Here is a 230686-nt window from a genome sequence, read left to right as displayed (position 1 = left end):
GTGTTGCCGGTAGCGGCAGATGTGTATGGATCGGTAACGATAATTTCGCCTTTTTTCTCAACCGCTTCTTTAAACCAGGGCCTTTCCGCCGGATTATAGCCGTCAGGCATTTTCGTATAAGGGTGCTGCACGTATACACCGTCTTCAGAGCCTGTGAAAACGGCTTCTACATCTTTGTTTTGCCTGGCGTATTGTTCAAACTTTTGTCTTAACGAAGTCTGGCCTTTTTCCTTGTATGTTTTTTCTTTGATCTCTTCACTGAAATATGTAACAGCATCCGCTTTTTTCTCAATGTTTTGATCGATCATTTCGTTTAATTGATCCACGCTGTTTCTTGCGCTTCTCATGATTTCATCTTCAATCGACCCGCCTGCCGTATAATAGGAAACACCTGAAAGGATTAAAACAGGGAGCGTTAAAATCAATAAAAATGAGACCGCTAATCTTTTTGAAAGAGATGGATGCTTGAACCATTCCAATATTTTTTTCATTAGCCAAAACTCCTTTTTCTAGGTTACGAGAATAATATCGGACAATTTTCACACTTTTGCATTAAATTTAAAAATTTTGGCTTCAAAACAAAATCCTCAACAAAGGCGAAAGTATCTGTATTGACGGAAAATGGGCTGGAGAACTGTTGACAAAGTTTCCCTCCGTTTATATACTTATCGGTAAATACAGTGAAAGGAATAGGTATAGGGGACATGAAGCAGTAATCTTATTTTCCATCGTTTTTTTAATATGAAAAAACGGAAACTTGGAGAATAGGATGAGTATGCCCTTTTATACCTTGCATCATTTTCTGACTTTGCATGTTTTTTGTCGTGCAATGGAATGGGATCGGTTTATACCGCTTTCACGATGCATATTTTGGCATGATATCCTCTCCGGGTTTCCGCGAGAGGTTTTTTGTTGTCAGCCAAAAATAAACAGAGGTGAACGGTATGACGATTTTAATGAAAATAAGAGGCTTGGAAAAAAGCTTTGGAGAGCAAACGATTTTAAAAAACATTGATTTTGACATTTCCAATCATGAGCGGATTGGTTTGGTCGGATGCAATGGAGCGGGGAAAACAACGCTTGCAAATATATTGAGCGGTCATGCAGAAGCCGACAAAGGCACTGTTCAAACAGACCGGACGCTCAAAATCGGCTATCTGCTCCAGTCGATTGAGTACTCTGTTCATGATTTCAACAGCATATTAACAGGCGACGAGGGCGGGAAATTATATCAGTTGACGAGCAGTCTTGGCTTATCAAAGGTTCAAAGCTGGAATTCCGAACGGCTCAGCCATTTGAGCGGGGGAGAAAAACTGAAGCTTGCACTGGCACACGTCTGGAAGACGATGCCTGATCTCCTCATCTTAGATGAGCCGACCAACCACTTGGATTTAAAAGGGATCAGTTGGCTCCTTGAAGAACTGCAGCAATATCAAGGGGCAGTATTGATTATTTCTCACGATCGTTATTTTCTGGATCAATCCGTCTCCAAAATACTTGAGCTGGAAGATGGGAATTTGCACACCTATCAAGGAAACTATAGTGCATACCGGCGGGAGAAAAAACGGTTATATGAAGCACGCCTGCACCAATACGAAGTCCAGCAGAAGCAAAAAGAAAGAATCGAGTCACAGATTGCCACTCTTCAAAATTGGTCGCAGAAAGCCCACCGCGACTCAACAAAACAGGGATCACAGTCAGAACGAAGGCAGCTTGGTTTTAAAGAATACCATCGGGTAAAAGCCAAAAAGCTCGACAACCAAGTCAAATCAAAACTGAAACGCCTTGAACAGGAACTTGAAAAAAACAAAGCTGAAAAGCCAAAGGAAGCGGCATCTGTCAATTTTCAGTTTTCATCAGGAGAAAAAAGGGGCAAGCGGATTATCGAAGCTAAAGGCCTGGCAAAAGCGTTTGACGGACGTACTTTATTCAAAGACAGCCATTTTTACGTCAAGCATGGCGAGAGAATAGCGCTTATCGGAGACAATGGGTGCGGCAAAACGACCCTTGTTAAGATGATGTTGGATGCTGAACCTGCAACAGCCGGAACGCTATGGAAAAGCCAGTCTGTAAAGGCCGCATATTTAAGCCAGGATGTCAGTGATCTAAGGGTTGACCAAACAGTTGCTGAAGTGCTGAATTTGTCTGACAGAGCCGAAATCGCAAATGCGCGGACGATTTTGGCCAATATGGGGATCAAAGAAAACCGCTTTCATGATGGAATCGGGACGTTCAGTCTCGGGGAGCGGACCCGAATCAAACTGGCAGGCATGATTTTAAAGGATTATGATCTGCTGATTCTGGATGAACCGACCAACCACCTCGATTTGCCAAGCAGGGAGCAGCTTGAGCAGACATTGCTTGAGTTTCAGGGAACGATCATCATTGTGTCGCATGACCTGTACTTCACAGACAAATTGTGTGAGAAGCTCCTTGTATTTGAAAACGGTCGTATCACCCGCGTCGAAACCGGATTAAAAGATTATCGGAACAGACAGAAACAGCCCCATGCAAAAAGCGATGAAGAGGAGCGGCTGCGCATCGAAAATCGGATGACCGCCGTTCTTGGAGAGTTGGCCGGACTCACGCCTCAAGATCCGAAATATCATGAATTGGATCAGGAGTTTTCAGAGCTGGCCAAACGCAAACGGGCGTTTTTAGAAAAAGAATAAATGAACAGAACCATTTGTGTTTTTAACGCAGATGGTTCTTTTTTGTTTGACGTGGTTTAAATTACCACCAATTATAGCTGGCACCCAAGGTAATAATAGGATAAAAATGATGGACTTACTACAGCAATGAAAAAGGGTGATCAACATGTGGAAAACCATTGTTTCCTATTTTCCGGACTGGCTGGTCCTGATGCAGGCTTTTTTTGTCTTTTTTGTCCCGTTTGCCATATCAAAAGTATTTTTGTGGCTTCGCACGGCAGGGGATGAGTGAGTGGCATGAGATGGTGGAAAGCAAAAACGCGAAGAATGATACAGTCGTCCAACAAGCCGGAAAAACCTAAAAATGAAGTGCCGTCTGTGGAGTCAACTGGGTATTTTACCGGCGATTTTGATCACGACTTGAAACTGGCCAAAACGGCTATGGAGAATAACTCAGACGTTCATTTCCGCGAATTCAACTTAGGCCGCACCGGCATCCGCGCGGCGATTGTATTTGTCGAAATGCTTGCGGATCAAGACCTGATTGACAAGCATATTATGAAATCCCTTATGGATGATTTTTCCAAAGGATATAAAGTTGAACTTTCTTCATTAAGCAGCAATGTGACCGACTTAATTAAAAAGCAAATTTTATCAATTAGCGGCGTATCAGAGGTAAACCATGTCAACGAAGTGGTGCCCGAAGTGTTATCCGGTACGGCCATGCTGCTGATCGACGGTTCAGCGGAAGTTTTACTGCTGGGAACTGTTAAAAGAAATACAAGGAACATTGAAGAGCCCGTATCAGAATCTTTGGTAAGAGGCGCGCGCGTCGGCTTTACAGAAACGATCGGCACCAATACAGCCCTTTTGAGGCAGCACGGCAAAAATCAAAACTTGTCTATGGTTCAATTTCAAGTTGGGAAGCGAGCCGTCAAAAATCTTGTCGTCGCTTATATCAAAGACATTGCGGAACCAGGGCTGGTGGAAGAAGTCAAAAAAAGAATCGAAAAGATTGATATAGATGATGTCCTTGAATCAGGTTTTGTCGAACAGCTGATCGAAGACAATTATCTCAGTCCATTTCCGCAGGTGCAAAGCACTGAACGTCTTGACAGGGTGATGAGTGCGTTAATGGAGGGAAGAGTGGCCATTTTATTGGACGGAACACCTTTTGTTTTAATCGTTCCGGTTACATTCAGCATGCTCCTCCAATCGCCCGAGGATTATTATGAACGCTGGCTGCCGAGTTCCCTGATCCGCATCATGCGAATCGGCGCAGCCATGATCTCGCTGCTTGGACCCGCTCTATATATTTCCTTTATTTCGTTTCATCCCGGGCTGATTCCGAGTGAACTTGCGATTTCCATTACCGGAACGAGGGTAGGTGTGCCTTTTCCATCGCTGATTGAAGCGCTCATTATGGAAGTGGCAATTGAAATTTTGCGCGAGGCCGGCCTGCGGCTTCCAAAACCAATCGGTCCCGCGATGGGAATCGTCGGCGGTATCATCATCGGGGAGGCTGCCGTGCAGGCAGGCATCGTCAGCCCGATTATGGTCATCGTCGTTGCCGTCACCGCGATTTCTTCATTTGCGATTCCTCAATACAGCGCCGGCATTTCGCTGCGAATGCTGAGGTTTGTGGCGATGTTTTGCGCTGCTGTATTCGGTTTGTACGGGGTGATTATGTTTTTCCTCATGCTTGCCAGCCACGCGGTGAAGCTGAAAAGCTTTGGCGTTCCATATGCGAGCCCGGCCGTTCCTTATCGTTTGCGCGATTGGAAAGATTTCATCGTTCGCATGCCGATACAGATCATGAAAAAACGGCCGAAGCTGTTAAAAACAGACGATTCGTCACGCCAGTAGCATAGAAAGGAGGGCGATGCTCATGATGGTCAGGCACGAAGAGCGCATCACCACTTTACAAACAGCAGTTCTCATCACCAATTTCCTGCTTGGGACAGGGATCCTGACGCTCCCGCGAACGTCTGTTGACGCAGTGGGGACGCCTGATGTTTGGATTACGCTTGTATTAGCCGGCTTGGTCGCTCTGACGGCCGCAGTCATCATGGTAAAGCTCAACCACCAATATCCTGATAAAAGCTTTTATGAATACAGTCAGGACATCATTGGCAAATGGACCGGCAGCTTGATCAGCCTGTTTTTCGTTTGTTACCTATTGGCCCATTCCGGTTTTCAGGTCCGCTCAACGCTTGAAATCATCCGCTTTTTTTTACTGGAAGGAACCCCCCGCTGGGCAATTGCGATGGTTTTTTTGTGGGTGGGCTTATACTTGATCGTCGGCGGCTTAAGCGCGATCGCCCGCTTGTTTCAAATTGTTTTTCCTATCACAGTCATTCTTTTTTTACTGGTCGCTTTAATGAGTATCGGAATTTTTGATGTGGACAACTTGCGTCCTGTACTGGGAGAGGGAATAGGGCCTGTTTTAAAAGGAATAAAGGTGACCGCATTGTCTTTTTCAGGTATTGAAATCATTTTGATCCTGATGCCTTTCATGAATCAGCCACGCAAGGCCATTCATACGATTATGATCGGAATCGCCATCCCTCTGCTTTTCTATATGATCACCGTCGTTATGGTGATCGGCGCCCTGTCTATAGACGGGGTAGTTTCACGGACCTGGCCGACGATTGATTTGATGAGAAGCTTTGAAATACCTGGTCTGATATTTGAACGGTTTGAGTCTTTGCTGCTGGTCATCTGGATCATGCAGCTGTTCTGTACCTTTGTTATTTCTTTTTATGGTGCGGCATTAGGCCTGGCCCAGCTCTTTAAAACAAATATTCGGCCGATGATGTTTGCTTTGCTTCCGGTCATTTATCTGATTGCAATGATTCCGAAAAATATTAACGCGATGTTTGCATTTGGAGACTTTATTGGAAACAGCGGCGTTTATTTAGGCGGCTTGACTCCGCTCGTGCTGCTGGTGATTTCAAAAATAAGAAGGAGAAAACAGGGAATCAGCTGATGCTTGAAAAAGAAAGGGGGGTTCTCCATGATGGTGAGTCAGCAGGATAAAATTACCGTTTCACAAACCGGCATCGTCATTACGAATTTTCTGTTGGGAACGGGCATCTTGACGCTGCCGCGGACATCTGCGGAAGCGGTTAAAGCCCCGGATGTCTGGCTTTCTGTTGCATTCGGAGGGCTGGTTGCCATATTAGCCGGTTTCATCATGGTGAAATTAAGCATGGAGTCCCCCGACAAAACGCTATATCAATATAGCCGGGATCTCATTGGCAAGTGGCCGGGAGGACTTTTCACCCTGCTTTTGATTTGTTATTTTCTCGCAACATCAGGTTTCCAAGTCCGGTCTGTCACAGAGGTTATGGGATTTTACTTACTGGAAGAAACGCCGCTTTGGGCGACAGCGATGGTTTTTTTATGGAGCGGAATCTATTTATTAACCGGCGGTATTAACCCGATCGCCCGACTTTATGAAATCGTCTTTCCGATTACTGTTCTCATTTTTCTGATCGTCATTTTTATGAGCGCAAGCATATTTGATATCGACAATTTGCGCCCGGTTCTCGGGAAAGGGATCATGCCGGTGCTTGAAGGAGTCAAGACAACGTCTTTTGCTTATACAGGCATAGAAATCATACTGATCATCGTTCCTTTTATGAGAAAGCCCGAGCAAGCGTTAAAAGCTACTTTGATGGGAATTTCTTTTCCGGTTGTCTTTTATATGATCACCGTCATTATGGTCATCGGTGCACTGTCAATCGATGGAGTGTCGTCACGGACATGGCCGACGATTGATTTGATGCGTAGTTTTGAGATACCGGGTCTGATTTTTGAACGCTTTGAGTCCTTGCTGCTAGTGATATGGATCATGCAAATGTTCTCCAGTTTTACGATCAGCTATTTTGCTGCTGCTTTAGGTTTGTCGCAACTCTTGAAGAAAAGGATGGAACCGATATTATTCAGCTTGCTTCCGGTCATTTATCTCATTGCGATGGCGCCTAAAAATATCAATCAGCTTTTTCAAATGGGAGATCTAATCGGCAACAGCGCCATCTATTTGGTCGGTCTCATCCCGCTAATGCTTCTGGTCATATCGAAAGTGAGGAGGAAAAAGTTTGAAAAAAACTAACACCATCCGTTATTTAACGAGTGTTTTACTATTGTTTCTATTAACCGGATGCTGGAGCAGCCACGAAATTGAAGAGCTCGGCTTAACATTTGCAATGGGGATTGACAAAGGCGAGGAAACCGAACTTGAAAAAAAGTTTGACAAAGTTGGGGGCGATTATCCGAAAAAAGACCGGATCACGATGATCTATCAATACGTGAACGAACAAGCAGCCGGTTCAAAATCGATTGGAGGAAGCACTGATCAAAAAACGTATATCAACGTTTATGAAACTGGAGACTCGCTTCAGCAAATTAACGCTGAAGTAGCATTAAGACAAGACAGGCCTGTATTCAGTCCTCATTTAAAAGTGATTGTCATCGCCGCTGACCTCCTCCGCACCTATTCGCTGTCGGAACTGCTAGATCAGCCTCTCCGCGATAATGAAATCAGGCCGAGCAGTATGGTGCTGGTCACAAGAGGGCGTGCGAGAGACACGCTTGAGCTGAAGGAAACCGGCGAAATGCCGGCGTTTCATCTGCTTAAAATCGTTGAAAATGAGTATAAAGCGAAAAAAATTCTCCCTCCTGTAACGCTTGCCAAATTGACAGGCAAAATGAGATCAGGAACAAGCTATCTGCTTCAAAATGTCATCGGTACCGATGGAGAAATAAAATATGCGGGAGCAGCCGCAATTAACGGGAAAACCAATAAGCTGATCGGCTATTTGGATGAACACGATTTAGAAGGCGTGATGTGGATCATCGGAAAGGGGATTGGGGGCATGGTTAAAAGCTATGATCCGACAGAAAAGAAGGTGACCGCATTTGGCGTTGAATCGATTAAAAGCAACATCAAACCCATCGTCAAAGGAAACCGCCTGTCTTTTGAAGTGAACGTAAAGTCAGAGGGGTATCTTGCGGAAAACTGGAACACGAAAGAAAAAGCTTTTGATGACAAATTTTTAGAAAAAGTCGAAAAAACAACCGCGAAAACGGTGAAAAAATCGATGGAGGACATTACAAAAAAAATGAAAACCGAATACAAAGCAGATCTTGCCGGATTCGGTAACGAGCTGAGGATCAAGCATCCGAGGCTTTGGGATAAACTAAAGAAAAATTGGGATGAGACCTTTACCGATATACCGATTACATTTCATGTTCAAATCGCGATTAAAGAATACGGAACTGTTGGGGATCAGTAACAGAAGAACTTCTAATCACGAAAGGCGGAGAAACGCGCAATGATCCGTTCCGAAGATAAAATCACGACTTCTCAGGCAATCGTTGTCTTGGTCAGTTATATTATGGCGGCCGGGATTCTCACCCTGCCAAGAACCGCTGTAGAAGAAGCCGGTACGCCGGATGTATGGATTTCCGTCCTATTAGGCGGACTTGTCACAACGGCAGCCGGAGTGGTTATGACAAAGTTAAGCCAGCATTATCCCGGGCAAACATTTTTTCAATACGGGGGAGACATTGTCGGAAAGTGGCTCAGTATTGTGATCAGCCTGCTTTTCATTGAGCATTTTGTAGCGATTGCTGCTTTTGAAGCAAGAATTCTGGCGGAGGTGATCACCTTTTTTTTGCTGCAGCAAACGCCGATTTGGGCGATCGTCATGTCGATGATGTGGATCGGATTCTATTCAATAAAAGACGGAATGGGGTCGCTTGCCCGTTTGTTTGAAATCATCTTTCCGATTACAATTCTTTTCTTTTTAACCGTGGTATTTATGAGCTTTGGCATATTTGAACTGGATAACCTGCGGCCTGTCTTAGGGAAAGGCATCATGCCGGCATTAAAGGGGACAAAAGCAACAACGCTTTCGTTTATCAGCGCAGAAGTGATGGTATTCCTTTTGGCGTTTATGAAAAAGCCGAAAGATGGTATCAAAGTCGTTGTCATGGGAATCGGCATCGCAATGCTCTTTTATCTAACAACGATCGTATTTGTGATCGGAGGGCTGTCAGTTGACGGGGTGACAGCGATGACATGGCCGGCGCTTGACCTCATCCGCAGTTTTGAAATGCCCGGCTTAATATTTGAACGTTTTGAATCGCTGCTCCTTGTCATCTGGATTATGCAGCTGTTTGCGACTTTTTCCGTCTCATATTACGCTGCATCCCTGGGGCTCTCGCAAATTTTCAAGAAAAAGAGCAGACCGATCATGTTCGGTCTGCTCCCGGTGATGTATTTGCTCGCGATGACGCCAAAAAACATTGATGATGTATTTTCTCTCGGCGACATGATCGGCTATATTGCGGCCGTTTTATTCGGCATTGTGCCGATTCCGCTTTTATTGGTTTCGAAAATGAGAAAAAAGAAGGCAGTGCAAAGCTAGAGGTTCAGCCGGCTTTGTTCACTTCCTTTTTTGCGTTCACTTTCACCCTGTCATTCGGCATGAAGAACACCAGTAAAAAGGCGGCCGCTGCTGGGGAAATCGCCCAAATGAACGTGTGAACAATCGAATTTGATAGCGCTTCGGTGATGTTATGTAAAACATCCGGCGGCAGTGATGCCCGTGCACTTGATAAAATCTGGTCGGCGTCATTCGTTGAGGCGAAATTTGAAGCGCCGCTGCTTTTAAACATATCTTCCAGCTGTTCTGAAAATTGGTTTTTTTGAATCATCCCGAACATACTGGCGCCGATCGTCATGCCGAGAGAGCGCATAAAGTTGCTCGTAGATGTCGCTGAGCCGCGCTGCTCCGGGCCGAAATGATGGATCGCTGCCATGCTTAATACAGAGAAAGAAAAACCGACTCCCAAGCCGACGACGATCATATACATGGTTAATAATAAACGCGGAGTGTCAATGTTAAGCGTGCTTAATAAAGAAAATCCGCTGACGAGAACCAATCCAGAGATGAGCATAATGTTCCGATAGCTCATTTTTGTTGTTAAGAATCCGCCAAGCTGTGCTGATACGACAGAGCCGAGCATCATCGGCAAAAGCACAAGTCCCGAGTTTGTCGCCGAATCTCCGTAAACACCCTGAACAAAGATTGGAATCTGGATGGTCGCTGAAATAAATGTCCCTCCATAAAATAAGGCGACAAGCGTACTGCCGGCAAACAGCCGGTTTTTAAACAGATGAAACGAAATGATCGGTTCACTGGCTTTGCGCTCGATCATGAGGAAGCAAACCAACAAGACGGCTGCACTTCCGAAAAGGGTAAGGATGACATTCGAATCCCAGGCGTATTTCCCGCCGCCGAGCTCCAACGCAAACATGAGGCATACGACCGCCCCTACGAGCGTAATCGCTCCGAGCCAATCAATACGATGCTTTTCATGCTGTTTCGTCTCTTTGTAAAATAGAAGAATGAAAATAAAAGAAACCATACCGAGCGGCAGATTCATATAAAAAATCCAGTGCCAGCTGATGTAGTCAGTGACATAGGCGCCGATGAGCGGTCCGAAAATGCTTGAAAGGCCAAAAACAGCACCGAAAAGTCCAGTGATCTTACCGCGCTTTTCCAGCGGAAAAATGTCAAAGATAATCGTAAAAGCAATCGGAATGAGCGCGCCTCCGCCAATTCCCTGGATCGCGCGGTATATGCTGAGCTGCTCAATGGTTGTAGCCGTTCCGCACAATGCTGATCCCGCCATGAAAACGATGCTGCCAAAAAGAAAAAAAACGTTTTCTGCCATACATATCCGACAGCTTGCCGAATATCGGCATACCGGCCATTTCAGCGACCATAAAGGCAGATACAACCCAGACAAAGCTGTCGAGTCCGCCAAGATCGCCGACAATTGTTCCCATTGCCGTAACAACGATGGTATTGTCCATCGAAGCCATCAGAATGGCAAGCAAAAGTCCTGCTACAACAAATCCTAATTTTTGATTTTGAGTTTGTGACAAATCAATCTATTCTCCTTTAAATAAATTCGTTCTAAAGCAGCGTTTGGCATCGACGCTTCATCCTGTTATGATGATTTATATCAGGAAATAAATATCTTAGCTGCTAAGACATAATGATTTTATAGAAGGGTGTTACAGATGTCAAGAACAAATCATATTGAAGGAAAAGGGCTGGTCAACGAGCTGATACAGCAGTTGAGGTTTCACAGCACAGCAACCGTTTTTCTGCACCAGGCGATCGGCGAGAAAATCGGACTGAACGGAACGGATCATAAATGCCTTGAGATCATCTCGCGGGAAGGTCAAGTAACAGCGGGGGAGCTCGCCGCAAAAAGCGGACTGACAACGGGAGCGATCACAGGAGTGATCGACCGTCTTGAGAAAGCGGGCTATGTCAGACGCATCAGGGATTCGTCCGACAGAAGGCGTCTTTTAGTCGAACTGATCCCGGAAAATCTGGAGACGATATCACATATATTTCATGACTTGGCGCAAGAGTCTGCCGAATTTCTAAGCCGATATTCAGAGGAAGAACTGCAAACCATTATCAAGTTTTTGAAAAACAGCACGGCGTTTGCCGCCGATTATGCCAAAACCTTAAAAAAGACGAAGTGATAAAAGACCGGTTTTGCTGCAACCGGTCTTTTTTGATGTTCATATTTTTTCAATTTGAACTCTTCCTGAAAAGAAAGTTGCACCACCGCCCATATCAGCTAAACGGTCGGGCGTCAGCGCATTGACGAGATAATGCTTCCCTTCTGCATCCGCCCACAATCCCTGGCTGACGGCCACGCCCGGAAGGACGTTTTCTCCGACGGCAGCGGGCAGGATGCATGAGCCGCGGTCATTCCAAACTTTCACCAAATCTCCATTTTCGATGCCCTTTTCTTCGGCATCTTTTATATTTAAGTGAAGTTTCGGCTCCTTTTCTAATTTGATATGTTTTTCATTGTTTGAAAAGGTCGAATTTAAAAAATTGTGATTCGGGCCGGGCACAAATAAAAATGGATACTTGTCCGTTTCAATGAGCGGGGTATGAGTCGGCAGGCCCGGATAGCCGTGCTGCTCCATCATTTTTGAATACAATTCAATTTTTCCGCTAGGCGTCGGCAGTTTATCAGGAAAAACCGTTTTTCGATTTGCTTTGACAAAATGCTTTTCAGTCAGGCTGTCATAGTCAATGCCATCGAGCCACGGATTATCAGGGTAGTCAAGCGCCTGTCTGATCATCTCTTCGTCGGAATCTTTCAGCGGCTCATCATCAAAGCCCATCGCCTCAGCCAAAAGCCTGAATACTTCTGTATTTGACTTGCTCTCGCCGTATTTCTCAATCACAGGCTTCTGAATCTGCGCATAATGGTGCCAATATGATGTATAGAAATCCGTATTTTCGAAAGCGGAAGAAGCCGGCAGGACGATATCGGCGTACCGTGCCGTTTCCGTCAGAAATAGATCGTGAACAACCGTGAATAAATCTTCGCGCTCAAGTCCTTTTCTGACTTTGTTCGCCTCAGGCGCGACAACGGCCGGATTGCTGCTGTACACAAACAGCGAACGGATCGGTGGTTCGGTTTCTAAGAGAGCTTTGCCGAGCTGATTCATGTTGATGACTCTCGGCGTTCTGCCTTTTAATAAATCGGGGCGCTGCAATGCTTTTGTATTATAGGCCAAAAATGCCGTGTTGCCTTTGATCGCTCCGCCTCCTTTTTTCGTCCATTGGCCCGTGATCGCGGGCAGGCACGAGATGGTGCGAACGATCATTCCTCCATTATCATGATGCTGAAGACCGTTGCCGATCCGAATCAATGAAGGGGAGGTGCGGCCGTACAGGCGGGCAAGCTCGATAATATCATTCCGGGATACGCCGGTGACCGCCTCTACTGCGGCGGGGTCGTATTGCCGCACGTGGCGGCGCAGCTCTTCGTGGCCGACTGTAAATTCTTTCAAAAATGATTCATCAGCCAAATGTTCCTTGAATAAAACATGCATGATGCCAAGCGCAAGCGCGCTGTCTGTGCCGGGGCGAATCGGAATAAACCAGTCGGCCATCCGGCCGGTCTGATTTTTATGAACATCGATTACGACGATTTTTGCGCCGTTTTTCCGGGCTTTTTGAGCAATGGTGATTTGATGCATGTTGGTTGAGACCGCGTTGATTCCCCAAAAAATAAACAGTTTTGTCTCCGTTGTATCTTCAGGATCGGTGCCGATGCTTCCGCCCATCGTGTATTTATAGCCGACAGAACCGGCAGGGGTGCAAATCGCCCGGTCAAGCTGGCTGGAACCGAGGCGGTGGAAAAAGCGCCTGTCCATTCCTTCAGCCGTCAAGTTTCCCATATTTCCGTAAAAGCTGTAGGGCAGAATGCTTTCGGGGCCTTCCTGTTCAATGAGCGACTGCCAGCGGGTGCGAATCGTTTCAATCGCTTCATCCCAGCTGATCGGTTCAAACATCCCGGCTCCTTTTGGACCCGTCCGTTTCAGCGGGGTTTTCAGCCGTTTGGGGTCATAAATACGCTCCGTCATATTGCGGACTTTATTGCAAATATTGCCCTGTGTGACCGGATGGTCCGGGTCGCCCTGTATTTTAACGATTTTTCCGTCTTTTTTATGAACGAGCAGCCCGCATTGATCCGGGCAGTCGAGCGAACATACGGATTTGAAAATCCCGTCTTTTTGATCAACATATGACTCCATGGAATCCGTTCCTTTCCGATAAAATGAATATGATTCTAGCATTATATCACAAAATGTCGTCAATTCTGAAAATAAGAGCGGAAGAATCCCGGCAGAAAAAATGATAAAAAAGGATGCCCCGAGGAAGGACATCCTTTAAGTTTTTGGTTATTCTTTATCAAAATCAGGCGCGACCGCTTTTTTAATAAATAAAGCGGTAAAGAAAGCGATACAGCTTAAAGCGAGCGCAAACCAGTAGGCATGGTGAACACCATGAGTCATCGCTTCATGCACGATTTGTTTGCTGGCTGCTTCTTGGCCGGCAAGATAGCTTTTCTGTCCCTGGCTCATGATGCTGACGAACACCGAAACACCGAGTGCGCCTGCAACAGGCTGAAGAGTATTGGAAATTGCCGTTCCATGAGGATATAAATGCTTCGGCAATTCGTTTAATGCATTCGTCTGTGCGGGCATCATGATGGCCGAGATGGACAGCATCAAGATGATGTATACAATAATGAACGCCCAAATCGGCACCGAAGGATTGATCCTGCTGAAGAAAAACATCACGCCGACGAGAACGATCGTACCTGGAATGATGAGTTTTCTCGGGCCGAACTTATCGAACAAAGCGCCCATAGCCGGCGACATGAGACCGTTTAGCAAGGCTCCGGGCAAAAGCAAAAGACCTGCTGCTTTTGCTGAAAAACCGAGCGGCCCTTGCAAATACATCGGCATCACAATTTCGGAAGCGAACATCGCCATAATGACAATCACAAAAAGGCAGACCCCGCGCGTGTAATTTTTATAGGCGAACACACGCACATCAAGCAACGGTTGTTCAAGTTTCAACTGCCGAAGCACGAACAACACGATGCTGATCAGGCTGATGATGATCACACCGATGATCAGAGGGGACTGAAACCCTTCCTGAGCCTCTCCGGCACTGCTGAATCCGTATACGATTCCGCCGATCCCGATGGTTGAGAGTATGATCGATAAAAAATCAGCCCGCGGGCGCATCGGTTCTCCGACATTTTGCAAATACTTTACCGCAAACAGAATTGAAAATACTGCAAAAGGAATAACGATGATAAACAGCCAGCGCCAGCCGAGGATGTCAACAATAACGCCCGAAAAAGTGGGTCCGATCGCCGGAGCAAACATGATGACCAGTCCGAACGTCCCCATGATTTTCCCGCGGACTTCAGGCCGGTAAATCAGCAAGAGGGCGTTCATAATAATGGGGATCAAGAGTCCCGTACCGACTGCCTGAATCATGCGCCCCGTCAAGAGCATCGGGAAATTCACTGCACAAGCGGCAATGACGGTTCCTGCTAAAAAAATCGACATAACGCCGATAAACATCTGTCTTGTCGTGAACCATTGAATCAATAAAGCGGATATAGGCATTAACACACCCATGACAAGCATAAATCCGGTTGCCAGCCATTGAACGGTCGGGGCATCAACGTGAAAGACTTCCATCAGCTCTGTTAATGCTATGTTCAACAGCGTTTCGTTTAATATTGCAAAAAATGCACCAATCATGAAGGTGACTAATATTGCTTTGGAATTTAAATTTTTCTCCATATCAAACCTCCTGTAATACAATTTACCCAAAAACATGACAACAAATGATATGTAGGACTCCGAATCTCCGGGGTCCTAATTTGCTTTTTTCGTTTTTCATCTTATATAATAACGTGTCTCCACCGCCGTTCATCGTTTTTCTTCATGATTGGCAACTATATGAGTATACTCGGTTTCACCCATATTTACAATAAAATTGTCAGGTTCATCTTTTGAAGTTAACGTATGGATGATTATGAAATGGCAGGGAAGCGCCATGAGAAAAGGCGGGGGAGGAAGGGCATTGATGATCCTTTCGTCAAGCCATTCCGTTATTACAGGTATATTTCACCTGTTTCGCCGGCGGATGTTCTGACTGAAAAGAATCATGCCCGAATCCTTCCCCTGATGGATAAAAAGGTAAGAACTCTCCAAATCTGAAGAGTTCTTTTCATGCATTGCCGACTCCCGTTTTTTGGGCAGCAGCCAGCATTACAATAATTCGATATACCCTTCTGTGCCGTGCACGCGAATTCGCTGCCCATCTTTTATCAGTTGGGTAGCATTCTCCACTCCGACCACTGCCGGCAGGCCATATTCGCGTGCGATAACTGCTCCATGGGTCATCAGTCCGCCAACTTCAGTGACCAGGCCTTTTATGGATACAAATAATGGTGTCCAGCCAGGATCGGTAAAGGAGGTGACTAATATATCTCCGTCTTCCAGATCGGCATTTTCCATGTTTAAAATGACACGCGCTCTTCCTTCTATCACTCCGGAAGAAACAGGTAGACCTACAATCGCATTCGCCGGCAAACTTTCTCGTTTGTAATCACCTGTAATGATTTCACCATCAGACGTGATCACACGTGGCGGGGTTAGTTTTTCATATAATTTGTACTCGTCTTTTCGTATGCTGATGATCTTGTCATCTATTTTTTTTGTGCGAACGGCTTCGTGAAATTCTTCAAAAGTGAGGTAGTATATATCTTCCTTTTCATGAATAACGCCCGCTTGTACGAGTTGATCGGCTTCTTTCAGTAAAGCCTGCTTATAAATGAAGAAGCGGCTGACCATTCCGTATTTTGGATATTCCCGGTAGCCGATGAAATTCCGGATGAGGTCGATCATTCGTTTTGTTTCTTTGGCTTTTTGTTCACCATCCCGTAATGGCTTCAATCGCTCTATTAACTCTTGTTCTTTTTCCAAAGCAACACGCCGCCCTTGCTCAAACTTTCGATTGCCGGCATTAGGCTCAAAGTTCTTCATGTTATTCAGAATCATGGGAACAAGTGTCATTGGTTTTTCACTCCAACGAGCTCTTGTAATATCGATTTCTCCGGCACAGCGCATTCCGTATTTGTCAAGATAAGCATAGATGGCGCCCCTAGCTTCCTGTCCGCCATCAACCTTCACCAGCTCATCCAAAAAGTTATCATCTTTTGCATGCTGCAAATAATCAATCACTTCTGGATAAGGGCGAATCACATCCGCGACATCCATTAGCGCCAGACCCATTTCCGAAGTAATATTACCCGGTACAGATAGAGAAAGAGTATCTGCTGCGTTTTTTTCGCCTAACCACTCGTTCATGTTTTCATTGATCCATGATGTAGCATTTATAGCAGCCATAAACACTGCCGTACTTTGCGGGTCAAATAATATCTTCTTTAATTGCCGGATATCTTCCAGAATAAAATCAAACAAATCCGATCCCGATTTCGCTTGGATATTTTGTTTTAACTCTTCTATCGATGTTTCACTGCGCTTAATCAAATCAGAAACGATTGTCGGATCGTTCTCGAATTGCGCCAGCATATCCGTATTCCCTCTGTCAGGAATCGGTGCTGTTTGATCATTTGGTGACAATTTTATATAATCTCGCTCTATTACGGTCATGAGTGCGCCTTTTATGAGCGGATCGGATCCTACGGTATTTAATAAAGTTTCCCGGCCGATACGTGTAGTAAGCCTAGGCGCAACATCAACAAACAACCTCCCGCCGGCCTTGCGCATAGGTGCTGGAGTAATGAACAGGTAAAAAGACAATCCCAGTGGTTTTATGGGATCCGTCATCATTTGCTGATGACCGACAGATAGATAGACGTGATTTTCTTGATCATTCGCTTCAGGGATCGGGTATAAAGTAGTGATCGGCCGGCTCTGGACAATATAAAATGTATCGCGGTCCAAACACCATTCGATATCTTGCGGCTGGCCGAAATGTGCTTCGATCTGTCTTCCGATGTGTGCCAGTTGTAAAATTTGCCCGTCAGTAAGGGCTTGCGTCTTTTGCTGATCAGGCGTAATCCGCTTTGTCTCTGTTCCGCCTTGTTTTCGCCCATAAATCGCCAATTTCTTGGCTGCTATTCTCTTATCGACGATTTGCCCGTTTTGCACTTTATAACAATCGGCAGAGACCAAGCCGGAGACCAGTGCTTCCCCAAGACCAAAACCGGCATCGATGGATAGCAGTTTTCGGTTTGAAGTAATGGGATCAGCGGTAAATAATATCCCTGAAGCCTGCGGGAAAACCATTCTTTGAATGATAACGGATGAATAAACTTGACGATGGTCAAATCCATTTTGCATGCGGTAGATGACCGCTCGATCCGTAAATAGAAAAGCCCAACATTTGCTGATATGCTGCAAGATCGCATCTTTTCCGATGATATTTAAATAAGTGTCTTGTTGACCGGCAAAAGAGGCGTGCGGCAAATCTTCAGCTGTCGCGCTGGAACGCACAGCATAAGCATGTTCATCGCCAAGCAGGGAGAGATAGCGAGCCACTTCTTTCACAACATTGGAAGGAATTTCGATTTCCATAATGGTATGTCGAATCTTCCTGCTGATTTCACCGATTTGATCTCGATCCTCAACTTTAAGCATTGTCAGTTGATCCAACAAGGCTTGGAACGATTTGTTTTGTTTGATGGCTTTTTGAAATCCTGCTGTTGTGACACAAAATCCGTCTGGCACTTGTATCCCTTGAATTTTTGATAATTCCCCTAAATGCAATCCTTTTCCCCCAACGAGTGGAAGCTGTGTTTTTTCCATTTCGTGAAAACCGAGAACCAAATGACTCATTCTGCATCTCTCCTCCGAAAAAAATTTGACAAGAGCTTTTTAATATGGTAGACTTAAAATGTAAGATGGGATATTTATGTCGTTTAATTGAAAACATGCGTGATTTGATTATATCATCGCGTCTGTTTTTGTGCAATACCAAAAGAACCTGGATGTTATTACCAGGTTCTTTTTTCTTTTCCTCGTGCGAGCAGAAAAAACCTCGATGTCGGCCGGAAAAGTTTGCTATTCGACATAACTTAGGGGCAATTGAATTCATGCGTCCTGCGGATTAGTGCCAGCTGCACCGGCCATTCATTCTTCGCAAGTCGTAATATTTGCAAAAGCGTATTTTATTTTCCTATAATTTAAAACGTGCTATACATAATAGAAAGGAAGTTTTTCATATGCAATCCTTACAAAACAAAACCGCTCTGATTACAGGAGGGGGAAGAGGAATCGGCCGCGCCACAGCGATTGCCCTCGCAAAAGAAGGCGTACATATCGGCCTTATCGGCCGTACAGCTGCGAATCTTGAAAAAGCGGCAGAGGAATTGAAGGCGTTCGGTGTAAAAGTATCTGTAGCCGCAGCTGACGTAAAGGATTTAACAGCTGTAGAACGTGCAGTCCAATCCGTCAAAGAAGAGCTTGGACAAATCGATATTCTCATTAACAATGCCGGGATCGGCGGGTTTGCAGGATTTCTTGAGCAATCTCCCGAAGAATGGGAAAATATTATCCAGGTTAATCTGATGGGGGTTTACAATGTAACACGCGCCGTTCTGCCTGAAATGATTGAAAGAAAAGCCGGCGATATCATTAATATTTCTTCTACAGCCGGCCAAAGGGGAGCAGCCGGCACAAGCGCCTACAGTGCGTCTAAGTTCGCTGTGCTCGGGCTGACCGAATCGCTGATGCAGGAAGTCAGAAAGCACAATATCCGCGTGAGCGCCCTTACACCAAGCACGGTTGCGACGGATTTGGCAATCGACTCAAAATTGACAGACGGCAATCCGGAACGCGTCATGCAGCCTGAAGATCTGGCGGAATACATGGTTGCCCAGCTCAAACTGCATCCGCGCATTTTCATTAAATCAGCCGGCATGTGGTCTACAAATCCTTAAACAGCAGGGAAAGGACAGGTTTGTAACAGCCTGTCCTTTTTTTTCGCGCTATTTTTGTGAAAGTTGTACGGGGAGATGGCGGACGCCGAAAACAAACGGACTTTGAATCGCTTCAAGCTCCTTAGAGCTGTCCCTTTCCATGTATGCGCGCCGCAGCAAGTAATCGAGCGCGACTTTCGCTTCAAGCCGGGCGAGGGGAGCGCCGAGGCAAAAATGGATGCCGAAGCCGAAGCTCATATGAGGGTTTGATTTGCGATCAAGCTTGAAGCTGTCAGGATCGTCAAACTTAAGTTCGTCACGATTCGCTGAAGCGACCCAGCTGATCACTGTAGAACCCTTTGCAATCCTCACGCCTCCGATATCAACGTCTTCTGCCGCCGTGCGGCCGATCGCTTGCACGGGCGGATAATAACGCAGCATTTCTTCAACAAAGACAGGGACGAGGGACGGATCTTGTCTTACGGCTTCCTGTGTGATTTTATCTTCTGTGAGATAGCGGACGCTGTTTGCGATCAAGTTGGTTGTCGTCTCATTGCCTGCGACCAAAAGAATGATGCAAAAATGAAGCAGTTCTTCTTCTGTCAGCGATTTGCCGTCAACTTCCGCCCGCAGTAAAAGCGAAATCAGGTCGTCTTTTGGCTCTTTTTTGCGCTGCTTGATAATGTTTTTAAAATAATCCGCCAAAAACCGATTGCCTTCTTCACGTCGTTTGTACATCCGTTCGGCGGCTTCAGCCGAGCGGTCTTCCGCACCTGCGACAAGGATGTCTGAATAATGTTTAAACATGAGGCGGTCTTCAGCCGGAACGCCTAAAAGTTCAGCGATGATAATGACGGGAAGAGGAGCAGCCAAGTCGTCCACCACATCAAACAATTCTTTCTGTTTCGCTTCGTTAAATAAAAAAGCCGTCACTTCTTCGATATGCGGTTCAAGCTCTTTCACCGCTTTCGGCGTAAAAGCTTTATTAACGATGGCTCTCATTTTTGTGTGTCTCGGCGGGTCCATTGTTAATATACTTTTTCCTTCCATATTACCGCCGCGTTTTGAAGAGAAGAGCTTCGGGTTTTTTAACACGAATTGAACGTCTTCATAAGAAAAGATATCAAAGCATTTTCGCTCATCATCGTAACGCACAGGAGACGTCTTTCTGATCCGGTTATAAATCGGAAACGGAAACAGCCGGTCATTACTCGAGCTGATTTCTTTCATCGGAATCCAATTGGCATAATGCTTGCTTGATTGAAGTGAATTTGAATTTGCCACAGTCAACTCTCTCCTTTAAATGAAACGTTTATACTTTATGAGCCGGTTCAATCTTAACGTTATCACTATTTTTATAACGGTTTCAACGGACATACAATGAAAAAATTGTCAATTGGCCGAAAGTATCGGATCTAAAAAAGGAAAAAAGGCGAGGTATGCTTAAAAAAGCGGGAATATCAGCTAAAGAGATGGATGAAAAAAGAGGCCGCACCTGATCAGGTGCGGCCTCAATGTTAGCTGACGGCTTCTTCCCGGGAGAACTGGCTGTTATACAAATCGGCATAAAATCCGTTCTTGCGGAGCAGCTCTTCGTGGCTGCCTTTTTCAATAATATCTCCGTTTTTCATCACAAGAATCATGTCGGCATCTTTAATGGTAGAAAGACGGTGGGCGATAACAAAGCTCGTACGGTTGGCCATCAGTTTGTTCATCGCTTTTTGAATATTCATTTCCGTCCGGGTGTCGACACTGCTTGTCGCTTCATCTAATATTAAAATCTTCGGATCAGCTAAAATGGCTCTCGCGATCGTTAAGAGCTGCCGTTGCCCTTGCGAGATGTTTTGGGCATCTTCGCCAAGTACCGTATCATAGCCGTCCGGCAAGGTGCGGATAAAATCGTCGGCATAGGCGCCTTTTGCCGCTCTGATGATGTCTTCTTCGGTCGCGCCTTCACGCCCGTAAGCGATGTTTTCCCGGATGGTGCCGTTGAACAGCCATGTGTCCTGTAACACCATCGCAAACATGCTTCTCGCCTGTTCGCGCGACAGCTCGCTGATATCTGTGCCGCCGACCTTGATGCTGCCTTTGTTTAGTTCATAAAAACGCATCAGCAAATTGATGATCGTCGTTTTTCCAGCGCCGGTCGGTCCGACGATCGCAATCGTCTGGCCTTCTTTGGCGTGAAGGCTTAAGTCGCGGATGACCGGAACGTTTTTATCATAACCGAAGGCGACATGTTCAAACGATACATCGCCTTTTAATTTGCCGGTATCGATGGAAGCCGGCGTCTCCCCGGTTTCTTCTTCTTCGTCCAAAAGACTGAACACCCTTTCGGCGGATGCGATTGCCGATTGGATTGTATTCGCGATTCCGGCAGCTTGAACGAGCGGCTGGGAAAATTGCTGCGTATATTGGATAAAAGCCTGCACGCCTCCGATCAAAAGGGTGCCGTTAAGAACGAAAATACCGCCGGTTATGCTGACAAACACATAGCCGAGGTTGCCGATGAATGTCATCATCGGCATCATCAGACCGGAAATAAACTGCGCTTTCCAGCCTGACTGGTAAAGACGCTCATTTACTTCATCGAATTGCTGAATCGCTTTTTCTTCATGCCCGAATGCCTTTACTTCCTGATGCCCCGTAAACATTTCTTCAACGTGTCCGTTGATGTCGCCGAGTTCTTTTTGCTGCGCGGCGAAGTGTTTCTGCGAAAATGAGGCAATGAATCGGACGGCCAGCATGCTGAGCGGGACCGTGATGAAGACGACGAGCGTCAGCACAGGGCTGATCAAAAGCATCATGACGATGATTCCGACTATTGTAATGACAGACGTAATCATTTGCGTCAGCGCCTGCTGCAATGACGTATTGATATTGTCGATATCATTGACGGCGCGGCTGAGCGTGTCGCCGTGCGAATGCTTGTCATAGTACTTTAAAGGGAGCCGCGTCAGCTTTTCATTCACTTCCTGGCGCATTTCGTATATCGTTTTCTGGGCTACCCCGGCCATCAGGTAATGCTGCAAGAACGTAAACAAAGCAGAAAGCAGATACAATCCTGCCAGGATCAGCGTGATCCGGCCGAGAAAGCCGAATTGAACACCGGTGCCTTCTTTAAAGCTTGCGAAAAGGGAAGAGGTCGCGTCCCCGAGAAGTTTTGGACTGATGACATTAAATAATGTCGCCAATATTGCAGCGAAGACAACGAGCACCAGCTGGAAGGTCCGCGGTTTTAAATAGCGGGCCAATCTCAAAAGGGTCTTTTTAAATTCTTTCGGTTTTGTCTTGTGCATTCCTTTGGGTATAGAGCCGTGATGCTTTGGTTGTTGGCTCATGCGCTTTCCTCCTCAGCCTGCTGTGATGCGACGATTTCCTGGTAAATGCCGTTTTCAGCAAGCAATTGTTGATGAGTGCCGATGCCGGCTATTTTTCCTTCATTTAAAACGATGATTTGATCCGCATCCGTAATCGTGCTTACCCTTTGGGCAACGATGATGACGGCGGCATCAGCGGTTGTTTTCTTCAGCGCTTTTCTCAGCTTTTGATCCGTTTTGTAATCAAGCGCCGAAAAGCTGTCGTCAAATAAATAAATTTCCGGTTTTCTGACTAATGCCCTGGCGATGGAAAGCCGCTGTTTCTGGCCGCCTGAAAGATTGGCTCCGGCCTGCTCGATTTCAGATTCAATTCCGTTTTCCTTGCCTTCTACAAACTCGGCAGCCTGTGCCGTTTCAAGTGCTTCCAGAATTTCTTCATCTGTTGCATCTTCTTTGCCAAAGCGGATATTGTCTTTAATCGTCCCGCTGAATATTGAAGCTTTTTGCGGGACATAGCCGATTTTCGCGCGAAGCTCCTTTTGCGCCATCTTTCTGACATCTGTTCCGTTGACTAGCACAGTTCCTTTTTCAATATCGAAAAATCTCGGGATCAATTGAAGAATCGTCGTTTTTCCCGCTCCTGTGCTGCCGATGATCGCAGTCGTCTCACCCGGCTTTGCCTTGAACGAGATATCTTCGAGAACGGGCTTTTCGGCCCCGGCATAACGAAAAGTCACATTCTGAAACTCAACATAACCGCGCAAGCCGCTGTCTTTCTGCGGCTCTTTCGGATCGGTAATCGAAGGCTCTGTTAACAGCACTTCATTAATGCGGCCGGCAGATGCCTGAGCCCTTGGGATCATCACGAATGTCATCGCAAGCATGATCAGCGCAATTAGAATCATCGATGCATATTGAAGGAAAGCCATTAAGTTCCCGACCTGCATGCTGCCTTGATCGATGCGGATGCCTCCGAACCAGATAATCGCGATGTTCGTGAAATTCATCATAATCATCATGACAGGGAATAGAAAAGCCATGATTCTGTTGACGGCGATGCCTGTATCGCGAAATTCTTCGTTCGCTTTTTGAAACCGGACTTTTTCTTGATCAACGCGGTTAAACGCGCGAATGACACGAACGCCCGTCAAACCTTCCCTGAGAACAAGGTTGAGACGATCCGTCTTTTTTTGCAGGACGCCGAATAAGGGGACAGCTTTTCTTGTAATGAGAAAAATCAGCCCTGCAAGTATCGGGAGAGCGGCCAGAAATATAATCGACAGCTTGGCATCTCTGGAAACCGCAAGCACAATACCGCCGACCAGCATTAACGGCGCTCTCGTCATCAATGAAAGCATCATGTTGAGCACATCTTGGACCTGCTTGACATCATTGGTGGTACGGGTAATGAGAGAAGCAGAACTGATTTTTCCGAATTCATCCATTGAATGGTGTTCAACTTTGACAAACAGTTTGCGCCTGATATCTCTTCCAAAGCCGAGGGCTGTTTTCGAAGCGAAAAACGCTTTTCCGACAGTCATCATGATGGCCAGAAGGGAGCAGGCGATCATCCAGCCGCCGGTTTTCAAAATAAATGGCATATCACTGTTTACGATTCCGACATCAACGACATCAGCCATCAACGTCGGCAAATAAAGCTCAAGCACACTGCTCAGCAAAGTAAAAACAGCGACGAGAATCACTTGCAGCTTATAGGGCTTTAAATATTTTAAGAGTGAGATCATTTTTCAACCTTCTTTTCACTTGTTTTTTCTCCTTGTTCGATAAACTCGGACAGCTTATGAATCAGATCGGCGAAGTGCCTGCTTTCAGCCTCGCCCAGAAACCGCGAGAGCTGCAAGAACCATCGGTTCAGGCCTTTAAGCGCATCGTCAGCCGCTTTTTTTCCTTCATCGGTTAGAAAAATCCGGACGATCCGCCTGTCATCCTCATCTATGCGCCGTAAAACGAGTCCTTTTTTTTCCATTCTGTTCAACAGCTGCGTGACGAAGGGGGAGGTGACATGCAAAGCGCGGCTGATTTCGGATGCCATTTTTCCTTCACCGTTTGCTTCATTTAAAAACATCAGCGCTTTCGCCTCAGTCTTTTTCCATTCAACTGAAGGAAATGACTGTTTCATTTCCGCATAACGCAGCCTGTTGAAAGCTTCGATCAACTGCTCAACGGTCTCGCGGCCGACTTTATCTTGTTTCATAAAAGCACCTGCTTCTCCATTTTAATTAATTAAGTAAATAAACTAAAACACGGTATTATCATACATAGAACAACAAAAGAATGTCAAAGAAGAAACCTAGAAAAAAAGAAAAAACCCGATCATTGATGACATGACCGGGTCATTGTACGAGCTTCATTAAAAAATCCTTCAGTTCAAGGTGGCGAAGGTGAGCCGGAACTTCTTCGGAACCGACGATGATCATCGGAGCCAAGCTATCCGTTTTATAAAGTGAGCCATGGCCGCCTCCGCCAAAATGGAGGGGAGACTTTTCTCCGGCAAATTGGAATCCGGGTTTCGCATCGGCAATTACAAACCGTCCGCGATGCGAATGCATGGCGCTGTACAGGCGGGCAAGAGCATCCGGGTAATCGCCATACATGATCGATGCACCGTCCGTTTTAATGTCCAATAAGGAAAAATCTCCGCTGATCGTCCATGACTGCCCGTAAGGATCTTGATAACCGCCTTGCGGACGAAACCGCAGCGGTTTTAAGGAACGCTTCGAATCGACGTATATCCAGCCGTCTTTTTTCCACGCTGTGAAAGCGATCCGTCCGTCTTTTTTCAATTCATTGACGGCATCTTGCAGCGGCGTGTTTTGATCCGTTACATAAATGTATGCCATTCTGTCGTTTACCGCAAAAAGAAGCTGGTCTTTTCGATCTGGGCCTTCGTTTATTTTAGCGATCCGATATCCTTTAAAAAGCGAATGGAGCCGGATGGCTGCCTTATCTTTATCGCGTCCGATCGATGTCTGTCCGCCGTCTCCCATGACGACCCACACCGCTTTTTCGGCCGCATCGCGCCAAGAATCATATGCATTCAATATACGCTGCAGCTGACGGTCCATTTTTTCGAGGCCTTCCATATCCTTCGGGCCTTTTTTGTGTGCATCGTGGTCGAAATCGGGCAAGTAGGCGACAGTCAGCGCAGGAAGCTTCCTCTTTTTAATCAAATAAGCCATTTCCTGCGCCGTGAACTTGTCGTTAACGCCATAACCCTGCCAAATATGGTGGTAGGAGTTGTCGGGATCAAGCTGGGCAAAGCGGCCGTACGAAAAAAGAGCCGGCCCGTTTACCGTCATATGTTCAGGCATCAGTCTAAGCTTCTTGAGCGGGGGCGGTATGTTTAATTCGCGGCGGTCAGGTCCCCTGTATATGAGCCCGTTGATGGATGCCGACTGTTTTCCTTGCTTTTGCAAATCTTCATGTACCGTTGTCACCTTTCGGTTTAAATGGCGGTGATTGAGAGAATATATCCCGTCTTCGATCGTTTGTTTGAGGCCGAGCGCGGCGATTTCTTTTTTATCGCTCCCGTAATTCACAATTCTCTGTTCAGCCTGATTATACCAGACAAGCCCGGGAACGCGGTGGATATTCGGATAAGTTCCGGTGAGCAGCGTGCTGTCAATCGCGACCGACATGGTCGGATACGCGCTCGCCACTTCAGGTTCATAATGACCGTTTTCAAGAAAGAATTTTAATGCCGGAGCGCGGCCTTCTTGAATCGCTTTTTTCAAAGGCTGATCCATCAAAGAGTCGATGATCAGGACAATGACCGGTTTTTTAGAGGGTTTGACGGCCTCTGCTTCTTCATCTGAGAGCCCCAATTTTTCATCCCCGGCATTCAGCCATATGATGAATGAAACCAGCGCACATATGAAAATGACAAGTACAATGCTTAGCTTTTTCAAAATGGCCTCATTCCTTTAATCCCATTGTATGCATATTCTGGCATGGGGCGCCGGAAGTTATAGCTGGTAATAGGTTCTAAATGAATTACGCCAGCTCTTGGGAAGCCTATTCAATTAGAAAGGAGGGAAAATGATGAATAAACATAAGTGGTTAGCCGCAATTGCTATCATCGCAATTTTAGCCGTTATTGGCTATTTCACGGTCAGACACCTTGAACCGGAATATGCCTATATGCCTCCTAAAGAAAAAGTCATCTCAAAAGAAAAACGATTGCACGGATACGATTTATGGGGGGCATTTACACCGGATAAGCCCGCGTCCGCAGGGGAGGGAGCTGTAAAGGTTGATGACCGCCTTCTCGACTTGGGACGTGAGACATTTTATAAGGAAACATTCGGAAACGAGGTGTTTTTGACGGATATCGTCGGACTGCTTGACGGTCCCATTACAGCTGCCAACATGACGAAAGCCATTGCTGGATTGAAAGGGAAAGGGACGACAAACTTGCGCATCGAATTGGCGGAAACGGTTAAGGTCGGCGGGAAAACCTTTAAAAAAGGCGAGAAGATCGACACCGGCATTGATGTTGCAAAAGGGGCATACGCGCCCCTTGGCATGCCTTTTAAATACGCTGACGGAAAAATCAAAGCCGGCATCAGCTGTGCGGCCTGCCACGCCACAGTTGATTCGAAAACGATGAAGGTGATGGAAGGCGTGACAAACTCAGATTTAAATACAGGGCTGATGCTGGCGCTGGCGACGAACTCAGCTGCATATTTTACACATGCCGAAATTCATAATATTAAACAATTTATGAATGATAAAAGCCCTGTGATCACCGCAAGAAACGGCAAAAAAGAACGCCTCCCCGATCCGGACCGCCTCGAAGATGCAGTCGATCGTATTTTCCTGAAGTGGCCGAGAGGTTTTTTCGATTCAACGATCGATATGAAAAGCAATCCCACGCAGATTCCAGATGCCTATACATTGGGCGACCATCCGTACAGCTGGAGCGGTGTGGCAATGGCCGGGCCGTTTAAAGGCTTGACTGTGTTCAGCAATAATGTTCATGCGCAAAATTCGGACAGCCTCTCACAATCTCCGGCAAGCCGGGCGCTTTTCGGAATGAGCGAAGATGTTTATATCGGGACGATCCTGCAAAGGGCTCCCGCCTCAACATACAGGTATCAGCCGAAAAAAGGGGAAAGTCCGACCGCGTTTTTCAAAAAAGCAGACCCCACTCCCGGAGTACCGGGCGTCAACCAAATGGTCAAGCCGCCGAGCTTTCCTAAAATCACTCTGGCGGCGCCCGACGGCGTGCATGTGAGCTCGCCCGGACGAAATGTAAATGAAGAAAACAACGCTGTGTCTGCCTGGCAAAATACACTTAGACCGCCTGAACCGCGGCAAAAAACCGACGGCCAAACCATCAGGCGCGGCAGGCGCGTTTTTGAACAAGCAGGCTGCATATCCTGTCATGCCGGCCGGTATTTGACGAACAACAAGGTCATCTCGGCTGAAACGATCGGGACCGAGCCGACAAGGGCGCAGTCTTTTAAGAAAGCAGAAAGCATATTCGGGAAAAGCCTTGTCCATTCGCCTGACACACCGGTGCCTCTGCCGCGCAAGCCGGAGGTTCTGAAAGTCCCGACAGCCGGATTTGACCCCGAACAGATCAAGCTTTCGTGGGCGCAGGGTGATTCCAAAGGCGGGTATAAAGTGCCGAGTCTGATTGGCGTTTACTGGCGCGCTCCTTATTTGCACGACGGAGGGGTTGCAGTTGGGAGCTCATTGAAAGAAACAGGCATACCAAAGACGATTATCAAAGGTAAGCCGGCGAACCCTTATAACAGTTTATTGGCGATGATCGACAGAGACTTAAGACAGAAGGTCATCAAAAGCAATTCGGAATCGCCCGACTTAAAAGCAGTCAGAGTAACCGGCAAAGGGCATGAATTTTGGATCGACGCCAAAAGCGGCTTTTCCAAACAGGAGCAAAAAGCGTTGATCCATTATTTAATCCATGCCGATATGCCTGAAAAGCAAGAAATAAAATGAAAAGAAAAGCCGCCTGACTGGCGGCTTTTTTAAAACCTCGTCACCGCGGCGGCGCTTAAACCCGGAAGATGATCGCCTTTTCTGTCCTTGTAACGGAGCAGCGCGGATGCAACCCGCCTTTTGCTTCAGCTGTTTTGACAAGCCCAAGGCCGGCAACGGCTGCGGCCGGTGCGGCATGTCCGTTCCAAGAGAGGAGACCTTCATGAGCTGCGTTAAGCGCAATGTAAAGAAGGGCAAACCATTTGATAAAACAGGGATGAACATACATCTGTAAGACGCGCTCATTATAATAGAAGAGACACGGCCGCAAACAATAAAGGGCAGAAAATTCAGACATTTATCTTTATTTATGATAAAATAAAATCAGCCAAGCTTTTGCGCCCGGCTGATTTCGTTGCAAGACTGTTATTGATATTGCTGAAGGCGAGAAAAAAACTTCTTTACGAACTGATAAAAGACTTTTGCAGAAGGGGAAAGCTCCCTGTTTTTAGGGGTGATGATCCCGACCGTGCGCTTTACCTGCGGATAATCAATCGGAATCTTCTTTGTAAAACGGGGTGCCGTTTCATTAAAGGCGCTTTCCGGCAAAAGCGTCACCCCCATATCAGCAGAAACAAGCCCTTTGATCGCATCCAAATCTTCGCCCTCCGAGGAAATTTTAGGCGTATATCCGACTTGCTTGCATGCGTCAACAGCCATTTTTCGGAGAATGTACCCGTCAGGAAACAGCACATACTGATCATTTCTGAGATCGCCGAGATGAAGACTTTTCTGGCCTGACAACGGATGATTGACCGGCACGAGCGCCAGAAGGCTCTCCGAAAACAAAATGTCTCCTTTAATCTCGGCAATGTTTGACGGGACGGGACCGAGAAAAGCCAAATCGATATCCCTGTTTTTCACCGCTTCGATTAAAAATTTATAAGATCCCTGTCTTAAAAGAAAAGCGACATTAGGATGCTCCTCTTTAAAAGCGGAAATGACGGTCGGGAGGAACTGGCCCGCAAGGCTTGTCGGGAAACCGATTTTAACGGTCCCGCGATTCGGGTCCAAATACTCGTCGATTTGTTCCTTCGCAAAATCGATCGCTTTCATCGCCGTTTTAATATGGTCTAAAAACTGCCTCCCAATCGGAGTCAGCTTCACATTCCGGCCTTCGCGCTCAAACAAATCAACGCCGAGCTCTTCCTCTAGATTGGCGATCTGCCTGCTGATCGCCGACTGAGCGACATGAAGGTGCATGGCCGCTTCCGATACATGCTCTCTTTCCGCAACTTCCATAAAGTAATGCAATTGGCGTAATTCCATCGTTGTTTCACCTGCTAATCTCAAAATGAGATAGTTTTAATCTAAATTATATATTGTTTGTATAGATTTGAAAACCTACAATAGGATTAGAGTTTGTAAGATTTTATGACCGGGGACAAACGGGAAAAATGAACGGGGGAGAGGAACAATGACTTATAATCAACTACCAAAGGCACAAGGTCTCTACCGTCCTGAATTTGAACATGATGCATGCGGAATCGGCCTTTATGCTCATTTGAAGGGCCTTCCTACTCATGATATTGTCAAAAAAGGATTGCAAATGCTTTGCCAATTGGACCACCGGGGCGGTCAGGGCAGTGACCCGCATACCGGAGACGGGGCAGGCATCATGATGCAGATTCCGGATGCTTTTTTTAAAAAAGTCTGCGCCGATTTCAACTTGCCTGAAAAAGGACGCTACGGCGTCGGGATGATCTTCTTTTCGAAAGACGACAGCGGGCGCGAAAAATCCGAAGCGCGCATTAACGAGCTGATCGAACAGGAAGGGCAGACGGTACTCGGCTGGCGAACTGCACCTGTAAATGTCGGAAAAATCGGAACAGTCGCACAAGAAAGCGCGCCAGTCGTCCGCCAGGTATTTATCGGAGCAAATGAAGCGCTGAAAGACAATTTGGCATTTGAACGCAAGTTGTACATCATTCGCAAACAGGCCGAAAATTGGGCAAAAGAACACGAGAAAACGTTCTATTTCGTCAGCCTCTCGAGCAATACCATCGTATATAAAGGTCTTTTAACGCCCGAGCAGGTTGATGCCTTCTATGAAGATTTGCAAGACGAGGACTTCGTCTCGGCTTTTTCTTTGGTTCACTCCCGTTTCAGCACAAACACGTTTCCGAGCTGGGAAAGGGCGCACCCGAACCGTTATTTGATCCACAACGGGGAAATCAATACGCTGCGCGGCAATATGAACTGGATGAAAGCGAGGGAGCAGCAGTTTGTTTCTGAAGCGTTCGGTGAAGACTTGCCGAAGGTTTTGCCGATTCTCGATGAAAATGGAAGCGACTCCTCGATACTGGATAACGCTTTTGAATTCTTTGTACTGGCTGGAAGAAAGCCGGCCCATGCTGCAATGATGCTGATTCCGGAGCCGTGGAACGAGAACCCGTACATGTCAAAAGAAAAGAAGGCATTTTACGAATATCACAGCTCTTTAATGGAGCCTTGGGACGGCCCGACTGCGATTTCTTTTACAAACGGAAAACAGATCGGAGCCATTTTAGACCGGAACGGACTCAGACCCGCTCGCTATTATGTCACTAAAGACGACTACCTTATTTTTTCTTCCGAAGTCGGCGTAATTGATGTCGAACAGGAAAACATTTTATATAAAGACCGGCTGGATCCCGGAAAAATGCTGCTTGTTGATCTTGAAGAAGGACGTATTATCTCCGATGAAGAAGTCAAATCCGAAATCGCCGGAGAGTTTCCGTACCAGGAATGGCTCAGTAAAGAACTGGTTCATGTCTCAAACGACATTGAGGAAACCGAAGAAAAATCTGTGCCTGATCTGCTGACCCGCCAGAAAGCATTCGGTTTTACGTACGAAGATATTCACAAGTATTTAATTCCTGTCATTACAGAAGGCAAAGACCCGCTCGGTTCAATGGGTCACGATGTCCCGCTGGCGGTGTTGTCAGACCGTCCGCAATCGCTGTTCAACTATTTTAAACAGCTGTTTGCACAGGTTACCAATCCGCCGATTGATGCAATCCGCGAGCAGATCGTCACATCGACATTGACATGGCTCGGAGCGGAAGGCGATATTCTCCATCCGAACGAAAGCAGCTGCCGCCGGATTAAATTGTATACACCGGTCTTGACGAACGCGCAGTTCAATTCTTTAAAGGGGCTTGTACACAAAGATTTCAAAAGCAAGACGATTCACACGCTCTTTACAGACGACTTGAAGAGCGGACTCGAAGATATGTTTAAAGAAGCGGACAGAGCGATCGCCGAAGGCGTGACACTCCTTATCTTATCCGACCGCAAAATGGACGGTCAAAAAGCGCCGATTCCTGCGCTGCTAGCCGTCAGTGCCTTGCATCAATATTTGGTCCGTGCAGGAAAGCGCACAAAAGTCAGCATTATCGCCCAATCGGGTGAAGCGCGCGAAGTTCATCATTTTGCCGCCTTGATCGGCTACGGAGCGGATGCCATTCATCCGTACCTCACATATGCGACATACAAGCAGGCGATTGAAGACGGAGCGCTCTCCATCAGTTATGAAGAAGCTGTAACAAAATACAGCAAAAGCGTGACAGAAGGCGTCGTAAAAGTGATGTCAAAAATGGGTATTTCCACAGTCCAAAGCTACAGGGGCGCACAGATTTTTGAAGCGGTCGGAATCAGCAAGGACGTCATAGACAGCTATTTCACAGGAACGGCTTCACAGCTCGGCGGAATCGGTTTGGACACGATTGCCGAAGAAGCGAAGCGCCGCCACAGGGAAGCTTATGAAGATACATTCAGTGAAACGCTTGATTCTGGTAGCGATTTTCAATGGAGAAAAGGCGGGGAACACCACGCTTTTAATCCGAAAACGATTCACACGCTGCAATGGGCCTGCCGCAAAGGTGATTACAGCCTGTTTAAACAATATTCGAAAGCGGCTGATGAAGAAAGAATCGGTTTTCTCCGCAACCTCTTCTCGTTTGATGAAAACCGGAAGCCGCTGCCGCTTGAAGAAGTCGAATCCGCTGAATCAATTGTACGCCGCTTTAAAACAGGGGCGATGTCATTCGGCTCTTTAAGCAAGGAAGCCCATGAAGCGCTGGCGATTGCAATGAACCGTCTCGGAGGAAAAAGCAACAGCGGGGAAGGCGGAGAAGATCCGGCGCGCTTTACGCCTGACGCCAATGGTGATAACCGCCGCAGCGCGATCAAGCAAATCGCTTCAGGCCGTTTCGGTGTGAAAAGCCACTATCTCGTCAATGCCGACGAGCTGCAAATTAAGATGGCGCAGGGTGCAAAACCGGGGGAAGGCGGACAGCTCCCTGGCAACAAAGTGTATCCATGGGTTGCCAATGTACGCGGATCTACGCCTGGGGTCGGCTTGATTTCACCGCCGCCGCACCACGATATCTACTCGATTGAAGATTTGGCGCAGCTGATTCATGATTTGAAAAACGCCAACCGCGATGCACGGATCAGCGTAAAGCTTGTCGCTAAAGCCGGAGTAGGCACGATTGCAGCCGGAGTCGCCAAAGCGACGGCCGATGTCATCGTCATCAGCGGCTATGACGGGGGCACTGGAGCATCACCGAAAACAAGTATTAAGCATACCGGCCTCCCATGGGAGCTTGGACTCGCAGAAGCTCATCAAACACTGATGATGAACGGTTTGCGCGAACGCGTCGTATTGGAAACAGACGGAAAATTAATGACGGGCAGAGACGTTGTCATGGCTGCGCTTTTAGGAGCCGAAGAATTCGGTTTTGCAACGGCACCGCTCGTTGTTCTCGGCTGCGTCATGATGAGAGCCTGCCATTTGGATACGTGCCCTGTCGGGGTAGCGACGCAAAACCCTGAGCTTCGCAAAAAGTTCATGGGCGATCCAGATCACATCGTGAATTACATGCTCTTTGTCGCAGAAGAAGTTCGCGAATTGATGGCCCAGCTCGGTTTCAGAACGGTTGATGAAATGGTGGGCCGCACGGATGTCCTGCGTGTCAGCGAACGGGCCAAAGCGCATTGGAAAGCGGGTCAGCTCGATTTATCAAGCCTGCTTTACCAGCCGGAAGGCACACGTACATTCCGTACGCCGCAAAACCATAAAATCGATGAATCGCTCGATGTTACGCAAATCTTACCGGCCGTGCAGTCAGCTGTTGAAAACGGTACGCCTGTAGAAGCGTCTTTTGAAATCCGCAACATCAACCGTGTAACAGGAGCCATAACCGGAAGCGAAATTTCTAAGCGCTACGGCGAAGAAGGTCTCCCTGAAGATACGATTACGCTCCGATTCACAGGTTCAGCGGGGCAAAGCTTTGGAGCGTTCGTACCAAAAGGAATGACGATGTATTTGACAGGAGATGCCAATGATTACATCGGCAAAGGTCTTTCAGGCGGAAAAATCGCCGTCAAAGCGCCTGACGAATTCAACCCTGCATTCCGTGAAAATGTTATTGTCGGAAACGTCGCGTTTTACGGCGCTACAAGCGGAGAAGCTTATATTAACGGACTCGCGGGCGAACGGTTTGCCGTCAGAAACAGCGGAGTCAGCGTTGTCGTTGAAGGCATCGGCGACCATGGATGCGAATACATGACCGGCGGGCGCGTCGCCATTCTCGGAGACGTCGGCAAAAACTTTGCCGCAGGCATGTCAGGCGGAATCGCCTACGTATACGCCGAAGACAAAAAAGCCTTTAAACGGAAATGCAATCCTGAAATGATCGAGTTTGAAACACTTGAAGCACCTGAGGAAATCGCTGAACTGAAAACGATGATCGAAAACCATTACAAATATACCGAAAGCTCAAAAGCAGCTTCGATACTGGATCATTGGGAAGAGGCCGTCGGTCGGTTTGTGAAAGTGATTCCGAAAGACTTCAAGCAAATGATAGAGCGGATTAAAGAGCAGAAAGAAGCCGGCTTGTCTGATGAAGAAGCGTTGATGTACGCGTTTGAAGCCGGTACGAAACAAAAGATTGAACCATCTGCGGCTGCTTCATCAAAAGAAGCGGTGGCACAGTAAGAAAGGGGAGGGGAAAATGGGCAAAGCAACAGGATTTATGGAATTCAAGCGGGAAAAGCCTGCTGAACGCGATCCTCTCACACGGATAAACGACTGGAACGAATATTCGTCTCCATTTTCTGAGGAAGCATCAAAAAGACAGGGAGCGCGCTGCATGGACTGCGGCACCCCCTTTTGCCAAATCGGCATGGATATAGGCGGTTATACGTCAGGATGTCCGATTCACAATTTAATCCCTGAATGGAACGACCTCGTTTACAAGGGAAGGTGGAAAGAAGCGCTTGACCGCCTTCTAAAGACAAACAATTTCCCTGAATTCACTGGGCGGGTCTGTCCGGCGCCTTGTGAGGGCTCTTGTACGGTGGCGATTTCCGATCCGGCCGTATCCATCAAAGGGATCGAACGGACGATTATTGACAAAGGATTTGAAAACGGATGGATTCAGCCGCGAATTCCGAAAAAACGGAGCGGCAAGAAAATCGCGATAGTCGGCTCAGGGCCTGCCGGTCTTGCAAGCGCCGATCAATTGAACCAGGCGGGGCATTCGGTCACTGTTTATGAGCGCAGCGACCGCCCGGGAGGCCTGTTAATGTACGGCATCCCGAGCATGAAGCTCGAAAAAAGCGTTGTCGAACGCCGCATCAAACTGTTGACACAGGAAGGCGTCGACTTTGTCACCAATACGGAAATCGGCAAAGATATTACAGCCGACGAACTAAAAGAACAGTACGATGCGATTATCCTTTGCACAGGGGCCCAAAAACAGCGCGATCTCTTGATTGAAGGCCGTGAAGCAAAAGGTGTCCACTTTGCCATGGACTATTTAACAGGCACCATTAAAAGCATGCTCGATTCGAATTTTAAAGATAAGCAGTTTATCAATACGAAAAATAAAGACGTCATCGTCATCGGCGGCGGTGACACGGGGGCAGACTGCGTTGCAACGGCCCTGCGCCAAAAAGCGCGAAGCGTCGTCCAATTCGGCAAGCATCCGAAGCTGCCCGATACAAGGACCGCCGAAAATATGTGGCCGGAACAGCCGCATGTCCATACGCTGGACTATGCCTATGAAGAGGCGCAAGCAGTATTCGGAAACGATCCGAGACAATATTCGATCCAAACAAAAAAGCTTGTCGCAGATAAAAACGGCCATTTGAAAGAACTGCATACGATTCAAATGAAAAAAGTAAAGAATGATCAAGGGAAATTTGAGTTCCACGAAATTCCGGGAACGGAAAAAGTATGGCCTGCTCAATACGTCTTTATCGCCATCGGCTTTGAAGGAACGGAACAGCCGCTGCTTGAGCAGTTCGGGGTAAATACGGTGAGAAATAAAGTTGACGCAGCATACGGGGAATTTAAAACAAATGTCGATGGAGTCTTCGCAGCAGGGGATGCGAGAAGAGGACAAAGCCTGATCGTTTGGGCGATTCACGAGGGACGCGAAGTCGCCCGTGAAGTTGACAAATATTTAATGGGGAGCTCTGTACTGCCTTAAAAACAAAGGGGTATTCACATCATATAAATGAAAGCCTGTCCCGCGACCTTATTTTTAGGTTGACGGGGCAGGCTGTTTTGTTTTTTTGATTCAGTGCTTTCGCCTTCTGGCTGATCTTCGGACTGCCGCCCAAAGTTATCTGTGAAAAATTGTGTACTTACTCCATTTTATGGGATATAGCATAACCTAAAGTATGAAAAGCAACTAAAGGAGGCTATAACAGTGGAAGAAACTTATCAAAATCAAGATAACTGGGCGGATCCGGATAGACAGCAGCCTTTTACTTATGGGGGCTACCCTTATCCGCGGCCAAGACCGCGCCCTAGACCGAGGCCGCCGTTTTATCCGTATCCATTCTTCTATCCGTTCTTTTATCCTTTTTATCCTTTCTACCCTTACCCTTGGTAATTTGTAAAACGAAGCTGTCTGGTGAAGCAGGCAGCTTTTTTCATTTTGATGAATTTTTCAAAACGCTTCCACGAATAATAACAGCGATATGATAAAAGCTCTCTATATTTCCAAAAGAGAACAAAATGGATGTGGTATTCGTGTCGTTATTCGTCAAAAAGTTGAGCAGAGAAAAGCGATATTTGATTTTCGCATTCAGTGTCATTCTTCTCTATGTCCTTCCGCTTTACATATTAAATGAAGACGCTCATATCCGTGTGCATGACAACCTGGATTCCAATATCGCCTGGTATAAGGTGCTGGCCGAAAGCGGGCAGCTGCTCGGCGGCGTTAAAGCCGTCATTCCGCAAATCATCAACGGGTTGCCGCGGGACGCTTACGGAACGGAATGGAGCGGCATTGTCTGGCTTCACGCCTTGTTTCCTTCGATGACCGCATATGCTTTAAGCCAGACGATCACGAGGGTGTTTGCCTTTGTCGGGATGTACCTGCTGCTGAAAAGCCATGTGATTCGCGATGAAAAGGCGTATTTCATCAGAATCGCCGTATCGCTGGCATTTGCCCTGACACCCTTTTGGCCTTCAGGAATGCTTAGTACGCTTGGTCACCCTTTGGCCTTATGGGCTTTTTTAAACATCAGGGCAGGGAACGACTCATGGAAAGAGTGGTCAACCCTTGCGCTTTTACCGCTTTACTCAAGCTTTGTGCTCGGTTTCTTCTTTTTCCTTGCCGCCGTTTCGCTGATTTGGCTTTATGATTTGGTCACAAAGCGCAGCTTTAACCTTCGCTTTCTCGGAAGTATCGCTCTTATGACAGGCATATTCCTGGCGATAGAATACCGGCTTGTTTATTCGGTTTTCGCTTCAGGCGAAACGATGCATCGCGTTGAATTTATTTCGTCCAGGCATGACATCCTTCATTCGTTTCGGTTGTCCTTTAAAAATTTCGTGCTCGGCCACAATCATGTCATGACCGTCCATACGGCAGTGATACTGCCTTTGATTGTGCTCACTTTCGGGCTCGTCGTTGCTAGACAACGCAAAAAGCGGCCAAGCGAAGAAAAGCTGTTCATCTTTTTATTCATTTTAAATTATGCGCTTTCTTTATGGTATGCCCTCTGGTTCAACAAGCTGTGGGCGCTTCCAAAGGAAAAGATCAGTCTGCTTTCGGCATTCAATTTCGCCCGTTTCCACTTTTTGCGCCCTCTTGTGATATACGCAAGCTTTGCCGTTGCATGCTACATATTGTGGAAAATGGGGAAGAGATGGCGGCGTTTTGTTCATGCCGCACTAATCGCCCAGCTGCTTGTGCTTATTCCGTTTCATGAAGAGCTGACTTACGGCGCATACCACCACGCCCCAAGCTTTCGGGAATTTTATGCATCAGATCAGTTTAAACAGATCAAACGATTCATCGGCCGTCCTACCGATTCCTACCGGGTGGCGAGCATCGGCCTGCATCCGGCGATTGCGCAGTATAACGGCTTCTACACACTTGATACGTATGCCAATATTTATCCGCTGAAATACAAGTATCAATTCCGGAAAATCATCGCCAAAGAGCTTGATAAAAATCCGGCCCTGAAGCGCTATTTCGATGAGTGGGGGAGCCGCTGCTACTTGTTTGTTGACGAGCTTGGAAAACATTACGCGTTCAAAAAGAGCACAAAGAAAAAAATCACGAACCTGGAGTTAAACACTGAAGCATTCAAAAAAATGGGGGGACAATATATTTTTTCTTCAGTTCCGATTATGAATGCAGAACAAAACAAGCTTGCGTTTTTAAAGCGGTTCAGCCACCCGCAGTCCGCTTGGAACATCTATGTATATGAAGCGAAATAAGCATCGATAAGGAGGAAGCAAATTGAATCTTCAACAGCCTTTGCTGACGATCGTCGTACCCTGTTATAACGAAGAGGACGTGTTTGCCGAAACCGCAAAACAGCTGACTGCGGTATTGGATGATCTCACAGCAGATAAACTGATTTCTTCAGAGAGCAAGCTTTTATTTGTCGATGATGGATCGACAGACCGCACATGGCCGCTGATTGCCATGGAAAGCACAAAAAACCGCTATGTGACAGGCTTGAAGCTGGCCCGTAATTCGGGACATCAAAAAGCTCTGTTAGCCGGACTCGATAAAGCAAAGCAAAAATCCGATTGCGTTATTTCAATCGATGCCGATCTTCAGGATGACATTTCGGCGATTCGCCGGTTTATCGAAAAATATCATGAAGGCTATGAAATCGTCTACGGTGTACGCCGAAGCCGCCAAACGGATACATGGTTTAAACGAACGACAGCCGGATGGTTCTACAAGATCATGAATAAGCTTGGCATCCAGCTGGTCGATAACCATGCCGACTTTCGGCTTTTAAATAAACGGGCGCTTGAGGAGCTCAGCCGCTATGCAGAAGCAAATGTTTTCCTGCGCGGTTTGGTGCCCCTGATCGGCCTTCGGTCGGCAAAAGTGTACTATGACCGAAAAGAGCGGATGGCTGGAGAAACGAAATATCCGCTGAAAAAAATGCTGTCTTTCGCTTTTCACGGGATTACGTCTTTCAGTGTCGCTCCGATCCGATTTTTTACCCTGATTGGCTTCTTCTTATTTTTCCTAAGCTGCATCGCGGGTATTTATGCAATGATTCAAAAACTGCTCGGGTATACGAATGCAGGCTGGGCTTCGCTGATCATTTCGATATGGTTTTTGGGCGGTCTGCAATTGATGGGGATCGGCATTATCGGCGAATATATCGGAACGATTTTCACCGAAGTGAAAAGAAGGCCGAGATATGCGGTGGATATCGATTTGTATACTGAACGGCTCGGCCGGCGCGAACCTGAAAAACGGCCGGAAACGAAGCTCAGCTGATGACGGATGCAACCCGAGCAGTTAACTCCAATTTTATAGTTCATTATGAATAAGGAAGGATGTACAAACTTATGGCAGAAAAACAAAACTCTGGCATGACGGTTGTTGCTATCGGGTCGATCCCGTTGATTATGACGTTGGGAAATTCGATGCTGATTCCGATTTTGCCGAAAATGAAATCCGAACTCAATTTATCGCAATTTCAAGTCAGCCTTGTCATTACAGTGTTTTCGATCACTGCAGCGCTCTTTATTCCGCTGCTCGGTTATTTGGCCGACCGCTTCTCACGGAAAGTGGTGATTATTCCGTGCCTGTTCCTTTATGGGGCAGGGGGGATTCTTGCAGGGTTTGCATCGACGACCTTTGCGAATGCCTTCCCATGGGTGCTGTTCGGGAGAGGACTGCAAGGGCTCGGGGCAGCCGGTACAGCGCCGATCGCAATGGCGCTGACAGGAGACCTTTTTAAAGGGGCCGACGAAAGCCGGGTGCTCGGTCTTGTTGAAGCCTCGAACGGCTTCGGAAAAGTGCTGTCTCCTATTTTAGGATCATTGATTGCATTAATCGCTTGGTTTTGGGTGTTCTTTGCATTTCCGGCTTTTTGTATTGCGCCGATCATTTTGACTTGGATTTTTATTAAAGAAAAAGACAAGAAAAAAGATCCGCCGCCTCTTGGAAAATATGTAAAAGGGCTGACAAGCGTTTTTAAACATGAGGGCAGATGGCTTTTCACCGCATATCTCGCAGGAGCCGTCTGTTTGTTTACTCTGTTTGGCATCCTCTTTTACTTATCCGATGTTTTGGAAAAAGAATATCATACAGACGGCGTAAAAAAAGGGCTGATTTTGGCGATCCCTCTGCTTGTGATGTGTACAACATCATATATTACGGGCAGCAAAATCGGACAAAATCAGCGGCTGATGAAAAAAATGATGGTCATCGGACTCGCTCTGATTACGGTTTCCTACGGCACACTGTCTTTTTTCTCCGCGCTCATTCCTTTTATTTCGATCCTTGTCATCAGCAGCATCGGCACAGGCTTTGTTCTGCCGTGTGTCAACAGCTTCATAACCGGGGCTGTCGGAAAAGAGAGGCGCGGCTTTGTGACATCTCTGTACGGTTCGGTCAGATTTTTAGGAGTCGCCATCGGACCGCCGATTTTCGGGAGACTGATGGAATGGTCGAAACTCGGCATGTTTATGTCCATAGCGGGCCTGACGTTGATTGTCGGTGTACTTGTGCTGACCATGATTCACGTCAAAAAGGAAGACACGACAAAAAAAGGGGACAAGGGGCTGCAGCCGGCTGACGCAAGATAGGAGGAAAGGAAAAAACATGCGCATAGAAAAGGTTGACACATTTCCGCTGTTCCACAAGCTTTCCTCCCCTTACGGCGATGCGAACGGATTGAAAAGCTACAGAACATGCTATCTGATTCGGATTACGACAGCTTCAGGTCTGACAGGATGGGGAGAATGCGCGGATTGGCTGCCTGCTTTGGATGCAGGCTTTAAAAAACGGATCATTCCTTATTTAATTGGAAAAGAAGCGAGCAATCGAACGGAGCTGGTCACTGTCATCAAAAAATGGCATCAGCGGGCCGCCTCTGCTGTAAGCATGGCTTTAACGGACATCACGGCGAAAAAAGCAGGCCTTTCGGTATGCGAATTATGGGGAGGAAAACTGCGGGAGCAGATCCCGGTATATGCGTCATTCCAATCGTATTCAGACAGGCCGGATTGGAGCCGCCATTCCCTCCGGCTTATCGAAAAGGCAGTTCGGGCCGGATTTAAGGCAGTCAAGCTGAAAGCGGGAGGCAAGATGTTTTCAGAAGACTTGGCACATATTCAGGCCTTCCAGGAGATGACAGGGCAAAGCACCGGACTGATCCTCGATGCAAACCAGAGTTATGATCAGGCCGCCGCGCGCAAGTGGGAAACGTGGTTTTCCGGCTGGCAAAACGTGCTTTGGTTTGAAGAGCCCATGCCGTTTGACGACCTAGCTGAATACCGGATGCTGCGCTCAGCGCTTTCTGTTCCGGTTGCCGGAGGAGAAAACGTAAAAGGCGCAAAGCCGTTTTTGCCGATTTTTCTGGAGAACGCAGTCGATATTGCCCAGCCCGATGTTATGCACTGTGAGGGCACGGACGAATTTCAAACCGTTCTGAAGCTCGCCAGGCATTTCGGAAAAAGGGTCTCTCCCCACAGCTATGACGGCGGACTTTCAAGAATATACGCCGCTTTCGGACAAGCCTGTTTACCGCATTGGACCAAAATGGACGGAGAAGATATCGAACCGCTTGAATGGGATGCGATGGAGAATCCGTTCGCACAAATCGTGCCCGTCAGCATAAAAGACGGCTGCATTCAAGTCCCCGACAAAATCGAAATTGATACAGAGCTCGTAGAAGCGTATGTGTGGGATGGCTCGTCTTACATCTGATCAGCGTCCACCCCGAAAAAATGTGATATTTTTCATTTCCCCTTACATATAGTAGGAAAGAGGACAAGTTACTTTAAAGGGGATTATATCCGTATGGGAAGAAAACTCAAAATCGTACATGCTATTGTGTTGGGCAGCGTGTTGCAGGGTCTCGGTATGGCGCTGTTTTTGTTTCCGAACCATATTCCTTCAGGGGGCGCAGCCGGCATCGCTGTTTTGCTCAATTTCTGGTTTCAGGTTCCGCACGGATTAACCGTCTGGGCTGTCAACTTCTCGCTCCTTTTGACGGCCGTTAAATGGCTTGAACCCGTGACAGTCTTCGGGACGATGGGGGCGATTACCATGACGTCCGTTTCGGTGCAGATCTTCGAATCCTGTATGCCGGTTATGACGACGAACAATATCTGGCTGGATTTATTTTACGGCTCCGTCCTTTTGGGAGCGGGGGTTGGACTGCTATATAAATATAATATTTCTAACGGCGGTTTTGGCGCCTTGGCTTTAATGATATCGATTTACCGCGGCGGAAAACCGGGAACTGCGCTGTTTATCATGAATGCATTCATTTTTCTTTTGACCGCGTCTGTCATCGCCTGGGGAATCGTTATCCAGGCCTTAATCTGCCAATGGATTTCTACGAGGATCATCGATGCGATTTATCAGATTCGCTTCCGGCCGTTATTGATGCCTATCGCCGGTTTCCGCAACAAAAAATAGGCCGCTATTTAAGCGAACCTAATCAAATAAATAAAATGTATCTGATCGAAGTCCCAGTCTCAGCGTTTCAAGCGGAATGGCATCTTGAAACGGAATATTAGCCAAATTGGCGTCAGGACCGATTTTTTCAATGAAACACGTCTGCAGCTGTTTTGTCGGCGCTTCAAAAATTAAATCCCCTGAAGCGATACCGGAATGAAGGATCTCCTCAATAAGCTGGGACCGCATTTCTCCATCGCTTTTGCACAGCCCGCTCGTGCCGCTTTCCCTCGTTTCCGTGATTACTTTCTCGGCTCCGGCTTCAAGATCTTCGAGGATATAATCGATCCATTCGGCTGACTCCAGCTCGCTGCTGAGGGTGCTGTCTTTGCTGCCGACTTCGCTGAACACGTGAAATTCTTTCGAAAAGTCGGAAATAAAGCTTGCTTTATCTTTATTAGAGAGACGGACCGTTCCGTTTGATATTTCGACATAACGGCATCCATATAATTTGCAGTAGCGGTAGTAATCTTCAATTTTATCCTGGCTTAAAAACTTCTCAAACAACGTTCCCCCAAAAAAGAATTGAACGTCATTCTGCCTAAGACTATCGATTTTTTCCTCCAAATATTTCGTAATCAAAGACGTTCCCCATCCAAATTTCACAAAATCTATATAATCTGCCGCTCCGTGAATCGTATCTTTAAAAAAGCTCAAGGGAACCCCGTTATCGATCAGGATGGTGATCCCTTTCTTTCTTGGTTTAAGCTGCCTGTCGGGCAGTATCAGTTCAGAAGAAATCATTGATTACCCCTCACAATCTACTGTATCTTTCTTGCTTTCAGGTAAATGTCTGTTGGCCATTATTCAGCTGTCACGATAAGAATTCACTTTCCCCGTTTATCGTTTTTCTCATTCATGTGTTGCCGTTCGGCAAGGAGTGATCTTCGCCCACCTCCCCATTAGGCAGCATGTTAGCCCCTTATCGCCTGACTTGCTTATCACTAGGTATCTATCCATTTTGTGAAGTCAAAGTAAGTATATTCGCCGTCCTTTCATATGGTTCCTCACTTGTTCTCCATGACAGATTGCGAAATACTTGCTTAACATCTGATAATATTTCGGTATATCAAATTGGGCTCTATTAATTTAGGTCCACAAGCAGAGAATATGATTGATTTCGATCTTGCGCATCTGGTCTTTCGGATATTCACAAAATTGCTGAAATAATAACATTTTCCAGATCACATTTAGTCTAAAAAGTGAATAATCTGCCTATATGTTCTTTTAGTTCATGTTTCGTATCAGAGGATAAGAAAACAAACCTTTAGGACGTATTGGGGGAAAATCGATGAACGATGTTTTAACGTATAGCACATGGGATGAAAAAGCTTCTGAAGAGGTGATGGATACTTTCAGCGGCGAGATGGACGTTTTGAAATGGGCGTACAGCACGTATCAAAAAATCGTTTACGCCTGCAGCTTCGGCGCGGAAGGAATCGTTTTGATCGACTTGATTTCAAAGGTTGTGAAAGAAGCGGACATCGTGTTTTTAGATACAGGACTGCATTTTCCGGAAACATATGAGCTGATCAATGAAGTGAAAGATCGCTATCCCGGTCTGTCGATCCACTTTTTAAAACCCGGCCTCTCACTTGAAGAGCAGGAAAAACGCTATGGCAGCGAACTTTGGAAGCGCCAGCCGGACCAGTGCTGCCGCCTTCGCAAAATCGAGCCGCTCAGGGAGCATCTGTCAGGCATGGAAGCCTGGATTACCGGGCTGAGGCGGGAGCAGTCGGAAACACGGAAACATGTCCGATATATCAACAAGGACGACAATTTTAAACTGATTAAAATCTGCCCCCTTATTCACTGGAAATGGGAGGATGTCTGGACTTACATTAAGCTGAATCAGCTGACGTATCACAAGCTTCATGATCAAGATTATCCGAGCATCGGCTGTGAGGTGTGTACGCTTCCCGTGACAGACAGCGGCAATTTAAGAGCGGGAAGGTGGGCCCACCAGGAAAAAACAGAATGCGGGCTGCATCAATTCCGGTAGGAGCTGGGTAAAAAATGACGATTACAATTTTGGCATTCATTATCGCTTTGTTTTTTGCCATGAACATAGGAGCGAGCGGAGCAGCAGCGTCGATGGGAATAGCATATGGCGCAGGCGCCGTCAGGAAAAGGCAGGCGGCCTTGTGGATCAGCGGAATTGGCGTATTTCTGGGCGCCATGATAGGCGGAGGAGAGGTTGTGAAAACAATCGGTTCAGGCATCATTCCCGCGTCTATTCTCAATGTGCATATTGTCGTGATTATCCTTGGATCATCCGCGATTTCGCTGTTTATCGCGAACATCGCCGGGATTCCTCTTTCAACCAGCGAGGTGACGGTCGGCTCGATTGTCGGGGTCGGCGTCGCGTTTCAGGCGGTATTTACCGATAAGCTTTTGGTGATCGTCATGTATTGGCTGATCATTCCGATTGCCGCATTTTTTCTCGCTTTTTTAATTGGACAATTGCTGAAAAAGACTGAGGCGAAGCTGCGGTGGCTCAAACAGCAAAAATGGGCGCGGCTGCTTACTGCGCTGGTGATTTTAACCGGGTTTTTAGAAGCTTTTTCGGCGGGAATGAACAATGTCGCCAATTCCGTTGGACCTCTCGTTGGAGCAGGCCTCTTGTCAGTCGGCAGCGGAACGTTTCTTGGAGGGCTGTTCGTGGCTATCGGGGCCATTTGCCTTGGAAGCCGAGTCATTGAGACGAACGGAAAAAAAATCACCGAGTTTTCGCTTTTGCAAGGGTCCTGTGTTTCAGGGCTCGGTGCGTCCCTGGTCATCGGCGCTTCGCTATTCGGCATTCCCGTGCCGCAAACTCAGATTACGACTTGCAGCATCATCGGGATCGGCCTTTCTGAAAAGGGAAGGGCAATTTTTCGTAAAAGCGTCATTTTGAAGTTAATGAAAGTATGGGTTGTGTCACCGGTTTTTTCACTTGTCATTTCCTACAGTCTCGTGAAAATCTTTCTCGATTTTGATTTATATTCAGTGGCAGTTGTTTTATGTGTTTTTCTTGCCACTTTAGGATCTATAAGCCTTATGAAACATGCCAGGCAGAAACAATCAGATGTCCGAAGAAATAGGGATCATGTGAAATCAATCGTTGGAGGGAGGGGACGTAAAAGAGAACCTGCCGCATGGAGGGACTTTTAGTTAACCTGGCCGCCTGTTTTGGATGATATGGAGCTAAAGCGCTGCCGAACTGCCCGGAATCAAATACAAGTCTGTCAATGCAGTGCACCTTTTCAACAGTGCATCACATCGGGAAAAGGCGCCCGTGCAGCTGTATCTGTTTCATTGCCGGAAGTGATCGTGCAGAAGCCGAGAGCGGTTACGGCACTTAACAGCCGTTTGACCGAAGAAGAGCTCGGCTGACGCCGCTCTTTTTTGACGATTGTTTTGGCTGATCCCCGACGTTTCAGAGGATCATCAGTCGGTCCATTTCTCAGGAAAAGTATTCCTCTGGTTTAAACTGCATCCCGATTGTTAACAATGAGGAGAGAGATTCGGGAGGGAACCTTGATGGAATATGTACACTTGGTAGTCGAACTGACGATAGGGTTTGCAGCATTGTTTCTGATGACGAAAATTCTGGGAAAAACCCAATTTGCCCAAATTACGCCGTTTGATTTTATTTCGGCTTTAATATTGGGCGAGATGGTTGGAAACGCGATTTTCGATGAGGATGTCACCATCTGGAAAGTCCTTTTCGCCATCCTCATTTGGGCCGTTCTAATCTATTCAATAGAAGTTTTATCGCAAAAAGTGCAAAACATCAGAGGTTTTCTCGAAGGCAGGCCGAGCATTGTCATCAATAAAGGAAAAATCGATTACAACGCCCTTAAAAAGAACAAATTGGACCTGAACCAGCTGCAGACATTGGCACGTGAAAAAGGCTGTTTTTCCTTACACGAGATCCAATACGCCATCTTGGAAACAGACGGTTCGATCAGCGTCCTCCCAAAACACAAATACGGGATGCCGACAAAAGATGACTTAAACATTCCTTACAAACCGGTTCAGCTCCCGGTGCCGGTAATCCTCGACGGCCAGCTCGAAAAGAACAATCTGCACGAAGCCGGATTTGATGAGCTTTGGCTGCAAAATCAATTATCAAGTCAGGGTATCACTCAGTATCAAGAGGTGCTGTATGCGGAATGGCGCGGTGATGAGGGGCAGCTTTACATCACAACATATTGATGTTGGCAGGCGCGGGTTCGACAAGCTTCGAACCCGCGCTTTTTCAATTGCATTCACAAGGCTCGAGGAACATACTTTTTTACCGGTCCGAAAGGCTGTTGATCTCCAAAAAATTCCGTTAAATCATTCAAACGGCCTTCAAATGGCCGGATGACAAACGACAAAAGGTGCACATGAAGATGAAGAATCTGCCTTCAGCCTCCTTTTCTTTTCCTTTTTTCTTCAAAAATCTCCATTTTTCACATGCTCTGCGCCGTCCAAGCAAAACACGCAAACTTGACATAATGATCTAAAGTGTTAATATACTAACCGTGTTCGAAAAATACGAACAGAAATGCGAACAAAGGGAGATGTTAAAGATCTTTAATCAAAAAAACGTAGCTTTTATAGGGGCGGGATCAATGGCAGAGGGAATGATCTCAGGCATCGTTCAATCCAAAAAACTGCCTGCTTCGCAAATCTATGTTACAAACCACACGAACCACCGGCGTTTAGAAGAACTCCAGCAGAAATATGGAATACAAGGCGTCAAAAAAGAACAACTTGACTATCAGAACATCGATTGCTTCATCCTGGCGATGAAGCCGAAAGATGCAGAGGGCGCTCTTAATTCCATGAAACCGCATATCAAACCCCATCAGCTTATCGTGTCAGTTTTAGCTGGCATATCAATATCATTTATTGAAAACACGCTGCACGACATGCAGCCGGTCATCAGAATCATGCCTAATACCTCAAGTGCAATCGGCGCATCTGCAACCGCCATGGCCGAAGGAAGCCATGTAACGGCCGATCTGTCAAAAACCGCGAAACAACTGCTTCAATGCATGGGAGAAGTCTATTCCATCGAAGAAAGCAAAATGGACATTTTCACTGGCATTGCCGGCAGCGGGCCTGCTTACTTTTATTATTTAATGGAGCACATCGAAAAAGCGGGAGCCGAGGCTGGATTAAGCCAAAAATTAACAAGGGAAATCGGCGCGCAGACATTGTTAGGCGCCGCCAAAATGCTGTTGGAAAGCCCTGAGGATACAGCTGTTCTCAAAGACAACATCACTTCCCCTAACGGTACGACTGCCGCCGGTTTAAAGGCCTTGGAAGAAAGCGGCGGAGGCGAAGCGATCGAACAGGCGGTCAAACAAGCCGCAAAACGATCCAAAACGATCAGTCTCGAACTGGAACAATTAGTCGCAGCAAAGTAAATGCCCGTAACGAAGAAAAATACTACAGGAGTGATAAAATGACCTCTAATCAACAGAGGGTAGTTGTCAAAGTGGGAAGCAGTTCTTTAACAAGTCTTCACGGCGAAATCAGCAGCAAAAAGCTCGAAAAGCTCGTTGAGCAGATTGTCCGCCTCAAAGATGAAGGACACGAAGTCCTCCTTGTTTCATCTGGCGCTGTAGCAGCCGGTTACCGGAAGCTCGGCTTTATCAACAGGCCGGATACATTGCCTGAAAAACAAGCATCCGCTTCTGTCGGCCAAGGCTTATTAATCGAAGCGTATTCCAAGCTTTTTTTATCCCACGGCTATATCGCTTCACAAATTTTAATCACAAAAAGCGATTTTTCAGATGAAAAACGGTACAACAATGTGAGAAATACGATGAACGTGCTGCTGAAACGCGGCATTATTCCGATCATCAACGAAAATGATACGGTTACCGTCAATCGGCTCAAATTCGGAGACAATGACACGCTTTCTGCTAAAGTGGCGGGTCTGATCGACGCCGACCTGCTGACCATCCTCTCTGATATAGACGGCCTTTATGACGCGAATCCGCGAAAAACGCCGGACGCCGCACTCGTCCAGGAAGTAACTGAAATCACGCCGGAAATAGAAGCTTCAGCAGGGGATGCAGGAAGCGAAGTCGGAACCGGCGGCATGAAGTCCAAACTGGACGCTTTTAAAATTACAATGGCTTCAGGCATCAAAGGGTTTTTAGGGCGCGCGGACACCCCCGGCATTTTGCACGAAGCGATCTGCGGGAATGCGAGGGGAACGTATTTTATACCGAATGCGGATTCACACGCCCTCAACCATAAAAAGCAATGGATAGCATTTAACTCTGGACCTGAAGGAGACATCGTCGTCCACAACGAAAGCAAAGAGTTTATTATCGACCGTAAAAAAAGCCTGTATCCTTCTAGTATTTACGACATCAACGGCCGTTTCAGCAACGGATCCGTCGTTCGAATCCTTGATCAGGAAGGAGAGGAAATCGGCCTCGGCGTCGTCAACTTTTCCTCATCCCAGCTTCGTAAATGGAAGAAGGATACGAATCAGGAAACAGCCGCTTCCTCACAGGCTGTCGTTGACAGAGAAGCGTTTGTCTGTCATTTAGAGCTATCCGTTCCGCTTTAAAAAACAAATCAAAGGAGGAATTGACATGACTGCGACGAGCGAGAGCATCAGTGCACAAATCGAAGAAAAAGCGATAAAGGCAAAAACGGCCGCAAAATCTTTGCGGCTGGCAACTGAAAAAGAAAAGAACGAGGCGCTTGCTGCATTGGCCGACCACCTGAAACAAAACATGAGCTATATTCTCACTGAAAATGCCAAAGATATCGAAGCGGGACGAAAAAAAGGCTATGATGCAGCCTACATCGACCGCCTGTCGCTCAATGAAGACAGGGTTCTGGATTTTGCCGATGGGCTGCTGGAAGTCGCGGAACTTGATGATCCGGTCGGAGAAACGCTATCAAGCTGGACGCTCGACAACGGGTTAAAAGCGGAAAAAGTCAGCGTTCCTCTCGGCGTCATCGGCATGATCTATGAAGCGCGTCCGAACGTAACTGTCGATGCGACCGGGCTTGCTCTAAAATCAGGCAATGCGATCGTTTTGAAAGGCGGCTCTTCCGCCATTCATTCGAATACAGCGATCGTATCGGTCATGCATCAAGCGCTTGATTCGACAAACATCCCCCGCGATGCCGTTCAATTCATCGAAAGCACAGACCGAAGCGCAACGAAGCAGCTCTTTAAGATGAAAGAACATATCGATGTACTCATCCCCCGGGGAGGCGGGGCCCTCATTCAGGAAGTCGTTGAGAACGCAACCGTTCCGGTCCTTGAAACGGGAGTCGGCAACTGCCACATCTATATTGACCGGGAAGCGGACCCTGAAAAAGCGATCGATGTCATGATCAATGCGAAAACAGACCGCCCCGCCGTCTGCAATGCACTTGAAACGCTGATCGTCCACGAAAAATGGCTTGAGGAAAACAGCGCCGCGCTTATCAATGCTTTAAACGAACACGGGATTCAAGTTCACGGGGACGAAAAGGCTGTTCAAATGATTCCAGGCGCAAGACCAGCAGGGGAAGCCGATTGGCAGAACGAATATTTAAGCCTTGATCTCGCGGTTAAAGTCGCAGGAAGTCTTGAAGAAGCCTGCGATCATATCGAAACATACGGAACAAAGCATTCAGAAGCGATTATCACCGAAAATCCGGAAACAGCCAAAGCTTTTCTGAATACCGTTGATGCTGCAGCATTGTACCACAATGCCTCAACCAGGTTCACCGACGGCGGCGCACTCGGATTCGGCGCTGAAATCGGGATTTCTACACAGAAGCTTCACGCCCGCGGACCTATGGGTCTGAAAGAATTGACCACATGCAAATATATCATGAGAGGCGACGGCCATATCAGAAGATAAATAAAGAGACCTGTACTGAAACTGCACCTGGTTTGTCAGACACCATCTGACAATCCGGAGGTGCAGTTTTTTTCGGCTGAATTTACATCCTCATAAAACATGCAGGCGCAGAATTTTTTTACCAGGCACCTTTCAAACTCCTCCCTTTACATCCTTTCAATCACATTACATAATGATCTATGATATAAGAGTCAGAAGGAGAGTGTGCGTTATGCAAATCCCATCCGGAAAAACCTGCGTTCCGACCGGTGTGGAACTTAAAGACACCGGCTTTGGCTATACGTTGTCATTGATAAGCGGCAAATATAAAATAGTCATTCTATATTGGCTGTCTGAACGCGAAGTGATGCGGCATAATGAATTGAAGCGAAGCATCGGCACCATTTCCTTCAAAACGCTAAGCATCATGTTAAAAGAGCTGGAAGCAGACGGCCTTATCATTCGCAGAGAATTTCCCCAAATCCCCCCAAAGGTTGAGTATTCATTATCTGAACGCGGACGCTCCATCGTGCCTTTGTTAAATATGATGTGTGAGTGGGGGGAGAAAAACAGGCTGGGCTGACAGCCTGTTTCAGCCCGAATGATTTTCAGCAAAACCCCTTGCTACATATGATCAATAAAATGCAAATAATCTCGTGCGCTTTTCTCCAATTCTCCTGCTCCCGGCTCATTTTCTTCTTCCTCGTTTCCGCCAGGCTCTTTTTCCTTGCCGTAAAATGCAAAAAATGAACGATAATCTGCGCGGCAATACCGGAATGTCGTTTCAAATGGAACTAATATTTGTTCAAGCGTATACCGGTACCTTCCGTTTTCACGATAATCTTCCTCTTTAATTCCGGCGGATACACCTAATGCCACTTTACGATTGTTTAATCGATCTCCTCCATTTGAACCATAAGCCCAGCCGTAAGCTAATACATCATCAAGCCATTTTTTAAGAAGAGGCGGACAGTTAAACCAATAGATAGGGAATTGCAAAACAAGATTGCCGTGCGATTCCACCAATTTTTGTTCTTTTTCCGCGTCTATGTTTCCATCCGGGTAAACGTCGGACAATTCGTGAACCGTATACTTTTCCGGATATTTTTTGAGTTCCTCTACCCAGCGCTTATGAACCACTGATGTTTCTAAATTTGGGTGTGCAACGATAACTAGCGTTTTCAAAGATTTGCCCTCCTTCAGCATGTTTTCATCTTGAGTATAAAGTTCACACTGCCAATTTGTAAGTATGCACTTTTAGTTCAGGTACTTACATAAAGGTAAGTACCTGTTGGCGATCAAACATGCAATTTACCTGTCCAAAATCCTCTGGCATGAAAAATGCACTTTTTTAATATAATGTTACAAAGCTCTGCTGCCTAAGGAATTTGACGATCCAAAAAGGGGGGCACTTTATGAATTTTGAACTAACCAGAGAACAGCAAATGATTCGTGAACTCGCAAGAGATTTTGCGAAACAGGAAATTGCACCGCACGCCGAACATGTTGACAGGACGGGAGAATTTCCGATTGAGACATTTAAAAAAATGGGGGAGCTCGGCCTCTTGGGGATTCCGTTTCCTGAAAGCTACGGCGGTTCAGGCGGAGATACGATTTCCTATGCACTTAGCGTCGAAGAAATCGGCAAAGCGTGCGGAAGCACCGGTCTTAGCTATGCTGCGGCTGTATCGCTCGGGGCTGCGCCGATTTATTATTTCGGCACTGAAGAACAAAAACAAGAATATCTCGTCCCGCTTGCGACGGGCCGGGCGCTCGGAGCATTTGGGCTGACCGAACCGAATGCAGGTTCCGATGCGGGCGGCACCCGGACAAAAGCCCGCTCGGAAGGGGACAGCTATGTGATCAGCGGTGAGAAATGCTGGATCACAAATGCAGGATTTGCCAGGACCGTCATCGTCACCGCCGTCACCGGAATAGATAACAACGGAAAAAACATCATTTCCGCCATCATCGTTCCGACAGATTCGGAGGGCTTCACCATTAAAAGCGAATATGACAAAATGGGTGTCCGCGGCTCCAATACATCACAGCTCATATTGGACAATGTCCGCGTACCAAAACAAAATCTATTGGGAAGCCCGGAAAAAGGGTTTAAACAATTTCTCAATACACTTGACGGCGGCAGAATTTCGATCGCAGCGCTGGCTGTCGGTATTGCCCAAGGCGCATTTGAGGCGGCGCTCACATACGCGCGCGAACGAAAACAATTCGGCCGACCGATCTCTTATTTCCAGGCGATTCAGTTCAAGCTTGCCGACATGGCCATGGAAATTGAGCTCGCCCGCAATATGGTGCTGAAGGCCGCCTGGCTGAAAGATCAAGGACGTCCGTTTACAAAAGAAGCGGCTTTTGCCAAGCTTTATGCCTCAGAAATGGCGTTCAGGACATGCAATCAGTCCATTCAAATACACGGAGGATACGGGTATATGAAAGAGTATGGAGTGGAGCGCATGCTGCGGGACGCAAAATTAATGGAAATCGGTGAAGGCACTTCAGAAATTCAACGGCTCGTCATCGCAAGGCAGCTCGGCATCGGCAAACAAGCGCTGAAATGAAAACGCTTTCTATCGGAAGGGAGGGACAACGTTGGCAGAGCTGCTCCATTTGACAATTGGAAAGTTATTGGAGAAAACCGCGGCAGACGCCCCTGATCACGAGGCTGTCGTCTATCCGGACCGCGGCCTGCGTTATACGTACCGGGAATTTGACCAGTTGTGCAGAAAAGTCGCAAAAGGACTGATGGCGCTCGGTATTGATAAAGGTGAACATGTCGCAATTTGGGCTTCCAATACTCCGGAATGGCTCACCGCCCAGTTTGCTTCGGCAAAAGCGGGTGCTGTACTAGTCACAGCCAACACGAACTATCAATTATCAGAGCTTGAATATGTGCTGAAACAGTCAGATGCCACAACACTCATTTTAATGGAATCATACCGGGGCACTTCCTACATTGATATCCTTTGCAAACTGATTCCTGAATTAAAGGAGGGCGAACCGGGCAGGCTTGCATCTGAAAGACTGCCTTTCTTAAAAAATATTATTTTGCTGGGGGATCAAAGGCATCCCGGCATGTACCTATGGGATGATTTATTAAAGCTCTCAGGGTCAGTAAGCGAAAAAGCGCTTGATCGCAGGATGGAACGGCTCAAAGAGCATGATGTCATTAATATGCAATATACATCAGGTACGACAGGCTTTCCGAAAGGCGTGATGCTCACCCATTCCAATTTGGCAAACAATGCGGCAAATATTGCGGAATGCATGAATTTATCGAAAAAAGACAGAATGTGCATCCCCGTTCCGTTTTTCCACTGCTTCGGCTGTGTACTGGGGACTCTCGCTTGCGTCACCGCCGGCGCGACGATGGTGCCGGTACAAGAATTCAGTCCGAAAGAAGTGCTTTCAGCCGTCGAAACGGAAAAATGCACGGCGCTTCACGGTGTACCGACCATGTTCATCGCCGAACTGAATGATCCAGATTTCGCATCATATGACCTGTCTTCTTTAAGAACGGGCATCATGGCCGGTTCAAACTGTCCGATCGAAGTCATGAAAAAAGTGATCGATAACATGGGGATGTCTGAAATAACGATTGCATACGGACAGACGGAAGCCTCACCGGTCATTACCCAGACTAGGGTCAACGATTCGCTCAAAAGAAGGGTCGAAACCGTAGGGCGCGCTTTGCCGAATGTAGAAGTCAAAATAACTGAACCGGGTACGAACCGGGAGGTTGAAAGAGGCGTTCAAGGCGAGCTGTGCACACGCGGCTACCATGTTATGAAAGGCTACTACAAAAATCCTGAGGCCACGGCAGCGGTCATCGATGAGGATGGATTTTTGCATACGGGAGATTTAGCCGTAATGGATGAAGAAGGCTACTGCCGGATTACCGGGAGATTAAAAGACATGATCATCAGAGGCGGTGAAAACATATATCCGCGGGAAATAGAAGAGTTTTTATACAAGCATCCCGACATTCTCGACGTCCAAATTGTCGGAGTGCCTGACGAAACATTCGGCGAAGAGGTATCGGCCTGGATCAAACTGAAAAGCGGAGCATCGATGACGGCTGACGAATTAAAAGAATACTGCAAAGGCAAAATCGCCCGCTATAAGATTCCGCGCTATATCGCATTTGTAGAAGAGTTCCCGATGACGGCATCAGGGAAAGTGCAAAAATTCAAGTTAAGGGAGCAGGCGCTTGAGCATTTTCAATTGTAATTTTCTCTTTCAAGCGCGACTAACATAAAAGGAGGGACCTTTTTGTTTAAGAAAGTACTGATTGCCAACCGGGGAGAAATCGCCCTCCGGATCATCCGAACTTGTCAACGGCTCGGTATTCAGACGGCTGCTGTCTACTCTGAAGCGGATGCGGAGTCCCTGCATGTCAAAGCTGCGGATGAAGCCTGGCTGATCGGCAAACCGCGGGTCAGTGAAAGCTATTTAAATATTGAAAAAATCATCGAAACCGCTAAAAAAGCGGGGGTCTGTGCCATTCATCCGGGATACGGCCTGCTTTCCGAGAACAGCCGTTTTGCCGAAAGGTGCCTCAAGGAGAATATTACGTTTATCGGTCCGCCGCCTGACGTTATCGCCAAAATGGGAAGCAAAATTGAAGCAAGACAAGCGATGGAACAAGCCGGGGTTCCCGTCGTTCCCGGCGTGACAAAAAGCTTGTCCGGTCTGAATGAAGCCCGGGCTCTTGCCGAATCCATCGGCTATCCCGTGATGCTCAAGGCTTCTTTTGGGGGCGGCGGCATCGGAATGCAGCTGATCCGCAATGAAAGCGAATTAGAAAAAGCATATGAAGGCAACCAAAAACGAGCCGCCGATTTTTTCGGAGACGGGGCTATGTACATCGAGAAATATATCGAACAGGCAAGACATATCGAGATTCAGATTTTAACAGACAAATACGAAAATGCCGTCTATCTTTGGGAGCGGGACTGTTCGATTCAGAGACGCCAGCAAAAAATCATCGAAGAAGCACCTGCTCCGTTATTCGATGAAACCATGCGCACAAAGCTCGGTGAAGCGGCCGTGAAAGCTGCGCTGTCGATCGGCTATGTCAACGCCGGGACAATCGAGTTTTTAGTAGACAAGGAGAATCATTTTTATTTTCTTGAGATGAATACCCGCCTGCAAGTCGAACACCCGGTGACAGAGGAAATTACAGGGCTTGACCTTGTCGAAGAACAGCTCAATATCGCAGCGGGAAAACCGCTTTCCCATAAGCAGAAAGACATTCGGCGGGACGGACATGCGATCGAAGTCAGAATCTGTGCCGAAGATCCGAAAACATTTTTCCCTTCGCCGGGGCGGATTACCGACCTTAAGCTGCCTGAGCAACCGAATGTCCGTCATGAATGCGCAGCAGCCCCGGGTATGACTATCACCCCGTATTACGACCCGATGATTGCCAAGATGATCGTCAAAGGAAGCAGCAGAGAAGAAGCCATCTGCACATTGGCCGAAGCGCTTTCACAATATCAAGTGAAAGGCATTAAAACGAACATTCCGCTCCTTGAAGACATTGTAAGTTCTGACGAATTCCGAAAAGGCGGGGTCCAAACCGATTTTATCAGTCGCTATCAGTCAAAATGAAATCAAGGAGGCGTACTATGAATACTGTTGTCACCAATATGGCAGGAAACGTGTGGAAAATATTAGTGAAAGCGGGGGACAAAATCGAAAAGGGGCAGGAAGTCGCCATTTTAGAATCGATGAAGATGGAGATTCCGATTGTCGCCGAAACGGCCGGAACAGTCAAAACCGTCAGAAAGAACGAAGGTGATTTTGCCGATGAAGGGGATGTCTTATTGGAGCTTCAATAAGGTCTGGAGGATGGCAAATGGACGTACCGAAGAACATTTTCATTAAAGAAGTCGGGCCGCGCGACGGTCTGCAAAATGAACAAACCGCACTTTCGACAGCTGATAAAATTACCTGGATCGACATGCTTTCTGCCACAGGGCTTTCGTATATCGAAATCACTTCATTCGTCCATCCTAAGTGGATTCCTGCACTGTCTGATGCCCTTGATGTCGCCAAAGGGATCAACCGGAAGCCGGGCGTCACCTACGCAGCCCTGATTCCGAACCGAAAAGGGCTGGAACGGGCTCTCGAAGGAGGGATCGATGAAGCTTCTGTTTTCATGTCGGCAAGCGAGACACACAACCGGAAAAATATTAACAAATCGATCGGGGAAACGCTTCCCGTCCTGAAGGAAGTCATCGGAGCGGCAAAACAAGCGGGCCTCACCGCCAGAGCATACCTGTCCACAGTATTTGGCTGTCCTTATGAACATCACGTGCCATTGGAACAAATTATACGGACATCTGAAACGCTGTTCGACATGGGGATCAACGAACTTTCCCTCGGAGATACGATCGGCGCAGCAAATCCCGTACAGGTTCAAAGGGTGCTTGAAGTCCTCTTAAAGCGCTTTCCAAAAGAGAATATCGCCCTTCATTTTCATGATACGAGAGGGATGGCGCTCGCCAACATGATCGCAGCGATGGACATGGGAATCACCGTATTTGACTCATCATGCGGCGGGCTGGGCGGCTGTCCTTACGCACCGGGAGCCACGGGGAATGCGGCAACTGATGATTTGATCTACATGTGCGCCCAGATGGGCATCGAAACCGGAGTTGATCTCAGCAAGCTGCTTTCAGCTGCTAAATGGATCGAAGACAAAACCGGAAGAGAGCTGCCAAGCCGAAATTTGCAGGCGGCTAAATCAAAGAACTGTTTTCATTGATGAAGAGGAGGAAGACCGAATGGAGCCCAATGTTCTTTATTCCATAAACGAGCAGTCGGTCGCCGTGTTGACGCTGAACAGGCCGCAGGCTGCAAATGCCCTCTCGCTTGGGCTTCTCGACGACTTTCAGCGCATCCTTCGAGATATTCGTTCAAACCCGGCCGTCCGCTGTGTCATCATAACGGGAAAAGGGGACAGGACGTTTTGTGCAGGCGCCGATTTAAAGGAAAGAGCCCGCATGAGCCAAACAGAAGCGAAGCAGGCTGTTTCCCTGATTCAACGCGTGGTCAGCGAAACGGAAAAACTGCCGCAGCCCGTCATCGCTTCATTAAACGGAAGCGCTTTAGGAGGGGGGCTGGAGCTTGCATTGGCGTGCGACATCAGGATCGCAGCCGAACATATTGAACTCGGCCTCCCCGAAACAACGCTCGCAATCATTCCAGGGGCAGGAGGGACACAGCGGCTGCCCCGCTTGATCGGCAGGGGAAAGGCGAAAGAAATGATCTTTACCGGCTGCCGCATCAGCGCCGAAGAAGCGCAAAAGATCAGCCTGGTTGAACATGTCGTTCCGCTTTCGAAGTTAAAGGAAGCGAGTGAAAGCATCGCGGCGAACATCGCGGCGAACGGACCGGTAGCCGTCAGACAAGCGAAGTTTGCCATCAATCAAGGCCTTGAGACAGCTATCGAAACAGGGCTTGCCATTGAACAAAAAGCCTATGAACTGACGATTCCGACGAAAGACAGGACAGAAGGGCTGAAAGCTTTTGCAGAAAAGCGGAAGCCGGATTATACGGGAGAATAAAACGAACGGAGGGACAGCCGATGCCGGCCGAAAAGGAATTGTATGAACGCATCCGCCGGATTCAGGAGGGCGGCGCGGAGAAATACCATGAAGCTAATAAGAAAAAAGGGAAATTATTTGTCAGAGACCGATTAAAGCTGCTGCTTGACGAAGGACTCGACCTAGAGGACGCGTTTTTTGCCAATTGCATGGCTGACGGGCTACCGGCAGATGGAGTCGTCACTGGAATCGGAAAAATCGGCGGGCGAACCGTTTGCGTCATGGCCAATGATTCAACTGTCAAAGCAGGATCATGGGGAGCGAGAACCGTTGAAAAAATCATCCGCATCCAGGAAACAGCCGAAAAACTGAATTGCCCGCTTCTTTATTTGGTCGATTCGGCAGGCGCAAGGATTACGGATCAAGTTGACATGTTTCCGGGGCGAAGAGGAGCGGGGCGGATTTTTTATCAGCAAGTCAAATTATCCGGGCGCATCCCGCAAATCTGTCTCTTGTTCGGGCCTTCAGCGGCAGGAGGCGCCTACATACCGGCTTTTTGCGACATCGTCATCATGGTCGAAGGTAACGCCTCGATGTATTTAGGCTCGCCGCGCATGGCGGAAATGGTGATCGGCGAAAAAGTATCGCTTGAAGAAATGGGCGGCGCGAGAATGCACTGTTCTGTTTCAGGCTGCGGAGACATTCTTGCCGACACGGAAGAAGATGCGATCAAGTCGGCGCGCCGGTATCTTTCCTACTTTCCGTCGAACTACACCGAAAAAGCGCCTGTCATTGAAGCAAAATCCGCCCGTCCGTTTGACCGGTCATTGGAGGACATCATTCCGAAAAACCAAAACGCTCCGTTTCAGATGATGGATTTAATCGATCGGATCATTGATGAAGCGTCTTTTTATGAGATCAAAAAATTGTTCGCGCCAGAGCTGATTACCGGTTTGGCAAGGATTCACGGGCAGCCTGTCGGCATCATTGCCAATCAGCCGCGGGTCAAAGGCGGTGTTTTGTTCCACGATTCGGCAGACAAGGCCGCAAAGTTTATCAATTTGTGTGATGCCTATCATATCCCGCTGCTGTTTCTGGCTGACATCCCCGGTTTTATGATCGGAACGAAAGTCGAGAGGGCGGGTATCATCAGACACGGTGCGAAAATGATTTCAGCGATGGCCGAAGCAACCGTACCGAAAATATCCGTCATCGTCAGGAAAGCTTATGGTGCAGGCTTGTATGCGATGGCCGGTCCGGCCTTTGAACCTGACTGCTGTCTGGCGCTGCCGACGGCGCAAATTGCCGTCATGGGCCCGGAAGCAGCGGTAAATGCCGTTTACGCTAAAAAAATCGCAGAATTGCCTGAAGAAGAACGGTCCGCATTCATCGCCGAAAAACGGAAAGAGTACCAAAAAGACATAGACATTTACCGGCTTGCTTCAGAAATGATTGTCGACGGGATCATTCCGGCCGACTCGCTGCGAACGGAACTCATCAAACGGCTGAATGCATATATGACCAAATACATGACATTTACGGAACGGAAGCATCCTGTTTATCCCGTCTAAAGGCCAATGAAACGAAAAGGAGGAAACGGCATGGGCGAAAAAGCGGTTTGGCAGCCTGATCCGGAATTTGTAAAAACAACCCGGCTGTTTCAATGGATGACAGCCCTCGGTTTTTCCGACTATGATGATTTTTTGAAAGCAAGTACAAACGATATCGCCTGGTTCTGGGAAGAGGCCGAAAAAGCGCTCGGGATCAGCTGGTACAAGCGGTACAGCCAAACATTGAATCTCGACAAAGGCATAAAATGGCCGCAATGGTTTACCGGCGGCCGCTTAAATGCCGTTTACAACGCCGTGGAAAAATGGGCCCGCCGGCCTGATACGGCCGGCAGGACGGCACTCATCTGGGAAAGTGAAGACGGAAAAACAGAACAGATCACCTATTCTTCTTTACACCAACAAGTCGCCCGTGCGGCGGCAGGCTTTAAAAAGCAAGGCATCTCAAAAGGGGATGTCATTGCGATTTACATGCCGATGATCCCCGAAACGGTCATCGCCATGCTGGCCGCCGCTAAAATCGGAGCGGTATTCTCACCGGTTTTTTCAGGCTACGGCGCCCATGCAGCAGCGGCGAGACTTACCGCTGCCGGAGCGAAAATCCTTGTCACAGCAGATGCCTTTTTGCGAAGGGGAAAGAAGGTCTGCATGAAGAAAGAAGCTGACAAAGCCGCGGACCGTTCCCCCACTGTTCAAAAAGTCGTCGTCTGCAAGCTTCACGGCGGCGATCAAGATTGGAATTATAAGAGAGATATCGACTGGAATGAATTGATGAAAAACGAGCCCATGCAAAACACCGAAGAAATGGACAGTTCAGATCCGCTCATGCTGCTATACACATCAGGGACGACAGGACAGTCGAAGGGAGCGGTTCATACCCATGCCGGTTTTCCGCTGAAAGCTGCATTTGATGCGGGATTCGGGATGGATGTCAAACAAGGGGACACATTTTTCTGGTTTACAGACATGGGCTGGATGATGGGGCCGTTTTTAATATTCGGGGGCCTCATAAACGGAGCGGCTGTTTTGCTGTTTGACGGAGCACCGGACTACCCGGCCCCGGATCGGCTGTGGGAGCTTGTCAGCAGACACCGGGTGACGCATCTCGGCGTCTCTCCGACGCTCATTCGCTCGCTGATGCAGCACGGCGAAGATTTTCTCTATCAATACAATCTGAACAGTCTGAAGGCAATCGGCTCAACGGGCGAACCATGGAATTATGAGCCGTGGATGTGGCTGTTCCGCCATGTTGGAAAAGAACGGATTCCTATATTTAATTATTCAGGAGGAACAGAGATCTCAGGCGGAATTTTAGGCAATGTGCTCCTGCGGCCGATCACGCCGATGACGTTTAATTCGCCTCTTCCCGGCATGGCGGCCAATGTCTTCAATGAAAAAGGAGAGGAAGTCGTCAATGAAGTCGGAGAGCTTGTCCTGACAAAGCCCTGGGTCGGCATGACGAACGGTTTTTGGAAGGAGCCGTCAAGATACGAAGAAGCATATTGGAGCCGCTGGACCGACGTCTGGGTGCACGGCGATTGGGCAAAACGGGATGAAAACGGCTACTGGACGATCAGCGGACGCTCTGATGATGTGATCAATGCTGCCGGGAAAAGGATCGGCCCCGCCGAAATAGAGTCCGTTCTGGTCGGCCATCCAGCGGTGGCGGAAGCAGGCGTCATCGGCGTTCCGGATAAGCTCAAAGGCCAGGCTGCCGTCTGCTTCGTCGTCCTCAGACAGTCGGAAAAGCCGTCGGAAGAATTAAAAGATGATTTGCTGAACCTTGCATCTGATGCGATCGGTAAAGCGGTCAAGCCCAAAGCGGTTTATTTTGTCAGCGGTTTGCCGAAGACGAGAAATGCAAAAGTGATGAGACGGCTGATCAGAGCTGCCTATATGAACGAGCCCGCAGGCGATTTGTCAACTTTGGAAAACCGCGAAACATATGATGAAATTGCCGGTCTTTCAGTGCGAAAAAATCTGTAGTATACTGGATAAGGCTTACAAACAAAGAAGAAGGACACGTCCTTCCTCTTTTTATTTTGATGAAGCTCGATCGACCAACACTCACATCCTGACGATAACCGAACCGCCGCCGGCCGTGCAGACGCGATTCTGCTGCTCTTCAATCGAACGCAGCAGCTGATTGTTGCTTTCCATGAGCTTGATGAGCAATTCCATTTGATCTTCGAGATTTTTCAGCCTTTGGTTCATCTGCTGCGAAGATTGACCGGTATGCATTTGCGGGGCTGAAGGCGGATAAGACGTTTCAGAATTCCATTTTGAATACATAGAATAGGCCTCCATCATCTAAACTGATATACCTTATCGTATGATCCTACAATCGCAATGTTCGCCTAAATCAAAACGAGAGGAAACAAAACATGTACTTGACGATAAAGGAAACCGCAGAATATTTAACGCTTTCAGAAGCATATGTTGAACAGCTTGTCAGAGAAAAGAAAATCCGCACCGTCTTTGACGGACAGCAGCATTTAATCAACAAAGAGCAATTCAATACGCACATGGAACAGATGGAAAAGTATAAAGAGTGGGCGGAATCCGTTCTGAACGAGCCCATCCCCGAAGATCCGGACGTCAAAGATGAAGATTAACCCGGGATAACAATAACTTTATTATGTAAACTGACAGATACGATTCTATGAAAGTTTCGCACGTTTTCCGTCTCTATTATCCCGTGTGAATGGGGCGTTTCGTAAAAAAAGACACAATATAGGAAATGAAAGGGATGAAAGAAGCCCTATATATAAAGTTTTCTATGATTTTATTTCATTTCCGAAACAATCACGTTCATTTTTTGTTCAAAAAGTGTTATCATTTAGTAGTAAAAAATACAGCGTGTTTTGAGATTGCGGGTTTTCGGGAGTTCCAGACCGAAAACAGCAAAACAAACACAAAAGGGGAGAGCCTTTTTGCGGACTTGTTTGTGCATAAATTCACAAACTATAAAAAGGGGCTTCCTTCAAAAAACAGCACATCGCTTATTGAAAAGGAGAATTGGTTATGCCGGAAACAATCGATCAAACAGCTGATCAAACAAACGAATCTGTAAGCCAAAGCCAACGCGATCTTATCGATCAACTGCTAAAACCTGAAGTACAGGAGTCTTTGACTGTTTTAGTCGACCAGCTTCCAAAGCTGACAGAACTGGTCAACATTTTGACAAAGTCTTACGACTTCGCACAATCCGTTGCAACTGATGAAGTATTAAAAAATGATACGGTCGGTGCCATTACAGAAATTCTTGAGCCTGTCAAAGATACGGCAAAAGAAATCGCGGCTACCGCCATTGAAGCAAAAGACCGCGCTGACGAAAGCAATGAAGTCATCGGACTTTTCGGTTTGCTGAAAATGCTTAAAGATCCGCAGGCCCAAAAGCTGTTCCGATTTGTTCAAAGCTACCTGCAAATCATGTCAGAACGCGAAAAACAAAAATAATCACTATACATTCAGAATAAGGACGGAGGATTCACGATGTCAAAACATATCGTCATTTTAGGCGCTGGTTACGGCGGATTACTGTCTGCTCTAACAGTTCGCAAACACTACACAAAAGAAGAAGCAAAAGTCACAGTGGTTAACCAATATCCGACACATCAAATCATCACGGAATTGCACCGCCTTGCTGCGGGCAACGTGTCAGAACAGGCAGTTGCGATGCCGCTTGCAAAGCTTTTCAAAGGAAAAGACATCGATCTTAAAATCGCCAAAGTCAACTCTTTCTCAGTTGACAAAAAAGAAGTCGCTCTTTCTGACGGCTCTACCCTGACATATGACGCACTTGTCGTCGGTCTTGGTTCTGTCACTGCTTACTTCGGCATTCCGGGACTTGAAGAAAACAGCATGGTGCTCAAATCTGCAAACGATGCAAACAAAATCTTCAAGCATGTTGAAGAGCGCGTGCGCGAATACGCGAAAACGAAAAACGAAGCTGATGCTACGATCTTAATCGGCGGCGGCGGACTAACAGGCGTCGAGCTTGTCGGTGAACTCGCCGATATCATGCCGAGCCTTGCGAGAAGCTACGGTGTCGATCCGACAGAAATCAAGCTGAAGCTTGTTGAAGCCGGTCCGAAAATCCTGCCGGTTCTTCCGGATGAGCTGATCGAACGTGCGACAAAGAGCCTTGAAAAACGCGGCGTTGAATTCTTGACAGGACTGCCTGTCACAAATGTAGAAGGAAACGTTGTTGATTTGAAAGACGGACAAAAAATTGTTACAAATACATTTGTCTGGACCGGCGGTGTTCAAGGCAATCCGCTGATCGGCGAATCAGGTCTTGAAGTCAACCGCGGACGCGCAACTGTAAACGACTTCCTTCAATCTACATCACATGAAGACGTGTTTGTTGCAGGGGACAGCGCCGTTGTCTTCGGTCCGGATGGCCGTCCGTACCCTCCGACAGCTCAAATCGCATGGCAAATGGGCGAGCTGATCGGCTACAACCTGTATGCATACTTAGAAAACAAATCAATGGCGACGTTCAGCCCTGTCAACTCAGGTACGCTTGCAAGCCTGGGCCGCAAAGACGCAGTTGCCGTTATCGGCGCGAACAGCACATCTCTTAAAGGCCTGCCTGCTTCATTGATGAAAGAAGCGAGCAACGTCCGCTACCTGAGCCACATAAAAGGTCTGTTCAGCCTGGCTTATTAATGGAAATGAAGCGCTACTTATAGTTTAAACTATAAGTGGTGCTTTTTTTTGCTTTAAATTTGACGGGCAAATGAAAATATTGTGGTAAATTTGAACCAAAATATACTGACAAGAACGGAATCGCAGCTCGCTTTTTACGGACTGGCGCCTTTTCTGCTCATCATCGTGACTGCAGCAGGCGTTCCTTTGTCAGCGGAATTGACGGAATTCAATATCACCCCATACCGTCATTTGATCATGAGCCTTGCCATGCTTTTCATCCCCCTGATTCTCGGTGTCATGTCGGGGTTTATCCTGCTTGATGAGCGCGACGAAAATATGATTCAGTATTTTGCCGTGACGCCCTTGTCGAAGCGCGGATATGTCATGATCCGGCTCATCCTGCCGATGGCGATGACATTATGCTACAGCATTTTGCTGTTTGCCTCCGGCGGTCTAATGGCGCCTGGCGCTGTGAACCTATTGTTCGTCCTGATCATGGTCACGCTTGAAGCCCCGATTTACACGCTGCTTTTAGCCGCCTATGTCGCAAACAAAGTGGAAGGACTCGCTTTAATGAAAGGATTCAGCCTGCTCACTCTCATGCCGGCCGCGGTTTATTTTATTCCTGTGCCGTGGCAGCTTTTCGGTGTTTTCACCTTATTGGACAGCGAAAACGTACTTGGCGGGAATATCCCACGAAGGGCTTTTTCTCGTTTTCGGGATCACCGGAATTGCGCTGCACATTATGATACTGCTGTTTTTATACCGGAGGTTTTTGGTGAAAACCGACCAATAGGAGTATATCCCGCCCCGTTTTGCAATAAAGTATTAAAACATAAGCGGGAGGCGGGATATCCGATGAAGAAACATATGAAGCTTTGTCTGTGTATGATGATGATCTTTGTATTGACTTTGGCCGGCAGCATGGACGGCTTGGGCGCTGAGGAAAAAGGCGGGCTCAAAGAGCAAATCGATCAGCTGTTAAAGACCGAACCTGATTTAAAAGGAGCGCTCGCAGGCATCAGCGTCAGGTCTGCGGAAAGCGGGAAAATGATATACGGACATATGGGCGATACACGGATGAGACCTGCGTCCAATCTGAAGCTTTTAACGGCAGCAGCTGCCTATTCCGTCCTGGGCGAGGACTATACCTTTCCCACAGAGGTAATGGCTGATGGGGCGCGAGCCGCGGGCACACTCAAAGGCAGCCTTTATATAAAAGGAAAAGGCGATCCGACGCTTTTGACAGCGGACTTTCAGCAAATGGCCAAAGCACTCCGAAAACAAGGGATCACAGTTATCCGGGGAGACTTGGTCGGCGATGATTCCTGGTACGATGAAATCCGCTATTCTCAAGACCTTTCCTGGACCGATGAAGACGCATACTATGGAGCGCAGATTTCAGCTTTAACTGTTTCGCCAAATGAAGACTATGATGCCGGAACGGTCATAATCGACGTGAACCCTGCCGGAAAAACCGGAAAAAAACCTGCTGTATTGCTCACCCCGCAAACAAACCATGTCAAAATCAAAAACGATGCCAAGACTGTTGCTGCCGACGGAAAAAAAGATATCACGATTAAAAGGAAACACGGAGGAAATACCATCCAAATCAAAGGGACGATTCCACAAGGCGCTTCAAGGGTCAGACAATGGGTTGCGGTTTGGGAGCCGTCAGAATATGCACTCGATTTATTTAAACAGGCTTTACATCAACAAGGCATTCGAATCCTGGGAAAGACTAAAATCGGCAAAGCGCCAAAAACAGCGCACCGCATCACCACACATCAATCCATGCCGCTGTCAGAGCTGATGATTCCCTTTATGAAGCTCAGCAACAACGGCCATGGCGAAACGCTGATCAAGGAAATGGGAAGGGCCGCGAGACGTGAAGGAAGCTGGGATCAAGGGCTAGAGGTGTTAAATACGGAACTGCAGAGATTTGGACTGGACACGGAAAAAATCGTTCTCAGAGACGGCTCAGGCATCTCGCATATCAATTTGATTTCTGCACATCAGATCACAAAGCTATTGTATTCCGTTCAAGACGAGAAATGGTTTCCGTCGTTTGCCCGTTCACTCCCAGTTGCAGGTGAAAGCGACAGAATGGTCGGCGGCACATTAAGAAACCGGCTGAAAGACCCGGCTCTAAAAGGAAAAGTCAGGGCGAAAACTGGCTCTCTTTCAACCGTCAGTTCCTTGTCGGGCTATGTCGATACTGCAAGCGGAAAGACATTGATTTTCTCCATTCTCCTCAATCAGCTCGTGGATGATGAGAAAGGAAAGGATATTGAAGACAAAATCGTTCAAATATTAGCTTCTTCATGACTTCTCCCATTGCAGCAGGCAATGGGTTTTCTTTAATTCATGTTTTGCTGCCGGCGGATTTAAAGGCTCTTGAGCTCTCCGAGCGGAAATGCTTCCTCGCTCAGATCAGTGAAAAAACGTCATGCAATAGCGGTCTCGTCAAAAGACTGCTATGTTTGCCACCAGCTCCCAAAGCACCATCGAATCATTCGGCAATCAGACTGTATCGATAGGCTGATGATCAATATTTCTCTGTGCAAGCCGGCCATTTTGCCGGCTTTTTTATATAACAGTTTTCGTTACCTTTGACTTTATTATAATACAGATTTAAATAATAAAAATTGCTTCAAACAACAGTCTATATTGAAAAAAACGCGATGTTCAAAGAACTTTCTCAAATTTGTTAACTATTTCACAAAATATGTGATGTTTATCACATTCAAACCTGTTATATTCAACATAAGATATAAATGCAACAACTGTTATATCATTTCAACTTGAAAAAGAGGGGGATTTAAATGGAACAATGGAAAGGTTTCACCACAAACGTTTGGCAAAAAGAAGTCAATGTCCGCGATTTTATTCTCTCGAACTTTGAGCCATATCAAGGTGACGAATCGTTTCTCGAACCTCCGACGGAAGCTACATCGGCATTATGGGATCATGTAATGGATTTGACAAAAAAAGAGCGTGAAAACGGAGGCGTCCTTGATATGGATACAGAGATCGTCTCAACGATCACCTCGCACGGTCCCGGATATTTGAACAAAGACCTGGAAAAAGTCGTCGGCGTTCAAACCGATGAGCCGTTTAAACGGTCGCTTCAGCCTTTCGGCGGCATCCGAATGGCAAAGCAGGCATGCGAATCCTATGGTTTTAAACTGAATGAAGAAGTGGAAAGGATCTTTACCGATTACCGCAAAACTCATAACCAAGGCGTGTTTGACGCATATACGGACGAAATGAAGCTCGCCCGAAAAGTCGGAATCATTACCGGACTGCCTGATGCTTACGGGCGCGGGCGCATCATCGGTGATTACCGGAGAGTGGCGCTTTACGGCGTGGATTTCTTGATCGATGAAAAGAAAAAAGATGCGGCCGGCACCTCTCGGGTGATGTCTGAAGAAAACATCCGCCTTCGTGAAGAACTGTCAGAACAAATCCGAGCATTGAACGAACTTAAAGCGCTTGCAAAAAGCTATGGGTTTGACATTTCCAAGCCTGCGGCGAATGCAAGAGAAGCATTTCAATGGCTGTATTTTGCCTATTTGGCTGCCATTAAAGAGCAAAACGGAGCAGCAATGAGCCTTGGCCGCGTGTCCACGTTCCTTGATATTTACATCGAAAGAGATTTGAAAACGGGCGTATTAACAGAGCGTGAAGCCCAAGAGCTTGTCGACCATTTCGTCATGAAGCTGCGTTTGGTCAAATTCGCGCGCACACCTGACTACAATGAACTGTTCAGCGGCGATCCGACGTGGGTGACAGAATCAATCGGCGGAATGGCGCACGACGGACGCGCCCTGGTGACGAAAAACTCGTTCCGTTTCCTGCATACGCTTGACAATTTAGGCCCGGCGCCTGAACCGAATTTAACCGTTCTTTGGTCTGTCAGACTGCCGCAAAAGTTTAAAAACTACTGTGCCAAAATGTCGATTAAAACAAGCTCGATCCAATACGAAAATGACGATATCATGCGTCCAGAATACGGTGATGACTACGGAATCGCCTGCTGTGTATCGGCAATGGCAATCGGCAAACAAATGCAGTTCTTCGGAGCACGCGCCAACTTGGCGAAAGCTCTTTTATATGCGATTAACGGCGGAAAAGACGAAAAGCATAAAATGCAAGTCGGTCCGGAAATGCCGCCGGTTGCTTCCGACGTGCTGGACTATGACGAAGTGATGCATAAATTCGATCAGACGATGGAATGGCTCGCAGGCTTGTACATCAACACGCTCAATGTCATTCACTACATGCATGATAAATATTGCTATGAAAGAATTGAAATGGCCCTGCACGACACGGAAATTTTGCGGACGATGGCCACTGGGATCGCCGGCTTGAGTGTTGTCGCCGATTCATTAAGCGCTGTCAAATATGCCAAAGTCAGCGTGGTCCGCGATGAAAACGGCATTGCGGTCGATTTTGAAACAGAAGGCGACTTTCCTAAGTACGGAAATAACGATGACCGCGTCGACGCGATCGCCGTTGACATTGTCAAGCGCTTTATGAAAAAACTGCGCAAGCATCAGACATATCGCCAGTCCGTTCAGACCATGTCAATTTTAACGATCACGTCAAACGTCGTTTACGGCAAGAAAACCGGAAATACGCCGGATGGACGCCGCGCGGGAGAACCGTTTGCTCCAGGTGCGAATCCGATGCACGGCCGCGATACTAAAGGGACGCTTGCATCGCTGTCTTCAGTGGCAAAGCTGCCTTACAGCTATGCGCTCGACGGCATTTCCAACACCTTTTCAATCGTCCCGAAAGCGCTTGGCAAAGACGAAGAGAGCCGCGCCGCCAATTTGTCAAGCATCCTTGACGGATATGCCGCAAAAACAGGACATCACTTAAATGTAAACGTATTTAACAGAGAGACACTGCTCGACGCCATGGAACATCCAGAGGAATATCCGCAGTTAACGATTCGCGTCTCAGGCTATGCGGTCAACTTTATTAAGCTGACGAAAGAACAGCAGTTAGACGTCATCAGCAGAACCTTCCATGAATCGATGTAGCGAGCAATAAGCGGAGCGCGACCAAGGCGCTCCGCCTCATAAAAAGAGGTGATCTCCATGGATGGAAATATTCATTCGATCGAAACATTCGGCACCGTTGACGGTCCAGGCATCAGGTATGTCGTCTTCACACAAGGCTGCCTGATGCGCTGTCAATTTTGCCATAATGCTGATACTTGGGAAATCGGAACCGGAAAACAAATGACGGTTTCCGAAATCGTTCAGGATGTCCAGCATTATCTCCCGTTTATTCAATCATCGGGCGGAGGCATCACCGTGAGCGGAGGCGAGCCGCTTTTACAACTGCCGTTTTTAATCGAGCTGTTCAAAGCATGCAAAAGCCTCGGCATTCACACGGCACTCGATTCGTCCGGCGGATGCTATTCGGCTGCGCCGGCATTTCAAGAGCAGATCAAAGAACTGATCCAGTATACAGACCTTGTTTTGCTTGACCTCAAGCATCACAACAGAAAAAAACATATCAACCTGACAGGAATGCCGAATGACCACATTTTAGAATTTGCCCGGTTTCTCGCTGAACATCAAGTTCCCGTCTGGATCCGCCACGTACTGGTTCCGGGGATCTCCGATATCGATGCCGATTTAACGGCCCTCGGCACGTTTATCGGCACGCTTGCGAACGTTCAGAAGGTGGAGGTTCTTCCTTATCACAAGCTCGGCGTCTACAAATGGGAAGCGCTTGGCCTGGATTATCCGTTAAAAGGGGTTGAACCGCCAAGTGCCGACAGGGCCGAAAATGCGTACAGACTGCTCACCGCACACTTGCAAGGCGGATCCTTGCTGCAAGAGACATAAACGCTTTTGCCGGACAGACTTTTTCTAACAAGAAGCTGTCCTTTTTGTCTTACCTCACAACTGTATAAAAAATCCGTTTCTTTACAATAGTAAGATGAGAAAGATGCGCCTGCTGCGGCAGGCCGACAATAAAACAGCAAGGTGGGCGGGAAGCATGTATCATTTGTATACTCACAACGACTTGGACGGAGTCGGCTGCGGAATTCTCGCAAAAGTGGCTTTTGGCGAACGGGTCGAGGTCCGCTACAATTCGGTCACCGGACTCGACATGCAAGTCGGGCGTTTTTTGGAGCGGACAAAAGGCAAAGAAAAACAGCATGAAGGCCTGTTTATCACGGACTTGTCCGTTCATCAAGAAAATGAGGAAAGGCTGGACCAATATGCGGAAGCGGGGGGAAAGGTCAAACTGATCGACCACCATAAAACTGCGCTTCATTTGAATGAACGCCCTTGGGGCATGATAAAAGTTCAATATGAGGATGGCAGGCTCGCTTCAGCGACTTCTCTTTTCTATGAATACTTAATAGACAACGGCCACATTCGAGAGACAAAAGCGATGGATCAGTTCGTCGAACTCGTACGCCTCTATGATACATGGGAATGGGAACAGACGGGCGCTCTCGAAGCGAAACGCCTGAATGACCTGTTTTTTATGGTATCCATCGACGAATTTGAGGAAAAAATGATCCGGCGCCTTAAAGAAAGCGACGCGTTTTCATTTGATGAATTCGAAGAAAAAATCTTGGATATGGAAGAAGAAAAAATTGAACGGTATATCCGCAGGAAACGGCGGGAAATCGTTCAAACCTTCATTAATGCGCACTGCGTCGGCATCGTGCATGCCGAATCCTATCATTCAGAGGTGGGGAACGAACTCGGGAAAACGTATCCGCACCTAGACTATATCGCCATCTTAAATATGGGCGGCAAAAAAGTGAGCCTTCGCACCATCCATGATGAAACAGATGTATCAGAAATCGCCGGCACGTTCGGCGGAGGCGGCCATGCCAAGGCAGCGGGGTGCCCGCTGACAGATGAAGCGTTCAAGCTGTATGTAACTGAACCGTTTCCGCTGGAGCCCTTGAGAGCAGATGCCTTTAAAAACGTCTATAATGTAAAAAAGTCCGACTACGGCAGCCTTTATGTCAACAGGGACGAGGACCAGTTTTTTCTCTTTCCTAGCGCAAATGGCTGGAACATTCAATTAAACGGCGTGGCTCAGCATGAGACATTCACTTCATTCGAAGAGGCAGAGCGGTTCATTAAAAGAAATTACGCTGCATGGCTCGCGAGGGATGAAGCATTTGTCCAATATTTGATGCAGCAGGTGAAACTGGCGATTCAAACGACAGGCTAAAGACAGCGACATGTCTTGGCCTGTTTTTTCATATACAAAAAAGAACATCCGGCATATAATAACAGAAAGTTCTGATTTTTCCAAAAGGGGAGATGTTCATGAAAGAAAAGAGCGCAGGCTGCGAAACTAAAGAATTCCGGGCAGTGTGGATCGCCACCGTCACAAATATTGACTGGCCTTCAAAAAAAGGACTGACAATCGAAGAGCAAAAAACGGAGTATGTGAAGCTTTTGGATGATGTGACAGCAATGGGGATGAACGCGGTCGTCGTTCAAATTAAGCCGGCGGCGGATGCTTTTTATCCTTCCGCATACGGGCCGTGGTCGGAATACTTAACAGGGATTCAAGGAAAAGACCCTGGATACGATCCGCTGGCATTTTTGCTCGAAGAAACCCACCGGAGAAAGCTTGAATTTCATGCATGGTTCAACCCTTATCGGATCACGATGAATCATACCGATTTGAACAGGCTGTCACAGGATCACCCGGCCAGAACGCACCCCGACTGGGTCGTTGCCTACGGCAGACAGCTGTATTACAATCCCGGCATCCCTGAGGCCCAGGAATTCATTGTCCAAGGCATAGCGGAAGTCGTCAAGAATTACCCGGTCGACGCCGTTCATATGGATGACTATTTTTATCCGTATAAAATTGCGGGAGTCGAATTTCCCGACTTGAGCACATATGAACAATATGGAAAAGACCGTTTTTCAAATATTGAAGATTGGCGAAGGGACAACGTCAACCAGCTTGTCAAACAAATCAATGATGCCGTCAAAAAAGAGAGGGCCTCAGTCAAATTTGGAATCAGCCCCTTTGGTGTATGGCGAAATATAGCAGATGATCCGACGGGATCGAATACAGCCGCCGGAATGACAAACTATGACGACCTTTACGCTGACACGAGGGAATGGATCAGACAGGGATACATCGATTACATCGCCCCGCAAATCTACTGGAGCATCGGCTTTGCCCCAGCTTCCTACGACATTTTAGTGGACTGGTGGAAAAATGAAGTCAGCCATCGCCCCGTTCATTTATACATCGGACAAGCAGCCTATAAAATCAATCAAAACTCAGATCCCGCCTGGTCAGACCCTGAAGAATATCCGCGGCAGATCGCATTAAACCGCGCCTCAAATGTGATGGGAAGCATCCATTTCAGCCTGAAAGATTTAAACCGGAATCCGCTCGGCATTAAAGACAGACTGATCCAGGACTTGTACAAAAAACCGGCAGCTGTTCCCGATATGCCTTGGCTTGGCAGCGTAAACAGTGAAAACTGATATTTTGCGGTAACAGTACCAATCCATTTTGAACGTTGTTCAAAATGGATTTTTTGTGTTAAAAATCGCATCGATAGTGCACCTTAATAGATAAAAACAAGGAAAGAAAGGTTTAAATCAAATGGACATTTTCTTAGCGATTTTACCAGCGATTTTCTGGGGAAGCATCGTGCTCTTTAATGTAAAGCTTGGGGGCGGACCGTACAGCCAGGTGCTCGGCACAACATTCGGCGCTTTAATTTTTTCAATCGGAATCTACTTCGTCGTCCAGCCTGAATTATCCCCCCGGATATTTGCCGTCGGCGTCGTTTCCGGACTATTTTGGGCGCTCGGCCAGACCAATCAGCTGAAAAGCATCGATCTGATCGGCGTGTCTAAAACGATGCCGATCTCAACAGGGCTTCAGCTCGTATCCACTTCTCTGTTTGGGGTGCTTGTTTTCCATGAGTGGGCGACGACAATCTCGATCGTTCTCGGCGTTCTGGCGCTGATTTTTATCATCGTGGGAATCGTGCTGACATCGCTGGAAGACCGCAGCCAAAAAACAGAGGAAAAAACCGGCGACATGAAAAAAGGAATCGTGATTTTGCTGATTTCAACATTCGGCTATCTCGTGTATGTCGTCGTCGTCCGGCTTTTTGATGTCAGCGGCTGGGCGGCTCTTTTTCCTCAGGCTGTCGGCATGGTTGCCGGCGGTTTGATCTTGACATTCAGGCATAAGCCGTTTAATTTTTACGTCATCAAAAATATCATTCCTGGTTTAATCTGGGCAGCGGGAAACATGTTTTTATTCATCTCCCAGCCGCGGGTCGGCGTAGCGACCAGTTTTTCGCTATCACAGATGGGGATCGTCATCTCAACGCTCGGCGGCATTATTCTGCTCGGCGAAAAGAAAACAAAGCGGCAGCTGATCGGTATCGCCATCGGCATCATACTGATCGTCGCAGCCGGCGTTTTGCTGGGCATCGCAAAAGCTTAAGGACGGCTTCTAAAGCCGTCATCAGATTGTTGACAAAATCCCAAAACGACTTTTAGTTTTGGGATTTTGTCATCCTTTCAGCGTGATTGAAAACCCTTGCAGTCTAGGAAGGCCGAGCATTGGAGCGGAGCGAATGTTGGAATTCGTGAGCACCGACGCGCAGGCCTGACAACGAATGCGAGGGTTTGTCGACACGCTGAGGACGGCTTCTAAAGCCGTCCTTTAATATGTGATGCTGCCCTTAAGCGGCAGATGGTCGGAAGCGTTCGGATCAACGGCGACAATTTCAGCCGCTGACACATGAAAAGACGGACTGAGAAAGATGTAGTCCAACCGCCGTCTCGGGCGGTGGGAAGGGTGGGTGAACCCCTGTCCGTATTGACTTTCATCCCACAGGTCGGCCAGTTTTTCCGCGACCTTTTTCCATCCCCGTGAATAAGGTTTCATATTAAAGTCTCCCGTGACGATCACAGGCAGATCGCTCTCTTGAACCTTCTCGATTAAAAAATCCGTCTGCTTGCCGTGAAGCCACGGATTCAGGCTCAAATGCGTAACAAAAACGCGAAAGAGCCGGTCACCGATCCGGACATCAGCCTCAAGAAGAGACCTTCCTTCGATCAGCCCTTTGACAAAATTGAATGAATGATGCCGTTCTTTCTTAATCGGAAAACGCGTTAATAGAGCGTTCCCGTATTGCCTTTTCTCAGAAGAATCGCCGGAACTCAATGAAAGGGAGGGGCAGTACGCATAGTGCATGTTCAATTGTTCTGCAAGCCGGCCGATTTGGTCTTCGTAATCGCTTCTATTTGAGAAATGCCGATCCACTTCATTCAGGCCGATGATGTCGCAGCCGCTTTGAGCGATCACACCGGCTGTTCTACCTAAATCAACGCGGCGGTCCCTTCCTTTTCCATGATGGATATTAAACGTCATGATGCTAAATTTCATAATCATCCCGCCTCTTCTTTTGCTAAGCATATTGTATCTCCGTAACGCTTAAAATATTTCAGCTGTCGGCAGAGCAAGTTTAGGTTAAAATGACATTATGAAATAAAGAGGGGTGGTCCTTATGACAAATAGCAGAACGAATCCAAAGGTTGATGAATTTTTAAGCAAAGCCGAAAAGTGGAAGGAAGAATTTAAGAAGCTCCGTCAAATCGTACTTGAATGTGAGCTGAACGAAGATTTCAAGTGGAAGCATCCTTGTTATACGTTCGAGAATAAAAACATCGTTTTAATCCATGGATTTAAGGAATATTGTGCGCTTTTGTTTCATAAAGGCGCATTGTTAAAGGACCCCAACGGGATTCTTATCCAGCAAACGGAGAATGTACAAGCCGCGCGGCAGGTTCGATTCACCAATGTACAAGAAATAGCTGAAATGGAGACCATTTTGAAAGCTTATATAAATGAGGCCATTGATGTAGAAAAAGCCGGCCTGCAAGTGGATTTTAAACAGGCTGCAGAATATACAATTCCAGAAGAACTTCAAAAAAAATTCGCTGAAATCCCAGCTTTAAAAGCGGCTTTTGAAGCATTGACGCCGGGCCGGCAAAGAGCATATATTCTTTATTTTTCCAAACCAAAACAATCCAAAACCAGAGAGTCGCGGATTGAAAAATATACTCAGCAAATTCTCGATGGAAAGGGATTGAATGACTAGTATATTACGCAACTACCTTTCATGGGAGATGCGAATCATAATCATGCCGAAGAAGCGGCGAAATGATGAGTGAGAATAAAAAAGCTTCCGAGTCCTCGGAGGCTTTACTGTTCTAGTATGATGATAATTTGGAGGAACCTATTGCAAAACGTACATACGTATATTTCATTGTCTTTGGTCATTATCATTTGGGAATCCTTCATGTCTGGCTTTTTCATTGGGAACTGCTTGCTACAGAAACCGGATTTTTCATTTGGGGCTGTTCGATCCTCATGGGCCTCATCCTTTATTTGTCCGGCCGCAAAAACGCAGTGACACGCCGATTTTTGCCTCAACTCTAGTGTCAATCATTTTAGCGTGTTTCACAGTGACAATCGATGTTGTCACGAGTTCCGCGCCTTGATGATCACCGCTTGATTATATAAAAGGACATTTATATAATGGATGCAACATAACGTCTGCAAAACGCCTGATATTGGAGGAATGTCATGTCCGTACAAACAAAGCTTGATTCGAAAAGCACGGTGAGCTGCATGAAGATATTGAGCGATTCTACCCGACTCTTAATTCTGAAACTGCTTCAGGAGAAACCATATTGCGTCTGCCAGCTTGTCGATATGTTTGAAACAAGCCAGCCCGCAATCAGCCAGCATTTGCGAAAGCTGAAAAGCGCAAATATGATCAAGGAACAGAGAAGGGAACAATGGCGTTTTTATTCGCTTCATGACGACTTTCCGGAACGCGAATTGGTCCTTGCCGTTCTCAATCAGATCGATGCACACGACGAGGTTCTTCAAACCGTTAAAAGAAAAGAAAGACCCGTTTCGTGCAGTTAAAACAGAAGAGGGTGGACTGTTCCCTCTTTTTCATTTGCATTCCGAATATAAGCATTGACTTATATAACAATTTTATTATAAGATGTGTCCGGAGAGGAAACCTATGAAGGAGGCGTACACGCGATGACGACAGTCTTAGCCACTTTGATTTTTCTGCTGACGCTCACGCTCGTGATTTGGCAGCCGAAAAATCTATCCATCGGCTGGTCGGCCTGCGGAGGAGCGGTGCTGGCTTTAATTGCCGGAGTCGTCAATTTTCAGGATGTATTAGACGTAACGGGAATCGTATGGAATGCGACTTTGGCATTTGTTGCGATCATCATTATCTCCCTGATCCTTGATGAAATCGGATTTTTCGAGTGGGCCGCCCTGCACATGGCCAAGGCAGCTAAAGGAAACGGCATTCGGATGTTTGTCTATGTCACCCTGCTGGGAGCCGTAGTAGCCGCGCTGTTTGCCAATGACGGAGCTGCTTTAATTTTGACGCCGATTGTGCTTGCCATGGTACGCGCGTTAAATTTTCAAGAAAAGCTCGTTTTTCCTTTTATTATCGCAAGCGGATTTATCGCGGATACAACATCGCTGCCGCTTGTTGTCAGCAACCTTGTCAATATTGTCTCAGCAGACTTTTTCAACATCGGATTTATCGAATATGCAACAAGAATGATTGTTCCAAACCTGTTTTCGCTTATTGCAAGCATCATCGTGCTTTTTTTGTTTTTCAGAAAAAGCATTCCGCGGCATTATGACATGACAAATGTAAAACAGCCAGCGGAAGCGATTAGAGACAGGAAAATATTCCGCTTGTCATGGCTCATATTAGCCGTTCTGTTGGCCGGTTACTTTATCAGCGAGCTGTTCTCGATCCCTGTCTCGATCATCGCGGGCGTGATCGCCGTCATTTTCTTAATTACAGCGAAAAACAGCCCCGCGGTGCAAACGAAGAAAGTGCTGAAGGGAGCGCCTTGGGCGATCGTTTTCTTCTCAATCGGGATGTATGTCGTGGTATACGGTTTGAGAAACGCCGGCTTAACAGATGTTCTCTCACAGGTCATCCAGACCGTCAGCGATCAAGGGCTGTTTGCCGGAACAATGGGAATGGGCTTTATCGCAGCCATCCTGTCTTCATTAATGAACAATATGCCGACGGTGATGATTGATGCGCTTGCGATTCAGAATACCGATACACACGGGATTCTCAGAGAAGCGCTGATTTACGCCAATGTCATCGGCTCTGATCTCGGTCCGAAAATCACGCCGATCGGCTCCCTGGCGACGCTCTTGTGGCTTCACGTCCTTTCACTGAAAGGCGTAAAGATTTCTTGGGGAACCTATTTTAAAACAGGTGTCATTTTGACCATTCCAACCCTGTTCATCACGCTTGCCGGACTTTATGTGTGGCTGCTGATCATCCATTAAACATGATAGGAGACGATGACCAATGTCAAAAAAGACCATCTATTTTTTATGCACAGGCAACTCCTGCCGCAGCCAAATGGCTGAAGGCTGGGCGAAGAAACATCTCGGAGACGAGTGGAACGTCTACAGTGCAGGGATTGAAGCGCACGGTTTAAACCCGAACGCAGTCAAAGCCATGCGAGAAGCAGGCATCGATATTTCTGAGCAGACGTCCGATATCATTGATCCCGATATCTTACACAACGCAGACCTCGTCATTACGCTGTGCGGGGACGCGGCTGATAAATGCCCGATGACACCGCCGCACGTCAAGCGCGAGCATTGGGGTTTTGACGATCCCGCCAAAGCAGAAGGGACAGAAGAAGAAAAATGGGCATTCTTTCAGCGTGTACGCGATGAAATTGGAGAGCGGATCAAGCGATTTGCGGAGACAGGAGAATAAATGCAAAGCTCAGGTAACAATACCTGAGCTTTGCATTTATTAGAAACATATAAAAACACGTCTGCAACATATATTTTCTATAAAGAAAGAACGTACCCTAAGGCATGCGGCCGTTCATGTAAAAATTCAGAAATCAATGTACCGAGGAATTCTGTAAAATCCATTGCCATCAGCTTTTAAAAGAAAAGATGACCTGAAAAACTCGTCTTAAATGTTACTTGTTTTCTTCACCTAAAACTGCTGGAGAAGCGCATGACATTCTTACGTTTAATTCAGGGTCCATTTTTTGAGTTAATGGTATTGAGCCCGGCTCGCGAATAAGAGACAGCAGAGAATCGACCATTTTGTGAGCCAATTGATCGATTGGAACCCCTACGCTCGTCAGCGGGGTTTCAAGGCTTGCCATTTGAGGGATATTATCATAAGAAATTAAAGATAGGTCTTCGGGTATACTGAGCTGTTGTTCCTTTACGGCTCGTAAAATCCCTACACTGATATCGTAGCTTCCGCTAATGATTGCTGTAGGTTTTGGGGTTTGTTGTAATAGTTTTTTCGCAGCGGTATAACCGTTATACCAGCTTAACCCATTAGTATTTAAAATACTGTTTCGACTTAATTTCAAACCGGCTTCCATCATAACCTCTTCAAACCCTTTGCTTTTTTCAACCTGACGCTTGTCGGCAGGGGAGAGGTCGCCGACGTAGCTAATGTTTTTGTGGCCAAGTTGATACAGATACGCAACGGCTTTGTAAATTGCTTTTTTATGATTGACATCGATAATAGGATGTGTATGTTCACCTGACACTCCGTAAGATAAGATAGGAATAGTTAAGCCAGTATCATCACTAAGCTGAGTTTCGCCGCCTTCTTCAAAAATCATAATTCCATCCACGCGAAAACTCTTAAACAAATCCACTGCCTCTTTAGCTCTGTTAACAGATAAAATCATTGAATAGTTGTTCTTTTCGACCACTTCATTTATTTTAGTAACAAGTGCTGATAAAGCGATTCTTTCAATGGTAGGCCAGACAAGACCGATCGTTTGACTTTTTTTAGATGCCAAGCTTCTCGCTGCAAAATTCGGACTATACCCTAATTGTTCGGCAACTTGCAAGACCTTTTTCTTTGTATCCGGTTTTACAAGAGGGCTGTTTCTTAAAGCCTTTGAGACTGTTGAATAGCTTACTCCGGAAGCATTGGCGATGTCTTTAATGGTTACAGTCATTTTGGACCCTCCAAAACATCTTTAAAAATATAATATTGCAAATTTTCAAAAATAATTTTATGATAATAAATAACAACGTTGTTATTATAAATGATACATCATAAAATAACAATCATATACATCTTCCGAAGAAAATAACAACGTTGTTAAAGAATTTTTCGGATGATGAAGCAACGTTTATTTTTAACAACGTTGTTAAACTTATCGTAAAGGAGGAGATGTGTGAGAAAAACGATCATCTAATGCACTAAAATATTACACAAATTGTTACAGAACATAATTGGAAACGGGATTCAGGGGATAAACCGAAACATACAATGCAAAAATTTCACATATTCGTTCACTATTCGAGCGGAATTGTAAACGCTACCAAAAAAATATGGCGATGAAAGAAAACATGAATCGCAATCAATCATTGGTTAGAAAGCAACGGTTATGAGATTCAAGGAGGGTAGTTCATGAGAAATATGCTATCCGTGTTTTTTGTATGCGCTTTAATCTTTGGAATGCTTACGGGGTGTAAAAGCAGCGATGTAATAGGCGTCGATAAAACCGTAACGTTACGGCTTGCTCACAACCATAATGAGGAACACCCCATCCACAAGTCTTTACTCAAATTTTCAAAAGACGTAGAAAAGAAAACCAATGGCACCGTTAAAGTGCAAGTGTATCCAAATGCTCAGCTCGGTTCAGAACGTGAAGTGATTGAATTGACACAGACCGGGGCTGTCGATCTGGCTAAAGTAAGTGCAAGCGCTTTAGAAAGTTTTTCAGAGGTCTACTCCATCTTCAGCTTGCCTTATTTATTTGACAGCAAACATCATTTCTATGAAGCCATGGACAGTGATATTGCAAAAGAAATGTATGATACAACGAAAAACATAGGGTTTATTGGATTAACCTACTATGATGCGGGATTACGGAACTTTTACACAAAGAACAAACCGATTATGCACCCAAATGACCTTAAAGGTTTAAAAATTCGGGTGCAGCCGAGTGCTACAGCGATTCGAATGGTGGAACTCATGGGTGGAGCACCTACTCCAATGGCTTATGGAGAAGTATATACAGCATTGCAGTCAAGTGTAATCGATGGCACCGAAAACAACGAAATGGCTTTAACAAGCAGCAATCACGGGGAGGTGGCAAAAGAATATTCATACTCAGAACATGCAATCGTTCCGGATATTTTGATCATGAATTTGGACAAAAAGGATCAATTAAGCGAAGAACAGCAGAATGCGGTGATCGAAGCGGCGAAAGAGTCTACTGAGTATCACAAAATCGTTTGGGCTGAAGAAACTGAAAATGCGGTTGAGAAAGCAAAGGAAATGGGAGTGAAGTTCCACAAGCCAGACAAGACTCCATTCCGGGATGCGGTAAGCCCGCTTCATGATGAGTTTGCCAAAAAAGAATTGATCGGAAAATACTATAGGGAAATTCGTGCGAAAGCTAAAAAAGTAAAATGACTCTGGATGAATGAGCGACTCGAATATTTTTCGATAAGGGAGGGGTGTATATGCTAGCTTTAAAAAAAGCAGTGAATAAAACGATTGAATGTTTGACTTGCACACTAATGGCCATCATGGTTTTGGTTGCGATATGGCAAGTATTTACGCGCTATGTACTGAATTCTCCCAGTACGTTTTCAGAAGAATTTTTACGCTATTCACTGATATGGATTTCTATGTTAGGCGGTGCCTATGCATTTTGGAAAAAAAAGCACTTGGCGATTGAATTTATCGTTCGAAAACTTCCAATAAAAGCAGCTGTTTTCGTTCATACTTTCATTCAGATTCTTTTGATTGCTTTTGCTCTGATTGTGTTGGTGTTAGGAGGTTCGAAAGCAGTGATCACCACAATGGAGCAATCTTCAGCAGCATTAGGGATACCGGTGGGATTTGTTTATCTATCACTTCCTGTTGCAGGCATACTCATCATTGGATACAGCTTGGCCGGTTTATATGAATCTTTACATGAATTCAATTCAAAACAAAAGTCAGGTGATGATGTAAAAAAAGCAGCAAAGATGTGACTGAGGCTTTTTGAAAACTAAAAAAGAGGTGAAATGATATGGCCATAGCAGCCGGTCTCATTTTATCGGCGGTATTCTTCATATTGTTGTTTCTCGGCGTTCCGATTTCTGTAAGTATTGCGGCGGCATCCATTGTAACAATGCTTACCATTTTTCCTTTTGATGTTGCCATTTTCACTTCGGCGCAAAAAATGGTCACTGGAATCGACAGCTTTGCTTTATTAGCGGTGCCGTTCTTCATTTTATCAGGCATTATTATGAATAATGGCGGTATTGCAATGCGGCTCATTAACTTCGCAAAATTGATCAGCGGCAGGCTGCCCGGTTCTCTGGCCCATACAAATGTTGTCGGAAACATGTTATTCGGTTCCATTTCCGGTTCGTCTGTAGCTGCTGCTGCTGCAATCGGCGGGGTCATGTCGCCGCTTCAAGAAAAGGAAGGATATGACCGGACTTACTCTGCCGCAGTAAATATTGCTTCAGCACCAACTGGTTTGCTTATTCCGCCTAGCGGTCTTTTGATCATTTTCTCATTAGTCAGCGGCGGAACATCTGTTGCCGCTTTATTTATGGCGGGCTATTTGCCGGGAATCTTGTGGGGGCTGGCTACGATGGTTGTCGCCTGTATGATTGCAAAAAAGAAAAAATACCCTGTTGCGCCAAAGATTACGATTAGTCAAGGTTTTAAAGTGCTTCTCGATGCGATTCCAAGCCTGTTGCTCATTGTAATCGTAATCGGGGGTATTATCGCCGGTGTATTTACAGCAACTGAAGGAGCAGCAATAGCGGTGGCTTATTCCTTATTGTTGTCGCTCTTTTATAGGACATTGAAATGGAAACAGCTCCCCAAAATGCTGCTGGAAACGGTAGAAATCACAGCCGTTATTATGTTTTTGGTTGGGACATCAACGATGCTGTCATTGGTCATGGCGTTTACAGGCATACCGACGGCAATCAGCAATGGAATTTTAGGGATTACAGATAACCCAATTTTGATCCTGCTGATGATGAATATCATCTTATTAATAATCGGTACATTTATGGACATCACTCCGGCTGTACTAATTTTCACTCCAATCTTTCTGCCAATTGTTGAAAGCTTTGGCATGGATCCCGTGCATTTTGGAATTATGATCGTATTTAACCTTTGTATCGGCAATATCACTCCTCCTGTAGGAAGTGCTCTGTTTGTAGGATGCAGCATAGGTAAAGTTGATATTGAACGAGTGGTTAAACCGATTCTGCCATTTTATGCTGCGATCATGATCGTCCTTTTAATTGTTACCTACATTCCACAAATCAGCTTAGTGTTGCCTCAATTATTTGGACTTTAAGACAGGAGGCGTCTGTTTAATGTCAATTAAAGAAACCTATATGTTTACATTTATGAAAGAAGAGAATAATGTGCTGGATTTTCATTTGAATGACGGTCATGCACATGCGAAAATATTCATTCTTGAAGAAGATATAATTCGGATTTTGCTGACGGAGGGAGAAGCGTTAACGCTTGAAAAAACGTGGAGTGTCGCGCCTGGACAGATCGATGTGCCATGGGAGGGACGCCATCGTTTAGACATGAGCGGATTTACATTGCCTCAATACGAATTCCAGCAAGTCAAAGATGTTTTTATCGTGAAAACCGGCAAGGTCAAGCTTCATGTTCAATTGAACGGCTTTAGGATCAGCTGGTTTTATCACAATGGTTCTGAATGGATCAATGTTGCAAACGATCGGCAAACACAAGGGTATAATTTTGAAGGGGCTTTTGGAAAGGGCGTGTACCATTATTTACAACGCGATGTCCAGGAACAATATTTTGGATTTGGCGAGAAAACGGGAAACGTCGATAAACACGGGAAACGCTACCGGATGTTAAATATCGACGCGATGGGGTACGACGCAGAGCGGTCAGATCCGCTATACAAACATATCCCATTCTATATTACACGTCATAAGAAAACAGGCATCTCCTATGGAATGTTCTATGATAATCTATCAGCTTCCATTTTTGATATGGGTTCAGAGCTTGATAACTATCATGGACTGTACCGCTATTATCAGGCCGAAAAGGGGGATTTAGACTACTACTTCATAGCCGGTCCGAAAATAAAAGATGTAGTCGAAACATTCTCTTGGCTGACAGGCAAAACGATCTTGCCGCCAAAATGGAGCCTGGGCTATTCAGGCTCTACGATGAGCTATACCGATGCTCCAAATGCACAAGAACAATTAAAAAATTTCGTTCGTCTTTGTGAAGAACATGATATGTTATGCGATTCGTTTCAGTTATCGTCAGGATACACATCTATCGGTGATAAACGTTATGTCTTTAACTGGGATGAGATCAAAATTCCTGCTCCAAAAGAGATGGTGCAACACTTCCATGAGAAGGGCGTCCGTTTATGCGCCAACATTAAACCGTGTTTGCTAAAGGATCATCCGTACTTTGATGAACTACAAGAAAAAGACATGTTCATTGTAAACAGAGAAACACAAAAACCGGAAATGGCCCAATTTTGGGATGATATCGGAGCTTATTTAGACTTCACGAAGCGCCAAACGTTCGACTGGTGGAAGGCTCAAGTAACAGAAAAGCTGTTGGAATACGGAATTGATTCAACTTGGAACGATAATAACGAATTTGAAATATGGAGTCAAAATGCCAAGTGTCACGGCTTCGGCAAAGAAGTGGAATTTGAACTGATCCGAGCGCTTCACCCGCTTTTGATGATGAAAGCGTCTTTCGAGGCGCAGCTAGAATACAACCCGGAATTACGCCCGTACCTGATCTCAAGATCCGGCTGTCCCGGCATGCACCGTTATGCACAAACTTGGACCGGTGACAACCGAACAAGCTGGAAAACATTAAAATTTAATATTAAAACTGGCATCGGTTTAAGTTTATCAGGCATTTACAATTTCGGCCATGATGTCGGCGGATTTTCAGGACTGGCCCCTGAACCGGAGCTATTCGTAAGATGGGTGCAAAACGGTATCATGCATCCGAGATTTACCATTCATTCGTGGAACGATGACGGGACAGTTAATGAACCATGGATGTTTCCAGAAACAATCGATGAAATCCGTGAACTCATTAAGTTTAGACATAAGATCATCCCTTACATTTACACCGCGCTATATGAGGCGCACGAACATTATCAGCCGATCATTCGACCGACATTTTATGATTTTGAACATGATGAGAAAACATTTGAAGAGAACGATGAATTTATACTTGGTGAATCTTTGCTCGTTGCATCTGTCGTCGAAAAAGGAATGACGGAGCGGGAAGTATATTTACCGAACCATGAAAAAGGCTGGTATGATTTCCATACGGGAACATGGTATGAAGGAGGGAAGACAGTCGTTCTGCCGGCACCATTACATTATACTCCGCTATTAGCGAAAGCGGGAGCGATCGTTCCGGTAAATGATGCAAAAGTGACATTCCAAACAAAGAACCAAGATGAAAGAGGATTTTTGTTATTCCCATTCAAAGGAAAAGGAAAATCGACTTATCGTTTGTATGAAGATGATGGGTTAACAAATGAATATACTCATACATTTGCCTTTATACATGTCGATATGGAGACAACAGAAGACGGGATCAAACTTTCAATACAAAAGGAAGGAACATACGAGTTATCGTATGATCAACTCACTTTTCACGTACCAAATGGAGAAAAGAGAAAACTGATCGTAAATGGCACAGAACTGGAAAGCAAAAACGGAGCGTTTTTTTACAGTTTGCCGTGTGATTAAAAGATTAAGGCCACATGATGAAGATGTTTCCATTAATTCGAGCAGGAATCTTTGTCCGCGGTTACATCCCGGCCAGCTGAATTTTGTCATCGAGCACGATACATGAATCATGATCATGAAAATTTTATGTAAGCGGATACTAATCGGCAAATTCTTTGAAAAAAATCGTTCCAATATATTGTTATTTCATGCGAAATGATGATATCGAATGTTAAATAATAAGAGGGAAGAGGATGGGGGAACCATGCAAATGACGTTTCGATGGTATGGAGACAGCGACCCGGTCACATTAGAGTATATTCGCCAAATTCCCGGCGTTACTGGAATTGTTTCGGCCATTTATGATATTCCTGTAGGGGAAGCATGGCCTTATGAGAAAATTGTAGAGTTAAAAGAAAAAATTGAAAATCATGGTTTATCGTTAAGTGTCATTGAAAGTGTACCTGTCCATGAAGATATTAAATTAGGTCTTCCGACAAGAGATCAATATATTGAAAACTATAAAACGACGATACGCAACTTGGCAAAAGCCGGTGTTAAAATCGTTTGTTATAATTTCATGCCGGTCTTTGACTGGACCCGTTCTTCTTTAGACTATGCACTAGAAGACGGTTCTACAGCATTAATTTATGAAGAAGAAAAAGTTAGACAAATGAATCCATTACATGGTGAACTAAAACTTCCCGGTTGGGACACAAGCTATGAAGATGGACAGCTAAAGAATCTTTTTCAACAATATCAGCACATGACGGAAGAGGATTTATGGGAAAATCTTTCGTATTTTATTAAAGCGGTTATACCGGCGGCAGAAAATGAACAAGTCAAAATGGCGATTCACCCGGATGATCCGCCATGGCCTATCTTTGGACTGCCTCGAATCATAACGAACAAAGAGAATTTGGAGCGATTGATTCATCTCTATGACAGCTCCTTTAACGGTTTGTGTTTATGCAGCGGGTCACTGGGTGTGAAGTCAACAAATGATATTCCGGAATTGATTCGTTATTTCGGAAAAAAAGGAAAAGTTAACTTTGTGCACCTGAGAAACATTAAGATCATCGGGGAAAAGTCATTTCAAGAATCCTCCCACCGTTCAGAAGACGGTTCTTTAGATATGTATGAAATCGTAAGAGCATTAAGAGATATAGATTTTGCCGGACCAGCCAGACCGGATCATGGAAGGATGATTTGGGGAGAGACCGGAAAACCGGGTTATGGTTTATATGACCGGGCGCTTGGTGCAGTGTATTTAAATGGAATGTGGGAAACATTGACGAAAGAAAAGAAGCGGATAGCCTTAGAATGCAATAAATGAACAAGCACTAACTAAAATGCAGAGACGAGGGATAAATGTGCAGATTCCTTTTCATGTCAACTTGAAAGATAAGGTGGCTGTAGTGACAGGTGGAAGCGGCATCTTATGCAGCGGTTTCGCTAAAGCATTAGCTCAATGCGGTGCAAAAGTAGCAGTAGTCAGCCGAAGAGCTGAATCGGCAGACAGAGTAGCGAGAGATATCCAAGAAAACGGAGGCGAAGCACTTGCCGTTACAGCAAACGTCCTTGATAAACAAAGCCTTGAACAAGCGAAACAACTCATTAACAGAACATTCGGCAGATGCAATATCCTCATTAACGGAGCAGGCGGCAATCATCCAATGGGAACAACAGATAAAGAATATTTATATAAAAAAGACTTGAATACTAAAGAATTGACTACGTTTTTTGATTTAGAAATAGAGGGTGTAAGGTCTGTATTGGATTTAAACTTTCTTGGTACACTGTTAACCACTCAAGTATTTGCAAAAGACATGGCTGATCACGACGGAAATGTGATCGTTAACATCTCATCCATGAACGCCTATACGCCGCTGACGAAAATTCCCGCCTACAGCGGTGCAAAAGCGGCCGTCAGTAACTTTACACAATGGCTTGCTGTGCATATGTCAAAAGTCGGAATTCGTGTCAATGCCATTGCCCCAGGCTTTTTTCTTACCGCCCAAAATAGGAGCCTATTGCTCAATGAAGACGGAACATATACGGAGCGAGCACAAAAAATTATCAACCAGACGCCGTTGGATAGATTTGGGGTTCCGGAAGATCTAATCGGAACGTTATTATGGTTGGTAAGCGATAAAGCCTCGCGATTTGTCACTGGAACCATCATACCGGTCGATGGAGGATTCTCCGCCTATTCTGGAGTATAACTAACGGGGTTAGCTCCAAAAAGCTGATTTTCAACACTGATAAAAATCCCAATTTCTCTGTGTCACATTGAGAAATTGGGATTTATTATTTCAACTTTTCCGTTTTACAAACAAGAAGATAAACAACATTTTTGTATGATCTGCCATGCTGGAAACAGGAGGTTTTCTGCTGCTACGTAATACAAAACCATCGCAAATAATATGCATTGTTTTGTGATGGTTTGACAACAGTGTTATAACTGTTTATATTGTATATATACAGTTATAACGAATAGAGGGATGTCATGCTTTGAATATCATCATTTCAAATTCATCTGATGAACCGATTTATTTGCAGATCGTCAACCAATTAAAAGATCAAATCGTCAAGGGAGAACTCTCAGAGTCAGAGGCGCTCCCGTCGATCAGAAACCTGGCCAAAGAGCTTAAAATCAGCGTAATTACAACAAAAAGAGCCTATGACGAGCTGGAGAGAGAAGGGTTTATCGTCACAGTCGCGGGAAAGGGCTCGTATGTCGCAGCCATTAACAAGGACATGCTGCGGGAAACAAAAGTCAAATTAATCGAAGAACACATAGCAGAAGCCGTTACTGAAGCGAAACAAATCGGCTTTACATACGAAGAACTCCAAGAGATGCTCAAACTGGTTTATGAGGAGTGGTAAAAGTGACCAGCATACTGGAATTAAAGAATGTAACAAAACACTATCAAGATTTCTCTTTAAAAAACATCAACTTCTCGCTTGAGAAAGGTTATATTATGGGTTTTATCGGCCCGAACGGAGCCGGAAAAAGCACGACCATCAAGCTGATCATGAACCTGATCAAAAAAGACGAAGGGAACATCAGCATTTTCGGTCTCGACAATGAAAAACACAATATCGAAATCAAGCAGAGAATCGGCTTTGTATACGATGAAAATCATTTTTACGAAGAACTGACACCAAACGAAATGAAAGGAATCATCAGACCGTTTTACAAAAAGTGGGACGAAGCTGTTTTTCAGCGGTACGCAAAAGACTTCCAGCTCCCTTTAAACAAACAGATCAAAAACTTGTCAAAAGGGATGAAGATGAAATTCTCATTGGCGGTCGCGCTTTCCCATCATGCCGAATTATTGATCATGGATGAACCGACATCAGGACTGGATCCGCTTGTCAGGTCCGAGCTCCTCGACGTGCTGCAAACATTGCTGCAGGACGAGAACAAGTCGATTTTCTTTTCGACGCATATTACCTCTGATTTAGAAAAAGTAGCGGACTATATTACTTTCATTCATAACGGCCGGCTCGTGCTGAGCAAGACAAAGGATGAGCTGTTGGAGGAGTACTGCATTGTGAAAGGAGACCTCGATACGCTGCGCAAAGGGAACGAAGACGCCTTAATCGGCATCAAGAAAAACCGCTATGGTTTTGAAGCGCTCTCCAGAGATAAGCGGGAAGTCGTTCAGCATTTCGGGGATTCCGTCATGATAGAAAAACCCACTTTGGAAGATATTTTGGTATTTTCAACCGGCAGGAGTGATCATCGTGTATCATCTAATTAAAAAAGATATTTTAATGCAGAAAAGGGCAATGAAGCTATCGCTGTTATTGATGATTTTTTTCACTTTTACATTGTCGCAGCTTGAGCTTGTCGGATATACGGTCGCTGTATTGGCTGTCACGTACCAGCTGGCATTAGGCGCAAGCTCCTTGGAAGACAAAAACAACAGTGACAAAATCCTGATCAGCTTGCCTATTAAAAGAAACATCATCGTATTATCGAAATATGTATCGGTTTATGTCTATGCGGCTTATGCCATTCTCTTCTATTCTTTGATCAATGCGGTCGGACATTTGCTGCACTTGCCGCTTGATTTCCCATTGACATTTTCAGGAGCGATGGGTGCTGTTGTGGCTGTCACTTTATTTAGCTCGATCTCATTTCCGCTGATTTTTAAGTACGGCTATTTGAAGTCCAAAATGGCTAATATCCTCATATTTTTCTTCATTATTTTTGGAGGAACAGCCTTTTTTAAATTTATAGACGCGGACGAGAACCTTGCATTGAGCCAAAAATTAACGGCTTTTCTGAGCGGAATGTCAAATGCGGGTACATTCATCCTTTTGGTTGGTGTACTGCTCGTGATGATCTCCGTTTCATACGCGATATCGCTCAGCTTTTATAATAAAAGAGAATTTTAATGTTTAAGGATCGGCGGGAGCAGCACCGTTGATCCTTTTTCCGTTGCTCAGAACCGTGCGGCTGTTTTCATTCTGCCGTCTGCTTTTCTCTTTCCCCTCACTATCATCTATTATAAAAAATTCCTATAAAAGAAAAATTTCCGAGTTGATTAAAAGCATTTTTTCCGGAAGTTTCGGTAAAAAACGAAACTTTTGGCCCTTTTATTTCACTGTATAATGTAAACGGTTACGTATATAGTATACTTATACTAACATTTCTTTTAAGTGAAACTGACGGGAAGGATAGAAAAACAGGTGAGAGAGATATGAATACGAGGCAAAAAGACATTCTGAATCTGTTGTTATCTGAACCTGATGACTATTTAGTCGTACAAGATTTCGCAGACAGGGTAAAGTGTTCTGAAAAAACGATCAGAAATGATCTGAAAACGATTGAAGACTATCTCAATCAGCATTCTGATGCTCAATTAATTCGCAAACCGGGATTGGGCGTTTATTTGAATATTGAAGATCAAGAAAGAGTCCGTTTAAGCCGGCAATTATATACCGAACATCACGCCGCACAGCAGCTACCCGATGAAGAAAGAATGCTGCAAATCGCTTATCAGCTATTAATGAATCCAAAGCCGGTTTCTGCAAAAGAAATGGCTGCCGAGCATTTCTTGAATAAGTCTTCCATCAAAAGGGATTTGAATAAAATTGACGTTTGGCTGAAGCGGTTTGGCCTCACACTGGTATCCAAGCAGCGCCTCGGTTTAAAGATCGAAGGAAGTGAAAAAAATAAGAGAAAAGCGCTGGCGCGCATCTCGGAGTTGATTGACAACCCGGAGTTTACAAGCCGATTTATTAAAAGTAAATTTTTAAGCCATGAAGTGGAATTTGTTAAAAGTGAGATCAGATCATTGCAAAGGCGGCATTCTTTATATTTCACTGATGAAACGTTCGAAAATTTACTGTTGCATACATTGCTGATGATCCGCCGCATCAAAATGAAACAGCCGATCACCATTTCGCCGGGGGAAATCGATGCAGTCAAAAAGAAAAAAGAATTTCAGTGGACGTTTGCCTGTTTAAAACGGCTGGAAGCTGTTTTTGCGATCCGCTTTCCTGAAGAAGAGGCCGTCTATTTAACATTGCATATATTAGGCGGAAAAGTTCGCTACCCATTTGGAAAAGAAGGGGACAGCGGACTGGAAAACCCTTTGCTTCCAAAGGTTGTCGAATATTTAATCAATCGCGTATCAGAGTTGAAAATGATGGATTTCCGCGAGGACCGGGTTTTGATCAATGGATTGAAAGTTCACCTTAATACCGTTTTAAACCGGCTGAGCTATGACCTTTCCGTATCAAATCCGATGCTCAATGATATCAAAAAAATGTACCCTTATCTGTTTCATATTGTCATTGATGCTCTTGAAGACATCAACCAAACGTTTTCACTTTCGATTCCCGAGGAAGAAGCCGCCTATCTGACATTGCATTTCCAAGCGGCGATCGAGCGCTTCAGCTATGGAAAAGACAAGCATAAAAAAGCGATCATCGTTTGTCATATGGGCATCGGAATGTCACAGCTGCTGCGGACAAAAATCGAACGGAAATTCCACCAAATTGCCGTGATGGACTGCATCGCGAAAGCAGATTTGGCGGACTATACTGCAAGATATAAAGATATCGAGCTTGTCATATCAACGGTCAGCCTGGAGGATTTATCAATTCCTCATATTGTTGTATCACCGCTGCTCGAGTCGGCTGATGAGAAAAAGCTCAGCGACTTTATGGATCAGCTCGGTGAATCGACCCGCCAAAAACAAAAAACGTTTAAAGTGCTGAACGACACGACTCCTTTTCTCGTTTTCTTGCAGCAAGAGTCAGAACACCGCTACAAGCTGATTGAACAGCTGGCAATCGCTTTATACGAGAAAGGCTATGTGGAAAAAGAATATGCCGTACACGCCGTCTTGAGAGAGAAAATGTCGGCGACAAACATCGGAGCGGGCATCGCGATTCCCCACGCGAACGCCAAATTGATTAAACAATCAGCCATTGCGATCGCCACATTAAAGGAGCCGCTTGACTGGGGCTCTGAAAAAGTATCGCTCGTCTTTATGCTGGCTGTCAAACATGAGGATCAAAACATGACAAAACAATTGTTCCAAGAGCTGTCCAGCTTAAGCGAGCAGCCGGCCTTCATCCAAAAGCTGACGAAAGAAACAAATGTGATGAAGTTCTTATCTTATTTGGATTATTAAAAGCGGGGCGCTGACCTTTATCAAAATTCAATTAGAAGGCCTTTATCACTTCATTTCCACCGTGCCGCCCAACTGAAAAAACATCATATCTTTTTCTAAAGGTAGGGTTTCCTAATGAATTATGATGAAGCACAACATCTACATATTAGTTACAATAAAAAGGGATTAGATCTTGAAGCGGTAGGATTAAAACGCCTAGATATCGATGTGTGGGACGTGTATTTTAACTTTCAGGATCATGGGATAGATGAGCCACCTTTGAGTTTTTCAAAAATCGATCCATTCGGTTGCAATATACTTTCAATAACAAGCAAAGATTTAAAGATTAATGAGGCTACTCAATACTTCGAACTTTGGATTAAACATGAGTTATATAAAGATCTCTAATTTATAGCTCCCCACTGAAAAAGAAGTGGAGTTTTATAGTGCAAGTAGACCGTTGAGAAAGAATAAACACATTAGCAATAGGGAAAGGAGCATTCCAAAAAATGAAACACAATCATTAGGATGATGATATAATCAATAGAAAGGGATGGACGAATTGGATAATCAAGTTTTGCAAGCGATCTACGAAATGCAAAAGGAAATGAAAGAAGACTTCAAAAGCGTAAACGAGCGGTTAGATACAATCAACAAAACATTAACACGCATAGAGGAAAACGATCCTGAAAAAGTCATATCCATGCTTAAACTAATCAATAAGAAACATTGAACGTGATCATAGATACAACGACAAGAAGTTCTCTGAGCTTGAAAGAAGGATTCATGAGTTAGAGGAACGATTAAATAATTATTCTGTATTATAAAAAGAAATGATGAAATCTGTTTCAGTATCAACGAATATATCGTCTATTTCGGCGTCCTTTATAATCTTTTGAAATATTTGTCCAGAGCCATGAATTAGTGAGGAGTAGATTTCTTTCTAATTCAACAGGTTTGGACACTTTTTTATTTCTCCAATAGGATGATTAATTTTTCACAATGAAACGAGCTGAATACTGGTTGATGAAGAGCATAGAAATTGTTACTTTTTTTGTCTAGTTTCTGTATAACAAGCAAAAGCTGAAAAAGAGAAAGAAAAGGTGTCCTGATGGATGTCTTTTTATTTTGAATTTGAAGGTGAAAAACATTGCGGACACCGGAAAAAGAGTCTGCCGAGATGGTACGAAAAAAGCAGGCCGCCCATCTGCTTAGTCTGTCTTAGCTTTCTTCCATCTACTCTTAATAATCACCATAAACAAAATGTGAATCAATACAACGATGATATTATACTTAGGGTCAATTTTTACAAAGACGGTATTAAGAGTCATCACTAGAACCATGAGAATTGTTGCGATCCACCATATAAACTCATACTTTTTATCATTCTGATCTTTGCTCTTTTTACGTTTAACCAGGTCAAAATGCAAACAAGCAGCCACAAAAACCACTAAAACAATTGTTGTCACAGGGAAAGAAAAGTTTGATTTTATGTTATACATTATAACTGCCCCTAAAGCCCCGAATATAAAACTAATAAGTAATCTCATCATTGATATCATACCTTTCTTAATTTTTTATTAAATCATAATCAGAGCTTTCGGGCACTAGGAATGAGATATTTTTTAAAGAAGCATCCCCATTTCATCAATACCATCAGATATTTTCTTTTCACTGGGGTTTTCTTCGAATACCCTCATCAAAATAACCTTCATAAAGAGGATGTCCTATGTTTACACCCCCTCGACAAATTTCAGCTCCCTATTGCAATACGGCACATTTTTTTCAAATTCAGTCCCATATGTTTTTACAAGTCGCCGCTCACTGCAGTCCTGCTTTAAAAAAACCGATTTTTCCGGAGCCTGCGGTAAAAAACAACGCTTTTACACGCACGTTTTTATTATAAAGTAATGACAAGAGCTGCTCACTACTTTAGTTTCAGAAGGAGGATTCGCATGAAACTGTTAGCGATTACATCATGTCCAAACGGCATTGCCCATACGTATATGGCTGCGGAAAATTTGCAAAAAGCGGCCGATCGAATGGGCGTTCAAATGAAAGTCGAAACACAAGGCGGCATCGGGGTGGAAAATGAGCTGACCGAGCAGGAAATCCGCGAGGCTGACGCGATTATTATAGCCGCAGACCGCTCGGTCAACAAAGACCGTTTTATCGGAAAAAAACTTCTGGCTGTCGGTGTTCAGGAAGGCATCCGAAAACCGGAAGAATTAATACAAAAAGCGATCGGCGGCGATATACCTGTCTATCGTTCGGCTGTGAAAACGGAAGCCTCCGCTCAAACGGAGAAAAAGCAAAATCCGATTTACAGGCATTTAATGAACGGTGTATCGTTTATGGTTCCTTTCATTGTCGTCGGCGGATTATTGATTGCGGTCGCATTGACGCTTGGAGGCGAAAAGACGCCGAAAGGGTTAGTGATCCCTGATGATTCTTTTTGGAAAACGATTGAGCAAATCGGGGCAGCCTCATTCTCATTCATGATCCCGATTTTAGCCGGTTACATCGCCTACAGTATCGCCGATAAACCGGGGCTTGTGCCGGGAATGATCGGCGGATACATCGCAGCGACGGGAAGCTTTTACGGCAGCGGGAGCGGTGCAGGGTTCCTCGGCGGCATTATCGCGGGCTTTCTAGCCGGATATGCGGCGCTGGCCATCAAAAAATTAAAAGTGCCAAAAGCCATACAGCCGATCATGCCGATCATCGTCATACCGGTGGTTTCCTCGCTCATTGTAGGCTTGGCGTTCGTATTGCTGATCGGCGCGCCTGTCGCGCAAATCTTTGAATCATTGACGGTTTGGCTGGCTGGTATGCAGGGCTCAAGCTCGATTCTGCTGGCATTAATTTTAGGGGCGATGATCTCATTTGATATGGGCGGCCCCGTCAATAAAGTGGCATTCTTGTTTGGCTCGGCCATGATCGGTGAAGGCAACTATGAAATTATGGGACCGATCGCCGTCGCCATTTGTATTCCTCCGATCGGGCTTGGAATCGCAACGTTTTTAGGGAAAAGAAAATTTCAGGCGCAAGAAAGAGAAATGGGAAAAGCAGCATTTACAATGGGATTATTCGGCATTACTGAAGGCGCCATCCCGTTTGCTGCACAGGATCCGCTCCGCGTCATACCAAGTATTATGGCGGGTTCAATGACAGGTTCCGTGATCGCCATGATCGGTAATGTAGGGGACAGAGTCGCCCACGGCGGACCGATCGTAGCGGTGCTTGGCGCTGTCGATCATGTGTTGATGTTCTTTATCGCTGTTATTGCCGGATCCCTGGTTACCTCTCTTTTGGTCAATGTGCTCAAAAAAGAGGTCACAGCTGCACCCGCAGGGATAAGTGAAGCTGCTGCAGGGAACGACATTCCCCAACCGAACATCGAAATCGAAGCGGAAAGCAAAAAAATCGAAAAGCCGGAAATTACAAAGCTCACAGACATCATCGATACAGATTTGATCGAACCTCATTTGTCAGGAGATACGAGAGACGACATTATTGATGAAATGATCCAAAAATTGTCCCGGAAAGGCGTACTGCATTCAGAAAGCGAATTTAAACAAGCTATCATCAATCGCGAACTTGAGGGTACAACGGCGATCGGTATGAATATCGCGATCCCGCACGGGAAGTCTGATGCCGTCAAGAAGCCGAGTGTAGCATTCGGCATTAAACGTTCGGGCGTAGACTGGAGGAGTCTTGACGGAACTGACGCCAAACTGATTTTTATGATCGCCGTCCCGAAAGAAAGCGGAGGAAACGAGCATCTGAAGCTTCTGCAAATGCTCTCCAGAAAACTGATGGATGACACCTACCGGGACAAGCTTCTCTCTGCCCAAACAAAAGAAGAAGCATACAAACTTCTGGATGAAATCATCTAAAAAAGGAGGACGCCCGTCATGACTGAACCGTTATTTTTCGAGCCTGTTTTTAAAGAAAGAATATGGGGCGGAACGGCTTTAGCCTCTTTCGGCTATGACATTCCATCCGAACAAACAGGGGAGTGCTGGGCTTTCGCCGCACATCAAAATGGACAAAGCGTCGTGAAAAACGGCTTGTATAAAGGGCTCACATTAAGCGAATTATGGGATGAACACCGTCATTTATTCGGACATATAAAGGGAGACCGCTTTCCTCTTTTGACAAAAATTTTGGACGCCGACCAAGACCTATCCGTACAAGTGCATCCAAATGATGAATATGCAAAGCTGCACGAAAACGGGGAGCTTGGAAAGACGGAATGCTGGTATATCATTGATTGCAAGGAAGATGCGGAGATCATTTACGGCCACCATGCCAAGACGCGGGAAGAACTGGTCTCAATGATCGAAAACGGAAAATGGAATGAGCTTTTGCGCCGCGTCAAAGTGAAGCCGGGAGATTTCTTCTATGTGCCGAGCGGAACCGTCCATGCGATCGGAAAAGGCATTTTGATTTTGGAGACGCAGCAGAATTCTGACACAACCTACAGACTATATGATTATGACAGAAAAGACGCTGAAGGAAACCTGCGCGAGCTCCATTTGCAAAAAAGCATAGAAGTGATCGACGTTCCGTCTTCCCCTGATCGCGAAACCGTTCAATACGAAACATCGGGCGACGTCAAGACTGCCGCACTGATTGATTGTCCTTATTTCTCATTAGAAAAATGGGATGTAAAAGGATCGGCCTGTTTCAAACAGGATAAACCGTTTCTTCTTGCCAGCGTCATAGAAGGGGAAGGGCGCATCGCATCTGGCGGCCATAACTTTTCATTTAAAAAAGGAGATCACATGCTGCTGCCCTGGGGCTTTGGAGAATTTACGCTCGCCGGCCATGCGGAATGTATCGTCTCAAGCTTATCAATTGAATAAACGATCAGCGGCGCCCTTTCTGAACAGACCATAAAACTATGGTCTGTTTTATTTTTGCAAAAAAAATAATCTCGACTTGCCAAGACGTGTTCACAGAGGGCTGACAATGCATATTCCCAAGCTTTCACAAGTAAAATAGAGTAAACCAAAAAACATTTGGAAATCTTCCAATTATTTGATAAGCTGATATTAAAAGCTTCATATCTTTCATCAGCTGCACTGCCCGGGACTTTTCGCGGAACAGCTGCTTCATGAAACAAAAAGGCGGTCCTATGTTCCGGCGTCTGGCAAGAAAAGCCTGCTAAATGACCGAAACAACCGTGCCCTTCATAATTGGTTGGTCCTTATCTGGATGAGAAAAGGAGACGATGATTCGTATCAGCAAAAATGTAAGCGGATTCATCGTCTTTTTATCTCGGTTTATCACTCTTTTTAGCGGAAGCGAGGAGGTAAGCAATGGGGAAAGCAAAACTTCGATGGAATGAACCCTTGATTTCTCAACACGAATCGGCTGCTGAAGGATTTACACCGGAAGATTTCACAGAGGAAGATCGACTGATTTCAAAAACGACAGAATCATTTGTCAAAAACGAAGTCATGCCCCTTCTTGAATCGATTGATCAGCAGGATCACGAAAGCGTGAAAAAATTGTTTCAAAAAGCAGGAGAGCTCGGTTTGCTCAGTATCGAAGTTCCGGAGGATTGCGGCGGCCTTTCACTCAGCAAGAAGCTTTCCGGGTTGGTGGCAGAGAAAATGGGAGCCGGCGGATCGTTCAGCGTCTCCTTTAATATTCATGCGGGAGTCGGGACACTGCCGTATATTTATTATGGAACAGAGGAACAAAAACAAAAATACCTTCCAAAACTGGCATCGGGCGAATGGATCGGAGCATATGCTCTGACAGAGCCGGGCGCAGGATCGGATGCTTTAAACGCAAAAACGACAGCCGTCTTGAATAGGGAAGGGACAGCCTGGATTTTAAATGGGGAAAAGCAGTGGATTACGAACGCGCAAGTAGCTGATGTATATGTTGTCTTTGCAAAAACGGCGGAAGGCATGACAGCATTTATCGTCGAACGCTCGTTTAAAGGTGTTTCCATCGGACCTGAAGAGAAGAAGATGGGAATCAAAGGGTCTTCGACAGCAACCTTAATCTTGGAGGAAGTCGAGGTGCCAAGCGACAATGTTCTAGGTCATATCGGGAAAGGTCATCACGTCGCTTTGAACATTTTAAACATGGCCCGCTTAAAGCTCGCGTTTTCGAACATTGGAACGGCAAAACAAGCATTGAACCTTGCTGTTAGCTACGCCAAACAGCGAAAGCAATTTAACAAGCCGATCATCGGTTTTTCAATGATTCAAGAAAAGATTGCCGACATGGCGGTCTCGATTTTCGGCGCGGAAAGCGCTGCTTACAGAACGGCAGATTGCTTGGACAATGTTTTAGATTCGGCTCTCCCATTAGACGATAGACTGAGAAAACTCACAAACTATGCATCCGAATGTGCGATCAATAAAGTTTACTGCTCCGAAATCCTCGGCCGGATCGCAGACGAAGCGGTGCAGATTCATGGCGGCTACGGATACATGCAGGAGTACGAAGTCGAACGATTGTACCGGGACGCGAGGATCAGCCGGATTTTCGAGGGGACAAATGAAATAAACCGCTTAACGATCGCCAAACTGCTCATGAAAGAAGTGCAGCAAAACGGCATCTCAGAGCCGGAAGCTCAACTAGGCAGCGAGGGAAATCGAAACCGGCGATTTATTCAGCTGTCCAACAGGCTTTTCGGCAAGACACTGAAAGCGCTTATCCGCTCTCGCGTGAACACTCAAGAAGATCAGGAATACGCACGGCTTCTCGCCGACATGAAAAAAGAAATCTATGTGATGGAATCCGCCGCCCGCCGAACCGAAAAAGCTAGGCAAATATACGGTGGTGAAAAAGCACGGTTGAAAGAAATGATGACGAATGTCATTTGTGAAGAAGGCTACCGCAGAATCGAAGAGATGGCGGTGACCGCCTTATCAAGCATAGCATCTGATGAAGCCGAAAGAAAACTCGCATTTGAAGAGGCTCGCAGCCTTTCTTTGCCTCTTTTCAGCAATCTGTTTACTCAAAAACGCGAAATCGCAGAAAAAATAGCCGCTCATGAAAAATATACGGTGTGATCGGAGGGAAACTGTTTGAAAAAAATCGGATTTATCGGTTTGGGCAATATGGGTCTGCCAATGTCGAAGAATCTGCTTCAGGAGAACTTTACGGTTTATGGAATGGACCTTAACAAAGAAGCTGAATTGGCCTTGCATCATGCAGGAGGAACGATCGGGATTTCAGTTGAAAAAATGGTTGAAGAGTGTGACGCCATCCTCACAAGCCTTCCTTCCTCAAACGCTGCAGAGGAGGTTTTTCTGGAAAAAAAAGGGCTCGTACACCTGGCTGAACCGGGCGTCCTCCTGATCGATACAAGCACGGTCGCTCCTGAACTGAATATCCGAATTGCGGAGGAAGCGAAAAGCAAAGGTATCGATTTTCTTGCGGCGCCGGTCAGCGGCGGTGTGATCGGGGCGGTCAACCGGACGCTGACCTTTATGGTCGGGGGTCCGAAGTCCGTTTTTGATAAAGCGTTGCCTGTTTTCAATGCATTGGGCGAGAATATTTTTCATGTGAACGAAAACATCGACAGCGGAACGAATACAAAGCTGATCAACAACCTCTTAATCGGTTTTTATACAGCCGGCGTCAGTGAAGCCTTGCACCTTGCCAAAAACAGCAATCTCGACCTCGACCAATTGTTTGAGATGCTGAACGTCAGCTATGGGCAGAGCCGGATCTATGAGCGCAACTATAAAAGTTTCATAGCGGATGAAAACTATAAACCTGGCTTTTCTTTGAAGCTGCTGCTGAAAGACCTTGGCTTTGCATTGGATTTGGCTGAGAAGAACAACGTTGAACTGCCGGTGAGCAAGATTCTCTTCGGCATTTACGAAGAAGCCGATCAGAACGGATACGGGGAAAAAGATATGTCTGTTTTATACAAAAAAATAAGCGAACAGAAGACAACTTATCAGTAAGGAGAGGTGAGAAATCAAATGATCACAACCAATGCAAAAAAAATGATGAACCATATCGACGGGGAATGGGTCAATTCTCTAGGTGCGGAATCGGAAGAAGTCGTCAATCCTGCAAACGGAAACGTCATCGCTTATGCGCCTCTATCTGTGAGAGCGGATGTAGATCGTGCCGTGCAGGCTGCCAAGCACGCTTATCAGACCTGGTCGCTTGTGCCCGTCCCCAATCGGGCAAGGCTTTTATACAAGTATTTACAGCTTCTCCAGGAGCAAAAAGAACAATTGGCAGACATTATTACGACGGAAAACGGCAAAACGTTAAAAGACGCCCGCGGCGAAGTGCAGCGGGGAATCGAAGTTGTTGAGCTTGCGACAGCCACACCTACTTTAATGATGGGAGAATCCCTGCCCGCGATAGCCGGGGGCATCGACGGATCGATTTGGCGCTATCCTTTGGGAGTCGTCGCCGGCATTACGCCGTTTAACTTTCCAATGATGGTTCCCCTGTGGATGTTTCCGCTCGCCATCGCCTGCGGAAACACGTTCGTCCTGAAACCTTCGGAACGGACTCCTATTCTTGCCGGGAAGCTTGTTGAGCTGTTCTATGAAGCCGGGTTTCCAAAAGGTGTGTTAAACCTCGTCCATGGAGGAAAGGATGTTGTAAACGGAATATTGGAGAACGATGATATTAAAGCCGTCTCCTTCGTTGGTTCAGAACCGGTCGCAAAATATGTGTATCAAACGGGCACAGCCAACGGGAAACGCGTTCAGGCGCTGGCCGGCGCTAAAAACCATGCGATTGTTATGCCGGATTGCCATCTTGAAAAGACTGTTCAAGGCATCATCGGTGCGGCATTCGGCAGCAGCGGGGAACGCTGTATGGCCTGCTCCGTTGCGGCGGTCGTTGATGACATCGCCGATGACTTCATGGAAATGCTCGTCTCTGAAACACGGAAGCTGAAGACAGGAGACGGCAGATCCGAGGATCACTTTGTCGGCCCGCTGATCCGCGAAGTCCATAAACAACGCGTCCTTGACTATATCGACAGCGGTATAAAAGAAGGGGCCGCACTCGCCGTAGACGGACGCAATCCGGATGTTCGAGAAGGATACTTTGTGGGAGCCACGATTTTCGATCATGTGACACCAGAGATGAAAATCTGGCAGGACGAAATCTTTGCACCGGTCTTGAGCGTCGTCCGTGTACAAGATCTTGACGAGGGGATCGAGCTCGCCAATCAATCCAAGTTTGCCAACGGCGCTGTCATCTACACATCGAGCGGGAAAAGCGCCCAGCAGTTCCGCGACAAAATCGATGCCGGAATGATCGGCGTCAATGTCAACGTCCCGGCTCCGATGGCGTTCTTCTCCTTCGCAGGGAACAAAGCCTCTTTCTATGGAGATCTTGGGACAAACGGAAAGGACGGCGTCCAGTTTTACACGCGTAAAAAGGTCGTCACCGAACGCTGGTTCTAATCCTTAACATAAGGCTCCCTCTCATGCACAACTGATTTTTTTTCAGAGGGGCCTTTTTTATTTAATCAGGGAGGGATCAATATTGAACTTGAAATATGCCACACTTAAAACAGAACATGGCATCACAACCGTGACGTTGAACAATCCGCCGGCAAATACACTTTCTTCTTCCTGTATCGCCGAATTGCGCTCTCTTTTTCGGGAATTGGCCCGCGACGAGGAGACAAAAGCAATCATCATTACTGGAGAAGGCCGCTTTTTTGTGGCGGGAGCGGATATAAAAGAATTCGTTTCAAAACTTGGGGACCAAAAACAAGGATTGGCGCTCGCACAAGGGGGCCAGGCGCTCTGCGATGAAATCGAAGCTTCCAAAAAACCCGTCATTGCGGCGATAAACGGACCGGCTCTTGGCGGAGGCCTGGAACTCGCGATGAGCTGCCACTTCAGAATCGTATCAGACGATGCAACAGTCGGTCTTCCCGAATTAAAGCTCGGCTTGATTCCTGCATTTGGTGGTACACAGCGGCTTCGCAACATAACGGACACAGCGACAGCACTCGACCTTATCCTGACGGGCCGATCGCTTTCAGCTCAAGAGGCGGTAGAGCTGAAAATTGCACAGATGGCTGTAAAGGGAGAGGAACTGATGAAGACGGCAGCTGCTGTCGCGTCGTCTTTTATCGAAGGAAAAAGCATGACCAGCGTGAGGCGCGCCGTCGAATGTGTCGTACAGGGCGCCAGCGAAAGCATGGAACAAGCACTGGAGAGGGAGCGAAACAGATTCGCCGAGCTGTTTGTCACTTCAGATGCCAAAGAAGGAATTCACGCATTTGTCGAAAAGCGCAAACCAAACTTTCATCATTCATAAAAGGAGTGGATCAAGATGTCCGATGACGTGCTGTTTTCCGTCAATCAAAACGGCGCCGCAGCGATTGTTCTGAATCGCCCGAAAGCGCTCAACTCACTCACATACGACATGGTCCGTCTGATTGGTGAAAAGTTAAACGAGTGGGAGACAGATCAAAACGTTTCTATCGTGGTCATCAAAGGTGCAGGACCAAAAGGACTATGTGCCGGAGGGGATATTAAGGCACTCTATGAAGCTCGTTCGTCAAAACAGGCCCTGCAAGATGCCGAGCGCTTTTTTGAAACAGAGTACGAAGTCGATATGGCAGTCCATCGATTTTCGAAACCGATCATCGCCTGCTTGGACGGGATCGTCATGGGGGGAGGCGTCGGCCTGACGTACGGGGCCAGCCACCGGATCGTCACGGAGAGGACAAAATGGGCGATGCCCGAAATGAATATCGGCTTCTTTCCGGATGTCGGGGCAGCCTATTTTTTAAACAAAGCCCCGGGCCGCTTAGGGCGGTATCTTGGATTAACGGCGTCTGTCATCCATGCAGCCGACGTGCTGTATATCAATGGGGCAGACGCCTACATGGAGAGCGGCGCTTTAGAACGATTGCTTCAAGCAGTGGAACAAACCGATTGGCGCCTTGCAAGCGTTGAAGAAAAGCTCGATCAGCTGATCCGCGAATCAAAAACGGAGCCCTCCCAGGAGAGCACGCTCGCCCGTGATCAGCAAGCGATTGACCGTCATTTTAAGTATGATAAGCTGGAAGAGATCCTTCAATCGCTCGAAAGCGAGGGAAGCACCTTTAGCTCGAATGTGAAAAAAACAATGCTTTCCAAATCGCCATTTTCATTAAAAATCACATTGAAACAGCTGGCGGACGGACGTCAAAAAACACTGGAAGAATGCTTTGCCACGGATCTGGTGCTGGCAAAGAACTTTTTGAAGCACAATGATTTCTTCGAAGGCGTCAGGTCCGTCCTGATCGACCGTGATCAATCACCGAACTACAAGTACCGGAACGTTTCAGATGTAACCGATGAAGCGGTGGACCGGTTTTTCCAACCCTCTGAATCTGTCCGGTTTTAAAAGCGGGAGCTGACCATTAGCGTCAGCTCTTTTTTTGTAAGAACCTTATTATAGAGGTATATATTTCGATATGGAGAATATGTATACTGACAATATTTGGTTAGAGGTTGACAACATGAACATCGGAAAATTAAGCAAGTATTTCTTGTCACTAGCCATTGCCCTTGCGACGATTCTGTCCTTTCATGCCGTTTCTGCAAATGCTGCATCAGTTGGTACTATTAAACCAAGCGAATGCTCAACTCACATCTTCACCGTATACGACGAAACAGTTGGCATTGGCGGTTCCGGCCGTGCGCATTTCTATTGCGGCAGTATAAATGGAGGTCCTCAAATTGAATTTTCGGACGAAGATTTAGAGGTTGCGGTCGATGACCCCTTTATTCTCCATGCATATGCTAATCCGAGCATGAACTCGGTAGACTACGAAGGACGCCAAAAGGGAGATGCGGAGGTAACGATTTATTGGAAAAACAAGCCGGAGGGCACCAAATACACATTTTTATTAGTGCAAAATAAATAATTGCTGCATCCTGCCTGAGAAGGCTATGGCGGTGGTCTGGAATCGCCGGCTGAGCATTTACACAATAGCCGTTTTACGCGGCACTATTAAAAAGAACTCTCCAAATTCGGAGGGTTCTTACATTTTATTCATTATACTGGCGACGAAGCAGCTATAATCGGTAGAATAAGAAGAAGCAAGATATCATCCTGAAAAGGAAGGAACAAGGAAAAAAACCATGATGTTTTTATTCATTTTTATCATCATCTTAGCTGCGGCTGTTTTATTGTTCATCAATTTACATCCTGTGTTTGGAGGAAATCCAAGCAAGGAACAAAAAAAGCTGTATCAAAGCTTTGACAATTATGCCGATGGCAAATTTCTTAATCAAACACAAGAAAAGATGGATATGGGCGGAATATCCGGAGTTTTCTCAATGATGAGAGACGCTGTTTCCGGCGGCAAGGAGCGCAATCCTTCCGATCAAATCCCTGTTTCTGAGATTGATTGGAACATCGTTAAAAGTAACGAAGACAGCTTAACATGGTTTGGACATTCCGCTTTTTTACTGAGCATCGACCGCAAAAAAATACTCGTAGACCCTATGCTGGGTCCAATTGCTTCACCCGTATCATTCATCGGAAGCAGACGCTACAGCGAAGACATCCTGCATACGGTCAATGATATGCCGCCGATTGACGCCGTCTTGATTACACATGACCATTATGATCACTTAGATTATCCATCCATCTTAAAGCTGAAGGAAAAGGCCGGTCATTTCTTCGTTCCTTACGGAATCAGCGCACACTTGATCCGGTGGGGAATTGAGAAAGAAAAAATCACCGAACTCAATTGGTGGGATGAAACGGAGTTTCAAGGTTTGACAATAGCCCTGACACCGTCCAAACACTTTTCAGGCAGAGGATTATTGAATCGAAACACGACCCTGTGGGGCGGCTGGGTCATCCTCGGAAAACATACGCGTTTTTATACGAGCGGTGACGGGGGATATGATGAACACTTTAAGGAAATCGGCAAAAAATACGGCCCTTTCGATATCACATTAATGGAAGGCGGCCAATATGACAGACGCTGGTCCGGGATTCATATGACACCCGAACAATCTGTACAAGCCCATAAAGATGTAAAAGGAAAGAACATGATGTTGATTCATTGGGGAGCCTTTACCCTCGCATACCACGGCTGGAAAGAGCCGATTGAACGCGCATTGAAAGAGGCCGAGAAAAAAGGCGCCAACATGATTGCTCCGGCGATTGGCGAAACGGTTCCGTTAAACAGCCAATACTCGCTTCCCGAAACCTTTTGGTGGGATATATAAGCAGGTCGTTTATCTGTATATAAAGCATCCTTTTTAAATTAAGAAAAAAGCCGTTTCCAGCGCAGGCCGGAGACGGCTTTTTCTCAGCAAATTTCACAAAATCCCTTGCGTTAAAGTGGGCTTTAACGATTATTCTGTAGATGCAGCTTAGAAAAGAATTTCGTAGCCTTAATCGAAAAAGAAGCAAGGAGAGAGTTATGGTGTTAGTAACAAAATCAACAGTTCGGCTCCCCCGGGGGCTTCAGGCCAGGCATACGACCCTATTTGTCCGCAAAGCGATTTCATTCAAAAGTGAAATCGTACTCGCTAAAAACGGGCAGACAGCAAACGGGAAAGATCTGATGGAAATCCTTCAATTAGGAGTGCAAGAAGGGGATGAGATCACGTTAATGGTCTATGGTACGGATGAGCAAGCCGCAAAGGAGACTTTGGAAAAATTTCTTTTGAATGTAGTGCCATAATTGAAAGCGCGCCGGCACTTATCAAATTACTTTTCATCCGCTTTCAAGGACATTGCCTGATTCTTTTTTTCTAATCCATCATAGTACATGATTTTCTCATCGATTTTTAAAAAGGCGCGTTCCAGGACTCTTTGCTTTTCAAGCATTTTTTCTTTATGTTTTTCAAGTATTTGTTTGCGCTTCGAGATGGTCCAATCTCCTTCTTTTGTTAAATTGACGATTTCCCGTAATTCCGAAAGCGCAATGTCAGTTTTCCGCAAGCATATCACAAGCTCCAACCATGACAAGTCTTTTTCTTCAAAAATGCGGTTTCCATTTGCGTCTCTTTTAATAAAAGGCAGAAGACCTTCTTTTTCATAATATCGGAGTGTATGTGTAGGCAAACCTACTTTTTCAGCAACTTCTTTTATAGAATACCCCATTTTGAAACCTCCATCATATTCATCAAAATTCTAATTGGATGTGTCACAACACACAATGATTATAGACCTTAAAGTGGACTTTAACGCAAGCCGAAGAAGATTTCAGAAAAACCTCTTGCCTTAAAGCGAACTTTAAGGTTTAACCTTAACTTGCACCTCTTCTCTATGAATTGGCGTAATATAACGTAAGAAAGGATCGATATGGATGTGTAATCTGCATAAAACCATCTCAACCCGTGTACTGAGTGCTCCGAGAGCCAAGGCGAAATTTGAACAGACCACAATTGAAAGAAGGTAATTACAACCGAATGACGTTTTAATCGATATTAAGTACAGCGGCATTTGCCATTCGGATATCCATAGCGCGTACGATGAATGGGGAGGCGGAATCTTCCCAATGGTTCCGGGACATGAAATCGCCGGCATCGTCAAAGCAGTTGGGACAAGTGTTAAAAAATTTGCTGTCGGCGACCGCGTGGGGGTCGGCTGCTTCGTTGACTCTTGCGGCGAATGTGAATACTGCCAGAGCGGAGAGGAGCAATTTTGTACGAAAGGCGTGATCCAAACGTATAACTGTTTAGACTACGATGGAAATCCGACATATGGCGGTTACAGCCAATACATCGTGGTTAAAGAAGATTTTGTTGTCCGCATTCCGGACAGCCTGAACTTGGATGTTGCAAGCCCGCTCTTGTGCGCAGGCATCACCACGTACTCTCCTTTGAAGCATTGGAACGCAGGCCCCGGCAAGAAAGTTGCCGTTGTGGGAATGGGGGGACTCGGCCACGTCGCCATCCAATTTGCGCATGCCATGGGGGCAGAAGTAACGGTCTTAAGCCGCTCTTTGAATAAACAGGAAGAAGCCTTGCGTTTTGGCGCAGATCATTACTTTGCAACTGGCGACCCTGCAGTATTCACTGAGCTGGCCGGACGCTTTGATCTTATTTTAAACACGGTGTCCGCCAATCTGGACGTTGATGCATACTTATCGCTTCTTCGCGCCGATGGAACACTTGTTAACGTCGGCGCGCCGGCAGAACGGGATCAGTACAGTGTGTTTTCCTTAATCATGGGCCGCCGCAGCATTGCAGGTTCGCTTGTCGGCGGCATTCGGGAGACACAAGAGATGCTTGATTTCGCTGCTGAACACGGCTTGGCTCCGCAAATTGAGGTCATCGGAGCTGACCAAGTAGATGAAGCATATGAGCGCGTCCTCAAAAGCGATGTGCGTTATCGATTCGTGATTGATGTCTCTACTTTGTAAATCATATATAATAACAGATAGGCCAGTCATTTTATTTGACTGGCCGCTTTTCTTAGCTTTTGCCCCGCATGACCCGGCAATTTCAGCCGAGCGAATGAAGATACCATTCTATATATCTCCTTGTTCTATAACGAGCAGAGAGCCGAACAGGGATTGGCGGCCTTGGTTTATGCGACAAGGGATCGGGGCCGAGGCGTCCTGCCATCAATTAGATTTCCTTACCGCTCTCATAATGACATATACGATCCCCGAATCCTATTAATACCGAAATGATTGCAGGCCCTAATGGCATTTCACAACCTCCCAAAAAGAGAATTTACTTTCCATCATTATTTTTACATTATGTAACAAACTTTCAAATCAATTCCAAAGGAGGAGTGCGACGTAATTTTTATACAGACTAAACCTTTGACAATACGAGCAACAGCTACTATAGTAGGATAGTACTTTTATTTAATATTTACTGATAATTCAGGACATTTATTTTGAAAATTTTTATCGCGCTACACTGCTGACTACTAAAAACGCACTAATAGCTTAACCCGAATCGGAGGACTCATGATGGCAAAAAAAATTCCTTTTTCATTTATCCTAATCATAGGATTAATGCTATTCGCATTATTTTTCGGTGCAGGAAATCTCATTTTCCCGCCTATGCTGGGTCAGATGGCCGGAGAGAATGTATGGACAGCCAATGCAGGATTCTTGGTGACCGGAGTCGGATTGCCATTGCTCGCCATTACGGCATTCGTTTTTTCAGGAAAAAATGATTTGCAGTCTCTGGCCAGTCGTGTGCATCCGTTGTTCGGCATTGTATTTACAACGGTTCTCTATTTAGCAATCGGCCCTTTTTTTGCGATTCCCAGATCCGGCAATGTGTCGTTTGAAATAGGGGTTAAACCTTTTTTATCAAATGATGCGGGCCCTGTTGCCTTAATCATATTTACCGTATTATTTTTCACTGTGGCATGCTTGCTGTCCCTGAATCCAACTAAAATTATCGATGTAATCGGAAAATTTCTAACTCCTATTAAATTAACATTTATCGGATTGCTCGTTGTTACGGCTATTATTCATCCAATCGGAAGCTTTCAAGCTCCGTCTGAAGGATATGCATCACACGTATTTTTTAAAGGATTCAAAGAAGGTTACTTTACTCTTGATGCCCTTGTCGCTTTTGTATTTGGAATCATCATTGTGAACGCCATGAAAGAGAAGGGAGCGGCCTCCAAAAAACAGCTCATAATCGTTTGTGCAAAATCGACGGCGATTGCAGCGGCGCTCTTGGCTCTGATCTATTCAGCGCTTTCATATATGGGGGCTTCCAGCGTTGAAAAACTGGGTCTTTTAGAAAATGGAGCCGAGGTTTTGGCAAAGGTTTCATCCTATTATTTCGGACCATATGGTTCCGTTTTTTTGGGCTTAATGATAACTGTAGCATGTCTGACAACAAGTGTGGGACTCATCACAGCATGCTCTTCGTTTTTCCACGGCTTGTTTCCAAACATCTCCTATAAAAAAATTGCTGTCATTCTGTCAATGTTCAGCACCCTTGTAGCAAATATAGGATTAACACAGCTGATTAACGTTTCAATGCCGGTTTTAACAACTTTGTATCCCATTGCGATTTCTTTAATATTCTTAACATTTTTACATCCTTTATTTAAAGGGAAGAGGGAAGTGTATCAAGGCAGTCTGATATTGACCTTTATCATCAGCCTGTTTGACGGCCTGAATGCTGCCGGACTCAAAATTGCAGCTATTAATCAATTTTTCAATCAGTTTCTCCCGATGTATGACATCGGATTAGGATGGGTGCTTCCGGCGATTTTAGGAGGAATAGGCGGCTATCTCATTCATAGACTCCGGAAGTGCTGAATAAACTCATAAATATGAAGGCAACCCTATGATCCCAGGGTTGCCTTTTTCTTTCAAATGTTTGCGATGGTTTTCCATAAATGGATATTCTATAATGGTGTTAGTTTATCCATTTTGAAAAGAAAAGAGTGCTGAGTATGAGAAAATGGTATTTTATTTTATCAGCGTGTATTTTAGTTTCTGTTATCATCGCTTTTGCTTACGATAAGACCGGAGCAAAAGAAGCAGAACCGGCTAACAGCTTGTATGTTTCCCCAAATGGAAATGATCAAAATGAAGGAACGAAAGAAAAGCCGTTTCGAACTCTGAAACAGGCAGCAAAAAAGGCTGTCCCCGGCACAACTGTCATGATTCGGGAAGGCACGTATCATGAAACGCTTGATGTGAGAGAGAGCGGGTCGGCTGAAAAGCCTATCACATTTCAAAACTATGAGAATGAAAAAGTCGTCATCAGCGGAGAATCTGTTAAGGACGCGGAATATGAAACACCGATCATTCATATTCACAATCAACAGTACATCACAATCAGCGGCCTGACGATTCAAGATCTTTCCGTTTCATCAGAAGAAGCAACCGCCATGGGAATTTATGTGTCAGGCTCCAGCAGCCATATCACCATTAAGAATAATCACGTCCGGAATATAAAAACAACAGCGGATGATGGCAATGCCCACGGAATTGCCGTCTATGGATCCGGCAGCATGAAAGACATTAAGATCGAGGACAATACGGTTGAAAAGCTGACACTCGGAGCGAGTGAAGCGGTTGTGCTGAACGGAAATATTGACGGTTTTGCGATCAGAGGCAATGTGGTTCGCGACAATAACAACATTGGAATTGATCTGATCGGTTATGAAGGAACGGCCGCTCAAAACGATTTTGTCCGCAACGGGACCGTAGAAAACAATACAGTTTACAATAACTCCACTTACGGAAATCCTGCCTATGGAGATGACTACTCAGCAGGCGGAATATATGTTGACGGAGGACAAAGCATTGACATTAAGAAAAACACAGTCTACGGCAACGATATCGGAATTGAAGCAACGTCTGAACATAAAGGGAAATATGCTGATGATATTCAAATAACCGACAACACGGTATATAAAAATGCGTACACGGGCATTTCCATCGGCGGATACGACAAAAAGCGGGGAGGCACCAGCCATTCTGTCATTGCGCACAATATTATTTACCGCAATGATACAAAGGGGCTGGATGGCGGACAGCTTTTGCTCCAGTATGACACAAAAACCAATACAATCGAAAAAAACATCATAACAGCAAGCGATTCGCAAATATTCATCGCAAACGATTTTACGAAAAATGAAGGAAACAAAGTGAATCATAACGTGTACCACAAGGAAGCCGGCAAAGACGGTCTATGGATTTGGAAGAAGAATGAATACGACTCGTTTACGCCGTATCAAAACGCAACAAATCAAGATCAAGATTCGATCTATGTCGATCCGATGTATCGCGACGAGAAGTCTTACGACTTTACATTAGATCCGGATTCACCGGCTTGGCCAGTCATTAAATAATTTCATAGGAAAACAGGCTAAATTTATAAAGCATATGGAGTTTAATGCCTGCACGCACCACAAAAGCTACTCTTTGAGAGTAGCTTTTTTATTTATTGGAAGATACCCTTTGCGACCCAACTTCTATCTGTCAACAGTCAGTTTAATCAAGTTTTATTTTTTAAATTCTGCTTATTAATAGCTTAAATTTTATAAAATTATATTTACAAACTGACCGAGGTCAGTTAAAGTGAATGCTTGAGAAGAAAAATAAAAACAGTGAGTGAGAGGTAGCCAAATGGAATTGAATGTAGAAAAAATAAATACTGCAAAAATATGGTCATTGTCATTTGTTTTTGTGACGCTTGCAAATGCTTTCTTGTTTATGGTATTTGAAATGTTATTGCCGACTTTGCCTTTGTTTGTGACGGCTATTGGAGGAGGGGCAAAACAAGTCGGCTATGTCACGGGTATTTTTATGATCTCTGCAATTGCTGTTCGTCCTTTTGCAGGGGCATTGGCTTTACGGTTCAATAAAAAATATTTGCTCATTTTAGGAATTGTGATCAGCGCTTTCTCAACAGGAGCCTATTACCTGGCGTCTGATGTCAGCGTTTTATTATTGATTCGCTTAATACATGGGGCCGGGTTTGGACTGGCGACGACCTATTTTGCGACAATCGCAGCCGAAATTATTCCTAAAGAGCGGAGAGGGGAAGGAATTGGATATTTTGGAGTAGGTGAGACAATTGCTGTTTCCGTTGGACCGATGATCGGTATCGCGGCTCTGGAGCTTTATGATTTTCAAAGACTTTTTTTAGGCGGGATATCCGTTCTTTTGCTGGCGGCACTTATGGCTGTTTTCGTGCGCAGACAGCCGGAAACAACTGGCACTGGCGGAAAGGGCACTGTAAAGTTGAAAGTCTTGGAAAGACGTGTGCTGTTTCCGTCAATTCTTATTTTATTCGTCGGCGTTGCTGCATCTGGAATTATGTCTTTCTTTTCGCTTTATGCAATTGAAAAGGGGTTTCAAAGTGTCGGGATGTTTTTCTTTTTGATTGCAGGAGCCAGTTTTTTTTATACGCCTTATTTCCGGCAGGGTATTTGACCGTTACGGAGCTGCCGCCATCCTTATTCCCGCCTCGCTGTTTTCAATAGCAGGGCTGTCAATATTATATTTCGCACAAACAAATGCAATGTTTTTTACAGCAGCTATATGCTACGGTTTTGGATTCGGCTCAATTTTTCCAGCCATCCAAACATGGTGTATAAATCTTGTGGAAGAGCATGAACATGAGGATGCAATGGGAACGTTCTTTAACTTTTTCGATATGGGAATTGGCGGAGGCTCCTTATTATTAGGTTTGGTTGCAACGGTTTATTCCTATCGTGAGATCTATATTGCCGCTATTTTCATGTACCTGCTGTTTGTTTTATTATATATTTTATATATCTTCTTGAAGAGAAAAACAGCCTGAAAATGGAGGGGAGGACGCTATATTGACCAGAGAGAATATAAAGCGTACAGCGGTTCGCCAATTTAATGAATTGGGCTATGAGGGAGTCAAAATGTCGCATATTGCAAAAGAATTGGGAATCAGAAAACAATCTCTCGCTTATCATTTTTCATCAAAAAAAGAAATGCTGATGGAAATATACCCCGAGATTGTAGAAGAGGAAATTTCATTTATCAACGAATTCTTCGATTCAAGAAAACATACTCCCGCAAAAAGTCAAATATATGACTTTTTAAAAGAAAACCAAGTCCGTTTTCATGCATTGCCGAATGTAGCTTTTTTGCAGGCAATGTCCTTTAAAGCGCCTGCTGAAGTAAGTGATTTTATTTCAGCCCAATACCTTTTATATCTGCATACTTTAAAAGAACGGATAGCAAATGTTTTTAAGGAATCGGATGTGAACTGTCCGCCGGAGAAGTGCGCGATAGGATTTATTACGCTTTATGACGGGCTTAACATTCAACTGGTGTACGAAAACAAACAATCATTTGAACGGTCTTTAGAGATCTCATTTGATATTTTTTGGCGCGGACTGTTGTAGGTTGTAGGTGCATTTGATTTAATTTAGAGAGTTGGAATCATAAGTAGCTCGTCAAATAAGGATGAAGAATCGCATGTTGCCCCCTCTCGGAATGGAGTAGGGGGGTAATTCCTTACAGTAATAAAATAATTAATTTAGGATCCTTAATTGAGTCATTACTCCTTTTTCTAACTGTTTATTCACATCTTTCACTGCTTCTTCGAGAGCCTTATTGGCATCCTCTACCGATGAAGTTTTCGCATTGGCAGGGAGTGTCAAAAAAACTAGGGCATCACAGTAACAGGAACCAATACTACCGAATAAAACAATTTTTGACGTAATGATACTAAACTCATATTGCCCATCTCCTCCAAACATGATAAAGTTTACTTCGATCATACCATTACATATAATGGTTTTATACCATATTATAAAATATTCGGGAAAAGCAAGGAGGTAAACCTGCTTGTCTGGAGTTATTTTTGGAATCGTGTGCTTCTTTCTTGTGTTTTATTTCCTAAACTATATCGGACAAAAGTTAATATCTAGAAAATCGCCTGTGAATCATAAGATTATTGTTTCAATTTCATTAGTAGAAGCTCTTATTTCGCTAACCCTAGTCTATTACCGTCCTCCATTTTTATAATAACCAATTAATTTTAAGTTGCCTCAATTAGAAGCGTCAAATTGAGGCTTTTCTGTGAATCTTTTTAAAAGGAAGTAAAAATGAAATACTGCAAGACAGCAGAGGTGTTTCTACATCTCTGCTTTTTATTTTACTCAGCGGCATCTCTATTGGTTGATAAAACAATCCTCAGTGCAACAACAGGGCACAAAGTAATTCTATATTTTTGAACATTAGATTCACCTCACAGTCTTCGTTTCATCAATCTTATTTTTTAAAGTTCTCCTATTGAGAAATTGATGAAAGGAAAGGAGAGGAAAAACACGCAACAGTAATAGCATGTAAAAAAACTTTTTCTGAATCTGAACATGATACTGTTTAAGGAAAATTCCAACATCTCATTATACGGCTTAAAGTATATAAACTTAATCACAATCACAAACAAAGCACATAAAACCTTGTTCAGAAAAAGAATTGATAGTAAGCATAAAAAAGATGTAGGAAATAATCAAACATCAGAAGGAGTAGGCGTTCACCAGAGCCTGAACGAGATATATAATTCTGTCCTCCGCTTCTAGTTTACATAATATATATTCTCGGAAGTTAAGGATTAAAAAGAAATTCTGTCTCAATCTCAAAGTATACTCAAGTTAGTGAGACAGAATAAAAATTTAGCGATACACTGAATATACGGCAATTTCTTTTCCCCATTTATGTATTGTTTTTTCTAAAGTCATCCCGATTCGTTCGGCTACTTTTCTGGACGGCAGATTTTGCGCATCAGGTAAAGATACGATTTTTTTCAGATGAAATGACTCAAATCCATATTGTTTGCATGCTGATGCTGCTTCGGTTGCATAGCCGTTTTTCCAGACGCTCCGTTTAAACAAATAGCCGATTTCCATTTCGTTCGATCCTTCGACTTCCTGTGGCACGATGCCGCATTGGCCTAAAAATTCGCCCGTTTGTTTATGTTCGGCAACCCACAGACCGGTTCCGTGTTTTTCATAGTTTTCAAGCGTCCGGTCGATCCATTGCAATGTCTGTTTTTCATTCTTTGTCGATGGATAATATTCCATTGCTATCGGGTCAGAAAAGATTTCGAGCAGGTTTTCGGCGTCATCGCGCCTCATTTTTCGCAAAATAAGCCGGTCTGTCTTCATGATCATGTCTTTCATGCTTCTCCTCCCCCTTATTTTATTGATTATGGAGACGTTAATTCCTGATAAACCGTTTCTAATTCTTCCACCGTCAGATCTCCGTATGCGCATTTAATCACGGCATCTGCGAATTCATCATAGTCATCATCTGTTGAAAAGCCTTGCTGAAGCGTTTTGGCGTAAAGCTCGATTTGTTCCTTTCTCTTTTCAATGTCTTCCTCCTTGCCTGTGTAATCCGGTCCATTGATCGTGTCATAGTGTTCCTTGACAAGCATCATGTATTGCTGCAATGTTTCATTCATACATCCATCTCCTTTCATGTTTACAAAAATATTCCTCATTCCTTCCATTATAATATATACGAAAACGGACACCAATTAGGTTCAGTGCCCCAAATCAGCTTTCCGTTCTCATACAACGTGATTTTTTTCGTATTTTTAAACGTGTTTGAATTTAAAAATGAATAGTCGCCGCTTTGGGCATAATTGCTCCAGCCGTCATTGTGAAGACGGATCTGGATTTCACCTGTACTTGCACCCGGCGCCAATGTACCATTTTTAAACCCTACTTCAAGATACGTGTCTGCTCCGTTTACCGCTTTTTTTAATTGGACGAATTTGTGCGTGATTTTGCTGCAGCCGATTTGGGCATAGTCGCAGTCAAAATTTTGTCCTTTGCGATTCGTTTTATACCAGTAGCGGACGGTGATTCGATTTAAAGAGACGGTTTTTTTGCTGTTGTTTTTAATGTTGAGCTGAGGGCGGATTTGGTTGCCGTTTACATTGTTGTCCCCCGCTCTGTATTGTACTGCTATCGTGTTGGCTGCAGCGCCGCTGTCTTGACCTGGTTTATCCTGATCCTTTTTTTGGTCTTTTTGATCTGACCCTTTCGAATTCGATCCAGAGTCTCCTGACGAACCGTTTGACCCGCTGCGGATGTTATCCCTGACGAATTTGCCTGATGGGGACAAGTCGGATTGCGACCATCCTCCGTTTTTAGAGGCGCCTGGGTTTAAAGCTGCTGACGACTCTTGTTTGTCGGATAAGTTCCAGTTTACCCAGCTGATTTTTTTGCTGTCTAAATATTTCAGCCACTCCCTGGATTGGTCAAGGTAGACCCCGCCGTTTCCTGAAGCATCGCTCGTTCCCCATTCTGTGACGAAAATCGGCGCTCCTTTGCTGAGTGCATAATCGGCTTTATCCCGCAAAGACTGACCGTGCGTGCCCGCATAAAAATGGAGCGCGTACATGACATTGCCGTCTTTCAGCTGATTGTCCGCCGCATCATTGACATCCTGGCTCCAGGTGCCTGTTCCGACAATCACAATATTTTTCGGAGAGTTTTTGCGAATCACGGACAGGATTTCTTCGGCGTAAGGTTTAATGTCGCGATTCCAGTTGACATCGCCGTTCGGCTCGTTGGCAATTTCAAAAATGACGTTTGGCGTCTTGCCATAAAGTCTTGACATTTCGTTAAAAAATTCTTTTGCTTTCGCTTTGTTTTGGTTTGGATTGCCATCGCTCAGTATGTGCCAGTCAATGATCACATAGATTCCGAGTTCTTTTGCCGCTTCGACGGCTTCCTTCACTTTGTTTTTAACCGACGGATTGTCAATATAGCCGCCTTCAGCTGTATACATGGCCGCGCGGAAAACATTGATGCCCCAGTCGTCTCTCAGCCATTTTAACGAGTCTTTGTTGACATAATCGCCATACCACTGTAGACCGTGGGAGCTGATTCCTTTCAGCTGAACCGCTTTTCCGTTTTGATTGACGAGCTGCGTACCTTTTAAGGTAAGCTGTCCGTTTACAGCAACGGGTGTTTTAGAAGCGGCAGCCGCTTTCGGTGCAATGATACCGCTGATGCCAAGCGCCGCTACCATAAAACAGGCGATGAAGACAGAGATGGAACGTTTCATATATGACATTCTTTTTCCTCCAATGATTTTATTTTTCGAAAATACTTTTTCCGCAGCCATTTTTCACTCCTTTCCTTGCCTGTAGCACGAACTGATTGTAAATAAACTATTCACCGATTGTCTATCAACCATATTTCTTGTTTTTTGGCGCTTAAAAAATCTATCTATTTCCTCTTTTCGTATAAAATGGGAGGTCTGAATACTAGTGACCGCAAGCTTTTAAAACAAATGGCCGGGGACTTTGCACATCCTTTTTCTCTCAATTCTAAATTTTAAAAACTGAAATCTTTACAATGAGATGCTTCCTCTCTGCCTAAAATGCCGCATCCGGGAAAAATCGCTGTGAAAAGTTCATAAAACTGACTCGTTCTCTCTGCTGTTTGTGTCACTTTATTGACAAAAAAATAAAACCATCCGCTTGGAATGGGTTTACTTCTTTAAATCGGAGAAAAAGCCGACAAGTTTTGTGGCGACACCGACAAACGTTTCAAGAATCGCCTGCCCCCCGGCGACCGACAAAATCAAAATCAACGGGAATATCGCTTTTGGGACAATCAGATACCCGACAGCAATGATCAAAGCGCACCATATCCCTGCGCACCAATAGCAATTCAGCAAATAGCCGAAGTTTGATTTCGGCACTTTTTTCGTTTCTACATGCCCTTGTTCATCAACCGTCTGCTTTTTCTTCATAAACGGTTTCCGGATAAACTCCGTGATCTTATCAAAAACAATTAAATGAGTTAACCGGTAACTGGCGAGAATCAGCATCGTAAATGTAAGCCAGGATATATGCTCCATTGCGGGCCTCCAACATGAAAAGTTATCTATAGCTATTTCCCGATTTCTTCTGACTTATTGCTTTTTCCGTCATTTTTTCAGAATGTGATGTAGATCACGATTTTCCTTCAGTGAACCCGTTACATTTAACCCATAGCATAAAAAACACTTCAGGAGGTTTTACAAATGGAAGCAGTTTTTGATCAAAACACAAAAACGGGTGATATTGTTACCCATTTTCCAAGAGCCAGCCGGCTGCTGAAAGAATATCGCATCGACTTTTGCTGCGGGGGCAACCGTCCGATCGGTGAAGCGATAAAAGAGCAGGATTTAAATGAAGAAGAGATCTTAGCTAGAATCAATACATTATATCAAGAGACAAAGGCATTAAACGCAAAAGAGACGAACTGGAGTGAAGCCCCGTATTCACAGCTGATCGACCATGTGATTCATACGCACCATGCCTACCTGTATGAGGTGCTTCCTGAACTGTCAGGCTTTGTTACAAAAATATACCGGGTTCATGGCATCCATCATCCGGAGCTCGCCCAGGTCCATCAATTGTTCCATCAGCTGAAAACAGAACTCGAACATCACCTCTTCCAGGAAGAGGAACATATTTTCCCGAAAGTGATGGCCTATGAAGAGACGCGATCAATGGACCGCTTAGCAGAAGCGGTTCAGACGATCGACGTCCTTGAACAAGAGCATGAAGCCGCAGGCAGCATCCTGAAGGAACTGAGAAGAGTGACCAATGACTATACCCTTCCTGAAGGGGCATGCACAACATATACACTGACTTACTTAAAGCTTGATGAATTGGAAACGGATCTTTTTCAGCACATTCACCTGGAAAACAATATTTTGTTCCCGCGGCTTGAAGCGGAAGCCAATCAATAAAACAAAAAGACAGAGGATTTTACTTCCTCTGTCTTTTTGTTTATCTATTCATCTGAAGCAATGTCTTTAACAGGCAGCGCTTCTCCTTCCCGATGCGTCGGTTTGCGGAGATGGAATAATGCTCTGATGCTGAATACAACCAAAATCACGATTCCGGCTAAAAAGATCGTATCCGGCACGGCCCTCCAAGTCAGCAGCGTTTGCACTGCATCCTGCTGTAAAAACTCAGGCGCCCTTGAGCTCCAGTACCCGTCTTCAAACGCTTTTTTCAATTGAAGAAAACCGACCGGCAGCAAATTGATAAACACCATTCCGAACAGGCCGATGTTCAGCGACCAGCAGGCTATTTTCAGCCATTTATCATTCCATGCTTCTTTTTTGGCGATATTGCGGAGCGTATACAGCCAGACGGCAATGGCAAACATGCCGTACACACCCATCATCGCCCCGTGTCCGTGGGCGGGTGTCAAGAACTGCCCGTGCTCAAAATAGCTGACGGCAGGCAAGTTGATCAAAAAGCCCAATACCCCGGCGCCGACCAGATTCCAGATCGCCGTTGAAATCAGGAACCAGAACGTTGCTTTATACGGGAAGTGATGTCCGCCGTCTTTCATCATCTTGTATTGTTCGTAAGCTTCCAATACAAGCAGGGTAAGCGGGATGACTTCCAGGCATGAGAAGACGGAACCGAGGCCGATCCAGACTTCGGAAGACCCGTTGTAATAGTAATGGTGTCCGATCCCGATGACACCGCTCCCCAGCAGGATCGTCAATTGAAAATAGAGCGTTCTGACAGTCGACTTTTTCGTCACCAGGTTCATTTGCACGAGCAAAAAGCCGATGACCACGACGGCAAAGACTTCAAAAATCCCTTCCACCCAAAGATGGATGATCCACCACCGCCAAAAATCCGACATTGTAATATTAGTGCCGGGATTAAAGAAAAAGGCAGCACCGTAAAACAGCGGAATGGCGATCGAAGAATAAAACAGCAGATGAATCAAACCGCCTTTATCAGGCTCCCGCTTGAGGCCGCTCTTAATGCCTCTGAAGACGATAAACAGCCAAATCAGCATGCCGAGCGCAAGAATGACCTGCCAAAAGCGGCCGAGTTCAATATATTCCATTCCTTGATGGCCGAATAAGAACCAGTTGTTTCCTAAAAAGCCTTTCGCTCCGAGCCATTCGCCGACCATGCTTCCGCCGACAAGGACGATCAGCGCCCAAAACAGAATGTCGACAAGCAGCCCCTGTCTTTTCGGCTCGCGGCCTCCGACAAGCGGCGCCGCATAAATACCCATCCCGAGCCATGAAGTTGCAATCCAGAAGATCGCCAGCTGAAGGTGAAATCCCTTAGATATGCTGAAGGGCAACAGCTCCCTGATCCAATCAATCCCAAAAAAGCTGTCCGGTTCAATATAATAGTGGGCGAGCAAAGCCCCGAACATCGCCTGAACAAAAAACAGCAGCGACACAACGGCGAAATATTTTCCGGTTTTAACCTGTGAAGCGGTGAGCGGCTGTTTATCCAGATCAAATACCGGAAACGCCCCTTCCTGGTAAGCCTCTTTCATTCCAAGCTTGTAACGGTAAAACACGAATAAAATAATGCCGACAAATAAAATGAGGATGGTAACGCTTGCGCCGCTCCACCAAACGGCGGCGAATGACATCGTGTTGCCCGCATCTTCATCATACGGCCAGTTGTTCGTGTACGTAATGTCGTCGCCCGGCCTTAATGTACTGGAAAGCCATGCCGTCCAAAAGATAAAATCGGAGACCTGCGTGATTTGGTCTTCGCTGTCGACCCACGCCCTGTTGCGTTCAGGCATGTGGCTTTCTTTAATTAAACCGGGCTCAAGCCCCCAGCCGTCTCCTTTTGTAAAGACTTTGCGGTAATGATCGCGCACTTGATGCAAGCCGTAGACCTGCGCGTCTGTCAGCTTCAATGTATCTGATGGGCGATCATAACGGTTTTTTCTCATTTCGCGGATGACGTGATTCCGGATGGTGGACTGCTTTTCATCTGAAAGTTGTTTAAAGCGCTTGCCGTATTGTGCCTCCGCCTTAAAATCCTGCATCCCTTCCGTATAGATTTTCAGGGCTTCGGCCGTGTAATCAGGCCCCATATAAGATCCGTGCCCCAAAATCGTTCCATAGTCCATCAGCGCGTATTTTTGAAATACGGCCTGACCGCCTGAAATAGACGATTTTGTCATGAGCACCTCTCCGTTTGGCCCGGACACTTCAACAGGTCTTGGTGCAAGTCCTTTGAAGATCCAATAGCCTCCCAAAAGCAGCACCGAAAAACTTACGATTAAAGTAAAGACGAGAATGGATTTCAGAAAACCGTTTTTTGATGCTTTTTTAACGGGCACCGTCTTTCTTTGTACTTCCATTGCGGTTCACTCCTTTTTTGATTTTGCATGTCCTAAGATACTGGATATGCAAAACACCAGTTGTGAACCAGATCACTTAAATCATGGCGTATTTGTGAACAAAATAAAAAACAGGCTTTCCATCTGCCGTTCAATGGAAAGCCTAAAACTCATGCCTTAATTGCAGCCGTTCAGCCAGTCTGTATCATGAATGAAAATTCCGCTCCTGTCAGCTGTCAGCAGATTTTTCTTTTTCAATTCATTTAATGTGCGGTTAATCGTTTCCCTTGACGTTCCGACCATGTTCGCAAAATCCTGATTGGTAATGGGCAGGCTGATGTAGACCCCTTTTTCTTGAGGAATGCCATGTTCAGCAGCAAGCTTCATTAATACATGTGTCAAGCGGTGCTGGACGTCTTTTGAGATAAAACCCTGGATCCGCTCTTGCAAATCGAGAATCTTTTTCCCCATGATTTGCATCACTTTTATCGTCATTTCCGGAAATTTCATCAAAAGTTCATTAAAATCGGCGATGCGGATTACGATCAATTCGGTTTCTTGAACGGCTTCTGCCGTTGCCGGGTATGGGGAGAGGTCAAAAAAGCCGACATGGGGAAACATATCCCCGTTTTGCAGAATCGAAATCACTTGTTCATTGCCGTCTTCATCGATTTTAAAGGCTTTAACAAGACCGGATTTGATGAAAAATACCGCTTCCCTCTCTTCCCCCTCCATAAAAACAAACATTCTCGGCTGATAGGTGCGCTTGGCCGCGATCTGCTCGATTTGCTTGAACTCTTCATCATTCAACCCGCTGAAAATCATAAATTGCTTCAGAAACTCCATTGGTCTTTCAATCCCTTCGGTTTTGCTAAAGGAGAGCGGTTTGTCACAGACGGCGCTCCAGTGCAAAGAGCTCTTCTTCAATCGCCGCTGCCTTCTCTTCCACCACTCTGCGGCTGTCCTTCAAGGCCTGATTGTAAAAGTAAGGTCCGAGCTTTTCCTTTACGAATTCGAACATTTGAATCGCCGCAATGTCTCCGACCTCTTCTCCTCTTTCTTCAACATAAAAGCGTTTGATTTCATCGATGATCGCTTGTTTTTCTTCTTGGGTAAGCTTTATAAACATAAAAGCGGCACTCCTTTTTTTATTTCCATGATAAACGATAAAGTCCGCAAATGAACAATTTATTTTTTTACATCCGTTTACTCTCCGTCACTTACCGATATTAAACACGAAACAAGCGAATGACCGTGTGACGTAATTCACAATGTTTTAAAAAGACTTTTTGTAAGATAAACATGCTGATTGATTTATTCATTTTTCCCTTTGAAAGGAGCAAAACCGCAATGGCAAATCGTCAAAAAATACAATTACCGCTGCAGTCATTTAGTTTAGTCGCAGGATTTATGGTTTGGGTATTGATTTCCTCTTTAATGCCCCACATTAAGCAGGACATCGCCCTGACAGACAGCGAGGTCTCCCTTGTTACGGCCATTCCGGTCATACTCGGGTCGCTTCTCAGGATTCCGCTGGGCTACTACACGAACAGATTTGGAGCAAGAATTACATTCATGATCAGCTTTTTGCTGCTTCTGTTCCCGGTTTTTTGGATCAGCACAGCCGATTCGCTGTTCGACTTGATCCTTGGCGGCTTCTTCCTCGGCATCGGCGGAGCGGTCTTTTCCATCGGGGTCACATCACTGCCGAAATACTACCCTAAAGAAAAGCACGGGTTTGTCAATGGGATCTACGGCGCTGGGAACGTCGGTACAGCGATTACTACGTTTGCCGCTCCTGTTGTCGCAAAAACCGCCGGGTGGGAAAATACGGTGCGGATGTACATCGTGTTAGTCGCCGTATTCGCTTTATTGAACTTTATCCTTGGAGATCGAAAAGAAACAAAAGTTACGGTATCTGTAACAGAGCAAATGAAGGCAGTCTACCGAAATCAGACATTATGGTTTTTAAGCTTGTTTTACTTCATTACATTCGGATCTTTCGTCGCGTTTACGATTTATCTTCCGAACTTTCTTGTTAATCACTTCGGGCTTGATCCCGTCGATTCAGGGCTGAGAACCGCCGGATTTATCGCTGTCGCCACTTTTCTGAGGCCTGTCGGCGGCTGGCTGGCAGACAAATTCAACCCGCTGAAGCTGTTGATGTATGTATTTGCCGGCTGCACCTTGTCAGGGATTTTATTGGCCTTTTCGCCGAGCCTCGGACTGTACGGGTTTGGGGTATTAACCGTTGCCGTGTGCGCCGGACTCGGAAACGGGATCATCTTTAAGCTCGTGCCGCTTTATTTTTCAAATCAGGCCGGCATCGTTAATGGGATCGTATCAGCGATGGGCGGCTTGGGAGGATTTTTCCCGCCTCTCATCCTGTCAAGCGTTTTTCAGGCAACCGGCCATTATGCGATCGGATTCATGGCGCTGTCAGAAGCGGCTCTTGCAAGCTTTGTGATCGTGGTCTGGATGTATTTTCAGGAAGTGAACAAAACATCGTCCAAAACGAAGGCCAACCATTTATAAGCCCTTCCTGCAAAAAGAGATTGAGCCGATATGCCCAGGCTCTTTTTCGGGACTATATTCATATGTTCACAATATTGTTTATATTTAAAAGGTCACTCTGCCTTATTTAACGTTAAAATAAGAACTGCAAAAGGGGTGACGCTCAATGAACATTTCTGTTAGAAAATCAGACACAGATTTGCTCTCAGACGATCTGCATCACTTGCTGGAATCGATCAGTACGCGACGAAAAATCAGGCAGGACACATTCCTTTTTCAAGAAGGGATGGATGCAGAGGAACTGTATCTTATTCAGTCAGGACTTGTCCAGATCGGCAAATTGACGTCCGATGGCAAAGAACTGACGCTTAGAATGTGCAAAAAAAATGATATTGTCGGGGAGCTTACGCTTTTTACAGAAGATGCGAAATATATGCTGAGCGCAAAGATCCTCTCTGATGGCGAAGTGTTGGTCATCAATAAAGATAAGCTTGAAAAAGAACTCATTCAAAACGGTGCGCTGACGTTTGAGTTTATGAAATGGATGAGCACGCATTTGCGAAAGATTCAATCGAAGATCCGCGACCTTTTGCTGAATGGTAAAAAAGGCGCGCTTTACTCCACCTTGATCCGTCTCGCAAACAGCTACGGCATTACAAGAAGCGACGGGATTCTCATCAATATTGTGCTGACGAACCAGGATCTGGCGAAATTTTGTGCCGCTGCAAGAGAGAGCATCAACCGCATGCTGAGCGACCTCCGGAAGAACGGTGTCATTTCAATTGAGGACTCGGGAAAAATCGTCATCCACCAGCTCAACTATTTAAAACGCGAAATCGACTGTGAAAACTGCCCGCTCGAAATCTGCAATATCGACTGAAAAAGCGAAAACAAACAAGGACATGAAGCACAGTGTCCTTGTTTTTTACGTTTGCAGCAGAAAAACGATCAACACGGCCATAAAGAAACAGGCATTGACCAGCTCAGAGATTCCGATTGTTTTAATCGACAGTTTCCTCCCGTGGAAAAACCACGCTCTAAGACTGCTCGGCACTACGCCGATCACCGCCCATCCTGCCCCTGCGGCCAGCGATACGAACGGCAGGAAAACATGGTAGCCCCATGAATAAAGCTTGAATCGATTGTTTTTCTTTTCACGTATCATCGACTTGACATAAAAAGCGCTCCCTGTGAAAAACAAAGCGGACTGGATAAAAACAAACGATGCCTCACCATCAAGCTTCCCCGCTCCCATCCAGAAGCTCGCAAGCCCGCCCGCGCTGAAAACAAGGATTGCAGCTATATCATTTAAAAGCGCCCTGTCGTTGTTTCTTTTCGCATAATAAAGATTGATGAGAAAGAGCGGAAACAGCGGCAGACCGAGATACACAAGCTGCGGCTCCAGCAGGACCGAAATAAGCAGGAAAACGACGGCCGGAATGCCGTAGATGAGAACCCATTTTTGATAGTAAACGATATTTTTCTTCTTCACCATCATCATAGCCGGAGATGCCGCAAGATATAGAAACAGCCATCCGCAGAACAGCGGAATATGCTTTACATCTGCGCCTCCGGCGAACATGCCGAGAATAAACGGGATGACAAGCATCGCCCAGGCGCCGTGCTGCTTCGGTATGAACACTTTCATCACACATCCTCCCTTCTTTTCTATTACATTATAAAAGTTTCGTTCTTTTTACACAGTGACATTTTGCATACAGTCGTGTGAATTAAATCACTGCGCCCTGCAGCCCGGCGCTTTATACTAAAAGCCAATATAGAGAAGGAGGATATACCATGGACCGGTTTGACTACTTATTGTTTCTGAAAAATCTTCCTATGTTTTTCGGAGTACCCCTTCCGATCATCAAAAAGCTGCTGAAGAACGGTAAGGTGATAGATATCCAACCGTCTCAGCATTCGCGATCGTTCCTTCATTCGCAATCCGTCTATTTTGTTTTAAAAGGAGAAGTGCATTTTTCCGACAGAAGGCTTCCGGAAGAATCACGGACGATCGCCGAGTGGGAAAAAGGCGATGTTTTTCCTATTGATCAAAAAGGCGAACCTTTCTTATCTCCGTTTATTTCAGTCAATACTGCCTCTGAAACCGCCGTACTTGAAATACCGTTTCATAATTTCAAAAAAATGATGACTTATAACCGCCAATTACAGACGAACTTTCTCATGTTGCTCCAGCAGAATTTATTTTTTTCATACCAGCTTTTTTTGCGCTACCTCAACTCCTCCGCAGAAGACGACGTGTGAGAAGGGCCTCTCCCCTTCTTTCTCTTCTTTTTTCCAAATGTGATCTACTTAACTTTTTTTCTCCTGCATTTCCGCTACGATACACATGAATGCAAACGAAAGGACAGATGAAAGATGATACTTTGCGATTTCGACAAGTCTCCGTTTATCGTCATTTGGGAGCTGACAAGGGCTTGCGAGCTCAAGTGCCTTCATTGCCGGGCATCGGCTCAAAATAAACGCGATCCTCGGGAGCTATCCCTGAAAGAGGGAAAAGATTTAATCGATCAAATTCATGCGATGGACAATCCCCTCCTCGTGCTTACAGGAGGCGATCCTTTAATGAGAGACGACGTATTCGCCATTATTGAATATGCCGTCCAAAAAGGGGTTCGCGTCTCCATGACCCCGAGTGCCACGCCGAATGTTACAAGAGAAGCGATTCAATCAGCAAAAGAAATCGGGTTATCCCGATGGGCGTTCAGCTTGGACGGCCCGACCCGGGAGATTCATGATCATTTTCGGGGAACGGACGGGTCTTTTGACCTGACTATGAAGGCCATTCGCTACATTCATGAATGTCAGCTGCCTCTGCAGATTAATACCGTCATATCCTCCTATAACATCGATTACCTGGATGAAATGGCAAAGCTGATCAAAGAATTGAACTGCGTACTATGGAGTGTGTTTTTTCTCGTCCCGACAGGCCGCGCGAAGCGGGAAGATATGATTTCCCCGGTGGACCATGAAAAAGTCTTTCTCTGGCTCAGCCGTTTGGCAAAAGAAGCGCCTTTTGACATCAAAACGACAGCAGCCCAGCACTACCGGCGGGTCGTCATTCAGCAAAAAATGCGGGAAGCGAAAGACCCCCACATGAAAATCCGCTATGAACACGCATTGCAGAAAGGAAAAATGGATGCCATCGGCGGATTGGGCCGGGCTCCGAAAGGTGTGAACGATGGCAACGGGTTCATGTTTATCTCCCATATCGGTGATGTATATCCAAGCGGACTCCTGCCGGTTAAAGCCGGAAACATCCGCGAACAGCCGCTGGCTGAGATTTACCGCGAATCACCGATCTTTAAGGATCTTCGAAATCCGGACGGATTTAAAGGGAAATGCGGCGTCTGTGAATTCCGTCATGTGTGCGGCGGTTCTCGCTCGCGTGCTTATGCTCTGACAGGCGATTACCTAGAAAGCGATCCGAGCTGCATTTATATTCCGAAGGCTTTGCGCTAAAAAAATGTGATGTACGTCACATTTTTTTCAGCTTCCTTGTATTACGGTATAGATGAGAATGATCATCACTATCAAAGGATGTGATCCCTTGCATAAAAAAATTGATTTGGACGATTCCGTTTACAAACTTTGCACATTGCATCCTGAACTAAAAGCCGTGATGAAGGATGCCGGGTTTCAAAATATTACAAAGCCCGGCATGCTGGAAACAGCCGGGCGCATCATGACGATTCCAAAAGGCGCGCGAATGATGCAAATCGAATGGAACCATGTCTTAGACATATTGAAAGCACACGGATTTGACCCCGTTTGGAAAGGAGAAAAACAATGAGCGAAATCATTAACAATCGGGAAACGCAGCAAGGTCTGCCTGAGGAAAAAAAGCAGCTTCTGAAGGAGATCATCATCGACCTTCATAAAGGAAAGCCGCTTGCCGACGTCAAAAAACGGTTCGAAAAGGCATTCGGCTCAGTCAATGCCGAAGAAATCGCCCAGCTGGAACAGGCGTTGATGAAGGAAGAAGGCATTACACCTGAAGAGATCCAAGAGCTCTGCTCCGTTCACGCCGCTGTGTTTAAAGGATCGATTGAAGACATTCACCGCGCGGACGCCGACAAGCAGCCTGGCCATCCCGTTCATACATTTATGAAAGAAAATAAAGAAATCGACCTCCTTTTGAACTTTAAAATGCAGCTTCATTTGGAACGCTTTGAAAAAGAAGATCATCGCGACAACATTCTCAAACTGCTCGCAGACTTAAATTTGCTAGCTGACGTCGACAAACATTACAGCAGAAAAGAAAATCTTCTGTTCCCCTATTTAGAAAAGTACGGAATTACAGGGCCAAGCCAAGTCATGTGGGCTGTCGACGATTTTATCCGCAAGAGCATTAAAGAAGTGAAGCGTTTGTTGGAAGAGTATACGCCGGACAAAAAAGATGAGGTCATCCGCGAACTAACGTTTATCATTCAAGAAGGCACGGAAATGATTTATAAAGAAGAAAATATCCTCTTGCCGATGGCGCTCAGAACGCTGACAGAAGACGAATGGCTGAAAATCGCAGCTGAAAGCGACGAGATCGGATATTGCCTGACTGCTCCGGAAACGGTGTGGAAGCCTGAACGCCATCAGATCAAAACGAGCGAAGAGGCGGCTGATGGCTATGTCAGACTCCCTACCGGTATTCTGTCTGTGGATCAGCTTGAACACATGATGAACCATCTTCCGGTCGATATCACCTTCATCGATGAAAACGATGTGGTCCGCTATTTTTCACACGGAAAGGAACGGATTTTCGCCCGGACAAAAGCCGTAATCGGCCGAACCGTCCAAAACTGCCATCCGCCGGCTAGCGTCCACATCGTCAACAAACTTCTGGACGACTTTAAATCTGGCAAAAAAGATGTTGAAGATTTTTGGATCAAATTTAAAGACAAATACGTGTTCATCCGCTATTTTGCCGTACGCGATGAAAACGGCCGCTATATCGGCACTTTGGAATTCACCCAGAACATCGCCCCGATTCAGGAGATTAACGGGGAAAAGAGAATTTTGAACACGAGCGATTGAACCATTCGACAGCCCGCTTCCATGCAGGCTGTTTTTTTGTCCGCCCTCTTCCCCCTCCTGAAAATGTGACAAATTTGTGAAAAGCCGAAACCATGTGACAAATTTAACAAGGTGCAGCGCCTCCTCCATATATAGTGAGGGTAGCATCACTGACTCAGAAGGAGTGAACCAGCAATGAAAAAAAAGAAAAAGAGTCCCATTTTCAGGAGATTAAATTATTTCTCCCCTATTGAACGCCATTCCAATCAACACAGCCAAACCACTTATGAAGACCGGGATTGGGAAGATGTATACAGAAATAGATGGCAGCATGATAAAGTGGTTCGCTCTACCCATGGGGTGAACTGTACAGGATCCTGCAGCTGGAATATCTACGTCAAAAACGGGATCGTCACATGGGAAGGGCAGCGGCTTGATTACCCTTCGACAGGCCCTGATATGCCGGACTTTGAACCGCGCGGCTGTCCGCGGGGAGCCAGCTTTTCCTGGTATATATACAGCCCGCTCCGCGTGAAATACCCGTATGTACGCGGTGTGCTGATCCAGATGTGGCGCGAGGCGCTAAACAGCAGCAAAAATCCGCTTGAAGCATGGAAATCAATTGTCGAAAACCCTGAAAAAGCGAAAGCCTATAAACAGGCGCGCGGAAAAGGCGGATTTGTCCGCGCCGAATGGAGCGAAGTCCTGAAGCTGATTTCGGCTTCCCTTCTGTATACCATTGCCAAATACGGCCCTGACCGCAATGTCGGCTTTTCGCCGATTCCAGCCATGTCGATGCTCAGCCATGCAGCAGGATCACGCTTTATGTCCCTGATCGGCGGGCCGATGCTGAGCTTCTATGACTGGTATGCCGACCTCCCTCCTGCTTCACCGCAAATTTGGGGAGATCAAACCGACGTTCCGGAAAGCAGCGACTGGTACAATTCTGGCTACATCATGACATGGGGCTCTAATGTCCCGCTTACCAGAACGCCTGACGCTCACTTTTTAGCCGAAGCCCGCTATAAAGGAGCAAAAGTGATTTCGATCAGCCCGGACTTTGCCGAGTCCTCAAAGTTTTCCGATGATTGGCTGAGCATCAAACAAGGCACGGACGGCGCACTGGCCATGGCGATGGGCCACGTTATTCTGCAAGACTTTTATGTCAACCAGAAAACGGAACGTTTTATTGATTATGCAAAACAATATACCGATTTCCCGTTTTTGGTGACTTTGAAAGAGGAAAACGGAACGTTCACAGCAGGCCGCTTCCTCCATGCTAAAGATATCGGGCGCGCGACAGAGCACGATGAGTGGAAGCCTGCCGTTTGGGACGAAGACACAGATGGATTTGCGATTCCGCAGGGCACGATGGGCTCCCGCTGGGACGGCAAAGGAAAATGGAACCTGCGCATGGTTGATGAGGATTCAGAAAAACCGATCACACCTCGGCTTTCCATGCTTGGATACGAAGATATGATCGGCACGGTCAACATCCCGTATTTCTCACATGACGGCAATAAAGTGCTTGAAAGACCGCTTCCGATCAAAAAAGTCATCTTGAACGGCGAGGAAGTCTTTGTTTCCACCGTTTTCGACCTGACTCTCGCCAACTATGGCGTCAACCGCGGAATCGGCGGACAGACGCCGGCATCATTTGATGATCCTGAACCGTTTACACCGGCTTGGCAAGAGCCGATTACTGGCATTAAAAGTGAAATGGTGATCAAGATCGCGAGGGAATTCGCGCAAAATGCGATTGACACAGAGGGCCGCTCGATGATCATTGTCGGCGCCGGAATTAACCATTGGTTCAATTCAGACACCATTTACAGAGCTGTACTGAACCTTGTGCTTCTCGTCGGAGCCCAAGGAGTTAACGGAGGAGGCTGGGCTCACTATGTCGGCCAGGAAAAACTCCGGCCGGCCGAAGGATGGCAGACGATCGCGATGGCCAAGGACTGGGGAGGCCCTGCCAAACTGCAAAACGGCACATCATTTTTCTACTTCGCCACCGACCAGTGGCGCTATGAAGATCAGGAAATCAGCGGGCTCGCTTCACCAATCGCAAAAACATCGCGCTACAAGCACCATGCCGATTACAATGTGCTGGCGGCGAGACTCGGCTGGCTTCCATCGTATCCGACGTTTGAGAAAAACGGCATCGACTTGTATAAAGAAGCAGAAAAAGCGGGCGCTGAGAACGCTCAGCAAGTCGGAATCTATATTGCCAGACAGCTCGAGGAGAAAAAGCTCAAGTTTTCGATTGAAGATCCTGACAATGAAAAGAACTTCCCGAGAAATCTATTTGTCTGGAGAGCCAATTTAATCTCAAGCTCCGGCAAAGGCCATGAATATTTTCTGAAACACTTGCTCGGCACGACAAACGGACTGATGAACGATGATCAGGACAGCATCCGTCCGGAAGAAATCACTTGGCGTGACAAAGCGCCTGAAGGCAAACTCGATTTACTGATCAATCTCGATTTCCGGATGGCGGGAACAGCCCTTTATTCAGACATCGTGCTCCCTGCGGCCACCTGGTACGAAAAACACGATCTCAGCAGCACGGATATGCATCCGTTCATCCACCCGTTTAATCCGGCAATCAGCGCGCCGTGGGAAGCAAAGTCTGATTGGGATATTTTTAAAGCACTGGCAAAAGCGGTTTCCGATCTGGCTGAAGAAGTGGATATGGAACCTGTCAAAGAGGCTGTTGCGACTCCTCTTCTCCATGACACTCCACAAGAAATGGCGCAGCCGCTCGGGAAAATCAAAGATTGGAGCAAAGGCGACTGCCCTGCCGTACCAGGCAAAACAATGCCGCAAATTCACGTTGTGGAGCGGGATTATAAGCAGATTTTCAATAAGATGACATCGCTTGGGCCGAATGTTGTCAAACAGCCGTTTGGTACGAAAGGAATGAACTGGTCTGTTGAAGCGGAATATAATTCTCTCAAAAAAACGCTCGGCGTCGTAAAAGACGACACGATCGCCAAGGGCTGTCCCGACATCAGTGATGCTAGACAAGCTGCTGAAGCGGTATTGACTCTCTCTTCCACTTCAAACGGGAAAGTAGCCGTTAAAGCGTGGGAATCGCTTGAAAAAATTACGAATCTTGAGTTGAAAGATTTAGCTGAAGAACGGGAAGAGGAATGCTTCACATTTGAGCAAATTTCAGCTCAGCCGAAAACGGTGATCACCTCCCCTGCTTTCAGCGGTTCTGAAAAAGGCGGACGACGCTATTCTCCGTTTACGACAAACGTTGAAAAACTGATTCCGTGGAGAACGCTGACCGGCAGACAGTCTTTTTACCTTGATCATGAAATGATGACAGAATTCGGCGAAAACATGGCGACATTCAAGCCGATCCTGATCCACCGCCCTTTCTTGAACAAGCGTCCGGATCAGGAAGGAAAAGAAATCGTTTTAAACTACTTAACGCCGCATAATAAATGGTCGGTTCACAGCATGTATTTTGATTCCCTGCCGATGCTTACCCTTTTCAGAGGCGGGCCGACAGTCTGGATGAATAAAGACGATGCCGAAGAAACCGACATTCAGGACAACGACTGGATCGAGTGCTTCAACCGAAACGGTGTCGTCGTCGCACGGGCCGTGACATCACACCGGATTCCAAAGGGAATGGCGTTTATGCACCATGCCCAAGACAGACATATCAACGTGCCGGGAACAAAGCTGACGAATAACCGCGGAGGAACCCATAACAGCCCGACCCGCATCCATGTCAAGCCGACGCAGATGATCGGAGGCTACGGACAGCTCAGCTACGGATTCAACTACTACGGGCCGACAGGAAATCAGCGCGACCTCAATGTCGTGATCAGAAAATTGAAGGAGGTCGATTGGCTTGAAGATTAAAGCGCAAATCGGAATGGTAATGAACCTTGACAAATGCATCGGCTGCCATACATGCAGCGTCACATGCAAAAACACTTGGACAAACCGTTCCGGTGCAGAATATATGTACTTCAACAACGTCGAAACAAAACCGGGCATCGGCTACCCTAAACAATGGGAGAACCAGGATAAATACAAAGGCGGCTGGGAGCTGAAAAAAGGCAAGCTCCAGCTTAAATCAGGCGCCAAAGCAACGCGGCTCATGAATTTATTCTACAACCCGTATCAGCCGACGATCGATGACTACTATGAACCTTGGAACTATGATTATGAAACGCTGACAAACAGTCCGGAGAAAAAACATCAGCCTGTTGCAAGGCCGAAGTCTTCCATTACGGGAGACTTCATGAACCTTGAATGGGGTCCGAACTGGGAAGACGATCTTGCCGGCGGCCACATTACAGGCCTCCAAGATCCAAACGTCAAAAAAATGGAAGAATCCATCAAAACCGAATTTGAAGACGTCTTTATGATGTATCTGCCAAGGATATGCGAACACTGCATCAATCCTTCCTGCGTCTCCTCCTGTCCGTCGGGAGCGATGTACAAACGCGAAGAAGACGGCATCGTTCTCGTCGATCAAAATGCGTGCCGCTCATGGAGACACTGTGTATCATCATGTCCTTATAAAAAAGTGTATTTCAACTGGCAGACTAACAAGGCGGAAAAATGCACATTGTGCTTCCCTCGTCTTGAAGCAGGACTGCCGACAATCTGCTCTGAGACATGCGTCGGCAGAATCCGCTATCTCGGAGTCATGCTTTATGACGCAGATAAAGTCGAAGAAGCGGCTTCAGCCGAAAATGAAAAAGATTTGTATCACTCACAGCTGGAGATTTTCCTTGACCCGAATGATCCCGCTGTTGCAGAAGAAGCAAAAGCTCAAGGCATTCCGCTGGAGTGGATTGAAGCAGCGCAAAAATCTCCGATCTACAAAATGATCATCGATTGGAAAATCGCTCTGCCGCTGCATCCTGAATACCGGACATTGCCGATGGTATGGTATATTCCTCCGCTCAGTCCGATTATGAATATGTTTGAAGGAAAAGGAACAGCCCAATCAGCTGAAGATATCTTCCCTGCTATTGATGAAATGCGGATTCCGATCGAATATTTGGCCAATTTGCTGACTGCCGGTGATACACACCATATTAGAACGACATTAAAGAAAATGTCTGTGATGCGTATGCACATGCGGGCGACCCAAACGAACAAACAGATCGATTCATCTCTGATTCAAGATACCGGATTGACTGAAGAGCAGATTGAAGACATGTACCGTCTGCTTGCAATCGCCAAATACGATGACCGGTTCGTCATTCCTCAAACCCATCGGGAAGAAGTCGCGGATCTATACATGGAACAAGGAAGCTGCGGATTATCGTTTGCCGGAGGACCCGGCTCTTGCCAAAACATATAAACACTGGAGGGAAGCTTCATGGATGGAACAGACAAACAAACCGTTTTTGCCGCTCTTTCTTACCTCCTCTCCTACCCTGATGAAGAGTGGAGAAAAGAACGTTCCGAATGGCAGCAGATCATCGGCGAAATCGAGCATGAAGCGCTGAAAGGACATCTGCTTGCCTTCTTGGAAAGCGCGGCTTCCTATTCGTCTGAGGAATTGATTGAAACATACGTATATACGTTTGATTTCGGCAAAAAAACAAACCTTTATGTCACCTATTTCAACTCCGGCGAACAAAGGGAGCGCGGTATTGAATTGCTGCAGCTGAAAGATCTGTATCAGCAGTCCGGTTTTCAGCCGACAGATAAAGAGCTGCCGGATTATCTGCCGCTCATGCTTGAATTTGCCGCAGTTGCGGATCAAGAAAAAGCTGCTGCTGTTTTCCAAAAATACGCAGCAAACCTGGAAGAATTGAGATCGCAGCTTTCAGAGAATGAAAGCATCTATACACCGTTATTGGACGGATTAATGCTGATCTTAGAGGAAATTGGTGTTGAAAGGAATGTACAGCCATGATCGAACAAATACTGTGGGTCATCCTCCCCTACATTGTCATCACCATTTTTATCGGAGGGCATATATACCGCTATCAACATGATCAATTTGGCTGGACGGCCAAATCTAGCGAGATGCTCGAAAAGAAAAAACTTGCGCTTGGCAGCAGCCTTTTCCACTGGGGAATCTTTTTTGTCATCGGCGGACATGTGATGGGAATTTTAATTCCGGAAAGCCTTTATGAGGCGCTCGGCGTTTCAGAGCATATGTACCATAAGATCGCGATCGGCTTCGGACTGCCTGCAGGCATCGCCGCGCTGTCAGGGCTTCTCATATTGACCTACCGCCGATTCACGGACAAACGGATTCGAAAAACGAGCTCTGCCGGCGATTTAATCACCCTTGTCGCTTTGTTATTCGTGATGACCACTGGGCTTGCGGCAACCTTCTTAAACATCGATTCAAAAGGATTCGACTACAGGACAACAATCGGCCCGTGGTTTCGCAACATTTTCTTATTCAAGCCGGATGCCGGGCTTATGGCGAGCGTGCCCCTCTGGTTTAAGCTTCACATCATCATGGGCTACGTCATTTTCATCGTCTGGCCGTTCACTCGGCTCGTCCACGTATTCAGCATGCCGCTAAAATATTTGACAAGAAGCTATGTTGTTTACCGGAAACGGGCGCCCCGCAAAAGCATGTAAACATTTTCCCTAAAGCTAAAACGGCTTTAGGGATTTTTTTCTCCATAGGCAAGCTACCCATATTACCAATCAATCATACGATAAAGCAAACCATCAGAAAGGAGCGTTTTTATTGTATCCATACGATCCTTCACTATATGATCCGTATCGCCAGCAATTTCCGCCGGGGCCGCCTCCGGGAGCAGGAGGACAGCAGCAACAGCAGCTGCTCCCCCCGCCGCCGAGCCAATTTCCGCAAGACTCCGGCCCTTCGGTATTTGCCGTTGATCCTGGCGGAATCAGAAGATGCCTGTTCAGATACACGTTCATCCGCTTGAGAAACGGCAGCCGTTTTTGGTTCTACCCGGTTTTCGTCGGCCGTCGTTCGATTGCGGGCTACCGCTGGAGGCCGCGTCAATTCCGCTGGGTTTACTTCGGTATTGACCTGAACGAGATCACTTCTTTCAGCTGTCAGTAAAAATAAGAAAAAGGCGCCCCCAAGGACGCCTTTTTTAATATGGTTTATTTCGATTGCAATGTTTCCTTCTCGTCTTCCCAAGCCTCTGTATTTTTCAGACCTGGAATCGAGCTTGCCTTAAAGACGGGGTTCTTTCCTGCTTTGCGCTGTTCAGTATAGTCTTTCAGCACTTTCGCAGCAATTCCGGAAAGAAGCAGAATCGCAATCAGGTTAATGATCGCCATTAATCCCATAAATAAATCCGCCATGTCCCACACAAGCTGGAAACCGGATACAGATCCGAAGATCACCATTGCTACAACGGCTGTACGGTAAACAGCAAGCGCCGTCTTGCTCTTTTTAATAAATTCAATGTTCGTCTCACCATAATAGTAGTTTCCGACGATTGAACTGAAAGCGAACAGAAAAATCGCCACTGCGACAAATGCAGGCGCCCAGCTTCCAATGTGATGCTGCATGGCTGCTTGTGTAATTTGAATGCCGTCAAGCTCTTTGCCAGGCGTCAGATTGAACAGCAGGATCATAAAGGCTGTTGCACTGCAGATGACCATCGTATCAAAGAATACGCCAAGCGTTTGGATAAAGCCTTGCTTCGCGGGGTGAGAGACATTGGCAGTCGCTGCTGCGTTCGGCGCGCTTCCCATTCCGGCTTCGTTTGAAAACAAACCGCGCTTCGCACCGATAATAATGATGCTGCCGAGCGTACCCCCTGCAATCTGCTCGATCCCGAAAGCATCCTTCACAATCATCGCGAAAACGGCCGGTATTTGAGAAATATTCGTCAGCACGACAAATAAAGCAAGTCCAAGATAAATGATCGCCATGACCGGAACGATCAACTGCGAAACTGTCACAACGCGTTTCAATCCGCCGAAAATGATAAATCCGGTGATTGCAGCAAGGATGATGCCTACCACTGTTTTATCCAGGTTGAAAGCCCCTTGCATCGAACCGACGATCGTGTTGGCTTGAACCGCATTAAAAATCAAGCCGAATGTAATTGTAATTAAAACGGCAAAGATAATCCCCATCCATCTGGCGCCCAGCGCTTTTTCCATGTAATAAGCAGGGCCTCCTCTGAAATGATCGCCGTCTTTGACCTTGTAGACTTGAGCCAGCGTACTTTCCACAAAGCTTGAAGCCATTCCGACAAGCGCGACGACCCACATCCAAAAGACCGCTCCCGGTCCGCCTGTTGCAACAGCAAGCGCCACACCGGTCAGGTTACCCGTTCCGACACGGGAAGCGGCGGAAATAAAGAATGCCTGCAAAGACGAGACGCCTTTTCCTTTCTCCTCTTTTTGTCCGACGATACGAAACATCTCGAAGAAATAGCGGAATTGAACGAATTTCAATTTAAACGTAAAGAACAGGCCTATTCCTATTAATATATAGACTAAATAAGTCCAAATAAAACCGCTCGGGACATTGATGATTTCGCTTAAAATTTCTTCCATAGCACCCTCCTGAAACAAACGAATTTTGTTTTGATGTTAAGTTTTCTAACATGATAGGATTATATCATAATAATGACGCAAGCAAAACTAGATAGAATTTTCTGTTTTTTAATCGTAAAGGCTGATGGCATCATCATTACTTTAGACCCAATGCTCATTATAGCAGAGTATTATCTTTATTCATACATAAAAATGCGCTTTCATTTCAAATGCGCTGCGAAAAATCTAATGTTGTCAATAATTATTTGCAAACTGTCACAAAATAATCATCTTTTATTATATAATAAAATATGCTAAGATGATGAGATACTAAGGGGATGAGATCAAATGAAAAAGACATTGTTTCTGCAACTGTCCATATTCTTTTTAGTCATTGCGAGCCTTCATTCGTTCTCAATGCCCCAGATGCCGGCAAATCACCATGCGCAAAAAGCCGCTGTTTCAGGAGACGAACTCCATGAACTGACAGTCGGAAAATATGGTGAAGAAAAGGCGAAATCATTATGGAATTCACTCGGTTTCGGAGCTGAATCCGTCCTTCTCTTAATCTTAGCTGCCGCTTCCGGTCAAGCGTTCATGATGAACAGGCGGAAAGAGCATCTGAAGGCATTTATGCTCGCGGTGTTCTATCACTCTTCTTATTTCGATAAAGCGCATGTTTTAAAACCATAACCATACAAAAAAAGCGGGAGGTTTTAACATGTTATTTATCATAAGAATGGTGATTATTGGACTATTTTCATTGACAGCAATCAATCTGTTTGTTTTTCAAGGAATTGAATTCATGCACGCGATTACCGATCTTTTCAATCGCCAGGACAGCTGAATTTGAAGCGATTTGAAAAAGCTAGACAATAAAATTTCATGAAGCAGTTTGTTTGGCATGAATCCGGCATTGTGCGGGTTCATGCCTTTTCATTTGGTCTTCATCCGTTTAGCGATGACTGAATCGCTGTTTTATAGCAGAACATCCCTTTTATAGTTTTACATACAGTTCTTCCTCCCTCTTTCAAAAACTATTAAATTTTTTCGAAAAATTTTAAACATATTTTCAACAAATGCCGCGGCTTTACTTCAAATCTACAAATATAAGATATAATATTCCTGTACCAATTAAATACCAATTACTTATAGAAAGAAGATGTTTATATGAGTAAAGTATCTGGAAAAATTGCTTTTGTTACTGGCGGCGGTCAAGGAATTGGAGAAGCAATCTGCAAACGATTGGCAGAGGACGGATTCGCAGTTGCAGTTGCCGATTATAATGTAGAAACTGCAACACAAGTTGCTGAGGACATCAATAAGCTTAACGGCAAAGCAATTGCGGTTAAAGTGGATGTTGCTGATCGCGATGATGTTTTTAAAGCTGTCGATGAAACAGTAAAACGTCTTGGCGGTCTTGATGTGGTGATTAATAATGCGGGTCTTGGACCAACCACCCCTATTGAAAGCATTACATATGAAGATTATCGGAAAGTCTATGATGTTAACGTTGGCGGTACTTATTGGGGAATACAAGCAGCTGTAAAAGCCTTTAAAGAACTTGGACACGGCGGGAAAATCATTAATGCATCTTCTCAAGCCGGCCAAGTCGGCAACCCGGGCTTAGCGGTTTACGGAGGAACAAAGTTCGCTGTTCGCGGGATTACCCAAACTGCGGCAAAAGATCTAGCTGAATTAGGTATTACTGTAAACGCCTTTTGTCCGGGTATCGTTAAAACTCCTATGATGATGGGGATTGCACAGCAAACCGCTGATGAAGCAGGCAAGCCGTTTGAATGGGGCATGGAACAATTCGCTAAAAATATTGCATTAAAACGCTTATCCGAGCCGGAAGATGTAGCAGCATGCGTTTCTTACCTTGCAGGGCCAGATTCAGATTATATGACTGGTCAAGCTCTTATCATTGATGGCGGAATGGTATTTAATTAATTTTAAAATTATATTCTATATGGAGGGAGGAGTTTTCCCCTCCATATTTAGTATTGAATAATCAGCTATATAGCATGGCTTAAAACCGTGTAATACGAAACGGCCACGGCGTCCAACCACGCCTTGATTTATGGTTCACGTTTAAAAAACAAAGAACGCAGGCCGTTGGTTCCTCCCCCATCGGCAAATCGTGGCGTCCATGAATTTCGAATCGCATCAATACTTAGCGTTTACTGCCAAATTGTCATTCTAAACGCCCTTCTTCTTGAAGTTTTCCCAATTTTTTATGATTGCCCAGGTCCCTTTATCTGTTGAAGGACGGCTCCATCATTTAGGATATAACGAAGCGGGACAATTGAGCGGAAATGATACAAACAAGAGGCTAATTTTAATTAAAAAAAGGCCGAAGTGAGCAACTTCGCCCTCAAGCAAGGCGCCGTGAGGAAATCCATATGTTTACGATCTTTTGAACCCCTGTTTCAAAATGCACTAGTGCGAGGATTTCCCCTGCGATAAGCGGCACCCAAGATATCTTCTTTGAATTCTACTCCAAGCCTCCATAGGTTTTATTTACGCGCTTTTTCCGTCAACTCGTTTATTTTCTCCATTTTTTTCGATTTCCTCTAAACTGCGACCTCGAGTTTCAGGGACGCGTGTCCGGATAAATACAACTCCAAGCAAACAAATCACACCGAAGATTGCAAACACAGCTTCTTGAGACATCGAAGCGGTCATAACAGGAAATAGCAATCCAACCAAGAAAGAACCAATCCAGTTAAATGATGAAGCTAAACCAGACGCACGCCCGCGAATTACCAGCGGGAAAATTTCTCCAACTATGACCCAAGTTAAAGGAGCCCATGTGAATGAATAAAGTGCTACATAGATACTCAAAAAGACAACCATCATCATCGGATTCGCATTAGGAATTAATATATTCAATATTGCCGGCAAAATAAAGGACAGCCCCATTATTGTTCCGCCTACTGTTAATAAAGTACGGCGATTAAATTTATCAGCAATCACTAAGAATATTAATGAACCTAGCACGAGAATAACTCCTTGAATAATCGGCCACATCAAAGCTGAACTTGCTGCATTTCCTGTTGCTTTTTCTACAATTAAAGGAATGTAATAAAAAATTGCGTTTGCACCCTGGAATTGTTGAAAAGCAGCAACACCCACACCAGCAATTAATAAAAAACGATATTTATTGCTTAAGAGGGTAGCCCATGATGCATTTTGATTTGCCTTCGCTTCTTCTCTGGCAGTTTCTTGAATTTGCGTTATTTCAGAATCAATCTCTCCTTTGTTAGAGCGAATATAGCTCAACACCTTGCGAGCTTCATCAAGTTTATTGTTCTTTATTAAAAAACGTGGTGATTCGGGTAATTTTAGCATTCCAACATATAAGATCAAAGCAGGTACAGCAGCCAAACCAAGCATCAACCGCCACGCCATTGTTTCCGGCAAATCTTTCAATAGAAAATCAACAATGTAAGAAAGCAACATTCCAGAACAAATCATTGTTTGATTAATTCCTGACAGCCGTCCACGTAAACGTGCAGGCGCCATTTCCGACATATAGGCTGGGACCAATGCAGAAGCGGCACCAACGGCCAATCCCAATAAAACCCGAGAAACAATCAAAAATAGTATCCCATTATGAGGTGCTATTCCTGACAAAATGGATCCAACAACAAAAATGATAGCGGAAATTAAAATCATTTTGCGCCGTCCCAAACGATCAGAAAGTTGTCCGGCAAGGGCGCCTCCAAAAATAGCGCCTAACATTACCGAAGAGGTAATCCATCCAATAACCCCGGCGTTGTCTTGAAGGTTCCAATCATTTTGCAGAAAAGGCAAAGCACCCGTCATAACGCCGATATCATAACCGAAAAGAATGCCCGCAAAAGCCCCAAAAAAGTAAATGAAGCCACTTGAGATTTTCTTTTCATTAACCATTAAAGTTTCCTCCTCAAGGTTGAAATTAAATTGTGTAAAAATCCACTGCAAAAATATTGAAGGCTTTTTAAGAAATAATAAAAGCGCTTTCAAGCCGCAAATACATGCCAGGATATTATTTGGTGGGATTTCTCCCTAAATCTCATGGTTTTATTCGCCTATTTTTAAACGCTTTCAATTTTTACTGAATGTCGCGATAACGCTTACAAAATCATAAATATTTTGAAAACTGATGCCTATTTTCACCTCCAAGGAAGCAGCACCTCCTCGGAGGTTAGAGGCATTACTTAATCACTACATATTCCAAGTCAACGAGCTTTGCATAAGTGATCATTTGGTCTGTTGTTAAATTCAATGAAACAACTGTATGGTGGCCGCCGCCATTCTCAAGCCATGCTTTCACTCCATCTTGGAAGTTAGGCTTCACTTCCCAAAGCACCCGTGCAACTGGAAGGTTTGGTGCTGGAACAGTTGGTTCAAATGCAGAAACTTCGTTAATCAACAATTTGTAGTGCGTACCAAAGTCTGCCATTGAAACAACCACGCCATCTCCTGCTTTTCCGTCGAACACTAGGCGTGCCGGGTCTTCACGATCACCAATACCTAATGGAGAGACGATAATTTTTGGTTTATTGCTTGCTAAAGATGGGTCAACTTCAAGCATATGCGATTGAAGAATTGATTCTTGACCGGCAGCCAATTCATATGTGTAATCTTCCATAAAACCAGTTGATTGGTTACGGCTCATCACTTTGAGCAAGCGGTCGAGCGCTGCAGTTTTCCAATCTCCTTCACCGGCAAAGCCATATCCTTGCGCCATCAAACGTTGGACGGCAAGACCCGGAAGCTGTTTCATTCCATATAAATCTTCAAAGTTAGTTGTGAAAGCATTGTAACCACCATCATCAAGGAAACGTTTAATAGCGATTTCATAGCTTGCTTGTACTTTTACACTCTTCTCCCAATCTTCCCGACTGTAAGTGCCATAATCAAATTCATAAAGGTCTGCGTATTCTGCAAACAAACGATTAATCTCTTCATCTGTAACCGCATTCACGTATTGAACAAGATCACCGATGCCAAAGTAATCAACTGTCCAGCCAAATTGAATTTGCGCTTCAATCTTATCCCCTTCAGTAACAGCAACGTTACGCATGTTGTCACCAAACCGAGCGACCTTGATGTTGAAGCTTTCGTTATAAGCAACCGCTACGTCCATCCATTCTGCAATTTGCTGTTGCACTTCAGGTCGCTCCCAATAACCTACGACAACTTTATTTTGTTTTTTCAAACGGGCATTGATAAAACCGTATTCACGGTCGCCATGAGCAGATTGGTTGAGGTTCATAAAGTCCATGTCAATCGTTGGCCATGGAATACTTTCATTAAATTGTGTCGCTAAATGAAGTAATGGTTTTTGCAATAATTTTGTTCCGCGAATCCACATTTTCGCAGGCGAGAAAGTATGCATCCAAGTGATAACACCGGCGACTTCGTCACGATAATTTACTTCTTTCATGATGCTAGTGATTTTATCTGCATTAACAGCCAAATCTTGCAATACAAGCGGATATGGCAAAACAGCGCTTTCATTTAATGCATCGGTCATGGCTTGCGCGTGCGCTCTGACTTCCGCTAACGTTTCTTCCCCATAAAGATGCTGTGAACCTACGACAAACCAAAATTCTTTTTTCCCTGTTGTTAACATAATAACCCTCTTTTCTTAAATTGATGGGATAATTGATAGTTTGATAGAATTGACATTACTTTTGACCATAATAAGCATTTTTACCGTGTTTTCGTAAGTAATGTTTATCTAAAATACGTTGTGGTAATTCTTTTGCAAAAAGATTTAATTCTCTTGTAAATAAATTCATTTTCGCAACTTCCTCCAACACCACACTATTCAATACGGCTGATTTTACATCTTTGCCCCAAGTAAATGGACCATGACCGTGAAGTAAGACACCGGGAACAGCTAAAATATCTAACCCTCGCTCCTCAAATGTTTCGATAATCACATGACCTGTTTCTGCTTCGTAACCGCGATCAATCTCCTCTTGTGTCAAGTAACGGGCACATGGTACGGAACCATAGAATGTGTCTGCATGAGTGGTCCCCATCGCTGGAACATCAAGGCCTGCTTGAGCCCAGATTGTCGCCCAAGTTGAATGAGTGTGTACAATTCCTCCAATTTCAGGGTAGCGCTTATAAAGCACTGCGTGAGTCGCTGTATCTGATGAAGGCCTCAGCTCTCCTTCAACAACATTGCCATCTAAATCAACAACCACCATATCACTAGCTTTCATCGTTTCATAATCAACACCGCTCGGTTTGATAACGAATAGACCTGTTTCACGGTCAATGGCACTTGCATTTCCCCATGTGTATTTCACGAGTCCGTATTTAGGCAGGTCCAAATTCGCTTGTAATACTTCTTCTTTCAGTTGTTCTAGCACGTCAATCCCTCCATTAAATCAAATGGTCTACAGCGGCCTGCTCAATCATTAAACCTTTTTTGTACCGTTCGATAAATGCTTCAAATCCTTCTACATCTAATTGATCAGGGTAAATTTCCTGCCCGGCATCCTCTTCAAAGACTTTTTTGTCGAGGAAGTCTTCTAAGCTCTCTTCTTGACCTTTGTTCATCATGTAAGAAGCAAGAATAGCCATTCCCCACGCACCGCCTTCTCCGGCTGTTTCCATAACTGATACCGGCGTATTCATTGCAGCTGCAACAATTTTTTGTCCGACAAGAGGGGTTTTGAATAAACCGCCGTGAGCTAAAATGCTATCGATTTCAATTTTTTCCTCTTTGGTCAAAATATCCATTCCGATTTTCAAAGCAGCAAAGGCTGTAAAAAGGTGTGTCCGCATGAAGTTTGCTAAATTGAAACGACTCTCTGGTGAGCGGACAAATAATGGCCGGCCTTTTTCTAATCCCGTAATATTTTCACCGGAGAAATAGCCGTAGCTTAGCAAACCGCCGCCATCTGAGTCAGCTTCCAAAGCTTTATTTAACATCACTTCGAATAATTTATTCGTTTCAATCTTTTGTCCCATTGCTTCAAAAAATTCACGAAACAATCCTAGCCAAGCATTAATATCGCTTGAGCAGTTATTCGCATGAACCATTCCAACCGGACTGCCGTTTGGCGTTGTGACCAAATCAATTTCTGGATATACTTTTGAAAGTTCTTTTTCTAATACAATCATGGCAAAAACTGAAGTTCCCACCGAAATGTTTCCAGTGCGTTTCCTCACACTATTCGTAGCAACCATTCCTGTTCCAGCATCGCCTTCCGGTGGACAAATTGGAATGCCTGGTTGTAAATTTTTTGACTGATCCAGAATTTTTGCACCAATTTCGGTTAATTCACCAGCCTGCTCGCCTGAAATATAAACTTTAGGAAGAATATCCTTCAGCTTCCAAGGGTAGCCTTTGTTCGAAATCAGTTCATCAAACTGCTTGACCATCGATTCATTGTAATTTTGCGTTGATTCATCAATCGGGAACATGCCCGAAGCATCTCCAATGCCAATTGCTTTATTACCAGTCAGTAACCAGTGAATGTACCCGGCTAAGGTGGTGATATAGTCAATGCGAGGCAAATGCTTCTCTTCATTTAATATCGCTTGATAAAGGTGAGCAATACTCCACCGTTCGGGGATATTGAATTGAAATTGATCAGTTAATTCTTTTGCTGCAGCACCGGTTGTTGAGTTACGCCAAGTTCGAAACGGAACAAGCAGCTCCCCTGTTTTGTCAAAAGCCATATACCCATGCATCATTGCAGAAATTCCAATAGAACCGATTTTGCGAATGGTGATGCCATAATTTCGTTCAACTTCATTCTTCATTTCACTATAAGCTGTTTGCAATCCAGTGATAATATCTACCAAGTTGTACGTCCAAAATCCATCTTCCAAGAGGTTTTCCCACTCATAGCTTCCAGATGCGATTGTTTCAAAACTGCTATCAATCAACACTGCTTTAATACGTGTGGATCCGAATTCAATTCCAAGTGATGTTTCTCCCTCAGTTATGGCTTGCTTGATGTTTACTCGATTCGCTTTCACGTAATCCCCCCTCTGATAGCGATTTCATTATAATTCGAAAGAAGGCATTTTCCTTTCCGCTTAACTTTATTACAACCTTAGTATATTTTTTGTACGTACATATGTCAATCTAGAATATAATATGTTCATATAAATATCACAACGATATTTTCTGTTATTTTTCTCTTAATGTTTATAATAAAAGGTATTTGAATAACATAAAACCTAAAGAAAATTTTTATAATTGCTAGTTAATTTTCACGAAAATAAGGCGGAATCTTTTAATTCATTGTAAGCCATGATAAAATATGTCCACACAAATCATTCAATTAAAAAAATTAGAATGCGAACAACTACGAAAGAAGTGAGTGAAATGAAACCAAAGTATAAGGTCATCATTAATGACATAAAAAGTAAAATACTTTCAGGAGTTTACAGAGCGGGAGACCAAATTCCTACTGAATCCGCCATACAGGAAGAGTACAAAGTCAGCCGCCACACTGTTCGAAAAGCCATTTTAGAACTATCGAACGAAGGATTCTTAAGAAGTGAAAAAGGGTCTGGCACTTATGTTAGTAACCAGTATCAATCAAAAGCCGGCGGGAATTCCAATAACAAAATAATCGGTGTAATCACGACCTACATTTCTGATTACATTTTCCCCTCCATTATTCGTGGAATTGAAGGGAGATTGAATGAGGCTAATTATTCGCTACTATTAGCTAGTACAAATAATGATGTCGAACAAGAAAAAAAAGCTTTGGAAATGATGCTGTCATTTGGCGTAGATGGTTTAATTGTTGAACCTACGAAAAGCAATCTGTACAATCCCAATATTGCCTACTACCTATCGTTTAAGGAACAGGATATTCCTTTCATCATGATCAATGCTTATTATGAAGAATTAGATGTTCCTTTTCTTTGTCTCGATGACGTGCAGTCAAGCTATCTCGCAACAAAAGAATTAATATCAAAAGGACATACACAAATTGGTCTCATTTCAAAAATGGATGATTTACAAGGAAAGTATCGAATGAAGGGGTATATAAAAGCGCTTGGTGAAGCCAAATTACGATTTTACCCGGAGCATGTGCTTTCGTACAATACAGAGACGAAGCTGGACCTATACACAGACCTGAAGAAGTTTCTAAATGAAAAAAGAGACGTGTTGACTGCAATCGTCTGCTACAACGACGAAGTAGGGCTGGAAGTAGCAAATGTATGCAGACAACTTAATATTTCTATCCCGGACAAATTGTCAATTATTGGTCAGGACAATTCGTATATCGCCAAAAATGCGAATATCAAACTAACAACATTGACCCATCCTCAAGAACAAATGGGACACGATGCAGCTGATTGGGTCATTAAAAAATTACAAGGAAAGAAGGATTTACCAAACGAAACCTACTATCAACCTGTGTTAGTTGAAGGAGAAACCGTAAAAGAGTTAGAAATACAATAATCATAGCGTGATCAAGAAAAACCCAGTCCATGTTCACTAAAGGCGCGAACACGGACTGGGTTGTTTTACTCTGGTATCAATTAAGCAAAGAAATGTTGAATCAGAAAAACGGGCGAAAATCTCACCGAAGAGAAAAAATCAGTCTCTGATATATTAGATGCTGTATAATTGTGTCACAAGAAAGTAACATCGTGCTGTTTAAGGTTTATCCGGCATGCTCTTTTTCTGAGCATTGAAACGGCTTGATAGACATGTGGTGACGCCCCTAGATATTGAATGATCAACGGCGTGCTGTTCGATTTCACTCCAGCTCATGTTTGCTGATCCATACATCCGTTACTTCCCCTGCTTCATCTTCGTCGATGATGAAAGAACCGTTGCTGTACCGGTCATGAAGCTTGATTTCTTTGACAAGCATCTCCTCTGTGATGCCTTTTTCGGTTTGAAGCGTGATTTGATCATGATATGAACATGCGAGCAGGCCGGCAATGCGGTGAGGTTTTTTCTTCAGTTCCCTCAGCATGAGAACCCCTCGTTTCGCCCTTGACGTTTTTTCAAATTCGCTGCGGTTCATCCGCTTAATAGATCCGCGCTGGGTCACGAGCACAAGCACGTCTTTTTCCTCTAAAACCTGTCCGCTGGCGACAAAGTCGCCGTCTTTCAAATTGACGCCCTTGACACCGGCCGCCCTTGCGCCGACGACGCTGACTTCATCTTCTGTGAACCACAGACCGTAGCCGGAATGTGTCGCAATAAACAAATCTTTCGTTCCGTCCGTTACATGAACATCGACCACTTCATCGTCGCCTTTTAAATTAAGGGCAACCAGTGCTTTTGAATAGCGCTGTGCTTTATACTGCATCAGCTGAGTTCTTTTCGCCATTCCGTTTTTCGTAAAGAACAGCAGGTATTCAGATTCGGTAAACTCTCTGACAGGAATCGCCTTGACGATGGACTCATCGCTGTCAATCGATATGATATTCGTTATATGCTGACCTAAATCTTTCCATCTGATATCAGGGAGCTGGTGAACTGGACAATAGACATAGCTCCCTTTATTTGTGAACAAGAGCAGAACGTCTGTCGTATTCATTTCCAGCTGACAGAGCAGACGGTCGGTATCTTTCATGCCGAAGTCCTGGCCGTTTGATGCGGCGAAAGACCGCTGGCTCGTTCGTTTAATATAACCGTCTTTCGTTACGGTCACATAAACGTCTTCCGACGCCACCATCACTTCAAGGTTGATTTTAATTTCTTCGATTTTTTCTTCGATGACAGAGCGCCTTTGACTGGCATAGGTTTTTTTCACCTTTTTCAAGCTGTCTTTGATCACTTTCAAAAGTTTCTTATCATTGGAAAGGATCTCTTCCAGCTCTTTGATCTTCTGGTCCAGTTCTTTTGCTTCTTCCTGGAGAGCCGTAATATCTGTGTTTGTCAGCCTGTACAGCTGCAAGGAAACGATCGCTTCAGCCTGCGGCTCAGTAAATGCGAACTTTTCGATCAGATTGTTTTTGGCATCGCGCTTGTCATTGGAGGAGCGGATCGTCGCAATGACCTCATCCAAAATGGACAGTGCCTTCATTAAGCCTTCTACGATATGATGCCTTTCCTTCGCTTTTTTCAGCTCATACTGAGAACGGTTGGTGATGACTTCTTTTTGGTGGCCGATATAAGCGTCCAAAATCGATGTGAGATTCATCAGCATCGGTCTTCTGTTATGGATGGCGACCATGTTAAAGTTGTAAGGAATCTGCAAATCCGTGTTTTTGTATAAGAAATTTAAAATGCCTTGTGCATCCGCTTCTTTTTTCAGCTCAATCACGATTCTGAGGCCTGTCCGGTCGGTCTCGTCACGGACTTCTGAAATCCCTTCGACCTTCCGTTCAATCCTGAATTCGTCCATTTTTTTCACTAAATTCGCTTTGTTGACTTCAAACGGAATTTCAGTAATGACAATTTGCTGGCGGCCGCCTCTGATTGTTTCGATCTCGGCTTTGCCCCTGATGATGATTTTTCCTTTTCCGGTTTCATAGGCTTTTTTTATGCCTTCTTTCCCCTGGATGATTCCTCCGGTCGGAAAGTCCGGACCTTTTACGAACTCCATGAGGTCATCCACGCTGCAGTTCGGCGAGTCGATCCGCTTAATCACGGCATCGATCACTTCCCCGAGATGATGCGGCGGAATGTCAGTCGCATACCCGGCGGAAATCCCTGTCGATCCGTTGACAAGCAGGTTCGGGAACATTGCCGGAAGGACGACAGGCTCTTTGCTCGTATCATCAAAGTTTGGTACAAACTCGACCGTTTTTTTGTCAATATCCCGCAATAGCTCTGACGCGATCGCCGCGAGCCTTGCTTCTGTATAACGCATCGCAGCCGGCGGATCACCGTCGATGCTTCCGTTGTTTCCGTGCATTTCAATCAGCACGTTGCGAACCTTCCAGTCCTGGCTCATCCGCACCATCGCTTCGTAGACCGAGCTGTCTCCGTGAGGATGATAGTTTCCGATTACATTACCGACCGTTTTTGCGGCCTTGCGGAAATTCTTATCGTATGTGTTCCCTTCCGCATGCATGGCGTATAAGATTCTTCTTTGAACAGGCTTCAGGCCGTCGCGCGCATCAGGGAGCGCCCGGTCCTGAATAATATATTTGCTGTATCGGCCGAAACGGTCGCCGATCACGTCTTCCAATGGTAAATCATGATAAATCTCTGGCTGTGCCATTTATTTAAACCTCCTCAGCGACCGATAAATTCTCGTTTTCCAAAATGTTGCTTTCTTCATCAAGTCCGAAAGCGACGTTTTTCTCAATCCATTTTCTCCTCGGCTCAACTTTGTCGCCCATCAATGTCGTTACGCGCCGTTCCACCCGGGCCGCGTCATCGATTTTAACCCTGACAAGTGTTCTTGACTCGGGGTTCATTGTCGTTTCCCAAAGCTGGTCAGCGTTCATTTCGCCGAGACCTTTATAGCGCTGGATCGTATATCCTTTTCCGACTTTTTTGAGGACGTCGTCCATTTCCTCATCAGACCAGGCATATTCAATGATTTCTTTTTTGCCCGACCCTTTGCTCACTTTATAGAGCGGCGGCAGTGCGATAAACACTTTTCCGTGCTCGATCAGCGGCTTCATATAGCGGTAGAAAAAAGTCAGGAGCAGCACTTGGATATGCGCGCCGTCTGTATCCGCATCTGTCATGATAATGACTTTGTCGTAATTGATGTCCTCAATGTCAAAATCGGCGCCGACCCCTCCGCCGATCGCGTGAATGATCGTATTGATCTCTTCATTTTTAAAAATATCGGCCAGCTTCGCTTTTTCCGTATTGATAACTTTTCCGCGGAGCGGCAGGACAGCCTGGAATTTCCGGTCTCGTCCCTGCTTTGCTGATCCTCCCGCAGAATCACCCTCCACGAGATACAATTCGTTCTTGGATGGATTCCTTGATTGTGCAGGCGTCAGCTTCCCGGAGAGCGTCGCTTCGGATTTCTTTCTTTTCTTTCCGCTTCTTGCCTCTTCTCTTGCTTTTCTCGCAGCCTCTCTCGCCTGGGAGGCTTTAATCGCTTTTTTGACAAGCAATGTTGCCGTTTCCCTGTTTTCTTCAAGAAAATAGGCGAGCTGCTCAGAGACGATTGCATCAACGGCTGACCGTGCTTCACTTGTGCCGAGCTTTCCTTTTGTCTGTCCTTCAAATTGAAGAAGCTCTTCGGGAATCCGGACGGAAACGATGGCTGACAGGCCTTCCCTGATATCCGTTCCTTCAAGGTTTTTGTCCTTTTCTTTTAAAAGGGCCACCTTTCTCGCATACTCGTTGAATGCTCTCGTCATCGCCGTTTTGGCACCGGACTCATGGGTTCCTCCATCTTTCGTTCTGACATTATTGACGAACGACAGGATGTTTTCGGAATAGCCGTCATTAAACTGAAACGCGAAGTCAACCTCGATGCCGTTGTGCTCTCCTTCAAATGAGACCACTTCAGAAAGCGCGTCTTTCTCCTCATTTAAATAAGCGACAAAAGCTTCGATTCCGTTTTCGTATAAAAACGTTTCTTTTGTTTGATCGCGTTCATCGATCAATTCTATTTTTAGTCCTTTTAACAAAAAGGCTGATTCTCTCAGACGCTCTGAAAGCGTTTCAAAGTTAAACGTCGTCGTGCTGAACATCGCAGGATCAGGCTTGAAATGAATCAGGGTGCCGGTCTTTTTGGTCGTTCCGATTTTATCAAGGGATGTCACCGGTTTGCCGCCGTTTTCAAAACGCTGCCTGTAAACATTTCCGTCCCGCTCAATCGTGACTGTCAGCCACTCGGACAGGGCGTTTACAACGGATGCACCGACGCCGTGCAGCCCCCCGCTCGTTTTATAGCCGCCTTGGCCGAACTTTCCTCCGGCATGCAGCACTGTCAAAATAATTTCTGGAGTCGGCTTGCCGAGCTTATGCATTCCTGTTGGCATTCCCCGGCCTCTGTCTTGCACCGATATGCTGTTATCTTTATGTATTTTTACTATAATATGATCCCCATGGCCCGCAAGGACTTCATCGACGGAATTATCGACGATTTCATATACGAGATGGTGCAGTCCCCGGCTGTCTGTCGAACCGATGTACATACCGGGGCGTTTTCTGACCGCTTCAAGGCCTTCGAGCACCTGTATGGAATCATCATTATAGTCAACTTGCTGTTTTTTAACCAAATGCATAAACCCCTTTCAAAAATCAAACATTGCTTATAAAGAATAATACACACTCTGTCATATAAAGCAAAGTATTATCCGATTATTTTCCAATTTCTTCAAGCATTGTCGGAAACATGTTAAAATGAAAGCCGCTTTTTGCACAGCCGTCATTTTACACGATTCATCACCCGCAGCACAAGGCTTTCCACATCGCAATTGGAAAATCATTCTTAAAAAAACTGTCCAAGACTTATTGTAGCCGTTTTTCACAGCAATTCGCAAACATATTCTCGCATAAAAAAGACAAAAACCCTTGAAAAAACAAGGATTTTTTGTCTTTTTTATGCCGATTTTGTTAACGAGTGTGCCACTTTTATGCACAAATCCATAATCACCGTATAGCCTTTTTCGCTCAGAAGCTGATAAGCTTCTTCATTGACAAGCCCCTGCTGCGCCCAAAACACATCTGCGTCTATCTCCAGGAATTCCTTTGCGACATCAGGCAGATGCTCGGATCTTCTGAACACATTGACGATATCAACGTGTCCTTCAATGTCTTTTAAGGATGCCACAGCCTTGACGCCCAGCGCCTCATCAATGGTCGGATTGACAGGGATGATGTCATATCCCGCGTCCTGCATCGCTTTTGATACCATGTACGATGTTCTTTCAGGGTTGTCGGACAAGCCGACTACCGCAATTCGTCTGCTGTTTTCAAGAATGGTTTTGATTTCCTGTTTAGAAGGATTTTCCACACCGATCACTCCTTTTAAGTTCAGTTTACACGAAAACAAAGGAGATAATCAAAATTTTCATATGATTAGCGCGCATTATCTTGTATGATATATACGGTACTTCTAAAGAAAAGCCGTCATGGAAGGCGCCTCTCATGTTAAAATAAAGAGAAGGGATCATCTAAAAAGGAGAAATGAAATGTTAATAGCTTTATTATTTATTTTAGCCTATCTACTCGGCAGCATTCCGTCCGGCTTGATTGTCGGAAAGGCCGCCAAAGGAATCGACATCAGGGAACACGGCAGCGGGAATCTTGGCGCCACCAACGCATTTCGGACACTCGGCGTAAAAGCCGGCTCTATCGTTGTGGCTGCGGACATTTTGAAAGGGACGCTCGCCGCCTTTCTGCCCGCCATCCTGCACATCGGCGTACACCCTTTGCTGGCCGGCGTAGCCGCAGTCATCGGGCATATGTTCCCTGTGTTCGCAAAATTTAAAGGCGGAAAAGCTGTCGCTACTTCCGGAGGCGTATTGCTTTGCTATCAGCCTCTTCTGTTTCTCACAATGGTTGCGGTGTTCTTTCTGTTTTTGTATATCACAAAATATGTATCGCTTTCTTCCATTTTAACCGGCTTGTATACAACGGTTTACAGTCTGTTTACGAAAGACCTTTTATTGGTGGCAGTCGTCGCCTTTCTTACGGCGTTTGTCGTATACAGACACAGGACGAACATTAAACGCATCATCGATAAAACCGAGCCCAAAATCAAGTGGATGTCCGGCAAAAGATGAGCCTATCCGAAGAACATTATATTTTCATGATCGGACAAAAACGTTATATACTATAAATAGATTCAGCATGCTTTGAAACAAATGATGAAGGAGTGCTTGCCCGTGAATTTGAAAATTAATGAAGAGGCGCTTAAATGGTATAAGAACGAGCTTGATTTAAAAGAAGGTGATCAGGTTCGCTTCTTTGTCCGCTACGGAGGATGCAGCAATGTTCAAAAAGGCTTCTCCCTTGGGGTCTCAAAAGATGAGCCGCAGCAAATCGGTGTAAGTGCGGAAAAAGACGGCATTACGTTTTTCGTTGAAGAAAGCGATGTATGGTATTTCGACGGCCATGATCTGCTTGTCACCTATAACGAATCTGCGGAAGAACCTGTTTTTGAATATCAGTAAAATATCATTTTTTACGGCTTGCAGAGAATCCCCCGTTTTTCTGCAAGTTTTTTTATTTTTCTTCGTCATTGAAGTGCCGAAAAAAAGCCTTCAAAATCTAGGGTGGCTTGCCTGAGTGTTCGGCAAATGTACACCGCGAGCTGCGTAAAGCTCCTAAAGGACATTATATACGGGGCAGCAAACACGAATAACTGAGCGGGTACAGATCCTGTATATCTAAAATACAGTTCGTTTAAAATAAAGCGGCAAGGATTTCCCCATTCAATAAAGATTTTTACACACTCTAATATTATACAAAGTCATTTACATCGAGGTGTTTGGTCATGGTTTACGGTGTGACAACTTTTATTTTACTGGCTGTTTTTCTGATCTTTTATTTAACGGACCGAAGAAGGATCATCAACGGTTTTTTATTCAATCTATTTTTTTGTTCATTTCTTGTTCTTTCCTACTATCTGGCATACGTTGTCGGAATTGGCTTTTTCAGACTTTTCGTCATTGTACCGCTGCTGATCTTTTTCTTTATCCTAACGTTCGGTCTATTTGCTTTAATGATCGGGTTATTTCTGAATGCGAGAATTCTTATCAAAAGAGAAGGACGACGATTGTCTAATTGTTTGACTTTAATTTCCGGGCTAGGCATTATCATATTTTTTCTATTGTCAGTGATTGACCCCGCTCGTTTTTTATCGCCAAATGTTCAGCCGTTGTTTGCGGGATCATCGCTTATTGCGGTCTATTTCTTCTTTCATTTAACAAATTTCTTAACAGCCTATTTTCTATATCAATTTAACAGACCGAAACTTAATCAGGATTACATCATCGTTCTCGGAAGCGGATTAATTAACGATACTGTACCCCCGCTTTTAGCAAGCAGGATAGATAAGGCTGTCGATTTTTATCGGAAACAAGCAGCTGTTGCTCCTCCGCCGAAAATTATTTTTTCCGGCGGGCAAGGACCTGATGAAAACCTTTCTGAAGCAGAAGCCATGCAGAGATATGCTTTAAAAAAAGGGATACCTGAAGAGCACACTTTCAAAGAAGACCGTTCTGTAAATACATATCAAAATATGCTTTTCTCCAAACAACTGATGGACTCATTATCAGACGGCAAATACAACAGCATCTTCACAACAAACAATTTCCACCTGTTCCGCGCCAGCCTATATGCAAAACGAGCAGGCTTAAAGAGCCAGGGGATCGGTTCAAAAACCGCTTTTTATTATTGGCCGAACGCCATGATCCGTGAATATATCGCTGTTGTTGTAATGAATCGTAAACGGCATAGCATTGTCGTAGGCACTATTTTAGGTTTTTCTATAATTTTGACTGCACTTAATTTTTTCATTGATTAAACTTCAAAAAGCGTCTTGAGATTTTGGTTTGTCCGGATGGCACACTTTCTATTGCAGTCATCCCCAACAAGGATGCAGAGATATATTGATGGAAGTCCCAATAGATAATGATGGATATTTTCAAAGGACATCTTCGCCGGAAAGATGTCCTTTTGCTTTGAAAACATTACACCGTCATGTTGATGATTCTAATGCTTCCTGAGCAATGGGCAACTTCCCTGCTCCAAGCAGCTGTTTTTTTGATGCGCTTGGACTTTTATTGCTTACAAATGTGAAAGGAATATGTAAGATAAATCAATGGTTTCGTTGGGAGGTTTTATATATGATGGGTTCCGAGGTGATAAATGATGAAATGGTTTTTAGGAATTTTAACGGCAGGACTGATAATTTTGGTCGGGGGCTACTTTTTATATTCCGGATATTATTCAACGGAAGATTATTACGTCAAAATTACAACAGATCCAAAAGTCGTGAAAGAAAAAGCAAGTGATGGATACACATATATAAATTATAACTATGATGTTACGGGTTATGATAAAGATGGGAAATCCAAAAACCTAAAGCTCTCTTCTCAAGAAAAAATGCAGAAAGGTCAGTACTATATTATTCATTGGGAAGATAGAAGGGAAATCATATCCAGCAAAGAAAAAGCGGGCGAGAAGCAAATAGATAAGGACATCCTGCATAAATTAGACAATCAAAATTAATCAGCCGCTCACTCTTTCCCCCTAAAACTTCTTGTTTTAGGGACTTTTTTACGAAAAATAAAATGGCTTATCAAGGCATGAAAAACACTGAAGTAAAGGTGAACTTTGTGATTGAAACAGATGATGACAATATAACTGAAACTAAAGATACGTTTTTGCTCATCAAAATGAAACAAGCAAGAACAATGCTTGCTTGTTTCAAGAGTGTCCGAGTTTCTTTAAAACACCGTATTATTCAAGCCTGAAACGCTTGATATGGCTTGAGAGCTTTTCTTGTTTTAAAATCATGATCTGCTTCTCTCCCAATAAATCAAAGTGGGGAAATTCGCTTCTTTTATCAATCCACTCTTTTTTCAGTCCGTACTGTTTGCCCCACTCTGCAAGCTTCTCAATGTTCGCGCATCCTGCTTTTGTCACCGTTTTGACATCCGGATACCTGTCATCGAGCCAGTAATGCGTAAGAAACGCAACTTCGCCGTTTAAAACGGCGCGCTTCCATTCGTTCAGCTCGTTTCTTTTAATACCGAACGCCATTACTTTTTGGCCTCTTCGTATGCTTCATGCCACTTTGGATAAAGCTTGCGGAACTGAACCGGTTTGAAGCTGTCCCCGTCAACGCAAATATGGGACGATGTTCCCTTCACAGCGGTTTCTCCGGCGGAATTAAAAATTTCATACCCATATACCGTTTTAAAGCCGTTGTAATCTTCAATCCACGTATGTACCGTCGCTGTTTCACCGTAGCGAAGAGGTTTGACGTAGCGGACATTGATATCCACGACAGGCGACAGGATGCCGTCTTTCTCCATTTCGGCATAAGAAAAGCCGAGTTCTTTAATTAAAGCCGTCCGGCCTACCTCCATCCAAATCAAATAATTGGCGTGATAGACGACACCCATTTGGTCTGTTTCGGCATAGCGGACTTCTATTTCTTTTTTTGAGACGTACAAATTCCCTCTACTCCCTTTTCACAAATGTATTTAATCCAATTCTAGCATATACAATGGGCAAAAACACGACGGACGGCTTCATGCAAAAAAACCAGGTCGCCCTGGTTTATTGATGATATCCGTTTTTGCGGGCTTCCGCCTCGTCATGGATTTCATTGCGCATCGCCTCAATGCTTTCATTTCGGCGTTCATTTTTTTCGCGGATCTGTTCCTGTTCCGCCTCGCTGGCAAAAGACAGCTGCTCTTCAGACTCCTCAATGTTTTCGATTGTGTTCTGCACCATGTCTTGAAGCTTTTCTACGTTGTCTGATCTGTCATCCGGATGATGTTTTTGATGTGTCATTCGGGTCTCTGCCTCCTTTTCATCTTTACTCGCCTTTTGTCTGCATAATGATCGGTGTTTCTCCTGATTTATCATGCATCTTTTTTCCTTTGTTGCGCTTATATTCTACCGGTTTTGTCCCAAGATGGCTCGGGGCAAATTTAGACTGTTTGTCGTGTTCTCTCGGCATGTCTATCCCTCCTTTTCAGCATTAGGATTCTCAAAAAGGAGCGTAAACATGAATCGATTTTTAAAAACTCACTTCAGCTTAAATTTCTCTTCAAGCTTATCTTCCAGCCGATCAAGAAACTCCTGGTTGGTCATGAGCTCCTTTTTATTTTCCGAGACAAGTTCTTCAAATGTTCGCCTTTTCGCTTTTTTCATGTTGAATCACCTCCAGCTTGTTTTCATTTTCACCATTTTTTGGGCAATATAAGCAAAAAAGCCGGGATTTTTTATAATCCCAGCTTTTCTTCCATATTCTTTTTCGACATCGTCCCCAGCACGATATCTTTAATGATTCCGTTTTCATCAATGATAAATGTCGTCGGATATGAAAAAATCTCGTATTTCGCATTGATGCCCGTTCGGTCTAAGACGATGGGGAAATGTAAACCGTGCCTTTCGGCAAACGCTTTGACCGTCTTTTCGTTTTTCTCGGAAGATGTAAAGTTGACGGCTAAAACGGCAATGTCCTGATTTTCATTTTGAAGCTCTTCCATTGCAGGCATTTCGGTTTCACACGGTCTACACCAGGTGGCCCAAAAATTTAACAGCACTTTTTTCCCTTTAAAGTCTGACAAAGATACATCGTTTCCATTCTTTAATGACGGCAGCGTAAAATCAGGCGCCTTGTCTCCTTTCTCAATGCCGATTTCGGCTTCCTTTTGCCCTGTAAAATTCCAAACCGCAAGACCGGCCAAGACTAAAAGAAACGCGGCAGCCAGCACTTTTTTCATCATCGGCATCCTCCACATTCAGGATTACGCTGAAAAAAGAAGAGAAAGCTAAAGGCTCTCTCTTCCTCATTCAATTACTGTTTCATTTTATTGCGGAGCACCATTTGCAGGATTCCGCCGTGACGGTAATAATCGATTTCCACTTCGCTGTCAAAGCGGACAACAGCTTCAAACGACTTGACCGTGCCGTCTTCGGCAATCGCTTTGACTTGGACGAGATCGCGCGGGCGCACCGACTCACTCACGTCTACTTCAATTGTTTCTTTCCCGGTCAAACCGAGCGTTTCAGCGTTTTCTCCCTCTTTAAATTGCAGCGGAAGAACGCCCATCAGCACAAGGTTGCTTCTGTGAATTCTTTCAAAGCTTTCTGCAATGACGGTTTTGATGCCGAGCAGATTTGTTCCTTTTGCCGCCCAGTCGCGGGAAGAACCCATTCCGTAGTCTTTTCCGGCAATGACGACCAGACCTGTGCCGTCTTCTTTATACTTCATGCAGGCATCATAAATGGACATCACTTCTCCGGTCGGCCAATACGTTGTATAACCGCCTTCAGTGCCCGGAGCGATCTGGTTTTTGATTCTGATGTTGGCGAATGTTCCCCTCATCATGACTTCATGGTTTCCGCGTCTTGAACCATATGAGTTGAAGTCTCTAGGAGAAACGCCTTTTTCCTGCAAATATTTTCCTGCCGGCGTGTCTTTGCCGATCGCTCCCGCAGGAGAGATATGGTCTGTCGTGACAGAGTCTCCGAATTTGCCGACAATGCGCAAGCCTTTAAGCGGTTCAACTGTACCTGGCTCAACTGACATGTTTTCAAAGAATGGCGGGTTCTGAATGTAAGTGGACTCTTCATCCCATTTATACAGGGCTTCATCCGTTGTTTCAATCGCATTCCAGCGTTCATTGTCATCAAACACGCGCTCGTATTCTTTTCTGAACAGCTCAGGAGTAACGGTTTGCTTCACGACGGAATTGATTTCGTCCATCGTCGGCCAAATATCGTTGAAGTACACATTTTGACCGTCTTTGCCGACGCCGATCGGTTCGTTTTTCAGGTCGATATCTACCGTACCTGCCAATGCATAGGCCACGACTAGAGGCGGAGACGCCAAGTAGTTTCCTTTGACAAGCGGATGAATCCGGCCTTCAAAGTTACGGTTACCGGAAAGGACAGACGTAATCAGCAGGTCGTTTTCGGCAACCGCTTTTTCGATTTCAGGCGCAAGCGGTCCGGAGTTCCCGATACATGTCGTACAGCCGTAGCCGACGATGTTAAATCCAAGCTCGCGCATATACGGCAGCAGGCCTGAATTAACCAAGTAGCCTGTTACGACTTTTGAACCCGGAGCGAGAGATGTTTTCACATAGTTCGGTACTTTCAATCCCAGTTCAACCGCTTTTTTGGCGACGAGGCCCGCACCGATTAAGACATAAGGGTTTGATGTATTTGTACAGCTGGTAATCGCCGCAATTGCGATCGCACCCGTTTTCATGACGGCTTCTTCGCCGTTTTCAAGCTTAAATTTGATTTCTTTGTCAGCCTCGCTCGCGTTTAAACCGAATCCCTGGTTGCCCGCAGGGCTTGCCAAATGCTTGTGGAACGTTTCTTTCATGTCAGTCAGCGGAATGAGATCCTGAGGACGCTTCGGACCTGAAAGGTTCGCTTCAACTTTTGACAAGTCGATTTCAACGATATCGGTAAATACAGGATCTTCCTGATCAGGCGTGTAGAACAGTCCGTTTTGACGGCAATATTCTTTCACCACATTGATATGTTCTTCATCACGGCCTGTTAAACGCATGTATTCCAATGCTTCCTCATCAACAGGGAAGAAACCGCAAGTCGCGCCGTATTCAGGAGCCATATTTGCGATTGTCGCACGGTCTGCAAGCGGTAGTTCCGCAACACCCGGACCGAAGAATTCGACGAACTTTCCGACTACGCCTTTTTCACGCAGCACCTGTGTCACTTTAAGCGCAAGGTCCGTCGCTGTCGTACCGTTCGGCAGCTTTCCGACAAGCTTCGCACCGATTACTTCAGGTACAGGGAAATATGAAGGCTGGCCGAGCATGCCTGCTTCAGCTTCAATTCCGCCGACGCCCCAGCCGAGAACGCCGATTCCGTTGATCATCGTTGTATGGGAGTCAGTACCGACAAGCGTGTCAGGATAAGTGACAATCTCGCCGTCTTCTTCCACTGCATGGACAACGTTTGCCAAATACTCAAGGTTCACCTGGTGAACAATACCTGTAGCAGGGGGAACAGCTTGATAGTTATTAAACGCTTTCTTAGCCCAGCTTAAAAATTTGTAACGCTCTGCATTTCGTTGGAATTCAAGGTCCATATTAACGGTCAATGCATCTTCCGTACCCGCTTTGTCAACTTGTACGGAGTGGTCGATGACAAGGTCTACCGGTATTTCAGGATTGATTTTATCCGGATCTCCGCCGACTGAAGCCATCGCTTTTCTTAATGAAGCAAGGTCTACAACGGCTGGAACGCCGGTAAAGTCCTGCAAAATAACGCGGGATGGTTTGAAAGGAACGTCAATATCTTTTAATTCGGCAGTGCCCCATTTTGCCAAGTTTTCAACGTGTTCCTCAGTAATGACTCTCCCGTCTACTTGACGAAGAACGGATTCGAGCAAAACTTTAATGGAATAAGGAAGTTTTGATACGTTTCCGATTCCTTGATCCTCTAATGCTTTTAAAGAATAATAGCTGTACGTTTTGCCTTGTACTGTAAACGTTTTTCTTGATTGAAAAGCGTCTTTTTTTGCGATTTGTTGCTGATTCGCCATTTCTCCAAAATCCCCCTTTAAAGATCAAGATCATACGCCAGAAAAATCGGCATATTTCACCACAATTTTCTCACAATTTAATCTTAAAACAATTTTAAACATAAGTAAATATCAATGTTTTTATTAAATTCAATAAGAATGACTTATATACGGAAAAAAGTTTATTTTACTGGAAATACATTTTTTTATACAATACACCCGCTAAGGCTATACTACAGTCTGAGGTGATTGAAATTGGCCAAACGAAAAGCAAATCATGTAATAAATGGAATGAACAATGCGAAACGCCAAGGAAACGGCGCGGGATATATTGAAAATGATCAGCACATACTCACTGAGGCGGAACGCCAAAACAACAAAAAACGGAAAACCAATCAATAAATACGAAAGATCCTTCATGAATATCTTAGGAGGTTAAAACATTGACAAATAAAAACGACGGCAAAGATATGCGCAAAAACGCACCGAAAGGAGCTCAGCCGGGGCAGCCAGAGCCTTTGAGCGGAAGCAAAAAAGTAAAAAACCGGAACCATACAAGACAAAAACACAATTCCAGTCACGATATGTAACATTTTTTCCGCGCCTTTCACGGCGCGGTTTTTTTCCTTACCGCGCGTCACCCTGAGGCGTTGTCCACCCTCCTTCACATGAATTCAAAGGTGTGCATAATCTAATGGTAAGGCTAGGTATGGAGGAATGCTCCAATGACAAATACAAAACGTTTCGATTCCGCAGATTTTGATAAAGAATGGATGAAACAGTTTGTTGACGACCCTTTTCTCCTCTATGATGAAACTTTACCGATTGACCTTTATGAAACGAGCACTGAATATATAATTGAAGCAGATTTAAGCCACTTGAATGTCCGGCATCTTGACTTGACGTTTTCAGGCTACGATTTCAAGCTTGCAGTTAAAACCGATGAGCAGCTTTACGAGAAATCGCTGATGCTTCCTTTCTTTTTGAATGACAAACAGATCGAAGCGGAATGCGAAAACAACATTCTTGCAGTTAAAATCAATAAAGAATCAAGCAAAGATGACATTTCGCTTTCAATCAATATTCCTTTTATATCAAAGCTGCACAACAAGCAGAACCCGGACAGCGCTTAAAACACTTGCCATCCGGGTTTTTTTCCGTTCGTTCGTCAAATATCCTCTAGCAATTCTCTATGGCCGATTAGGGAATCGCTATACAATAGATTATGTTCTAGCATCTCTTTTGACCAGGCCGGTGTCCCATTTTATATTATTTTTTCTATGTTCTTCTAAAACGCCTTCATGTAAAATAGGTTATAGACAAAGGAGTGATGAGAGATGCTGGAAGGATGGTTTTTATGGCTGATGCTCGCTTGGATCGTCATCATGATCGTCCTCTTGTCAATCGGCGGTTTTTTCATGTTTCGCAAATTTTTAAAAAGGCTGCCTAAAGAAGATGGGAAATCTGAGCTGGACTGGCAGGATTATTATATTGAACAGACAAGGCATTTGTGGAATGACGAAGAAAAAGAACTGCTTGAGGAATTGGTTTCACCCGTACCCGAGCTGTTTCGCGATGTAGCAAAAGCAAAAATCGCCGGTAAGATCGGGGAGCTTGCATTGAAAGAAAAAGCAGGCGCCATCGACCGGGATTTAATCATCAGAGGCTATATTATGGCCACACCGAAAAGAGACCATAAGTTCCTCGTGAAACGTTTAAAAGAAAAGAACATTGATCACTCTACATATCAAGAGCTTTTTAAATAAACAAAACCTTTCCTTCTTTCAGGAAAGGTTTTGTTTTAATTGACCTGTATGTGATTTGACGCTTCAATCTGGCTTGAAAGCTTTCTAAACGATAAATACATGGCAATCCGCCAAGGAACGATCATCCCGAAAGCCAGAATCCAAAACATTCCGCTCAGTGCGCCGTAATCGATCGTTGTGCTTAATATGCTCTTCATCACGATCCGGATGACGAGCAGCGCAATTAAAATAAACACAAACGATTTGGACCGTTTAATATAGATTTTATCATCGCGGATTTCAAATTTTGAGGTTTTAATTAAGAAAATAGAAAAGATCATGCCCACGGTGAGAGCTTCCAAAAATTCAGCACCGGTTACGTGGAACACCGGAAATAAAAACATGAGAGCACCGGTGCTCATAAAAATCGGAGGCAGTATAATTTTTTTGGCCGTAGCCGGTTTTTCAGATGACTTGATTCTGACAGCCATGACAATGACGGCCATCACGATAGCAAGTATAGATGAAACGACGATCATCATACATATCATCCCTTTTTCTAAAGCTAATTTCTCTACTTGTTACTATACTCTAAAACGAAGAAAAAAACCATGTTCACGTTTATCATCTGCAAGCATTTCCGAGCACATGCCGAATCGCTTCGACGACTTTCGTTTCCTCGAAAGGCTTGACGATGAAGTCCTTGGCTCCGGCTTCGATCACCTCAACGACGATCCACTTTTGCCGCATGGCCGTACACATGATCACTTTCACTTTCGGGTTCAGCTGGATCATATCCTTTAAAGCTTCTATCCCGTTTTTCACAGGCATCGTAATATCCATGATAACCAAGTCCGGCTGCAGCTCTTGATAAAGCAAAACAGCTTCTTCCCCGTTCTCGGCTTCACCCGCGACTTGCAAGTCTTCTGTTTCAAGTATTTCTCTAATTTTATCTCTCATAAATTTTGCATCATCAACAATTAAAACCCTTGTCATACTCCCCTCCAACATCATTATTCAGTTTTGCTGTGAATAAGTCCTATTGTAACAAAAAACCAAGGCGGTCCTTAGCAAAGTTTAAAAGCCTCTGAAATCGCCGAACAGGCCTGACAATACGATAATGATTTTCGTCATCCAGTCAAAGAACAGCAGGATGCCGACTACAATCATTGCAACTCCGCCGATCTTCATGATGATGAGCTGATGCTTCCGAAGCCATTTCATCTTTGTAATGAAAAAAGACAGAAGCAGAAACGGCAAGCTGAATCCGAGTGCATAAAGCACCATATAAGGCACGGCCGACATCGGGTTCGTTCCGGCGAGTGCAATAACCGCTGCAAGAATCGGGCCGGTGCAGGGCGTCCAGCCGGCGGCAAATGCCATTCCGATTCCGATGGAACCGAGCAGACCTCCAGGCCTGTTTTTAAATTGGAGGCGCCTTTCTTTCATTAAAAATTCAGGCTTAAAAACCCCCAAAGTGACAAATCCGAAAAAGATGATAAAAACCGCACCAAGCTGCCTGATGAGCTGATGATAATCCTTAAAAAACGACCCGACAAGCGACGTGCTGTAGCCGAGTGCCACAAAGATCATCGAAAAGCCGATCAGGAAAAAGACCGTATGTACCAAGCTCCTTTTTTGAAACATAAGTTTGTCAGAATGGATTTCACTCATGCTGACACCGGTAATATATGATAAAAAAGCGGGATAAAGCGGCAGGCAGCATGGCGAAATAAACGATAGAAACCCTGCACCGAAAGCGAGAATATAATTGATATCAGCCATCTCTTTCTCCCTTCTATTTTTTGGAATACCATGAAAGAAAATCATTTGATATGACAATTACATTTCAATTTCCTAACATATCACAAAAAAGGATGTTGATTGCACGAATTTCTTTATATAATCAATTTTGACAATTTACCCTTATCACCTTCAGAATTGAAAAGAAACCTATATATGGATATAATAGCATTTAGTAGGCAACAAAAAGATGATTTTTACAGAAGAAAGGATAAATTCCTGTGATGAAAGAAAATCTGCTTCATGAAATTGAGGAAAAAAGAAAAGAGCTGCTAAAAATCGTCATGACAAACGGCATGACTTCACATATCACCATTCAGCACAGCCAGCAGCTGGATAGCCTTCTCTTGGAATACCAAAAACTATCTCTCGGAAATACACAATAATCATAGATCAAAATAAAAAACCCGGAAGCGGGTTTTTTATTTTATAACCATGTTCCTTCTATGTCATAATCGCATTCGCATTATTTCGTTTGATTTTCCATGGCTTTCATCATTTGATTAATTTTCTTCTGGGATGGTTTCATACCCATCTGCATCATCATCATGCGCAGCATTTGTTCATTAATTGGCGGATTTTTTTTCAAATAGTTCATCATATATTTACGAGCAATAAAAAATCCGAGTGCAACACCTGCGAGCAATGCTAAAACGCCCACTAGGATGACAACCCACAAATCCATTTAATTTCCTCCTTCATGTTGTCTCGTATAAAGTGTACTAAACCAAACGCTATTATACAACATTTACAGTCCAAATTCTTTTTTTTATACAAAATTTCTTTCTTTCACAGGGTTCAGCCAGCCATAACGTTTCATATTAAAATCCATCGCAAGAAAACACGGACTGACTTTTCGCAATACCTCAAAGAAAACCGTTTCGGCATCGAATGGACCCTTTGCCAATATCTCAATATGACGGTCTTTGATAATAAAAGAAGCGCTTCCTTTTGGAACAATCAATCTGTATACATAGTCAACCTGTGTATAGTCTTCCCGGCAGAGGTTCATTTTCATTCTTTTGTGTATATGAGCAGCGGGAATCGGTTTTGTAATAAACTCGATCTGTTTCGCGGCTAATTGAGACTTTTGATCGGGGCTCGTCCAATGATAATCGTAAAACAGTTTGAACATGACAGACTCTCTTCCAAAATAATGGCTGGCAAATTCCTCTTCTATCAAATACGTATAATAATGGCGTTCCATCCCTGTCTCATCCCCCTGTTTCGAAAGATATATGTTTTCTATTATACAAAAGGGGGTTAGAAATAATTGTCTGATGATGATAAAAGAAGCGACTAATTTTGTCGAAACGAAAAAAAGAGAATGATCCGCAGATCATTCTCTTTCATATGCCCGATTAGCGATTTAACAGTTTTTTCACCCGGTCAACTACATTCGCAGGCGTAAAACCGTATTCTTTCATGATCGTTTCGCCAGGAGCTGATGCACCGAACTGGTCGATTCCGAGAATGTCCCCGTCAGTGCCTGTATATCTCTCCCATCCGAGCGGCGATCCCATTTCAATTGCGAGACGCTTTGTCACATCAGTTGGAAGAACAGCGTTTTTATATTCAGCCGGCTGCTTGTCAAATCGATCCCATGACGGAACGCTGACAACGGATACGTCAATGCCTTCTTTTTGCAGCTCGCTTTGTGCATCAAGCGCAAGGCCAACTTCAGATCCGCTCGCAAGCAAGATCGCTTCCGGTTTTTCGTTTTGGCTTTTTGAAACGACATATGCACCCTTTTTAACGCCTTCATAAGCCGTTTCAGCAGACTGATCGATTGTCGGCAAGTTTTGGCGTGTCAACACAAGCGCAGTCGGCTGGTCTTTTGATTGAAGCGCGAGCTTCCAGGCAGCTGCTGTTTCATTTCCGTCGGCAGGTCTGATGACGGACAAGTTCGGCAGCGCACGAAGTGATGCCAGCTGTTCAATCGGCTCATGAGTCGGTCCGTCTTCACCGACGGCAATGCTGTCATGTGTAAATACATAGGTGACAGGAAGCCCCATCAATGCAGCAAGACGAATCGCTGGTCTCAAGTAATCGGAGAAAACGAAGAACGTTCCGCCGAATACGCGGAGGCCTCCGTGAAGAGCCATTCCGTTCAAAGCTGCTCCCATCGCAAATTCCCTTACACCGAACCAGATATTTCTGCCGGCGTAATCCTTCGCTGAAACATCTCCGCCGTTTTTGATTGTCGTTTTGTTGGAACCGGCCAAGTCCGCGGATCCGCCAAAGAAAAACGGCACTTGTTGAGCGATTCCGTTTAACACTTCACCTGAGGATGCACGTGAAGCAAGGCTGCTTCCTTTTTCATATACAGGTACTTTCTGATCCCATCCTTCAGGAAGCTCGCCTTTGATCGCCAGTTCAAGCTCTTCGGCAAGTTCCGGGTGGGCTTTCTTGTATGCGGAGAACAGTTCGTTCCATTCCGCCTCTTTTTTCTTACCCGCTTCCTTCACTGTTTCGTTAAAGTGCTCGTACACTTCGGAAGGAACATAAAAATCTTCTTCGTATGTCCACTCATACGCTTCCTTCGTTAATTTCGCCTCTTCTGATCCGAGCGGAGCGCCGTGGACGCCGGATGTGCCCGCACGGTTTGGAGAACCGAAACCGATCGTTGTTTTCACTTCAATTAATGTCGGCTGCTTTTCATTTTGTTTCGCTTTCTCGATGGCCGCCGTAATTTCGGCAATGTTGTTGCCGTCTTCAACATAAAGCACTTCCCAATTCATCGCTTCAAAGCGCTGCTTTACATTTTCAGAGAATGAGCGGTTTAGTTCGCCGTCAAGCGAAATGTCATTTGAATCATAAAGCACGATGAGACGGCCGAGGTTCAAATGTCCCGCAAGCGAAGCCGCTTCGGATGAAATTCCCTCCATCAAGTCTCCGTCACCGCAAATGCTGTATGTATAATGGTCAACGACGCGATAGTCGTCACGGTTGTAAGTTTCAGCAAGGTGACGTTCAGCAAGCGCCATTCCGACAGCCATTCCGATTCCTTGGCCAAGCGGACCTGTAGTCGCATCTACACCCGGAGTATGTCCGAATTCCGGATGCCCAGGAGTTTTGCTTCCCCATTGGCGGAAATTTTTGAGGTCTTCAATTGAAACGTCATATCCGCTTAAGTGAAGCATGCTGTACAAAAGCATTGATCCGTGTCCGGCGGAAAGCACAAAACGGTCCCTGTTAAACCAATTCGGATTTTCAGGGCTGACATTCATCATTTTTGTCCAAAGCGCATAAGCCATCGGAGCAGTCCCCATCGGCATGCCGGGGTGACCGGATTTAGCTTTTTCAATCGCGTCTATGGAGAGTGTTCGTATTGTTGCGACAGATTTTAATTCAATCGTTTTCATTATGATCCCCTTCCTGTATGGACTCTACTTTCTTATCATAAATCTACCCATCGGTTTTCACAACCATTTCAGCTCAAAAGCTGGGCGAAAAATGACGAATCTTTGCCTTCATTCTAAATTGTAGTATATACAAAAAGGGAATACGATATCGGCGTATTCCCTAAAATTAATGCAATCGGCGGTTTCTTTTTTCCTGTTTGAGCTTTTCAGGAGTCACATCATTACCTTCAGGGTCAACAATCGTCACAGTTTTCAACGTGTTTTTCATAGACGCGCGGACGCCTTGAAGGTATTCCTGGCGAAGCTTCTGCTGTTCTGCTTTTTCTTCGTCTGTTAAAGATCCGCTCTTTGCTTTTTTGGCAAGCTCGTTAATTCTGGCTATTTTTTCTTTAGAAATCATAAGATACTCCTTTGATTCGGTATATATCCATCATACTACTAAATCCGCTTTCGTTTGACAACAGATTAGTCTGCAAGGCCGTCCTTATACTCCTGGTAGCGGCGGTGAACGGTTGCTTTTGATATGCTGTATCCGAAGCCTCTCAACACGGCTGCAATCTCCGCAAACGTCAGCTTGTTCTCCCTGAGCCTGACGATTTCTGAAAGAGGCGCTTCGATTCGCTCTCTCCCGCCGCCTTCATTGCGGTGTTTTAGGTTCCTCTCCGGGCGGTAGCCGTTTTCGACCGCCTTCTTCATTCCCCGCTTAATTTTCAGGTTATGTATTTTCCGCTGGTATTCCTCGACAATGCCGACAATCTCCAAAACCATCGAGTCCGCTTCGGAAAGCTCGAGCTTTCCGCGGTGAGCCAGCGTGTAGATTTGAACGCCTTCTTTATATAAACAGTGAAGAAGGGCAATTTTGGCATTCCCTCTTCCAAGCCGCGTATCATCCTGTATTAAAACCGCGTCGATGTCTGATGTTTTGATTTCCTCGAGCAGATCGAAGACGCCGTCGCGGTCCATTTCATATCCGCTCGCCTGCTCGGAAATGACGCTCACGACGTTCATCCCGTGTTCGGCGGCAAGCGACTTAAGCTCTTCCTCCTGCCGCTTTAATGAGGTTTCCTGCTGCTCCTTCGCAGTGCTTACCCTGGTGTAAATAATCGCATTCATGGAAATCCCCTCAATCTCTTATTCTACAACTGCAAGCTGATATTGATCGGAGTGCTGTTTGGCTACCGGCAGGATCAAGACATCTCCCGGTTTAATGACAGAGGTCGGCAGATTGTTTTTATCGGCGACCCATTCGATGAATTTGTGTTTGTCAGCGGTTTTTCCGCCTTTGATCCGGTCGGCCAGCTCCCACAATGTATCGCCTTCTTGCACTTCTATTTTAACATATTGCTTTCTTTCTTCGATCTTACCGGCAAAAGACACAAACAGAATACAGCAGCTGATCACAGCAGTAAACAGACTGACAAAAATCAATGATTCTTTTTTCATATCCATCACCCCAGAATGTTTGTTCGGTTTTTGTGACTTCAGTATACATACGAACAAATGTTTCTGTCAATCGTTTTTTTCGAACCTATGTTTGTACTCAGAGGAAAAACATGCTATAATCTAGCTAAAATCGACGTTTTGAGGTGCAAAAAATGACGAAGCTATCAAAAAGACAACTTGATATTTTGCGTTTCATTAAAGAAGAAGTGAAGCGCAAAGGCTATCCGCCTTCCGTCAGGGAGATCGGAGAAGCGGTCGGCCTGGCGTCAAGTTCAACGGTACACGGCCACTTGGCAAGGCTTGAAACGAAGGGATTGATCAGAAGGGATCCGACGAAGCCGAGAGCGATCGAAATTCTCGATACAGAGGAGGAAATTCATATTCCGAAAAACCAGGTTGTCAATGTCCCGGTCATCGGAAAGGTGACCGCCGGTACACCGATTACCGCAGTCGAAAACATCGAGGAATACTTTCCGCTTCCCGAACGCCTGGCGCCGCCGGATGAGCACGTCTTCATGCTGGAGATCATGGGAGAAAGCATGATCGATGCCGGAATTCTTGATCAAGATTATGTGATTGTCAAGCAGCAGAACACCGCAAACAACGGGGATATCGTCGTTGCGATGACCGAAGACGACGAAGCGACTGTTAAGCGGTTTTTCAAGGAGGAAACCCATATCCGCCTTCAGCCGGAAAACCCGACGATGGAGCCGATCATCCTTCAGAATGTGACGATTCTCGGAAAAGTCATCGGCGTTTTCCGCACTGTTCATTAAAACACGGACTCATCAGCAAAACCGCCGGTCGGCGGTTTTTTTGCACGAAAAAACAGGCTCACATCCATTCGGCAATGAAGGATGCGAACCTGAAACAGAGGGAATGATAATATGCTTACATTACCATTATCCCCCACAACGATTTTCCTGTCAACAAAAATGTTTCCCAAAGGAAAGATATTTGTTTTTCGCCTTTTATTGAACGATAAACAAAATTCTCGTCCCGTCGGCGAAACCGCTCAGCCTGTTCCCGACCCAGGAGCCGGCTCCGCGGTTATCCGATGAGCTGACATATCTGACAGACGCTCCTTTGCCCCCTTCTTCACACATGGCCATCGGCCATTCGTCACGGTCAAAGCCCGGCTTAGTCGGAATCCCCTTCAGTGATTCCTGGCGGCGCTTATCCGCTCCCGATCTTTCAATCGTGCAGACATCTGAATGCCCCGCTTTGATTGCGTCGCTGATATGAGCGCCGGTTTCGGGATAGCGTGATGCCGGAAAATACAATATGTCGTCATACCTTGCAGCACCTTCGGCATGCTGAGGAGAATATGCGGCGCCTCCCGAAAGCCCAAGCAGTACCAATGCGGAAAACAGCAGATGAACCGCCCATTTTTTGATCATGACAAAAACAACCTCCTCTTGTATATGCTGGTGTTACTAACAGATTAAGAGAGAATTGTTTTTGCTTTTCGGGTTCTTTGTGAAAAAGACGTTTAGATTGTGTAAATGAACGTTTATTCTTCTATGACGTTATTTTTTAAGATGCTGCACGTCATCGCTTTTGCATCAGAACATGAACCGTTGATATCGTTGGTAAAAACATAACTTCAGCCGCGTGTTTTAATGAATTCCCGCAAACAGCTCCATATCGACAGCCCTTGTGCCTGTCTTGCCGTATTATATGTCTGTATCTTCTTGAATCATCCTCCAAGGCCGTTTTTCATCACTGTACAAAAAAACAGGCGGGAAATCCGCCTGTTCATACGGCAACTTCAAATGTCAGCTTGTCGCCGTGCTTATAGTCGATTAATTTAAAATCATCGATTGTAAAGTCATAAAAATTTTTGATATCCGGGTTGATCCATAGCTTTGGCGCTTCATACTGCTCGCGTTTCATCTGAATGTTTAAATTGTCGATGTGACGGGTATAGATGTGGCAGTCACCGATGTTGAAGATGTATTCGCCCAGCTCATAACCGAGGACTTGCGCGATCATGCGCTGCAAGACATTATATTGAAACACATTGAACGGGTTGCCAAGCGCCATGTCGTTGCTTCTCGCTCTTACTTCTAAAGAGAGCTTTCCTTCTTTCACATACCATTGCGTCTCATAGACGCAGGGCGTCAAAGCCATGCCATCCAAATCATCGGGATTCCACAGCATGGTCAAATGCCTGCGTGAAGAAGGGTTATGCTTTAACTGATGAAGCAAATAATCCACTTGATCGACTTTCTGGCCGTTAACCGTTCTGTTTTTCTTCCCTAATTGATAGCCGTACGCTGCTCCGATTGTGCCGTCTTCAAGACGCCATTGATCCCAAATATGAACCCCCATATCATTCAGAACTTGAACATCATTGGATTTCAGCTGCCAAATCCAAAGCAGCTCTTTAATGGCCGTTTTCCACGCCACCTTCTTCGTCGTCAAAATCGGCACTTCTGAATTGTCAAACCGCATTTTTTCGCTCATGATGCTCAGCGTATGAGCCGGCGTTCCGTCTGAATCCCACTTCGTCCGAACCTGATATTCTTCATCGGAGATCCCTGATTCAATAATTTTTTGTATGATTGCATTGTATTGCTGGTCATAATGGCTCATCTTATCCTCTCCTCTTTCCACATGATATGTATAAAATGAGTTTTTTTCAAGGTTTAAGATCACGCGCGGGTTTGATAAATCTCCAATGCTTTCTTGAGAACATTTTTATCGTATCCTGAGATATCGTGGATTTTTTCAGTCCATCCTTCGATTGTGTCCGGCTTCGCTTCTCTGTATAATCCTTTGCTCGTACTAAGATATATGTCCCAGCCGCTGAATTCCCAATGGGCGATTTCATGCTGAAACGGAATTCTGCATTCCAGTAAAGGCGCAGGCTTCAATGCCGCCTGCGAGTATTCAGCCGCCTTTAAAAAAACGGACATGTCAACAGGGTCTGTATTGTAGACTTGAGTCGACACCTTTCCGTTCGGCCGATGGTAAAGGACCTCAACTCCGCCGGCTGTCGGCATGACTTGAACTTGTGCGGCAGGGAAAAAACCGCCCAGCTTTTCATTGGTATAATCTTCAGATTCGCAATCGATCAGAATCGGATGCAGCCATTGGTCTCCCAGATCACACAAAAAGCGCCGGCCTCTTTCATCAAGGGCGATGACTGCGGCATGCGCGCGTTCCGTTTTGAACGAACGGCCGATTGGAAAAGCTTCCACTCCGTCTTTTGTGAACTCATCCAGCAGCCAAATCGAAAGGTCAAAACAATTGCCGGCAATCCCGTACTCTTGATAGTGCTCCTTCATCATCGATACTTCCCGCTGTCTCCCATCTCCTGCCTGATGATAAAACCATGCTTTTGTCAGCGTTTCCATCGGAAAAGAGTCAAATTTTCTCCACGTACGGAGAATGGCTTCCGGAGCAAACAACATCTTACCCCCTGTCTCAGAAACGATTGTTAACACCATTATATACGTGCGCCCGAGACGAAAAAAATCCCTTGGCAAGGGATTTTTTTCGTTTTATTTTCCTTTCTCATCGGTTGGAATCTGGATCAGGGAATTCGATCCGGTCGCTTTAGGCATTTTTCCGTCCCATTTTTGGATCCATTGATACTTGATCATTTCATCCGACATCGACTTTTTAATAATTTCGTTGTACTCGGCAATACCTTGGGCTTCGATCTTTTTCTTTTTCGCTTCCGCTTCGGCGATCTTCAGCTCCGTCTGTGTTCTTTCCAGTTCCTGCGAAGACTTCACGCGCGCGTCAATCGCTTCCTGAGTCGCTTTATCAGGCTTCGGCACGCCGAGTGTTAAATCGTCAATGACAAAGCCGAGCCCCTTCATATCATCTGCAAATGTTTTTTGAATTTCTGCAGCGGCATCAGATGATTTTTGTCCGTATGTATCAATGACGGAATATTTGGAAATCGACTTTCTCGCAGCGTCCCACAGCCTTGTTTTCAAGTAGCTGTTTTCGATTGATTCAATATCGACCGCTCCGAATTTATTAAACAATTCTACGACTTTATCAGGCTGAACGACATAGTTGTAGGCAATGTCCATTGAGATGTTTTTGCCGTCGGAAGTAGCCACTTGAATATCCTGATTGTTTACAGTCTGCATCCGTACCGGATATCTTGTGACTTTGTCAAACAGCCCGACTAAATGCCAGCCTTGATCCAGCGTTTCCGATTTTACCCCGCCATTCGGGGAATAAACGACGCCGACATATCCGTTCGGGATTTTCTCGATGAACAGGGAGGCCGTGAATCCTCCAATAATTAAAGCGGCAGCGACAATGATTCCGCCGAGCAGCGTTTTGTTTTTATTTTTCTTTGGTTGTTTTTCATTCATCTTTGTCGTCCTCCAGCGTTTTCTTTATTTTGGTCGCCCCGCTTCCGACTTTTTTAAAAAGCGGGCTCAACATAAGCCATACGCCAAACCCTATAATGAGCAGCAATATGATCGAACCAATCATGACTTTCACTTTTGTTTCACCCCTTTTGCATTTGTTGATTGATCGTATGACTAAATAAAATCATTTCACTTATGTTTACGTTCATATGAACTTAAAGTTTCATTTTTTTAAAATTTAATAGAAAAAAATTTTATCATTGTGAAATCATCAACTTAAAAGACGGATTCCTCCTGCACGGGCATCGTTATAGGATATGTTGGATATCTTATTCCTTATGCCGCGCAATTATGGCGTGTTCGCAGTCAAATGAAGACATCAAATAAGAAAAACGGCTCAACTGAACCAACTAAAAAAAGAGCCAGTCATTTGGCTCTTTTAAATTTCAAATATTACTGATTGCCCTTTTTGACCCATTCAGCTACGGTCACCGTTCGTTTTGCTTGATGTTTCACTGCGGCTTCTACGTCTTCAATCATCTTCCCGTCTTGATCGACTGTAACACTCGTTCCATATGGATTTCCGCCAGCCCCAAATAGGACAGGATCAGTGTATCCAGGAGAAGCAATAATAGCTCCCCAGTGCATCATTGAAGTATATAAGGACAAGATCGTCGCTTCTTGACCACCATGTGGATTTTGAGCGGAGGACATTGCACTTACAACTTTATTAACTGTCTTGCCGTTTGCCCAAAGTCCGCCTTGTGTATCAAGAAACTGTTTCATTTGGGATGCCATATTGCCAAAACGTGTTGGTGTACTGAATATAATAGCGTCTGCCCACTCTATATCTTCTGAGGTTACGACTGGAATGTCTTTTGTTGCATCAACAGTTGCTTTCCATATTTCATTTCCTTCAATAACTGATTGCGGAGCCAATTCTTGTACTTTTAATACTTTGACGTCAGCGCCTGCTTCTTTTGCGCCTTCTGCAGCCCATTTTGCTAATTGATAGTTTGTTCCGCCCATACTATAAAAAACTACAGCTAATTTCACATTTGACATATGATCCATCTCCTTTGATTTTCTAAATAATTTGTCTAAAAATCCCATATTTTACACCCGCTTTTTTGTTTTCTTTTTTTAAACCTTTTAAAAACCACCCCCTTGAAAGTGTTTCGCTGCCTTTATTATTCCTTGCTACAATAAGCTTAAAACATTTCAGTTTAATAAATCTCAACTTCGAGATATCGTGGATGGTTATATTACTTCGGTCTTTCCCTGGTAAAGATTTCACCAATCTTTGCGTAATCATGCCCGGCCAATCGGCTGATGGCTCCGAGGCCTCTCGGATCAATTTTTCCATTTTCATAAATGCCGCTCTCGATATGATATTGAACGACTTGACCTATCATGAAATCGCAGCCGGGAGAGTGTTTATCTCCCAACTCTAATGAATACTCCAGAACACATTCCATGCGCACTTTCGCTTCTTTAACCCCCGGTACCGAGACTTTCACACTTTCAACCGGGGTTAACTCCGCTAACTGAATTTCACTTTGACTTGGAGGTAGGCTCGCGGCCGTTGCATTCACTTTTTCAACATTTTGTTCATCAACGATATGGACCACAAATTCTTTGCTCTTCAGAATGTTTCTCGCTGTATCTTTTTGGCTCCCTTCAGAACGTTGTATGGACAGGGAGATCATGGGAGGATTTGAAGATACAATATTAAAATAACTAAATGGAGCTCCGTTTAAGACGCCCTCCTCTGACAGGCTTGTAACAAACGCCACGGGTCTTGGTATGATACTCCCGATTAAAAACTTGTAGTTCTCTCTTTCCGTTTTTGTAAGCGGATCAATGGACAGCATTGAATCACTTCCGTGCAAAAATTAATCCAGCGCCTTCACTGTTATAGGAATTAATCTTCTTTCTAACTGCTCTCTGTAGTGTTCATACTGAGCCGGCAACATTAACTGTTCTCCCATTGTTTGATGTGATTCATCATGGGCGAACCCTGGAGGATCTGTTGCAATTTCAAATAAAATCTCCCCGTGTTCTCTAAAATAAATCGCGTTAAAATAATTTCTGTCTTGCACGGGTGTAACACGATAACCATTTTCTGCAACATATTTTTGCCATTCTAATTGATCATTGTCATCAATAGCTCTCCAGGCAATATGGTGAACTGTACCAATCCCCATTTGTCCGCTGCCTATAGTTGTTAATTTCAAATCAATTATATTCCCGATATCACCAGAAGAACGAAAACGTACAAAATCTCCTTCTTCACCAACTTTTTCAAGTCCCATAACCTTTTCTAATAATTCAGCCGTTTTTTCCGGTTGTTTGGATAAAAGTGTTGCTCCGCCAAATCCTTTGATTGCTTTGTCCGGTGTAATTTCTCCTATCTTCCAGCTGTTCTTTTCCCCTTCTTCTCTTTCGACAATTTCCAGATGAAGTCCATGAGGATCATCGAACTCTAAGTACTCCTCTCCAAAACGGTTCATTTTTGTATAAGGCAAATTAAATTTTGCCAATCTGTTTTCCCAAAATGCCATTGCGCCTTTAGGAACGACGTATGAAGTAACTCCCACCTGGCCATCTCCAATGACTCCTCGGCGAGCACCCACCCATGGAAAGAATGTAATAATCGTTCCCGGTTTTCCGCCTTCATTACCGAAATACAGGTGGTATGTTCCCGGATCATCAAAATTAACAGTTTTTTTCACTAAACGTAAACCTAGAACGCCAGCGTAAAAATCGACATTCTCTTGCGGATGGCCGACAATCGCGGTAATGTGATGGATTCCGCTTGTTTTCTTTTTCATATCATTTCACTCCTCTTTCATGAAACATAGCTTTATTATGAGATATAGGTTACAAATTCATTTACAGGTTTTCTAAATCCCCGCGGTTTTCTGCTTTCTAATTTTTCCTTCCCAAGGGTGATCATCATGACGACCTCATATTGCTCATTTATATTCAATACCTCTTTTACCTTTTGAGGATCAAAGCCAATCATGGGACAAGTATCCCAACCTTTTTCTTTAGCAGCCATCATAAAGAGCATAGAAGATAATGAGCCATTCCTGATGGCTTCATCCCTTTGAAATGCTTCTCCTCTGGATTGATAGAAAGAAACCGTATCGTGAACCATATCATCATATTCTTGTTTATTAAGTACTCCGAGCAGTTTTAAACCTTCGTAGATTTCTTTTGCTTGATGAAAGGCCTTTTTGTCACCCAAAACGATGATGACTGCCGACGAGCTTAGGATCTTGTATTGGCCATTAGCTGCTTCATGCAACATGTTCTTCTTTTCTTTATCCAACACCGCAATATAGTTTGTATGCTGCAAATTAAAAGCAGAGGGAGCCAATTTTACAATTTCAAATATTTCATTAAGCTCCTGTTCAGAAATTGAATATCCAGGAAGAAAATTACTTGCTGATCGTCTTTCTTTTACTAACTCTAGAAATTCGGTCATTACTACTACCTCGCAATCGACATTTATTATGAATTCGTATATTTCGAATTCGAGATATTGTCGTAAAAAAATTTACATGCTTTGGGCATGGAAGCCCAGTTTTTTCAACTTTTCAATTAGAACTTCTTTTTCTTTAATGTCCAGCCCGCCGAAAATGCCTTTCATAGCTGCTTTATGTTTAGGAAAAAGATTGTTCATCAGTGCAGTTCCTTCATTCGTTAAGGCAGCGTATGTTATACGGCGATCTTTAGGACAAGGCCTTCTTACTATTAAACTTTTCTTCTCCAGCTTATCTATAACATAGGTAATACTGCTGCTTGCGATTAATACCTTTTCGCCTATTTTTTGTATCGGCTGATCGCCTTTATTATAGATTAATTCTAAAACAGCAAACTCAGTTGGATTTAATCCTAAACATTTAATGTCTTCTTCCACACGCTTTTTAATCGATTGTAATGCTCGAGACAAGACAATAAATGCCTTTAAAGACAACTCCTCTTCATATCTCTCCATATCTTGACTGCCCATGGCATTCATCCTTTTTAATTATCTCGAATTCGAGATAATTGTATAATAACGATTTGCTTGTGCCAACTATTTAAAAGAAATAAACGCTCGCTGTTAAACGGTTGCATGTGATTTGCTTTGTTGTGCGGCGTACCGAAGTGGATTCATCTGACGCAAAAAACCGCCGACTCAAGGTCGGCAGCGCCGGCTGTTTCAAAAGTCTTATGATGTATTCATAGCTTGTCTTTTATCTGAAGATGCAGCTTCGGATTCAGCAAGAAAATAATGGACTGAAGCTGTTCCTGTTTATTAATCGACGGATCCGCGTGGTGTTGATGGTTGTAGCCGTTAAAGATGGCAATCAGCGTAGACGCCATCACCTTCGGATGGAGCTGTTTCTGAACAATGCCTTCTTCCTGCAGCTGCTCAATCATTTCGACAAAAAACTCCCTCCACTGCTCATACAGAAGGGCTACCTTTCTTTGAATCTCAGGATATCTATGACTATTTGCCATAAATTCCAAAAATAAAGCTGTCGAATGCTCTTTATTTGATGTTTGAATCAAGTGTTCAATCCCCGCGAGCAATCCCCTCAGCGTCTTTTTTCGAAAACAATTCATGCTGGTCTGAAAGCGATCTTCCATCTGCTCATTCATAATATGGAGAAACAGCATCTCCTTTGACTTAAAATACAAATAAAACGTAGCTTTAGAAAAACCGGCTTCTTTCATAATTTCATCTACAGAGGTTGCCGAATATCCATTTTGGGCGAACAGACGATATCCGGCTTCTACGATCTTTTGAACCGTATTCTGTGTCTTCTTTTTCATTAAGCTGTCTGTCCTCTCTACTTCTCTAATTAAGTTAAACCGTCTATGTATTTAAATATACTGGGAACGTCAAGGACTTGTTATGTGAAAGAAAATTGGAAAAAGCCGCTTAAAATCTTTGCTCAAACATACACCTGCAGCCTAAGCGGACGTTCTACCATCAAGCATAGCAGTGACATATAAACACCGCCAAGTGGCATAAGCCCGGTAAGCCAACAAGGTCAATCGCCCTAACAGGCTCCGGTATGTTCCTTCCCTTGCAAAATTCCCAACATTCATTCTAGCATTTACTGCTAAAAACTTCATATATATTGCAATTTATTTAATTGGATTTTTCTGTTTTTTAAAAGCCTCAATGAAATACCCGGGGTCAACGTTCACTTCATAAGCAAATACCCCCTGGTTCGTATGGAGGTAAAGCAAACCGGCCTCGGAAAAAGGTCTGTATGAAACGTCATAGACGTGCTCCAAACGATACTGGCGGCTTGCTGTTAAAATTTTATCGTTGTACAAGTACATTTGATTCTGCTTTTTTGTATAAGTTTGCCGGTTAAAATCAATCGTCCGTTCTGTTTTGTAATAGCTGACAGCAGCAATGGCCTGATGGCACCCGTCATTCATTTGAAACCTCCCTTTGCTGTTCGTTGATTAATTTGGACATGACATATTCATCAACATATTGCCCTTTTACTTTCAAAGCATGCTTTTTAGTGCCTTCAATGATAAAGCCCGTTTTTTTGTATAAACGAACGGCAGCTGTATTATGAGTCATAACAGTCAGTTCAAGTCTGTGAATCTTTTCTTCACAGGCCCATTTTTCCAATGCCTGAAAAAGCTTTACTCCAATACCTTGTCCGATATACGCTTGGCGTATGCCGATCACCACATGGGCGCGGTGGCGAGCTCTCTGAACCTGCCCCTTGGCTGCTGCAACATATCCGATTAAGCTTCCGTCGTCAGCCGCACAAACAAAAACTTCGCACATTCCGGATTCGATCTGTTTGATTTGCCGTTGCGCGTGAAGCTTTCGTTCACCTGGTTCAAACAGCATGAATTCAGATTCTTCATCGATCGTTTCACAGAGTTTGAGATAGCTTTTGGCATCTGAATCCTTTATTTTTCTGACTTGCACGAAAAAGCCCTCCAAACAGTCTTTAGATTTTCTATATATTCTGAATTATAATCGCATGAAAAAGGCTGTGCAAACTTGCAGGTGCCAAATCGATTCGCAGCTTCATCAAAAAAACAGCAAAACCGCCGGCTTTACTTTTCAAGCAGCCTCGGTTTTGCAGGGTCGCACGCAGGTTCTTGCGTATTTGTCGATTCGGCGATTTTCATTAAATAATAGCATTCTTCCCTCATCATATGGTCTGCCATCAGTGCGGAGAACGTACCGAGCATCTGATCTGTAAGCTCCAATTCCTCCACTTCTTTCAAAAATGTACGGAACAGTTCGATCTCAAGCTTCACGTCTTTGTTCATCCTTCTGAGAGCGGGAAAAGATTCAACATTCGCTCTGAGATATCCTGTCAATTCAACGGATTTAATGTAGAACTGTTCAAAGTGTTTGACAAACTCCCGGCTCTTTTCTTTCAATCGTTTTTCAACCGCATCCAGGTCATCGGCAATCGCGCCGGCATGTCCGGCGGCATCCATCAGCCACAGCATATGGTGGTGCAGCTCGTGGAAAACAGGCGGCGCTTCCCGCTTTTTCAAGTATTTTAGCACAAGCAAATATTCCTCCAGTTCATTTACCATATGGTTGATAAAAGTTGGAGAAAGGTGAATTTTAATATCGCCTGTCAGGTGCCTTTTAATGATGAAGAGTTTAAATTTCCTGAACTGAAGAGCATATTCTTCAGCTTCAAGCGTTAATGAATACAAATCAGGCGAAGCGTTCACTTTTTTCAGCAAAACATCAAACGCTTGCTTGAACTGCTTCGCCTTTTGAATATCGTTTTTTTCCCTTTCGGCGAGAGAGTCCAAAATAAAACGCGCATGATCACCTAAAACCTGAAGCCAAAAGGTATGTTCGAAAACGGCCGTTTCCTTATAAGTTTTCAAGCTTGCGCCTCCCTTTAAATACCATTCTTCAATATGGCTATTCGCTGCAAGCCCGAAATATGATCATAGGAAAAATAAAGCGGTTCAATAAAGATTCGGAGGCAGTACATCATCCCGGTGATGTTGAATAACTGATGGCGGCGTATCATGAATATATGGAGGCGCAGGTCTTAACACCGGTTTTTTCGCAAGGGGCTGAGGATGCTCAACATACTGAAAAACGCCTTCCCCATCCATGCTCGGTCCCTTCGCCCATCTGCCTGCAGCGCTCTCGTTGCCTCTTGAAAAATTAAATAATACATGGGAGACTTCCCTTTTTTCCAGATTGCGCGGAAACGTACTTGGGACGACGACATTTTCTTTCGCTTCCAGTTCTTTGATGGCTGCAAGCCACTGGTTTTGATGCATCGTATCCCTTGCAATCAGCCAGGAGAGCATATCTTTAACACCGCGGTCCGTCGTCTCTTCATAAAGGCGGACGGCCTGCAGGCGCCCCTGTGATTCCGCGTTTAAATTTGCCCGAAAGTCGGCAAGCAAATTTCCGCTTGCGATAATATAATCGGCGGTCCAGCGGTTTCCCACACTGTCGGCCGGCATCGCCCCTAATCCTGATACGATGGCATGCTGCGGATTCATCCCTCCCAGAATGGCACCGATCACAGGATCTTTTGCCGCTTTTTCAAGATCACCGACCGGCGCACCGTCCAAAAGCCTTGCGATCATCGTCGCCAGCATCTCGATATGGGCAAGCTCTTCAGCTCCTGTATCCATCAGCAGATCTTTGTACTTGCCATTGCCCCTGACACTCCATCCTTGGAAAAGATACTGCAGAGCTACTGATATTTCCCCGAACTGTCCTCCAAGTATCTCTTGCAGCTTTTTCGCAAATAATGGATCGGGTTTATCAGGCTTTGCGTGATACTGTAGTTCTTTAATATGAAAAAACATAAGATCGCTCCTCTCCTGAGCTACCTTATGAACGATAAGAACAATAGGTGTTTGTCTATGCCTTTTGAATGAGTTTCTACGAATCGCTAAGAATGTCTGCAACCCACATATCAACTTGCCGCTCAGACATTCCTCCGACATACATTCTCTACGCTCTCCCTTCCCGATTAATGAATATACTTGCAGGCAAATAATACATTTCCCAAGAACGGTAAACTTCAGCCGATTGATCCAAAGCGACCGGAAAAGTTAAGCCATGGCGGTCGACAAAGCTCTTTACCGCACCTTTCGATTCACGCACATTGACAGCGATGATTTCAAAACCGTCTCCTTTAAAACGGTCATAAGCTTTTTGCATGACGGGCATCTCCTCTTTGCACGGTGTACAAAAAGCCCCCCAAAAGTTGACAAGTACCGCCTTTCCCCGTCATTTTTTCAGTTCGATGTCACCGCCCTCTAAAGTCGATAATTTAAAATGTAATGCCTGCTGATGAAGGACGGCGCCTGCCTGTTCATTCCGGCCTCCGGCAACATGCTGATAAAGAGCATAACCAGCCGCAGAACATAGCAGCAAGAGGATGGCGCCTCTCAATAAAAGCAGCGTTTGTTTTTTCTCCTGATATTTAGCATTTTTTGCGATGATATGAAAAAAGGACTCTGGAAAAGTCCCCTCCCGCGCTTTCTATATCAATTAGTAGCCCGGCATTTGGTGCTCAAAGCCGTAAAAACCTGTGATTCCAACATCCCCGCACCCCGACACTTTTGTGATATCCAAGAAATGATTTCGGTGCGGCGACCCGCTCACTTTATCTGCAGCACTTAAATGAAGATGATTTCCCGTATACTCTTTCTCGCTTAAAGTGACCGCATGTCCTGTTAACGTGATTCTCTGCAGCTTGATGTTGAGTGTGCAGCCTTCCGCGTTAAAAATCGTAAGCTTGTAATACAGCCATGTCGGGTAGTAATTTACATTGGTGCTGTCCGCCATAAAAAATCCCACATGATCTTCAGTCATTGTCATGGTCATCTTTTTCTCATCTTTTATAACCGCAGCTTCAGCAGGCTGGATGTGAATACCGAAGGCCGTCATGATTGAAAACACCATCAAACATACGATTTTTTTCATTGGCGCCCCTCTTTTTTCCATATTATAAACTTTATTGAATAAAAAGGATATTGAAATTTAATTTGCCTGCGTGTGCTAAAACGATCCCTTACAAAAGTGTAATGTTCATGTCACGTTATTCAATTTTTTTATCAGACAATGAATCTTATCATTTTAGACAGAAACATAAATGAGGAGAAAAAGTGAAAAACCATATTCCATGGATCAGCCTGATGATCATATTTGCCGCATTTTTAAGCGGATGTAACTTAAACCGTGTGGGGACGGACGAATATTATGTTCACATTACTGGAAACGGGGAGGAAGACACGTCGAAATTTGACGACGGCGAGGAATACTCCGTCTTCAAATATGAACTGGCCGGTTTTGATGAAGACGGTCAAGAAAAAACAATGGAATTCACAGCTGATAAAAACCTTCGCATAGGCGCGTTTTTGAGGCTTTTCTATTCTGAAAACAAAGGCGTGAAGTCATGGGAAGAGGTTGACAAAGACGATATTCCCGCCAAAGCCAAAGAGCAATTAGGTGTGAAAAATTAAAAAAGCATGCAGGAGATGGCGCCGCCATCTCTTTTATTTATCCCTGCATGCCTTCCTCTTTGCTTTTTTTAAGTGATAAAAACTCATCCTGAAAAATGCACATTCTAATGGCGTTACGATAATAGCCGTCGACGAAAAATTCATCCTGCAGCTCGCTCTCGATAGTGAACCCTGCCTTTTTATACAAGTGAATCGCTTTTGCATTATCTTCGTCGACGATCAAATACAATTTGTGCAAGTTCAAGACGGAAAATGCGTAGTTCATTGCCAAATATGTTGCGCTTGACGAATAACCGTTCCCTTGATGCTCGGGATCAATTATGATTTCGCCTGTGAATATAATCAATTTCGACCAGCTCTACCAATCCGATCATCTCAGTCTCTTTCTCTATGATAAAGCGCCGCTCGCTTTGGTCGTGAATGTGTTTGTCAAATAAATCCTGCAGCTCAACAAAAGTCTCGTACGGTTCTTCAAACCAATATGACATAATTTTCGCATCGTTGTTAAGACGGTGGACAAACGGAAGGTCTTCTCTTTCAAGCGGACGCAATTTAAGCTGATTAATCATATCAGCAACCTCCAATGCAAATTAAAATTTAAGATGATGTAAGGCGCAGGCCGATCACCCCGATTATAATAAAGCCAAGCGAGATGAGCTGCGGAGCACGAATACGCTCCTTAAACCAAAATATACTGACTGCCGTAATGCCGATGCTGCCGATTCCGGTCCATACGGCATATGCAACACCGGCTGATAGCATCTGCATTGCTTTTGAAAGGCAGAAAAAAGACAAGCCAAACCCCAACACCATGACGATAATCGGCCATTTTTTTCTTGTGCCGTCTACATATTTCATAGCGATGGCGGCAATAACCTCTTCGATTCCGGAAATCACTAAAAACATCCATGGCATCATTCATCACCTCCTGACTGGGCATTGTTCTCTTTTGTAAACATCTTCATGCCAATAATGCCTCCCAACAGCACGATCAAAAAGAATATTTGCCCTCCTGAAAAGGTCTCGCCCATAAAAATACCCGTCACATATGTGCCGGCCGTTCCGATCCCGACAAATACGGTATAAGCCGACGCCATCGGAATGTTCCTGTAAGATCGTATCAGCATAATAAAGCTTACCGCGATCAGTACAAAGATCATCAGCCAATCGACGAATGAATCCGCATGTTTAAGACCTGAGGCCCACACCACTTCCAAAAAACCCGCAGCAATTACGAGGAGCCAACTCAATGATAACACCCTTCCTATTGTGAATGAACGTCAGTCATTTTTAGTCCGATAAAAAATGAACAGCTGCAGCCGGTCATTTTTTACTTGGTTCCTATGCTTCTCTTCAGAAAAGTAAATATTTCTTTTTTGAACACACTGAGCTCTTCGTCGTTTTCCGCCCCGATGTAATAACGTTCCGCTGTGTTTTCGACAAAGTTGATAATCGTTCGGGCCGTCCAGCGCACATTAATGTCCGGAATGACCTCGTTTTTCTCAACTGCTTTTTCAATAAGTCCTTCAAGCCAGGAATAATAAGGCTGATAGATTGCCTCCCATTTTTCCATCGAATGGTCAAAGGCAAGACCTGAGTAGCAAAGAACGATAATATCCTGATGAAGTTCCGTCATGTTGAACGTCTCATCGATCATGATATCCAAGGCGGTCCAGAAAGACATGGTTCCGTCGACCTTGCTCTTAATATGGTCCAAAGAATGTGTCAGAAGATTTTCCGCGATCGCTGGAATCAGCGCATTTTTGGATGAGAAATAAAGATAAAAAGTGCCTTGCGCAGTACCCGCCTTTTTCACGATATCTGAAATCGACGCCTTATCAAGCCCTTTTTCAGAAATGACTTCAATGGCCGCCTGCAAAATCTTTTCATATTTCCCGGACGTTTGCTTTGACATATGCAGACCTCCCTAAAAATGAATGACTATCATTCATTTTAGATGATCGGCTTTTCATTGTCAACCGGTCGGCACAGGACTTATTTCCTTAAAATTTCTTTAAAATCTTAATCATAAGCTGTCTTTGGATATGAATCCCTTTTATAATTTACACATATACCGAAACAGATGGAGTTGATATTGTTGAAACCGCTGATCAAGCTGGCATGCGGAGCTGCCTCCCTTATCGCAGCCGTCCTCGCTGTATGTTTTGCAGTGAAACGAACAAAGACAAACAATAGGAATTAAGGAAAGTACTCAGCATAGCTTTTCTTTTGCTAAAAGCTCTTGTCATTCAATCCGGAACTTACTGGTTTCTTCATGACCGTTTAAGATCCTTTCAGCATCCGATTGCGCGATAAAGCGCCTTACTGAAAGGTTCCCAGTCGGTTGGCGATATTTTGATACCAGACCTCATTGTCGAGCATATTAAATTTTTTGCTGATCTCCCTGTTCTGCTTCAAGGGAAATGCAATGTTCATCGTAACAATGAAATCGCAAACGGTTAGACCTCCTATAGATTTCTATTAATCTTTTTGGACTATTATACAATATGAAAATATATACTCAAAATATAACACTTGGAAAATAAATATGATATAATGATTACTCTTATGAGTAAATAAAGGCATTTTACCTTTTCAATATAAAAAACACAAAGGGGCTATAGAATGGAACTTACGATCACCAGAGCACTAAGCGAACTCAAAATGTTGGATAAAAGAATCAAGCGGGCCGTAAATGAAGCCACATTCGGAGGCTTGATGATCGGAAAAAAACTGCCAAACGGATTTCGGACAACCGAAGACTTGGAATCCAGAGCGAAAGCCGATTACCAATCAATCGAAGCCTTAATCAAAAGGCGAAATGCCATTAAGTCTGCCATTGTTGTATCCAACGCGACGACCAAAATCGAAGTGGCCGGAGTCAAGATGACCGTAGCTGAAGCCATCGAAAGAAAAACCTCTATCAGCTACGACATTCAGCTTTTGGATAAACTGAAGGAAGTGTACGCTGATTTAGTCGGCGAAGCCGAGAACGTCAATCAAAAAGTAACGGAAAGACTGGACAAGCATCTCGAGACACTTTTCGGAAAAGACGGCAAAGTAAAAGCGGCTGAAAACCAGGAAATCGTCAAATCTTTCCTCGCAGAAAATGAAGCAAAAATCATCGATCCGCTGAATCTAAAAGAGAAGATCGATTGCTTATCAAAAAAGATCGAGGACTTTGAAATGGAAGTTGACTTTGCATTGTCCGAGAGCAATACACTCACCAAAATCACCATCGATTGACGGCCGATTGTTAGTCAACCGAAAACCGATCAAACTAAACACCTTCCGAGGGAAAGGTTACTCCCTCCTTTTATATCATCAGCACAGCCAAAGAGACGCTGTGCCCATATTGAGATAAAAGCTCAAAGCTCAGCGTTCAGCGTTTAAAGCTTAAGCATCAAAGCTCTTAACAGTTCAAAGCTTACGCCTTAAAGTTAAAAGATCGATAAAATCTGGGAGAAACGGCTGTTTGAGCATTTGTTTACCGGCTCAGTCGGTTGCCGCCCAGCAGGTTGGCTAACAATGGATATCACTAAAAAAACGTCTTAACAGACGTTTTTTTAGTGGATTCCAACTCAAAGGATGAGCTCAATCTTTCTGTTTGTCCTTTTCGATATGCACCCAAAGATAATAAATCACCCCGCCTGCTAAAATAAACACAATCCCCAAGTACCTTTGTTCTGAGGGAACAAAAAATTGAAATAAAAACCCTAAAATTAAAGCCGGTACCATAATCATGAAGTATTTCTTTTTATCCAACATGTAGAACACCCTTGCATTAGTTTTAGCTAAATATACGATATAGGTGCTGTTTGGTTTCAATTTTTAAAGATTCCGCTCTGATTTATGACAATATGAATCTGGAATAATGACGAAAACCTCAAAGGTCTTTTTCTTTATGCAAAATATAATGGCCGCGGGCAGGCTTTTTAATATCTGGGCGATGTTTCATTAAGCTCTTCATAAATGTCGTCATGTTTTTAATCGGAAAGCCGGTTTCTTTCTCGATTTCAGTTTTGAGCTTAATGCCTTTCAAGCCCTCTTCATAGCGGCTTAAAATGTTTATGGCAGCCTCACGCTGTATGGTTGTTTTTGATTGGAAAATAGTATGAGATGGGGTCTTGATAGGCGGATGTTTGTCAGCGGCATGCTGGGATTGTTTTAATTCCTCTGCTGCAGCGCTTGCCAAGTCGATTAATGAAGATTTTTTGTTAATTGCAGGCTCACTCTCCCGATCCAATTCACGCAGCTTCGAATAAATGCCCTCTCGTTCTTTTCGCAATTCCCGCATCACCTGGATCTCCGCATCACCTAGCTGTTCAAGTCTCAAACGCAACGCTTCTCTTTCGTTGAACATATCTCCCACATCCTAAAATTAAGATTCCATTATAGTTTATAGGACTTTTTTAACTTTAACAATTTATTTAAAAATAAATTCAAGAAAAGTTCTTTTTATGGTTAACACATATATGGAATATAAAGGATGGTTTTGTTCGTGATCCCTCTATGGGCAGCACCTACGGCATGACTGATGTTCTTGTATCAATCGGCATATCCTTCGTCCGTCTCCTCCAAATCATATGATCGTATCCCTTCCCCCAATAATCTTTCAGCACATAGTCAGGCTCGCCGAATTTCTTCTTCCATATTCTCTGGGCACCGGGATAGCCGCTGTCCAAACAAAATTCATTTACTCCCTGATTCAAAAAAGTCAAAAACATGACGTTCAACAGCAAAGTCCCGATTCCGCGTCTTTGATAATCCGGGTGGACAAATACCGTTCCTACCTCATATAAATCCTTTAAAGCTCCATCCGTACAAATGCTGATCAATTCGCTTGCAGGGCCATATTCGATAGTACCGATGATTTTATTCAGACGTTGATCTGAAGCGATAAAAAAGTGCCGGCTATTCCCCTTGCTGTCTAAATCTGCTTTCAAGTATTGCCTCTTACTTTCAATTTCACTTTCTTTATCATCGAGCAGATCGGCTATTCCCTCTTTAGCGAAGGTATCCTCGACCACAATTCTGAAAAACTGATTCAGCTCTTCAACGTCGTCAATTCGCGGCCTTCTGATCTCAATATCGTTCATTTTAAATCACTTCCCTATTCAGTGATCGTCGTTTCATTTATACCACGGAATCTTGTTTAATTTCATTGTTTCCGCGTTTTCTTCATCTCCGGTTTTCCATTCCACTTTAACTGATAATGCATGCCCGATAACATCCTCTTCAGGCATAAAATCAAAAGTCGCGATATGATCTTCCATATGGCCTCCGCCATCCATTTCCTCTCCCGTATACTCGGAAAGATCGTATTCTCCTCTGTCATCATACTTTTTGCCATCTATGTATAAGGTGATTGTTTTCACGATCGTTCTTTTCGCATCTTCTTCCGTGCCATTCCAATATAAATTCAAAAAATAATTAGGCCCGATTGACGTTTTATCCGATTTCTCAATCGAAGCATGCCACAGACCGCTTTCTCCCGTTCCTTCATACACCACTTTCTTTCCAAAGATCATTGCACTGACATATCCCCCGACGATTAAAAGCAAAATTGCGCTGATCATCAGCAGCCGCTTGAGTCTAATATTGTTTTTCATCGTTTCCCCCGCTTTCACTACATTAGTAGTAATGAGGGTGAAAAGGTTACGCAAAAAAAAGCGCCGTGAACGGCGCCTTTTTAAAATCAGATTTCCCAGGCAGTATTTATTGCTTTTGCCCAATAAATTGAATGACGTGGGACAGGCCGTTGTGCGAATCTCCTTCATGACGAACGACTTCTCCCATAAAAAAGTGGACAGTACGCCAATCTGAAAAGATTTGCAAAAATTCTTCCGGTGTATATAAAAGTTCTGGATCCTGCGGCCCGCCGCTTTTGTAAGGGATTTGGTGCGTCGAATACACTTCCGTTACGAAAAAGCCCCCGGGCTTCACGGCTTTTTTTACTCCCAGAAGCGTTTTTCGGCGCAGCTCTTCTGGAAAATGTCCAAAAATACATACAATCTCGTCCCACTGATCTTGATTCCAAGACGCTTCATTTAAATCAACAAGCTCCGTCTTTACTGATACATGACGGGTTTCAGCAAGCTTTTGCGTCTTTTTCAGTCCAGATTCGGCATAATCCCATGAAGTGACGTTCATCCCTTGTTCTGCTAAAAAAACCGCATTGCGCCCCTCGCCTTCTGCGATGGCTAAAGCATCGCCCGACAATTGAAGTTTTTTCTGCGAATCTGCCAAAAACGCATTCGGTTCAGTTCCATACACATAGTTCTCATCTTGAAAGCGCTTGTGCCAAAAGTTCATTGTTTTATTCTCCTTTTTTGGATGCTTCCATATCAATGGTGTTGTGATTCTCCGTTCATAGCCATTGATATACCCGCTTCTTTTAGAATATGCATTTCATTTTCACATCGCAGATAAGGTGTTTTTAGCCTTTAGGATAAATCAATATTTTCTTAATGGGATCTTACCAACAAAGCTTTTCAATGAAATCCTATAATGATGTTCAATATCACGTCCAAGTTTTTTGCGTGAAATTTCCATTTGTTCGGTGATGTAATCAAGGTCGAATACATTATATAATTGTTGAGTTTCCCAAATGGTCGTTAGTCGAGCCTTATAATCAAATGGTATCAATGAAATAATGGGTTCGCCCTTTTCATACTCCATTGTGTAATATCTATACTCCGTAACTTTGTTTTTTTTCTTGTTCTTTTTAATCCACTCATTTAAAGAAACATAAAATTCCAATAAGGCGATATTTTCTTTAAAATATGTAATTTCATTTATTTTGATTTCAAGTTCTCCCTCTACTCTCATTGCTACTGAAGGGCCTTTTCTCATTTTCATTGGGATATCTGATTCATCAGATGTGAACTTATAATCAAATTTCACTTTTGGGATATTATGTTTAGATCGAAACAAACTGTCTCACCACTCCGCTCACTTTGGCCCAATATTCCGGATTAGCCATTTTTTACTCGCCTTTGAATGAATCCTTTTCCTTATCATTTGTTCGCAAATGAACGATAATCAAGACTACGCCTAAAATAAGCAGCAGCACAGGATAAAATAATACAGAGGATTGAAAATAAGCTGAAGCTTCATCATTGCCAGCTGCATCAGTTATAACATGAGGAATAGCAACAGATAACAACCGTAAGGTAAATAGCATGACGAGACCAAGCAAAACTGAAACAAATCCGGAAACAAAGTACATAAAAAGCCTCCTATATAATGATTTAGCATTCTGGAAATTGCCCGCTTATTAATAAATTGAAATTACTTATGAAGCTGCTTTAATTTTTTTCGGATGAAAGAAATTGTATCTAATGCCAGTTTTTTGCGACAAAGAACAATTCCGGCATGGCCGCAGTTGTAGAGATGTCTTTCGGGTTTCCCCCAGCTTTCCCACAACTTATCAGCATCCTCTAAGTGAACATATTGGTCATGCACGGCGGAAATCAGCAAAATGTTATCTTTGTTAATTTTCGGCGCAGCTTGGCTGGGATCTGTGATTTCCCAATATGTTTTTAAATCCTCATATGTCACACCGTGCTGTTCTAATTCTTCTCTTATGAATTTACCCGGGATGGTATTCCATATCGCATAAGAAAGACGATTAGCATAAAATATCGATACCACTATGTCGATTTGAGTCTCAAGGGTAGCCAGTAAATTTGTCATCCACCCGCCTAAACTGACGCCCACTATAATAACAGGGCCGTTTTTATTTGCTTTGATCCAATGAATAAGAGCCCGTAAATCGACGATAGCTTGTCTCGTCGAATCAACCGTACGATTCAAATTCGCGCTTATCATCAATTCTCCGCTGTAAAGCGAATGTTCCGGCTCTCTTTCAAAATGATATGGAAGAGAATAGTAATACAAGTTCCAGCCTAATTCGTTCATAATACGATCATGAAATATCTTTTTTATTCTGTCGTATGAATCCATTCGCCAGCCGTGCACAAAAATAACATTAGGCTGATCTATATCATTTTTATTTAAAAAAACCTCGCCTTTTAAAGCATCGTTGACAGGGTCCCCGGATGGAATTAAAGATTCATAGCTGAAATGTCCGGCCAAATGGTTTTTTCTTGATTCATAAAGCATAATGGCGACATCAGCCGCTTTTGCTTTATAAAATTCGTCTCTGTCAATCGGATTCAATGAAAAAGCGGAAAAATGTTCATCTTTACTTCTTTTTCTGTGCAAATCATATAAGGCTAAACGATCGATGATCTTTGCAAAAAACACTTTTTGCCCTCCTGATTGGTATAATGGTGTTTTTTTTTGAAGGCAGTTCTGCCAAGGCCTTTCACACAGACCATTGGCCATCTAATCGGCTGAGCCTGATGAACCCGCGAAGCTGTCTTGCAAAGGGACTGTTCGCAACACCAAATATCTAAGACAATTATGATTGCTGCGGCTTATGGGGGAGATCCCTGCTTTATTTTCACCCAGAGAACTGCATTCAAACAAGAATGCTGTTATAGTTGCTCTAAAAATGCTAATAGTTCTGAATCATTAATTTCAAAAATTATAAATTGAATATAATCTATTTTGTTCGTACCAGGGAAAAGAAAATGATTTATCGTAAATTTCGTGGCGGATTTCCCCAACATGCCGGCAATACGCAGAGCGATGTCTACATTTTCAAAATCAATATCAAAGGCTACAAACTCCTGGCATTCTTGATTCACACAGTAATTTTTAATCTTTGTATTCTTTGGGCTTGACGGGTTTGACGCGCAATTAAGAAATTTCCTTAGTTTTTCCGGATCGAAATTCATCAATAGCCCCCTTCAAAGTATAGTGGATGCAACTTTCATGTAGAGTAAAGGCCATTGCTTAAGATCCTTAACAATATGCCATACAAATTGTTAGGATTAAAGCAATTGGATACAAAACCGATGCTAATTTTTGCTTCTTTTCATCAATATGAATGAAGTTTTTTCGAGATAAAAATTTGCGAATTTCTGGTAAGAATATCAAAATAACTTGTGACAAGAAAGACAGCTTTTGCATGAGGGTAAGCGGGCTAAACGTAAACCCGAATCCTGCATTACCTCCTATCGTTGACCAATACATATAAAAATTAAGGAAAGGTATGACGAAGCAAAATATAAGTCTATATTGATTAATATAATAATCGCATTTTTCAGCATTAATGCCTTTAGAAGAAAATCTAAATCCGTAGATGAAAAGAAAAAGTGTCCCAAAACTTAATATCGGCTGCTTGATAAAATACGCGAATACAAAAGCTATTAATAACATAATTTACTCCCTTGCAACCATGATTAATAATCATGGTTACCATTATACAACAAAGGAAAGAATTTCTGAGGCCGAAATGATGAATTCAGCAAAACCCGCACTAAAACAAAAGATCAACTCATCTTTCCACTTTTAAAGTTCTGGTACGATCTTTTCTCATCATCTCCCTACAATCTTTTTCCATATCGAAAATAAGTTACTCTTCTTAGCTGCAGTAAAGTCGGTGTTTAATTTGAATTCAAACTTTTCATTCATATGTCTCGGTATGACATGAAAATGCAGGTGTTTAATATCTTGCTGAGCAAAGTGACCGTTGTCTGAGAGTATCGTGTAGTCATCACAAATACCTGACTGAATTAATAATTGAGGAACTTTAATTAAAGAATTCATTATTTCATTAGATAGATGGGGATCGTTTATATGATCCAGTCTTTCAATATGCTTATTTGGTATGATTAATGTATGGCCATTTGTAACAGGATTTATATCAAGAAATGCTGTCACATAGTCAGTTTTATAAACCTCAAAACTTGAAATTTTCCGACTAACTATTTCACAAAATATACATTTGTCTATTTCACTATTCATACTTTGTTAAGTGTCCCTCTCTTTCCGGAGTTTTTTTCGGATGCACCGGACGGCTCTAGCCTGATTTCACCAGGACGACCATCGTAGTAGATGTATTCATCATTTTGTTCCCTTTAAAGAGGTATGATTATACTGCTATTTCCTTATAGAATTGAACAAATACTCAGCCTTCTTTTCCCTTCCATGCATGATTCTTTCCTCAAGTGACACAACAATACCGAGAGGAATAGCTTTTGAAGTTGCAACGATTGAAAAACAGAAATTCTTATTGCACAGTAATGATCGAAATCTTTAAAGATCTGCGTTTTTTTAACTTCATTAATATCACTATAATTTTAAGGAGTCAGTTGGATGTTTATAAAATATAATGAATATGATTTACTGGAACTTTTTGAGAGCGAGCCGGTCAGTATAGCTGATGATCCAGAGGCCGGCGAATTGATTTATACTTTTAAAGATAATCAAAACTTCAAGTTAATTTTAACGCTGGATGTTTATCAACTAACTTGTAGCCTGGATATAACCTATAAAGATTTCTTAGTATTTACAGGTGTTTTTCAAAACATAACTAGCATTAAGAAAGTTGAAGATTTCATGGTTATAAGTATTGGAGAAGAAAAGAGAATAAAAGTAAAATTCACTAAGCAAATTGGAGTAGAGTTACTTTAAGCTTTTAAGTTGTATTGAAAAAACTTTCCTTAGCGGGATGAGATTGCATTTAATCGAGTGCTGTTATTTATCTTCGTCTTTCTTTAGACTCTTCTTTTTAAAAGAACTTATAATAACGTCTTTAACTTAATAAAACGAAATCTCCTCATAGTCAATATCGTTGATCAGGTGTCCAATAGTTGCAATGCGCTCATCTTCTAATTGTTTAATAAATTTCATATAATATGTTTCCCACTCGCTCTTTGCTTCAGAGCAGTCAGCAACAATGTCAATGAAATTGAGAATTCCCCCTCTTAATTCTTCATAAAATACAATTTTCGCAAAAATGGCCAATTCAAAATTCCCAAACGTAGCAAAAAGTGCGTCATATTCGTCGTCAAACAGACACCCCGAATTTAGCAAATCCAAATAATCATGTAGTGAAACAAAATGATCGCGGATCAGCAATATTTTTTCTGCTGTGTTTTTTCGTTCCATGATGCAATCCACCAATTTCCGCAATTCAATATCACTCATGCGATCATTTTCATTTAACATTAACGCTATTGTTTTTTCTCTCTCTTCAATTTCTCTGATGATCAACATTTTGAAGCCATCAATTTCCGCAGCGTTATTTACCCTTTGAATAAATTCATTGCGATACAAATTGATATAATCAGAAATTGTTTGATCCGTCTTTAAATCCCGCTGTAACCGATCAAATGCATTGTTAATTAAGTTTGCCCTTTTATCAGCATGGCAATCACTTAACAAGCGACTTAACCTGTCATATTGAACTTCAGAAATTCTGACTTGATTGGCTTCGCCCCCGGATAGGAGTGAAAAAACAGCATTGTTTATCATTAACTCAAAAATATTAAAAAGTTCTATGCGATAATTAAAATGACATATTCTTCCAAAGTTTGTCAAGACATACATTAAATCGTGATGGTTAAAAAAGTGACAGAATCTCGTTTCTATCAGCAGTCGCTCTAAATACTGTTTAATATAAAAAACACCTTGCAGTTCCATGTTGTCAATGGCTAAAGGATAGTCAATGCTCGCCATGGTATTTTGAGCTTCAAAAATAACATTATAATGATTCATAAATACAGGTAACGATTCGTCAATGGTTAAAGTATAAGCATCAACAGGCACATCTAATTTTATTTTTTTTACGTCTTGATATAATTGTTTAGCTTCTTCAAAATAACAGTGAAGTAATGCGACACCTTTTGTATATATATTTTTTATACTATCAGAATGTAAATGTACTATAAACTCTTCAGGTTTCTCAAAATGGAGAGCATAAGCATCTATTGCATACATGAGGGAAACCATAATCCCTTCCGCCGTTTCCGTTGTCACCGACATACTTTCCCCTTTGGTATACTGGCCTATCAATCGTTGCAGAATTTGCATAATCTCTACCTGTATCTTGTATGCTTTCTCGCTGGTAATAACTCCAACACTTTGGCCTTCTTTTAGAAGCGACAACATATATTGGCTTTGCTTTAACTTTGATTTATCAATCGTAAAATTTGAAACCAAATCATAGCGATTTAAAGTGTTTTCTTTGTCCATGTTATTCATCACCTTTATATAAAGACTCACTTCTCATCGTATCTCTTCTGAAACTCTCCGCGAGTTCCTCCATTTTACTTCTTAATATCTCTAAAGACCCGGCAGAAGGCCCGTTAAAACGCTCCATCATCTGATGAATCAGTTTCATGTCCCCTATCTTATCTTCTGTTTCATTTCTGAGATAATAAAAAATCTCCTGAAGCTCGATTAGCGTTTCGACATAATTATCCTCATCCATATAGGGTGAAGCAGCAAACACCTCAATTAATTCCTTTAGTACTTCAATCCCCAGTTCTATACGTCCATGATCATGAAGCACTTTATTTCTATAAACGATTAACATTTTTATATCGCTGGGTGTTAAGATCAGGCCATGCTCTTTTGTTTTTTCATTTAATTCAAGTAGCTCCATCATAGGTTTTGATTGTGGGGATAATTGAATGGAATTCAAAAAACGAGATAAGTTCATAAACCTCTCTTCCTTTCAAAAGCATCTTTTTTTAAAAAAAACATTGACTTTTTATAACTTGTGTGTTATGATAAAATAATATTTTTTATTAACAATCAATAATTTATTCTATTTACTTACATATGTCAATAGTTGTTTTTCAGCGGTATTGTTTCTTTCCCTCTTAAATCAGCTCTTTATTCCTCAAGACCAATTCAACTCAACAGATTTCTTTCAAAATTTTTATCTACGTATACTTCATTCTGTTAAAATTGTTGTATTACTTAACTTTTCTAATTTTTTTAATCTTTTGTCTTAGACCCGTAAATACCACCAGTAGACGGTCCCGCCGCTTTCTGGCCGTATAGCCGTCAATACCTTGCTCTCAGAACAGCCAACGTTTCCTGGAACTGACGTACAGTCTCTCCTTTCACTTAATTCACTTGTCACCTTAAAGTACAGCAGCGAGTTGGATGATTTCTTTCCATTTGTACTGACTTTTTTCAAACTAAAAAGGCTCAGCTTGCAACCTCATTTTGTTAGCCTTTTTTGTTGCATAGTCTCTTTCTGTTATGGCTATAAAAGGTTTCCATTTCATTTTCGACAACAAAAGCAATAAAGACATTTCAATAAGGAACTCTATACTAGAGAGTAAGTGAATGCCAGTGTTCATAGTGAGAACTTCGAAGGAAATATAATGTCCGCGTTGAAAATAAACGGTTTTGTTCTTCAGTAAAAGAATGAAATAGACCTGAAGAAATCAAATCTATAAGAGTTAAAATGAAATAAAGATGCTTATTTCATCGACATCTCAATCCTAAATGTGGTAAAATTGATGACAATGTTAACCATAAAAAGGAGAATTATGCGTATATGAGTATTATTATTTTGGCATCCATGCTTTTATGGGGTGCATTAATTTATGAACTAAGTAAATCTTCAAAAAAGCAAAACAACCGAAAAATTGTATCTTTGATATCTTTGGGCTCTTTATCAACTTTAGTTATTACTATTTCGCTTTTTCAAAACCTCCCGTTTTAAAAATTGTTTATAACTATATGATCGTATATGTCGTCGGTGTGGTATGGTTATAAAAAAAATCCTTCTTGCAAGAAGGATTTTTTATTCATTATTCTCTTCTTTATTATCTAATTCTGGAAAGTTCTCAATTATCGATCGAATATCTTCGACAAATTCTTTCTCTGTATATTGATCACCCGCGTGTTTTAGATTATCCAGTTTTCCGCAAATAATCTTCAGGATTCCCTTTGCGTGCTCTTCTTTAAGGCCGTTTACTTTGTTTATATTCCTATCCAATTCAAGCATTCAAATATTTCCTCCCTCAGCTTATTGTTCACCCTAATAACATGTCCACCCCACCTAGTATTTAGTTCATTAGGTCACTTTTGCCGCGGCATTCCAAGCTGACCACGCTTTTCACGTGGTATTGCTCTTGAAATACAGGTGCTGACATCAAATATATCAGTAAATAGCGACCAAAATAGAATGAAAGATTACGAGGCAATTATGGAGTTAGATTATAACTTCACATTTTTTTGGTCATAATTTGGTCAAAGACCAAAAAGAAGACCCCTTACATTCTTTTGACCAAAATTCAAAACCCCCTGACACCGCTGGTGCCAAGGGATTCCTAGATTAATACTGAGACATATACTGCTCGCGCTCCCAAGGATGGACTTGTGTGCGGAACATATCCCATTCGATTTCTTTTGCTTCGACGAAGTGTTCGAATAGATGGTCGCCGAGGGCTTTGACCATGACTTCGTTTGATTTGAATTCTTCGAGAGCGTCTGCGAGTGTCGCAGGAAGGTCGACGATTCCGTTTTCGAGGCGCTCTTCTTTTGTCATGACATAGATGTTGCGGTCGATCGGAGCCGGTGCTTCCAGCTTGTTTTTGATGCCGTCAAGTCCTGCTGCAAGAAGTACGCTCAAGGCAAGGTACGGGTTCGCAGAAGGGTCTACGCTTCTGACTTCTACGCGCGTGCTGATGCCGCGGGAAGCCGGGATGCGGATTAACGGGCTTCTGTTTTGCGCGCTCCATGCCACATAGCAAGGTGCTTCATAGCCTGGAACAAGGCGCTTGTAAGAGTTGACAGTCGGGTTTGTCACAGCTGTAAAGCTTGTTGCGTGCTTGACGATGCCGGCGATGAATTGCTTTGCCGTTTCACTCAGCTGAAGATCGGCGTCTTTGTCAAAGAAGGCGTTGGCGCCGTTTCGGAAGAGTGATAGATTGCAGTGCATGCCTGATCCGTTTACGCCGAACAACGGTTTTGGCATGAATGTTGCGTGCAGGCCGTGTTTGCGCGCGATTGTTTTAACAACGAGCTTGAACGTTTGGATGTCATCGCAAGCGCGGATGGCTCCGGCGTATTTGAAGTCGATTTCGTGCTGTCCAGGTGCAACTTCGTGGTGAGACGCTTCGATTTCAAAGCCCATTTCTTCGAGCTCAAGTACGATGTCGCGGCGGCAGTTTTCGCCAAGATCAGTCGGCGCAAGGTCGAAATATCCGCCTTTGTCGTTCAGTTCAAGCGTAGGCTCGCCTTTTTCGTCTAGCTTGAACAGGAAGAATTCCGGCTCTGGTCCAAGATTGAAATCTGAGAAGCCCATGTCTTCCATTTCTTTCAAAATGCGTTTTAAGTTGTTGCGCGGATCACCTTCAAACGGCGTGCCGTCCGGATTATAAATATCGCAGATGAAGCGGGCTACTTTACCTTTTTCGGCGGTCCATGGGAAAATCACAAATGTATCTAAGTCAGGGTATAAGTACATATCGGATTCTTCAATGCGGACGAATCCCTCGATTGAAGAGCCGTCGAACATGACTTTATTATCAAGTGCTTTTTCCAGCTGGCTCACAGGAATTTCAACGTTTTTAATCGTTCCAAGAATGTCTGTAAACTGAAGGCGAATATATTTTACATTCTCCTCATTTACTAGTTTAACAATGTCGTCTCTTGTATACTTTGCCATTCGTAAAACTCCTCCTCTAAAAGGTAAATGTATATAGCAATGCAGTTGCTAACAAATTAATGAAAAAACCTGGACATGTCTCCCTGGCGGAATGTCGTCCCTCTTTGGAAACGGCCTGCTTGGATGAGCTCGTTTTTCAGCAGTTTTCTCAGTTCTTCATCCGACAAGTTGTGCTTCTCTGCTTTTTTCGGCTTGTCTTGTTTGTCTTCTTTTTGTTCGTTTTCTGTTTTGGCGAAAATTTGTTTGATCCCCGCCATGTTTACACCTTGTTCGATCAAATCTTTAATTTCGAGCAGCTTATCTACATCATGGAATGAAAATAAACGTCTGTTCCCTTCGCTTCTTGCAGGAAATACCAGTCCATTTTCCTCATAATACCGAATTTGCCTTGCGGACAGTTCAGTCAGCTGCATGACGATACCTATCGGAAATAAGGGCATTGAGCGGCGAATTTTATCACTCATCTCAATTTCCTCCTTTTCTTATATAAATTTATTATATGTGATGTTATATAATGTGTCAACTCGATGTAAGGATTCTTTACATGAAAATATTCTTTATTTTCTTTACATTAATCCCTGCTTCATGAGCGCATCCACAGCACTGCATATCGCATTTTTCACATGGGAGTAGGTTAATCCGCCTTGGACATACGCCACATAAGGCGGTCTTATAGGGCCATCCGCTGATAATTCAATGCTTGCTCCCTGTACGAAAGTGCCTGCAGCCATAATGACATCGTCTTCATAGCCCGGCATATAGCTCGGATACGGCGTCACATGGGCATTGATCGGAGAAGCGTACTGAATCGCCTGGCAAAACGCGATCATCTGCTCCGGGGTGGAAAATTCGACAGACTGGATCAAATCGGTCCGCTTGCTGCCCCATGAAGGATTCGTCCTAAAGCCGAGCTTTTCGAGGAATCGGGCTGTGAACACTGCTCCTTTTAATGCCTGGGAGACGACATGCGGCGCAAGGAAAAAGCCCTGATACATCTCCTGGAGCGTGTACAACGATGCACCGGCTTCACTGCCAATTCCCGGTGAAGTCATTCTGTAGGAGCAGGCTTTCACCCATTTTTCCTTGCCGGTGATATAGCCGCCTGTTTTGGCGAGGCCGCCTCCCGGGTTTTTAATAAGCGAGCCTGCCATGAGATCCGCTCCAACATGGCACGGCTCACGCTCTTCTACAAATTCGCCGTAGCAGTTGTCGACGAAAACGATGATGTTTTCGTTTATTTCTTTAACAAAGCGAATCATCTTCTCAATCTCATCAATTGTAAAAGACGGACGGTCTGCGTATCCTTTTGAGCGCTGGATTCCGACGACCTTTGTCTGCGGCGTGATGGAAGCTGCCACCCGGTCAAAATCAACGGCTCCCTCTTCTGTCAGCTCGACATGGCTGTATCCGATCTGGAAATCCTTCAAAGACCCCGAGTTTTCCTCGCCCCTGACGCCGACGATCTCTTCGAGGGTATCGTACGGTTTGCCAGTGATGTAAAGAAGTTCTTCCCCCGGGCGGAGAACGCCGAATAAAGCAATTGATATTGCATGGGTTCCCGAGATGATCTGCGGTCTGACAAGGGCCGCTTCACCGCCGAAGACGTCGGCATAGATTTTTTCCAGCGTATCGCGGCCGATGTCATCGTAGCCGTAGCCTGTCGATGGTGTGAAATGCGTGTCCGATACTTTGTGCTTTCTGTAGCTTTCGAGCACCCTCCACTCATTTCGTTCACTGATTTCATCAATTGTTTTGTGGATCTGTGCGATGTCGGTTTCAGCCTCCACCGCCGTTTTCTTTAGTAGATCTCCGTGTTTTAATGTCTCAAACATGTTTTGCAGTATCCTTTCCTACATATACTTCTTCAGCTCTCCCAAAATGTTTTGGTCAGGGAGAATATATCCTTCCACTTCATATGCTTCGCGATCTTCGTCAAAAACGGTGCTGTTCGTCATTGTCTCAGACTTGATTCTCGACAACAGCCTTCCTTCTGAAGCGGGAATTCTCACGTCATACGGAACGAGCAGCTCCTTTTTCAGATAGTCTTCAACCGCCTGCTTAAACAGCGGCAAGTCTCCGTCTATTTTGGCGCTCGTCATGATATGCCCTCTCCCTGAAGAAGGGATGAAATCAGGCCGCTTCCGGTCTCTTTTGTTATAGACGGTTAAAACAGGAATATCGTCTGCTTCAAGTTCCTCAAGAAGGCGCTTGACCGTCTCCTCATGGCCCTCGTAGTCTTCGTGAGAAGAATCGATCATATGAAGAATCAGATCGGCTTCTTTCACCTCTTCGAGCGTCGATCTGAAAGCCGCGATCAAAGTTGTCGGCAGATCCTGAATAAACCCGACTGTATCCGAGAGCAGCACGCTGTATCCGCTCGGGAGCATCATTTTGCGGGTCATCGGGTCAAGTGTGGCGAACAAAAGGTTTTCTTCATAGCTGTCGGCGTCTGTAAGCCTGTTAAACCATGTCGATTTCCCTGCATTGGTGTAGCCGACAAGCGCGATTTGCAGTACACCGTTTTTCTTTCTTCTTTCTCTGTATCTGCTTCTGTGGCGAATGACGGTAGACAGCTGAACATTGATTTCATGAATCCGGTTTCTGATATGGCGCCGGTCGGTTTCAAGCTTTGTCTCCCCTGGACCTCTTGTTCCGATTCCTCCGCCTTGCCTTGACAGGTTGATTCCCTGGCCGCTTAACCGCGGGAGGGCGTATTGCAGCTGTGCCAGCTCAATTTGCAGCTTTCCTTCCCTTGTCCTCGCGCGTTTGGCGAAAATATCAAGGATCAACTGCGTCCGGTCGATGATTTTCACGTCAAGCGTTGTGACAAGCGCTTTCAGCTGACTCGGCGACAATTCATCATTAAAAATTAAAACATCGGGCGACAGCTCTTCACAGAGCACCGCCAATTCATCTACTTTTCCTTTTCCGATATATGTAGCAGCATCCACACGGTTCCGCTTCTGCGTGACCGTGGAAACAACCGTTCCGTCGGCCGTTTTCGTCAGCGCGGCGAGCTCTTCCATCGAGTATGAAAAACGCTCATCAGACACGTGCGGAAGCTGGCATCCGACTAATATGGCTTTCTCTTTCATGACTTCCTGTTCGTTCAAGTGATCATGTTCCTTTCTTAACGTTAGTCAATAAGCAGTACTATCATAACAAACGAAGGGAGCGGTTGCCAGAAATCCTCGAAAATAAAAAAAGAACGCGCCATTATACGTGCGGCGCGTCTTCCTTCAAGTCGAGATCCTGGCTTTTGATGGTTATCAAGTCATTCTTTAAGTAGCAGTCTCCCATCAGCAGTCTCATCGCCTGCGACCGGATGGATTTTTCGATCAGGTTGCGGACGAAACGGCCATTGCTGAACTTCGCGGGGCTGACCGTACTTTTGACGGCCATCAGATGGTCTTTCAGCTTCCATTCAGCCTCAGGGCTGAACTGATATTCCCTTTCCGCCATCATCCGTTTTGCAATGTCCATCAGCTGGCTGACTGAGTAATCGGGAAAATCGATGCTGATCGGAAACCTTGACTGAAGGCCCGGGTTTAATGAAAGAAAATGATCCATTTCCCGCGAATATCCGGCGAGGATTAAAATGAATTCGTTGCGCTTATCCTCCATATGTTTGACCAATGTATCGATTGCCTCCTTGCCGAAGTCTTTCTCTCCGCCTCTGGCAAGGGAATAGGCTTCATCGATGAACAGGATTCCGCCCATCGCTTTTTTGATTAAATCCCTCGTTTTTTGCGCCGTATGGCCGATGTACTCACCGACGAGATCGGCGCGCTCCGCCTCGATCAGATGGCCTTTTGAGAGAACATTCATTTCGTAAAAAAGCCTGCCGATCAGCCTGGCGACGGTCGTTTTTCCGGTTCCCGGATTTCCTTTGAACATCATGTGAAGCGCCTGTTTTCCGGCCTTAAGGCCTTGTTCTTCGCGCTTTTTATTAACGAAAATCCAGGCGTAGATTTCCTTGATATTGCGCTTCATTTCCTCCATTCCGACCAGCGTGTTCATTTCCCTTTCAATTTCTTTCAGAATGCTGTGTTTGGCTTCATTTTTTTGCAGTGCGGCCTGATATTCGGCTTCAGCCTCTGAATTGGCCAAAACCTGCTTTTGACCGTTCAATATGATATTGATTTGTCCGTTGTTTTTATAAGTAACAGCCCTTTCCAACACACTCACCTCACCATTCTCTCTTTATATCCTATTCATGGCGCGCTTATACCGTGACAGACGCCCACATGACTGCACAATCCAATGCTTTTTGACAAGAACGGGGCAGGTCTTGTTGAAACCTGCGCTTTCCCGAGAAATACTTTATTTTTTATTGTATTCAGGTAAGCTGTGCGGACAAACCAATTTTTTCATCCTGTTTGGTAAATGCTTAACAGGTTGACATGGCAAATCGGGAGAAAGTGGTGATTGATGAGGTCCTTCGGGGAATGGAGCCAATCTGTCTGAAGATGTGCTGCAGGCGCTGCTCGGCTCTCCCCTGTTTCACAGCGGGATCTTCACCAAAGTCTTTTTGATTTGAAGGAAATGAAATTCGCCTTTTTTGTCTTCATGATTCTGTTACTGAACATAATATAGTTATCTTTCGTAATAATAAGCTTTGACCCAATAATAGGTTCTACCCTTATTTTCACACCATTCAACAAATCCCTTTGATCGTTCTTTTTTAAACATCACCCAGTCATCCAACAGATCTTGATAATAGTTAAGTGCTTCGTTATTGTTTTTCCTTGTTTGTTCACATTCTACTTTGTTGTTTAATTGCCGGGACTTAGCAAGAAGTGCTGTATCTTCTTTAATATCGCCAAGATACAAATCTTCGGAGATATGATGAAATGAATACCAAAGGGCGTTCAAATTAATATCGATTAGAGTTAATAAGGATAGTTGTTCATTCCCGCCACCAAGTCTAAGTGCATTGTTTAAATAATCGACACGGTTTTCAGGATTTAAAAACACCCCATACCACCTATATGGTCTTGAATCTTCAGGATCACTCTTCATCCATCTCTCAAGCAAAGGCTGTAAAAGTTCCTTTTCCAATGGATGAACGAGTACATGGTGAATATCATCTGATGTTTCAAATAAAGCAAACAGCCAACAAGCAAAATTCTGTTGTGCAATATCATCCCATTTCTTTGCTTCATCAATAAAGGAAGATAATGCTGTAAAGGATTTCTTACGCAACCCTTTTTCTTTGAGGGAACAAAACTTTTTAAATAATGAATATGCATCCAATCTGTCATTTTTCAAGATATTATTTAAGACATTTACCATTTTTACATCTCTCTTTGTTCAGAATAAAACCGTAATCTTTGAATAATCACAGCCCAGCCATATGGTTTGTGGTTTAAAAAAATCACAATCCAACTTCTTATACATGTATTTTAAAAATTCAATTTTTCCTTTTTTTATATTCATAAATCTAAAAATATTAACGAAGATATTCAAGATAAATACCAAAAACTCTTTATTGAATCTGAAAAAGCTAATGTTAGAAAATGTGTTCAAAATAGAGAATTTGCTAAAAAGATTCTTAACCAGGCTCGTTTTGAGAAAATTAAAGATGATATGGTTGATCAATAACAGTGGAGCCGTTGTTATTCATGGTCACTATGATCGAATTGATTAGTGTGTAACGCGTTTGCCTTAATTATTAGGATATATGCCCTGAGAGGAAGTTATTATCTTTCCCATCTAAAATCATCGAGGTGTTGAAATCATAAAGAAATTCAAATATTGCACAAGAAGATTTTCGAACACACAGCTCCCTCCCGTCTATTTTGAACTAAAAGGCCAATTAAGAATGCAGTTTATGAATTAGACCCCCTGTTTTAATAAGGGGTCTATTTTAATTCTGGATTAATCTTTTGTATTTTTTGTAGCTTTAAAGTTTTCATGATAAGGACTGTGCTAATATATAATGCTGGTATTCCCACAACAAAATAAAGCACACTTTTAGGCATAAACATATCATAAAAGTATAAAAATAGGGCTACCCCAAAAAACAGGACAACATATTTGCTTATGTTTTTCATCACAATCTATCATCCTTTAAAGTAAAGATCTATCCTTCTAAGGGAAAGTCTATTTTAATATGAGCCAGCCCATTGTGAGCTGGTTTGTATACTTGACTCGACTGTCAGCGGCAGTCGGGTCTTTTAGTTTATGCTTTTTACAAATTAATAAACCATTGCAGTGCTTTTGTTTAACGAATACCTCTTTCTAAACAGTATACTTCTCATTAAATTTCACTTCTTCCTAATTGCTGCATTCGAGTCGGTACTTCAGATGAAGAAATGTAATGCGTTAATATTTCAAATTATACATCAGTAAGTATTTTTTCTTTTATCTGATGGGTGCATAACTTTGGGAAATGATATGCCTCATATTTTAAAGTGAGAATTCTAATGGATTGAAATCCACGGGTAACTTTGGGTGAAAAACGCGTTAAATTTTCGGAACTTCAATCACTTTCCCTGGTGACTTTTCAAGTAAAGCATCGGGAATATGCGGGTTGTTTTTTTTCAACTTAAACCTTTGAACCCTTGTTATTTCAGGATCGAATGAAATATTTTGAGATTTAAACTGCAAATTTATAAGCTTTTGATATGTTTGGATTAAAAAATCCTTCCATTCTTCTAAAGTAGATGCTGAAACATCGTCTGGGCTTTCGAGCATACGATAACCATCTGCATAATGGAACATTAATAACCCCGTACCATAATCGCAATTTTCATTCTCAAGAATTGCTTTTGGAACTTCAAAACCACTATTCCAATTATAATTCGCTGCAAAAACGTGAAGAATCACAGGGCTTTCAATATTTCTCATCACTCTTACTAGATCGTCTTTATCTGTATTATAAAGCAGCTCCTCGAGGAACTTAATATCTTTCTTATCCAATACTGTTTTACCTCCTAACAAACACTTTAAATATTAGTCGACCAATTGTTTAAGCTTCCTTTCCCAAAGCTCAACTGTAGCACCTTGACTAGGATATAAAGGTAGACCTTTCTCTTGTAATGTTCTCAGGTTGCTTTGTAATTCTAAAACTTGTTTTTGTAAACTGTAGACGCTTTGATTAATATCCATTTTATTTAAAGCTCTTTCAACCACTTCATTATAAACAGAGTGATATCCTCTATGTCTTGACATAGCACTTATATCTTTATCAGGTATTCTTAAAAAAATACCGTTTGATGCGTCATCAAAATTCATTCCTATTTTTTTTATAACAGGATGATTTGCCATTTCAGAAGGAATAACATGTTGAGCTTGATAGCCACTCCATTTTGTTGAACGCTTAAGCCCCATCTTCTCCATCATATTTTTCCCTAGCTTATTAGAGTTCCCCCCTGTTACGACGCCTGTCTTACCAGGAATAATCCTTGCTTCACCTATCCCGACGCTATTAATAGCAGTGATTTTTTTTATTCGTCGAATAAGCTCATCTTTAAAGTTTCCCCCGTCAATTGCATTATAAGGAAGTTTCCCTCCTCCAGCAAACTGAACTTGCGGAGCAAAATGGTTATGTATTTGAATCCCTTTTATGTTTGAAGCGACTCTTTGTAACGATTTCTTGAAAGACGAAACACTTTTTTTCACTGCTTCTTTCGATGCTTTAATCGTTTTGTTCGCTACATTCTGAGAAGCTTTAGTTGCTTTGGCAGCGACTTGCCCTACCTTCCCCGCTTTGGCAGCTTTTGCTGCTTTGTCAACGCCTTTAGAGCCAACAATCGATGTTCCGACCATTCCAACGGCATAGCTAAACCATCTGGCTTGGGTGTAAGAATTACCATTGACGACATCTCGTTGATACGAGTCTTCAATTCCCTTTTTTATAATATTGAATGTGACATCAGGATGATGAATCGTAAAGTTAATGCCCTCAATCGTTTCGTCTGCGTGAACGACCATGTCCCATAGGCCTACAGCAGTGTCGACAACTGCATTTTTGAGTCCTTCAGCGCTTCCTTTAATTGCGTTGCCAAAATCACGAGCGCCTTCAATTTGATTGAAATACCGCTGTTGCCAAGGGGAAAGGTTTTCGTAGCCAATTTCCGCAGCCATCTCATAAAACTCTGAAGCCGTTGAAAAATTGTAATCATCAAGCTTCTTCTTTAGTTTAGAAATTTTATTATCCTGTTTGCTAACTTCGCTAACTTCTTTTTCAAGCTTCGATCTCTTATCCAGCTTATCCAACATGACGCCCATCGCTGTGTCTTGGCCACCACGCAAAGTATCCATCTCATCCGGCTTTAAAATCGAGCCCTTTTGGTAACCGGTGATTTCAATTTTAGGGTCTGTGTACATTTTTTCAAGCCTGCTTATGTATCTCTGCATCGTTTCCAGGTCGTTTTCTGCGGTTTTAAGAGCGCTTGTCTGTTCTCGGTCAAAAGCATGCAGCTTTTCAATTGTCTGATTGATTTCCTTTAAGGCTTTCCTGTTCTGTTCGTGAAAATCGCTGTCATTCAAATCAGGCAAATCGACAATGTGGCTGACCTTCGCAATTGTAGCGTTGGTCTTGGAAACCAAATGCTCGGTTGTTCGATCAGCAGCCTTTAAGCCATTCTCTAGTTCGTGTTCAAGAAAAGATTGTGAAATAAATCCGTTATGGTTTGGTTCCAGGGCATTCAATGCGCTTTTCATTTTCTTCAGCACGGAACTGTATTCCTCTATGAAAGCGTCATAGAACTGTAGAAAAGGGGTGTGACATTCCTTGTAAAAGGCGCGGATCGCGTCGCCGCCTTTTCCTTTTAAGGCATCATTAAGTGATGCAATCTCCTCAACGGCTTTTTGGACTTGAGCAAATTCGTCTGACTGCTGTTTTAATTGTTCCAGCGTTTGATCAATGGCTTTGTGCAACGCCTGCACGTCCAAAGTCTTCATGGCACTCTCCTCTAATACTAAAGTTACAATCAATTTAGAGTTTACCATTTTATAGAAGAAGATTGGTGAATAAATCCTGACTATTCATGAAAATGAATCCTTTGAATTGGGGAAATTAACCTATTCAGATTAAAAAAAGACGACCAGAAATCCGGCCGTCATGTTCTATAATAATTCTCCGCTGTGTAATATCTCCACTCCCAAAACGGCTGTCCATGACACATAACATATCGGTCTAAAAATATCTCAAAATTCAAATGAAGAGGTTTATACTCCAGGCCATCTTCAAGTAAATAGAGGTAGTTGGGATCTCTATCCTTAAGCTTGTCTTTGTCAATCATTAGGTCGCACTCTTCCAATAAATGTCCAATTGGAATGCCGCTAACATCCTCATACAATTTCTCATCTTTCAGTTCTGTATCAATTTCCTTGAGGTTAAATAAATGCAAACCTCCGCCAATATTCACTCCTTCTAAAAGATTATCAAAAATTCTGGCTCCATTATGCAGAGTTAAAAATTTTTTATAATCATCAGGAAGAGATAATTGATGATGTGTTTCGAAAGCTCGTATATCTCTTTGAGAGGCTCCGCTGTCAGAGAATGTGACAAGAGTGTCTGTAATTTCACCTTCAGAGCCAAGAATCCTAATGACTCCATTTTGATCTAATAAGCTCTTTAAGCCATTCACGGTATTCTGAACAAAACTTGTCAAGTGCATCCCCTCTTATATCCTATTCCTAGATTATGTCATTTTGGAATAATTAAGGTGATTTTTATTTAAAGGTTTAGGGGTACACTGCAGCAAATCCAATAGCTGCATGATATAGCCTCCTTGCAAATCTCGCTCCGACCTTTCACGGTGCAGTCTTATCCTCAAATGTTTCCTCTGAGGCACAATTAAATCGCTTCAGAAATATAATATCTTTTATTTTTGCTCTAAATTATTGCTTTTTACTTCCTTTAATATCTCCCTAAGCAGCTGTTGAGTTTCCTCGTTTTGTTTACGATTTATTTTGTTTTCCTTCACCAATACGATCAAGTAATATAAAAATAAAATTATGGCAGAAAGTATAAGCAAATTAGGCAACAACACACTCAGCATTTAATATGTAAACCTCCTATTTTAAAAATGATGTCCAAAAACTATATGAACATCTTTTCGATTGAATTTCTCCAGTATGCTAATGAGGCTTGTCTGCTTTTTCCCTTTAAACAAATTTAGAGCGGTCTGACCGGGGATGTCTCACTGCTCTGCCAACTCTCATCAATTTTTATAGTGGAGATTCTATTTCATCAAATTTTGACAAGAGCGGGGCAGGTCTTGTTGAAACCTGCGCTTTCCCGAGAAATATTTTCTCATTGTATTCAGGTAGCTGTGCGGACAAACCACTGTTTTATCCCTGTTTGCCTTTTCGGTAGATCAGCCATCCGGCCAGAATGATCAAAAGGCCCGATGCGTCATAAGCAAAGTCGAATAAGAGGCGGTTCGGGCTTAGCGGGTTGACGTGGTGAATCTGAAGAAGATGATGGTTGATGATGCCTTCAAGGAAGTTAAACCAGCCCGCCCCAAGCAAAGAGGCTCCCCAAAAGATGTGCTGCGGCCGGCTGCTGCCAAGTTCGCCCCTGTTCCACAGCAGGATTCCGCCAATGAAAAGGATGACGAGCGAAAACAGATGGAACAGTCCGTCGCTCATAATTTGGTGAGAGCGGTCTGTGTCCATGTACACGCTGTGCCATTGAAGCAATTGATGAAAGATGATGCCGTCGATCATGGCGATGATGCCGACGCCGAACAGAAAAGGTCCCCAAAACGCTTTTTTGTTTTTCATATGATTTGGCCTCCTTCACATGCTAATCTGATATGTACCCGCCGGTTAAAAAGATAAAACCGGTTATGTTTACATTCTCTCTCGAAAGCAATTATCCTCTTTTTACCATAGATGTCTTGAAAAGAAAAAAAGCTGATCCGAAAAGTAACTCCTCTCAGATCAGCTTTTTTATTTATGGAAGCCTGGATGCCCGCACACGTTTTGTTTCAGCTTCGTTAATGGCAAGTGTCTCAGGGTCAATCACGACACCATAATCCTGCGATGCTGATTCAATGCTGACAAACTCGTTTAAGACGTCGTCCAGCACCTTTTCCGGTTCACGTTCCAGCGGATTTCCCCAGCCTCCGCCGCCTGCACGGTAAAATTGGATGATGCCGCCCGCAGGCATTTTGACTTCAAAAGCCGTTTCATCGATTTCTCTGGCTTCGTCTGTTCCATACCCGACAATCACCTTGTTGCTTGGTGAATCGCCGGCTCCGCAGAAGCCTTTTGTTGTGTTTCGAACCCCTGCCATCATGACGCTTGTGCGGCTTTCCTTTAAGTGCTGGATTTGAACATCCAACCCGGGTGTGCCTCTCCATCGGCCCGCACCCGTAAAATCGCTTGTATATTCATGCTTTAATACACGGCTCGGGTATTGAACTTCGGTCATTTCAATAGATGGAAGAATAACTCCTGTCATAACAGGAGGATAAAGCCCCCATCCGTCCGTTTCGTATGCAGCTCCCGCACCGCCGGTATAGCCGTAAAAATTCAGATTCACCCACGGCTTGCCGTCATCGTATTTTCCGTGAGAATAGGCGAGAGGAAGCTTATGGGCGTTCACTCCGACCCGTTTTGGCGCACATTGTGAAATGGCCTGAAGAACAGCCTCGGCTATTTCTGCTCCGACGCACGCAGTCGCGTGTCCGCACGGTGCCGGCAGCTGCGGGTTCACAACTGTTCCTATAGGCGCGGTTACTGTTACCGGATTCATATATCCTTCATTGATCGGAATATCCTCATCACAGCAAGTCGAAATACCGACAAAAGCAAACGAAGTCGTATTTGAGAGCGGGCTGTTGATGAAGCCTTTTACTTGCGGGGATGAACCGGTAAAGTCAATGTGAAGATCGCTGCCTTTGACGGTCACCGTTGCGCGAACCTTAATATCGCGGTTGCCTTGAAAGTCGTGATCAGCGAATGTTTCACCGACATAGGTGCCGTCCGGCCAGCTGCTGATTTCATCGCGAACCCTGTTTTCTGTATATTGAATCCGGTTGTCAATGGCTGTAATCACCTTCTCGGCGCCATACTTATCCAGCATCGTCTGGATTCGGGAGGCAGCGACCTTGCACGCCCCGATCATCGCATTTAAGTCGCCTTCAAGCCAATGTGAAAGCCGGTTGTTTGCAACGATTAAATCGAATACATCCCTTCGCTTTTCTCCCCGCTCATAAATTTTTAACGGCGGAATCCGCAGCCCGTCATGCCAAATGTCTTTTGAGCGCGGATTGTACCCTCCGGCAACCGGACCGCCATTATCGGCCATATGGCTTCGTACAGCAGGAAGCAGGATCGGCTTGCGATTATAAAAAACAGGCATGACGATCGTCCAGTCAAGGCTGTGCGAGCCTCCATGATACGGATCATTCACCAGGAGAATATCCCCGGGGTGAAGATCATACCGAAAGGCGTCCAATAGATGGTCCACTGCGCCTACGACCGCATAAAGGTGAAGCGTACAGCCGGGGGCCTGCGCGACAAGGCGCGATTTTTTGCCGGAAAGGTCAAAGACGCCCGTCGTAAAATCATGCGCTTCGTTAAACAATGGTGAACGGGCCGTTCTCGTGACAGTGGCGCTCATTTCCCTGGCAACCGCATCAAGAGAACCGCCGACCACCTGTGATAAGATAAAGTCCTGATTGATCATAGCTGCTCCTCCTTTTGAGAGTACGTAAAGACGAGGAGGTCGCCTTTTTTCACATGTTGGTGTACCGTGCTTTCATAAAAGGTTTCGTCATGGTCTCCCGTTCTTGACAGAGACCCGTATTTTCCCCTTTCGCTAAAAGGCAGAAGAAGGTTGAAATAAATATCGTCCTCCTGGTTAAGCAGGGACACTTCCATTTCCTCCCCATTGTCCGTCCACTCCCGGGAAACCATTTTAAAACCGTGGTAAAGCTCCAATTCCTCCGCAGAGACAAGCATCCGTTGGCCAAATAAAGCAGGCGGTCCGAAGCCTTTTGAAGCTGAAGGATACCCGGGTGCGAGAACGATTGATTTTGTTTCGGCTCCTGTGCCAAGCTCCGGATAAAAAACGGCCTGCGGACCTGGCCCATAAATCGGCGGAAATTCTTCACTTGTGCCTTGTCCGTTTTGAATGGCTTTAAATACCGCTGCAGCGACGAAATGTCCGGTAATGCTTGGAGCTAGTGCTGTAGCTGCCGGAAATTCCGGATCTAGAATCGTTCCCGGCCTCGTCTTCGTTTGAAAAGGTTGAAGCGTTCCTTCATTGATCGGTATTTCATCGGCAATCCTTGCAAGAAACGGCCAAACGGCAAACGCCTTCGTTAAAGCGGCAGGTGAATTAACCGGCTTTACGGACTGCTCTGACGATCCGCTCAAATCGATCTCAACCGCATTCTCCTTCTTTGAAATTTGCACATGAATTGTACTCTTGTGCCCTTTGGTAACTTCAAACTCCTGGACAGCGCTCATTTCTGTTTCAGGCAGATGAGAGACATGATGCTCAACCCTTTTTTGGCTGTATTCAAACATGCTTTTGATCGATGCGGCCACTGTTTTTTGACCGTAGCTGCCAAGAAACGTTTTCAATTGCTGTTTGGCACCATGCAAACATGTATACATGGCTTCAAGATCCGCTTTAAAAGAAGCGGGCACCCGGCTGTTTGATAATAAAAAACGAAGAATATCAGTCTGCAGAACTCCTTGTTTATAAAGCTTAACCGGAGTAATTCTGATATTTTCCTGCCATACTTCAAATGCATCGGGATGGAAGCCCCCCGGATACTCGCCGGCCAAATCAATCATCTGAGCGCGGATAGCGGGGAAGAGTACGAGCTCCCCTTCAAGGAATAGCGGCGCCGCCATGGTGAGCGACTGCCCTTTCGTTCCGCCGCTGTATGGATCTGCGACCAGCAGCACATCTCCATCTGCGATATCAAACGAAAAATAGTCGAACAGATTTTCGACACTTTCTTTTAATGCGAACAAATGTTCAGGCTCGTATTGATGTTGAACCGCGATTTTCAGCTCATTCGTAAAAATCGCTGCAGCAAATGCCCGGTCTTGCGAAAGCACAGGAGAACGGGAGATTCGCTGCAAATTATCCCCGACTTCTCTGCCGATCGCTTGCAGCTTTCTATAAAGAATTTGAGCTTGGATCATGCATTTCCACCTCTTGTCGCCTGTTGAGCATGCTTTACTTCGATGACACAGTTGCGGTATGAATCGATTAGAGCCTCATGTCCCGGGTAAACAACAATGGTCGTACCCCATTGCTCAATGATGGCAGGACCGACAATCAGGTTGCCCGGCTCAAGCATTGACCCGTTGAAAATAGGCGTTTTCGCCGGTTCGATGTCAAAATACATATCGCGTTCACCTGTTTTCGCTTTTGAAGGATCCTCTTGTTCAAACTGCTCCTCCTTAAGCTTTAACGGCTCTCTGACTCCCACCAGATCAAGACGGAGGTTTAAGATTTCAATGTCGTGCTCAGGGTCTTTATGGGCAAACATTCTTTCATGAAGGTCATGGAAGTCTGCCGCCGTTGCTTCAAGATTCAACTCTGTAATCCTTCGCGTCCTTGACTTCACCGGTACGGTTACTTCATGGACTTCCCCCGCGTAGCGCATATCGATAAAGCGACGCGTTTCATATTGATTGGTGACCGATTGGCCTCCAAGTTTTTCGCGGGCCGTCTGTTCCATCTTTTCAAAATCGGCGTTCATCGCTTGCAGGTCAACGTTTTTCAAACTTTCAAAGCGCGTCCTGAGCTCCGTTACTTTAAGGTTTGCCGCCACATCGCCGAGCGCACAAAAGACCGGAGCAAGGGACGGAACGATAACGGTTTTAATGCCCAGGTCTTCCGCCTGCTTGCCTGCATGGATGGCTCCGGCGCCGCCGACAGCCATCAGGGCGAAGTTCCTTGGATCATGGCCTCGCTGTGTCGTTACAAAGTGGACTGCATTTGACATATCACTATTGACGATTTGTGAGATTGCAAGCGCGGCTTCCACTGTCGAAATTCCGAGCGGTTCGGCAATTCGTGTACGAATGGCTTTTTCAGCCAGCGAACGGTCAAGCTTCATTTCTCCGCCAAGGAAGTTATCAGGGTTGATATAGCCTAAGAAGACATTCACGTCTGTAACAGTCGGTTCTTCTCCGCCCCTTCCGTAGCAGGCCGGCCCCGGATTTGAGCCTGCGCTTCGCGGGCCGACTTGTAAAGCTCCGCCGCTGTCAATCCAGGCGATGCTTCCGCCGCCGGAGCCGATCGTATGGATATCCATCATCGGCAAGGCAACCCTGTATCTGCTGATCCAATTTTCCGTCGTGATCGCCGGATTTAATTTTTCGATAACCGAGACATCATAGCTTGTTCCGCCCATGTCTACGGTAATGACGTTCTCGTAGCCCGATTTTTCCCCGATAAAGGAAGCAGCCGTCACTCCTCCGGCTGGACCTGACAAAAGGCCACCCGCGGCAAATTTCCCGCTTTGAATGACATTTTGGACCCCCCCGTTTGATTGCATAACAAACAGTTCTCCAGTAAATCCGTCTTCGCGAAACCGTTCGTCAAGATGGTTTAAGTAGCTTTGCATGGAAGGGCCGGTAAACGCATTGACAATGGTCGTGCTCACCCGTTCAAATTCCCGAATCTGCGGCAGCACTTCATACGATAACGATACAAACATGCCGGGAGCTTCCTCTTGAATAATCTCTTTGACACGGATTTCATGTGAAGGATTCATGAAGCTGAACAGAAAGCAGACAGCAACGGCTTCGACCCCCTCTTGGATAAACCCGCGGACTGCCCGGCGGACGGCTTCTTCATCAAGCTTAGTTACGACATTTCCTGTATGATCCAGTCGTTCAGGAATCCCCACACGATACCTTCTTGGGACAATTTGATAAGGAGCTTCTAAGCGCGGAGAAAACACGCTTTCTTTATACGCGCGGCGGAATTCGATTTCGTCCCGAAAGCCTTCCGTTGTGAGAAGCCCCACCTTTGCTCCGTTATATTCCAGCAAGGCGTTAGTGGCAACTGTTGTTCCATGGACAACCAATGGACTATTGGCTAATAGATCCTTTACGTCTATTCCGATGATTTCAGCCATTTTTTTAATTCCGTTCATGACACCATCAGACTGGTCTGGGGTTGAAGGCGTCTTCGTCGAAACCATTTTTCCGTCCTTGTTGACTGCCACTAAATCTGTAAACGTCCCGCCGACATCAATTCCAAATACCCATTGGTTTTTTTCATTCATCATTGAAAACCTTTCCTCCTTATCCGCTTAAAAACCAGACGATTCCTCTGTCGCTTCTCCGATTTCGTAACGGAGATTTAATTTTGTGAAAATAAACGTAAAGATGATATAAATCAAAAATGCAAGTATAGTAGAGTTAATCGGCCCGATGCCGAACGTTATCTTTGAAGCGGTAAAACCTCCGATGATCACCGAAAGAATCGCCGCAACATTCAGCTTCGAATAAGTTGTTCCAGCCCCGAATTGATATTGTTTTTTCTTGATGACAGGTGCTGTGATCCAATGATCGGCGATCATGACTCCCGCAATCGGCGGAACATACAAGCCTAAGAATGTTAAAAATGGCACAAACATATTTTGGACACCTAGTAATGCAATGATAATTCCGATCACGCCCATGATCGCCACAAGTGCTTTCTTAGGAATGTTCACAACATTGCGAAGCCCTAGCGAACCGGTATACAAATTGTTATCGTTTGTCGTCCATTGTGCAAAAACGATGATTAAAAATGCTAAAAAGCCCAGGCCAAGCTTGCTCATAGCGGCAGGAATATTCGGTGTTGACCCGATATCCGGAACATTCGCGGCAATCGCCATTGCCGCTCCCGCAACAAGACAGAACACTCCTCCAAGGAAATAACCTACAGAAGCGCCTATTCCTCCTGAAACCGCTCCTTTTGCATATCTCGTCACATCAGGAAAAACAACCGCGCCCAATGCAGCATTTCCAACGACAATTGTAATTCCGGCAAATATCGTCAGAGGATCCCCTGTCGGGTGAAATGTCAGCAAGTTATGCCAGCTTCCTGAGTAATTGACAGCACTTATGATTCCCCATATGGAAAAAATGACGACTAAAGGTACAGCGATAAAGCTTAAAGCGGCAAGCCCGCGATATCCTATAAACGCGGTAAGGATCATTAAAATGCCGCCCCAAACGATGGCGACCTCAGGCTTTGCAAGCCAAACACCCGGAAACATTTCGGAAATGGTCGTGCCAAAGAAAGCAACCTGCCAGCCGAACCAGCCGATTCCAAGCGTCAGCGCCAAGACAATTCCAAAAAGGCTCGATCCGTAGCGACCAAAGGCCAGACGGGCAAGAACGGTAGTCGATATTCCGTATTTCGCACCCATTACTCCTTGAAAAAAGCCATATACCGCAAGAATCAGCATGCCTAAGACAGCTGCTAAAACGGCATGTGCAAAATTCAATCCCTGGATTAATGCCCCTCCAGTCACAATCGTCGACAATGAGATGATCCAGGCACAGCTTGTAATCGTAATGTTAAAAATCGATTTTCTTTTATTTTCAGGGACTGATGTAACAGCAAAATCATCAGCGTTTGTATAGGAAGGTTTTTTACTGTTGTTTTCCATTTTCATGCTCCTTCGTTTCATCATGTAGGTTGTTACACCATATTGGTATCAATCGTTACCCCTCGCTTTAACGTATTGCCGATTGTACATGCCCTTTCAGCAGAGGTGATTAGTTTCTTTTTATAGTCGGTCGGAAGATGCTCAGGCAATTTAACGCTAACCGAACATTTTTCAACACGGGACGGGCCTTCGGGGGCTTTAGCGGCGGAAACAGAAACGGAAAACTCATCCTCCAGCACCTCTATACCATCCCTTTCAAACATCTTTTGCAAAGAAATGGTGATGCACATACCTAATGAAGCTTCCAACAGCTCAATCGGTGTAAGTCCGTCTGAATTCGGAGTGAAAGACCCTTTCGCCTGCATACCGGCTTCATGAAAAATCCCAAACTCTCCATTTGTTTTTTGAATAGTAGACAAATTTAATTCCCCCTTTGGCCAATCAGTCCGAAAAATTCAAAATGAACCAATTCTTCAGTCATTTCATCAACTGAAAACTTAGGAACATAATTCAGATCATGCTTTGGCCCAAAAAGCCATTTTGATAGTGTGCCCAACACAAGACTTGTTAACATGGTGGCCTGCAGATCAGTGTTATGGGAGGAATTTAGCATTCCAAGTTCTGTAGCCCTTTGAATGTTCTTTTTAAATGCCTGTTCAACACTGATCAGCGCCTCTTCGATTGCCTCCCTGATTTCCGGATCGGCGCCTTGTCCCTTGACTAATAAAAATGTCATTAAGTTTCTATTCTCCTGTGCAAACGTAAAAATTCTTTTCATAAGCGCTGTCGTGGATTGGATCATATCATCGGCAAGAGCAAACGTTTGCCTGTAGCCTTGATGAATGGCTGCGAGAAGGTTATCTTTCCCTCTGCCTATGATTTCCTTGGCGATTTCTTCTTTGCTTTTGAAGTGCCAGTAAAAGGTTCCCTGTGCAACGCCAGCCTGTTTTACGATATCTGAAATTTTTGCCGCGTGGTATCCTTTCGTAGCAAAAAGCTCAAGCGCGATATGTAGCAATTCCTCTCTTGTGTCTGTATTCCCCATGTATTTCCCTCCTCACCCTAAGCCTTGATTGACAAGTCAGTCAGTTTTAGGGCTTTTATTCCTATTGGATTTGTAAGAATAATCTTATACAATGTTTTTTTTCTAGTCAAGTTGCTAACCTTTCCATTTTTCGCACAATTACAAGTATAACTTGCTTTTTTATCTTTTTGGTCAAGCATCGGCTGCTGTTAATTCTTTCATCTACAACTCGATCTATTTTTTCAAGAGATTTACAGTTTCATCGACTAACTCTAATAAAGTTTTTTTATGATGTGATGAAGAAACTTTTTGACGATCTAATTCCCGCAGCCTGGAATAAATGTCTTTCCGCTCACTTTGGAGTTCGCGTATGATCTGAATCTCGGCATTGTTCAGTTGCTCCAGTCTTAATCGGAGCGCCTCTCTTTCGTTGAACACGTTCCCACCCCCTAACAAAATATTACTTGTAGTGTAAAGGACTTTTTTCAGTTTAACAATTCTTCTTTCCCAAAAATTTGCCTGTTCAATTGGGTGAGCGGAATTTTGCCGTGATTCAAACTTGATTTTTTATACAAATATAGAAATGATATGTAGAAATAAAGCGGCTGTTGAGGAAAGTATTGGCTTTGAATTTCAATGTGCAGGATGCAATGGCAAAGGTCGCAAAAGAAAAGACAAAAGTGAGCTTTACAATGACTGGGATACCAAAGGTTTTTGTATGGCGGATCGTAAAAATCAAAGTTATTGTCCCACTTGGCTGTTCTACCGATTTGCGCTATTTAATACATAAGGGGGCACTCTCAACATTAAGCCGCAGAGGGGATCACAATAAGCAATCTTTTCATCAATCAACACTTGCATCATGAACTCCTTTTCGCCAAAATACAAGGTGTCCTTCAAAACAGCAAGGCTTTCCGCAGATTTGAAATAATCGTTCCAATCAACGCAAAAAGGAGTTTTTAGAAATGATGATCATTTTAATACTGATAGCCGGCATTTTGGCCGGAATGGCCATTCCCGTTCAAACCTCAATTAATTCACGGCTGGGCATGAAAATCGGGTCACCTTACGGGGCGGCGGCCATTTCTTTTTTTGTCGGGACGCTTCTCCTGCTCATTGTCGCCTTAGTGACAGAGCGCCATTTTTTGTCTATCATCGGACTTGTTCCTTCCATTCCCTGGTGGATCCTCATTGGAGGCGGATGTTTAGGCGTTTTTTATTTAACTTCAAATATTTTGTTGCTTCCGCGTCTTGGATCAGCTCTGACGGTTGTCGTCACTCTGCTTGGGCAGATGATCATGGCTCTGGCGATCGATCACTTCGGATGGTTTCACGTACCCGTTCATGAATTAAACTTTCCTAGAATCATCGGCATTTTATTCATTATTTCCGGAGTTTTCATCATCAAAAAATATTAAATAGCAAGGGAGTTCATCACAGATGAAAAACAAATCTATGTACGTTTTTCTTTTCATGATGCTCGGGCTTTTTGCCGGAATGGCATCCCCGATTCAAACATCCATTAATTCAGAGCTGAGAAATGCTATCCACTCACCTTTTATCGCTTCTCTGATTTCGTTTTTGGTGGGAATGCTCGTTCTTCTTTTTCTTACATCGTTCATTGAGCATCGGCGGTTATTTTTAAACAATTTACAAACAGCAAAAACCTTTGTCACAAGCAGTCCGTGGTGGCTCTGGACAGGCGGAATACTCGGCGTCGTCTTTATTACGTCCAATATTTTGCTTTTGCCGATTGTCGGAGCGTCTCTTACTGTTGTTTTGGCTTTAAGCGGCCAAATGATCATCGCCCTCGTCATCGATCATTTTGGGTGGTTCGGAATCCCCAAACACCGCTTGAACGTCCAGCGCATTCTAGGAATCGTCCTGATGATCACAGGAATTATGATCATTCAGCATTTTTGACGCCAGTCATTTTTGCATCTTCTGCCGGCTGGCATTCACGCATTAATTTCATATTACGCAATTCGCTTTAAAATGAATAAAAGGGCGGAAACCGCCCTTTATTTCAAATTTCACAGCAATTTAGTTTACATAAAATTTTTATTGTAAACTATTTTTCCGCAAATAAAAAAGCCATTTTGTTCAAATGACTTAAGTGCTGCAATTGCCGTATGCAAGTAAGAAAGTTTTAAACCACACTCCTCAAAGTGGGTGTCTGCAGAAACGTTCCTGTCGTCCTTTCGAGGAAGGCATGACATTCCGGTTCCGATATAAAACTCCCTATTACAGCTTAAAGGTTAAAACTTAATTATCATTACGTACAATGCAGCGTAATTTATTATATGATAAAAACATTAATCATGCAACCCCCTTGCCTAAAGATCATATTGCGTTCTATAATAAGCTGAATATTTAAAAAATTCCGTTATCAGGTGACAATCGTACAACCCTTCCCATACATCAGTTCATAGACTGTTTATTGAGGTGATGTCTTGTGGTAAAAATTTTTATCGATCCCGGCCATGGCGGGACTGATCCAGGCGCTTCAGCCAATGGTTTGCAAGAAAAACAGTTAACATTGCAAATCGCCTTGGCTTTAAGAAACATTCTCCTGAATGAATATCAAAATGTTACAGTCCAGCTGAGCCGGACAAGCGACCAAACCGTCAGTCTGACGCAACGCACGAACGCCGCGAACAGCTGGGGGGCGGACTACTTTCTATCGATTCACATCAATGCCGGGGGCGGGACAGGTTTCGAGGATTACATTTATCCCGGCGTCGGCGCACCTACCACCACCTATCGGGATATCATGCATGAAGAGATTTTAAAAGTGGTTGATTTCAGGGATCGCGGCAAGAAAACAGCCAATTTTCACGTGCTAAGGGAAACAGCAATGCCAGCACTGCTTACGGAAAATGGCTTTGTAGACAATACAAGCGACGCCGAGAAACTGAAGTCATCCGCGTTTATTCAATCCATTGCGAGAGGCCACGCCAACGGACTGGCAAGGGCATTTAACCTTTCAAAAAAATCCACAGCCCTTTTTAAAGTGCAAATCGGCGCTTTCAGGGACAAAGCCAACGCCGATTCACTTGCCGCTCAAGCGAAAGCAAAAGGGTTTGATGCCATTGTAATTGACAGGGACAGCCTTTACAAAGTGCAAATTGGCGCCTTTTCTTCGAAAGAGAATGCAGAAGCGCTTGTTCAGCAAGCCAAAAACGCCGGATTTGATGCTTTCATTTACCAGGAATAGGGACAATCATCAAGAAAAGCCCGCGATCTGTCTCGTTGAACTGACCCGTTAAAATGAGACTTAGAAAAAACACCTATGCTGCCTGTCCCCTGTATTCCAGTGGGGACAGGTAGTTTAATTTTGCCTGAATTCGTACATGATTATATCGATACATGTATTGATTTACAATTTGTACTACTTTAGAATTGGATATAGATGCTCTACTTTGAGCGTTAAATCCTTCCGACTTTAGCGAGGAGTGAAAGGATTCAATGACGGCATTATCATGGCAGTTTCCTTTTCGAGACATGCTTGTGGTAATGCCTTTTTCTTTGGCCAAATTCTGATATGCATGTGAAGTATAGACAGATCCCTGGTCGCTATGAAGAAGTAACCCTACTGGTTTACGTAATTCTACAGCTTCCCTCAATGTGTCTAATACTAGGTTAATATCTTGGCTCGTACCTATTTTGTAAGCCACTATTTCGTTGTTATATAAGTCCATAATCGTTGATAAATATAACATAGTCGAGCCATAAGGTAAGTAGGTAATGTCGGTTACCCATTTTTCATTTAATCGGCTTGCTTTAAAATTACGATTGAGAGTGTTCGGCACAATAATATTACTCTCACCACAAATGTACTTTTGTCGCTTCTTCTTAACTTGACACTGAATCTCAAACTTTTGCATAATTTTTTGTACAGTTTTGCGGTTTACATTTATCCCATACTTTCTGTTTAAGATGGATTTAATTTTACGATGACCATAGTGATAGAAGTTTTTCTTACACAGCTTGATTACTAGCTCTTCTAATGAAGTTAGCTCAACTTTTTTATACTTCTTTTTCCAACGGTAATATGTTGACTTAGGTATGCCTAATACTCCAAGAATATCAATTATTTTAAAAGTGGCTGAGAGTTCTTCTACAACTTGGACAATGACTCGTGGCTCCAACTCCTTTCGATCTCCTGGTACTTTTTTATAATTGCCAATTGAGCCTCTAGCTGTTTATTCTTTAGTTTTAATTCTTCTAGCTCACTCATTTCCTCCGATTCTTTACCGTAGGAATATTGTTTTCCAACTTGTTGCGAAAATCGATAGGTTTGGCCTGTTTTGTACCATCGCATCCATGTTTTAATTTGAGTCTTATTTTTTATCCCCAGTTGTTCCATTATTTCTTTGTTTGTCATTCCAGCTTGTTTCATTTTAATTACTTCCCATTTTACTTCTTCTGCGTAATGTACTCTTGTGCCCATAGAAAAACACCCTCCTAAGAATCATATTGTATTAATACGATTCAGGGGGTGTTTTTTCCTTGTCTCATTTATTTGGGTCTCTCCACTCGTATAGATCGCAGGCTTTTTTTATGCTTTTGCAGCTTTACTTTGAACCGCCGGCTTTTGATTCGATGCATGGCTGTTCAACACCATTCCGATAATCACAAGAGCCATTCCGCTCCATGAGATGGCACCGGGAAGCGGACTCGATAGGATTAAAATTTCACCAGCGGCCGCAAACAGCACTTCAAACGATTGTGTGGCCTCAACAGCCGCTAATTTGCGCATATCCCCTTTTACAAGATCTGTTGCGGCAAAGAACAGCACAGTCGCGCATATTCCGGAAAATACAGCCACCAATCCTGACTGAATGACTTGTCCCCGGCTGGGCGCACCTGCCGATGCCAGCCCGTACAGCGAGAGGATCAGCCAAAACGGAAGGCTTGCCAGCGTCATCCCCAATACCCGCTGATAAGCATCGAGGCGCCCGGCGCAAACTTCCATCATTTTTCTGTTCCCAAGCGGATAAGCAAATGAAGCCAATATAACCGGCGCGATGCACAGCAGCATCTCGTGCAAAGAAAGCTGTGCCGCGTGCTCAGCTTGCATCAGCGCCACCCCGATTAAAATGATGAACGACATCGTGAGCCCCTTATAAGGAATTTTGCCTCTTATCTGTACGGGACCTGTTTTTGTTTGAACGGTTTCATAAAAAAGCGGCGCCAAGAGGGAACCGGAAATGATCGTGATTTGCCATGTTCCCGCGATCAGCCAGCCCGGTCCGTAAGCCGCCGCAAAACAGAGCGGCGCATAAAAGAGACCGAAGCCGATGATGCTCCATCTCACCCAAATGCCCGGCGCTTTTTTAATTTCCTGAAAAAGCTCTTTCACATTCCCCCTAAGCCAAACGATGGCAAATAAAAGAGGCGCCATGAAGATAAATCTCAGCGAAGCGCTCCAGATCCAGCTTCCCCCTTCAAGCTCCATCGCCCTGTTTAAAACGAATGTAAAAGCAAAAAAGAAGGCTGCAAAAACGCCCAGTATAATCGGCCTCACAATCCCTTCACTCCTTTTCCTGATGTCCGGCCAATCGATCTCCGAGACTGAGCCAGTTTTCCTCGGCAAGCTTGATGGCCGCATTCCGATCCCCCTGTCTGCAGGCATCGATGATGTTCTGATGCTGTTCAACAGATTTCAAGCTGCCGATCGAGGAAAACTGCGACATTTCAAGGCGGTAAATTTTTGAAGAAATCCTTTCCAATGCCCGGGTTATTTCCGGGTTTTTTGATGCTTGTAAAAACACGTCATGAAAAGCAGCATCTGATTCGATTGCTTCGATAATGTCTTCTTTTTGAATCGCTTGCTGCAACGTTTTGTTATGCGCCTCCAGCTGATCAAAGTCGGAATCCGTTAAAAAAGGAAGCGACAGTCTGACAGCCAGCGCATGCAGCGCCGCAGTGACTGTAAAAGCGTGTTCAGCCTCCTCGCGATTTAACGGTGCTACACGTGTTGCCGATCCCGGGACAGCTTCAACAAGGCCTTCATCTTCCAGTCGTTTGAGCGCCTCCCTGACAGGTGTGCGGCTGATGCCAAACTGCTCTGCAAGCTCCTGGTCATGCAGGCGCTCCTCCGGCTTTAGCTCCAAATGTACGATGGCGCGCTTCAGCGTTTGATACACTTCTTCCCGAAGCGAAATTCGTTTGATTCGTTTAATGTTATTCTTCATCATAAAACCAATATATCGGTTTTTGGTTTTTCGCACAAGCAAATTTTTTATCTAACCCCTTTCTCTTTAGCGGCGTATTTTCTTTTCGCCTGGCAATCGTTGCAGATGCCGTACAGTTCCAATCGGTGATGTGTCACTTTAAATCCGGTCAGCCGTGCCGCAATGTCTTTTACTTTCTCTAGTTGCGGACAATGAAAATCGACGATCTTCCCGCATACTTCGCATATGACATGATCATGTTCCTCTAGAGCCAAATCAAAACGAAGCGGATCGGTAAACCCCATTTCTTTTATAAGGCCCTCTTGTTTAAAATAGCGGATGGTGTTGTATATCGTCGCTGTACTGACGGCAGGATATATCTCCCTCAATGATTGTTGAATTTCAGCTATTGTGGGGTGGTTCCTGTTGGCTAGAAAATAATGGTAGATAGCCAGCCGCTGCGGTGTCATTCGAATGCCTTTCCGTTTAAGCTGCGCCATTGCTTCCTGCTTTACATTCGTTTCGTTTTCCATACCTCTTTCGTTACTGCCCCTTTTTTCCCTTGAATCTTCCGATATTCTTTGCCGGTGGCTTTAGAACCGGAGTGCTTTAGATGTGATGTTCATTTAATAAACGTTCTCTTTGATCCGATCGAGCGCCTGCCAAGGCATCAGGGCACAGTTATGACGGGCCCGCAACGGATGGACGCCAATCAGGGAAACGGCATCTCCCAGCAGATCCTCTTCCGGCTCTTCTCCTTTTCTGATCATATTTTCCATCGCTTCACGCATTAACCCGGCTTCTTTTAACGTCTTTCCTTTTATCAGTTCAGTCATGATTGATGAGGAAGCCATGCTGATGCTGCACCCATCTCCGATAAAAGCTGCGTCTTCGATCTTTTCATTTTTAATGTCGATAAACAAAGTCATCACATCACCGCATGTTGGATTTTTGTAATGGACGTAATACACGCCGTGTTTATCGATTTTTCGAAAATTTCGCCTGTATCTTGCATGATCCATAATGACGGACCGATACAGCTCTTCCAGTGTCGGCATAAAATCATGCTCCTTTCCTTTTAAACAGTATATTTTGATTGAAAGAATAAACGGATTCAGTTATACTTCCGCTATTAAATCATAATAATTACGATTTAATAATAACCGATCAAAAATCTCATCGCAAATGAAAAGACACAATGAAGCTGCCTTTTCAAAGGCAGCTCGGTCAAACACAAGGGGGAAGGATTTATCATGAAGGAGCCATACCGCATGCAGCTCGAGTCTTTTCAAATGACAATTTTATCTGATGGAGCATTTCGGGTTTCAAGGGATTTTTTTTTGGCGGGAGGAGACTCCAAGGAAACAGAACGTTATCCTGAAGAATTTGAAGCAGCGCTGAACTTTGCCTGTCTGGAGACGAACGGCAAACGGATACTGATTGATACGGGATTTGGGGAAACAGGCGGACAAGAAAGCGGGCACTTGCTTCATCACCTGAAGCAGGCGGGAATCAAGCCTGACTCGATAGACTATGTCATTTTGTCACACAGTCATTTAGATCACACGGGAGGTCTTCTAAAAAACGGAGAGCCCGCTTTTCCAAACGCTGTTCATCTGCTCAGTGAAGCAGAATGGCTGTACGCAAAACAAACGCCGGCGTCTCCTCAGTTTCACATTCTCTCCGCTGTCCGGCCGCTTCTGAAGCTGCTGACAGAAGACACCGAACTGCTTCCCGGACTGAAGCTGATCCATACGCCCGGACATACGCCTGGACACCTGACCATTGAATTGCATACAAAAGACGGCGTCTGTCAGATCATCAATGATGTATTTCATATTCCGGAAAGTATCTCCAATCCGAAGCTGCGGGTTTCGCTTGAGCATGATCCTATCGAGGGAGAAAAGACAAGGAGACTGCTGGCCCGACAGGCTTATAACGGACAGTTCCTGCTCCACGGCTGTCATTTCCCATATCCCGGCTTCGGGCTGATCGAAAAGCATGGCTCATTTTTTCAATGGAAACCGGTTCTATACGAAAAGAAAACTCGCTGATCAGCGAGTTTTCCAATTTAAACTAAGATATCAACGACAAACTGTGACCAAGATTCAAGTCTGTCATAGACGCTTTTTTCTTTCAGATCACTGGCTTTCATCCAACGGCCGGCAATCTGCTCCTTTTCTTTGACTTCAACGTGTGCGCCCGGTTTTAATTCAAGCGCTGAAAGGATTCCGATATGTACTTTCCCGACGCTGTTTTCATCATCATTAATCAGTCCGAGCGTCACCATTTTTTCTTTAGCTGATTCCTCGATTAGAAGCTCTTCATCAAGTTCGCGGTCTGTATTCAACTTCAGAATATCGGGAAAGTCAAGCCCTTCGGCAAAGTTCATGTGTCCGCCGAAGCCGAGTGACAGCTTGTTGTGAAGCCGCGCTTCCCCTCCGCCTTCGAGCCGCTCATATACAAATATTTCGTCTTCTCTTTTGATGACAACATAAGGGATCGGCTGTTTAAATGCAGGATCTTCCTCGGCGTCTCCCCTTCTCATTTCACTGAAGTGGCGTTCAATATGCGCCATGATCTTCCCGATCGTCTCACCGTCGCTGTTGACGCCTTGGAAGGTCAGCGTTTCATTTGCAAATACGTTTTCCCGCGGGACCACGAGAATCATTTCGTCCATTTTTCCCATTGTATCCGTTTCCTCCTCAAAGTGAAAAGAGCAGATTCGTTCTGCTCTCATTTTGCCGTGTATCAATAGCTGAAGGGCAGGGCTTGGGCGCTGGCGCGCCCTTTTAGCCCGGCTTACTTATCGTCAAAGTAAAAGTCGTCGTCTTTTAACGGTTCAACTGTTGCTTTTTTGTAGCCGTTCCCTTTCATTGAGAAGAAGTCGTGTGACTTCGTTTTCGTATTCAACCCGTTCAACACGATCGGATTGATCTCTTCTTCTTCAAAATAAGCTTCAAAGCCAAGGTTCATCAGCGCTTTGTTGGCATTGTAGCGGATGAACTTCTTCACGTCGTGTGAAAGGCCGACTTGATCGTACAGGTCTTCTGTATATTCAAGCTCATTTTCATAAAGCTCTTTCAATAGATCAATGGAAAATGCATACAGCTCTTCTTTTTTCTCCGGCGTCTGCTGATTGTAAATCTCCTGAGCGAGCAGGCCGACATAGACGCCGTGAATCGCTTCATCACGCAAGATCAGGTTGATGATTTCGCCGCTTTGCATCAGCTTGCCCTGTCCGTAAAAATAAAGCGGGTAGTAGAAGCCGCTGTAGAACAGGAAGCTTTCTAAATAAACGGATGCGACCATCGCTTTAAACAGCGAGATTTTATCGCCCTGGCGGATTTTTTCATAGAGCCCGACAATGATCTGAGCTTTTTTCTGCAGGTATTTGTTTTGTTTGACCCATTCAAAGACTTCGTTGATCGTCTCTGTCGGGGCCAGCGTCATGAAAATGTTTGAATAGGACTTGGCGTGGACCGCGTTTTCCATCATCGCCATGAAATTCAGCACCGCTTTGCGCTGATGCCCTTCCACATGCTCAGCAACAAGGGGCATTCCCGTGTTCCCCTGCTCTGTATCGAGAAGCGTCAGCCCCGCGAGCACCTTCATGTATGTGTCCTGTTCATTTTTACCCAAGTACTTCCATGTCAGAAGATCTCCATTAAGCGCAATCTCTTCCGGAAGCCAAAACTGCTTTACATTTTGGTTGTAAAACATTTGGGTAAAATCATCTTCATGCTTTGACCAGTTTGCTGCATCGTAAATTTTCGTCACTTTCGCATACTCTCCTTTAATCAAACGACACAAGAAAGGCAGCCTTCTTGCCCTGTATCCTTCGTTCTTGCATAGTAAAGTGTTTTGATTCCTTTATGGTGGGCATAAAGATCGATCCGGTTCAAATCGCGTGTCGTCATTGTATCTTTCAGGAACAATGTAAAGCTTATGCCTTGGTCAACGTGCTGCTGAATCGTCGAGATCATGTCGACAACCCTGAACATGTCCATATCATACGCTTCCTTATAGTAGAACCAGTTGCTCGGCGCAAGTCCAGGCATTGGATAATACGTCTTGGAGTTGCCGTATGTTCTTTCTTCAATCCGCTCCATGATCGGCATAACCGATGCTGTGCTTGACTGTACATATGAAATGGATCCGGTCGGTGCGATGCACAGCCGGTAGCTGTGGTACAATCCGTGTTCTTTGACAAACTGTTTCAGCTGCTTCCAGTCTTCTTTTGTCGGGATGTGCATGCCTTCAAAAAGCTTGGCCACTTTTTCGAATTTAGGCGAGAAATCTTGTGTAACATACTTTTCGAAGTATTCACCCGTTGCGTAAGCTGAACCTTCGTACCCATGGTACGTCTCACCTTTTTCTTTGGCGATTTCGGCGGATCGTTCAATCGAGTAGAAGTTCATCATCATAAAGAAAGTGTTCGCGAAGTCCCTCGCTTCCTCACTTTCGTAGGCGATATTGTTCTGTGCCAAGAATCCGTGCAGGTTCATCGCTCCGAGCCCGATGGATTTCATCGCTTTGTTCGCTTTTTTGACAGCCGGTGCGTTTGTAATGTTTGTCGTTTCAGAAACGTGCGTCAGCGAATCGGTTGCAAGCTTAACTGTCTGCTCGAGCGATTTGTTTTTCATGACGTTCAAAATGTTCAATGAACCAAGGTTGCAGGAGATGTCAAGGCCGATCTCATCTTCTTGACCGTAGTCTGTGTATGATGAAACTTGTGAAGCCTGCAGAACCTCCGAGCAAAGGTTGGAAAATTTAACTTTTGAAATATGATTGTTCGCATGCACGTTGTTGACGTTGTCCTGGAACATAATGTACGGATACCCGGATTCCGATCTTAACATCGCAAGCTTTTCGAGCATCTTGCGCGGGTGGATTTTTTCTTTTTTGACGCGCGGATCTTCCACAAGCCGGTCGTACATCTCGTTCATATCCATTTCGTCGAGGTGCTCGCCGTACGCTTTATAAACGGTGTGCGGATAGAAGACGTATGCCGCTTTATCCTCTCTTGCAAGCTCGATGAATTTATCTGGAATGACAACCCCGATGGACAATGTTTTCACCCGGACATCCTCGTCAGCCGAAATCTTCTTCGTATCGAGGAAATCGTTGATGTCGCGGTGGAAAATGTTTAAGTACGCAGCGCCTGAGCCTTGTCTTTGCCCCATTTGGTCAGCGTAGCGGAATGCGTTGTCAAGAAGCTTCATCACGCCGACGACACCTTTTGTCGCGTTTTCGACATCTTTGATCGCTTCGCCTTTCGCACGCAGTTTTGAAAGGTTTAAAGATACGCCTCCGCCGAGCTTTGACAGCTGCATCGAAATGTCAATCGCTCTCGAAATGTCGTTCAAGGAATCATTGACTTCCAAGAGGAAACAGCTGACCAGCTCTCCGCGGCGTTTGCGGCCGGCATTTAAGAACGTCGGCGTGCTCGGCTGATACTCCTGGTTGATCATCATTCTGACGAATTCCTTCGCCTTCTCCTTATCCCCGTTTGCAAAAAATAAAGCTACGATAGAGATTCTGTCTTCATAGCGTTCAAGAATTTTTTTCTTGTCGTTTGTCTTCAGCGCATAATCATTGTAAAACTTAAAAGCGCTCATAAAGGACGGGAATCTGAATTTTTTGGCGTAAGCCTCTTTGAACACTTCTTTGATTTCTTCAAACGTGTAGCGGCTTAAAAACTCTTCTTCATAGTAGTCATTCTTGATTAAGTAATCGATTTTCTCTTTCAGATCATGGAAAAATACCGTATTTTGGTTGATATAGTCTACAAAATAACTATGTACAGCTTCTTTATCTTTATCAAACTGGAATTTCCCGTCTTTTTGGATCATGATCTCATTGTTTAACTGGATCCATTTTGGCACTTGATTTTGTGACAACTCTTTCTACCTCCTGAGTAAACAGTTCAACGTCTTTGGCCGTCCCGCTGAGCTCAAATTTGCCGAGAATCGGAACCTGATACTGCTTCGAGATTTTTTCTGCGCTTTTCGCAAAATTGTCTCCCCACACTCTGTTTCCGCTTGCCGCAACTCCCAAAAGAAGATGGGCGTTTTTCTCAAGAAACATCTCAGTCGTTTTCGGAACTTCCCCAAACCCTGTCGTGTACGTGATCAAAACAAACGGTTCGTCTAGATACTCCTCTGTGCTGACTTTCCGTTTATTGCGAAAAGGCGTCTTATCCACAAAGCGCTGAACGTTTCCCGTTTTTGAATCAAATACGATCTGAATCATCATTATCACGACCTAGTAAAATTGTTTCCGAGTCTTCCACTCGAACCTTACACAATATATAGTATACTATCATTCAAGAAAACACAATATATTGTGCTCGAGTTGATGAAAGTTCACAATTCGCTTCAGCTTAGGAGGCCTTAGGCCAAAGAAATATGAGTAGAATGAGAGCCGTTCGCTCATCCTACTCACAAACCGAAATCTATCATAACACGAAAAAAATTGAGTTAGTAGACTAGACTTTTTCGCTTATTTTTTGTAAGCGTCACAGCACTTGTTCTCGCATACCTCTTTAATATCGGCTTCGATGCCGAGTTCCTTAAGAACCGACTGAACAGCCGTCATGATCGACGCTTCCCTGACAAGCTCTTTTCCGTTTACGAGAATACTTGTGCCGTATTCATAGCAGGAATCATCTTCACACGTCTCTTCCCAATGGTTGATGACGATCTTAGGTTTCATTGTTCGCTCATTCCTTTTCATTTTCAAACTGAATTGATGTAAACACTACTTAGTTTAGCGACTAGATGCCGCTTTGTAAATTTGAATGCCTCGGACTTTCACAGGACGTGATGACGGCGGCGTTTTAGACAGGTTGCCAAAGTTTTTTTCCTCTGAAAGACCGGCAACGGCCGCAGGTGATTGTAAAGTCGCTTTGAAAACGAAAAATCCCAAAACAGTAACCTGTTTCAGGATTTTGTCAGGCAATCTGAAAAAACCATGCAAGGCATGGTCTTTTAGTCCGTGAATCGCTATTCCAGTTCGAGCTGAACGTTTTTTTGCGGTGCAAACGTAGAAATGGCGTGTTTGTATATGAGCTGCTGCTTTCCTTCCGATTCAATCAACACTGTAAAGTTGTCAAATCCTTTTACTTGTCCGCGCAGCTGAAATCCATTCAGTAAAAAGACCGTGACAAATGTATTTTCTTTCCGAATCTGATTCAAAAACTGATCTTGAATATTTATCGATTTCATGTTTCTGGTCCTCCTTGTTTCTCTATACCATATTGTTTCGATTAAAGTTCGAGCTTTCCTGCTATGTAAGTGAAAATTTCCTGTTTTTTCTGCTCGATATTGACAGGGGGCGTCATGTCAAACCATGCGACATCCATTTGATTTCTAAACCATGTCAGCTGCCTTTTGGCGTAGCGTCTCGAATTCCGCTTCAATGTCTCAACCGCCTCTTCCAAGGACGCTCTGCCTTCGAGATGCGCATAAAGCTCTTTGTAGCCGATCGCCTGGACAGACTGGCAGTTTCTTACGTTTTCATCATAAAGCAGTTTCACTTCATCCAGCAGCCCCTCATCCATCATCTGGTCAACGCGGCTGTTGATCCTGTCATAGAGCACTTCCCGCTCCATCGTCAAACCGATGAGAGCCGTCGTGTATAAAAGCTCTTTCCGCTGTCCTTCCATATGTTCGGACATCGTTTTTCCTGTTGTATGCAGGATTTCAAGCGCCCTGATGACCCTTCGTTTATTATTTGGATGAATGGCTCTTGCCGCTTCGGGATCGCGTTCTTTCAAAAGATCGTGAACATATTCGGCCCCCCTCTTCGCAGAGAACGCCTCCATCTCCGCCCGGAACTCAGGATCGCCTGCTTCCTCTGTGAATGAATAGTCGTAAAGGACAGACTGGATATAGAGCCCGGTTCCCCCGACAATCATCGGAAGCTTCCCTCGCCTGTCAATCTCTGCAATTTTTTGTCTGACGATCTCCTGATATTCAGCTACCGAGAAAGATTCCGTCGGTTCTTTAATATCGATCAGATGATGCGGAACCCCGTTCATTTCCTCTTCTCTGATTTTTGCTGTGCCGATATCCATTCTTTTGTAAATCTGCATTGAGTCTCCGCTGATAATTTCCGCGTTCAAACGCTCGGCCAGCATGACGCTTAATTTTGTTTTACCGACAGCGGTCGGTCCGATCAAAACGATGACCGGCGGCTTCGTTTTATTCACTGATGATCACTCTCTTTAAACAAGCTCCTCCCATTATACCATTTCACATTCAAAAACACCCATTTCATTTTACCCGTTTTCACTGTTTTCCAAACATTCCCTCACCAGCCAATCGGCTCATTTCCGACGATTTCTCTTGTGTAACCCTTAAAAGGATGCCGGTGCCTTTCCTTCATTCCATCGCTTACATAAACGACTCCGCCATATCTGACCGGGGGAGCCGCAGAATATGCCAAATAGGTCGTGCCCTCGATTTCATGATAGTGCGTGCCGTCCGCCCGCGGAATCGCTGGCCCCGTAATCGCATAATACCTATGGTAATGACCATCGACGAAAGAAGTAATTCCGGAATAAAAATGAACGTGCCCATCTGTATTGCTCCCGTTTGCCGGCTGGGAAAAACCCTCAATTAGGTGGTAATGTCCCTCGGCAGTCGTTGTTCTCGCCCTGTAGGCGTGGGCATGGGGAGGCGCTTTTGACCAATCCGACTGATACAGCGTCATGTTTTCGTTCACTCCTTTTTGAGGGCTGCTTCACTAAAAAATCCGGCGGGCGCCCAGGCAAAAACGGCTGGGCAGAATACAGTGATGTTAGTCAGGTATCATTTTATTATTGGAGGGATTTTTTTATGTATCATTTCGACCATGCTCCTGTATATGACGACGACAGCCAGCGAATCATTGGCAGGCCTTTCTTTGGCGGACCTTTTGGGCGGCCGTTTTTCGGCCCGCGTCCATTTTTCGGTCCGGGCCCCTTCTTCGGAGGATTTTTGGGCG

216 protein-coding genes, 1 other RNA gene and 7 pseudogenes (2 of these 224 only partly in view) are annotated in these 230686 nt (G+C 44.5%); 107 read left to right on the top strand and 117 right to left on the bottom strand.

All coding sequences use genetic code 11. The annotated features are described in order from the left end of the window. Positions 1-308: pseudogene (locus H7F26_RS22295) on the bottom strand (cache domain-containing protein); its annotated part reaches 502 nt to the left of the window's first position; the annotation flags it as partial. 636 nt (positions 309-944) lie between these two features. Between H7F26_RS22295 and abc-f the strand changes: the two are divergent. The 7 genes from abc-f (at position 945) to H7F26_RS17185 (ending at position 9088) form a co-directional block, all read left to right on the top strand. Further along, a complete protein-coding gene (gene abc-f, locus H7F26_RS17210; RefSeq protein ID WP_003182520.1) occupies positions 945-2672 on the top strand; it encodes a ribosomal protection-like ABC-F family protein in 1728 nt (575 codons plus the stop codon). A 145-nt stretch (positions 2673-2817) separates the two neighbouring features. Continuing rightward, positions 2818-2943: a hypothetical protein gene (locus H7F26_RS22070; protein ID WP_003182518.1), complete on the top strand. Its 126-nt coding sequence runs from the start codon at positions 2818-2820 to the stop codon at positions 2941-2943. 5 nt (positions 2944-2948) lie between these two features. Further along, positions 2949-4517 (top strand): spore germination protein, encoded by a 1569-nt coding sequence (locus tag H7F26_RS17205; RefSeq protein WP_003182517.1) that lies wholly within the window; start codon positions 2949-2951, stop codon positions 4515-4517. 22 nt (positions 4518-4539) lie between these two features. After that, positions 4540-5640: a spore germination protein gene (locus tag H7F26_RS17200; RefSeq protein WP_003182515.1), complete on the top strand. Its 1101-nt coding sequence runs from the start codon at positions 4540-4542 to the stop codon at positions 5638-5640. Positions 5641-5667: 27 nt separating this feature from the next. Beyond that, a complete protein-coding gene (locus H7F26_RS17195; RefSeq protein WP_003182514.1) occupies positions 5668-6768 on the top strand; it encodes a spore germination protein in 1101 nt (366 codons plus the stop codon). Further along, a complete protein-coding gene (locus H7F26_RS17190; protein ID WP_185855198.1) occupies positions 6755-7951 on the top strand; it encodes a Ger(x)C family spore germination protein in 1197 nt (398 codons plus the stop codon). Before H7F26_RS17195 ends, H7F26_RS17190 begins: the two co-directional genes overlap by 14 nt. Before the next feature lie 39 nt (positions 7952-7990). After that, the gene (locus tag H7F26_RS17185; protein WP_003182509.1) at positions 7991-9088 is read left to right on the top strand and encodes a spore germination protein; all 1098 of its coding nucleotides are present in this window, start codon (positions 7991-7993) and stop codon (positions 9086-9088) included. Between the two features lie 4 nt (positions 9089-9092). Here the strand turns inward: H7F26_RS17185 and H7F26_RS17180 are convergent. Next, positions 9093-10551, bottom strand: a pseudogene (locus tag H7F26_RS17180) (MDR family MFS transporter). A 201-nt stretch (positions 10552-10752) separates the two neighbouring features. On the opposite strand from H7F26_RS17180, the gene H7F26_RS17175 reads away from it, so the two are divergent. Further along, a complete protein-coding gene (locus tag H7F26_RS17175) occupies positions 10753-11229 on the top strand; it encodes a MarR family winged helix-turn-helix transcriptional regulator (RefSeq protein ID WP_003182504.1) in 477 nt (158 codons plus the stop codon). 39 nt (positions 11230-11268) lie between these two features. Here the strand turns inward: H7F26_RS17175 and H7F26_RS17170 are convergent, their stop codons facing one another. The 3 genes from H7F26_RS17170 to ppsA form a co-directional block, all read right to left on the bottom strand. Then, on the bottom strand, positions 11269-13308 hold the full coding sequence (locus H7F26_RS17170) for a molybdopterin oxidoreductase family protein (RefSeq protein ID WP_003182502.1): 2040 nt from the start codon (positions 13306-13308) through the stop codon (positions 11269-11271). Between the two features lie 147 nt (positions 13309-13455). Beyond that, positions 13456-14880 carry an MDR family MFS transporter gene (locus H7F26_RS17165; RefSeq protein ID WP_185855197.1) on the bottom strand — a complete coding sequence of 475 codons (1425 nt, stop codon included), beginning with the start codon at positions 14878-14880 and terminating at the stop codon, positions 13456-13458. Between the two features lie 471 nt (positions 14881-15351). Next, positions 15352-17946, bottom strand: a complete 2595-nt coding sequence (gene ppsA / locus H7F26_RS17160; RefSeq protein WP_017474779.1) for a phosphoenolpyruvate synthase — start codon at positions 17944-17946, stop codon at positions 15352-15354. A 386-nt stretch (positions 17947-18332) separates the two neighbouring features. On the opposite strand from ppsA, the gene H7F26_RS17155 reads away from it, so the two are divergent. Then, positions 18333-19049 (top strand): 3-ketoacyl-ACP reductase, encoded by a 717-nt coding sequence (locus H7F26_RS17155; RefSeq protein ID WP_003182496.1) that lies wholly within the window; start codon positions 18333-18335, stop codon positions 19047-19049. A gap of 48 nt (positions 19050-19097) precedes the next feature. On the opposite strand, the gene H7F26_RS17150 is transcribed toward H7F26_RS17155, so the two are convergent. The 5 genes from H7F26_RS17150 to H7F26_RS17130 form a co-directional block, all read right to left on the bottom strand. After that, entirely contained in the window at positions 19098-20312 is a 1215-nt protein-coding gene (locus H7F26_RS17150; RefSeq protein WP_003182494.1) for a cytochrome P450, read from the bottom strand. A gap of 233 nt (positions 20313-20545) precedes the next feature. Beyond that, a complete protein-coding gene (locus H7F26_RS17145) occupies positions 20546-22369 on the bottom strand; it encodes an ABC transporter ATP-binding protein (RefSeq protein WP_003182492.1) in 1824 nt (607 codons plus the stop codon). Further along, complete coding sequence (locus tag H7F26_RS17140; protein WP_003182490.1) at positions 22366-24093, bottom strand: ABC transporter ATP-binding protein; 1728 nt, start codon at positions 24091-24093, stop codon at positions 22366-22368. Before H7F26_RS17140 ends, H7F26_RS17145 begins: the two co-directional genes overlap by 4 nt. After that, a complete protein-coding gene (locus tag H7F26_RS17135; RefSeq protein WP_009328118.1) occupies positions 24090-24563 on the bottom strand; it encodes a MarR family winged helix-turn-helix transcriptional regulator in 474 nt (157 codons plus the stop codon). Before H7F26_RS17135 ends, H7F26_RS17140 begins: the two co-directional genes overlap by 4 nt. Positions 24564-24702: 139 nt before the next feature. Next, positions 24703-26277, bottom strand: coding sequence for an alkaline phosphatase family protein (locus H7F26_RS17130; protein WP_009328119.1), 1575 nt, complete (start codon positions 26275-26277; stop codon positions 24703-24705). 130 nt (positions 26278-26407) lie between these two features. Between H7F26_RS17130 and H7F26_RS17125 the strand changes: the two genes are divergently transcribed. Then, positions 26408-28336 carry a di-heme oxidoredictase family protein gene (locus tag H7F26_RS17125; RefSeq protein ID WP_009328120.1) on the top strand — a complete coding sequence of 643 codons (1929 nt, stop codon included), beginning with the start codon at positions 26408-26410 and terminating at the stop codon, positions 28334-28336. Between the two features lie 55 nt (positions 28337-28391). Here H7F26_RS17125 and H7F26_RS17120 read toward each other — a convergent pair whose 3' ends face one another. Both H7F26_RS17120 and H7F26_RS17115 read right to left on the bottom strand, forming a co-directional pair. Next, entirely contained in the window at positions 28392-28604 is a 213-nt protein-coding gene (locus H7F26_RS17120; RefSeq protein WP_016885413.1) for a hypothetical protein, read from the bottom strand. Between the two features lie 137 nt (positions 28605-28741). Then, on the bottom strand, positions 28742-29644 hold the full coding sequence (locus H7F26_RS17115; RefSeq protein WP_009328121.1) for a glutamate biosynthesis transcriptional regulator GltC: 903 nt from the start codon (positions 29642-29644) through the stop codon (positions 28742-28744). Positions 29645-29792: 148 nt separating this feature from the next. On the opposite strand from H7F26_RS17115, the gene gltB reads away from it, so the two are divergent. From gltB to H7F26_RS17080, 7 genes are all read left to right on the top strand, one after another. Further along, positions 29793-34358 (top strand): glutamate synthase large subunit, encoded by a 4566-nt coding sequence (gene gltB, locus H7F26_RS17110; protein WP_011198030.1) that lies wholly within the window; start codon positions 29793-29795, stop codon positions 34356-34358. A 16-nt stretch (positions 34359-34374) separates the two neighbouring features. Further along, on the top strand, positions 34375-35856 hold the full coding sequence (gltD, locus tag H7F26_RS17105; protein WP_003182487.1) for a glutamate synthase small subunit: 1482 nt from the start codon (positions 34375-34377) through the stop codon (positions 35854-35856). A gap of 533 nt (positions 35857-36389) precedes the next feature. Then, positions 36390-38105, top strand: coding sequence for a DUF6044 family protein (locus tag H7F26_RS17100; RefSeq protein WP_003182485.1), 1716 nt, complete (start codon positions 36390-36392; stop codon positions 38103-38105). A 22-nt stretch (positions 38106-38127) separates the two neighbouring features. Further along, positions 38128-39135, top strand: coding sequence for a glycosyltransferase family 2 protein (locus H7F26_RS17095; protein WP_003182484.1), 1008 nt, complete (start codon positions 38128-38130; stop codon positions 39133-39135). Positions 39136-39206: 71 nt separating this feature from the next. Then, on the top strand, positions 39207-40451 hold the full coding sequence (locus H7F26_RS17090; protein ID WP_003182482.1) for an MFS transporter: 1245 nt from the start codon (positions 39207-39209) through the stop codon (positions 40449-40451). 16 nt (positions 40452-40467) lie between these two features. Then, positions 40468-41574, top strand: coding sequence for a mandelate racemase/muconate lactonizing enzyme family protein (locus H7F26_RS17085; RefSeq protein WP_003182481.1), 1107 nt, complete (start codon positions 40468-40470; stop codon positions 41572-41574). 93 nt (positions 41575-41667) lie between these two features. Further along, positions 41668-42291 (top strand): YitT family protein, encoded by a 624-nt coding sequence (locus tag H7F26_RS17080; RefSeq protein ID WP_003182478.1) that lies wholly within the window; start codon positions 41668-41670, stop codon positions 42289-42291. 18 nt (positions 42292-42309) lie between these two features. On the opposite strand, the gene H7F26_RS17075 is transcribed toward H7F26_RS17080, so the two are convergent. Further along, positions 42310-43074, bottom strand: a complete 765-nt coding sequence (locus tag H7F26_RS17075; protein WP_003182476.1) for a phosphosulfolactate synthase — start codon at positions 43072-43074, stop codon at positions 42310-42312. Positions 43075-43621: 547 nt separating this feature from the next. Here H7F26_RS17075 and H7F26_RS17070 point away from each other — a divergent pair. The 8 genes from H7F26_RS17070 to H7F26_RS17035 all read left to right on the top strand — a co-directional run bounded on the left by H7F26_RS17070 (position 43622) and on the right by H7F26_RS17035 (position 50751). Beyond that, on the top strand, positions 43622-44332 hold the full coding sequence (locus tag H7F26_RS17070; protein ID WP_017474780.1) for a phosphoadenylyl-sulfate reductase: 711 nt from the start codon (positions 43622-43624) through the stop codon (positions 44330-44332). A gap of 14 nt (positions 44333-44346) precedes the next feature. After that, positions 44347-45483: a sulfate permease gene (locus H7F26_RS17065; RefSeq protein WP_003182473.1), complete on the top strand. Its 1137-nt coding sequence runs from the start codon at positions 44347-44349 to the stop codon at positions 45481-45483. Positions 45484-45510: 27 nt separating this feature from the next. Beyond that, positions 45511-45705: a hypothetical protein gene (locus H7F26_RS17060; RefSeq protein ID WP_223307097.1), complete on the top strand. Its 195-nt coding sequence runs from the start codon at positions 45511-45513 to the stop codon at positions 45703-45705. 147 nt (positions 45706-45852) lie between these two features. After that, positions 45853-46530, top strand: coding sequence for a DUF421 domain-containing protein (locus H7F26_RS17055; protein WP_009328125.1), 678 nt, complete (start codon positions 45853-45855; stop codon positions 46528-46530). A 350-nt stretch (positions 46531-46880) separates the two neighbouring features. Continuing rightward, entirely contained in the window at positions 46881-47732 is an 852-nt protein-coding gene (gene proC, locus H7F26_RS17050; RefSeq protein WP_011201664.1) for a pyrroline-5-carboxylate reductase, read from the top strand. A gap of 38 nt (positions 47733-47770) precedes the next feature. Further along, the gene (gene proB / locus H7F26_RS17045; RefSeq protein ID WP_017474781.1) at positions 47771-48892 is read left to right on the top strand and encodes a glutamate 5-kinase; all 1122 of its coding nucleotides are present in this window, start codon (positions 47771-47773) and stop codon (positions 48890-48892) included. Positions 48893-48917: 25 nt separating this feature from the next. Then, on the top strand, positions 48918-50189 hold the full coding sequence (locus H7F26_RS17040; protein ID WP_003182464.1) for a glutamate-5-semialdehyde dehydrogenase: 1272 nt from the start codon (positions 48918-48920) through the stop codon (positions 50187-50189). Between the two features lie 211 nt (positions 50190-50400). Next, positions 50401-50751, top strand: a complete 351-nt coding sequence (locus H7F26_RS17035; protein ID WP_003182462.1) for a winged helix-turn-helix transcriptional regulator — start codon at positions 50401-50403, stop codon at positions 50749-50751. 41 nt (positions 50752-50792) lie between these two features. Here H7F26_RS17035 and H7F26_RS17030 read toward each other — a convergent pair whose 3' ends face one another. Continuing rightward, on the bottom strand, positions 50793-51353 hold the full coding sequence (locus H7F26_RS17030) for an NAD(P)H-dependent oxidoreductase (RefSeq protein WP_003182460.1): 561 nt from the start codon (positions 51351-51353) through the stop codon (positions 50793-50795). Positions 51354-51583: 230 nt separating this feature from the next. Between H7F26_RS17030 and H7F26_RS17025 the strand changes: the two genes are divergently transcribed. Genes H7F26_RS17025 through H7F26_RS16990 form a run of 8 tightly spaced genes read left to right on the top strand, consistent with a single transcriptional unit; the run spans position 51584 to position 61290 of the window. After that, entirely contained in the window at positions 51584-52744 is a 1161-nt protein-coding gene (locus tag H7F26_RS17025) for an acyl-CoA dehydrogenase family protein (RefSeq protein ID WP_003182458.1), read from the top strand. 31 nt (positions 52745-52775) lie between these two features. After that, positions 52776-54413, top strand: coding sequence for an AMP-binding protein (locus H7F26_RS17020; protein ID WP_003182456.1), 1638 nt, complete (start codon positions 52776-52778; stop codon positions 54411-54413). A gap of 42 nt (positions 54414-54455) precedes the next feature. Beyond that, positions 54456-55796, top strand: a complete 1341-nt coding sequence (locus H7F26_RS17015) for an acetyl-CoA carboxylase biotin carboxylase subunit (RefSeq protein ID WP_003182454.1) — start codon at positions 54456-54458, stop codon at positions 55794-55796. A 17-nt stretch (positions 55797-55813) separates the two neighbouring features. After that, positions 55814-56026 (top strand): acetyl-CoA carboxylase biotin carboxyl carrier protein subunit, encoded by a 213-nt coding sequence (locus tag H7F26_RS17010; RefSeq protein WP_003182452.1) that lies wholly within the window; start codon positions 55814-55816, stop codon positions 56024-56026. 17 nt (positions 56027-56043) lie between these two features. Then, a complete protein-coding gene (locus tag H7F26_RS17005; protein ID WP_003182451.1) occupies positions 56044-56955 on the top strand; it encodes a hydroxymethylglutaryl-CoA lyase in 912 nt (303 codons plus the stop codon). A gap of 19 nt (positions 56956-56974) precedes the next feature. Further along, on the top strand, positions 56975-57757 hold the full coding sequence (locus H7F26_RS17000; RefSeq protein WP_003182449.1) for an enoyl-CoA hydratase: 783 nt from the start codon (positions 56975-56977) through the stop codon (positions 57755-57757). Positions 57758-57777: 20 nt separating this feature from the next. Next, complete coding sequence (locus tag H7F26_RS16995) at positions 57778-59307, top strand: acyl-CoA carboxylase subunit beta (protein WP_003182447.1); 1530 nt, start codon at positions 57778-57780, stop codon at positions 59305-59307. A 30-nt stretch (positions 59308-59337) separates the two neighbouring features. Further along, positions 59338-61290: an AMP-binding protein gene (locus H7F26_RS16990; RefSeq protein ID WP_003182446.1), complete on the top strand. Its 1953-nt coding sequence runs from the start codon at positions 59338-59340 to the stop codon at positions 61288-61290. 81 nt (positions 61291-61371) lie between these two features. Here H7F26_RS16990 and H7F26_RS16985 read toward each other — a convergent pair whose 3' ends face one another. Continuing rightward, positions 61372-61596: a hypothetical protein gene (locus H7F26_RS16985; protein WP_003182444.1), complete on the bottom strand. Its 225-nt coding sequence runs from the start codon at positions 61594-61596 to the stop codon at positions 61372-61374. A gap of 92 nt (positions 61597-61688) precedes the next feature. Here H7F26_RS16985 and H7F26_RS16980 point away from each other — a divergent pair, with 92 nt between their 5' ends. From H7F26_RS16980 to H7F26_RS16940, 9 genes and pseudogenes are all read left to right on the top strand, one after another. Further along, on the top strand, positions 61689-61919 hold the full coding sequence (locus tag H7F26_RS16980; RefSeq protein ID WP_003182442.1) for an excisionase family DNA-binding protein: 231 nt from the start codon (positions 61689-61691) through the stop codon (positions 61917-61919). Between the two features lie 409 nt (positions 61920-62328). After that, the gene (locus H7F26_RS16975) at positions 62329-62763 is read left to right on the top strand and encodes a helical membrane plugin domain-containing protein (RefSeq protein ID WP_003182438.1); all 435 of its coding nucleotides are present in this window, start codon (positions 62329-62331) and stop codon (positions 62761-62763) included. A gap of 36 nt (positions 62764-62799) precedes the next feature. Then, entirely contained in the window at positions 62800-63978 is a 1179-nt protein-coding gene (locus H7F26_RS16970; RefSeq protein ID WP_003182436.1) for an NAD(P)/FAD-dependent oxidoreductase, read from the top strand. An 840-nt stretch (positions 63979-64818) separates the two neighbouring features. Beyond that, on the top strand, positions 64819-66288 hold the full coding sequence (dacB, locus tag H7F26_RS16965) for a D-alanyl-D-alanine carboxypeptidase/D-alanyl-D-alanine endopeptidase (RefSeq protein ID WP_011198028.1): 1470 nt from the start codon (positions 64819-64821) through the stop codon (positions 66286-66288). A gap of 497 nt (positions 66289-66785) precedes the next feature. Next, positions 66786-69011: a formate C-acetyltransferase gene (pflB, locus tag H7F26_RS16960; RefSeq protein WP_003182432.1), complete on the top strand. Its 2226-nt coding sequence runs from the start codon at positions 66786-66788 to the stop codon at positions 69009-69011. Between the two features lie 57 nt (positions 69012-69068). Next, on the top strand, positions 69069-69827 hold the full coding sequence (gene pflA, locus H7F26_RS16955; protein WP_003182430.1) for a pyruvate formate-lyase-activating protein: 759 nt from the start codon (positions 69069-69071) through the stop codon (positions 69825-69827). 154 nt (positions 69828-69981) lie between these two features. Beyond that, positions 69982-71184 carry a DHH family phosphoesterase gene (locus tag H7F26_RS16950; RefSeq protein ID WP_003182427.1) on the top strand — a complete coding sequence of 401 codons (1203 nt, stop codon included), beginning with the start codon at positions 69982-69984 and terminating at the stop codon, positions 71182-71184. A gap of 128 nt (positions 71185-71312) precedes the next feature. Further along, positions 71313-72446 (top strand): annotated as a pseudogene (locus H7F26_RS16945) (glycoside hydrolase family 10 protein); the annotation flags it as partial. 145 nt (positions 72447-72591) lie between these two features. Beyond that, on the top strand, positions 72592-73449 hold the full coding sequence (locus H7F26_RS16940; protein WP_003182422.1) for a RhaT/GlcU family sugar-proton symporter: 858 nt from the start codon (positions 72592-72594) through the stop codon (positions 73447-73449). A 222-nt stretch (positions 73450-73671) separates the two neighbouring features. Here the strand turns inward: H7F26_RS16940 and H7F26_RS16935 are convergent, their stop codons facing one another. After that, positions 73672-74427: an endonuclease/exonuclease/phosphatase family protein gene (locus H7F26_RS16935; RefSeq protein ID WP_003182420.1), complete on the bottom strand. Its 756-nt coding sequence runs from the start codon at positions 74425-74427 to the stop codon at positions 73672-73674. A gap of 91 nt (positions 74428-74518) precedes the next feature. Here H7F26_RS16935 and H7F26_RS16930 point away from each other — a divergent pair, with 91 nt between their 5' ends. From H7F26_RS16930 to arsC, 4 genes are all read left to right on the top strand, one after another. Further along, positions 74519-75112 carry a YdeI/OmpD-associated family protein gene (locus H7F26_RS16930; RefSeq protein ID WP_003182416.1) on the top strand — a complete coding sequence of 198 codons (594 nt, stop codon included), beginning with the start codon at positions 74519-74521 and terminating at the stop codon, positions 75110-75112. 488 nt (positions 75113-75600) lie between these two features. Then, positions 75601-75948: an ArsR/SmtB family transcription factor gene (locus tag H7F26_RS16925; RefSeq protein ID WP_003182415.1), complete on the top strand. Its 348-nt coding sequence runs from the start codon at positions 75601-75603 to the stop codon at positions 75946-75948. A 123-nt stretch (positions 75949-76071) separates the two neighbouring features. Continuing rightward, positions 76072-77367, top strand: a complete 1296-nt coding sequence (locus H7F26_RS16920) for an arsenical efflux pump membrane protein ArsB (protein WP_003182413.1) — start codon at positions 76072-76074, stop codon at positions 77365-77367. Between the two features lie 22 nt (positions 77368-77389). Beyond that, entirely contained in the window at positions 77390-77809 is a 420-nt protein-coding gene (gene arsC, locus H7F26_RS16915; protein ID WP_003182412.1) for an arsenate reductase (thioredoxin), read from the top strand. Between the two features lie 214 nt (positions 77810-78023). Here arsC and H7F26_RS16910 read toward each other — a convergent pair whose 3' ends face one another. Beyond that, entirely contained in the window at positions 78024-79034 is a 1011-nt protein-coding gene (locus tag H7F26_RS16910) for a LacI family DNA-binding transcriptional regulator (RefSeq protein ID WP_003182409.1), read from the bottom strand. Positions 79035-79492: 458 nt separating this feature from the next. On the opposite strand from H7F26_RS16910, the gene H7F26_RS16905 reads away from it, so the two are divergent. From H7F26_RS16905 to H7F26_RS16850, 12 genes are all read left to right on the top strand, one after another. Further along, the gene (locus H7F26_RS16905) at positions 79493-80503 is read left to right on the top strand and encodes a TRAP transporter substrate-binding protein (RefSeq protein ID WP_003182407.1); all 1011 of its coding nucleotides are present in this window, start codon (positions 79493-79495) and stop codon (positions 80501-80503) included. Between the two features lie 50 nt (positions 80504-80553). Next, entirely contained in the window at positions 80554-81069 is a 516-nt protein-coding gene (locus tag H7F26_RS16900; protein ID WP_003182406.1) for a TRAP transporter small permease, read from the top strand. 38 nt (positions 81070-81107) lie between these two features. After that, on the top strand, positions 81108-82403 hold the full coding sequence (locus tag H7F26_RS16895; protein ID WP_003182404.1) for a TRAP transporter large permease: 1296 nt from the start codon (positions 81108-81110) through the stop codon (positions 82401-82403). 19 nt (positions 82404-82422) lie between these two features. Then, positions 82423-84831 carry a glycoside hydrolase family 31 protein gene (locus tag H7F26_RS16890; RefSeq protein ID WP_061876355.1) on the top strand — a complete coding sequence of 803 codons (2409 nt, stop codon included), beginning with the start codon at positions 82423-82425 and terminating at the stop codon, positions 84829-84831. Between the two features lie 244 nt (positions 84832-85075). Next, positions 85076-86146, top strand: coding sequence for a mannonate dehydratase (gene uxuA / locus H7F26_RS16885; RefSeq protein WP_003182399.1), 1071 nt, complete (start codon positions 85076-85078; stop codon positions 86144-86146). A 37-nt stretch (positions 86147-86183) separates the two neighbouring features. Then, a complete protein-coding gene (locus H7F26_RS16880; RefSeq protein WP_009328139.1) occupies positions 86184-87035 on the top strand; it encodes an SDR family oxidoreductase in 852 nt (283 codons plus the stop codon). A gap of 289 nt (positions 87036-87324) precedes the next feature. Next, on the top strand, positions 87325-87699 hold the full coding sequence (locus H7F26_RS16875; protein WP_003182395.1) for a GntR family transcriptional regulator: 375 nt from the start codon (positions 87325-87327) through the stop codon (positions 87697-87699). 11 nt (positions 87700-87710) lie between these two features. After that, positions 87711-88580: an ABC transporter ATP-binding protein gene (locus H7F26_RS16870; RefSeq protein WP_196757926.1), complete on the top strand. Its 870-nt coding sequence runs from the start codon at positions 87711-87713 to the stop codon at positions 88578-88580. Further along, entirely contained in the window at positions 88564-89220 is a 657-nt protein-coding gene (locus H7F26_RS16865) for an ABC-2 transporter permease (RefSeq protein ID WP_003182390.1), read from the top strand. Before H7F26_RS16870 ends, H7F26_RS16865 begins: the two co-directional genes overlap by 17 nt. 305 nt (positions 89221-89525) lie before the next feature. Further along, on the top strand, positions 89526-91469 hold the full coding sequence (locus H7F26_RS16860) for a mannose transport/utilization transcriptional regulator ManR (RefSeq protein ID WP_003182388.1): 1944 nt from the start codon (positions 89526-89528) through the stop codon (positions 91467-91469). 114 nt (positions 91470-91583) lie between these two features. Beyond that, complete coding sequence (locus H7F26_RS16855) at positions 91584-91856, top strand: DUF3986 family protein (RefSeq protein WP_003182387.1); 273 nt, start codon at positions 91584-91586, stop codon at positions 91854-91856. A 145-nt stretch (positions 91857-92001) separates the two neighbouring features. Then, positions 92002-92181, top strand: coding sequence for a hypothetical protein (locus H7F26_RS16850; protein ID WP_003182385.1), 180 nt, complete (start codon positions 92002-92004; stop codon positions 92179-92181). Positions 92182-92659: 478 nt separating this feature from the next. On the opposite strand, the gene H7F26_RS16845 is transcribed toward H7F26_RS16850, so the two are convergent. After that, positions 92660-93001, bottom strand: coding sequence for a hypothetical protein (locus H7F26_RS16845; protein ID WP_003182383.1), 342 nt, complete (start codon positions 92999-93001; stop codon positions 92660-92662). Between the two features lie 402 nt (positions 93002-93403). On the opposite strand from H7F26_RS16845, the gene H7F26_RS16840 reads away from it, so the two are divergent. The 10 genes from H7F26_RS16840 to H7F26_RS16795 all read left to right on the top strand — a co-directional run bounded on the left by H7F26_RS16840 (position 93404) and on the right by H7F26_RS16795 (position 105114). Next, entirely contained in the window at positions 93404-95347 is a 1944-nt protein-coding gene (locus H7F26_RS16840) for a PTS fructose transporter subunit IIABC (RefSeq protein ID WP_003182381.1), read from the top strand. 18 nt (positions 95348-95365) lie between these two features. Beyond that, positions 95366-96319: a mannose-6-phosphate isomerase, class I gene (gene manA, locus H7F26_RS16835; protein WP_185855196.1), complete on the top strand. Its 954-nt coding sequence runs from the start codon at positions 95366-95368 to the stop codon at positions 96317-96319. A gap of 456 nt (positions 96320-96775) precedes the next feature. After that, positions 96776-98491: an acyl-CoA dehydrogenase family protein gene (locus H7F26_RS16830; protein WP_009328144.1), complete on the top strand. Its 1716-nt coding sequence runs from the start codon at positions 96776-96778 to the stop codon at positions 98489-98491. 15 nt (positions 98492-98506) lie between these two features. Further along, complete coding sequence (locus H7F26_RS16825) at positions 98507-99394, top strand: NAD(P)-dependent oxidoreductase (protein WP_185855195.1); 888 nt, start codon at positions 98507-98509, stop codon at positions 99392-99394. Positions 99395-99412: 18 nt separating this feature from the next. After that, entirely contained in the window at positions 99413-100867 is a 1455-nt protein-coding gene (locus H7F26_RS16820) for a CoA-acylating methylmalonate-semialdehyde dehydrogenase (protein WP_003182372.1), read from the top strand. A gap of 82 nt (positions 100868-100949) precedes the next feature. Continuing rightward, on the top strand, positions 100950-101735 hold the full coding sequence (locus H7F26_RS16815; RefSeq protein ID WP_003182370.1) for an enoyl-CoA hydratase-related protein: 786 nt from the start codon (positions 100950-100952) through the stop codon (positions 101733-101735). Between the two features lie 15 nt (positions 101736-101750). Next, positions 101751-102812 (top strand): enoyl-CoA hydratase/isomerase family protein, encoded by a 1062-nt coding sequence (locus tag H7F26_RS16810; RefSeq protein WP_003182367.1) that lies wholly within the window; start codon positions 101751-101753, stop codon positions 102810-102812. Positions 102813-102927: 115 nt separating this feature from the next. Beyond that, positions 102928-103335 (top strand): hypothetical protein, encoded by a 408-nt coding sequence (locus tag H7F26_RS16805; RefSeq protein WP_009328147.1) that lies wholly within the window; start codon positions 102928-102930, stop codon positions 103333-103335. A gap of 217 nt (positions 103336-103552) precedes the next feature. Beyond that, on the top strand, positions 103553-104653 hold the full coding sequence (locus H7F26_RS16800; protein ID WP_003182363.1) for an MBL fold metallo-hydrolase: 1101 nt from the start codon (positions 103553-103555) through the stop codon (positions 104651-104653). A 197-nt stretch (positions 104654-104850) separates the two neighbouring features. Continuing rightward, positions 104851-105114 (top strand): HPr family phosphocarrier protein, encoded by a 264-nt coding sequence (locus tag H7F26_RS16795; RefSeq protein WP_003182361.1) that lies wholly within the window; start codon positions 104851-104853, stop codon positions 105112-105114. A 26-nt stretch (positions 105115-105140) separates the two neighbouring features. Here H7F26_RS16795 and H7F26_RS16790 read toward each other — a convergent pair whose 3' ends face one another. Further along, complete coding sequence (locus H7F26_RS16790; protein WP_003182359.1) at positions 105141-105536, bottom strand: MerR family transcriptional regulator; 396 nt, start codon at positions 105534-105536, stop codon at positions 105141-105143. Between the two features lie 205 nt (positions 105537-105741). Here H7F26_RS16790 and H7F26_RS16785 point away from each other — a divergent pair. The 5 genes and pseudogenes from H7F26_RS16785 (at position 105742) to H7F26_RS16765 (ending at position 112259) form a co-directional block, all read left to right on the top strand. Beyond that, positions 105742-106800, top strand: a pseudogene (locus tag H7F26_RS16785) (NAD(P)-dependent alcohol dehydrogenase). A gap of 561 nt (positions 106801-107361) precedes the next feature. Beyond that, on the top strand, positions 107362-108678 hold the full coding sequence (gene brnQ / locus H7F26_RS16780) for a branched-chain amino acid transport system II carrier protein (RefSeq protein ID WP_025804657.1): 1317 nt from the start codon (positions 107362-107364) through the stop codon (positions 108676-108678). A 137-nt stretch (positions 108679-108815) separates the two neighbouring features. Continuing rightward, complete coding sequence (locus H7F26_RS16775; RefSeq protein WP_016885429.1) at positions 108816-110222, top strand: right-handed parallel beta-helix repeat-containing protein; 1407 nt, start codon at positions 108816-108818, stop codon at positions 110220-110222. A gap of 277 nt (positions 110223-110499) precedes the next feature. Continuing rightward, positions 110500-111679 (top strand): annotated as a pseudogene (locus H7F26_RS16770) (MFS transporter). Between the two features lie 22 nt (positions 111680-111701). Next, the gene (locus tag H7F26_RS16765) at positions 111702-112259 is read left to right on the top strand and encodes a TetR/AcrR family transcriptional regulator (protein ID WP_017474786.1); all 558 of its coding nucleotides are present in this window, start codon (positions 111702-111704) and stop codon (positions 112257-112259) included. Between the two features lie 1275 nt (positions 112260-113534). On the opposite strand, the gene H7F26_RS16760 is transcribed toward H7F26_RS16765, so the two are convergent. The 4 genes from H7F26_RS16760 to H7F26_RS16745 form a co-directional block, all read right to left on the bottom strand. After that, the gene (locus tag H7F26_RS16760) at positions 113535-114041 is read right to left on the bottom strand and encodes a GNAT family N-acetyltransferase (RefSeq protein ID WP_003182341.1); all 507 of its coding nucleotides are present in this window, start codon (positions 114039-114041) and stop codon (positions 113535-113537) included. Between the two features lie 26 nt (positions 114042-114067). Further along, positions 114068-114325: a YnfE family protein gene (locus tag H7F26_RS16755; RefSeq protein ID WP_009328166.1), complete on the bottom strand. Its 258-nt coding sequence runs from the start codon at positions 114323-114325 to the stop codon at positions 114068-114070. Between the two features lie 47 nt (positions 114326-114372). Continuing rightward, on the bottom strand, positions 114373-115941 hold the full coding sequence (locus H7F26_RS16750) for a cellulase family glycosylhydrolase (protein ID WP_025807837.1): 1569 nt from the start codon (positions 115939-115941) through the stop codon (positions 114373-114375). A 429-nt stretch (positions 115942-116370) separates the two neighbouring features. Continuing rightward, positions 116371-116742 (bottom strand): DUF1360 domain-containing protein, encoded by a 372-nt coding sequence (locus H7F26_RS16745; protein WP_003182336.1) that lies wholly within the window; start codon positions 116740-116742, stop codon positions 116371-116373. A 165-nt stretch (positions 116743-116907) separates the two neighbouring features. Between H7F26_RS16745 and ric the strand changes: the two genes are divergently transcribed. After that, positions 116908-117621: an iron-sulfur cluster repair di-iron protein gene (ric, locus tag H7F26_RS16740; RefSeq protein ID WP_017474788.1), complete on the top strand. Its 714-nt coding sequence runs from the start codon at positions 116908-116910 to the stop codon at positions 117619-117621. 44 nt (positions 117622-117665) lie between these two features. Here the strand turns inward: ric and H7F26_RS16735 are convergent, their stop codons facing one another. The 3 genes from H7F26_RS16735 to H7F26_RS16725 form a co-directional block, all read right to left on the bottom strand. Then, positions 117666-120020 (bottom strand): nitric-oxide reductase large subunit, encoded by a 2355-nt coding sequence (locus tag H7F26_RS16735; protein ID WP_003182332.1) that lies wholly within the window; start codon positions 120018-120020, stop codon positions 117666-117668. Between the two features lie 156 nt (positions 120021-120176). After that, entirely contained in the window at positions 120177-120845 is a 669-nt protein-coding gene (locus H7F26_RS16730) for a Crp/Fnr family transcriptional regulator (RefSeq protein ID WP_003182331.1), read from the bottom strand. A gap of 43 nt (positions 120846-120888) precedes the next feature. Further along, positions 120889-121128, bottom strand: a complete 240-nt coding sequence (locus H7F26_RS16725; RefSeq protein ID WP_003182328.1) for a DUF2164 domain-containing protein — start codon at positions 121126-121128, stop codon at positions 120889-120891. 221 nt (positions 121129-121349) lie between these two features. Here H7F26_RS16725 and H7F26_RS16720 point away from each other — a divergent pair, with 221 nt between their 5' ends. Both H7F26_RS16720 and H7F26_RS16715 read left to right on the top strand, forming a co-directional pair. Then, complete coding sequence (locus H7F26_RS16720; RefSeq protein ID WP_009328179.1) at positions 121350-122534, top strand: nitrate/nitrite transporter; 1185 nt, start codon at positions 121350-121352, stop codon at positions 122532-122534. A gap of 145 nt (positions 122535-122679) precedes the next feature. Further along, positions 122680-123393, top strand: coding sequence for a fumarate/nitrate reduction transcriptional regulator Fnr (locus tag H7F26_RS16715; RefSeq protein WP_003182324.1), 714 nt, complete (start codon positions 122680-122682; stop codon positions 123391-123393). A 45-nt stretch (positions 123394-123438) separates the two neighbouring features. Here the strand turns inward: H7F26_RS16715 and H7F26_RS16710 are convergent, their stop codons facing one another. After that, complete coding sequence (locus H7F26_RS16710) at positions 123439-124161, bottom strand: YwiC-like family protein (protein WP_003182322.1); 723 nt, start codon at positions 124159-124161, stop codon at positions 123439-123441. Positions 124162-124310: 149 nt separating this feature from the next. On the opposite strand from H7F26_RS16710, the gene H7F26_RS16705 reads away from it, so the two are divergent. The 9 genes from H7F26_RS16705 to H7F26_RS16665 all read left to right on the top strand — a co-directional run bounded on the left by H7F26_RS16705 (position 124311) and on the right by H7F26_RS16665 (position 134586). After that, a complete protein-coding gene (locus H7F26_RS16705) occupies positions 124311-124778 on the top strand; it encodes a cyclic nucleotide-binding domain-containing protein (protein WP_003182320.1) in 468 nt (155 codons plus the stop codon). 114 nt (positions 124779-124892) lie between these two features. Beyond that, positions 124893-125996, top strand: a complete 1104-nt coding sequence (locus H7F26_RS16700; RefSeq protein WP_009328183.1) for a TIGR04053 family radical SAM/SPASM domain-containing protein — start codon at positions 124893-124895, stop codon at positions 125994-125996. A gap of 88 nt (positions 125997-126084) precedes the next feature. Next, positions 126085-126327, top strand: coding sequence for a DUF1858 domain-containing protein (locus H7F26_RS16695; protein WP_003182317.1), 243 nt, complete (start codon positions 126085-126087; stop codon positions 126325-126327). Then, the gene (locus H7F26_RS16690) at positions 126324-127565 is read left to right on the top strand and encodes a DUF438 domain-containing protein (protein ID WP_003182315.1); all 1242 of its coding nucleotides are present in this window, start codon (positions 126324-126326) and stop codon (positions 127563-127565) included. The genes H7F26_RS16695 and H7F26_RS16690 overlap by 4 nt, the downstream gene beginning before the upstream one ends. Before the next feature lie 174 nt (positions 127566-127739). After that, the gene (locus H7F26_RS16685; RefSeq protein ID WP_003182313.1) at positions 127740-131426 is read left to right on the top strand and encodes a nitrate reductase subunit alpha; all 3687 of its coding nucleotides are present in this window, start codon (positions 127740-127742) and stop codon (positions 131424-131426) included. Beyond that, positions 131416-132885, top strand: coding sequence for a nitrate reductase subunit beta (gene narH, locus H7F26_RS16680; RefSeq protein WP_003182311.1), 1470 nt, complete (start codon positions 131416-131418; stop codon positions 132883-132885). Before H7F26_RS16685 ends, narH begins: the two co-directional genes overlap by 11 nt. A gap of 18 nt (positions 132886-132903) precedes the next feature. After that, positions 132904-133446: a nitrate reductase molybdenum cofactor assembly chaperone gene (gene narJ / locus H7F26_RS16675; protein WP_003182309.1), complete on the top strand. Its 543-nt coding sequence runs from the start codon at positions 132904-132906 to the stop codon at positions 133444-133446. Further along, positions 133443-134129 carry a respiratory nitrate reductase subunit gamma gene (gene narI / locus H7F26_RS16670; RefSeq protein WP_003182307.1) on the top strand — a complete coding sequence of 229 codons (687 nt, stop codon included), beginning with the start codon at positions 133443-133445 and terminating at the stop codon, positions 134127-134129. The genes narJ and narI overlap by 4 nt, the downstream gene beginning before the upstream one ends. A 112-nt stretch (positions 134130-134241) precedes the next feature. Then, the gene (locus H7F26_RS16665) at positions 134242-134586 is read left to right on the top strand and encodes a hypothetical protein (RefSeq protein WP_003182304.1); all 345 of its coding nucleotides are present in this window, start codon (positions 134242-134244) and stop codon (positions 134584-134586) included. Positions 134587-134630: 44 nt separating this feature from the next. On the opposite strand, the gene H7F26_RS16660 is transcribed toward H7F26_RS16665, so the two are convergent. Then, positions 134631-136043: an alanine/glycine:cation symporter family protein gene (locus tag H7F26_RS16660; RefSeq protein WP_003182301.1), complete on the bottom strand. Its 1413-nt coding sequence runs from the start codon at positions 136041-136043 to the stop codon at positions 134631-134633. A gap of 327 nt (positions 136044-136370) precedes the next feature. Between H7F26_RS16660 and H7F26_RS16655 the strand changes: the two genes are divergently transcribed. The 3 genes from H7F26_RS16655 (at position 136371) to H7F26_RS16650 (ending at position 137975) form a co-directional block, all read left to right on the top strand. Next, complete coding sequence (locus H7F26_RS16655) at positions 136371-136715, top strand: hypothetical protein (RefSeq protein WP_003182299.1); 345 nt, start codon at positions 136371-136373, stop codon at positions 136713-136715. Positions 136716-136743: 28 nt separating this feature from the next. Next, a complete protein-coding gene (locus tag H7F26_RS22065; protein ID WP_003182297.1) occupies positions 136744-136869 on the top strand; it encodes a hypothetical protein in 126 nt (41 codons plus the stop codon). A gap of 323 nt (positions 136870-137192) precedes the next feature. Further along, complete coding sequence (locus tag H7F26_RS16650; protein WP_003182295.1) at positions 137193-137975, top strand: (S)-acetoin forming diacetyl reductase; 783 nt, start codon at positions 137193-137195, stop codon at positions 137973-137975. Between the two features lie 570 nt (positions 137976-138545). Here H7F26_RS16650 and H7F26_RS16645 read toward each other — a convergent pair. The 4 genes from H7F26_RS16645 to H7F26_RS16630 all read right to left on the bottom strand — a co-directional run bounded on the left by H7F26_RS16645 (position 138546) and on the right by H7F26_RS16630 (position 144020). Beyond that, a complete protein-coding gene (locus H7F26_RS16645) occupies positions 138546-139940 on the bottom strand; it encodes a sugar porter family MFS transporter (protein ID WP_003182294.1) in 1395 nt (464 codons plus the stop codon). A 283-nt stretch (positions 139941-140223) separates the two neighbouring features. Continuing rightward, complete coding sequence (araA, locus tag H7F26_RS16640) at positions 140224-141648, bottom strand: L-arabinose isomerase (RefSeq protein WP_003182293.1); 1425 nt, start codon at positions 141646-141648, stop codon at positions 140224-140226. 55 nt (positions 141649-141703) lie between these two features. Continuing rightward, positions 141704-142399, bottom strand: a complete 696-nt coding sequence (locus tag H7F26_RS16635; RefSeq protein ID WP_003182291.1) for an L-ribulose-5-phosphate 4-epimerase — start codon at positions 142397-142399, stop codon at positions 141704-141706. Between the two features lie 13 nt (positions 142400-142412). Further along, complete coding sequence (locus tag H7F26_RS16630) at positions 142413-144020, bottom strand: xylulokinase (protein WP_003182288.1); 1608 nt, start codon at positions 144018-144020, stop codon at positions 142413-142415. A gap of 352 nt (positions 144021-144372) precedes the next feature. Between H7F26_RS16630 and H7F26_RS16625 the strand changes: the two genes are divergently transcribed. Then, a complete protein-coding gene (locus tag H7F26_RS16625; protein ID WP_009328197.1) occupies positions 144373-145464 on the top strand; it encodes a GntR family transcriptional regulator in 1092 nt (363 codons plus the stop codon). A 301-nt stretch (positions 145465-145765) separates the two neighbouring features. On the opposite strand, the gene parC is transcribed toward H7F26_RS16625, so the two are convergent. The 3 genes from parC to H7F26_RS16610 all read right to left on the bottom strand — a co-directional run bounded on the left by parC (position 145766) and on the right by H7F26_RS16610 (position 150898). Continuing rightward, complete coding sequence (gene parC, locus H7F26_RS16620) at positions 145766-148189, bottom strand: DNA topoisomerase IV subunit A (protein ID WP_003182284.1); 2424 nt, start codon at positions 148187-148189, stop codon at positions 145766-145768. A gap of 4 nt (positions 148190-148193) precedes the next feature. Then, entirely contained in the window at positions 148194-150161 is a 1968-nt protein-coding gene (gene parE, locus H7F26_RS16615) for a DNA topoisomerase IV subunit B (RefSeq protein WP_003182282.1), read from the bottom strand. 323 nt (positions 150162-150484) lie between these two features. Next, positions 150485-150898, bottom strand: a complete 414-nt coding sequence (locus H7F26_RS16610) for a CoA-binding protein (RefSeq protein ID WP_003182280.1) — start codon at positions 150896-150898, stop codon at positions 150485-150487. Positions 150899-151076: 178 nt separating this feature from the next. Here H7F26_RS16610 and plsY point away from each other — a divergent pair, with 178 nt between their 5' ends. The 4 genes from plsY to H7F26_RS16590 all read left to right on the top strand — a co-directional run bounded on the left by plsY (position 151077) and on the right by H7F26_RS16590 (position 154122). Beyond that, positions 151077-151670: a glycerol-3-phosphate 1-O-acyltransferase PlsY gene (gene plsY / locus H7F26_RS16605; RefSeq protein ID WP_003182278.1), complete on the top strand. Its 594-nt coding sequence runs from the start codon at positions 151077-151079 to the stop codon at positions 151668-151670. A gap of 102 nt (positions 151671-151772) precedes the next feature. After that, on the top strand, positions 151773-152060 hold the full coding sequence (locus H7F26_RS16600; RefSeq protein ID WP_003182275.1) for a HesB/YadR/YfhF family protein: 288 nt from the start codon (positions 151773-151775) through the stop codon (positions 152058-152060). A 323-nt stretch (positions 152061-152383) separates the two neighbouring features. Then, on the top strand, positions 152384-153415 hold the full coding sequence (locus H7F26_RS16595; protein ID WP_016885436.1) for a YdcF family protein: 1032 nt from the start codon (positions 152384-152386) through the stop codon (positions 153413-153415). Positions 153416-153762: 347 nt separating this feature from the next. Next, positions 153763-154122: a YxeA family protein gene (locus tag H7F26_RS16590; RefSeq protein WP_016885438.1), complete on the top strand. Its 360-nt coding sequence runs from the start codon at positions 153763-153765 to the stop codon at positions 154120-154122. Between the two features lie 231 nt (positions 154123-154353). On the opposite strand, the gene H7F26_RS16585 is transcribed toward H7F26_RS16590, so the two are convergent. The 7 genes from H7F26_RS16585 to acnA all read right to left on the bottom strand — a co-directional run bounded on the left by H7F26_RS16585 (position 154354) and on the right by acnA (position 159154). Continuing rightward, positions 154354-154656, bottom strand: coding sequence for a hypothetical protein (locus H7F26_RS16585; protein WP_003182267.1), 303 nt, complete (start codon positions 154654-154656; stop codon positions 154354-154356). Then, positions 154656-155072 carry a YbgC/FadM family acyl-CoA thioesterase gene (locus H7F26_RS16580; protein ID WP_003182265.1) on the bottom strand — a complete coding sequence of 139 codons (417 nt, stop codon included), beginning with the start codon at positions 155070-155072 and terminating at the stop codon, positions 154656-154658. The genes H7F26_RS16585 and H7F26_RS16580 overlap by 1 nt, the downstream gene beginning before the upstream one ends. 106 nt (positions 155073-155178) lie before the next feature. Next, on the bottom strand, positions 155179-155415 hold the full coding sequence (gene tlp, locus H7F26_RS16575) for a small acid-soluble spore protein Tlp (protein ID WP_003182262.1): 237 nt from the start codon (positions 155413-155415) through the stop codon (positions 155179-155181). 25 nt (positions 155416-155440) lie between these two features. Beyond that, positions 155441-155584, bottom strand: a complete 144-nt coding sequence (locus H7F26_RS16570; protein WP_003182261.1) for an acid-soluble spore protein N — start codon at positions 155582-155584, stop codon at positions 155441-155443. 68 nt (positions 155585-155652) lie between these two features. Next, positions 155653-155778 (bottom strand): FbpB family small basic protein, encoded by a 126-nt coding sequence (locus H7F26_RS16565; RefSeq protein ID WP_003182259.1) that lies wholly within the window; start codon positions 155776-155778, stop codon positions 155653-155655. A 71-nt stretch (positions 155779-155849) separates the two neighbouring features. Further along, positions 155850-156356, bottom strand: a complete 507-nt coding sequence (locus tag H7F26_RS16560; RefSeq protein WP_003182256.1) for a peroxiredoxin family protein — start codon at positions 156354-156356, stop codon at positions 155850-155852. A 71-nt stretch (positions 156357-156427) separates the two neighbouring features. Beyond that, positions 156428-159154 (bottom strand): aconitate hydratase AcnA, encoded by a 2727-nt coding sequence (gene acnA, locus H7F26_RS16555; protein WP_003182254.1) that lies wholly within the window; start codon positions 159152-159154, stop codon positions 156428-156430. 234 nt (positions 159155-159388) lie between these two features. Between acnA and sspO the strand changes: the two genes are divergently transcribed. The 4 genes from sspO (at position 159389) to H7F26_RS16535 (ending at position 160899) form a co-directional block, all read left to right on the top strand. Further along, positions 159389-159535 carry a small acid-soluble spore protein O gene (gene sspO, locus H7F26_RS16550; RefSeq protein WP_003182252.1) on the top strand — a complete coding sequence of 49 codons (147 nt, stop codon included), beginning with the start codon at positions 159389-159391 and terminating at the stop codon, positions 159533-159535. Positions 159536-159576: 41 nt separating this feature from the next. After that, positions 159577-159723: a small acid-soluble spore protein P gene (locus tag H7F26_RS16545; protein ID WP_003182250.1), complete on the top strand. Its 147-nt coding sequence runs from the start codon at positions 159577-159579 to the stop codon at positions 159721-159723. 135 nt (positions 159724-159858) lie between these two features. After that, positions 159859-160266, top strand: a complete 408-nt coding sequence (locus H7F26_RS16540; protein WP_017474790.1) for an Hsp20/alpha crystallin family protein — start codon at positions 159859-159861, stop codon at positions 160264-160266. A 204-nt stretch (positions 160267-160470) separates the two neighbouring features. Beyond that, a complete protein-coding gene (locus H7F26_RS16535; protein ID WP_003182245.1) occupies positions 160471-160899 on the top strand; it encodes a DUF2621 domain-containing protein in 429 nt (142 codons plus the stop codon). A gap of 35 nt (positions 160900-160934) precedes the next feature. On the opposite strand, the gene H7F26_RS16530 is transcribed toward H7F26_RS16535, so the two are convergent. The 3 genes from H7F26_RS16530 to H7F26_RS16520 all read right to left on the bottom strand — a co-directional run bounded on the left by H7F26_RS16530 (position 160935) and on the right by H7F26_RS16520 (position 162663). Next, positions 160935-161429, bottom strand: coding sequence for a CcdC family protein (locus tag H7F26_RS16530; protein ID WP_085959522.1), 495 nt, complete (start codon positions 161427-161429; stop codon positions 160935-160937). Between the two features lie 73 nt (positions 161430-161502). After that, the gene (locus tag H7F26_RS16525; protein WP_017474791.1) at positions 161503-161874 is read right to left on the bottom strand and encodes a response regulator; all 372 of its coding nucleotides are present in this window, start codon (positions 161872-161874) and stop codon (positions 161503-161505) included. Between the two features lie 81 nt (positions 161875-161955). Then, positions 161956-162663 carry a cytochrome c biogenesis protein CcdA gene (locus H7F26_RS16520; protein WP_003182240.1) on the bottom strand — a complete coding sequence of 236 codons (708 nt, stop codon included), beginning with the start codon at positions 162661-162663 and terminating at the stop codon, positions 161956-161958. Positions 162664-162905: 242 nt separating this feature from the next. On the opposite strand from H7F26_RS16520, the gene H7F26_RS16515 reads away from it, so the two are divergent. After that, positions 162906-163067 carry an aspartyl-phosphate phosphatase Spo0E family protein gene (locus H7F26_RS16515; RefSeq protein WP_229107189.1) on the top strand — a complete coding sequence of 54 codons (162 nt, stop codon included), beginning with the start codon at positions 162906-162908 and terminating at the stop codon, positions 163065-163067. An 80-nt stretch (positions 163068-163147) separates the two neighbouring features. On the opposite strand, the gene H7F26_RS16510 is transcribed toward H7F26_RS16515, so the two are convergent. From H7F26_RS16510 to yneA, 6 genes are all read right to left on the bottom strand, one after another. Beyond that, positions 163148-163366, bottom strand: a complete 219-nt coding sequence (locus H7F26_RS16510) for a YneF family protein (RefSeq protein WP_003182236.1) — start codon at positions 163364-163366, stop codon at positions 163148-163150. Positions 163367-163450: 84 nt separating this feature from the next. Next, complete coding sequence (gene sirA / locus H7F26_RS16505; RefSeq protein WP_003182234.1) at positions 163451-163888, bottom strand: sporulation inhibitor of replication protein SirA; 438 nt, start codon at positions 163886-163888, stop codon at positions 163451-163453. Between the two features lie 154 nt (positions 163889-164042). Beyond that, positions 164043-166046: a transketolase gene (tkt, locus tag H7F26_RS16500; RefSeq protein ID WP_009328229.1), complete on the bottom strand. Its 2004-nt coding sequence runs from the start codon at positions 166044-166046 to the stop codon at positions 164043-164045. A 166-nt stretch (positions 166047-166212) separates the two neighbouring features. Then, positions 166213-166446: a DUF896 domain-containing protein gene (locus H7F26_RS16495; RefSeq protein ID WP_003182231.1), complete on the bottom strand. Its 234-nt coding sequence runs from the start codon at positions 166444-166446 to the stop codon at positions 166213-166215. A 65-nt stretch (positions 166447-166511) separates the two neighbouring features. Beyond that, a complete protein-coding gene (locus H7F26_RS16490) occupies positions 166512-167159 on the bottom strand; it encodes a YneB family resolvase-like protein (RefSeq protein WP_003182227.1) in 648 nt (215 codons plus the stop codon). A gap of 18 nt (positions 167160-167177) precedes the next feature. Continuing rightward, positions 167178-167489, bottom strand: a complete 312-nt coding sequence (gene yneA / locus H7F26_RS16485; RefSeq protein WP_003182225.1) for a cell division suppressor protein YneA — start codon at positions 167487-167489, stop codon at positions 167178-167180. 152 nt (positions 167490-167641) lie between these two features. Here yneA and lexA point away from each other — a divergent pair, with 152 nt between their 5' ends. Next, positions 167642-168265, top strand: coding sequence for a transcriptional repressor LexA (lexA, locus tag H7F26_RS16480; protein WP_003182222.1), 624 nt, complete (start codon positions 167642-167644; stop codon positions 168263-168265). A gap of 195 nt (positions 168266-168460) precedes the next feature. Here lexA and H7F26_RS16475 read toward each other — a convergent pair whose 3' ends face one another. The 18 genes from H7F26_RS16475 to H7F26_RS16395 form a co-directional block, all read right to left on the bottom strand. Further along, positions 168461-168889: a NucA/NucB deoxyribonuclease domain-containing protein gene (locus tag H7F26_RS16475; RefSeq protein WP_003182220.1), complete on the bottom strand. Its 429-nt coding sequence runs from the start codon at positions 168887-168889 to the stop codon at positions 168461-168463. A gap of 358 nt (positions 168890-169247) precedes the next feature. Next, positions 169248-170087 carry a thymidylate synthase gene (locus H7F26_RS16470; protein WP_003182218.1) on the bottom strand — a complete coding sequence of 280 codons (840 nt, stop codon included), beginning with the start codon at positions 170085-170087 and terminating at the stop codon, positions 169248-169250. A gap of 59 nt (positions 170088-170146) precedes the next feature. Beyond that, the gene (locus H7F26_RS16465) at positions 170147-170908 is read right to left on the bottom strand and encodes a hypothetical protein (RefSeq protein WP_003182215.1); all 762 of its coding nucleotides are present in this window, start codon (positions 170906-170908) and stop codon (positions 170147-170149) included. Positions 170909-170998: 90 nt separating this feature from the next. Next, entirely contained in the window at positions 170999-171832 is an 834-nt protein-coding gene (locus H7F26_RS16460; protein WP_003182213.1) for a prohibitin family protein, read from the bottom strand. Beyond that, positions 171825-171965, bottom strand: coding sequence for a hypothetical protein (locus H7F26_RS16455; RefSeq protein WP_003182211.1), 141 nt, complete (start codon positions 171963-171965; stop codon positions 171825-171827). The genes H7F26_RS16460 and H7F26_RS16455 overlap by 8 nt, the downstream gene beginning before the upstream one ends. A 320-nt stretch (positions 171966-172285) precedes the next feature. After that, positions 172286-172897, bottom strand: coding sequence for an NAD(P)H:quinone oxidoreductase (gene wrbA / locus H7F26_RS16450; protein ID WP_003182210.1), 612 nt, complete (start codon positions 172895-172897; stop codon positions 172286-172288). Positions 172898-173097: 200 nt separating this feature from the next. After that, the gene (locus H7F26_RS16445) at positions 173098-173706 is read right to left on the bottom strand and encodes a flavin reductase family protein (RefSeq protein WP_009328237.1); all 609 of its coding nucleotides are present in this window, start codon (positions 173704-173706) and stop codon (positions 173098-173100) included. Positions 173707-173727: 21 nt separating this feature from the next. Beyond that, positions 173728-174666, bottom strand: a complete 939-nt coding sequence (locus tag H7F26_RS16440) for a ring-cleaving dioxygenase (protein ID WP_003182207.1) — start codon at positions 174664-174666, stop codon at positions 173728-173730. A 35-nt stretch (positions 174667-174701) separates the two neighbouring features. Next, positions 174702-175325, bottom strand: a complete 624-nt coding sequence (locus H7F26_RS16435; protein WP_003182204.1) for a nitroreductase family protein — start codon at positions 175323-175325, stop codon at positions 174702-174704. A 72-nt stretch (positions 175326-175397) separates the two neighbouring features. After that, positions 175398-175853, bottom strand: coding sequence for a MarR family winged helix-turn-helix transcriptional regulator (locus tag H7F26_RS16430; protein WP_003182202.1), 456 nt, complete (start codon positions 175851-175853; stop codon positions 175398-175400). Positions 175854-176065: 212 nt separating this feature from the next. Continuing rightward, on the bottom strand, positions 176066-176662 hold the full coding sequence (locus tag H7F26_RS16425) for a TetR/AcrR family transcriptional regulator (protein ID WP_009328239.1): 597 nt from the start codon (positions 176660-176662) through the stop codon (positions 176066-176068). A gap of 318 nt (positions 176663-176980) precedes the next feature. Continuing rightward, positions 176981-177283 carry a hypothetical protein gene (locus H7F26_RS16420; protein ID WP_009328240.1) on the bottom strand — a complete coding sequence of 101 codons (303 nt, stop codon included), beginning with the start codon at positions 177281-177283 and terminating at the stop codon, positions 176981-176983. Continuing rightward, complete coding sequence (locus H7F26_RS16415; protein ID WP_003182196.1) at positions 177276-177794, bottom strand: GNAT family N-acetyltransferase; 519 nt, start codon at positions 177792-177794, stop codon at positions 177276-177278. The genes H7F26_RS16420 and H7F26_RS16415 overlap by 8 nt, the downstream gene beginning before the upstream one ends. A 131-nt stretch (positions 177795-177925) precedes the next feature. Further along, on the bottom strand, positions 177926-178726 hold the full coding sequence (locus H7F26_RS16410) for a DUF2935 domain-containing protein (RefSeq protein WP_009328242.1): 801 nt from the start codon (positions 178724-178726) through the stop codon (positions 177926-177928). Between the two features lie 84 nt (positions 178727-178810). Continuing rightward, complete coding sequence (locus H7F26_RS16405; RefSeq protein WP_003182192.1) at positions 178811-179674, bottom strand: manganese catalase; 864 nt, start codon at positions 179672-179674, stop codon at positions 178811-178813. A 148-nt stretch (positions 179675-179822) separates the two neighbouring features. Further along, a complete protein-coding gene (locus H7F26_RS22060; protein ID WP_128993927.1) occupies positions 179823-180041 on the bottom strand; it encodes a redoxin domain-containing protein in 219 nt (72 codons plus the stop codon). A gap of 60 nt (positions 180042-180101) precedes the next feature. After that, on the bottom strand, positions 180102-180248 hold the full coding sequence (locus H7F26_RS22055) for a hypothetical protein (protein ID WP_164971865.1): 147 nt from the start codon (positions 180246-180248) through the stop codon (positions 180102-180104). A gap of 117 nt (positions 180249-180365) precedes the next feature. Next, positions 180366-180800, bottom strand: coding sequence for a hypothetical protein (locus tag H7F26_RS16395; RefSeq protein WP_003182188.1), 435 nt, complete (start codon positions 180798-180800; stop codon positions 180366-180368). 212 nt (positions 180801-181012) lie between these two features. Between H7F26_RS16395 and H7F26_RS16390 the strand changes: the two genes are divergently transcribed. Then, positions 181013-181339: a YxeA family protein gene (locus H7F26_RS16390; RefSeq protein WP_206696990.1), complete on the top strand. Its 327-nt coding sequence runs from the start codon at positions 181013-181015 to the stop codon at positions 181337-181339. Positions 181340-181376: 37 nt separating this feature from the next. On the opposite strand, the pseudogene speG reads toward H7F26_RS16390, so the two are convergent. The 4 genes and pseudogenes from speG to H7F26_RS16370 form a co-directional block, all read right to left on the bottom strand. Then, positions 181377-181908: pseudogene (gene speG / locus H7F26_RS16385) on the bottom strand (spermidine N1-acetyltransferase). Positions 181909-181936: 28 nt separating this feature from the next. Beyond that, positions 181937-182254, bottom strand: coding sequence for a DMT family transporter (locus H7F26_RS16380; RefSeq protein WP_025807834.1), 318 nt, complete (start codon positions 182252-182254; stop codon positions 181937-181939). After that, on the bottom strand, positions 182254-182589 hold the full coding sequence (locus H7F26_RS16375; RefSeq protein WP_011198004.1) for a DMT family transporter: 336 nt from the start codon (positions 182587-182589) through the stop codon (positions 182254-182256). The genes H7F26_RS16380 and H7F26_RS16375 overlap by 1 nt, the downstream gene beginning before the upstream one ends. Before the next feature lie 80 nt (positions 182590-182669). Continuing rightward, positions 182670-183254, bottom strand: a complete 585-nt coding sequence (locus H7F26_RS16370; protein WP_003182180.1) for a TetR/AcrR family transcriptional regulator — start codon at positions 183252-183254, stop codon at positions 182670-182672. A gap of 710 nt (positions 183255-183964) precedes the next feature. Between H7F26_RS16370 and H7F26_RS16365 the strand changes: the two genes are divergently transcribed. Further along, positions 183965-184585 (top strand): hypothetical protein, encoded by a 621-nt coding sequence (locus H7F26_RS16365; protein ID WP_003182178.1) that lies wholly within the window; start codon positions 183965-183967, stop codon positions 184583-184585. 348 nt (positions 184586-184933) lie between these two features. Here the strand turns inward: H7F26_RS16365 and H7F26_RS16360 are convergent, their stop codons facing one another. The 10 genes from H7F26_RS16360 to H7F26_RS16315 form a co-directional block, all read right to left on the bottom strand. Continuing rightward, the gene (locus H7F26_RS16360; protein ID WP_003182176.1) at positions 184934-185107 is read right to left on the bottom strand and encodes a hypothetical protein; all 174 of its coding nucleotides are present in this window, start codon (positions 185105-185107) and stop codon (positions 184934-184936) included. A gap of 118 nt (positions 185108-185225) precedes the next feature. Beyond that, a complete protein-coding gene (locus H7F26_RS16355; protein WP_003182174.1) occupies positions 185226-185702 on the bottom strand; it encodes a Rok-like winged helix domain-containing protein in 477 nt (158 codons plus the stop codon). Positions 185703-185862: 160 nt separating this feature from the next. Continuing rightward, positions 185863-186438: a GNAT family N-acetyltransferase gene (locus H7F26_RS16350; RefSeq protein ID WP_003182172.1), complete on the bottom strand. Its 576-nt coding sequence runs from the start codon at positions 186436-186438 to the stop codon at positions 185863-185865. 33 nt (positions 186439-186471) lie between these two features. After that, positions 186472-186951 carry a YdhH/YoaO family protein gene (locus tag H7F26_RS16345; RefSeq protein WP_003182169.1) on the bottom strand — a complete coding sequence of 160 codons (480 nt, stop codon included), beginning with the start codon at positions 186949-186951 and terminating at the stop codon, positions 186472-186474. 106 nt (positions 186952-187057) lie between these two features. After that, positions 187058-187654: an SAM-dependent methyltransferase gene (locus tag H7F26_RS16340; protein WP_003182167.1), complete on the bottom strand. Its 597-nt coding sequence runs from the start codon at positions 187652-187654 to the stop codon at positions 187058-187060. A 141-nt stretch (positions 187655-187795) separates the two neighbouring features. Continuing rightward, entirely contained in the window at positions 187796-188200 is a 405-nt protein-coding gene (locus H7F26_RS16335) for a DUF7878 domain-containing protein (protein ID WP_223307095.1), read from the bottom strand. Between the two features lie 127 nt (positions 188201-188327). Further along, complete coding sequence (locus tag H7F26_RS16330; protein WP_003182164.1) at positions 188328-188570, bottom strand: hypothetical protein; 243 nt, start codon at positions 188568-188570, stop codon at positions 188328-188330. A 62-nt stretch (positions 188571-188632) separates the two neighbouring features. Further along, positions 188633-189610 carry an alpha/beta hydrolase gene (locus tag H7F26_RS16325; protein ID WP_003182162.1) on the bottom strand — a complete coding sequence of 326 codons (978 nt, stop codon included), beginning with the start codon at positions 189608-189610 and terminating at the stop codon, positions 188633-188635. 233 nt (positions 189611-189843) lie between these two features. After that, positions 189844-190146 (bottom strand): hypothetical protein, encoded by a 303-nt coding sequence (locus tag H7F26_RS16320; protein WP_003182160.1) that lies wholly within the window; start codon positions 190144-190146, stop codon positions 189844-189846. A 643-nt stretch (positions 190147-190789) separates the two neighbouring features. Beyond that, positions 190790-191218 carry an HIT domain-containing protein gene (locus tag H7F26_RS16315; RefSeq protein ID WP_080623984.1) on the bottom strand — a complete coding sequence of 143 codons (429 nt, stop codon included), beginning with the start codon at positions 191216-191218 and terminating at the stop codon, positions 190790-190792. A gap of 351 nt (positions 191219-191569) precedes the next feature. Between H7F26_RS16315 and H7F26_RS16310 the strand changes: the two genes are divergently transcribed. Continuing rightward, positions 191570-191887, top strand: coding sequence for a hypothetical protein (locus H7F26_RS16310; protein WP_003182156.1), 318 nt, complete (start codon positions 191570-191572; stop codon positions 191885-191887). A 126-nt stretch (positions 191888-192013) separates the two neighbouring features. On the opposite strand, the gene H7F26_RS16305 is transcribed toward H7F26_RS16310, so the two are convergent. The 20 genes and pseudogenes from H7F26_RS16305 to H7F26_RS22290 all read right to left on the bottom strand — a co-directional run. Beyond that, entirely contained in the window at positions 192014-193450 is a 1437-nt protein-coding gene (locus tag H7F26_RS16305; RefSeq protein ID WP_021837494.1) for a DUF6179 domain-containing protein, read from the bottom strand. A gap of 1 nt (position 193451) precedes the next feature. Beyond that, on the bottom strand, positions 193452-193919 hold the full coding sequence (locus H7F26_RS16300; RefSeq protein ID WP_021837493.1) for a DUF6323 family protein: 468 nt from the start codon (positions 193917-193919) through the stop codon (positions 193452-193454). A gap of 1101 nt (positions 193920-195020) precedes the next feature. After that, complete coding sequence (locus tag H7F26_RS16295) at positions 195021-195224, bottom strand: hypothetical protein (RefSeq protein ID WP_003182148.1); 204 nt, start codon at positions 195222-195224, stop codon at positions 195021-195023. Positions 195225-195554: 330 nt separating this feature from the next. Further along, the gene (glnA, locus tag H7F26_RS16290; RefSeq protein ID WP_003182145.1) at positions 195555-196889 is read right to left on the bottom strand and encodes a type I glutamate--ammonia ligase; all 1335 of its coding nucleotides are present in this window, start codon (positions 196887-196889) and stop codon (positions 195555-195557) included. A 56-nt stretch (positions 196890-196945) separates the two neighbouring features. Continuing rightward, entirely contained in the window at positions 196946-197353 is a 408-nt protein-coding gene (locus H7F26_RS16285; RefSeq protein ID WP_003182143.1) for a MerR family transcriptional regulator, read from the bottom strand. Between the two features lie 102 nt (positions 197354-197455). Continuing rightward, on the bottom strand, positions 197456-198721 hold the full coding sequence (locus tag H7F26_RS16280; RefSeq protein ID WP_003182139.1) for a methionine gamma-lyase family protein: 1266 nt from the start codon (positions 198719-198721) through the stop codon (positions 197456-197458). Between the two features lie 18 nt (positions 198722-198739). After that, positions 198740-200002, bottom strand: coding sequence for a GTPase HflX (hflX, locus tag H7F26_RS16275; protein WP_003182138.1), 1263 nt, complete (start codon positions 200000-200002; stop codon positions 198740-198742). Between the two features lie 103 nt (positions 200003-200105). Next, positions 200106-201071 carry a stage V sporulation protein K gene (gene spoVK / locus H7F26_RS16270; RefSeq protein ID WP_003182136.1) on the bottom strand — a complete coding sequence of 322 codons (966 nt, stop codon included), beginning with the start codon at positions 201069-201071 and terminating at the stop codon, positions 200106-200108. A gap of 414 nt (positions 201072-201485) precedes the next feature. Continuing rightward, complete coding sequence (locus H7F26_RS16265) at positions 201486-202184, bottom strand: hypothetical protein (protein ID WP_185855194.1); 699 nt, start codon at positions 202182-202184, stop codon at positions 201486-201488. 1173 nt (positions 202185-203357) lie between these two features. Beyond that, positions 203358-203813, bottom strand: a complete 456-nt coding sequence (locus tag H7F26_RS16260; protein ID WP_071583576.1) for a DUF4274 domain-containing protein — start codon at positions 203811-203813, stop codon at positions 203358-203360. 33 nt (positions 203814-203846) lie between these two features. Beyond that, positions 203847-205799 carry a T7SS effector LXG polymorphic toxin gene (locus tag H7F26_RS22050; protein ID WP_080623909.1) on the bottom strand — a complete coding sequence of 651 codons (1953 nt, stop codon included), beginning with the start codon at positions 205797-205799 and terminating at the stop codon, positions 203847-203849. Positions 205800-205957: 158 nt separating this feature from the next. Beyond that, the gene (locus tag H7F26_RS16245; RefSeq protein ID WP_229107184.1) at positions 205958-206518 is read right to left on the bottom strand and encodes an SMI1/KNR4 family protein; all 561 of its coding nucleotides are present in this window, start codon (positions 206516-206518) and stop codon (positions 205958-205960) included. Positions 206519-207194: 676 nt separating this feature from the next. Next, positions 207195-207629: a DUF2243 domain-containing protein gene (locus H7F26_RS16240; RefSeq protein WP_021837485.1), complete on the bottom strand. Its 435-nt coding sequence runs from the start codon at positions 207627-207629 to the stop codon at positions 207195-207197. A gap of 172 nt (positions 207630-207801) precedes the next feature. Next, positions 207802-209541 carry a hydantoinase B/oxoprolinase family protein gene (locus H7F26_RS16235; protein WP_021837484.1) on the bottom strand — a complete coding sequence of 580 codons (1740 nt, stop codon included), beginning with the start codon at positions 209539-209541 and terminating at the stop codon, positions 207802-207804. Further along, the gene (locus H7F26_RS16230; RefSeq protein ID WP_003182122.1) at positions 209538-211016 is read right to left on the bottom strand and encodes a hydantoinase B/oxoprolinase family protein; all 1479 of its coding nucleotides are present in this window, start codon (positions 211014-211016) and stop codon (positions 209538-209540) included. Before H7F26_RS16230 ends, H7F26_RS16235 begins: the two co-directional genes overlap by 4 nt. Then, positions 211013-213118, bottom strand: coding sequence for a hydantoinase/oxoprolinase family protein (locus H7F26_RS16225; RefSeq protein ID WP_011201659.1), 2106 nt, complete (start codon positions 213116-213118; stop codon positions 211013-211015). The genes H7F26_RS16230 and H7F26_RS16225 overlap by 4 nt, the downstream gene beginning before the upstream one ends. Before the next feature lie 24 nt (positions 213119-213142). Then, on the bottom strand, positions 213143-214492 hold the full coding sequence (locus H7F26_RS16220; protein ID WP_011198001.1) for a cytosine permease: 1350 nt from the start codon (positions 214490-214492) through the stop codon (positions 213143-213145). Between the two features lie 32 nt (positions 214493-214524). Beyond that, positions 214525-214911, bottom strand: coding sequence for an OsmC family protein (locus H7F26_RS16215; RefSeq protein ID WP_009328433.1), 387 nt, complete (start codon positions 214909-214911; stop codon positions 214525-214527). A 2-nt stretch (positions 214912-214913) separates the two neighbouring features. Beyond that, positions 214914-215537, bottom strand: a complete 624-nt coding sequence (locus tag H7F26_RS16210) for a TetR/AcrR family transcriptional regulator (protein ID WP_009328434.1) — start codon at positions 215535-215537, stop codon at positions 214914-214916. Positions 215538-215828: 291 nt separating this feature from the next. After that, positions 215829-215954: pseudogene (locus H7F26_RS22290) on the bottom strand (hypothetical protein); the annotation flags it as partial. Between the two features lie 527 nt (positions 215955-216481). On the opposite strand from H7F26_RS22290, the gene H7F26_RS16200 reads away from it, so the two are divergent. Both H7F26_RS16200 and H7F26_RS16195 read left to right on the top strand, forming a co-directional pair. Further along, the gene (locus H7F26_RS16200) at positions 216482-216934 is read left to right on the top strand and encodes a DMT family transporter (RefSeq protein WP_003182104.1); all 453 of its coding nucleotides are present in this window, start codon (positions 216482-216484) and stop codon (positions 216932-216934) included. 22 nt (positions 216935-216956) lie between these two features. Then, positions 216957-217439 (top strand): DMT family transporter, encoded by a 483-nt coding sequence (locus tag H7F26_RS16195; RefSeq protein WP_003182102.1) that lies wholly within the window; start codon positions 216957-216959, stop codon positions 217437-217439. Between the two features lie 189 nt (positions 217440-217628). Here the strand turns inward: H7F26_RS16195 and ssrS are convergent. After that, a non-coding RNA gene (gene ssrS, locus H7F26_RS16190) (6S RNA) lies at positions 217629-217812 on the bottom strand. A gap of 159 nt (positions 217813-217971) precedes the next feature. On the opposite strand from ssrS, the gene H7F26_RS16185 reads away from it, so the two are divergent. Further along, entirely contained in the window at positions 217972-218733 is a 762-nt protein-coding gene (locus tag H7F26_RS16185) for an N-acetylmuramoyl-L-alanine amidase (RefSeq protein ID WP_003182101.1), read from the top strand. Between the two features lie 73 nt (positions 218734-218806). On the opposite strand, the gene H7F26_RS16180 is transcribed toward H7F26_RS16185, so the two are convergent. From H7F26_RS16180 to sufU, 5 genes are all read right to left on the bottom strand, one after another. Further along, positions 218807-219969 (bottom strand): IS3 family transposase gene (locus H7F26_RS16180; protein WP_085959889.1). Its coding sequence is split into 2 segments (ribosomal slippage): positions 218807-219693 and positions 219693-219969, totalling 1164 coding nucleotides; the frame shifts between segments, so codons are not numbered across the junction. Between the two features lie 108 nt (positions 219970-220077). Next, a complete protein-coding gene (locus H7F26_RS16175) occupies positions 220078-221046 on the bottom strand; it encodes a DMT family transporter (RefSeq protein WP_011197999.1) in 969 nt (322 codons plus the stop codon). Between the two features lie 7 nt (positions 221047-221053). Then, positions 221054-221719, bottom strand: coding sequence for a GntR family transcriptional regulator (locus H7F26_RS16170; protein WP_009328436.1), 666 nt, complete (start codon positions 221717-221719; stop codon positions 221054-221056). Between the two features lie 44 nt (positions 221720-221763). After that, entirely contained in the window at positions 221764-222228 is a 465-nt protein-coding gene (locus H7F26_RS16165; protein ID WP_003182064.1) for a Fur family transcriptional regulator, read from the bottom strand. Positions 222229-222321: 93 nt separating this feature from the next. Further along, positions 222322-222753, bottom strand: coding sequence for a Fe-S cluster assembly sulfur transfer protein SufU (gene sufU / locus H7F26_RS16160; protein WP_003182061.1), 432 nt, complete (start codon positions 222751-222753; stop codon positions 222322-222324). Between the two features lie 195 nt (positions 222754-222948). Between sufU and H7F26_RS16155 the strand changes: the two genes are divergently transcribed. Beyond that, positions 222949-223749, top strand: coding sequence for an MBL fold metallo-hydrolase (locus H7F26_RS16155; RefSeq protein WP_003182059.1), 801 nt, complete (start codon positions 222949-222951; stop codon positions 223747-223749). Between the two features lie 17 nt (positions 223750-223766). Here H7F26_RS16155 and H7F26_RS16150 read toward each other — a convergent pair whose 3' ends face one another. The 8 genes from H7F26_RS16150 to H7F26_RS16115 form a co-directional block, all read right to left on the bottom strand. Beyond that, positions 223767-224384, bottom strand: coding sequence for a hypothetical protein (locus tag H7F26_RS16150; RefSeq protein ID WP_003182056.1), 618 nt, complete (start codon positions 224382-224384; stop codon positions 223767-223769). A 113-nt stretch (positions 224385-224497) separates the two neighbouring features. Then, the gene (gene nrdF / locus H7F26_RS16145; protein ID WP_009328440.1) at positions 224498-225475 is read right to left on the bottom strand and encodes a class 1b ribonucleoside-diphosphate reductase subunit beta; all 978 of its coding nucleotides are present in this window, start codon (positions 225473-225475) and stop codon (positions 224498-224500) included. Positions 225476-225495: 20 nt separating this feature from the next. Then, positions 225496-227598 (bottom strand): class 1b ribonucleoside-diphosphate reductase subunit alpha, encoded by a 2103-nt coding sequence (nrdE, locus tag H7F26_RS16140; RefSeq protein WP_003182052.1) that lies wholly within the window; start codon positions 227596-227598, stop codon positions 225496-225498. Beyond that, positions 227555-227950 (bottom strand): class Ib ribonucleoside-diphosphate reductase assembly flavoprotein NrdI, encoded by a 396-nt coding sequence (gene nrdI, locus H7F26_RS16135; protein WP_011197997.1) that lies wholly within the window; start codon positions 227948-227950, stop codon positions 227555-227557. The genes nrdE and nrdI overlap by 44 nt, the downstream gene beginning before the upstream one ends. Before the next feature lie 249 nt (positions 227951-228199). Then, positions 228200-228412 (bottom strand): hypothetical protein, encoded by a 213-nt coding sequence (locus H7F26_RS16130; RefSeq protein ID WP_003182049.1) that lies wholly within the window; start codon positions 228410-228412, stop codon positions 228200-228202. A gap of 290 nt (positions 228413-228702) precedes the next feature. Continuing rightward, a complete protein-coding gene (hfq, locus tag H7F26_RS16125) occupies positions 228703-228924 on the bottom strand; it encodes an RNA chaperone Hfq (RefSeq protein WP_003182047.1) in 222 nt (73 codons plus the stop codon). A gap of 41 nt (positions 228925-228965) precedes the next feature. Further along, positions 228966-229910 carry a tRNA (adenosine(37)-N6)-dimethylallyltransferase MiaA gene (gene miaA, locus H7F26_RS16120; protein ID WP_003182046.1) on the bottom strand — a complete coding sequence of 315 codons (945 nt, stop codon included), beginning with the start codon at positions 229908-229910 and terminating at the stop codon, positions 228966-228968. A 101-nt stretch (positions 229911-230011) separates the two neighbouring features. Further along, positions 230012-230413, bottom strand: coding sequence for a YmaF family protein (locus H7F26_RS16115; RefSeq protein WP_003182043.1), 402 nt, complete (start codon positions 230411-230413; stop codon positions 230012-230014). A gap of 125 nt (positions 230414-230538) precedes the next feature. Here H7F26_RS16115 and H7F26_RS16110 point away from each other — a divergent pair, with 125 nt between their 5' ends. Then, on the top strand, positions 230539-230686 hold the 5' portion of the coding sequence (locus H7F26_RS16110) for a hypothetical protein (RefSeq protein ID WP_003182041.1). Its footprint extends 74 nt past the window's final position; the window shows 148 of its 222 coding nt (coding positions 1-148); it begins with the start codon at positions 230539-230541; its stop codon lies beyond the right edge, outside the window.

Source organism: Bacillus sp. PAMC28748 (assembly GCF_014250415.1).
Lineage (GTDB): Bacteria > Bacillota > Bacilli > Bacillales > Bacillaceae > Bacillus > Bacillus licheniformis.
This window is presented reverse-complemented; position numbering and strand designations above follow the sequence as displayed.

Bases quoted from the DNA above. Each gene is read 5' to 3' on its own strand.
- abc-f (WP_003182520.1), top strand. From the start codon at position 945: ATGACGATTTTAATGAAAATAAGAGGCTTGGAAAAAAGCTTTGGAGAG.
- H7F26_RS22070 (WP_003182518.1), top strand. From the start codon at position 2,818: ATGTGGAAAACCATTGTTTCCTATTTTCCGGACTGGCTGGTCCTGATG.
- H7F26_RS17205 (WP_003182517.1), top strand. From the start codon at position 2,949: ATGAGATGGTGGAAAGCAAAAACGCGAAGAATGATACAGTCGTCCAAC.
- H7F26_RS17200 (WP_003182515.1), top strand. From the start codon at position 4,540: ATGATGGTCAGGCACGAAGAGCGCATCACCACTTTACAAACAGCAGTT.
- H7F26_RS17195 (WP_003182514.1), top strand. From the start codon at position 5,668: ATGATGGTGAGTCAGCAGGATAAAATTACCGTTTCACAAACCGGCATC.
- H7F26_RS17185 (WP_003182509.1), top strand. From the start codon at position 7,991: ATGATCCGTTCCGAAGATAAAATCACGACTTCTCAGGCAATCGTTGTC.
- H7F26_RS17175 (WP_003182504.1), top strand. From the start codon at position 10,753: ATGTCAAGAACAAATCATATTGAAGGAAAAGGGCTGGTCAACGAGCTG.
- H7F26_RS17170 (WP_003182502.1), bottom strand. From the start codon at position 13,308: ATGGAGTCATATGTTGATCAAAAAGACGGGATTTTCAAATCCGTATGT.
- H7F26_RS17165 (WP_185855197.1), bottom strand. From the start codon at position 14,880: ATGGAGAAAAATTTAAATTCCAAAGCAATATTAGTCACCTTCATGATT.
- ppsA (WP_017474779.1), bottom strand. From the start codon at position 17,946: ATGAGTCATTTGGTTCTCGGTTTTCACGAAATGGAAAAAACACAGCTT.
- H7F26_RS17155 (WP_003182496.1), top strand. From the start codon at position 18,333: ATGCAATCCTTACAAAACAAAACCGCTCTGATTACAGGAGGGGGAAGA.
- H7F26_RS17145 (WP_003182492.1), bottom strand. From the start codon at position 22,369: ATGAGCCAACAACCAAAGCATCACGGCTCTATACCCAAAGGAATGCAC.
- H7F26_RS17140 (WP_003182490.1), bottom strand. From the start codon at position 24,093: ATGATCTCACTCTTAAAATATTTAAAGCCCTATAAGCTGCAAGTGATT.
- H7F26_RS17135 (WP_009328118.1), bottom strand. From the start codon at position 24,563: ATGAAACAAGATAAAGTCGGCCGCGAGACCGTTGAGCAGTTGATCGAA.
- H7F26_RS17125 (WP_009328120.1), top strand. From the start codon at position 26,408: ATGATGAATAAACATAAGTGGTTAGCCGCAATTGCTATCATCGCAATT.
- H7F26_RS17120 (WP_016885413.1), bottom strand. From the start codon at position 28,604: ATGTATGTTCATCCCTGTTTTATCAAATGGTTTGCCCTTCTTTACATT.
- H7F26_RS17115 (WP_009328121.1), bottom strand. From the start codon at position 29,644: ATGGAATTACGCCAATTGCATTACTTTATGGAAGTTGCGGAAAGAGAG.
- gltB (WP_011198030.1), top strand. From the start codon at position 29,793: ATGACTTATAATCAACTACCAAAGGCACAAGGTCTCTACCGTCCTGAA.
- gltD (WP_003182487.1), top strand. From the start codon at position 34,375: ATGGGCAAAGCAACAGGATTTATGGAATTCAAGCGGGAAAAGCCTGCT.
- H7F26_RS17100 (WP_003182485.1), top strand. From the start codon at position 36,390: ATGGATGTGGTATTCGTGTCGTTATTCGTCAAAAAGTTGAGCAGAGAA.
- H7F26_RS17090 (WP_003182482.1), top strand. From the start codon at position 39,207: ATGGCAGAAAAACAAAACTCTGGCATGACGGTTGTTGCTATCGGGTCG.
- H7F26_RS17085 (WP_003182481.1), top strand. From the start codon at position 40,468: ATGCGCATAGAAAAGGTTGACACATTTCCGCTGTTCCACAAGCTTTCC.
- H7F26_RS17080 (WP_003182478.1), top strand. From the start codon at position 41,668: ATGGGAAGAAAACTCAAAATCGTACATGCTATTGTGTTGGGCAGCGTG.
- H7F26_RS17075 (WP_003182476.1), bottom strand. From the start codon at position 43,074: ATGATTTCTTCTGAACTGATACTGCCCGACAGGCAGCTTAAACCAAGA.
- H7F26_RS17070 (WP_017474780.1), top strand. From the start codon at position 43,622: ATGAACGATGTTTTAACGTATAGCACATGGGATGAAAAAGCTTCTGAA.
- H7F26_RS17065 (WP_003182473.1), top strand. From the start codon at position 44,347: ATGACGATTACAATTTTGGCATTCATTATCGCTTTGTTTTTTGCCATG.
- H7F26_RS17060 (WP_223307097.1), top strand. From the start codon at position 45,511: ATGGAGCTAAAGCGCTGCCGAACTGCCCGGAATCAAATACAAGTCTGT.
- H7F26_RS17055 (WP_009328125.1), top strand. From the start codon at position 45,853: ATGGAATATGTACACTTGGTAGTCGAACTGACGATAGGGTTTGCAGCA.
- proC (WP_011201664.1), top strand. From the start codon at position 46,881: ATGTTAAAGATCTTTAATCAAAAAAACGTAGCTTTTATAGGGGCGGGA.
- proB (WP_017474781.1), top strand. From the start codon at position 47,771: ATGACCTCTAATCAACAGAGGGTAGTTGTCAAAGTGGGAAGCAGTTCT.
- H7F26_RS17040 (WP_003182464.1), top strand. From the start codon at position 48,918: ATGACTGCGACGAGCGAGAGCATCAGTGCACAAATCGAAGAAAAAGCG.
- H7F26_RS17035 (WP_003182462.1), top strand. From the start codon at position 50,401: ATGCAAATCCCATCCGGAAAAACCTGCGTTCCGACCGGTGTGGAACTT.
- H7F26_RS17025 (WP_003182458.1), top strand. From the start codon at position 51,584: ATGAATTTTGAACTAACCAGAGAACAGCAAATGATTCGTGAACTCGCA.
- H7F26_RS17010 (WP_003182452.1), top strand. From the start codon at position 55,814: ATGAATACTGTTGTCACCAATATGGCAGGAAACGTGTGGAAAATATTA.
- H7F26_RS17005 (WP_003182451.1), top strand. From the start codon at position 56,044: ATGGACGTACCGAAGAACATTTTCATTAAAGAAGTCGGGCCGCGCGAC.
- H7F26_RS17000 (WP_003182449.1), top strand. From the start codon at position 56,975: ATGGAGCCCAATGTTCTTTATTCCATAAACGAGCAGTCGGTCGCCGTG.
- H7F26_RS16995 (WP_003182447.1), top strand. From the start codon at position 57,778: ATGCCGGCCGAAAAGGAATTGTATGAACGCATCCGCCGGATTCAGGAG.
- H7F26_RS16990 (WP_003182446.1), top strand. From the start codon at position 59,338: ATGGGCGAAAAAGCGGTTTGGCAGCCTGATCCGGAATTTGTAAAAACA.
- H7F26_RS16985 (WP_003182444.1), bottom strand. From the start codon at position 61,596: ATGTATTCAAAATGGAATTCTGAAACGTCTTATCCGCCTTCAGCCCCG.
- H7F26_RS16980 (WP_003182442.1), top strand. From the start codon at position 61,689: ATGTACTTGACGATAAAGGAAACCGCAGAATATTTAACGCTTTCAGAA.
- H7F26_RS16975 (WP_003182438.1), top strand. From the start codon at position 62,329: ATGCCGGAAACAATCGATCAAACAGCTGATCAAACAAACGAATCTGTA.
- H7F26_RS16970 (WP_003182436.1), top strand. From the start codon at position 62,800: ATGTCAAAACATATCGTCATTTTAGGCGCTGGTTACGGCGGATTACTG.
- dacB (WP_011198028.1), top strand. From the start codon at position 64,819: ATGAAGAAACATATGAAGCTTTGTCTGTGTATGATGATGATCTTTGTA.
- pflB (WP_003182432.1), top strand. From the start codon at position 66,786: ATGGAACAATGGAAAGGTTTCACCACAAACGTTTGGCAAAAAGAAGTC.
- pflA (WP_003182430.1), top strand. From the start codon at position 69,069: ATGGATGGAAATATTCATTCGATCGAAACATTCGGCACCGTTGACGGT.
- H7F26_RS16950 (WP_003182427.1), top strand. From the start codon at position 69,982: ATGTATCATTTGTATACTCACAACGACTTGGACGGAGTCGGCTGCGGA.
- H7F26_RS16940 (WP_003182422.1), top strand. From the start codon at position 72,592: ATGGACATTTTCTTAGCGATTTTACCAGCGATTTTCTGGGGAAGCATC.
- H7F26_RS16935 (WP_003182420.1), bottom strand. From the start codon at position 74,427: ATGCTTAGCAAAAGAAGAGGCGGGATGATTATGAAATTTAGCATCATG.
- H7F26_RS16930 (WP_003182416.1), top strand. From the start codon at position 74,519: ATGACAAATAGCAGAACGAATCCAAAGGTTGATGAATTTTTAAGCAAA.
- H7F26_RS16925 (WP_003182415.1), top strand. From the start codon at position 75,601: ATGTCCGTACAAACAAAGCTTGATTCGAAAAGCACGGTGAGCTGCATG.
- H7F26_RS16920 (WP_003182413.1), top strand. From the start codon at position 76,072: ATGACGACAGTCTTAGCCACTTTGATTTTTCTGCTGACGCTCACGCTC.
- arsC (WP_003182412.1), top strand. From the start codon at position 77,390: ATGTCAAAAAAGACCATCTATTTTTTATGCACAGGCAACTCCTGCCGC.
- H7F26_RS16910 (WP_003182409.1), bottom strand. From the start codon at position 79,034: ATGACTGTAACCATTAAAGACATCGCCAATGCTTCCGGAGTAAGCTAT.
- H7F26_RS16905 (WP_003182407.1), top strand. From the start codon at position 79,493: ATGAGAAATATGCTATCCGTGTTTTTTGTATGCGCTTTAATCTTTGGA.
- H7F26_RS16900 (WP_003182406.1), top strand. From the start codon at position 80,554: ATGCTAGCTTTAAAAAAAGCAGTGAATAAAACGATTGAATGTTTGACT.
- H7F26_RS16895 (WP_003182404.1), top strand. From the start codon at position 81,108: ATGGCCATAGCAGCCGGTCTCATTTTATCGGCGGTATTCTTCATATTG.
- H7F26_RS16890 (WP_061876355.1), top strand. From the start codon at position 82,423: ATGTCAATTAAAGAAACCTATATGTTTACATTTATGAAAGAAGAGAAT.
- uxuA (WP_003182399.1), top strand. From the start codon at position 85,076: ATGCAAATGACGTTTCGATGGTATGGAGACAGCGACCCGGTCACATTA.
- H7F26_RS16860 (WP_003182388.1), top strand. From the start codon at position 89,526: ATGAATACGAGGCAAAAAGACATTCTGAATCTGTTGTTATCTGAACCT.
- H7F26_RS16855 (WP_003182387.1), top strand. From the start codon at position 91,584: ATGAATTATGATGAAGCACAACATCTACATATTAGTTACAATAAAAAG.
- H7F26_RS16850 (WP_003182385.1), top strand. From the start codon at position 92,002: ATGGACGAATTGGATAATCAAGTTTTGCAAGCGATCTACGAAATGCAA.
- H7F26_RS16845 (WP_003182383.1), bottom strand. From the start codon at position 93,001: ATGATGAGATTACTTATTAGTTTTATATTCGGGGCTTTAGGGGCAGTT.
- H7F26_RS16840 (WP_003182381.1), top strand. From the start codon at position 93,404: ATGAAACTGTTAGCGATTACATCATGTCCAAACGGCATTGCCCATACG.
- manA (WP_185855196.1), top strand. From the start codon at position 95,366: ATGACTGAACCGTTATTTTTCGAGCCTGTTTTTAAAGAAAGAATATGG.
- H7F26_RS16830 (WP_009328144.1), top strand. From the start codon at position 96,776: ATGGGGAAAGCAAAACTTCGATGGAATGAACCCTTGATTTCTCAACAC.
- H7F26_RS16820 (WP_003182372.1), top strand. From the start codon at position 99,413: ATGATCACAACCAATGCAAAAAAAATGATGAACCATATCGACGGGGAA.
- H7F26_RS16810 (WP_003182367.1), top strand. From the start codon at position 101,751: ATGTCCGATGACGTGCTGTTTTCCGTCAATCAAAACGGCGCCGCAGCG.
- H7F26_RS16805 (WP_009328147.1), top strand. From the start codon at position 102,928: ATGAACATCGGAAAATTAAGCAAGTATTTCTTGTCACTAGCCATTGCC.
- H7F26_RS16800 (WP_003182363.1), top strand. From the start codon at position 103,553: ATGATGTTTTTATTCATTTTTATCATCATCTTAGCTGCGGCTGTTTTA.
- H7F26_RS16795 (WP_003182361.1), top strand. From the start codon at position 104,851: ATGGTGTTAGTAACAAAATCAACAGTTCGGCTCCCCCGGGGGCTTCAG.
- H7F26_RS16790 (WP_003182359.1), bottom strand. From the start codon at position 105,536: ATGGGGTATTCTATAAAAGAAGTTGCTGAAAAAGTAGGTTTGCCTACA.
- brnQ (WP_025804657.1), top strand. From the start codon at position 107,362: ATGGCAAAAAAAATTCCTTTTTCATTTATCCTAATCATAGGATTAATG.
- H7F26_RS16775 (WP_016885429.1), top strand. From the start codon at position 108,816: ATGAGAAAATGGTATTTTATTTTATCAGCGTGTATTTTAGTTTCTGTT.
- H7F26_RS16760 (WP_003182341.1), bottom strand. From the start codon at position 114,041: ATGAAAGACATGATCATGAAGACAGACCGGCTTATTTTGCGAAAAATG.
- H7F26_RS16755 (WP_009328166.1), bottom strand. From the start codon at position 114,325: ATGAATGAAACATTGCAGCAATACATGATGCTTGTCAAGGAACACTAT.
- H7F26_RS16750 (WP_025807837.1), bottom strand. From the start codon at position 115,941: ATGAAACGTTCCATCTCTGTCTTCATCGCCTGTTTTATGGTAGCGGCG.
- H7F26_RS16745 (WP_003182336.1), bottom strand. From the start codon at position 116,742: ATGGAGCATATATCCTGGCTTACATTTACGATGCTGATTCTCGCCAGT.
- ric (WP_017474788.1), top strand. From the start codon at position 116,908: ATGGAAGCAGTTTTTGATCAAAACACAAAAACGGGTGATATTGTTACC.
- H7F26_RS16735 (WP_003182332.1), bottom strand. From the start codon at position 120,020: ATGGAAGTACAAAGAAAGACGGTGCCCGTTAAAAAAGCATCAAAAAAC.
- H7F26_RS16730 (WP_003182331.1), bottom strand. From the start codon at position 120,845: ATGGAGTTTCTGAAGCAATTTATGATTTTCAGCGGGTTGAATGATGAA.
- H7F26_RS16725 (WP_003182328.1), bottom strand. From the start codon at position 121,128: ATGTTTATAAAGCTTACCCAAGAAGAAAAACAAGCGATCATCGATGAA.
- H7F26_RS16720 (WP_009328179.1), top strand. From the start codon at position 121,350: ATGGCAAATCGTCAAAAAATACAATTACCGCTGCAGTCATTTAGTTTA.
- H7F26_RS16715 (WP_003182324.1), top strand. From the start codon at position 122,680: ATGAACATTTCTGTTAGAAAATCAGACACAGATTTGCTCTCAGACGAT.
- H7F26_RS16710 (WP_003182322.1), bottom strand. From the start codon at position 124,161: ATGAAAGTGTTCATACCGAAGCAGCACGGCGCCTGGGCGATGCTTGTC.
- H7F26_RS16705 (WP_003182320.1), top strand. From the start codon at position 124,311: ATGGACCGGTTTGACTACTTATTGTTTCTGAAAAATCTTCCTATGTTT.
- H7F26_RS16700 (WP_009328183.1), top strand. From the start codon at position 124,893: ATGATACTTTGCGATTTCGACAAGTCTCCGTTTATCGTCATTTGGGAG.
- H7F26_RS16690 (WP_003182315.1), top strand. From the start codon at position 126,324: ATGAGCGAAATCATTAACAATCGGGAAACGCAGCAAGGTCTGCCTGAG.
- H7F26_RS16685 (WP_003182313.1), top strand. From the start codon at position 127,740: ATGAAAAAAAAGAAAAAGAGTCCCATTTTCAGGAGATTAAATTATTTC.
- narJ (WP_003182309.1), top strand. From the start codon at position 132,904: ATGGATGGAACAGACAAACAAACCGTTTTTGCCGCTCTTTCTTACCTC.
- narI (WP_003182307.1), top strand. From the start codon at position 133,443: ATGATCGAACAAATACTGTGGGTCATCCTCCCCTACATTGTCATCACC.
- H7F26_RS16660 (WP_003182301.1), bottom strand. From the start codon at position 136,043: ATGGAAGAAATTTTAAGCGAAATCATCAATGTCCCGAGCGGTTTTATT.
- H7F26_RS16655 (WP_003182299.1), top strand. From the start codon at position 136,371: ATGAAAAAGACATTGTTTCTGCAACTGTCCATATTCTTTTTAGTCATT.
- H7F26_RS22065 (WP_003182297.1), top strand. From the start codon at position 136,744: ATGTTATTTATCATAAGAATGGTGATTATTGGACTATTTTCATTGACA.
- H7F26_RS16650 (WP_003182295.1), top strand. From the start codon at position 137,193: ATGAGTAAAGTATCTGGAAAAATTGCTTTTGTTACTGGCGGCGGTCAA.
- H7F26_RS16645 (WP_003182294.1), bottom strand. From the start codon at position 139,940: ATGGTTAATGAAAAGAAAATCTCAAGTGGCTTCATTTACTTTTTTGGG.
- araA (WP_003182293.1), bottom strand. From the start codon at position 141,648: ATGTTAACAACAGGGAAAAAAGAATTTTGGTTTGTCGTAGGTTCACAG.
- H7F26_RS16625 (WP_009328197.1), top strand. From the start codon at position 144,373: ATGAAACCAAAGTATAAGGTCATCATTAATGACATAAAAAGTAAAATA.
- parC (WP_003182284.1), bottom strand. From the start codon at position 148,189: ATGGCACAGCCAGAGATTTATCATGATTTACCATTGGAAGACGTGATC.
- plsY (WP_003182278.1), top strand. From the start codon at position 151,077: ATGTTAATAGCTTTATTATTTATTTTAGCCTATCTACTCGGCAGCATT.
- H7F26_RS16595 (WP_016885436.1), top strand. From the start codon at position 152,384: ATGGTTTACGGTGTGACAACTTTTATTTTACTGGCTGTTTTTCTGATC.
- H7F26_RS16590 (WP_016885438.1), top strand. From the start codon at position 153,763: ATGAAATGGTTTTTAGGAATTTTAACGGCAGGACTGATAATTTTGGTC.
- H7F26_RS16585 (WP_003182267.1), bottom strand. From the start codon at position 154,656: ATGGCGTTCGGTATTAAAAGAAACGAGCTGAACGAATGGAAGCGCGCC.
- tlp (WP_003182262.1), bottom strand. From the start codon at position 155,415: ATGACACATCAAAAACATCATCCGGATGACAGATCAGACAACGTAGAA.
- H7F26_RS16570 (WP_003182261.1), bottom strand. From the start codon at position 155,584: ATGCCGAGAGAACACGACAAACAGTCTAAATTTGCCCCGAGCCATCTT.
- H7F26_RS16565 (WP_003182259.1), bottom strand. From the start codon at position 155,778: ATGAAAAAAGCGAAAAGGCGAACATTTGAAGAACTTGTCTCGGAAAAT.
- H7F26_RS16560 (WP_003182256.1), bottom strand. From the start codon at position 156,356: ATGATGAAAAAAGTGCTGGCTGCCGCGTTTCTTTTAGTCTTGGCCGGT.
- acnA (WP_003182254.1), bottom strand. From the start codon at position 159,154: ATGGCGAATCAGCAACAAATCGCAAAAAAAGACGCTTTTCAATCAAGA.
- H7F26_RS16540 (WP_017474790.1), top strand. From the start codon at position 159,859: ATGACAAATACAAAACGTTTCGATTCCGCAGATTTTGATAAAGAATGG.
- H7F26_RS16535 (WP_003182245.1), top strand. From the start codon at position 160,471: ATGCTGGAAGGATGGTTTTTATGGCTGATGCTCGCTTGGATCGTCATC.
- H7F26_RS16530 (WP_085959522.1), bottom strand. From the start codon at position 161,429: ATGATATGTATGATGATCGTCGTTTCATCTATACTTGCTATCGTGATG.
- H7F26_RS16525 (WP_017474791.1), bottom strand. From the start codon at position 161,874: ATGACAAGGGTTTTAATTGTTGATGATGCAAAATTTATGAGAGATAAA.
- H7F26_RS16520 (WP_003182240.1), bottom strand. From the start codon at position 162,663: ATGGCTGATATCAATTATATTCTCGCTTTCGGTGCAGGGTTTCTATCG.
- H7F26_RS16515 (WP_229107189.1), top strand. From the start codon at position 162,906: ATGAAAGAAAATCTGCTTCATGAAATTGAGGAAAAAAGAAAAGAGCTG.
- H7F26_RS16510 (WP_003182236.1), bottom strand. From the start codon at position 163,366: ATGGATTTGTGGGTTGTCATCCTAGTGGGCGTTTTAGCATTGCTCGCA.
- sirA (WP_003182234.1), bottom strand. From the start codon at position 163,888: ATGGAACGCCATTATTATACGTATTTGATAGAAGAGGAATTTGCCAGC.
- tkt (WP_009328229.1), bottom strand. From the start codon at position 166,046: ATGAAAACGATTGAATTAAAATCTGTCGCAACAATACGAACACTCTCC.
- H7F26_RS16495 (WP_003182231.1), bottom strand. From the start codon at position 166,446: ATGATTTCTAAAGAAAAAATAGCCAGAATTAACGAGCTTGCCAAAAAA.
- H7F26_RS16490 (WP_003182227.1), bottom strand. From the start codon at position 167,159: ATGAATGCGATTATTTACACCAGGGTAAGCACTGCGAAGGAGCAGCAG.
- yneA (WP_003182225.1), bottom strand. From the start codon at position 167,489: ATGAAAAAAGAATCATTGATTTTTGTCAGTCTGTTTACTGCTGTGATC.
- lexA (WP_003182222.1), top strand. From the start codon at position 167,642: ATGACGAAGCTATCAAAAAGACAACTTGATATTTTGCGTTTCATTAAA.
- H7F26_RS16475 (WP_003182220.1), bottom strand. From the start codon at position 168,889: ATGATCAAAAAATGGGCGGTTCATCTGCTGTTTTCCGCATTGGTACTG.
- H7F26_RS16470 (WP_003182218.1), bottom strand. From the start codon at position 170,087: ATGAGCCATTATGACCAGCAATACAATGCAATCATACAAAAAATTATT.
- H7F26_RS16465 (WP_003182215.1), bottom strand. From the start codon at position 170,908: ATGTTGTTTGCTCCGGAAGCCATTCTCCGTACGTGGAGAAAATTTGAC.
- H7F26_RS16460 (WP_003182213.1), bottom strand. From the start codon at position 171,832: ATGAATGAAAAACAACCAAAGAAAAATAAAAACAAAACGCTGCTCGGC.
- wrbA (WP_003182210.1), bottom strand. From the start codon at position 172,897: ATGTCAAATGTGAAATTAGCTGTAGTTTTTTATAGTATGGGCGGAACA.
- H7F26_RS16445 (WP_009328237.1), bottom strand. From the start codon at position 173,706: ATGCTGTCCATTGATCCGCTTACAAAAACGGAAAGAGAGAACTACAAG.
- H7F26_RS16440 (WP_003182207.1), bottom strand. From the start codon at position 174,666: ATGAAAAAGAAAACAAGCGGAATCCATCACATTACCGCGATTGTCGGC.
- H7F26_RS16435 (WP_003182204.1), bottom strand. From the start codon at position 175,325: ATGACCGAATTTCTAGAGTTAGTAAAAGAAAGACGATCAGCAAGTAAT.
- H7F26_RS16430 (WP_003182202.1), bottom strand. From the start codon at position 175,853: ATGGGCAGTCAAGATATGGAGAGATATGAAGAGGAGTTGTCTTTAAAG.
- H7F26_RS16425 (WP_009328239.1), bottom strand. From the start codon at position 176,662: ATGAAAAAGAAGACACAGAATACGGTTCAAAAGATCGTAGAAGCCGGA.
- H7F26_RS16420 (WP_009328240.1), bottom strand. From the start codon at position 177,283: ATGAATGACGGGTGCCATCAGGCCATTGCTGCTGTCAGCTATTACAAA.
- H7F26_RS16405 (WP_003182192.1), bottom strand. From the start codon at position 179,674: ATGTTTTTTCATATTAAAGAACTACAGTATCACGCAAAGCCTGATAAA.
- H7F26_RS22060 (WP_128993927.1), bottom strand. From the start codon at position 180,041: ATGCCCGTCATGCAAAAAGCTTATGACCGTTTTAAAGGAGACGGTTTT.
- H7F26_RS16395 (WP_003182188.1), bottom strand. From the start codon at position 180,800: ATGAAAAAAATCGTATGTTTGATGGTGTTTTCAATCATGACGGCCTTC.
- H7F26_RS16390 (WP_206696990.1), top strand. From the start codon at position 181,013: ATGATCATATTTGCCGCATTTTTAAGCGGATGTAACTTAAACCGTGTG.
- H7F26_RS16380 (WP_025807834.1), bottom strand. From the start codon at position 182,254: ATGCCATGGATGTTTTTAGTGATTTCCGGAATCGAAGAGGTTATTGCC.
- H7F26_RS16370 (WP_003182180.1), bottom strand. From the start codon at position 183,254: ATGTCAAAGCAAACGTCCGGGAAATATGAAAAGATTTTGCAGGCGGCC.
- H7F26_RS16365 (WP_003182178.1), top strand. From the start codon at position 183,965: ATGGAACTTACGATCACCAGAGCACTAAGCGAACTCAAAATGTTGGAT.
- H7F26_RS16360 (WP_003182176.1), bottom strand. From the start codon at position 185,107: ATGTTGGATAAAAAGAAATACTTCATGATTATGGTACCGGCTTTAATT.
- H7F26_RS16355 (WP_003182174.1), bottom strand. From the start codon at position 185,702: ATGTTCAACGAAAGAGAAGCGTTGCGTTTGAGACTTGAACAGCTAGGT.
- H7F26_RS16350 (WP_003182172.1), bottom strand. From the start codon at position 186,438: ATGAACGATATTGAGATCAGAAGGCCGCGAATTGACGACGTTGAAGAG.
- H7F26_RS16345 (WP_003182169.1), bottom strand. From the start codon at position 186,951: ATGAAAAACAATATTAGACTCAAGCGGCTGCTGATGATCAGCGCAATT.
- H7F26_RS16340 (WP_003182167.1), bottom strand. From the start codon at position 187,654: ATGAACTTTTGGCACAAGCGCTTTCAAGATGAGAACTATGTGTATGGA.
- H7F26_RS16335 (WP_223307095.1), bottom strand. From the start codon at position 188,200: ATGAAAATGAGAAAAGGCCCTTCAGTAGCAATGAGAGTAGAGGGAGAA.
- H7F26_RS16330 (WP_003182164.1), bottom strand. From the start codon at position 188,570: ATGTACTTTGTTTCCGGATTTGTTTCAGTTTTGCTTGGTCTCGTCATG.
- H7F26_RS16320 (WP_003182160.1), bottom strand. From the start codon at position 190,146: ATGAATTTCGATCCGGAAAAACTAAGGAAATTTCTTAATTGCGCGTCA.
- H7F26_RS16315 (WP_080623984.1), bottom strand. From the start codon at position 191,218: ATGAATAGTGAAATAGACAAATGTATATTTTGTGAAATAGTTAGTCGG.
- H7F26_RS16310 (WP_003182156.1), top strand. From the start codon at position 191,570: ATGTTTATAAAATATAATGAATATGATTTACTGGAACTTTTTGAGAGC.
- H7F26_RS16305 (WP_021837494.1), bottom strand. From the start codon at position 193,450: ATGGACAAAGAAAACACTTTAAATCGCTATGATTTGGTTTCAAATTTT.
- H7F26_RS16300 (WP_021837493.1), bottom strand. From the start codon at position 193,919: ATGAACTTATCTCGTTTTTTGAATTCCATTCAATTATCCCCACAATCA.
- H7F26_RS16295 (WP_003182148.1), bottom strand. From the start codon at position 195,224: ATGCTTGAATTGGATAGGAATATAAACAAAGTAAACGGCCTTAAAGAA.
- glnA (WP_003182145.1), bottom strand. From the start codon at position 196,889: ATGGCAAAGTATACAAGAGACGACATTGTTAAACTAGTAAATGAGGAG.
- H7F26_RS16285 (WP_003182143.1), bottom strand. From the start codon at position 197,353: ATGAGTGATAAAATTCGCCGCTCAATGCCCTTATTTCCGATAGGTATC.
- H7F26_RS16280 (WP_003182139.1), bottom strand. From the start codon at position 198,721: ATGTTTGAGACATTAAAACACGGAGATCTACTAAAGAAAACGGCGGTG.
- H7F26_RS16265 (WP_185855194.1), bottom strand. From the start codon at position 202,184: ATGGTAAATGTCTTAAATAATATCTTGAAAAATGACAGATTGGATGCA.
- H7F26_RS22050 (WP_080623909.1), bottom strand. From the start codon at position 205,799: ATGAAGACTTTGGACGTGCAGGCGTTGCACAAAGCCATTGATCAAACG.
- H7F26_RS16245 (WP_229107184.1), bottom strand. From the start codon at position 206,518: ATGCACTTGACAAGTTTTGTTCAGAATACCGTGAATGGCTTAAAGAGC.
- H7F26_RS16240 (WP_021837485.1), bottom strand. From the start codon at position 207,629: ATGAAAAACAAAAAAGCGTTTTGGGGACCTTTTCTGTTCGGCGTCGGC.
- H7F26_RS16235 (WP_021837484.1), bottom strand. From the start codon at position 209,541: ATGATCAATCAGGACTTTATCTTATCACAGGTGGTCGGCGGTTCTCTT.
- H7F26_RS16230 (WP_003182122.1), bottom strand. From the start codon at position 211,016: ATGATCCAAGCTCAAATTCTTTATAGAAAGCTGCAAGCGATCGGCAGA.
- H7F26_RS16225 (WP_011201659.1), bottom strand. From the start codon at position 213,118: ATGATGAATGAAAAAAACCAATGGGTATTTGGAATTGATGTCGGCGGG.
- H7F26_RS16220 (WP_011198001.1), bottom strand. From the start codon at position 214,492: ATGGAAAACAACAGTAAAAAACCTTCCTATACAAACGCTGATGATTTT.
- H7F26_RS16210 (WP_009328434.1), bottom strand. From the start codon at position 215,537: ATGGGGAATACAGACACAAGAGAGGAATTGCTACATATCGCGCTTGAG.
- H7F26_RS16200 (WP_003182104.1), top strand. From the start codon at position 216,482: ATGATGATCATTTTAATACTGATAGCCGGCATTTTGGCCGGAATGGCC.
- H7F26_RS16195 (WP_003182102.1), top strand. From the start codon at position 216,957: ATGAAAAACAAATCTATGTACGTTTTTCTTTTCATGATGCTCGGGCTT.
- H7F26_RS16170 (WP_009328436.1), bottom strand. From the start codon at position 221,719: ATGATGAAGAATAACATTAAACGAATCAAACGAATTTCGCTTCGGGAA.
- H7F26_RS16165 (WP_003182064.1), bottom strand. From the start codon at position 222,228: ATGGAAAACGAAACGAATGTAAAGCAGGAAGCAATGGCGCAGCTTAAA.
- sufU (WP_003182061.1), bottom strand. From the start codon at position 222,753: ATGCCGACACTGGAAGAGCTGTATCGGTCCGTCATTATGGATCATGCA.
- H7F26_RS16155 (WP_003182059.1), top strand. From the start codon at position 222,949: ATGAAGGAGCCATACCGCATGCAGCTCGAGTCTTTTCAAATGACAATT.
- H7F26_RS16150 (WP_003182056.1), bottom strand. From the start codon at position 224,384: ATGGGAAAAATGGACGAAATGATTCTCGTGGTCCCGCGGGAAAACGTA.
- nrdI (WP_011197997.1), bottom strand. From the start codon at position 227,950: ATGATTCAGATCGTATTTGATTCAAAAACGGGAAACGTTCAGCGCTTT.
- H7F26_RS16130 (WP_003182049.1), bottom strand. From the start codon at position 228,412: ATGAAACCTAAGATCGTCATCAACCATTGGGAAGAGACGTGTGAAGAT.
- hfq (WP_003182047.1), bottom strand. From the start codon at position 228,924: ATGAAATCGATAAATATTCAAGATCAGTTTTTGAATCAGATTCGGAAA.
- H7F26_RS16115 (WP_003182043.1), bottom strand. From the start codon at position 230,413: ATGACGCTGTATCAGTCGGATTGGTCAAAAGCGCCTCCCCATGCCCAC.